This window comes from Methyloterricola oryzae, from assembly GCF_000934725.1.
GTDB lineage: Bacteria > Pseudomonadota > Gammaproteobacteria > Methylococcales > Methylococcaceae > Methyloterricola > Methyloterricola oryzae.
This window is the reverse complement of sequence record NZ_JYNS01000002.1, coordinates 342,678-556,968: the sequence shown is the minus strand read 5'-3', so window position 1 is coordinate 556,968 and position 214,291 is coordinate 342,678. Positions and strand designations below refer to the sequence as shown.

Sequence of the window (214,291 nt, the reverse complement as noted above, 5' to 3'; positions counted from 1 at the left end):
CGGGCAGCAGCAGGCCAAAGTTGGGATCGGTATTGCCATTGTAGCCGGAGGTGCCGGTGCCGACGGCGGTGGTGACGGCGCCGGTGCTGGCATCGATCTGCAGGAGCGCATCGGGCGCGTGGGCGCTGGCGAAGATGAGGCCATCGGCGTTCTGGACCACGGCGATGAGCGTGCCGGTGGCGGTGCCGGACGCCAGGGTGGTGAGGGTGCCGTTGAGGCCGACGCGGCGCAGGCCCGCGCTGCCGTCGGCGATGAGGAGGTTGCCGAGGGGATCGACGGAGACGCCGTTGGCGGCGCTGAGGCTGGCGCGGGTCGCCGCTCCGCCATCGCCGCAGGGGGCGGCGCTGCAGGCCTGGCCGTTGCCGGCGACGGTGGTGATGGTGCCGCTGGGGTCGATACGGCGGACCCGGCGCAAGCCGGAATCGGCGAGATAGATGGAGCCGTCGAGTCCGACCGCCAGGCCGCTGGGGGAGTCCAACAGGGCGGATGTGGCCGGCCCGCCGTCGCCGCAGGCGTCGGTGGGGGACGGGCACCGCGTGCCGGGGATGCCAGCGATGACCGTGGCAGAACCGCTGCCTATCTGCCTGACCGTGCCATCTTCGAAGGCGGCGTAATAACCGTCCCCCGAAAGGGATGTATTCCAGGTCGGCGGTGCGGTCACAACGATCGCAGTGGGTTTGCCTAGGGCTGTGGCATCGAGGAGGGTGCTGGTGTTGGTGGGGCAGGCGCCGCGGCCGGACGCGGAACACGGGGCCGGGATGGGCGGCAGATTGCTATTGCCGGGAAGCAGATGGCCGGTGCAGCCAGCCGGTATCACTGAGCCGGCCTTGCCGTCCGGGCAGGCGGTCACCGTGTTGAAGGAGACACCGGCCAGGGTGCTCGCCAAAAAGGGCACGGGGCCGTAGGTTTCGCTGGAACCGAGGGCCAGCTGCCACTCCCAGTTGGACGGCGTTCCGGTCCCGGCGGTGCACCAGGAGTTGGCGGTATCACCGCAATAGAGCCAGGCCTGGTCGAAATTGGTGTCGGTCAGCACGGCATTGGTGAGACCAAAACCGGGCAGGTAGGTGCCGCTGAAGCTGGCGTTGTTCAGCTTGGCGCCGGTGAAGTTGCAGGCGACGCAGACGGCATCGTCGAAGCGCGCGCCGATCAAGGTGGCGCCGGTGAAATCGAAGCCGCCGCTCTGGGTGGGGTCGCTGGCGAGGACGGCGTTGGTAAAGTCGATGTTGGAGAGGTCGGTGGCGCTGTTGAAGGCCTGCCCGTTGCCGTAGAGGTGGGCGCCATGGAACACCGCGCCGGTGGCGGTGGCGCCGCTGAAATCGACATCCCGGCCCATAGCGCTGTTAAAGTCCGCTCCCGAGAGGTCAGCGCCGACGAACTTGGCGCCGCTGAGGGTGGCGTTCACGAAATTGGCGGTCTGGAGCTTGGTCTGCTGTCCGGAGAAATTTGCCCCGGACAGGTCGGCATATTGGAATGTCGTGCCGGCGGCGTTGACATTGGTGAGACTGGCATTGGTCAGCGTGGCCAGGGACAGATCGACCCCGCTCAGGGTGGCGCCATCAAGGTGGATGCCGGTGAGATCGACGGCTTCACCCTGAACACGCAAGCCGGTGAAACTCGCCCCCGCCAGGTCCGCGCCAGCTAGCGCCTTGCGATTGCCGGCGGTGGCGATCACCTGCGCGCCGGCCCAGTCGATCGTGGCGCCAAAGCGTATTGTTCCCTTCAAAAGGTCTCCCGCTGTGTCCAAGCCCAACTGACTCCCCGGGAACCAGGGGGGACACGCCGCCGATGAAGGTGCAGATTGTACCAAGACCCCGGCAAAGGAAATGCCCATCAGGCGGCTGTTGGCGAATTGCGTGCACCCTAAAAAAGAGTTGGCGAAGCTGGGCGGAACCTGGTAGTGGATCGAATCGAACCGGGCGGCGCCCAGCGCGCTATGCACGAACTGCGTTCCGTCAAGGGTGACGTTGGCGAAGGATACGTCACCCAGAATAGTGTTTGAAAACGTCACCCCGCTGAGGTCCGCACCGTCAAATGTGAAAAGTGAGGCTTCGCCCGTGACGGCCATGTTCGGCATCTTTGTATTGGTGAGATCGCCGACGAAGCTGATGATTCGGCCCGGGGGGTTGTCGGTGGGATCTACATCGCCAATCAGGGTCACACTGGCGTTGGGGGCGAACTCGCAACTGCGGCACGAATGGTACTGGTGCAGCATGCTAAGAGAATCCATGACGCGGATGCTGGTCAGACCGCTCCAGTACTGATATCGGCCGGTGACGCCAATGGGGTTAAGCGGTGGCGTGTCGTCGTCCGTAGCGAAGTTAAAGAGGGGTTGGGTGCCAGCGGGTGGCGCGTTCACCGCACCCCAGGGGATGATCAGTGAATCTGCGAGGCCGGTCTCGCCGTCCGCGCCATAAAATGCCAGCGCCATGCCCGGAGCGACACTGATGGCGTTGGGCAGGATCGCAGGGATTATGCAGTCAGAGAAGGACGAGTAGACATCATCGTCAGGCAGTTTTAGCACTAAGGTGTTGTTCGTGAGATCAGAGTGATAATTCGACCAGAGCACCGCGCCGTTGGGCGGCGGCGCAGGTGGGGTCGCGGAGGATAGGCATTGGTACGCCGAGACCTTGATGCTGATAAGTGCGCACAGGGTTCCTAGTAGGATCCCAATTCGGTAGTGGCGTTGCTCAGGCATGTCAGCTGACTCCGGTTGGTGTTCTGCCTAAGTAGAAACCGTGGCAACGCGCGAAAGGCCGGATTCACACCAGGCCTTGAATGCCTGAAAATCCAGCGAGCAACCAACGACACGTCCTGTGAAATATCCCATCCATTCCCCGCTTGCGCTTAATCCAACCCGGAGAGAGCCTTATGTCTCACCGACGCACATTATCCGCATCGGCCGTGAGAACGTCGATTCGGAAATCCAAAAAATCAATTCAAAGCGAATATGACGATTAACGCCTTTCCTCTTAAGTAAGAGAACTGCTGATTCTGGCTATCGCTACGGAGATTTTGAACCGGACCAAGCGAATGCTATAGATACCGAATTCTCCAGAAGGAAAAAGGCCTGTCAACCATGAAATAATTAAGGGAATAATTTCCCTAGGCAGGTAACGTTGCAAGCTTTTCTGGGTTCACCCACCAGTGGTTCCGGCAACCTGCGAATTGCCGGCCATTCCTGATGCAGAGCGGGCCCGTGATGATGATTCTGGACCATATTGATGGGTTATGCGGCACGGTAAGTATTTAGCCGGATTCTAATATTGTGGCGAGATGATTTACTAGGAGTACGAACAGTGTTGCAAAATAGTGTGGCTTGTATCGTCGGCGGCGATATTATTGATCTGGTTTAGGCATTGCGTTTTGCGTATTCGTGAGGCAGTGCAGGGCGTTGACTTTGATCTGTAATGAATACTCTGATGTGAATTGACCCTATCATTTAGTTCGGTGGCTATTTCGACGCTGCCACTAAGTATCGGGTCAAATAATTTCAAAATTACCTGACTTTTGCCATGTCTCTTGCCTGGTGTTTCGCTCCGAGTTTCCAATCGCATGATGCAAAGAATCGTAGGAGGCCCGAGCTTTATGCAGCGGGCCAGTGAGTTTGTCAGTCCGTGTGCCGGCTACCGCACTTTAAGGAACGCTTGCGGAGGCTAACCAGTCTGCCCTCAATCGCGAAATTTCCCTGTATTCGGAGGATTTTATGGATACAAAAAGTTCATTTGCCGTTGCAAGACGACTGCTTGCGCTCTTCTTTGGGTTTTGTGCGGCCTCGGCTTTTGCTGGTCAAGACCACTCAGGCAAGAGGGCCGAGCGGAGTCACTGGCATGCCGATCCGCCCGCGCTCTACACGCTGGACAGATCCGCTTCGGGGGTGATTCAGACCGTCAACAACATTCTCAACATGACGGTGGTGTCGCGGGACAGCAGCGACCTGAAGGCGGAATACCGGGCGGGGTTCATCCAGGGCAAGCTGCAGGGCGGGACGATCCTGTCCGCCCGGGACAATACCTGGGATGTAGCCTACCTCACCGATCCCTCCCACAACTTTCCCAAGCAGCACAGCCCGACCCAGGGGCCCAGCCCGTCCGAGCTGAGCAATGCCGCCGGGGTACTGAACGCCAACTACGCGGCATTCCTGCAATACCTGAAAAGTCCTGGCACCGAGGCGCTCACGGCCCACCGGTTCAAAAGGTTGCTGTTCCGCATGCTGGGCATCTATCACGGCGCAGTGCGTGGCCAGCCGGCGGCGCTGGATTTCTCGGGAAACTGGCTGCCGGATGGCAGTTATTTCCAGCCGGCGGAACTTACTCTGGGTTATGAGACGCCGGATCTCAGCTTTATGGATGTCTATTTCCTGAATGCCAGCAACGACCTGATGGACGTCCTCTCGTTTTCGCCCGAGGCGGCGCCGGGCGGGGTGCGTTCCGGCGATCACCCGGACAAGTGCTCGGCCTTCCTGAAGCGAAGCGGTAACGAGGTGATCCTGACACACAATTCCTGGATAGGCTTTCTCTCCCAGACCATGACCCAGACCCTGGCCGTGAATGGCGACATCACCACCATGAACGCCATCGGCCCCGGGCAGATCGGCTCCGCCACGGATTTCGGCTACAACAACAAGGGGTTGATGTTCAACGAGACCACGCTCCGCATGTCCCGCAGCCAGGTGAAGCCGTTGGGAATCTGGACCTTCTGGCGGGCGGCCCTGGGCGAGCAGTTTGCCGGGTCCATCGACGAATTCTTCGACGCCATTTCCCTGGATGACAGCGGCTCCTATTTGAACGGCTACATGCTGGTGGATGCCAACAGCAACGAGACCGGGCTGGTGGAGATGTCGTACCGCTGCTTCGTGTTCTACCGCTCCAATGGCGGCCCCTATGCCGTGAGCAGCAAGAGCATGGACGGGCAGCTCTGCTCCACCCAATACGACAGCGAGATGGTGACGCACGAATACCTGATGGGCATCAACTACCCGGCCTCGCTGCAGGTCCGCAGCGACCTGCAGTCCACCGACAATCGCCCGGCCCGCAAACAGCAGTTCAAGCAATTGTTGCCAGGGGTGCACACGGTGGAGGACGCCCGTCGCGTCATCACTTACACCGACCCGAATAACCCGCTTTCGATCTTCGGGCGCTGGGACCTGGGATATGGTCAGACAGACTATCCCAAGCAGGTTCCGGACGGGGCTGCCGATGCCAAGGCGGCTTCGACGGCGATGGTCCGTCCTTTCATGGACCTGTCAGGCATTCTCGACCTGCGTTCGCCCGCTAGGGGCTTTTGGATGCTCTACGGCACGGCTCACGTCAACGGCGAGCCTTTCATCTGGAGCCGCTCATCCTGGAGTTGGCAGAAACTGCGTGACGTGCCCGACCGGCTGGACGGGCGCTTCACCCTGATGTCGCTGTTTCTGAGGTAAGAGGCTGGGACAGGAGATATCTCGCCTGGCTTTATGAGCCCCGTCGACCGGGACGCACGCCGCCGATGGGGCCTTTGGTCAGATGCTGTAAGCAGGCTCCCAGCGCGCCGCCAGAACCTTGCCGCGTATTTCCTCCGGGCTGCTTGCCGGGGCGACGCCCTCTTTTTGCGCCTGCGCGGCGACAGCCATGGCTACTTCGACAGCGAGGCCGCGAATCTCGCGTACCGGAGTCAGAAGGCCTTGCGCGGGGTCCTTCAGCGCCGGCGAGTGTTCGCCCACCGTGCGCGCCGCCGCCAGCATCATGCCGTCGGTGACGCGGCGCGCCCCGGAGGCGACGATGCCCAGGCCCACCGCGGGAAAGATCAGCACGTTGTTGCATTGGCTGATGCTGATGGTTTTGCCCTCGTGAGCCACGGGGTCGAAGGGAGATCCGGTGGCCACCATGGCGCGGCCCTCGGTCCAGCGCAGCAGATCGGCGGGTTTGGCCTCGGCGCGGTCGGTGGGATTGGACAAGGGAAAGATGATGGGCCGCTCGACACCCTGGGCCATCTGCCGGACGATGCCCTCGTTGAAAGCGCCGGTCACAGTGGACAGGCCGATGAGGATGTTGGGCCGCACCTGCTTGACCACTTCGTCCAGGCGGTAGACGCCATCGGATGAGGTGGCCCAGCCGTTGCAGCGCTCCAGGGATTGCGCGTAAACCGCCTGATCGGGAGTGAGTTCCTTGCGTTGGGTGTGCAATAACCCGTCCTTGTCCACCAGCCAGAAGCGGGCGCGCGCCTCGTCCTCGGAAAGTCCCTCGGCCACCATGGCTGCGCGCAGGTAATCGGCGACGCCGATGCCCGCCGACCCGGCCCCCAGGAATACGATGCGCTGGTCGCGCAGTTGGCCGCCGGCCGCCTTGACCGCGCCCATGGCGGCGCCCAGGGCGACAGCGGCGGTGCCCTGGATGTCGTCATTGAAGGTCAGCAGGCGGTCGCGGTATCGCTCCAGAATAGGGCGAGCATGCGGGGTGGCGAAGTCCTCCCATTGCAGGCAGGCGCCGGGCAGTTCGGCTTCCACCGCCTGGACGAACTGCTCGATGAATTCGTGATAGGCCTGGCCGGTGATGCGCTCATGGCGCCAGCCCAGGTATTCCGGGTCGTCGAGACATTCCTGGTTGTTGGTGCCCACGTCCAGCACGATGGGCAGGGTGCGTTCCGGATGGATGCCGGCCACCAGGGAATACAGGGTGAGCTTGCCGATGGGGATGCCCAGGCCGCCGGCGCCCTGATCGCCGATGCCGAGGATGCGTTCGCCGTCGGTCACCACGATCACGTCCACATCGCGGTTGGGGCGATTGCGCAGCAACTCGCCCATCCTGTCACGCAGGGGATAGGAGAGGAACAGGCCGCGCGGGCGACGGTAGATATGGCTGAAGCGCGAGCAGCCGTGGGCGACCACCGGGGTGTAGACGATGGGCATCATCTCCTCGATGTGCTCCTGCAGCAACCGGTAGAACAGGACTTCGTTGGTGTCCTGGAGGGCCCTGAGATAGATGTGCCGCTCCGGATCGCTGGTCTTCAGCTGGTAGGCCTCGTAAGCCCGCAGCACCTGTTCCTCCAGGGTTTCCACGTGGGGGGGCAGCAGGCCGTGCAGCCCAAAGCGGTCGCGTTCCGCCTCGCTGAACGCGGTGCCTTTGTTGTAGGCCGGATGGTGGAGCAGGGCCATGCCCTGCAGCGTTCCTGCCTCAGCAAAACCCGTGGTGCCGTTTGTCATGGTTTGCGGTCCTCCTTAGACCTGGTGGAGCGGTGATGGAAAGCCGGTGCGCGTCCTCAGTTCTCCGCCGCATGGATGTCCTCGCTCTGGTCCTTGCCCAGGTCCGCCGCGAGGAAGTCGCCGCATTCCGGCACCTCCATGTGGAATTTGGAGGTGACGTCGATGTCGATGCGGGCGTCCTGCATGCTGAAGTCCAGCACGTGCCCGCCTGAGGCCAGGTCCGCCGCGAGGAAGTGCACGTGGTAGCCGGCCACATTCAGCCCTTGGGCGTAGTCGGGAAAGCGGAAGCCCACAAGGGTACCTTCCACGTCCTCGAAGGTGAATTCCGGTTGATGCTTTGCCACTTCCACCAGGGGCGGGTAGGGCTTGTTCTGTCTGGGCACCGTGCGCACGCGGATGTGGTCGAAGCGCGCCTTGACCTTGATGGCGTAGAAGATGTTGCGGCTGGGAACGGCCTTGTCAACGCTCTGCTGGAACTGCTTCCAGCCCACCTGCTCCTCCCACAGTACCTTCACCGTCGGGTCGAAGAACATCACCACGGCGAAAGGCGTCTTGGCGGCGGGGTCCACCGGGTAGGCCTTGCCGTCGCTCTTCATCTGGAAGAAGCGGCCGTCGTAGGCAATCATCTCGCCGTCCAGAGCATTGAAAGTGCCCAGGCCGAAATCCCCGAGCCTGGCCAGTTCCGCATAGGTGATCTCGCCGTCGTAAACGCCCTCCATGAGCGCGCCGATGGTGGAGGCCTGGTGGATCGCCTGGTCCTCGCGGCCGGGTGGATGGAACAGGTCTCCCTGCTGCTGGTGAAGGCGGAAGGCCTGGATGAAGGCGTCGTCGATGGCCATGGCGGTCATTCCCTCAGTGCAGTGCGGCGGCTTCCACCGAATGGACCAGCTCACCATTGTCGCGGTAGTCGATGGGCACCTCGATCACCACCGGACCCTCGGCTGCCAGGGCCTGCTTCAGGGTCGGCACGATGGCGTCGGCCTGCTCGATGCGCAGGCCCACCGCCCCCATGGAGCGTGCCAGGCCCACGTAGTCGATGGGACCGAAGTGGCAACCGAAGCTACGCCCAAAGTCGCGTTCCTGCAGGGCGTGGATCAGGTTGTAGCCATCGTCGCGCCAGATGCAATGGACGATGGGCAGTTTCAGGCGCACGGCGGTTTCCAGTTCCATGCAGGTCATCATGAAGGAACCGTCGCCGGACACCGAGACCACCTTGCAGCCCGGCCGCGCGAGGGCCGCGCCGATGGCCCAAGGCAGGGAGACACCCATGGTCTGGTGACCCATGCTGAACAGCAGATGGCGCGGCTCGAAGCAGAAGAAGTGGCGGGCCATCCAGATCTCGTGGGCGCCCACGTCGCAGGTGACGGTGATGTCGTCCGCCAGGGTCTGACGGAGATCGTGGATGAAGCGCAAGGGATGCACCGGACTGCCCGACAGCTCCGCGCCCAGGGCCTCCTCGGCGGCGAGCCAGTCGCGTGCCGCCTTGACCTCCGGCCTGGGCGCCAGGGGCGTTGGACCGATGAGATCGGCCAGGGCATCGAGGCTCCCGCCGATTGCGCCGGTCAGTTCCACATCCGGCCGATAGCTGCGTTCCACGCCGGCGGGAATCTCATCCAGGTGCACCAGGTGCACGCTGCCGTCGCCGCGCCAGGCCGAAGGATCATATTCGATGCTGTCGTAGCCGACCGCCAGCACCACGTCGGCCTTCTGCAGCACCTCGTCCGCCGGCTGGTTGCGCACGTAGCCGACACGGCCGATGAAGCAGGGCAGGTGCTTGCGCGACAAGGTGCCGGCCGATTCGAAGGTCATCGCCGTGGGCCAGGGATGGCGGTCGAGGAAGCGGCGCACCGCCGGGGCGATGGCGGCTTGTCCCGCCCGCACACCCAGCAGCAATGCGGGCGCTGCCGCGCGGGATAGGACGGCGGCGGCCTCTCGCAGCATGGCGGGCGCGGCCGCCCCCAACACGGGTGGCGGAACCCAGGGCGTGGGCAGCGGTCCCGGCAGGGTGGCGGTCGCCACATCCACGGGGATCGAAACATGCACGGCGCCCGAGCGGGGCAGCATGGCGATGCGGAAGGCGTTGGCCAGGATCTCCGGCAGGGTGGCGGGATCCTGCGCCTCCACGCTCCACTTGGTGATGGGCGCGTAGAGGGCCACGGAGTCCAGGTTCATGTGGCTCTGGCGGAATTGCATGCGCCGCGGCACATGCCCGGTGATGATGACCACCGGGTCGCGATCCTCGGTGGCGGTGGCGGTGCCGCAGACGGCGTTGATCAGACCGGGGCCCGAGGTGGTCAGCACCACGCCCGGCATGCCGGTGATGCGGCCCATGGCCTGGGCCATGAACACGGCGCCGGTCTCGTCGCGGCAGAGGATGTAGCGCGGGCCACGCCGGGCCAACACGTCCAGGATGGGCAGCGCCGCGCCCCCCGGCACCCCAAACACGTATTCGACGCCCAAGGCCTCCAGGGCATCCACCAGTATCTCGGCGCCGGTTACCGCCGTTGCATCCGTCATAGTGTCACCTGCTTTCCTGAAGGTGGGGCCGGTTCCGTGGTCCGCATCGAAAGCTGATTGTCCTTGCGGATGCGCGCGGCCTGCCGGCGGGCTTAGTAAAGCGCAGGAAGGCGAGACATGTCCAGCCTTGTTCGCGTCCCGCGTGCTGGGTCAAGGGCCACTAGTTGCGTTTGATGGCAGGCGGCTGCACCGGGGCGATGGAGCCGGCTGCCAGGATCTCTTCGCGCAGTCCCGACAGGGGAGGGTAGATGCGTTGCCGGTTGATGGTCTGCTTGGTCTTTTTCGCCGCCTCGCCCGAAGCGACCAGGCGACGCTCCCAGCCCTCGGTATAGACCGCACCCGCAGGCCCCAGGTCGACGACGGTGACATAGGGCGCCAGTTGCAGGGGCAGCATGGGCATTCCGAGCAGGTCGCAGACCGCGTTATGTCCCGCGTAGCGCCCGGTCTGGCGACTGTGCTGGCAGGACATGAGCGTGGTGTGGCCGTCGCCCGTGTCTGCCCAGCCCATGTCGCCTGGGGCAAAGCAATGGGGCAGACCCTGAACCCTGAGGTAGGCGTCGGTAGCTAGCCGTCCCAGGGCATCGGTAGGGAAGGCCAGGTGAGCGGTGAGCGGGCTGGCGCGCATGCCCGCGCACCAGACGACCGTGGCGGCGGGCAGGTCTTCCCCGGAATCCAGTCGCACGCCCGCTTCGGTAAAGGCGACGATCTCCCGACCGAGCAGGATTTCGACGCCCAGGCCAGCCAGCGCCTCTTCAATCACGGTGCGGGCGGCCTCGCCCATGCCGGAAAAAAGCCGAGGGCCGCGGTCGAGGAGGATGACGCGCACGGCGCTTTCGGCTCCGCAGGCCGCGGCGATCCCCTGCAGCCGCTGGGGTAGCTCCGCAGCCAGTTCCACGCCGGTTGCCCCCGATCCCACCACGATCGCAGTGAAGCGGCCCGGCGCATCCGCGCGAGTGGGAAGTTGGTGCAGGTGCTCGGTCAGACGCAAAGCGGCCGGGTAGGTGTCCACGTCGAATACCCGTGCCGCTAACTCCGGGTGCTCGGGTCGCGCCAGTTCGCTGCCCAACGCCAAAATCAGACGGTCGTAGGCAAGCTTGCTCGGTCCGCCCTGCTGGAGAACAGTGACCTGTTGCCGCGCCACGTCGATAGCGCTGATTTCGCCTTCGATGCGCCCCACGCCGATGGGGCCGAGCACGGCATCCAGTTCTACGCGCGCCTGGGAAAGGTCCGCTTCGTAGTTACGCACTCGGATGCTGTGGTACGCGTCGCGATTGACCAGGGTCAGTTCCAGCTCATCGGGGCCAAGGCCCAGTTCATCGCGCTTGCGGGCGGCCGCCATGGCGCTCGCCAGCCCCGCGAAGCCGCCGCCCAGGATCAGGATGCGTGACATGGCGAAACTGGTCGCGGTGTGTGCCGATCTCGAGTGGACGGCGTGTTGAGGCAGTGCATGGCTGTTTACAGTTTGGAAACGTCGAACTGCCTGAAGTTGCCCAGGCTTACCTGCGCATTGCTGGCTGTGCCATCCGGTGCCAGCAGGATGACCGAGATCGCCTGGTCGGCGCTGGGCCAGCCGATATTGAGGGTGGCATGTTGTGTGGCCCCCGGCTGCAGATATTGGCTGTCCACGTAATAGGCCAGATAGTCGTTGATCTGTATCTTGAGGATGCCCTGACCGCTTCCGGAGAATGTGTAATCGAAGGAAATACCCGACCAGTTGCTGTTCTTGCTGTAGGTGCCATCGAATTGGGCATCTTGGCCTGTTCCCAAGCCGAGCTGAATCGTGCTGACCGCAGGATTGTTCGGCAAGTCCGCATCATTGATGACCAAGCTGTCGAAGGTCACCGAGGGTGTCAGCGTGAAAGACGGTTGCTCCAGGCAGGCCTGAATTGCGGCACTGTAATCAAACCGGCTCCAGGACTGCTCCCAGGCCGGTGGCAGCGCCGATGGATCGCCGCCGAGCAATGGCGACCAGGCAAGGCCTCCGTTACTGGAACCGCTGCAGGGCTGGCTATTGGCTTGCGCGTACCAGGCCGGCGGATAGGCGTGCCAGTCACTCAGGTCGAATGAGGAATATGGATAGGCGTAGAGTTGGGTATCGATCAGGTCGCCCAAGGGCGAGCTGCCGTCGATCTGCATGGGCTGGTAGGCGATGCCGAAGGCGGAAAAGTAGTTGTCGATGAAGGTCCCGTTTCCGGGGGTCTTGGATATGGCTAACTGCGGGAAGAAGTGCCAGAGGTAGTTCGTCGCGCTCCCTTCATCGGACACCTCGGACTCGGGCGAGTCGAACACGGTCAATTGCTGAACGGAAGGGCCGCCTTGTTGCTTGAGTCCGACGGCAGCCAGCGTCGCCACCTTGCTGCCGTGACTGTGCCCGAGCAGATGAAGCTGCCCCGCGTATGCCTGCCCCAGGACGGTGTTCAGTGCCGACGCCAGGCGAGCGCCATTGACGTTGGTCAGGGCCTCGGAGAGATAAGCCTGCTCGGGGATGCTGTTGCTCAGGGTGGACGTGGTTGCCGAGTCGTCGAGCCAGCTGTAGGCCAGGACCACCGCATCCGGATCGGCCTGGACGATCTGCGCGGCCAGTCCGCCGGCGGGCGCGATGGGAATGCCGGCCTGCGAAATCGCCGTGAACATCCAGATCGACGCGGGGCCCGGGTCCGGACTGGGTGCCGGATAGCTCCCCCCGAATCCGGCGGTCTCCCACCACTTGAGTACATGCCCAGGCAAATACGCATCGACCCAATCGCGGTAGCCGGGGGCCCAGCCGTGGGTGATGACGTAGACGTGCTTGCCCGCCGCGATGTCCCCTGAGCTGACGGCCACATACTGGCCGTCCGCGTGCTCCGCATCGGCCGGAATGTAGCGGGCCAGGCGCTCGACCGGGTCGATCTCGTTGGTCACCTGCGCTGTCAAGGCAAAATTGGTTCCGCGCCCATGCTCCATGCTACCGGACAGCGAGTAGACGGTGCCGGGCAGGGCGTCGGATGAGTCCGGCCAAGCCAAGAGTTGTCCGTCGCGGCCGGCTCTCGCTTCGATTCGGGAAGCTACGCCCGTTTGCCGCGACAGCAGCAGGTCATCGAAGCCGTCGCCGTCCGCATCGGCGGCGGTGATGCCGTGGATGTCATGGGTCCCCGCCTCGGTTGGCTTGAAGTCGAGCAGGGGCGTCTGCGTCAAGCCGGAATGCACCTTGACGCGGCCCCGTCCGCCTTTGCCGGCGCCCAGTACCAGATCGACGGTGCCGTCGTGGTTCATGTCCCCGGTCGAGACGTAGACGCCGCCCCGGAAACTCCGCCCAAATGCCAGGTAATTCGCCAGTTCGCTTTGATCGTCCGCCGAGAAGACCTTGATTCTCGGAGTCCCGCCTATACCCGGCGCCGCAACGATGTCCGCCTTCAGCCGGCGCCTGAAATCCCCGCTGGTAACCCGGACACCGCCGCGAAAACCCGGATCGAAGGCCAGGAAATCCGCCAGCAGCGAACCGTCCTTGCCGCTGAATACGCGCACGCGCGGTGGGTCGCCGGCCCCGGCTCCGGCGATGATGTCGGCCGCGCCGTCGCCATTCACATCGCCGCTGGCGAGGTTGAAACCGCCTCGATAGCTCGAAGGAAATGCCGGGAAACGGCCGACTGCGCCGGCCATCGGCGCGCCGGTCGCGCCATCGAAGACTCTCACCAGTGGACGGCCGCCTTTGGCGGGCGCGGCGATGACATCGGGTGTTCCATCGCCATTGACGTCGCCCACGGCGACGGTTACTCCGCGCTTGAAAGCGGAGCCGAGTGAGCTGATCGAGAACTTCAGCCGTGCTGAGCGTACTTCCAGAATATGGACGACGGTTTTACCGCCCGACTTTCCGCCCACGGCAATCCAAGCCTCCGCCTGTGCGGCGGTTGCCTGGGCATGGAAGAAGGTGCCCGGCAAAAGCGCGAGGGCCAAACGAATGGCGAATGCGGAGGGAGGAAACTTCGTGCTCATGCGTACATCCTTATCACTGCAGGCTCTGGTGCGGAGGAGCGAGTATAAACCTGAGGCACGGTTGCCATCACCGGTTTTCTGCCGCGCAGCAGGCCCTCTCACGAGTGGCACACGTCTGTAGCGCACTTATGGTAGGCTTTGCGTCACGCCTTTCCTCCGCAGGGAATCACCGGTGAGCAAGCGCGCTTCCCGTCAATCCGAGTCTTTCTCAAACCGACGCGGTTCTTTCCAATCTGCCGCCATGCCAGAGCTCCCTTCCGCGGCCCGGCTGACCGGCGCGTTGGCCTTCGCGGCCCTGGCCGGAGGCTGCGACCCGGTGGTCAATGTCTACGGTTCCTTCTTTCCCGCCTGGCTCATCTGCCTGTTGCTGGGTGTCGCGATAGCGGCTGGCCTGCGCCTGGTCTTCGCATTGACCGAGTTGGAAGAACACATGGCCCCGTTGCTCCTGGTCTACCCCAGCCTGGCGCTGCTGATGGCATGTCTGTCCTGGCTGCTGCTGTTTCGCAATTGAGGGGGCGCCGATGAATGCCTGGCCCGACAGACGCTGGATTGGCCGTTTGCTGAGCCTCGCCATCGTGGCCGCCGCCCTGGCAGTGGGCTTTTACGTAACCTGGATCGGATATCGCGAGCCGCGCACCGATGACGCCATGGTGCGGGCCAATTTGGTGGGAATTGCGCCCCATGTGAGCGGGCCGCTGCTGGAACTGAAGGTGGTGGATAATCAGCGCGTTCGCGAGGGCGATCTGCTCTTCGTGGTGGACCCGCGTCCCTTTCAGCTGGAACTGGAGCGGGCGCAAGCGGCACGGCAGTTGGCGGCCAGCGAGGTGGAGGCGATCAACGCGGCGATTGCGTCCGCGCGCGCCGAAGTGCACAGGACGGAAGTCGAGGCAGGTTTCGCGGGCGGCCATGCGCGCCGGTTGAGCAATCTGCTGGCGGGCCAGTTCGTGACCAGGGACAAGTACGAGGAGGCGCTGACCCACCAGCGTTCCAGCGCCGCCGCACACCAAAAGGCCAAGGACGAACTGACGCGGCAGGAACGCCTGCTGGCCGAAGCCAATGACGTCAACGCGCGGTTGCAACTGGCGGACAACGCGGTGCGCCAGGCGCAGCTGAATCTGGACTACTGCCACGTGCGCGCGCCCTTCGACGGTCTGGTCAACAACCTGAATTTCTCCGTGGGTGAATACGCCCGCGCCGGCCAGCCGGTCTTCACCCTGGTGGACGCGCGCGACTGGTATGTCATGGCCAACTTCCAGGAGACCTACCTGGAATCCATTCGCCCGGGGATGCAAGCGGAGGTCTCGCTGCTCAGCTACCCCAAGCGGCGCTTTCGCGGCACAGTGGAAGGCGTGGGCTGGGCGATCTACGAGGGCGACGGGGCCATGGTGCAGGGCCTGCCCCGGGTGCAGCCCACCCTCAACTGGGTGCGCCTGGCCCAGCGCATCCCGGTGCGGGTCCGGCTGGATGCGGTGGACGCGGAACACCCGTTCCGCATGGGCATGAGCGCGGTGGTGACCATCACGGCCGGCGCCAAGCCGGATTCGCCCTGAGATCGGATATGGAGCTCAACGCTGCCCGGCCGGCGGACCTGAGTTGGGAGCGCTGGCTGGGCCGTTTTCTGCGCCTGCAACTCGGGCCCACCTCGCTCCGCAGGCGGCAGGCCGCGCGCATGGCGCTGTTGAGCGTGGCTTCCGTGCTGCTCATCTTCACCCTGAAGATTCCGGAAGGGGAATTTCTGCTGGTGACCCTATTCGTGGTCATGCAGGGAGCCAGCCCCGAGGCCGCCTGGCGCAAGGCCTGGGAGCGCTTGCTGGGAACCCTGGCGGGCGGCCTGGCCGCGCTGGTCGTCATCGTCATGGTGCCGGACCAGCCCTGGTTGCTGCTGCCATTGCAAGCCGCGGTGGTCTTGGCCGGCATGTTCTGCTATCAGGCCACCCGCATCCCCTATGTCTTCATGATCGGCGTGATGACCTTCCTGATGATCGTGCCCGGTTATGTGGTCGATCCTGCCCTGGGCATCGAAAAGGACCTGTGGCGCATCGGGTTGGTGGCGCTGGGCTGTCTGCTGGGCGGAGCGGGGCAGGCCTGTTTGTGGCCTCGGCAGCAGGAACAAGACCTGCGGCGCGATCTGGTGGATCTGCTGCGCATGGCGGAGTGGGCGCTCCAGCAGTATGCCAGCGCCAGGAAGGCGTCGCACTGGCGCCATGCCAGCGAACGGCTGGAACTCGCGCTGGAAGGTTTGAGCGCCCTGGAGTCCGACCCGGATGAGGCTGGATCGGGGCGAGGCGTGGTCGAGGCGGTGGAATTGCTGGGCATGGCGGTGCTGCGGCTGGGCCACTGGATCGAATACCGGGCGGAACCGCTTTCTCCGGCCGAGCTTGATGGCTTGGCCGCGCTGTTGCGGACGAGCGAGCAAACCCGCGCCAGCCTCGCCGGCCGTGCCCGGCCCGCACAGGAACACGACCCGGAGGCTCAGTTAGCTCCTGAAATCCCTTCGCCCGAGTTCCGCAGGGAGCTGGGAGAGATCAAGCGCGCCTTGCACGTCATCAGAGAAGAAGCGAGTCGACCGCGATCGAAACTTGCTGGTCGGATCCCGAAAAGCTCGGGTCCGCGTCAGCCCATCTTTGTTGCCAAGGGTGCGCTGGTCAAGCGAGATGCCGTCCGGTTCGGCTTGCGGGTCGCCCTCGCCATTTCCCTGTGCACGGTGATCGCGGAGGCCCTGCTATTGCCCGGCGCCTGGACCAGCGTGCTCAGCGCGGCGACGGTTGCCACGGGCAGTGCCGGCGCCAGTGTCAACAAGTCGCTGCTGCGCGCGCTCGGCGCCTTGCTCGGCGGACTGGGCGCATTCGCCGCCATTGCCCTGTTCGTCCCCAATGCCGAGAGCGTGGCGCCCTTCCTGTTCGCGTGCGGCCTGCTGTACTACCTGGGAGCCTGGATACAGGCGGGCGGCAGCCGGATCGCTTACGTGGGCATGCAATTCTGCATCGCCCTCAGCCTGGTGCTGGTCAACAGCGTCGCGCCCAGCACCGATATCGAGCCGGCGACGGCGCGTCTGTTGGGAGTCCTGATCGGCGTCGCGGTGATGGATCTGTTCGAATGGAACCTGTGGCCGGCAAAGGCCTACCCCGTGTGGCGCAACCAGCTGGCCGCAGGCCTCCGTGTCCTGGCGCAGGCGCATCGGCACGCGGCGGCAGGTAAGCCGTCCGAAAGCCTGGCGGCCCTGCGGCGGACGGTCCCGGCTGTGGATGCCCTGTTTGGCCTGCGTGACCATGTGCTGCTGGAGAAGGCGCTGCTGCCCGCGGCCTTGGCCGATGCCCGCGCGCAACGGGTGGCCGGGAGCAGCCGCCTGTACCGGAGGCTGCGCATGCTCACGCGGCTCCTCAGCCTGCGGCGCATGAGCCTGGAACCGGCCGCCTGGCCGGACTCAGTCAGGCAGCACGTCAACCGGGCGGATCAGTTGCTGGCGGAGACGCTGGAAGGGCTGGCGGAACGGGTGGCTGGGCAAGCAAGCGCGAGTGCCGCTGTCGGTGCGCCAGGACTGGGCGAGGGGTTCGACACGGTGGAATTCAAGGCTGGATTGCGGCGTCTCGGTTCGACGGACCGGCAGGCGCTGGGGGAATTGACTTTGCTGCTGCGCGAACTGGTCCCGCTCCTGGAGGACTTGGCGCAACTGTGGCCAGCGCCTGATACGGCTATGCCGGCAGCGATGGCGACTTGTCCTGACGGCTCAGTTGCTTCCTGAGGCAAAAGCCAGGGCGGCGGATGCGGTCAGCAATTCGGCGCGACTGTCGATGCGGGTGGTTCGCGCCTGCGACAGATCGCGCTCGGCGGCCAGCAGTTCGACGATGTTATTGAGGCCGCTGCGATAGCCCTCCAGGGTGCCGGCATAGGCATCTTCGGCCGTTTGCACCAGCGCCTCCGCGTAGTTGATCTGCAGTTGAGCCGCCTTGACGTCCGCGTAGGCTTTCCACACCTCCCGCAGGGCTTTGAGCTGCTGGCTGTCCAGTTCGGCCTTTGCCTGCCCCGCCCGTGCTTCGGCTTCCCGCACGCCATGCTCGCGGGCATAACCGTCGAAAATATCCCAGGAGAAGGTGAGAAAGGCGTTGTAAATCGGCTCAGCGTAATCGTAGGAGCGGGCATTGACGGAGGGTCGGAAGCTGCCTCCGGTGCCGCCCACGGAGGCGGCCAGGCCGATGGTGGGGAGATAGGCGCTCTGGGCTTTCCGCACCTCGGCCTCGCGCGCCCGCAATTCAGCCAGCTTGGCGGCCAGGTCCGGACGCTGCTGCAGGGCGCTGTCCATGACCTGTTCCACCGCGTCCGGCAACTGCGGCGCTGGCTGCTCCGACCATTCAGCCAGCTTGAGCGGGGCCGCGGGCGAGACACCCAGGGCTTCCGCCAGCGCAGCTCGCTCGTCGGTGAGGTCGCGCCGCGCGGTTTGCAGATCGAAATTCGCGCGCGCCAGTTCCTGGCGGGCGAGGAGCAGGTCGGAGCGCGTCGCCAGTCCGTGGCTCAGGCGCACATCGGCCGCGGTAAGCACTGACTGGGCCGTCGTCACCGTGGCCTGGGCCGACTGGAGTCGGGCCTGCAGGGCCGCGGTCCGATAATAGTGGCGCTGCACCGCGTAGGCGATTTCCTGGTGCTTGCGATTGAACTGCCAGTTGAAGCGCAGCAGTTCCTGCATGGCGCTGTCCAGCTCCGCGTCGCGCCGCCCAAAGTCCATCAAGGTCCAGTTGAGCAGCAGGCGCGTGGTCAGCGAAGGGCCTTCGGTGTACACCGGTCCCAGGGCCGTGCGGCTCTCGATGCGGGAATAGCCGCCAAAACCCGCCAGGGCCAGGGACGGAAGGAATCGTGCCCCGGCGATGCCCGCCCGGCTGGCGGCCGCCTTGGCTTCCTCCCAGGCCTGCCGTGTCTGCGGATTGGTTTCCTGAGCCAGATCGATCAGGGCTGCCAGATCGTAGGTTTTCTGTGCATCGGGGGCGGCGGGCAGGGAGGGTGCGGTTGCCGTTTCCCCCCAGCTCATCGGCGCTCGCGGTGGATGCCAGGGCCGGGAATGGCTGGCAGGCATGTATTCCTGCGGATCGGGTGGCAGGCTGGGGAGTCCTGGCCCGGCGCAGCCGCCGAGCAGACACAGGTGCAGCAGTATCAGGCCGGCAAGGCGAGACCGGTGAGCCTTTGCTCGATTGCCTGGGCCTGCGGCGAAATGGAATGAATGGGTTTTGGCGAAACCGAAGAACATGGGCCGGCGCAGTGCATCCTGGACTGATCGATCCTGCCAGACGCTGTGAAGGATCCGTTGCGCGATACCTTAGCGCATTGCTGGCCTGGCGCAAACCCGTGTTCACAGGTCCGGTGGGCACACGTCGAAGTAAAAATTGGGAGCTGTCGACCTTTGTCCTCAGCCATCGACCGCACGGCTTACTGTGATTTCTCGCTCCGACGGCGGTGCTTGCTGCGGCTTGACGTCTTTCAGCCATAATAGAGGACTCCTAACGCCCTTCCCAGAAGTCAAGAGCACCCGTTCTGTCGGGTGGAAGCCGTCGCGGGCGTTCTCCGCGCCGACAATTCAGTTGACCACTTGCACGCAGCCGGGCATGGGGGAACATGGGACAACAACAAGAGCATCCAGAGGAATATGTATGAAGAGGTCAGCAATACCAACGCTTGGAATGTCATCCGTCGCCTTCATGCTTCTGGCGTCATTGGGCGCACCGGCCTCCATGGCCATGGAAGCTCCATCGGCGGATCTGTCGATGCATGCTGGTCACAGCGCCGGCCATGCTGCGCGACCCGCCGCCGCACCGCCGGCGATTTCGGCGAGCGAGTCGGGGGACTTCGTCCGCGATAAGCCGTTGAACGAGCCTCCTAAAATCAAGAGTCGCAACGGCAAACTGGCTGTCACCCTGACCGCGCGGCGCGCGCGGGTGCGCATCAGCGGCAAACTGGTCAACGCCCGGGTGTATTCGGCATCCGCCAATGGCAAGGTCTATCCGGCCGCCTACATGCCGCCGGTGCTGGAAGTGCAGCCCGGCGACAATCTGCGGGTGACCCTGGTCAACAAACTGGGCGAGCCCACCAATCTGCACACCCACGGATTCTTCATCTCCCCGGCGGGTAATCAGGACAATATTTTCGTGGACCTGCCGGGCGGCAAGACCTTCATGTACAACTACTTCATCCCGCAGGATATTGCACCGGGCCTGTACTGGTACCACCCCCATTACCACACCCTGGTGGAGGAGCAGGTGTTCGGCGGGTTGGCGGGCCTGCTCTATGTGCGCGGCCTGGAGAAGCTGCTGCCCGCCAGCCTGCAGGGCATCACCGAGCGATTCATGGGGCTCAAGGACTTTCAGTTGAATGACGGGAACAGCATCCCCGCCAACAATATCGACTCCTCAGCGCCCACCAACCGCACCATCAATGGACGCATCCGGCCGGTCATCAGTCTGCAGGCCGGGGAGACTCAACTCTGGCATTTGGGCAACATCGGCGCCGACATCTGGTATGACCTGGAACTCGCGGGCTTGACGTTAACCGTGATCGCCGAGGACGCCAATCCTTTGGACAAGCCCCTGACCACGGACCATCTGCTGATGGCGCCGGCCAAGCGCTATGACGTGCTGGTGCAGGCGCAAAAGCCGGGCAATTACCAGTTGATCACCCGCGCCATGACCACGGGGCCGGACGGGGACGATTACCCGGAAGTGCTCATGGCGAAGGTGAAGGTGACGGGAACGGAGAAGGCGCCGGTGGCGCTGCCTGCGACCATCCAGGCCCTGGATGATCTCTCAGGTGCGACGATTGCGCGTCAGCGTATCTTCGACCTCACCGAAAACAACGACATCGGGCAGTTCTTCATCAACCAGCGCATGTTCGATCCCAACCAGGTAGACGCCACGCCGGTGATCGGCACGGTGGAGGAATGGATATTCCGGAACAATACCCATGAACTGCACCCCATCCACCTGCACGTCAACGACGCGCAGATCGTCAGCATCAACGGCGTGACCCAGCAGGCGCGTTCCTGGGTGGACACCATTCCGATCCCCTATATCTACAAGGACGGCAATGGCAACGACGTTCCCGGGGAGGTGGTGATGCGCTTCCGCTTCCGGAACTTCATGGGACCTTACGTCTTTCACTGCCACATCCTCGGCCACGAAGATAACGGCATGATGTCCATCATCAACGTGACCAGCCCGGGCTCGGAATAGGTCCGGATCGAAGACTTGAACCCGTCCAGCGCCACCAGCTAGAACCCAGGTTCTCTGGCGGCGCTGGATCGGCGATTTTTCACAGAATTCTCGCGAAATCTTGCCGCGATCGCTTCGCCCTCGCCTGATAGCCTTCCCTCACGCGCGTTCCCGCCTGCGAAGCATGGCGCCGGAATGGGCGCAATCCAGTGTCCACATCGTTCATGTCCGCTGTTTTACTCAGCAAGGAGAAGCAGATGATCCGGGATAAGCACAAGTTATTTCCGCTGGCAGTCAACTACCACAACATTCGCGCCGAACTGAAAACCGGGGACGTGGCGATCTTCGGCGGCAAGTACCGCCTGTCGAAAATCATCGGCTTCGTGACTGGTTCACCGGTTTCCCATGTGGCGACGATCATTCGGGAAGGCGACCGCATCAGCTTTGTGGAGGCCTCGGAAGGCGATATGTATCCGGAACGGGAGGGCGTGATCGTCAGCCATTTCTCCAACTCGATTCCGTTCTACAAGGGCAATATATGGGTCGCACGTCTGGATGAGGATGTCAGGCAGCGGGCCGACATCGAGCGTCTGAAAGCCAGCGTGCTGGAGCAGGTAGGCAAGCCCTATGACTACGCCGACATGCCCAAAGCGGGCCTGGATCTGCTGGACCGGATCGGTATCACCCGGTCTCAGGAGAACGGGACCAAGCTGTTCTGTTCCGAGTTGGTGGGCGTGGGGCTCAAAAGCGCGGGAATTTTGCCCGAGAGCGTCAATGTCAGTGAACTGTCGCCGGCGGATATCATCAAGTACAGGATTTTCAATCCGACCTACTACCAGATCAAGGCGTACAGCTACAAAGCGGTGAAACTGCCCGGATTCAACACCATTCACCCGCAGGGGCAAGCGCGGGCTGCCGCCTGAGGGGCGTCAGGCGCGCCTTATTCAGCCCCGACGGATCTGCAAGGCAAGCCGCCAAGGCGGCGATTGACGATGTGTCCGGGGCCCGATCATTTGACGCTGCTCTCATAGGCGTCTCGGTCACGCTCGTACAAGGCCTTCAAGGCATCACAGGTGGCTGTTCCCGGCCCTTCGTTGCGGATGCAGTTGTTGTACTCGCGCCGGGCGGATTCGTAACGGATCCCGGCTTCCTCGCTATCCGGGCCGCCTGTTACGGTCGGCTCGCTTGTCGCACATCCAGTCAACACGGCGATGGCCATGATCGCCAGCCAGGCGAAAGCAGTCTGTCCGGAGGGGTTTGGGGAAGAACGGTGCAATGGTTTCATGGAGGAAGCGGATGGTCTTGGGGTGGCGGAGCTACAGCAGGATCGTAATTGAAGGCTGGACTGGAGGCAATCCAAGCATTCGCCTTGTGCCGATTCGGCCATTCTGAAGTTACTCGATTACCGGGCCGGGAGATAGGCCGGAACCTCGTGCGGCGCCAGAGAGCGTTTAAGTCGAGTAAAATGACGTGGCGATACTTCCCGCCGGGGCACCTGAGGCTTGCCTGCGGCATACGATTGAAATTGCTGAATAGCATGGAACGTTGAAATGATAAAGAAGGCTTTATACTCGGCTCTTGCTGCCTGTCTGTGCTGTGCGACTTCCGCCTGGGCTGAAAGCGACATGCAGATGCAGGAAAAGGCGCTGAAGGCGCGCGAGATGAATCAGCAGGGCGGCATGGATCACTCCGCGCATGCCAATGCGGATGATGCGAGCGGCGGATTCCGCGGTGTCTTCTACGGCTACCTGCCATGCCAGGAGGAGAATTGCAAGGGTCTGAAAATGACCTTGTCGCTGAACCAGAAAAACAACTATTTGCTGGTGATCCAACCGGCCAAACCGCAAAACCGGGAGTCCTTCGAGAAGGGCAAGTACGTTTGGGACGAGGGCAAAGGCACGCTTCTGCTCACTCCGAACAAGGACGCGCCGCTGCGCCGACTTTCCATCAAGGATGCGGGTACCTTGCTCTATCTCAGCGGCGATGGCGCGGCATTGCCGGGCGATCCGGACGATTACCTGTTGAAGCGCAGCGACCAGGCGGGCAACCGGGAAATGCACATACATTGACGCGCCCCGGACAAAACCGGGGAGCGCCGGCAGGCCAGCTTACGGTGCGTCGGCCTGATGCGTCTCGATGATGCTCTGGTATGTTCCGTCTTTTTGGATTGAGCGCAGCGCCTCGTTGAAATCCTTGATGATGCGGGCATGTTTGGGATTGGACTTACTGGCCGCGACGTACAGCTTGCTCAGGCCGACGGACTTGGGCAGGATTTCCAACTGCGTTGATTCGTTGGGCAGGAATTTCAGGAAGAGGTAATTCAACGCATTCAGGTCGCCGATCACCAGGTCGTAATCGCCCTTGATCAGGCCGCCCAGGGCCGGCAGCAGGTCCGCATTGTCGATCTTGATGATGTTGGACGCGGCGGCGAACTCCTTGGGATAGGCGTAGTCCTTGACGACCCCCACCATCAGCCCGGAAAGATCGGACATCTTGCGAAACTTGATGTCGCTGTTCTTGCGCTTGACAAGCCGTATGTCATTCACCAAATACGGCTCGCTGTAATCCAGGTCCTTGGCGCGGTCCGAACTGTACCAGATGTTGGCGATGAGATCGTACACGCCGATCTTGCCCCCCTCCAGGGCCCGCGGCCAGGGCTGGTAATCGATGCTGTAGTCATAGCGGGCGCGGGTCAGTGCGGTGGTCACCAGATCGATGGCAAGGCCGTGGCCCTTGGCCGCCTTGTCCACGTAAGGAGGCCAATATTCAGCCACTATGCGGAGGTTTTCGGCATGTGGGCTCGCCGCGGCCAGGGTCAGGCTAATCCACAGAATCAGTTGGGTCCAGGCGTGTCGCATCGTATTCCTTTCAGATTTGCTCGGGGTGGGACGGGGCCTGCCTTGCGGGAGGGCTTAAAGCCTGGCTTCCAGAACCAGATTCGTCGGCGTGGATGTGGCCAGGCGGACCTGCGTGAAACCACCGGCGGTGAGAACCTCGCCGAGCTTTTTCGGTCCCGCCTGCGCGCCCAGGCCTAGCCCCACTTCCTGGGACTTGGAGGCCGGCACGCAGACCATCGTGGAAAATGAATAATAGATCTGACCCAGGGGATGCAGGTTTTCCTCCAGCCGATCACCGGCAAAGGGTTCCACCAGCATGAACGTGCCGTCCTCGGCGAGGGTGCTGGCGATGTGTCCCGCGGCGCCGACGGGATCGCCCATGTCGTGCAGGGCGTCGAACATGGTCACCAGATCGTAGTGCTTCCCTGGGAATTGCTTGGCCGTGACCACCTCAAAGATGGTGTTGGCGCCGACCCCCGCGGCCCGCGCCCGTTCGCGCGCGTGTTCGATGGAGGGGCCGTGGAAGTCGAAGCCGTGGAAGGTCGAGTTGGGAAAGGCCTGGGCCATGAGAATGGTGGACGAGCCATGGCCGCAGCCCACATCGGCGACCTTGGCGCCCGCCTGGAGTTTCTCGCGCACGCCGTTCAGGGCCGGAATCCAGGACTCGATCAGGTTCATGGCGTACATGGGCCGGAAAAAGCGCTCCGTGCCGCAGAACAGACAGGGGCTGTGATCGCTCCAGGGCAGGCCCTTGCCGCTGCGGAAGACTTCCGTCACCTTGTCCTCGTCGAAATAGACCGACATCACCGCCTGGAAAAACCCCTGCATGCAGGCTGGGTGCCCTTCGGCGGCGAACACCACGGCCTGCTCCGGCGTCATCCAGAACTTGCCGACAGCGGCATCGTAATTCACATAACCCGCGGCTGTATTGGCGGACAGCCATTCCCTAAGGTAGCGCTCGTCCATCCCGGTGCTCTCGGCCAGTTCCGCGCTGGTCGCGGGGCTGATCTCGCGCAAGGCGCTGTAAAGATCGAGCTTGTCCCCGAGATAGGCCAACAGCAGGCCCAGTGAGCCAGCCACGTCACCGATGACTTTTCCTTGGAGTTGTTCAAGTTTTTCCTGATCGAGTGCGTGTGTGGGCATGCTCATGGTCGGGCTCCTTGTGATCGGGGCGCGGGCTTTCAACGGAGGCGCGCGCGGCGGAATAATTTATCACAGTGGGCCATTGCTTTTGCCGGGCGCTGCAGGGCACAGCGGGCTTTTGACGGACGAGACCGCATAAGAACGAAACACCGGCGACGCTAAACGCTTGCGATCGCGCCAGGCAGGAGAAGGCGAACCCGGCGACAAGGCTTGTGCCTGGCCTCTTTTCCTTCATGCCAGGGTTCTATTCTTTCCCACGCTTCTCCAGGAAGCCGATGTTCCGCGCGATGGCCTCGACCCAGCATGGGCTCCCGCTGTCCTTGGTTTCCGACTTCGAGTAGGTAATGCGCGCACGCTGCCCCCGCAAACCCTCTGCCATGCTTTGCAAGGCGCTCAAGCGCAGACCGGACAGCCACGGCGCGAAGTAAAAGTCGCCTTTGTCGGTACTCAGCCGGGTCTGGTCGTGGCCCTGGATGCTGGCCGATACCACAAATGTCGGAGCCCCGTTCTCGTTCTGACCCACTTCCGGGTCGCCCTGGCCCTGATACGGCCGCGCAGAAGCGGGTTTTTGCGGAGCGGGTGCGGGCGTTGAGTCCGGCGACGGGAGCAGGGCGGCGATGCGGCTGCGGTAGGCCTGTTCCAGGCAGGCAGTGTCCTGGCAACTATTCCTGGATTTCAGCCAGGTCCGCTGCTCGGACTTTATTTGCGCTGCATCAGGCGATCGCGTCAGTGCTTTGCGGTATTCCAGGCTGAGGTTCTCATCCAGGCGGGATAGGCCGGCATTGGCGCAGATCAGCCGGTCCAGGCGGGCTTTCGCCTGGCCGCAGTCGAAGCTGGCGGCGGCGGAATCACGGGCGAACCCCAACAGCGCGAGGATCGGAAAGCTTGCAAGGCAGAGCCTCTGTACGGTGATCTTCAAGTCGGAATGCAATGGCGAAGGAGATCGCAGAGTGTGGCACACGCAACAGGAGTCGGCACGGAACTCAGTGGCCGGCGTGCCGAGATAGGTCCCTATTGTAGACAGACCGAGGGGTCCTGGCATCATTCGGCAACAACAGCAAAGGCATGGCGGCCCTCATGCGCCCCTGTCGTCGGCCTTGGAAGCACGATCCGCTTGCCGGTACGACTTGACGCTGATGTGCAAGGTCTTGGTGGCCAGATGCATTTCCCCCAGGAAGCACAGCAGTCCGGCGATGAGGGTGCCCATGGCCAGCACGAACAGCACGACCACGAGGATCGATGTGTCCAGGGCCAGGACCGCGCCCGCGAACAAGACCCCCACGATCAGGGCGATGAGGATTGCGCTGGCTACGCTCAGGAACGTCGCCCAGTTGACCCGGCTGGCTCGGCGCGTGAGTGACTGGAGTTCCAATTCCGCGCCGTTGCGTGCCGATTCCGATAATTCGGGCAGTGCAGCTTCCAGCGCACGAGCCCGGTCGACGACCCGGCTCAGCCGATTGACGAAGACGTTCAGCATGGCGCCGATGCCGGACAGCAGAAACACCGGCGCGACCGCCAATTGAATGACATGGGCGACGTTGGAGACGATGGTCTCGCTCATCTGAAGCTGCATCGGGCGATTCTCGCAAGCGGAAGCGGAAGTGTATAGGCTGCCCGGGACGAGGCGGCTATTATCCCGGACCCCAAATTGGCCGGGTTAATGCCAGGCACGCATGCCCCGGCCGCGTCAGCCAAGGTCGGGCGCGTACCGACCTTGGCGTCGGCCCGAAATACCAGGAGGGTATTTTGGGGCCTAACTAATAGGGCGCGGCGCGTCAGTTTTCCGGGGAGTACGCAGGCCCCCGCCGCTTCCTTGGATTAGCCTCAGTCTGAGGCGCCTTGCCAAATTGCCCGAACCTCGGGCCGGAAGCATAATGCATGGGCCACGGCCACACTGACTAACCCTCCCTGCGACGATAGCTTAATGGAAACCCTCATGCAGCTCCACGCCGACATCGAAACCCGGGTCGCCGCGATTCAAGGCCAGTATACCGATTGGCCCTGCCGGCTAGGCTGCGATGGCTGCTGTAAAAATCTTGCCGCAATCCCCGAACTCAGCGCGCCCGAGTGGGGCTTACTGCGCGAGGGCCTGGCGGCCTTGCCGGCAGATGAGCTGAATGACCTGGCTGGGCAGCTCGACGCGCTGGCGCAGAACCCGGCCACCCCCATCCAGTGTCCCCTGCTTGACCGCAGCAATGGAGCTTGCCGCGTCTATGCCCACCGGCCTTTGGCCTGCCGCAGTTACGGGTTCTATTTGGAGCGAGGCGTCGGACTTTATTGCAAGGCGATCGAGACGCGCGTGGATTGCGGCGATTTCTCCGAGGTCATCTGGGGAAACCAGGAAGCCCTTGACCGGCGCAGCAGGGAATGGGGCGTGCGCCACACGCTCACGGAGTGGTTCAACGCCTGGCTGGCGGCCGGTTTTTTGGGCATCCCGCCGGATTCGTCGCCGATGACGTGACCCGGACCGGATTGCAGGCATATGACGGGAAAGACTTCACTTTCGGCGGCAATTCTCACGATCGGCACCGAGCTGACGCGCGGGGAGTTGATCAACAGTAACGCCGCCTGGCTGGCTGGTGAGCTCATAGCGCTGGGCTTCGAAGTGGCCGAGCACCTGACCGTGGATGATGATATCGGCCATATCGAAGAGGCCGTGCGGAGCCTGGCGGCGAGGAGCGACGTACTGGTTTCCACCGGGGGTCTTGGCCCCACCACCGATGACCTCACCACGGAGGCATTCGCGCGGGCCTTGGGTGTCGGGCTGGTGCTCGATCCAGGATCCTTGCGAAGCATCCAGGCCTTTTTCGCCTCGCGCGGCCGGAGCATGTCCCCGAGCAACGAGAAACAGGCCTTTTTCCCGGCGGGTGCCGAGGTGCTGGCCAATGCCATGGGCACCGCCCCGGGTTTCGCCGCGCGGATGGGGCGGTGCCGTATGTTCGTGATGCCGGGCGTGCCGCGCGAGATGCGCCACCTTTTCAGCGAGCAGGTTTCCCCGCGTATCGCGGGCCTGGCCCCGCGCAACGGTCATCAGGTGCACCTGCGCACATTCGGCATGCCGGAATCGGAGTTGGGGGAGCGGCTGTCGGGCGTCGAGCAGATGTTTCTCGGCGTGACCTTGGGGTACCGGGCACATTTTCCCGAAATTGAAGTCAAGGTACTGGCGCGCGCGGAAGACGAATTCGCCGCGGTAAGCCTCGCGCAGCGGGCCGCCGATGAAGTGCGCCAGCGTCTCGGGGACATCGTGTTCGGCGGGCGCGATGACAGCTTTATCGCCGTCACGACGCGACCTGTCGTGCTGAATCAACTCGGACTGGCGGTGGCGGACACGTGCACCGGCGGGCAGGTTGGAGCGCTCTTCGCTAGTGTGCCGGGAAATCCGCAGCAACTGCGGCTGCAGGTGACCGGTCCCGCCGACGGAGCTTTGGCAACCCTGCTTGGGCTGGATCCGGCGATACTGGCGGAGTCGCGCGGAGTGAGCGCAGCCTTGGCGATGGACATGGCGCGGGCGGCGCTGGGCGTGTCCGGCGCCGATCTTGCCCTGGCGGTGAACGGCGTCGCGGAATCAGGCGGAGACGATCAGGCGCCGGCGGCGGGTATCATCTTCATCGGGTGTGTCGCCGCAGGCGGAACCCATGCCCTCAAGCACTTCGATTTACGGGGCAGTCCACCGGAGCGGATTAGGACCAGTATCGCCTACCACGCGCTGCGCTTGCTGCAGCAGGTGACGCTGGGCACGAGCACCTGAACACCGTCCTTCGCCTGCCGGGCACAGGCGGCCCCTTCATCCCGGGTTGCGCATCAGTGGGTTCGGCGTCGGGGCTGCGATGCGGCGCAAGGTGTTGCGGTCGGTGTGATGGAACTCATCGTCGCGGCCCTGTATCCGCAGTACCGTGTCCTGTTCGTACGACCAGGTTCCGTCGTCGTGGACGATTACCGTGATCGTGAATCGCACGGTCCGGAATGCCTGGTGCAGGAACGGGTTGGAACAGGTGCCCCAGTAGGGGGATTCGGCATCGCAACTCAGGTCGAAGCGCCGGGCATCCGGCTTGCTGTGGCCCGCCGCCATCGCAATCTGGCCGCGGGGTATGGCCAGGGTCTGGATCACGCGTTCAGTGGCGGGCTCCCACAACCAATAGCCGACCTGGTCGTGAAACGTCTCGATCGCGCCAGGCCGGGTGACGTGTACGTGGTAGCGCAGACCATAGAGTAGCTGTGGTCCGTTGGTTTGCGGATCGATGGGTTGCAAGTCGTAACGTTCGAGATAGGTGTCCTCGACAGGACCTTCCGCATCCGGATGGACATCGGTACCGCGCAAGCCCTCCCACACGCCGGCTAGCGGGGTCAGGGGACCCAGATTGCGAAGGGTGTCCGGATCGACGTCGGCAGGCTCGGTGTAGATATCATCCATTAACTTATCCGACATGAGCCAGTTCCTTGGCCTGTGTTCTGAAGCAGGAATGCTGTCTGTTCATGGTGCTCCTTAAAGGCAGTGGATGTGCGGTTCCAAGCCAGGCGCGTGTTTCCGACGCTTGAAGGGTCATTGCTTGTACAGGCCGCCGTCCTGGTCCAGAAGGCGCTTCTGGGCAGCGAAATGGCGTTCGATATAGCCCAATTCGAAACGTTCGTAACGGGTCTGGGCAGCTACCTGTTGTATCAAATCCTCATCGAGCATGGCCAATGGCTGTCCACTGGACATCGCCAGCAACTGCGTCTGCGCGGCACGTTCCAGAAAATATAGGTCGTCGAAAGCCTGCGCAACCGTGGGCGCGACGGTCATCACGCCGTGGTTGCCGAGAAACAGGACCTCGGCATCGCCAAGCACTGCGGCCATGCGTTCACCCACCGTATCCGCCAGGGCAACGCCGTCATAGTCCCGGTCGTAGGCGACGCGGCCGTGGAAGCGGCAACTGGTGTGCAGGGCCCATTCCAGCCGCCCCTCCGCGATCATGCTGATGGCCGTTGCATGGGGCTGATGGGTGTGCAGCAGCACGCGCGCGCGGGGTACCAATCGGTGTATGGGCGCGTGTATATGGTGTGCCGAGGCGGCCGGCGCACCTTCGCCGCGCGTTACCCGGCCTTGCAGATCGCAGACGATCAGGTTTGAAGCGGTGAGCTCCGCGAAGTGCAGCCCAAAGGGGTTGACCAGGAAGTGCTGGCCGTCGGGCAGCATCGCCGAGAAATGGTTGGCGATACCCTCGTGAAGTTCATATTTCACGGCCAGATGAAAGGCCGCGGCCAAGTCGACACGCAGGTTCCATTCGCTTTCTGTCATGGGCATCAACGTCGTTCTGCGGTTGTACAAGGCGGGCAGGGGATGCCCGTGGCCTGACCACCCCTCTAATTCGGACAGAGTCCCGCCGGTTAGCTGGTGCCGTAACCCTGCGGGCTGTCCCGAGATGGATGATCGTCCGGGATTTCGGCTTGTTTGCACCAGTTTAACCGCAAACAGGAGCGTTAGGCAGCAGCCCCCATTATCGGCGCCCAAGTGGCATGCACCGGCGATGCGAGGAGAGTGGGCGAGGACATTTGCCGATGGCCCCGGTCCGTCTTGTGACGGACAGGGGCCAGGTCGATTAGCGGGAAATGCTGATGGAACTCAGTGAATTGGTGCCGGGCGCATAGGTGTACCCAGAGCGGGTGATGCCGGTCACGGTGAAGGTGAACGTGCCCTTGGTTGCCGAGGAAACCGGCGATGCCAGGGTCGCGATGCCGGACGCATTGGTAACACCGGACACGTTTGCCGTCGCCATGCCGGTCCATTTGCCCTGGACCGTGGCACTGGGCACCGCTTGACCCTTGCCGTCCAGGACCACCACGTAGGCATAGGCCCAGGTATTCGTGCGCGTTCCCACCATCTGCAGCGCCATCTGGCTGACACGGAGGGTGGTGGCCACGACCGGTGCAGTTACGGTGACCTGGGTTGTTGCACTGCCCGTCAGGCCCTGGTCGTCCCTCACGGTCAAGGTCACGGTATAGGTGCCGGCAGCGGTGAACGTATGTTGAGGATTGGGTTCGCTTGAAGCAGCCGTACCATCGCCAAAGTTCCAACTGTAGGCGACCAGGGTTCCATCATCCTTCGAGCCGCTGCTGGAGAATCCGACGGGCAGAGGCGCGACACCCGTGGCGGGCGAGGCCGTAATGACGGCGGTCGGTGCTTGTGCCGTGCCGGCGGTGTAGCTGCCGGTAATCTTGTAACGGCCCAGACTGCCGTAGTCGGAGTAGCCGTAATCACTGCCGCTCGCTGACTTTCCGGTCCCGTCGATCCGTAAGTAATAGGTGCCGGCGGCCAGGGAAGCGGCCAGGCTGGCATCCAGGGTGGTCGCCGGGTTGGCGCTGGCAATCAGCGCCCCGTTGGACGCATACAGCGCGATGCCAAGATCCAGGTTGGCACCCGAAACGGCCGGTGCAACGGCGAGGCTGAACTGCCCGCCGGCGGTGGCGAACACATAATAATCGACATCGGTTTGACGCTGGATGGTGCCGGCTTTCGATACCTGGAACGTGCCCGCACTGCCGCTTCCCAGAGGCGCGGCGGTGGCGGTGCTGTCGCCGGCCTCATCGGGTTGAACTACCGCGCCATGGGACTGAATGATCGCAAAGTCATCCTCCTTGTTGTTCGCGCCCGGGTATTCGCCTCGGCTCCATTGCGTCAGTTCTCTGTAGTACCCGACGCCCATTATTGGGGCCCAGCCGGCGGTGCCGGCGCCATGTCCCTGGTAGTAGGCGACGGTGCTAGTGCCGTCATGGCTGAGCCCGAGATTGTGGCCCACCTCATGGGAAATGGCTTCGGCCACGTATTTCTCGTGTCCGTTGCCAAGCGCGTCATAGAAGACCCAGGCTGGCTTGTAGGCGGTGCTGGCAAAGTCGAACGCGCCCACGTAGGCGACGCCGCCACAGCCGCAATTCAAGACGCTGCGTGTAATCACCGCCCGTGTGCCATAAGCCAGGTCGCCGGCCGAGCTGCGGTCCAGCGCGGCGGCGGCAGGTTCCTCGGTTGTCACGTCCACATCAAAGGGCGCGTAGTCCTCGGACACGCGCTGCCAGATCGCCTGGATGCGCGCTAGTTCGGTGTCGTTGAAGGCGGATGCGTTGCCGTCCAGATCGAAAGCCGGTGCGTTGATCTGCGACAACCCATACGACGTGTTCCAGGCCGTTCCGGCTACGGTGTGTCCATTGAAGTCCAGATAGATGACCCGGTTTGAGCCCGGCTTGCTATGCAACAGAAAAGTCTTGGCCAGGTCCAGCGGTTCGGCTGCGCCGGCCTTCAGTGGGGCAACCGCCCCGGTGGCCTTCTCCGGCAGGGGCTTGGTCTGCGCCTCTTCCACGTAGTAGACGCGGCCGCTGGTGTCGATCCACGCGCTCGAGTCGGTCAGCAGGATTTCCTTCAGCCGGTCGGTGGACCAGCCATGGGCAGCGGCCACGGCGGCCAATTCGGCGCCCAAGGCTTCGATGGCGGCCTGTCCCTGCAGGTTCTCCTTGAGCTGAACCCTTGGCTTCTGGGGCATGCCTGAATCGGCTGTGCTTTGGGCAATCCATTCAGGCAAGGCGGCGAGGTGGGCGTTTTGGCCCGAACCGTTCTCACCGGAAACCACCACGGACTGCACTGCGCCGTCGGAATCGGATTGCATCACATAATTCTTGCCGGTCAGGGCTTCTCTGGCATCTTCGACCGAAAGTCCCGTCAGAGGCTGCGCGGCGGCGCTTGCGACATACGGTGCCGCGAGAAGGCAGGTGGACAGGAGCCACAGGGCCGGCGCTGTCGATGCGCAGGCGGTAGCGACCGAGTGTAAGGGTCTTGGCTTAAACATTTGCGACTCCCGCAGTGGGTTGCTCGGATTCCAGGACGGCCCTGAAACCTGCGGGAGTTTGGCAAATAAGCTAATTGCGTAGTGTGAACTGCGTCACACCGTGAATGATTGGATCGCGCGTCCCGTTATTTCAAGCCGAGAAATGCGCGGATACAGGAGCCGCGTCTACAGATACTCGTCCACCGCCTCCACGGGCAGCACATATTTGACGTCGAACAGGACAGCGTCCGGTTTGCCCAGAGCCCGGATGCCTGCGGCACCCATGTCCTTGAACTGCTGATGCCCCACGGCGAGGATAATGGCGTCGTAGCAGCCCTCTGCCAGTTCTTTCACCAGTTCGATGCCGTATTCATGCTGGCATTCGGCGGCATCCGCCCAGGGATCGTACACGTCAACCTGAGCACTATACCCCTCGAGTTCACGAACAATGTCGATCACGCGGGTATTGCGGATATCCGGGCAGTTCTCCTTGAAGGTGAGGCCCAGGATCAGCACCCGTGACTGGCACACGTGAATTCGCTTGCGGTTCATGAGTTTCACCACGCGCTGCACCACATGGGCCCCCATGCCGTCGTTGGTCCGCCGGCCGGCCAGAATCATTTCCGGATGGTGTCCGATCTCCTGGGCCTTGTGGGTGAGATAGTAGGGGTCGACGCCGATGCAGTGCCCGCCTACCAGACCCGGCCGGAACGGCAGGAAATTCCATTTGGAACCCGCGGCCTCCAGCACTTCGAGGGTGTTCAGGCCTAGTTTGTGAAAGAGGATGGCGAGTTCGTTGATCAGGGCGATATTGACGTCGCGCTGGGTGTTCTCGATCACCTTGGCCGCTTCCGCGACCCGAATGCTGCTGGCCTTGTGGGTGCCGGCGGTAATCACCTGGCGGTACAGGGCATCGACAAATTCAGCCACCTCGGGCGTGGAGCCGGAGGTGACTTTCTTGATGTTCACCACCCGATGTTCCTTGTCGCCGGGATTGATGCGTTCCGGGCTGTAGCCGCAGTAGAAACCCTGGTTGTAGGTAAGGCCGGACTGCGCCTCCAGAATGGGCACACATACCTCCTCGGTGGCGCCAGGGTAGACGGTGGATTCGTAGATGACGATATCGCCCTGCGTCAGGACCTTACCCACCGTTTCGCTGGCCTTGACCAAGGGCGTCAGATCGGGGCGCTTGTGGTCGTCGATGGGTGTCGGCACGGTGACGATGTAGACGTTGCAGCCGCGCAGGTCTTCCGGGTCGGAGGTGAAACGCAGCCGGGGCGACGCCTTCAGTTCCTCGCTGGAACATTCCAGAGAGCGATCGAACCCGGCCTTGAGTTCCGTGACACGCTGGACATTGATATCCAGACCCACGATATCGATGTGCTTGCCGAATTCGACGGCCAGTGGCAGGCCGACGTAGCCCAGGCCGATCATCCCGATTTTGGTGTTTGCGAGTGCGTTCATAGGTCAGTTGTGTTGTCTGTTTGAATGGTGAATCTGTACTTCCTTTCGGGAGGCATTCAGGATGGCCTCGACCCTTTGGCTGATGGCAGCGGCGCCGTTCACCCGAATAGTGTAATCGGGATAGGGCCGGCCCATGACGTCCAGCGCTTTCTGCACCAGCCTTTCGGCAATCAAGTCCTCCGGGGTCAGGGGAAACACGAACCCCCGTTGCGCGAGTTTGGCGATCCGCAGGGCTTGCTCGGAATTGCCGGGATAGGGAAAGGCTAGCGCCGGCGTGCGGGTGCTGATGACGTCCATCAGGGTGTTGTCACCGCCCAGGCTGATGGAGAGTGCGGCCCGCGCCAGGGTGTCCTGAAAATGGCTCAGGAAGTTCACGATTTCCACGTTCGAGCTTTCCACCAGCGCGCGCAAGCCGGCGACCTCCGTATCCGTCGCGCGGGAACTGGTAATGACCATAAAGCGGTACTCGGGCAGCAGAGGAGCTGCGCGGATCGCGGCTTCCAGCACGTTGCGCCCGATTTCCCCGCCGCCTTGGCTGACGAGGATCATCTTTTCACGATCATGATGCTGCGGCATCGGCGGCGGGCTCACATAACCCGCGTAAAAGAGGATATCCTGGATCTCCGCCGTGCGCGCGAATGTTTCCTCGAAGCGGACGATCTCGGGATCGCCGCGCACGAAGATCGTGTGAATGTGTTCCCGCGCCAGTTGCACCATCCGCTGTTCTGCCTCGGGCGGTGCCGGAACCAGGATCTCGCGGACAAAGGTGAAGACCGGAATATCCGCCTGGCCGCGCTTCGTTCGGCGCAGTAGGGCCAGGATTTCCTTCTTCAGGCGTCTTCGGCCGAACGGAAAAAATTCGAGGAACACCGCGGCATAAGGGCCTTGCTCAAACTGCAGCATGGCGTCTTCCCGTTCTGCCCATACGGTTTCCATGGGCAGTTCGCAATCGGGGGCATAAAGCGCGTCCGTCGCGCTGTCGATCAACACCGTTTTCAGGCGCAGGTGGCGGAAACCCGGATGCTCCGGCATGACCCGCACGGCCTGGCCGCCGTAGATCAGGTCGACGTCCGAGTGCCCAAGGAGTTCGCGTATGAGCCATAGGGTGCTGGTCAGATGCCCGATACCCACTAGGCTCTGGCAGTAGAACAGGATTTTGGGGCGACTGCTGCGGTTCATCAGAAGCTGTATTTGATGGTGAGATCGAGCTGAAAGGAGGTATTGCCGGAGAGTTCCCCGAAGGCGTTGCCGGCCTTGAAGACCGAGCCGGCAAACTGCACCTGGAGATGTTCCCATTCGTCCAGGGACAGGACCAGGTCGACTTCGTCGCCGATTTCCGTATTGCGTGCGTTGGGGCGCGCCCGGATGCGCGAGTCGCGGATGACGTCGGAGGCTTCGGCCTGCTCGTAATGATGGTAAAGCAGGTCCACTGAACTCTCCTCGGACAAGGGAAGGCCCAGGGCCGCGGTGGCTATCCTCAGATTGGAAAGCTCGGGGCGGAACAGTTCGCCGTAGTAGCGAAATCGCTGACTGCCGGAGAACTTGACCTTGTTGTTCTGGATGCCGGACTGCCTGAAGGTGGTATTGGTGCCGTCGTTCGGATCCGAGTCGCCGGAGCCGTAGGCGTAGCCCACGGTGAAGTAGGGCTCCAGGGGAAGGTTGCTGTAAAGGGTGACGCCCGCATCCATGCCCCAGGCCAGCACGTTCTTCTTGACCGCAGAATCCACCCCGGCATATTTACTGTCCACGTCCTCATAATCGTAGGTGGTCTCGCGTCCGGTCACGAAGGCCGAGTCCAGCCAATAGCCGATCTTGCCCCCATGCTCCAGCTTGAATTTGCCCATGGCGCGGGCCCCGATCCAAGTGAGATCGCCATCGCTGGGATCCGTGCGATCGGCCCGCATCAAATCGCCTACCTCCTGCGTCTTGGAGTTGTCGAACTGGGTGAGATAGAACAGGGTCAGGTTTTGCTTGGGGTCCCACTGCCAGACAAAATCGCCCATCAAGCGCAGCACGTGATCGTTCACCGGCGTGACGAAACCCTGGTCCGAGCGCTTGGAGCCAAATTCGTTGGCGACCGAAAACTCGGCAAAAAAATCTTCGTTGCCTAGGTAGACGCGGGCTGCGTCGAGTTGCTCGTTCCACCACCATTGGCGCTTGTCGGCGAAGCGCTGGCGGCCGATCTGAGTGCTGAAATCGGATTCGAACAATCGGTGGTAGAAGAGCCAGGCCTCGCTGAGTTGCGCGCCTAGCTCATAGCTGGTATCGCCGTTTTCCGCATACACATCCGGGTTGTAGAAGAAATTCGACTGGATGAAGAATGACAGGGCCTTGGACCAGGGATAAAAGAATTCAAGCTTGAGGTCCTGGGAGACATTGGCAATGTCATCGTTGGAGTCCGGGTCCAGCCTGCGATCCTCGGTGTAACGCGGCTCCAGCTCGTAGGCGCCGCCGATGGTCAGCGGGCGGCCGAACACGTCGGTCTTGAACTGGTCCGCTGGGCGCTTGTCGCCCGGGTTGATGCGGATGGGCTCCTTGCGGATCGCGTCGGAGTCCTGCCTGAAGACGGCTTCCTTTTGGGGGGGCTGCGTTGTCGCGCTGGCAGGCTTGTCTTCCGCCATGGCAGGGAGATGAGCCAGCAAGGCCAGCCCAAGCCCGAGACAGAACCCTAGCGGCCGGCCATGGACCGCAGCCCCCCCGTTCCGGCTGGCCATGCCCGAACTCGGGCTCGCAGAGGCCTTGCGCGCCGGTCCCGGGCGCGCGCCAATGTCGTTCTGGCAGGGCATGGGCTTAAGGGCGGTCGGGCGAGAGGCATTGGCGCATCAGCCGCCTGTGAACCGTGCCGTCGCCGGCCAGCAGGGCGAGCAGGCCGTCCAGGTGCCCGAGGTCGTCCTCGTCCATGACCGCGTGGTGCAGCATGATGCCCACGGCGCTCTCCGGCTGATTCACCACGTGGAGCGCCAAAGCCTTGCCCAGGTCTTCCCAGGGCGAGTTGGAGCGGGCGCGCATGCCGCACCAGTCGATATGCACAGGCAATTCGGGCAGGTCATCCCGTTGCAGGGGTATGGCTGTCCGGTCGCGGGAAAGCCCGCTGTATCCCAGAGCCGCAAGGCACTCGCCCGTGATTGCGGTGCAACGGTTCCAGGGCGGCGTGAAGAGGCTGTCAAGGGCGGGGCCCAGCAGGCGGGTCAGGCGCTCTTTGCCGGCCAGCAGGTCGCGGAGCTGATCTTCACCGGCGCGAGCGGGTCCGAACTCGCACTTGCGCCCTTCACTTTCGTGATTGACGTGGGCGTAGCCATGCTGGTGCAGGCCCAGCACCGCCGGGTTGCGCTCCCGGCGCTCAAGCAGGTATTCCGCCAAGGGCTCGCCGATAGAGACGGGGATCACCGCCAGGTCGATGGGCGTCGCGGTGGGCGCGAAGCAGTCGAGCAGCGCATTCAGGCGCGCATCATCCCAGCCGGCGTCGTCGTCGCGGAAGAACACCGTGAGCGGCGCATCCTGCTCCGCAAGCACCGAATGCAGCGGGGAGAGCCAGTCAGAGCGCATCCGAGGCCTCCAGGCTTTGCACCGGTGCAAGGGCGGGCTGGCGCGCCGCCAGCAGATTTCTGATCACCCGGGTGGTCGTTTGCGCACCGGAAAGATCCAAGCCGCTTGGGTTCGGGATGAAATCCCGCAGTTGGCGGATTTCTTCCGCAAGGCGATGTCCGTCCATGCGCTCGGGATGGAGCGCGCGCACCAGGCCGAGTTGCTCCAACTTGACCGCACGGCGATTCTGCTCGTCTTCGTGGCCACGGACGAAGGGCACCACCAGGGGCTTGGCGCCGGACTCCAGGATATCCATGACGGTGTTGTAACCGCACTGACTCACCGAGAGACAATGGGACTCCAGCAGCGGTTTCATGGCCGGTACCGAGCGCAGCAGGGTCAAGCCCGGCAAGCCCCGAGCTTCGTCCTGCAGTGCCTGCCATTCTTCCTCGGGCAGAAAGGGTCCCGCCACCAGGGTCATGGGCAGCCCCTCGGCCAACCCGTTCAGGCGGTGTGCCTCCAAGGCGGCGCGGAACAACGGGCCGCCGACCATGCCGCCGCCGGCGGAAACCAGCACGCCCTCGCGCTGGCCGGAGCTCGCGCCCTGGCCGTGCGCCGGCGCCACGAACCCGGTGTAATGCACAGGAGTCCGCAGCGCGTGGCGCGGGCGGAAGGTGTCCTCCAGGCGGGCGAAGCGCGGGTCGGAGTGAATCATTAGTCCGTCGAAATAGCGGTCGGTGATCCAGCGCGCGCGTTCGTCGTGCCGGGTCTGGTCCTTGCGGGCGTTCACCATGATGTCGCGCAGGCTGCAAAGGACCAGCGGCCGGCTCGGAGCAGCACGGCGCGCCGCCCGCAACAGCGGGAGCAACTCCCCCGCCAGCTTCTTCCGGCCGAAGGGAAACAACTCGATCAGGATTACGTCGGGGCGCAGTTCGGCGTGCAGGTCGAGGATATATTGGCGCCGCAGGGCCAGGGACTCGTCCACGCTGTAACGTGGATCCTGGCTGTAAAGTTGGTTGTCCTCGCCCATGCCCAGGGGCGGCAGGTCGATCATCGTGAGGTCCCCACCCAGGCTTTGGTGCCCCGGCGCGCGCCCGCCATTGAGGAAGGTGACGCGAAAGTCACGCGTGAGCGCGCGGGCCAGGGTCATGGCACGGACCCAGTGGCCCATGCCCAGGGAATGCTGGCAATAGAGCAGGAGTGTTGGCTTGTGTTCGTTCATGCCGCGCGCAGACCGTGTTGCAGTTTGTAGAGGTGATGGTAATGGCCGCCCAGTTCCAGCAAGTCCTCATGACTTCCCTGTTCGACGATGGCCCCCTGCTTCAACACCAGAATGCGGTCGAAGTTGCGGATGGCGCTGAACTGGTGGGCAATCAGCAAGATGGTCTTGTCGCGGTGCAGGAAGTTCAGTGCGTCACGTATCAAGGCCTGTGATTCGGCGTCCACTGCTGAAGTCGGCTCGTCCAGGATCAGGATGGAGGATTTGCGCACCAATGCGCGCGCCAGGCAGAGGCGCTGGCGTTGGCCGCCGGACAGATTGCCGCCGCTTTCCCCGAGGACGGTGTCGTAGCCGTCGGGCAGTTTCTCGATGAATTCGTGGGCGTGCACTTGGCGGGCAGCGGCCTCGATTTCGCCCTCGGTGGCATCGGGCGAACCGTAGGCGATGTTTTCGCGGATGGTGGTGCCGAACAGGATGGAATCCTGCAGCACCACGCCGATTTCACGGCGCAGGGCGCGGCGGTGCAGGCGCTTAAGGTCTATCCCGTCGATCCGCACACTGCCTTGTTGCGGGTCAAACAAGCGGATCAGCAGGCTGGCGATGGTGGATTTGCCGGCCCCGGAAGCCCCCACCAGGGCGACGCGCTCGCCTGGCGCGATGCGCAGGTTGACGTCCTCCAGGAGTGCGCCGCCACCGGGGTAAGCGAAGGACACGCCGGAGAACTCGATGTCGCCGGCCAGCTTTGCGGGCAGGATGGCATCCGGGGCATCCTGGATCTCGGGCTGAGTGTCGAGGAGTTCGCTGATCCGCTCGATGCTGACGCTGGCGCGGGAGAAGCGCGTGGAGAGCCGCGTGATCTGGCGGATGGGCTGATACATCTGGGCGATGTAGGCGCTGAAGACCAGCACGTCACCCGGCGTCAGCACGCCGGCGAACACCTGCATGCAGCCGAACAGCACCACGATCCCGGTGCCGATGGCGCTGATGACCTCAATCACGCGCGTGGCGCCGGCCTCCATACGCGCGGTGCGGATGCTCTCGCACATGGACTGGGTGCTTTCGGCATCGAAGCGTTCGCGCTCCTGGTCCTCCGTCCCGTAGACCTGAACCAGGGGAACGGCGCTCAGCAGCTCGCTGACCCGGGACGCCAGCCGTCCCTCGTTGCGGCGCTGCTTGCGGGCCGAGCGCTTTACCCGAGAATAGATGCCGACAATGGCTAGGCATAGGACCGGAAAGCTGGCGAGCACGATCAGGCTCAGTTGCACGCTCAGGCTGAACATGATGACGAACATCCCGACCACGGTCAGCACGTGGGTGGTGAAAGTCAGCGCGGAGTCCGCGTAGACGTCCTTCAGGGTGTTGGTGTCGCTGGTCAGCTTGCTCAGCAGTTCCCCCGAGGGCGTGCTGCGGTGAAAGCCCAGGGAGAGCCGCTGCAGATGATCGAACAGCTCGCCGCGCAGGGTATACACCAGGAGATAGCCCGCTCGCGAGGTCAGGAACATCTGGTAATAGGAGAACAGGCCCTTCAGCAGGGCGATGGCGACCATGCCGCCGCACAGGACCCACAGCGCCTGCTCCTTGTTGGCGTCGAGCAAGGGCCTTGCCGCCGCCAGGAAGTCCGGTAGCGGCTTGTCCAAGAGCACCTGATCGAAGATCAGCTTCATCGGCCAGGGCACGATCAGGCTGGTCAGAGTGGAGCCAAGGATGCAGACCATGGCCATAACGATGCTGCCGCGCACCCGGCGCAGGTGATCGAGGACGATACGCCGGAAGCGGCTGGTGTTTTTGGGTGGCTTCACGTGAAAGGTCTCCGCTTGCTCAGGCATTCCAGCCGGTTTCATAGGGTTGACGGGCGCTGGCCAGAAGCCGCGTCACCCGATTCTGGGTATCCGGCTTTTGCTGGATAAAGGCCCGGTAAGCACGGGTCAGGAGTTGGCCACGCAATTGCCAGATGAAGCGTGCGATACCATCGGGCCTCGGTGCGTGCCGCTGGTAGCTGGCCAGCAGCTGCTGTGCGAGGCGCAGGCGCTGATGATCGTCCATGGGCTGGACGAACAAGTCCGACACGAAGTTGGCAAGATCGAACATCGGGTCGCCCCAGGCCAGTTCGTCGAAATCGAACAGTGCCAGCCGACCATCCGGCATGCGAGCCAATTGGCCCGCGTGAAAATCGCCGTGGATCAGCACGGGATCCGCGGCGGCGGGCATTTGCTGCGCCAGGGTTTGGCCCAGCGCGCTCAGGTCCGGAGCGAGAGCCGGGAAGGCATGCGCCAGTTTCCGGGCTTTCTTGCGCCATTCCTGTAGCTGTTCATCGGCGGTGATAGTCGGGCCGTGAGGCACCCGCTGATGTTGCAATCGCGCCAGGCCGCGGCATAGGGGCGTGATGAGGGATGCGTCCTGGTATCGAACGAGGGCGTCCAGTAGCGGCTCCCCATGCAGTCCATCCAGCCACAGGGTGCGGCGGTCCGCGTCATAGGCCAGCGGCTCGGGAAGCACGAAGCAGCCCGGAACATTCGACTGCCGCCGCAGGGCCTGCAGGTTTTCGTGGATGCGGCAGCCAGCGCCATTGGCGTAGGTCTTGCCGTAGACCGTGCGCGGCGCAGTCCTTTCGCCGAGCGGACGGTAGCGCGCCGTGCAGCGGATCTCCGGACGGTAATTGATCACCTGAATTTCGACAGGCGCTTCAAGACCCGGGATGCGTGCGTCGCGGTGCTCGGGGCTGAGCAAATCTTCCAGCCAGGGCATGGCGGGGTCCTGCGGGAAACGCCAGCCGACCAGCCCCAGTTCTGGCATATGCAGCAGCGCGTGGCGCCGCTCCGGCGCGGTGCCTGCCCGAGCCGTTTCGAATTCCGCCTGGCTGCGCTCGCCCAGGAAGGCGCGGGCATATATCAGCGCGGGTTCCGCGGCGGCGCGGGCGGAGCGGCGGACGCTCAGGTGATAGAGCAGCGCAAGGCTCGAACGCCCGCGGTTTTCCTCGCTGAGATAGGTCTTGTAACGGGGGTGCTCGATGGCGCAGCCGGTCAGTTCCCACTCACCGGACAGGCATTCGGGCAAATGACGCCGGAAGGCGGCCGTCATGTGCCGCGTATCCAGCAGTGGCGCGAACAGTTCATGGGGCGCGAGGCTCATGTGCGCAGCCCTTGGTAAACGGTTCCGTGAAATTCCCCGCCCAGGCGTATAGTGCTGACCGCCGGGTCAGGCCCGCAGTCGACGGCATAGAGGTATTTGTTCTTGACGTTGAGGTCCTGCGCGCCGTTTCGCTGTCCGAGCAGGCGGCACAGGATGATCGCATTGGTATTGCGGTGCCCGACGATAAGGACGGAGCCGCGGCTGTTTTCCAGTATCCAGTCCAGGCTGGCGGACACCCGCGCGTCGAAGTCCGAGTAGGTTTCTCCGCCGGGAACCTGGAATGCCCGCTCGTCGCGCGTTCGTTCAGACCAGAGTTGGGCGGCCTCCGCGTCGCGCTCATCCACATGGCGCCCTTCCAGCACGCCCAGGCCGATTTCGCGCAGACCGTCCAGGGCGGCGGGCTCCAGCCCGTGGTGACTCGCGGTGGGCTGGGCGGTTTGGAGGGTGCGGCCCAGGCTGCTGGCGTAGATGGCTGTCAGGGCTTCCCCGCGCAGCACGTCGCAGAGGGCGCGTGCCTGCTCCTGTCCTTTGTCCGACAGGGGCGTCTCCGCCTGGCCCGAGATCCGCTCCTGCAAGTTCAACAGGCTTTGTCCGTGGCGGGCCAGAAACACCCGCAGCGGTGCTTCAGACAAGTTCATCGCCGCCTCCCTCGGGTCTTTCACTGAGAGCGGCGTAATGAGCGCCCAGCTCCAGAAAACCCTGGATGTGCGCCATGCGCGCCGGGTCCATCTGCCGCAGGCTGCGGCGCGTCACCTCGTGGATGAGAGCCGCGCCCACGTGCCAGCGCAGGGAAGCCAGGCTGAAATCATCGCCGCACTCCGCCCGATAGGCGCGGGTCACCGCCGCTGCGACGGGGTGCACGGCCTGGGGCTCAGCGCCTTCACGGAGGCCATGCAGATACAGATTGGCGATGAGGCTGCCAAGATCGCCGAGCGGATCGCCGAGGCACAGGCAATCCATGTCGATCAGGCCCACGCGCTCGGCGTCCACCAGGAAATTGTTGAGCTTGAGGTCGTTGTGGACCGGCGCGACGCGTCCCGTGCCTTGAGCCAGGGGCGAGGCCAACAGGGCGTCCACCGTGCGTGCGGTTAGGCGCGCCAGCTGGGGCGACATCCGGGCTGTGAGGCTCACGGTTTCGGTCAGCGCCTTGCGGATGCCGTCCGGATCGAGCTTCCGCGACGTCTCCAGGGTACAGGCATGCAGGGCCGCCGCGCAGTGCCCCATGTGCGCGGCGAGGCTGCCGCCATGTGGTGCCAGCAGATCCTGCCAGACGGGCGGCCGGCCGGGCACCTGGGATTGCCAGAGGGTGCGCGTGATTTCGTCATAGGCCAGCGCCCTTGCGCCGAAGGGAAACTGCGCGGCCAACTGGCGCATGTGTGCGTAGACCTGGGCGCCGGTTTCATCCGCGTAATTCTTTGCGTAGAGGTACACGGGCGATCCGGTTGCCGGACCGGCGCCCTCGATCCGGTAGCGGATCATGCAGGAACGCTCCGGCAGGTAATGCAGGACCTTGCTGGCGAACTGCAGTTGGCTGGTGTTCGAAGAAATCCCCGACGCTGCCAGGGCCGGAGCCAGCCGATCGCCCAGGGTCCGGACGTCGAGCAGGTGATGCAGATGCGTGAGCTTGCGGTCATGGGGAAAGACCCACAACAGCATGGCCGGCTCCTCCAAGCAGAACAGGGCGCTCTCGTCCAGATCCGGCCGACGCGCCCGCTCGCGGGCGAACTCCGCCCTGGCCTGGCCCGGGGGGCATAGCCGGGCCGTGGCGTGCCACGCTTCCGCCTTGGGCCCGGAATCCTCTTCCAGGCGGTAGTTAACCAGCAAACTGCGCCCCGGTTTGTAGCGCTTTTCGCCGATGACACAACCCGCGCCAGCGGCATCCGCGGGCGGCGGAAGCTTCAGGGATTGGCGCAGCAAGGGTCCCATCACGGCCGGATCCAGCGCCTGCGCCATGTGCGGAAATACGGGATCGGTGCCTGGATTCACGCGGCCTCCCAGGCTGACAGAACGGAATCCAACAGCAAGGGCAGGTCCGTCAGTTGCGCGAGCTGGGCTTCACCCTCGCGGCCCTCTCTGCGCCAGAAGACCCGTCCGTCCGAACAGCTCAATCGCCAGCGGGCGCCGCTGTCGGGAATTTGCAATTCGTCGCCGATGCTCAAGCTGCGCAGTCCTTCCGCCATGAGCGCTACCAAGGTCCCTGTTTCGTCCCGGCGCAGGAACAGCACGTCGGTTCGGCAAGCCAGGTTTTCGCAGTTGAGTTCCGTCTCAGTATCGACGTGATTGATGAGCAGCAGATCCTGCCAACGGCCTTCAGCAGCGTCGATATGGATATCCAGGGCCCTGCAGGCCTCGGCGGCCAGGCCTTCCTGGCCGACGCGCACCGGCAGCACGCCGAGCTGGACGGTCGGAGCCGCGTCATGGAAGGGATACAGAAAGGTCTGATACGCCGCGTTGCCGGAGGCTCCCTGAGCGTAGCGCAGTACGGGCGCCGGGTGCTTAAGGCCGTATTCGGGCGAGACGAAGCCCTCTTCCACGCTCAAGTCCACGCCGGCGGTCCGCGGCTGCAGGATCAGACATTGTGGGGTGCGCACACCCAGCCCCTGCGCCTCGGGGAGCCGTTGCAGCTTTCCTTGGGCCTCGACGGGCAGGTGGAAGAACTGATCGTAGCGGTGTTCGCCATCAGCCAGCAGCCGGTCGCTGATGATCCAGTATTCGCCAACGGCAAACACCACGCAGCGCTCATGAATCACCGGGTATTCAGGGCTCAGGGCGCGTCCACGGACGAAGTCGAAGCCCGGCGCCGAGGCGAAGCTCAGCACGCTGGCAGCCGGTTCCGCTCCCTCCGGCGCGCCGCAGCGGTAACGGCACTGGTCCTTGCCATCCACCATCACGGTATTGTGGGCGGCGGTCCCCTTGAAGCGGTGCCGCCAGTTCACCGGCTGGTCTTCGTGGTAGGTGTAGCGGCCGGGGTCGATTACCAGGGAGTGCCCGAACGCGGCTGCCTCGAAGCTCAGCAGATCGTAATGGCCATGACTGCCGTAGCCCAGCGGGCCGCAGTCGAAGAAGCAATAACGCGCGTCGGCATAGGGCGCCTCATTCCATTCGCTGCGCAGGATGCAGTACCCGCTGCTTTCGAAATGCCGCGAGCGCTGGCTCGGGGGCTCACCTTCCAGGCCACGGCTGGCCACGTAGAGCAGACCCTGCACGGGATACTGTCGGTGCGCCTTGCGCAGCAGGGACAGATAGCTGTTGACGTCGCCATCGTTGATGGCCGGCAGCTCGCCGTCGGGCCTGTGGGCAAAGATCGAAAACTCCAGGGCCCGGCGCATGATCCGGTCGAATTCCTGCGGCAGGGCAACCCCGTTCAGGCCCGCCAATTCACGCACGCGCAGGAAATTCTTCAGCGCCGTGTGGTGGTAGTCGGTGGACAGCTCCTTTTGAACCCCGTCGGCGAGAAAGTCATCCCGCAGGTTGTCCACCAGGGCCTCCACGGCGAAGGCCTGCAAACCGGCGGATTCCCGCAGTTCGGGAAACAGTACGGCGAACTGGAAGAGGGCGCTGAGTTCGATGGTGCGGTGATTGCCCTCGGGCGTCAGATTGTCTCTCAGAAACAGCGCCTGGGACTGCATGGACCGCAGCAGGGCCAGCAGGAAATCCGGCGTGATCGCGGCGCATTGGCGCCCCGGCACCAGATGATGGTAGGCCAAGAGCCATTGCTGCAGACGCCGCCCCACGACCTGGCTGTTGACGAAACCAGCCGGCACCTGAGCGATCCAGGAAGCCACCAGCTCGACCCACTTGCGGGCGAACATCTCCTCGCCGCTGGCGTCATAGGCGAGCGCCAGATCGCGGGAGTAATAGAACTTGTGCAAGAGGATCAGCCATTCCAGGTCCCGGCTGGGGTTGGCCAGCCAGTCGAAGGTCTCCGGCAGCACATGGGTTTCGTTGTTCAGCTCGAACTCATGGCGGAGGATGCGCTCCGCCTTGGCGACATGCTTGGGTTTGCCGGCGCTCAGGGCGAAATAGTGGATGCCGCTGCGCTCGCGGAAGTGGCGCAGCACCCCCTCCGGGTTGAGCGCTGCGATCGCGACATCGGCAAACAGGGGCAGGGCGCCGGTCGGGTACGCCGAACCGCAGGCCGGTTGGTGCAGGGCTCGCATGGCTTCAGACACCCTCGGAGGAACAGCGGGCCGCATCGTGCCGGTGCAAAATGACGCCGTTCGGGTCCTTGCGCTGGTACAGGAAGGGGCTGTCCGTGGCCACATCGGCCAGGCGGAAGCGGGAGCCGGGTGTGTGGGAGAGCAGGAATTCGTCGCGCACGCCGCCGTGGGTCACGCTGAGAGCCGTGGCCCACTGGCCCGCGGCCGATGCGTCGGCCGCCGCCACCGGCAGCCAGCCGATGGAAATATCCGGGCAACTTTCCTTGTAGGGAAACAGCAGGGTATGGAAACAGACGCGGTCGCCGCGCGCGCTGAAGCGCACGACCGGGGCCGGTTGCTTGATGCCGTAGGTGGGTGAAAAGAAGCCCGCTTCCAGGTCCAGGGCGATGTCCTCGCTGGGCGGCTGCAGGATCACCAGGTTGGGTGAGTCCACCCGCAGACAGCCATCGGGCCGGCTCAGGCTGGCGTGGCTCTCCGCCAGGGGGTCCAGATGGTAGCGCAGGACGTAGTCGTGGGGCTCGTCCGCCCGCAGCAGATCGCAGATCAGCCAGTATTCCCCGCCTACGAACAGGATCTTACGCTCGTGGATGACCGGGTACTCGTGGCTGGCGGCGATGCCGTGCAGGTAGTCCAGGCCCGGACGGCTCAGGGCCGCGCGCAGCTTTCGTTCCGGCTCCGGTCCCTGGATCTTGAATTTCCGCGTATGGGGCGCGTAGCGGGTCTGGTTCCTGCCGTCCACTTCCACGGTGTTGTGGTAGCTCGTCCCGCGGAAGAGCACGCGCCAGTTGACGGGGCCGGATTCGTCGTAGGTGTAGCGGCCGGGATCGACCACCAGGGAGCGGCCGTAGGCAGCCATCTCGATGTTCAGCAGATCCAGGTGGCCGTGATTGCCGGCGCCCAGAGGGCCGCAGTCGAAGAACAGATAGCGCGCGTCGGCGTAGGCCTCGCTCTCGCCGCCCCAACTGCTGCGGACGATGCTGTAGCCGCTGGCGGGAAAGCTCATCGAGCGCTCCGCCGGCGCGGTGCCTTGTTGCCCCGAGGTCGCCACGTAGAGCATGCGCGGGTCCTGGTAGAGTTCGTGGCCTTGTTTGAGAAGGTCGAGGAAACAGGCGGTATCGCCGTCGCTGATGGAGGGAATGAAGCCGTCGGGTTTGTGGACGTACAGGCTGAATTCCAGGGCCTTGCGGATGCCGGCATCCATCGCCTCAGGCAGATTGATGCCGTTCAGCTGGGTCAGGCGGCGTATCCCCAGGAAGTTGCGCAGCACGATGTGGTGATAGTCCGTCGACAGCTCGCAGTGCACGCCGTCTTCCAGCAGGTCGCTGCGGATGTTCTCCTGCAGTTCATGGCGCGCGAAATCCAGCCACTCGCTGGCGCCCTTGAGTTCGGGGAAGACCACCGCGGCCAGAAACACCGCGTAGAGCTCTAGGGTGCGGTGGTTGCGCGCCGGCGTCAGGTGCTCGCACAGATAGGCCACCTGCTGCTGGATGGAATTCAGGAAATCCAGGTGGAAATCCGGGTCCAGCCCTGGCGCGGCGTTGCTATGGACGAAGTAGTGATAGGCGAAGATCCAGTTCTGTATGCGCCGGCCCGCCACATCGCTGGGCATGAAGTCCAGGGGGACTGTAGCCATCCAGCCCCGGGTCAGTTCCACCCATTTGTCGCGGTAGCGCGGGTCACGGGTCTGCTGGAAGGCGCGGCCCAGGCCTACGGCGTAGTAGAACTTGTGCAGCAGGATCTGCCACTCCTCATCCGTGCTGGGATTGGCGAGCCAGTCGAAACCTTCGGGCAGGCTGTAAGCTTCGTTGTTGAACTCGAAGCGGTTTTCCAGGATGCCGGCCAGCTTGTCCGGCGTGACCTGCTCCTCGTCCAGCACCGGGAAATAGCGGATATGCTCGCGGCCCTTGAAATAGGCGAGCAGGTCCGCCGGCCGGCCGAAGCTATAGGGGGCCTCGAGCAAGACCTTAGGTTCAGGCGTTTTCCGCAGAACAGCAGACATGGGCTTCTTCTTCCACCGCGCGGCCTTCCAGGCAGGCCACGAACAGGTTCTTCAAGGCGACGGTGGTATGGCGCGAATTGAATTCGCGGCATACGGTCTCGCGGGCGGCCTGGCCCAGGCACTGGCGCAGGCACGGATCGGATAGCAGGCGCTGGATGGCGTCGGCCATGGCGGCGGCATCTTTCTCCTGCACCATGAGGCCGTTGACCTCGTGCTCGATCAGTTCCGGAATGCCGGAAATGTCGGTGGAGATCACTGGCATCTCCATGGCCATGGCTTCCACCAGGACATTGGGAATCCCGTCGCGGTCGCCGTTGTCCACCACCAGGCAGGGCAGGGCGAACAGGGTGCCTTCCTGATAGACGGCGCGCAGTTCCTCCTGGGTGACGGCGCCAGGAAGGCTGATGCAGTCCTCCAGCTTCAATTTCGTGATCAGGGCCTTGGTCTTCTCGGCGTGTTTGTCGTGGCCGCCGACGATGCGGCACTGGAAGCGTACGCCGCGGTCGCGCAGGAGGGCGCAGGCTTGCACCAGATAGTCGAAGCCCTTCTTCTCTACCAGTCGCCCCACCGAGAGGATGGTGGGCACCGCGTCCGGCGCGGGCGCCTGGCGCGGTTCCGGCACGAACAGGTCGGTATCCAGGCCGTGATAGATGCGGTGTACCCGGGTGTCGCTGGGGTTGCGTCCATCCAGATGGGTCTGGTTGGCCCCGGTGCAGGTGACCGCGAACTTGGCGCGACGCATTTTGATCTGCAGCAGATCGCCGGGGTTCAGTTCGCGCAGGTAAATGTCCTTGGCATGGGCCGTGAAGCTGAAGGGCAGGCCGCTCATGCGGCTGGCGAACAGGGCGATGGTGGTGGCGCCGTGGCAGAAATGCGCGTGCAAGTGCCGGATCGACGGTTCGTCCAGCACGCTGTTGGCGATGAAGCCCGCCTGCAGGAACTCCTTGATGAACACGGTGCGCGGCCAATCCAGCAGGCCATCGCGGTATTTCACGCTCATCTTCAGGCATTCGGCCAGCGCAGCCAGGTAGCGCAAGGGCTTGCGGGCCAGCAGGCGGCCATGGGAGGCGGCGAAATTCGGCAGGTTCTCGATGAACCAGCGCGCGAAGCTGTGGCCGGTGAGGTCCGAGGCCTGGGGCAGATAGGTCACCGGGGCCTTGATGGCGTCGACCACGGCATGCTGCTTCTGGCCCTCCAGCTTCTTGATGGAGAAGATCGAAAGCTTGAGTCCCAGGGTCTCCAGCAGGTGGATTTCGTTGGTGATGAAGGTTTCCGAGGTGCGCGGAAAGCCCTTCAAGACGTAGGCGACCACCGCCTCGTCCGGCGTAGTTCTCATGTTGGAATCCTGTGAGGGTGGAAAGATCAGTCGGCGCGCACGATGCCTTTGCTGGCGGCCCAGTCGGCGGAGTTCGCGGTCTCGTCGCCCTCGTAGAGCAGGTCGTTGATGGACGCGCTGATGCGGGGCAGGCCGCCCATGTCGATCTTGTACAAGCGGCTGCAATGGATGTTGGTCCGGCCCAGTTCCTCCTGCACGGTGCCCATGAGCAGGTCGGCGTTCAGATGGCTGGGGTGGATGGCTCGCACCAGACCTTGCCGGGCCAGGCGTTCGGCCCGAATCCACTGTTCCTGGGCGGGCTTGACGCGTGGAACGATGATGGCGCGCTTGCGCAGGGTGAGCACTTCGCAGGTGGTGTTGTAACCGCCCATGCATACCACCAGGTCCGCCGCGTCCATGCAGGCCATCATGTCGGAGGTGAATTCCTGGACGATGACATTGGGGCAGTCCTGGGCCAGCACCTCGATTTGCAGGCGGCGCCCTTCGGACATTTCGGGGCCGCAGATCATCAGGGTCTTGACGCCCTCGCCGAGATCCTGGGCGGCCGCGCCTTCCAGATAGGTGCGCAGCAACTGATAGCCGTCCTCCCCGCCGCCGGCGGTGACCAGCACCAGTTGCTCATCAGGCCCGCAGCCGATCTGCGCGCGGATCTCGTCACCGGGCTTTTCGCTGCGCTCGCGGGCGATGTAGCCGCAGAACTGCACCTTGTCGTGCACTTCCTCGGGAAATTCATACTCCTCGCGCATGTCGTAGATCTCGGGCGAGCCCACCACCAGCACCTGGTCGTAATGGGACTGGATCGCCTGGTGGTAGCCGTTCTTCTTCCAAACGGGAATGGTGCTCTCGGGGCTGTCCAGAATGTCGCGCAGCAACAGCACCAGCTTGGCCTTGTGGCCGCGCCGCTGCATGAGATCCAGGGCGGCGCCCAGTTCGTCGCTGACGCCGTAGGGTTTCTTGTCGACCAGGATCAGGTCCGGGTCGAAATCCAGCACGGCGCTCAGGATGATGTTGCTGCGCAGTTTCACCAGGTGCTCGTACTCCATGTCCAGGAACTTCACGGTGTACTCGCCCTTGGTGGTGCGAGAGAGGCAGGGCAGCTTGATGTAGTCGATGCGGTCGGGAATCCGGAAGGCGTGCAACATGGGCGAACCGGAGAGGATCAGCACCGACACGTTGGGGTCGGAGTCAACCAGCGCTTGTGCGATGACGAGCATGCGACGGATATTCCCCAGGCCGAACGTATCGTGCGAATACACGATGATGCGTTTTTGTTGGTTATCAAGCTTCATGGACCGTACACCCCGTAGTTTGTTTTTCGTTCTCACGGGCGGCGATGACTGCCGCTCCAGTGGTTTACCACTTGTCAGCTTGGGCTCACAGGTCGGTAAATATTTTCTGTACTCGGAAGGTAGGTTCCGCTGCAGATGAGAATGGTTCAAATGAATTGTAAAAAAACTTCAATAAATACAGAGTGTCACAATCTGGCGACAGGCCTCTTGCGGGGCTTCTTGATGGAAAGATTCTCAATTAACAAGGGCTTGCACGGGGCTGTCGTGTTCTGCGGAACAAGCTGTTGCGTTAAATTCCCACGCCCTGGGATTGGTATTAACGCTGCTTCCTTTGAGACGTGGATCTGTTAACGGGACGAGGAAAAAATTGGCCGGGAATTCGGGGCAGTTCGTCAGTAAAGCCAGAGGCGGGAGCCTGGGCATACTGTTACCCCGGTCTGGGGGTGAAATTGCGGCAGCCCGCACAAACGCCGGGATTCGGGGGGCAGCAGTGCCAGTCTGATTCGCTCGGCGTAGGGGAGCGGCGCTGGTCGGAGCCCCGGATCGATGGACAGAAACGCCCGCCACGCTTCGGGGTAGCGCGCGCCGCGAATGTGGACCGGATCGGGGCCAAACCAGTCAGCCTCGGGGCGTTCGAAGCGCAGCCCTTCGGCCTGGGCCAGCCTGGCGAGGGCCTGGCTCAATGTTTCCGCGCGCGCCTGCACCTGCTCCAGGCTCAGCCTGCAAGCGGGTACCAAGATGGAGCGAAATATGAGATAGCGGAGCGGGGTGAGGCTGCGGATGGAGGCCATCGGCAGGTCGGTGAGAACGATGTCGTCCGTGTGGGCGCCAAGACGCCGCAGCGCCTCACCCACCCAATCCAGGGTCTGCTGCGGCGAAAAGCCATAGAGCAGATCGTTGCCTATATCGGTCACCAGGGCCCTGGCAGGGCGCGCGGGCTGGCATTCCAGCGCCTTCCAGATGCCTGATTGCAGGATGCCGGGCAACACCCTCAGCAACACACGGTTGCCGCTGCCATAGGAGCGGCCGTGGCCCAGGGCGGCAAAGACTTCCAATTCAGGGCCCCAGGCGGCGGTGGTCACGGCCAGGAATGAAGCGAAGCCACGGGTCAGGTTGCTGGCGCCCAGGGCGATGACGCGCTGTATTTCCGGTGGCTTCATGGGCTAAGGAATTTGCGGGCTTTTCCGCTTTGCCGCGAAGGGGTTAGCATGCAGCGACTCACCACATTCTTTGCCCCCGGGCTTTTTCCGGACCGGCAGCCAATGGCTGCTTCCCTATCAGACAGGAGGATCCCATGAATACCGATACGCCAGGGCACGCGGAGCGCCGGCAGTTTTGGCGCGCCGGCTTCCAGGCCAGCGCGCAGATGGTGCTGCGCGACGGCGCGCGCGATGCGGATATGATGAACATCTCGATGGATGGCGCACTGCTGGAACTGGCTTCCACGTCCATGCCGGCACTGGGTGAGCCCTGCGAACTGCGGTTGGAGTTGAATCCCGGCGGGGAAACCATCGTCATGCAGGCCAGCGTGAGCCATGTCGGGCCGGGCGGCCGGGTTGGACTGCGCCGCGCCTCCATCGATTGTGACAGCCTGACCCTGTTGCGGCGCCTGCTGGAACTGAACACCGGGGATGCGGCGCGCACCGAACACGAATTGCTGACGCTGTCCCGTTCGGGCTGAACCTGGCGGGCGGTCTCATGCCGCCCCGGGGCTCTGGAACCGGCTGCGATCGCGATAATGGCGGCTGTAGGCGGCGAAGCCCAGCGCGGTGATCAGCATCAGCAGCGTGAACAGCCAGAAGTAGTCCGCGCCTTGGAGCCTTGAACTGCCATCCGGCCGCTGCAAGGCGAAATTGACGGCGCTGGTGAACAGGTTACCCACCGCCACCGAGGCCAGATAGAAGGCCATGACCAGGGATTTCAGGCTGGCCGGTGCCTGGGTGTAGGAGAACTCCAGACCGGTGATGGACACCATCACCTCGGCGCCGGTCAACAGCAGATAGGCGAGCAATTGCCAGGCGATGGCAGGCTGTTCCCCGCCATCGATGCGTGTCTGCACCCAGGCGGTGAGGGCGAAGGACAGCACCGTCACCAGCAGCCCCAAGCCTATCTTGCGCAGTGGCGTGAGCGGCCACAGTCGGTCCAGAGCCGGGTAGACCAAACTCTGGAACAGCGGGACCAGCAAAATGATCAGCAGCGGGTTGGCCGCCTGGATCTGCGAGGGCAGCACCTCGAATCCGAACAGTATCCGGTCCATGTGATTGGCCTGCAGCACCCAGGATGAACCGGTCTGGTCGAACAAGGACCAGAACACCGCGATGAACAGATAGATGCCTCCAAGCCGCGCCAATTGGCGCAGGCAATCCCCCTGCAGGGCCTCCCGCAGCAGCGCCTTGCCGCCCGCCGGTATATGGGCGAAGCGGTAGCGTCCCGCCCAGAAGATCAGCGTGGCCAGCAGCATCAGCACACCGGGCATGGCGAAGGCCGCCGCCGCGCCGTGGTGGGCCAGCAGCCAGGGCGTCAGCAGCATGGAGGCGAAGGCCCCCAGGTTGATGGCCAGGTAAAACCAGCTGTAGACCAGGCCCAGCCGATGCCGGTTGCGATCGCAGAACTGGTCGCCCACGTGGGCCGACACGCAGGGCTTGATGCCGCCCGCGCCCAGGGCGATCAGGGATTGCCCGATCAAAAGGCCGGTCCGCGTGTCATCCAGGGCCAGAGCGAAATGGCCCAGGCAGTAGACCAGGGACAGGGCGATGATGGTCCAGAACTTCCCCAGCAAGCCGTCCGCGAGCAGCGCTCCCAACAGGGGCGTGAAATAGGTGACGGCGATGAACAAGTGAAAGTAACCCGTCGCCTCGTGTTCGCTCATGGGCGCCGGGAGGCCCTCCGCGCTCACCAGGTACTGGGTCATGAACACCACCAGGATGGCCCGCATGCCGTAGTAGCTGAAGCGCTCCGCAAACTCGTTGCCGATGATGTGGCCGATGCCGGGCGGCCATTCGCTGGTATCGAGGGGAGCCTTGCGGATGCGACGCACGGTCATGGGACATTCAGTCAGGGTAATTCTCCGATGTATCAGGGAGCACCCCGGGGCCTGATCCTTGAGCCAGGGCGCTATGTCGCACTACCAAGGAAATATACAGATTTTGCCATAAAGCAATCCACTTACATTCCAGAGTGAGCAGCCCCGCTGGCGCAATTCCGCGTGTACAGCCTTTTCCGGCGTGAATGTCGCCTTCAAGGCCAAGAATACCGATGGCAGCGCCAGCATGGCGGACGTCATGGCGACCTACAGCTGGGCCGGTATCTACCTGGGCAAGGTCGACGACTGACGCCGGATGGAGTAAGGCTGCCACCGGCGCAGGGACGCGCCCTTGAGAACGGGCGAATGGGCCGCTTCAGGGGCATTCTGGAGCCGGCCTATCCCGCGGAACAAAAAGAGGCTTTTGCGAGTCTTAATGAGCGCAAACAGAGACAAGAGGAAGGACAACATGAACGCAAAAGACAAAAACACGCTGAAGTCCATATCCCTGGTCGCCGCGCTGGCGGGCTTGCTCGCCACGGGCGGCGCGCAGGCGGGCGGTCATTATGGCCACGGTGGCAACACCGAGGTTCTGTATCAGTCCAAGGCGGCCAATCACGCCATTCACGGTTACCCCAGCAGCGTCCCCGCCGAGGTGTCGGCTGAGCCGCAGATGGTGTACGTGAGCCAGGCCTATGGGCCCGCCATCTACAGCTACCCGCATGTCGGCACCGAACAGGCCGTGCCCCTGGCCTATGAATACACCGACACCGCTTACGGCCAGGCCATCCACAGCTATGACCGGGTGAAAGTCGAGGGCGAAGTCAAGGTCTTGCCCTTGCTCGTCGACTGAAATCGCTCGCCGGGTTTTGTGGTCTATTGATTTGGCCCCAAAATACCCCCCCGGTATTTCGGGACGACGCCAAGGTCGGTACGCGCCCGACCTTGGCTGACGCGGCCTCTGGCCGCGCCGGGTCAGCCATGCCCCGCATTAACCCGGCCACAAAGGGCCGGGTTAATGGAGCTAGACCCCGGCGCAGCCTCGATGCCTCAGGCTTCGGCCCGCGCCTTCTCCGTGGCGATAGCCACGGCGGCGCTGCGGGTTTCCACGCCCAGCTTCTCGAACACATGCTCCAGGTGCTTGTTCACCGTGCGCGGGCTGCTGCCGAGGATCATGCCCACCTCGCGGTTGGTCTTGCCGCGCGCCACCCACATCAGCACCTCGGCTTCCTTGAAGGTCAGGCCCAGGCTGCCGCGCAGGCGTTCCAGGTTCCAGTCGCCGGAGCGCTTGTGCAGCATCAGCAAGAACTCCCCGCCGCTCTCCGCCGGGGCGACGCAGGCGGTGTAGCGGGCGCCGCCCTTGGTGGTGGAGAACTCGGGCACGAGAATCCCTGAGCGCAGGACCGGCTGCGCCCATTCCTTCAGGGCCGGGGGCAGGGTTCCCGGCACCGAGGCCGTGGATTCGCCCGCCAGCAGATCCGACAGCCATTCCGCCGCGGGCTCGGTCATCCAGGTGATGCGCCCGCCACCGTCCACCGCCATCGCCGCCAGCCCGCTCTGGGTCAGGGCCGTTTCGGCCCGGTGCACGGCGCGGGCCTGGGCCGTGTGGGCGCCGACCCGGGCCAGGACCTCCTCGTTGCGGATGGGCTTGACGATGTAGTCCACCGCGCCCTCGTCGAAGCCGCGCAGCAGATCGTCCAACTCGCCCAGGGCCGTCATGAAGATGACCGGGATGGCGGCGGTGGACGAATCATCCTTGAGCCGCCGGCAGGTCTCGAACCCGTCCATGCCCGGCATCATGCCGTCCAGCAGGATCACGTCCGGCTTCACATAGCGCAGTTGTTCCAGGGCACAGGCCCCGTCGGTGGCCACCAGCACGCGGTAGCCCGCTTCCTCCAGGGCGTCGGAGAGCAGGGCCAGGTTGGCGGGCACGTCGTCGACGATCATCACCGTACCTTGGGTGTGTAACGAGCGGTAACGCATGTCAGGCCTCCTGAAGAAATTGCTTGATGTCGGCAAGTCGGAAATCCTTGGCCAGCCCCTGCAGGTGCATGGCGAAGGGTAGATACTGGAAATCCTCGCTGGCCAGGTCCTGCAGCCGGTCGGTGAGTCCACGCAGATCGCCCATGCGCGCATACCGTTGCAGGGCCGCCAGGTGTTCGCCGGGCGGCAGGACCATGGGCGGCGGGGGAGCCAAATAAGGCGCGGGCACCGGGCCATAGGTCCAGTCCAGCGCCAGGTGCAGGCGCAGCTTGCGCAGCAGTTCGGGGATCTGAATGGGCTTGGCGATAAAGTTGTCGCAACCGGCGGCAAAGGCGGATCGGCGGTCGGCCTGGTAGGCGTTGGCGCTGATGACGATGAGGGAGGCGCGGCAGCCGGCTTCGCGCAGGCGACGGGCGGCTTCGGCCCCGCCCATGCCCGGCATGATCAGGTCCAGCAGGATCAAGTCAGGGGGATTGTCCATGGCCCGCTTCAAGCAGTCCTCGCCGCTGGCGGCCTCCTCCACCTCGAAGCCCAGAGGTCGCAGGATGGAGATCAACAGGCCACGGTGTTCGGCCTGGTCGTCGACCACCAGCACTGACCGGCGCGGCCCGGCATAACCGCTGATTTCGGACGGCTCCTCCGCCGGCGCCTGGCTGCGCAGGTCCGGAAGGAACAGCTTGACGGTGAAGCAGGCGCCCAGTCCTGGCTGACTCTTCAGACTCAGTTCGCCGCCCATGATCTCGGTGAGGATCTTGCAGATGGTCAGCCCTAGCCCGCTGCCGCCCACGGCGCTATTGCGCGCGCTCTCCAGACGGTTGAAGGGCAGGTAGATGCTGTCCTGCTGGTCTTCGGGGATGCCTTCGCCGGTGTCGATCACCTGGAACTGGGCCACCTCGCCGCTGTAGCTGACGCGCAGGATCACTTCGCCATGCCGGGTGAACTTGACCGCGTTGCCCAACAGGTTGATGAGGATCTGGCCGACCCGCTTCTCGTCGCCTCGGATGCGCTTGGGGAGCGTGTCGGTGATCTGGCAGCGGAAGCCCAGGCCCTTGGCTTCCGCCTGGGGCTTGAACATGCGCACCATCTGATCCACCAAGGCGGTGAAATCGATGGGTTCGCGCGCCAGTTCCAGCTTGCGCGCTTCGATGCGGGCGATATCGAGAATGTCCTCCACCAGGCGCGCCAGGTGCTCGCCGCTGCGTTCGATGATTTCCACCGCATCGCGCCGGTGCAGCGGGATGGCGGGGTCCTTCTTGAGGATCTGCGCATAGCCCAGAATGCTATTCAGCGGTGTGCGAATCTCGTGGCTCATGCCGCCGAGAAAGCGGCTCTTGGCCTGATTGGCGCGGTCGGCGGCCTCGCGCGCCTCCTGCAACTGGGCGTCGGTCTTGCCATGCTCATCGATCTCCTTGAGCAGGCGCAGGGTCTGGCGGTTGGATTCCTCCTGGGCCACCTGGCGGCTTTCGTTGTTCAGTACCAGCCACCAGGCGCCAAGGCCCAGGAAGACCAGCAGCGAGCAGTAGACCTTGATGAAGTTGGCGTGCAGCAGGGCCGCCATGGCTGGCGCATCATCCAGGCCCAGGAGGTCCTGGTAGTAGATCACCCCCAGGAAGACCCCGGTGACGGCGGCCAGCAGGGCATAGATCAGGGCGAACTGCAGCAGCCGCAGTTTCAGGCGTGGCGACAGGCGCGGCGGCAGCACCCATTCCGCAAGGCGCTGCAACTGGCTGTCCAGGCGCGCCTGGGGCTTGCAGGAATCATGGCAACGGGCGTCCAGGGTGCAGCAGAGGGAGCAGATGGCGTCCTGGTAGGCCGGGCAATAGGCCTTGTCCTCCGCCTCGAAGTGGTTGTTGCAGATGCAGCAGCGCGCCTGGGCGTCAGCCTTGCCCCAGTGCTCGCGGTCGCGGGCGGTGTAATAGCGGCCGGCGGTAAGCCGCGCCAAGAGCGGTGTCAGCGCGAAGGCGAGACCCAGGGCCAGGAAGGGCGAAAAAGCCTGGGGCACTTCCCCGAACAGGCCCAGGTAGGCGGCGATGGACACCGCCGAGGCGCTGAGCATGGATACCACCCCCACCGGGTTGATGTCGTAGAGGTAGGCGCGCTTGAATTCCACATGGGCGGGGCTCAGTCCCAGGGGCTTGTTGATTACGAGATCCGCCACCAGGGCGCCGATCCAGGCGATGGCCACATTGGAGAACAGGCCGAGCACGCGCTCCAGGGCGCCGAACACGCCCAGCTCCATGAGCAGCAGGGCGATGGCGACGTTGAACACCAGCCACACCACCCGGCCGGGATGGCTGTGGGTAAGGCGCGAGAAGAAATTGGACCAGGCCAGGGAGCCGGCATAGGCATTGGTCACGTTGATCTTGACCTGCGAGACCACCACCAGCAGCACGGTGGCCGCCAGCGCCCACTGGGGACTGGCGAAGAGCTGGCCGTAGGCCACCAGATACATCTGGGTCGGTTCGTGGGCGTGTTCGCTGGCCACGCCGTGGCGAATGGCGAGATAGGCCAGGAGCGCCCCACCCAGTTGCCGCGCCACCCCCATGAAGATCCAGCCCGGCCCCGCTATCAAGGTAGCGGCCCACCAGCGCAGCCGGTTTTCGGGCGTTTTCTGCGGCAGGAAGCGCAGGAAGTCCACCTGTTCGCCGATCTGCGCCACCATGGAAAAGGCGACGGTGCAGGCGGCCCCAAACGCGACCCAGTTGAAACCCAGCGGAGCGCCGGCGGCGCCTTCGAAGGTCACCAGGCCCGCCAGGGCCTGGGGTTCCTTCCACAGGATGGCGGCGAAGGGCGCGATCAACAGCGCCAGCCACAGGGGCTGGGTCCACAATTGCAGCCGGTTGATGTTGGTGATGCCGTAGGTCACCAGGGGCACGATCACCAGGGCGCTGATCAGGTGCGCCAGGGCGATGGGAATGCCGAAATACAGTTCCAGCGCCAGGGACATGATGGAGGCCTCCAGCGCGAACAGGGTGAAGGTGAAGGAGGCGTAGATCAGGGAGGTGAGGGTGGAGCCGATGTAGCCGAAGCCCGCGCCGCGGGTCAGCAAGTCCATGTCGATATGGTGCTTCGCGGCGTAGTAGGCGATGGGCAAGCCGGTGAGGAATACGATGAGTCCCACGGCGAGGATCGCCCAACAGGCGTTCTCGAAGCCGTAATGGATGGCCAGGCTGCCGCCGATGGCCTCCAGGACCAGGAAGGAAATCGAGCCGAAGGCGGTGTTGGCCACCCGCCATTCCGACCACTTGCGGAAGGAACGGGGGGTGAAGCGCAGGGCGTAGTCTTCCAGGGTCTCGTTGGCGACCCAGGCGTTGTAATCGCGCCTGATCTTGGCGATGGACTGCTGACCCAGTGCCCCCACGTAGCGGTATTCCTCATGCGATCGTTGTCTGCGGCAGCGCCTTTCTGATGAGCGCCTTCGGTGCGGCTTGGATTGCGGCCGCTATGGCAGGGATTGCATGCAAACAACAGGCCGTTGCGCTAATGCCACGGACAAACCGCAGCAGAGCGCTCGGAATCTGGTCTTTCACGGAATGGCGGGGGCGGGGGCGTCGCGAGGGCCTGCTGCGCCACGGTGCATTCACCGCGTGGATGCACTGGCGTGGTGCAGATTGGGCGCGTGCTGCCCCTCGGCGGCCACCCCCGGCAGAAACCGGTCAAGCCGCCTGGCTGTTGCGGATGGCGATGGCGGTGGCGGCGGCGCGGGTCTCCACGCCGAGCTTCATGTAAACGTGGTCCAAGTGCTTGTTCACCGTGCGCGGGCTGATGCCCAGAATCTCGCCGATCTGCCGGTTGGTCTTGCCATAGGCGACCCACATCAGGATTTCCGCCTCGCGGGCAGTCAAGCCAAGCTGCTCGCGCACCGAGTCCATGGCCCAGGCCTGTCTCTCTTCTTTCTCCTCCTTTTCCTCGCTGATCCAGAGGATACCGCCGCGCAGACCCGCGTCGGGCTTGATGGTGGCGTTCATGCGCACGCCATTCGGGGTCACGCCGAAGCCGCACACGGCCTCGGTTCCCTGGGCCAAGGCTACCCGCGCCCATTCGGCCAGTTCAGCCGGCAGTCTCCCGCAGTGGTTGCAGCGGCTCTCGCACTCCGGGTAGTTACGCGTCATCAGATGCTGCGCCTGGTCCGTCATCCACAGCACATTGCCCTCGGCGTCCAGGGCCACCGCCGCGCGCTCCATGCTTTCCAGGGCGGCGCGCGCTTGCCGCGAGTGGCGGGAGCGGCGCAGGTGCGACTGGATGCGCGCCACCACCTCGGTGGGCCGCACGGGCTTGACCACATAATCCACGGCGCCGTCGGAAAATCCCTGCACCATGTGCTCGGTATCGTCCATGGCGGTCATGAAGATCACCGGGATGTCTCGTGTCGCGGGGTCGGCCTGGAGCCTTCGGCACAGTTCGAAGCCGTCCATGCCCGGCATGATCAGGTCCAGCAGGATCACGCTGGGCTGGATTAGCTTGAGCTGTTCCAGCGCCATGTAGGCGTCCAGGGCCACCAAGGCCACCAGGCCGGCCTGATCCAGGGCGATGGTGAGCAGGCTGAGGTTCGCGGGGGTGTCGTCGACGATCAGCACGACTTCCCGGTCCGGCAGTTTGACGGTGCTCATGGCTCTATTCTCCGCTGAACAGTTGCTGCAGTTCCCTCAGGCGGTATTGCTTCGCCAGGGCTGTGGCATGGGCCACGAAGGGGCGGTAGGCAGGGTCTTTGCCTTCCAGGTCCCGGAGGTAGTTTTCGATGCCGCTGATGTAGCCGATCTGTGCGAAGTGCAGCAGGCCTTTCAAGGTGTCCGAAGCCGGCAGGCACAGTTCCGCCGGGGCCTGGGGCGCGCGCGAGGCCGTCGCGCCGTTGATGGGCCTGGGCTGCTCGTAGCGCCATTGCAGGCCCAGCAGGGCCTTCAGCTTGTCCTTGAGTTCCGACATGCGCACTGGCTTGGCGATGTAATCGTTGAAGCCGGACTCCATGGCGGCGGTGAAGTCCGATTCGTAGGCGTTCGCCGACACCACGATCATGGGGCCCTGGTAACCGCTCCGGCGCAGCAGGCGCGCCGTCTCGAAGCCGTCCATCACCGGCATGATGAGGTCCATTAGGACCAGGTCCGGCGCCGCCTGGGCCACCGCTTCCAGGCAGGAAGCGCCCGAGTCGGCCTGGCGCACCGAAAAGCCCAGCCCGGTGAGCAGGCTGACCAGCATGGCGCGCTGCGCCGGGTGGTCGTCCGTCACCAGGATGGTGCGGCGCTGGCCATGGTAGCCGCTCACCCAGTCCGAGGTGGCCTGGGGCGCGGTCCCGTTCAGCTTGGGCAGGAACAACCGCAGGCGGAAGGTGCTGCCCTGGCCCGGCTCACTCTCCAGGGTGATCTCGCCGCCCATGTTATCGGTGAGCATCTTGGTGACGGTGAGGCCGAGCCCCGTGCCTTCCGTGTGGTACTGGCTGACCGAGGCCAGGCGCTGGAAGGGCTGGAAGATAACCTCCTGGTCTTGTCGGGCGATCCCGATGCCGGTGTCCCGGACTTCGAAGTGGGCGATCTCCCCGGCATAGCGCACCCCGAACAGCACTTCGCCCTGGGGGGTGAACTTGACGGCGTTGCTCAAGAGGTTCATGAGAATCTGCCGGATGCGGCGCTGATCGCCCTTGACCAGCAGGGGCAGCGTGCCCTGCACGTCCAGGCGGAAGGCCAGGCCGCGTTTCTCCGCTTCCAGTTGGCTGAAGCTGGACAACTGGTTGATCAGTAGCGGCAGTTCGAAGGGTTGCGGGCGCAATTGCAGGTTGCGCGACTCGATGCGGGCGATATCCAGCATGTCGTCGATCAGGGCCAGCAAGTGCTCGCCACTTTGATGCACGATGTTGACGTACTCCCGATGCTTCTCGGCCAGGTTCGGGTCGGCCAGGACGATCTCGCTGTAGCCCAGGATGCTGTTGAGGGGGCTGCGCAACTCGTGGCTCATGCCGCCCAGGAAGCGGCTCTTGGCCAGGTTGGCCTTGTCCGCGACGTCCCGCGCCTGGGCCAGCTTGGCGTCGGTGCGGCGGTGTTCGTCGATTTCCTTGAGCAACAGCCGGGTCTGCTTGTTGGATTCGTCCTGGGCCGTGCGCCGGCTGTCCTCGGTGAGCACCAGCCACCAGGCGCCGATGCCCATGAGCACCAGCAGGGCCAGGTAGATCTTGAGGAAGCCCGAGGCCAGGAAGTCGCCATCGGCGCCGGTGACCGCCGGGTACTGGATCAGCTCCTGGTAGTAGATGATGCCCACCACCGCCGCCAGCACGGTGGCGAGGCTGATGAAGACCACCAGATACTGCACGATGCGGGTGCGCACCACCGCCGGCAGCGACGCCGGCAGCAGGAAGGACGCGGCGGCGCCGATCTGTTCGGCGATGCGCGCGGAAGGCTTGCAGGCGTCGCCGCAGCGGGCGTCCAGGCTGCAGCACAATGAGCAGATCACCCCTTCGTAGACCGGACACACCGTTTTGTCCTGGGGTTCGAAGTCGCGGCCGCAGATGCAGCACTCCTGATGTTCCAGTTGCGCCACGTCAGGGCGCTCGCGGGCGATGTAGAAGCGGCCGCGGGTCAGCGCGGCGATGACGGGGGCCAGCAGGAAGGCGGTGAGCAGGGCGATGAAGGGCGCGAAGGACTGGTAGGGCTCGCCGAAGAGCCCGCCGTGGGCGGCGATGGCCAGGGCCGAGGCGATGAGCATGGAGCCGACGCCCACGGGGTTGATGTCGTAGAGGTGGGCACGCATGAATTCCACATAGGGCGGGCTCAGCCCCAGCGGTTTGTTCACCACCAGGTCCGCCACCAAGGCCCCCACCCAGGCGATGGCCACGTTGGAATAAAGGCCCAGCACCTGGTCCAGGGCGCCGAACACCCCCAGTTCCATGAGCAGGAAGGCGATCGCCACGTTGAATCCCAGCCACACCACGCGGCCGGGGTGGCTGTGGGTGAGGCGCGAGAAGAAGTTCGACCAGGCCAGGGACCCGGCATAGGCGTTGGTCACATTGATCTTCACCTGGGACAGCACCACGAACACGGTCATGGCCAGGGCCGCCACCCGGGGATCGGCGAAGACATACTGGAAACCGGCCAGATACATCTGGGTGGGCTCGCTGGCGCGCTCCAGCGGCACCTCGTGCTGCACCACCACGAAGGCGAGAAAGGCGCCGCCGAACTGCTTGGCCATGCCCGGCACGATCCAGCCCGGGCCCGCCACGAGGTTTGCGATCCACCAACGCTTGCTGTTGGCGGGCGTCTTCTCCGGCAGGAAGCGCAGGAAATCCACCTGCTCGCCGATCTGCACGATGAGGGAGAAAGCCACCGTCGCCGCCGCGCCGAAGGCGAGGGGCGAAAACCCGGTTCCGAGTTCGTTGCGGCCGGCGAAGGTCTGCCAGTCGCTGATCAATTCCGGCTTGCGCCACAGGATCATCAGGAAAGGCAAGACCATCAGCACCAGCCACAGGGGCTGGGTCCAGGCATGCAGCCGGCTGATCCAGGTGATGCCGTGGGTGACCAGGGGAATGATGGCCAGGGAACTGACGATGTAGGCCACCGGCAGCGGGATGTCCAGATACAGCTCCAGGGCCAGGGACATGATGGCCGCTTCCAGGGCGAAGAAGATGAAGGTGAAGGAGGCGTAGATCAGCGACGTGATCGTCGAGCCGATATAACCGAAGCCCGCGCCGCGGGTGAGCAGGTCCATGTCCAGGTTGTAGCGCGAGGCGTAGTAGCTGATGGGCAGGCCGGTCAAGAAGATCAAGGCGCCCACCACCAGGATCGCCCAGGCGGCGTTGGTGAAGCCGTAGTTGATCACCAGGGTGCCGCCGATGGCTTCCAGGGCCAGGAAGGACACCGCGCCCAAGGCCGTGTTGGCCACCCGGAACTCGGACCATTTGCGAAAGCCCTTGGGCGCGTAGCGCAGCGCATAGTCCTCCATCATCTCGTTGGCGACCCAGGTGTTGTAATCCCGGCGGGTCTTGAGGATCTTCTGCGGCGGCGTGGTCATGGCATCTCGTCAATCGGGTCGGCGGCCGGGGCCGCCGTCAGCATCAATCAGGCATCAGCAATCGCCATGCCTTGGCGCCGCCGGTCAGGGAACTGCGCGGTGCCCGGGCCGCATTCCATGGCGTGCGTGCACCGGGTCAGGGCGCGCCGCACCGCGCAGGACACGCGCGTTATCTAATCCCATACCCCGACAGTTCCCAATAAGTCATTTGACTTAGCCGTCAATCGACGAATTGTCCCCGGGGCCCGCGCGCTGCGTAATAGGTCCCGACGCGGGAATCGGCTGCCGCCACACGGCATGCCGGCCGCCCGCAACGGTTCCAGCCCACTTCCTGACAGCACGAGAGGCACATCATGACGCTACGTTCCTATCTGGCTCCGCACGGGCCCGCCTGGCGCACCCTCGCCGCCGGCATTGCCATGGGGCTCGCCCTGGCGGCGCCCGCCACCCGGTCCGCCGAGGTGAACACCACCGGCCTCGCCGTCACCGACAGCACGGTCACCGTCGGTGACCTGCATTCTGCCACCGGCACCATGGCCATCAGCGAAATCGGATCGATCCAGGCCGAACTGCTGGCCATCGATCAGATCAACGCCATGGGCGGCGTGCTCGGACGCAAGATCCAGGTGATCAAGGAAGACGGCGCCAGCGACTGGCCCACCTTCGCCGAGAAGGCCCGCAAGCTCCTGGTCAAGGACAAGGTGGCTGCGGTGTTCGGCTGCTGGACCTCGGCCTCGCGCAAGGCGGTGCTGCCGGTGTTCGAGAAGGAAAACGGCCTGCTCTACTACCCGACCTTCTACGAGGGGCTGGAGCAGTCCAAGAACGTGATCTACACCGGCCAGGAGGCGACCCAGCAGATCATCGCGGGCCTGGACTGGGTGGCGAAGGAGAAGGGCGCCAAGACCTTCTTCCTGATCGGCTCGGACTACATCTGGCCGCGCACCTCCAACAAGATCGCCCGCAAGCACATCGAGAACGTGCTCAAGGGCAAGGTGGTGGGCGAGGAATACTACCCCCTGGGCCACACCAACTTTCGCTCCCTCATCAACAAGGTCAAGCTGGCCAAGCCCGACGTGATCTACAGCGTCGTGGTGGGCGGCTCAAACGTGTCCTGGTTCAAGCAGTTGAAGGCGGCTGGCATCACCGCCGACAAACAGACCTTGCTCACCATCTCCACCACCGAGGACGAGGTGAAGGGCATCGGCGGGGAGAACGTGGTGGGCTTCTATTCCGCCATGAAGTACTTCCAGTCCCTGGATAACGAAAACAACAAGAAGTTCGTGGAGGCCTTCAAGGCCAAGTACGGCGCCGACAGCGTGATCGGCGACGTGACCCAGGCCGCTTACCTCGGCCCCTGGTTGTGGAAGGCGGCGGTGGAGAAGGCCGGCAGCTTCGACGTGGACAAGGTGGCGGCGGCATCGCCCGGCATCGAGCTCAAGACCGCGCCGGAAGGCTACGTCAAGATCCATCCCAACCATCACCTGTGGAGCAAGCTGCGCATCGGCAAATGGAAGAAGGACGGCCAGGTGGACGTGGTCTACGAGTCCGGCCTGATCGAGCCCAACCCCTTCCCGGAGGGCTACCAGTAAGCGCATGAACGGTGCCCCGGGAACGTTCCCGGGGCACCCTAGACCCAGCGAATTCAACCAGGAGCAGCGCCATGGGCGACGCAAGCAGTTCCGAAATCTTCGCCACTTTACTGATGCAGGGCTTCGCCGGCCTCAGCCTCTTCAGCGTGTTGCTGCTGATGGCCCTGGGGCTGGCCATCATCTTCGGCCAGATGGGCGTGATCAACATGGCCCACGGCGAGTTCATGGCCATCGGCGCCTACACCACCTATGTGATGTCCCAGTTCGCACAGGAGCACGAGCTGCTGGACGTGTATTTCCCGTTCGCCCTGCTGGCGGCCTTCATTATCGCCGGCGCGGCGGGTTATTTGATGGAGATCCTGCTGATCCGCCATCTGTACAAGCGGCCTCTGGATACCTTGCTGGCCACCTGGGGTGCCAGCCTGATATTGCAGCAGATCTTCCGCTCCGCCTTCGGCGCGCGTGAAGTCAGCCCCGAATTGCCGGAATGGATCATGGGCTCCATGCAGCCCGCCGAGGGCATCGACCTGCCCATCAGCGGCCTGTTCGTCCTCGGGCTGTCCGCCGTGGTGACCGCCGGCGTGGCGCTGATGCTGTTCAAGTCGCGCTGGGGCCTGGGCGTTCGTGCCATCAGCCAGAACCGGGTGATCGCCGGAGCCGTGGGGATCGACACCAAGCGCATCGACCGCCTCACCTTTGCGCTGGGCTGCGGACTGGCGGGTGTTGCGGGCGCGGCCTTCACCACCATCGCCTCTACCGGTCCCACCAGCGGTTCCCTCTACATCGTCGACACCTTCCTCGTGGTGGTGTTCGGCGGCGCCGCCAGCATCCTCGGCACCATCGCCTCCGCCTTCGCCATTGGCCAGGCGCAGTCGGTGCTGGAGTTCCTGATGACCGGCTCCACCGCCAAGGTGCTGACCCTGGTGTCGGTGGTGCTGATCCTGATGATGCGGCCGGAGGGCCTGTTCTCGGCCAAGGTTCGCCGCTGAACACGCAGAATACAAAAATCGGAGAACGAAGATGACGCGCCTGATCGACTTGTACCGACGCATACCCGCGGAGTGGCGCCAACTGGCCATCCTCGCCGCGCTGATTTTCCTGGTGTTTCCCCTTGGGCTCAGCCTGTTCCGGCTCAACCTGGTTGGGAAGTACCTGAGCTTCGCCTTCGTCGCCCTCGGGCTGGTGCTGTGCTGGGGCTACGGCGGCATCCTCAGTCTGGGGCAGGGGGTGTTTTTCGGCATGGGCGGCTACTGCATGGCCATGTTCCTCAAACTGGAGGCCTCGGACCCGGTGAGCACCGCCATCCAGAGCACGCCGGGCATTCCCGATTTCATGGACTGGAACCAGCTCACGGCCTTGCCCTGGTTCTGGGAACCCTACCACAGCCTGGCCTTCACCCTCTTGGCCATCCTAGTGGCGCCCACGCTCCTCGCCTATCTGCTGAGCCTGGCCATGTTCAAGCGGCGGGTGGGCGGGGTGTATTTCGCCATCATCACCCAGGCCGTGGCGCTGATCCTGAGCACCCTCATCGTCGGCCAGCAGGGCTACACCGGCGGCATCAACGGCATCACCGACCTCAAGACCCTCATGGGCTGGGACATCCGCACCGACAGCGCAAAGTACGTCCTGTACTTCGTCAATGCCGTGCTGCTGATGCTGTGCCTGCTGGCCAGCCGCTTCATCCTGGGCAGCAAGCTGGGCCTGCTGCTGGTGGCCATGCGCGACAAGGAGGAGCGGGTGCGCTTCTCCGGCTACAGCGTGGCGGACCTGAAGGTCTTCATCTTCTGCGTGGCCGCCATGTTCTCGGCCATCGGCGGGGCCATGTTCACCCTGCAGGTGGGCTTCATGTCGCCCTCCTTCGTGGGCATCGTGCCGTCCATCGAGATGGTCATCTTCGCCGCCGTGGGCGGACGCTTGTCCCTGGTGGGCGCGGTCTACGGCTGCCTGCTGGTGAACTACGGCAAGACCTATTTCTCCGAGGCCTTCCCGGATCTGTGGCTGATCCTCATGGGCAGCCTGTTCATCGGCGTGGTCATGTTCTTTCCCAACGGCCTGGCCGGCCTGTTCGCCTCGGGCCCCATCAAGCCCTTCGTGGATTTCTGGCGCTGGCTGACCACCTTGCGCCACCACCTGCCGGCGGATCGCAGCCATCCCATCAACCAGAAAGGCTGAGGTGAAACCATGACCGCACACAAAGATTTTCTGCTGGCGGTGGAAGGCATCACCGTCTCCTTCGATGGTTTCAAGGCGGTGGACGAAGTGTCCCTCTACCTGGACCCGGGGGAGGTGCGGGTCATCATCGGACCCAACGGCGCCGGCAAGACCACCCTGGTGGACCTCATCTCCGGCAAGACCAAGGCCAGCTCTGGCTCGGTGATGTTCAAGAACATCGAGCTGACCCGCCTCAAGGAGCACGAGATCGTGCGACAGGGCCTCGGCCGCAAGTTCCAGACGCCATCCATCTACGAGGACCTGAGCGTCTACCAGAACCTGGTGGTGTCCTTTCCCCGCGGCCGCGGCGTGTTCGGCAGCCTGTTCTTCCGCAGCACCCCCGACGTGGAGTCGCGGGTGCGTTCCGTGGCCGAGGAGATCCAGTTGGCGGACAGCCTGGACACCCAGGCGGGGCTGCTCAGCCATGGCCAGAAGCAGTGGCTGGAGATCGGCATGCTGCTGATGCAGGACCCGGAACTGCTGATGCTGGACGAGCCGGTGGCGGGCATGAGCGTGCGCGAGCGGCAGCAGACCGCCGAGCTGCTTCAGCGCATCAGCCAGAACCGCTCGGTGCTGGTGATTGAGCATGACATGGAGTTCGTCCGCGCCATCGCCCACAAGGTCACCGTGCTGCATCAGGGAAAGGTGCTGGTGGAAGGCAGCATGGAGCGCGTGCAGTCCGACCCGCGGGTGATCGAGGCCTATCTCGGCCATTGATCCCTAAGCCGCCCCATTGAATCAAGAGGTCACACCATGCTGGAAGTACGCAATCTGAACTGCGGATACGGGCAAAGCGCCGTGATCCACGACCTGGCCTTCACCGTGGGCGAGAACGAGATTCTCGCGGTGATGGGCCGCAACGGGATGGGCAAGACCACCCTGTTCAAGACCCTCATGGGCATCCTGCCAGTGGCGTCCGGCTCGATCCGGCTGAAGGGCGCGGAACTGGCCCACGACGAGAGCTTTCAACGTGTGCGCAAGGGCCTGGCCTACGTGCCCCAGGGGCGCATGGTGTTCCCCACCCTCAGCGTGGAGGAGAACATCCGCACCGGCATGCACCAGCCGAAGATGAGCAGCGTCCCCAGCGAGATCTACGACATCTTCCCGGCTCTGTTCGACATGCGCAGGCGCAAGGCAGGCAATCTCTCGGGCGGCCAGCAACAGCAGTTAGCCATCGCCCGCGCCCTGGTGAGCGAACCGGCCGTGCTGCTGCTGGACGAGCCCACCGAGGGCATCCAGCCCTCCATCATCAAGGAACTGGCCCGCACCCTGGACACCATCCGCAAGCTCAAGAACCTATCCATCCTGGTCTCCGAGCAGGTGCTCAGCTTTACCCTGGACATGGCGGACCGGCTGCTGGTGCTGGAGAAAGGCCGTTTCGTGCACGAAGCCCAGCGTGAGGACGCGGACGTGGAATCCATCGCCCGCTTCCTTTCGGTCTAGGCGCAGTGATTGGTTGCCGGCGGCCGTGGCGGTTCAAGGCGCTCCGCCACGGCTTTTCCGGCGGGGCGCGGCATTCGCTTCGCCAACGCGACACAGGGATGTGACGCTTTTTTGGGCGTAATGCCCTGCAACTGACTTCGGGGGCAGCACGCCCGCGAAACCGGAGACGACCCGATCAGGAACGGTGTTCGACTCATTTCCTATCAACCGGAGGTTCCCATGGCTGACACCCTAATCAAGATCGACCTGTCCCAATCGCCCTATGACAACGACATGGTGCACAACCGCTGGCACCCGGACATTCCCATCGTGGCCTGGGTCAATCCCGGCGACGACTTCATCATCGAGACCTACGACTGGACCGGCGGCTTCATCAAGAACAACGACAGCGCCGACGATGTGCGCGACATCGATCTGACCATCGTGCACTTCCTCAGCGGTCCCATCGGCGTGAAGGGGGCCGAGCCCGGCGATCTGCTGGTTGTGGACCTGCTGGACGTGGGGGCCAAGCCCGAGAGCCTCTGGGGCTTCAACGGCTTCTTTTCGAAAAAGAACGGCGGCGGCTTCCTCACCGATCACTTCCCCCTGGCACAAAAGTCCATCTGGGACATCAGCGGCATGTTCACCCATTCCCGACACGTGCCCGGCGTGAACTTCGCCGGCTTGATCCATCCCGGCCTCATCGGCTGCCTGCCCGACAAAAAACTGTTGGACACCTGGAACGAGCGGGAAATGGACTTCATCGCGTCCGACCCTGACCGGGTTCCGCCCCTGGCCTGCCCGCCCTGCGGACCCACCGCCCACATGGGACGGCTGAGCGGCGATGCCAAGGACAAGGCCGCGGCCGAAGGCGCGCGCACGGTGCCGCCCCGCGAGCACGGCGGCAACTGCGACATCAAGGACCTCTCGCGCGGCTCGCGCATCTATTTCCCCGTATACGTTGACGGCGGCGGCCTGTCCATGGGCGACCTGCACTTCAGCCAGGGCGACGGCGAGATCACCTTCTGCGGGGCCATCGAGATGGCGGGCTGGCTGCACCTGAAGGTGGACATCATCAAGGACGGCGTGTCCAAGTACGGCATCAAGAACCCGGTGTTCAAGCCCAGCCCCATCACCCCCAATTACAACGACTACCTGATTTTCGAAGGCATTTCGGTGGACGAATGGGGCAAGCAGCATTACCTGGACGTGCACGTTGCCTACCGCCAGGCCTGCCTCAACGCCATCGAGTACCTGACCAAGTTCGGCTATTCCAAGGCCCAGGCCTATTCCATCCTGGGCACCGCGCCGGTCCAGGGCCACATCAGCGGCGTGGTGGACATACCCAATGCCTGCGCCACCCTATGGCTGCCCACGGATATCTTCGACTTCGACGTGATGCCCAGTTCCAAGGGGCCGGTGAAACATATCACCGGCGGCGTCGACATACCCATGTCGCCAGACCTCAACTGACCGAGGGAGAGGAACAAAAAGCCGCGTTCCCATGCCCTGCGTGGGAACGGGAACACCAACCTAGAAGGGGGAATCCATGCCCATCTACGAATACGACTGTCCCCGGTGCGGTGATTTCACGGCGCTGAGGCCCATGGCCCAGTACCGCGAACCGCATCCCTGTCCTGATTGCGGCGAACCGGCCCCCAGGGCGGTTTTCAGCGCGCCGGGCCTGCCCCTGCTGAGCGCGGTGGCCCGCACCGCCCATGCCACCAACGAACGCAGCGCCCATGCACCCAAGGTGTCGCGCAAGGGCGAGCGCGAGGCCAGTTCCAAACATGGCCCTGGCTGCGCCTGCTGCAAGCCCGGCGCGGCTTCCGCCCGGACGCGGGTGGCGCAGGACGGCTCCAAGAGTTTCCCCAGCAAGCGGCCCTGGATGATCTCCCATTGAAGGCCGGGGCTTCATAAACTAAAGGCAGGGATGCCTTCGGGCGCTGGCCTCGCCGACGATTACAGGCCGTTCAGGCTTCTTCCGCCACCGGCACCAATTCGGTGTCGGCTTCACTGCCGGCATCGGCGTAGCGCCCGCAGCCCCACAACAGGCTCGCCACGGCCAGATAGGCGGCGGCCATGGCAGGCGTCTTCATGAAGCCGATGGCCTCACCGTGCATGAATCCGAAGAAGGTCAGAAGAGCGGCCACCGTGGCGAACGCCGCGGCTCTGAGGAATTGCCGCTCGATGACGAACACGGCGATGGCGCAGAGCATCAGACCGCCCAGGATGGCGCCGTTGCCCAGGACCGTGAGCCCCTGGTAGAGCACGCCCACCTGGCCCAGCTTTTCCATGCCCAGCGCCGCAGCGCTGGTGCCCGCCGCACCGAGGACGTTGTCGATCTGCAGCTTGCCCCAGGCGGCGAGATGCGGCAAAAGGCCCAGAATGATGGCCGGGGCGTGTTTCCGGGGCGTTTCCTGAAAAGCCTGTGAGCCGATGAGCATGCCGATGTACAGCAATATGGGCGAGATGGCCACCACGGGGATCAGCGACATGAGCACCGAAACGATACCGAACCAGGACAGCAGCAAGACGGCAATGCCGGTGGCGGCGGAATAACCGATACGGCCGCCCATGGCTTTCCAGCCCGGGTGCCCGATGTATACCGCATTGATGAAGGGATTGCCCATCAAACAGCCGATCAGGCTGATGACGCCGTCGGCGGTCAGCACCCGGGTCGTGGGAAAACTGTCGCCGGCCACCGCGGCGCTCTCCACGTTGTCCAGGGCTTCCACCAGATCGTAGATGCCGAAAGGTATGGCCGTCACCAGGATGACGCCCAGGAACTCGAAGCCGGAGAACACGTGGCCGAAGGCCGGCAGGGGCACCGAGAATCCGAAGCCGGCCACCGACTCCCGCAGCTTGGCCAGGCTCATCCCGCCGTAGTCCAGGCCCAGCCCGGCCGACCCCCAGGCGATGAGGGTTCCGGCCGCGATCGCCACCAGACCGGCGGGTATGCCCTTGAAGAAGCGCACGCCTCCGAACCAGCTGACCAGGATGATGGCGAAGCAGACCATGCCGATGACCGGAGTCATGAATATCTCCAGGGCCGGCCGCATGGAAATGAAGGCGATGGACACCCCGGCCAGGGTTCCGAGCAGGGCGGCGCGCGGGGTGACGTGGCGCACAGTGGAGCCGAGGAAGCCGCCGACCATCAGCACGAAGCTCTGAATGAACACCCAGGTCAGCCCGGCTTCCCAGCCCTTGACCGGATCGCCCGTTGAAAGGCCGATGGGCAGCATGATCACGAAGGTGACCACGAACATGTGCGGGACGCTGACCCCGGAGGGCAGGGCACAGACATCACTGCGGCCGCTACGCCGGGCGAGGCCATAGGCCAGCCAGGCATAGTACAGCGTGCTCAGGAACAGCATCAGGCCGGTGGCCGGCAGGATGCGCCCAAACACCAGTTCGTCGGGCATGTGAAGTACGAAGCGCATCAGGCCGGTCAGCACCAGCAGGTTAACCAGGATGTTGGTGCCGAAGCCGAACAGCGCATTCCAGTCGCCGGGTGTCCACAGTGCGGGTTTGCTTGCAGTCATGGCCTGCCTCCTAAATTAAGCGGGAATGGGTTGTGCGACGCGCGGTGCGAGCGCCGTCAGGAGATCGTGGGACGTGGTCACCCAGCCCAGGATGCCGCCCTGGGCATGGATCATCTGCAAGGCGACCTCATGGAAAACCGGGAAATAGGACGCGCAGCAATCACTCGGGACCAGGCAGCGGTAACCGCGGTCGTTGGCTTCGCGCACGGTGGTGTGCACGCAGATCTCGGTGGTGACGCCGCAGACGATGAGGTCGGAAATCCCGCGATGGCTGAGGATGGCCTGCAGGTCGGTGGCGTGGAACGCACCCTTGCCGGGCTTGTCCACCACCGGTTCGCCTTCCTCGGGATACAGCTCGGGCACGATGTCGTGGCCGGGTTCGCCCCGGATCAGGATGCGACCCATGGGGCCCGGCATGCCGATACGCAAATCCGGGTCGCCACGCTCCACCTTGGCTGGCGGCGCATCGCTCAGATCCGGGCGATGGCCTTCGCGGGTATGGATGACCAGCAGGCCGGCGCGCCTAGCCGCATTCAGCACGGCGCGGCACGGCGGGATGGCGGCCTGCAGCAGGTGGACGTCGTTACCCAGGGATGAGCCGAAGCCCCCCGGTTCGAGAAAATCCCGCTGCATGTCGATGAGCACGAGTGCGGTCCGCTCGGGACGGAAGCTGATGGGGTACGGCTGGGCCGCAACGGTGGTGGTGGTCATGCCGGTGGCCTTGCAGGAACGGGTACGGGAATCTATCCAGCAAGATTCCGGCCAGCGGAAAGGGAGGCCGACTGAAACTCCAACAGCTTGATAGTCAGGCGTTTAATAAGCTTCCAGCTTCATCTGGGCCTTCTTGTATACAAGGATGTATGCACAAAAATTGTGCCGGTGTTTAGTCCCGGTGCGCTGCGTTCCGTCCGGTCTGTGTGGATTAGGAGCGATCGACGGCGCGGAAAGCAATCTTGGAGTTGCTCTGAAGGTGCTCGCGGCTGACAAGTGCCGAGAAAGGCAGGTTGCGACCAAATCAGGGGATGGCGGGTTCCGCTCCGGGGTCCCGGGCGGATTGCAGCTTGTGCAGGGTGATCTTGCGGACTTCCGCCTTGCTGGCCTCGATATGGGATTGCAGCAGCATCCCGGCGGCAGCCGCCTTGCGTTGCATCAACAGGCGCAGGATCTGGGCGTGCTCCTCGTAGGTGGCACGGATCCGCTCGGACTGGGTGAAATCCAGGCGGCGGATGATGCGGATCTTCTCGGTGATGTCGCGATGGACCCGCAGCATCTCCACATTGCCGGTCGCCGCCAGCAGGCCTTGGTGGAAGGCTTCGTCCATGCCGGCGACTTCCCAGGGGTCTTCAAGCCGGGCGGACTCAGGGACCAGCCAGAGATCGGCGAGGGCGGTGAGGTCGGCGGGTTCCTCCCGGCTGCAGATCATGTCAACGGCCGCCAGTTCCAGGATGATCCGAAGGTCATAGCGCTGGTCGAACAACTTGAAGTCCAAGGGCTTCACGTTCCAGCCGTTGCGGTAGGCGACCTTGAGATACCCTTCCTGCTCCAGGCGGGTCAGCGCCTGCCGGACCGGGGTACGGCTGACCTGCATCTCCTCGGCGATGGCGATCTCGGTGAGGCGGTCGCCGGGCAGCAGGCGAAAGTCGAAAATGGCCTGCTTGAGCTGGTCGTAGACCTTTTCCGAGAGTCGTGGCGGGTGTCTGGCTTCGGATTTTCTCCCTGGCTTCATGCCAGGAAGCTTATATGGGCGGCGACGATTCGCCAACCCTGGGGCATGCGCACCCAGGTCTGGCTCTGCCTGCCCACAGGCTTTCCCGGACGGACGAATTCCGTGTTGACGGTGGCGAAGTCCCACGCGAAGGTGGTGATCACCGTGTTTTGCAGGACCCGCGCCAAGCCGGCCGGGTCGCGTGCCTGGCGGAACGCCCTGATCGCGGCCATGCCCAGAAGGTTTTCGGCGCTGCCGTAGCGCAGGGTGTGGGGACTGTCCCAGAACAGTTCGTCCAGCACGGCAATGTCGTTTTCCACCAATGCCTTTTCGTAGCGCAGGAATACCTCGCGAACTTCGGCGACGACCTTGGGGTCGTTGATGTCGGGGCTTATGGTCATCTTAGCCAGAGGGAATGCGGGCCGAAGCGAGGCCGGCCCTTTCAAGCGTCCAGGCCGCGCGCAGGCACAGGTCTTCGCGCCAGGGCGGGGCGATCAGCTGGACACCGATGGGCAGTCCGCCGTCCGGCCAAAGCGGGGCCACCGCGACCGGGAGTCCGATGAAGGAGATGGGCTGGGTCAACAGGCCCATGTTCGGCCGCACCGGCAGGGTTTCGCCGTTCAGCTCGAACTGTTCCTGCCCCAGCAGGGTCGTGGTCACCGGGGTGGCGGGCGCGATCAGCACATCGTAGCGATCAAACAAGGCCAGGGCTTGCTGCAGGAACCAACCGCGCAGCTTCTGGGCGCGCTGATACCAGTGAGCCGGCACCAGGCTGCCGGCCAGCAGGCGGTCACGGGAGAGGGGCTCGAAATCCGCATACCGCTCCCGCAAGCCTTGCAGGTGACGGCTGCCCCCTTCGCTGGCGGTGATGATGAAGGCCGCGGCGCGCGCCTCGGGGACACCGGAGAGATGAGCCAGGTCATCGGCTCCCAGTGCTCGGGCCGCCGCCTCCGCCGCCCAGCGCGCGGCGGGCCCAGCCCACTCGTCGAAATAGCCCGACAGCCTTGCGATACGCAGGCCCTCGCACGCCTTGTCCAATTCCCCTGAGGCGGGTTCGATCCGACGCTGGCTGCAGGCGTGATCGGCGGCGTGGTGCCCCTGGAGGGCATCGTAGACGAAGGCAAGGTCCTCGGTGTTGGCTGTCAGGGGTCCCAGGTGATCCAGGCTGTCCACGAAGGGAAAGGTACCACTGCGGGGCAGGCGCCCGTAGGTGGGTTTCAGGCCGAACACGCCGCACAGCGAGGACGGAACCCGGATCGACCCATTGGTATCCGAGGCCAGGGCCACAGGAACCAGGCCAGCCGCGACCGCCGCGCCGGAGCCGCCGGAGGAGCCTCCCGCGGTCCGGGCTGGGTCCCTGGGATTGCGGGTGGCGCCGAAATGCGTGTTTTCCGTGGTGAAGCCATACGCCAGTGCGTCCATGTTGAGGGTGCCGGTGAGCAGCGCGCCTTGTGCGGACAGACGTTCGACCAGAACCGCGTCGCCCGTCGCCGGCGAGCGCTCGGCAAAGGCCTTGTGTCCGGCCAGGGTAGGCAGGCCGGCGACGTCGAACAAATTCTTGACCGCGAAAGGCACGCCGGCCAAAGGACCCGTCGGACGGCCCAACCGGCGCGCCGCATCCAGCCTTGCGGCCTGCGCCAGCGCGCGCTCGGCGGTGACGGCGGTATACGCATTGAGTGTCGGATTGGCCACCTGAATGCGGAGCAGTGCCGCTTCCGCCAACTCCAGCGCCGTGCAATCGCCGGAAGCAAAGGCGGCGGCGCAGTCTCTAGCGGTGAAGGGCAGGCGACTCACAGGCGAAAGACCGGCGCCGGCTCGGCGGATTCCGGCAGGCTGATCCGCTCACAGCGCTGCGCCATCTCGGTCAGCAATCGGAATTGCCGCAGCACCGCAGCCTCGCGCTCGGGAGGCAGTTCCAGCCCATGCAGGCGTAGGGCGCTCAGGACATAAGTCCGGAGCAGTTCTGAGTCAGGGTCTTCGATATTCATGGCAGGGTTTCCAGGGATCAGGTTGCGCTGCGGCCGGCTTGCCGATAAGCGCGCCAGCCCCCGTAGGCGCGGATATCTTCGGCTCCCTGCAAGGCCCAGGCTTCGCACAGGAAGCCCTGGACCTGCTCCCCGCCCTCCAGTTCCAGGGTGCCGATGGCCAAGGGGGGCGGGACTTCCGCCACGAATTCGCCGTATCGGCGTATGGGAAGTTCCCAGACTTCCACGGCGATGGCGCTGCCCGGGCCATCGAGGCGGATCAGGCCGGGCTTCGGCGGCACCGTGCCGCGCAGCGCGAACAGGCCATAGCGGGGTGTCGTGCGGGTTTGCTGCACCAGCCGTCCGCCCCTTTCCCGCAGTTGCCAGTTGAGCGGTTCTCCTTCGAGATGGGCGCCGACCACGGCCAGGCGCACGCTGCGTTCGCCGCTGGGTAGCGGCGCCAGAGGCTCGGAGTCGATACGAGGCGCGTGTTTGGAAATGCCCAGGCGACGGTGGGTGAGGGGCTCCAGGGTGCGGGCGAACTCGGCCAGCCGATGATCGGCGCCTGCGGGCCCGATGAGGGTGATGCCTGCGGGCAGCCCGTCGGCGCGGAAGTGGCCCGGCAGGGCCAGGGCGCACAGGCCCAGCAGATTGACGAAATTGGTGTACAGACCCAATTCGGTGTTGCGTTCCAGCGGTGCCTCGGCAATCGCCGCCAGCGTGGGATGCGTCGGCGCGGTGGGCACCAGCAGGATGTCGATGGTCTCGAATAGCGACCGACAGGCCTGCCGGAACTGTTCCAGCCGATGCAGGCCCTCGAAGGTCTCCTCCGCCGAGGGTTCTCCGCGCCTGGACAGGACTGCCCGGACAGCCGGGTCAAGCGCCTCGGGATGGGTGAGATGGAAATCACCCAGGGACGCACGCCGTTCTGCCAGCCAGGGTCCCTCGTAGAGCAGCGCGGCAGTCTGGCGGAACAGGGCGAAATCCACCGGTTGGATGTGTAGGCCTTTCCGGGACTGGATGGCTTCCAGGGTGCTGCGAAAGGCGGTTTCCGCCAGGTGGTCGCCCAGGAACTCCAGGGGCGCGGGCAGGCCGAGGCTGACCTCGCGGCAGAGCGGCCCGAGCGCTTCGATAGACCTGGAGTAGGCCTGGGATGGATCGTGGCCGGCGATCTGGCTCAGTACCCGCCAGCCGTCGGCCACGTCCAAGGCGAACACGGAGACGCAGTCCAGGCTCTCGCAGGCCGGAAAGACGCCCCGGTTGCTCACCAGGCCCGGAGTGGGCTTGATGCCCACCAGATTGCAGAAGGCCGCCGGAATCCGGCCGGAACCGGCGGTATCCGTGCCCAATGAGAAAGCCACCTGGCCCAGGGCGACGGAGGCAGCCGACCCTGAACTGGACCCGCCAGTGATGGAACCCGGGGCGAAGGGATTGGGCACTGCCCCGTAGGGTGAGCGGGTGCCGGTCAGCCCCGTGGCGAACTGATCCAGATTGGTCTTGCCGATCAGCAGGGCGCCCGCGGCTTCCAGCCTTTGCACCGCGCTGGCCGTTTCTTTCGGGGTATAGGCGAATACCGGGCAGCCCACGGAGTTCGGAAGCCCCGTCACTTCGATGTTGTCCTTTACCGAAAAGGGGATGCCGAACAGCGGATAGCGCTGAAACACGGCTTCGCCCTCCCGCTGCAGCAGGGCCGCCAATTGCCGCGCCTGCTCCTCCAGTTCGGCGCGGGGCCTCAGGTTGATCCAGATCTCCGGCCGGTGTGCCGCGCCGATGCGTTGCAGCACTTCGTTCACCAATCCAGACGGCGTCAGGCTGCCTTGCCGGTAGGTGTCATGCAGGGCCGTAATGTTCAGGACCGACGGCATCATGATGATGTGTTCCAACTTGTATCCAAGGGTGTTCGAGCCAGTATAAGCGAAGTGCGTGCCACGGCGTCAGATACCTGTGAAACCACCGTGCGAAGGAGGGGCGGGACGCAATCGGCGGCAGACAGGGCAGGTACGGCGATTCAAATCGGTGCGCCATGGGCCAGTCTGGTGCCTGGTCAATTTAATGCGGGGGTGAGCGATCAGGACGACCACAGGTCGGTGCTGAACAAAAACGCTTGGATGCCGAGAAGCAGGATGCTGAGCAGGGACCAGGTCCTGTCGACGACGGGATGGGCGGTCATCCGCCCCAGCAAGATCCAGAGCGTCGGCATCACCAGCACATAGCGCAGGGCGCTGTTGACACTGGCGACGCCGCTGGTCAGCGGAATGAGCAGGGCGAGGCCGCCGAACAAGGCCAGTTGCGGATGCCGGCGCGCTTCCAGGATAACGCTGCCCAAGGCGAGAACCACGGCCGACAGGCTCAGGTATAGAGTGTAACGGGCCTCGGGCCAGGTCCGCGCCTCCTGCAACGCAGTCTCCCAGGCCTGCCAGGTCGCGGGCAGATCCAGCAAGCGGTTGTCGAACCACTGGGTCTGGACGAAATCGAATTCCGCGCCATAGGCCGCGCGCCAGGCCAGATAGGCCACGATGGGCGCGAACAGCAGCGGCAGCACAGGAATGAGTTGCCGGCGCGGATGGGAAAGCAAGCCAAACCGTGTCCCGCCGCCCGGAGTCCTGAGGAACGCGATCAGCCAGGTCGTCAGCAAGGGCAGCAGCAACAGGATTCCCACCGAGCGGGTCCAGGTGGCCAGGGCGGCCAGCAGCGCGGCACCCAGCCAGTGTTTGCGCCGCAGCAGCGCCAGCGCGCCGAAGGCAAGACCGACGAAAACGCCCTCGCTGTAGACCACGGCGAAATGGAACGAGGCCGGAAAGATCAGCATCATCCAGGCGCAGCGCAGTGCCCCGACTTCTCCCAGGTCGGCGCGCGCCAGTTCATACAAGGCAAACAAGCCCCCCAGGGTGCCCAGCAGCGAAACCAGTACCCCGGCTGCGGCGGACGCGCCGATGTCCGACCCGCCCAGCCAGACAAACGGCACCCGCAGCAGCTTCATCAGGTAGGGGTAGAGCGGCAAATAGGCATAGGTCTTGGGGTGGGACTCGCCGTCTGCCGTCACCGGAGCAATCTTGCCCACCTCGTCGTAGCCCCCGGTGGCGATGCCCAGGTAGAACTCGCTGTCCCAGGCGACCAGCGGATTGAGGGCCGGGTCCTGCAGATAGGGCTTGTTACTGAGGCTATCGGCCCCGGTCTCGGCTGCGGTCCAGGGCAGGGCATGATCCGGGCGCTGTGGGTGGACGCGCAGGGGCGCGGCGTACATGAAGCCCACCACGATCAGGCTCCAGGCCAGCCACATGAGCAGAATGTGCCGCCTGGCGCTCATGCCAGGCTCACTGCGCGAATTCCTTCGTGGTCCGCCCAGGGGCTGGCGACCGTCAGCCCGGACCGTTGTGCGGGTGTCCGCCGTACACCCCGTCCCCGCTTATTTCCGATCGTAACCGAACTCCAGGATGATGGGATGGCCCTGGTTATGAATGATCATCTGCTTGCGGGTCTCGTCTTCCTTCACTTCTGTCTGTATCGCGGGCGTCGTGGTTTCCTCGCTGGCTGCCTCGGGCGTGGCCGCGGACTCGGGGGCCTGTGCCGGGCTGGACATCGCGGCTGCCGGCTGAGTAGCCGAGGTCTTCGCTGACGGAGGTGGCGCTGGCAAAACTACTTGCGCCTTGGGCGGCGCCTTCACGGCCACCGGCTTGTCCTTCACCTCGATGCGCACATCGGGGAACCAGGTGGAACTGGACGTGCTCGTGCTCTCCACCGGATCGGGCTTGCTGCGCTGAATCTTGAGCTGGGAAAGCAGGTTGAAGCAGGCGGTGGCGATGTGGTTGGAGTAGGCGTCGAACAGCGACTTGCCGCCGCCTTTCATCACCTCGTCCGCCATGAAAGTCTCCTTGAGATAGGCGTTCTCGTGGCTGTGCGCCTTGGCGCCGCGCAGGGTGCAGGTGATCGTCACCACATCGGCCTTCTGGAATTCCAGCGACCTGGGATCGGAGTTGCCCACGCTGAAAGAGAACCCGGTGGGCGTGTCGCCGTCGTGCACAATTTCACCGACCCGGGGCTCCATCACATGGCTGTAGGCCACGTCGGGATCGGCGCTGACCGGAAATCCCCAGGTATCCAGGTTGCGGGTGACGGTCTGGGCCAGGGCCTTCGTATCCACGGACTTTCCCCGCGAGGACAACTGATCGGTTTCCGCCCGGAACAGGATGCCCGTCACCGACTCGGGACGCGGTGGCACCCCTTCCGGTTTCAGGCCGATGCCGCAACCCGTGAGCAGGGCCGCCAGGGTCGGCGGAAACAGCCAGGCGTAATTCATAGCGTGTGTCCTTCTTTCCTCGGTTGATGGGTACGGCCCGCGTCGGGCCCCGCCCCTTCGCAGCAGCCCGCCAGTGCACTCTAAGCCCCGTGCCTACGCAGGTAGATACGTCATTTGACTGATTGTGACAAGTTCCGCGCGCCAATGTAATGAGCCCGAACAAGATCGGACAGCAACCGCCGCAGAGAGCGTCGGGTTCGGCGGACAGGGCGCTTGCGCGGGAAGCCGTCAAGCGCCGAGAAAACTACAGCGCCTGGAGCGGGGCGGCCAGACACAACGGTCACCCAAATGACAGTCAACTCATCCCAATTCCCTAGGGGGCTTTAATGAATAACGCAGAAACGAAGATCAGGCGGACGGCGGGTACCGGAACCCTTGCGTCGCTGCTGTCCGTCGGCTTGCTTTCGGCGGCGGCTACCTACGCGCCGGTGTCCTACGGCGGCGCCACCTTCAAGATCGACGACACCAAGTGGATCAGCATCGGCGCCGGTATCCGCAGCAGCTTCACCGCCACCGAAGGCGCGGCGGACGGCAAGTGGAGCAACGATTTCAACCTGGATAACGCCCGTATCTACATCAACGGTCAGATTCACAAGTATGTGAAGCTGGAGTTCAACACCGAATGTTTCCCCTGCACCAGCAGCCAGGGGGGCGACGTGATGATGCTGGACGCCATCGCCAAGTTCGAGATCATGCCTGAGTTCAACCTCTGGGTCGGCCGCCAATTGGTGGCCGCGGAACGCCGCGAACTGAACGGCCCCTTCTACAGCGCCATCTATAACACCTTCGGCGGCGGCACGCCGTTCGAGCCTTCCGACCTGAACGTGCGCTACTTCAACGACGGCACGTCCGCCGGCGCCATTGGCCGCGACGACGGCGCCAACATCTGGGGTGCTTTCTTCGAAGGCCGCCTGCAATACGTGGCGGGCTTCTTCCGCGGCCTGCGCGGCGGCGCCAACAAGGACGACAACATCCTTTACGCCCAGCGCGTGTCCTACAACTTCCTGGATGTGGAAAAGAATCCGGGCTACTACACCAGCGGCACGTACTACGGCAAGGGCGGCGACATCTTCACCGTTGGCGTGGCCAACCAGTACCAGGAGGATGGCGCCGGCATCGCCGGCGACGCGGGCACTTTCCGCGGCACCTCGGTGGACGTGCTGTACGAGCAGAACCTGCCCGAGAACATGGGTGTCATCACCTTCAACGGCGAGTACAAGAACTACGGCATCACAGGCTTCGACATGACCTCCCGGCAACTGGTGCAGTCCGGCGCGGTCAAGGGCTTCCCGCTGTTCGAGGGCAACGCCTTCGACCTGAGCCTGATGTATCTGATGCCGCAGAAAGTCTGGATCGGCCAGTTCCAGCCCTACATCCGCTATACCGACACCATGCCGGTCAACAGCACCAACCGCAATCTATATGAGGCGGGCGTCAACTACATCATTGACGGCCATAACGCGCGCGTCTCGCTGATGTACATGTACGGCGACCTGCTGACCAAAGGCAATTTCAACTTCACCGACACCGCCAAGGGCGATTCCGTCAGCCAGATCATGCTGGGCGTGCAGTTGCAGATCTAGCCGGTTCCCACATACACGTTCCATCCACACAAGGGTCTAAACACATGAAATTGAGAAAGATGGATTTGACCAAGCGCCTTAGTTCGTTCCTGGCTGCCGCCACGCTCCTTCTCGCCTGGGAAGGGGCGGGCGCAGCCGACACCATCAAGGTGGGTATTCTGCATTCACTTTCCGGCACCATGGCCATCAGCGAAACCACCCTGAAGGACACCATGCTGATGCTCATCGACGAGCAGAACAAGAAGGGCGGCCTGCTGGGCAAGAAACTGGAGGCGGTGGTAGTCGACCCAGCCTCCAACTGGCCGTTGTTCGCCGAGAAGGGACGTGAGCTGCTGGCCAAGGAGAAGGTGGCCGCCATCTTCGGCTGCTGGACCTCGGTGTCCCGCAAGTCGGTGCTGCCGGTGGTCGAAGAGCTGAACGGCCTGCTGTTCTACCCGGTGCAGTACGAGGGCGAGGAATCGTCCAAGAACGTGTTCTACACCGGCGCCGCGCCCAACCAGCAGGCGATCCCGGCGGTGGACTATCTGATGAACGACCTCAAGGTGAAGCGCTGGGTGCTGGCGGGCACCGATTACGTGTACCCGCGCACCACCAACAAGATCCTCGAGGCCTATCTGAAGTCCAAGGGCGTCAAGGCCAAGGACATCATGATCAACTACACGCCTTTCGGCCATTCCGACTGGCAGAGCATCGTGGCCGACATCAAAAAGTTTGGTTCCGCGGGGAAAAAGACGGCGGTGGTTTCCACCATCAACGGCGACGCCAACGTTCCTTTCTACAAGGAACTGGGCAACCAGGGCATCACCGCCGACAAGATCCCGGTGGTGGCCTTCTCCGTGGGTGAGGAGGAACTCTCCGGCATCGACACCAAGCCCCTGGTGGGCCACCTGGCCGCCTGGAACTACTTCATGAGCGTCGACACGCCTGAAAACGCCGACTTCATCAAGAAGTGGCACGCCTTCATCAAGAATCCGAAGCGCGTCACTAACGACCCCATGGAGGCTCACTACATCGGCTTCAATATGTGGGTGAAGGCGGTGGAAAAGGCGGGCACCACCGACACCGACGCGGTGGAGAAGGCGATGATCGGCATCGAATACCCCAACCTGACCGGCGGCGTGGCGAAGATGAACAAAGCACACCACCTGTCCAAGCCGGTGCTGATCGGCGAGATCCAGGACGACGGCCAGTTCCAGACCGTGTGGCAGACCAAGGGCCTGGTGGATGGTGACGCCTGGTCCGACTTCCTGCCGGAAAGCAAGCCCATCATCGCCGACTGGACACCGCCCATCAACTGCGGCAACTACAACACCAAGACCAAGAAGTGCTCGGGTCAGAAATACTGATCCAGGCTCCACGGCCGGCCAGGGAAGGCCGCCGCATCCGGGAGAGGGACGCCCGCAAAAACATAAAACCATCATGCGCCTAATTAACGTAACACGACCGAAAGGGCTGCTCCGGCTGCTCGCCGGGGTCTTGCTCAGCACGATACTGGGTCTGGCCCAGGCTCGTGCCGATGAGGGCGCGGCGCTGGCCGCCGCCCTGCAGCAACTCAAGGACACGCCCCTGGCCCAGATGGGCGAGGCGGTGGACACCCTCGCCGCGATCCACGACGCGCGCGTGCCCAAACTGCTCAAAGCGCTGCTGGAGGGCCAGCTTTTCTATCGCAAGTCCGATGGCAAGGTCGTGACCGCGACCGCCTCCGACGAGGGCTACGCCATCACTGACGCGCTGAGCGGTGAGTCTTTGGGAAGTGTCGGTCGCTTCGACGTGAAAAAGCTGGCCATCAACAATACCCTGCGCAACACCCTGACCGGCGCCATAGCCCGCCTGGAACTCACCGTGGGCGATGCTCAGCAGAGATTGCGCGCGGTGAAGGCCATGAGCGAGGGCATCACCGAGGAGACCGAACAGCTGTTGCGAGCGCAGTTGGCTGCGGAGACCGACCCGGCGGTGCGCCAGGCCATCGAAACCGCACTGGCCCTGGCCGACCTGTCCGGCGAGGACAAGGAAGCGCGGCTGGCCGCGATCCGCAGCCTGGAAGGCAACCTGGACCAGGAGGTGCGCAACCGTCTCAGTGCGCTGCTGGAGACCGATGACGAGGGCAATTTCGTCGAGTCCGACGCCGATGTGCGCAACACCGCCGACGCCGCCGTCAAGCGGATCGAGTTCAAGGTGCAGCTCAATCAGCTGGTTGAAACCCTGTTCTTCGGCCTCAGTCTGGGTGCGGTGCTGGTGCTGTCCGCCATCGGGCTGGCCATCACGTTCGGCGTGATGGGCGTGATCAACATGGCCCATGGCGAACTGATGATGATCGGCGCCTACACCACCTACGTGGTCCAGCTCCTGATGCCCGGGGCCCTGGATTGGTCCCTGGCGGTGGCGGTGCCCGCCGCCTTCCTGATCTCCGGGCTGTTCGGCATCGCCATTGAGCGCGGCATCATCCGGGTGCTCTACGGCCGTCCTCTGGAAACCCTGCTGGCCACCTTCGGCGTCAGCCTGTTCCTGCAGCAACTGGTGCGGAGCATCTTTTCGCCGCTCAACCGCAGTGTGAGCACGCCGGCCTGGATGAGCGGGTCGGTGGAAATCAACAGCGCCCTGTCGCTGACGTTGAACCGCCTGTACATCGTCGGCTTCAGCTTGCTGGTGTTCGCCGCCCTGCTGGCCATCCTCAAGCGCACCCGGCTCGGGCTTGAGGTGCGCGCCGTCGCCCAGAACCGCGCCATGGCGCGCGCCATGGGCATACGCACCGGTTGGGTGGATGCCATGACCTTCGGGCTGGGCTCCGGGATCGCAGGTGTGGCCGGCGTGGCCCTGAGCCAGCTCACCAACGTCGGACCCAACCTGGGCCAGGCCTACATCGTCGACTCCTTCATGGTGGTGGTGTTCGGCGGGGTCGGGAATCTCTGGGGCACCCTGGTCGGCGGCATAGGTCTCGGCGTCGTGAACAAGCTGTTGGAACCCTATGCCGGGGCGGTGCTGGCCAAGATACTGATCCTGGTGTTCATCATCGTGTTCATCCAGAAGCGCCCGCGGGGTCTGTTCCCGCAGAAGGGCCGCGCGGTGGAGGGCTGAACCATGGGACTGACCGACTTCATCCGGCAGGATCGCTGCTGCGTGATCTTTTTCACCATCCTGGGCACCCTGGTGTTCTTCGTGTCCGCCTTCCATCTGGCGCTGCCGGAGTCCTCGCCGCTGCATGTGTCCACCTACACCGTGACCCTGCTGGGCAAGTATCTGTGTTACGCCCTTCTGGCCCTGGCCCTGGATCTGGTCTGGGGCTTTGGCGGCATTCTCAGCCTGGGACACGGCGCCTTCTTCGCCCTCGGCGGCTACGCCATGGGCATGTACTTGATGCGCCAGATCGGCGAGCGCGGCGTCTATGGCAACGCGCTGCTGCCGGACTTCATGGTGTTTCTGAACTGGAAGGAACTGCCTTGGTATTGGCTGGGCTTCGACCAGTTCTGGTTCGCCTGCCTGATGATCCTGCTGGTGCCAGGCAGCCTGGCTTTCGTGTTCGGCTGGCTGGCGTTTCGCTCCCGGGTGACAGGCGTTTATCTTTCCATCATCACCCAGGCGCTGACCTATGCCTTGATGCTGGCCTTCTTCCGCAACGAGATGGGCTTTGGCGGCAACAACGGCCTGACCGATTTCAAGGATATCCTGGGTTTCAGCCTGCAGGCGGAAGGCACGCGGGTGGCTTTCTTCGTGCTCAGCGGCCTGGCCCTGGCCCTGGCTTACCTGGCCTGCCGCATGATCGTGACCTCGCGCCTGGGGCGTGTGGTGGTGGCCATCCGCGACGCCGAGGCGCGAACGCGCTTCATCGGCTACCGGGTGGAATGGTTCAAGCTGTGGGTGTTCGTTTTCTCGGCGGTGCTGGCGGGCATCGCCGGGGCCCTTTACGTGCCTCAGGTGGGCATCATCAACCCCGGTGAATTTTCACCGCTTAATTCCCTGGAACTGGTGATCTGGGTGGCGGTAGGCGGGCGCGCGACCCTGTACGGCGCCATCATCGGCGCGGTTTTGGTGAATTACTCCAAGACGGTCTTAACCGCGGCATTGCCCGAGGTCTGGCTGTTTGCCCTGGGCGCCTTGTTCGTGCTGGTGACGGTGTTCATGCCGGACGGCCTGGTGGGTCTGGCCCAGCGCAGGAGGAAGCCGGCATGATGACTTATGAGAGGGCTTTGCTTCCGGGTGATGCCGGGGATTTCCACGAGGTGCTGGATACCAGCCACGGCCCCATCCTCTATCTGGAAGGGGTGACGGTGAGCTTCGACGGTTTCCGTGCCTTGAACGACCTGAGCCTTTACATCGACGAAGGCGAACTGCGCTGCATCATCGGCCCCAACGGCGCCGGCAAGAGCACCATGATGGACGTGATCACCGGCAAGACCCGCCCCGACAAAGGCAGCGTGTACTTCGGGCAGACCATCGACCTCTTGCAAATGGACGAGCCGGACATCGCCCAGGCGGGTATCGGCCGCAAGTTCCAGAAGCCCAGCGTGTTCGAGCAACAGACGGTGTTCGAAAACCTGGAACTGGCCATGCATGGCGAGAAGGGGGTGTGGAGCACCCTGTTTGCCCGCTTGAATGGCGAACAGCGCGACATGATCGACGAAGTGCTGCAGATCATTGGCCTAAAGGAACACCACCAGGCCCGCGCCGGGGCACTGTCCCACGGCCAGAAGCAGTGGCTGGAGATCGGCATGCTGCTGATGCAGGACCCCAAGGTGCTGCTGGTGGATGAACCGGTGGCGGGCATGACCCACCAGGAGATCGAGCACACCGCGGAACTGCTGCTGTCACTGGAAGGCCGGCACTCGGTGGTGGTGGTGGAGCACGACATGGAGTTCGTGCGTTCCATCGCGCGCACGGTGACGGTGTTGCACGAGGGTTCGGTGCTCAAGGAGGGCAGCATGAACGAAGTGCAGCAGGATCCCCGCGTCATCGAAGTCTATCTGGGGGCCTGATGCTGAACATCAATGCGATCAACCAATTCTACGGCGAGAGCCATATCCTGTGGGACCTGGACATGGGGATCACGGAAGGTTCCGTGACCTGTTTGATGGGGCGCAACGGCGTGGGCAAGACCACCCTGCTCAAGTGCGTGATGGGGCTGTTGCCGGTGGTCTCGGGGCGCATGGAGTTCGCCGGCCAGGATATCGCGCGCATCCCGGCGGAACGCCGGGCCAGCCTGGGGATAGGCTATGTGCCACAGGGCCGGGAGATCTTCCCGCTGCTGACCGTGGAGGAGAACCTGCGCATCGGTTTGCCGGCGCGCGCCGACAAGGCCAGGGAGATTCCGGAAGCCATCTTCGAGATTTTTCCGGTGCTGAAGAGCATGCTGCGCCGCCGTGGCGGTGACCTCTCCGGGGGGCAGCAGCAGCAACTGGCCATCGGCCGCGCCCTGGTCACCGATCCCAAGCTGCTGATCCTGGACGAGCCCACCGAGGGTATCCAGCCCAACATCGTCCACGAAATCGGCGACGTTATCCTGAGGCTGAACCGCGAGATCGGCCTGACGGTCCTGCTGGTGGAGCAGAAGCTGCCTTTTGCCAGGCGCATTGCCGACCGATTCTGTATCATGGAGAAGGGGCGCGCGGTCGCCGCCGGAGCCATGCCGGAACTCGGCGAGGATCTGGTGCAACGCTATCTCTCGGTTTAACAGGGGCTGGACCACCAGCGCACAGCAGACATACAGCAGAGGCAAACATGAAGGCAAGGAACATGATTCAGGCAGTTGCGGTTTTGGCGTTGAGCGGGCTGGCGGCTCCGGTGTGGGCGCATACTGGTCATGGTGCTGGTCATGGCTGGTTGGCCGGGATGATGCACCCTCTGGGCGGGCTCGATCACGTGCTGGTCATGCTGGGCGTCGGCTTCTGGGCGGGCCGCTTGAGCGGGACGGCACGCGGCGGCCTGCCGCTGGCATTCCTGCTCATGATGGCCCTCGGCGCGGGCCTTGGGTTTGCCGGGATCGAGGTGCCCGGGGCCGAAGGGCTGATCGCTCTTTCGCTGCCCGCCATCGGTTTGTTCTGCCTGGCGGGGGTACGGGCCGCCCGCTGGCCCGCCGCGCTGGCCACCGCGGGCTTCGCCTTGGTTCACGGGCTGGTCCATGCCCAGGAGATGCCGGTCGACATCGGCGCGGCCAGCTATGTGAGCGGTTTCCTGCTCAGCACGGCGGCGCTACTGGCGCTGGGTTCCTGCCTGGCGCGGGTTCTCGTGGCCCGCAAGTCGCGTCCGCGGTTCAGCGCGATCCAGGCAGCCGGTTAGTTTTGTCGAAGTCGGCCTGTGCGTCTCCATCGGGCGTAGACGGAGCCGCCGATCGAACGGGCTGGGAAGCCGTCCTGGATCTGCGCCTCGGCCTCCGGGGCGGGCGCACGGTACTCACGGAGCGCGGGCACCGGGGCCCGCTGCAGGTGCAACGGCCCTTCTATCCGGAAGGGGCGACAGCCCACGTGTACCTCCTGCATCCGCCCGGTGGCGTAGTCGGAGGCGACCAGCTCAGCATCCATGCAATGAGCGAAGTGGGCAGTGAAGCGCTGCTTACCACACCGGCCGCAGGCAAGTTCTATCGCAGCGAAGGCGCCTTGGCGCGACAGGTGATCACGCTCGAGGTCGCCGCGGGCGCCGCGCTGGAATGGCTGCCGCAGGAGACGCTGATGTTCGATGGGGCACGCCTGGACAGCCGGCTGAATATCGCCGTCGAAGAGGGTGCGCGCTTCATCGGCTGGGACCTGATCGGCTTCGGACGTCCCGCGTCGGGCGATTATTTCAACAGTGGGGCAGGGCAGTTCCGAGTGGCAGTGCGTCAATCAGGCCGACCCCTGCTGCTGGAAAACTTTCCTGCGGATGCGGAGTTCCTCCAGGCCTCCTGGGGGCTTCGCGGCGGAAACGCCATGGCCACGCTGTTGGCGACGCCCTTCGACAAATCGCGCCTGGGCGAGGTGCACGCGCTGCTGCAGGATGATTCCGATTTTGGCGCCACCTTGCTGGACGAGCTGCTGGTGGTGCGGGCCATGGGCTCCAGCCTGCTGGCGGTGCGTGAAAGGTTCGAAGCGCTGTGGACCCTGATAAGGCCGCAGGTGCTAGGCCAGAAAGCCTGTCCGCCGCGCATTTGGGCCACCTGAAAGATCCCATCCAACCGCACAGTTGGAGACCTTGAATCAATGCAACTGACACCTAGAGAAAAAGACAAATTGCTGCTGTTCACGGCGGCCCTGCTGGCCGAGCGCCGCAAGGCCCGGGGCCTTAAGCTGAATCACCCCGAGGCGGTCGCCTATATCAGCGCCGCGATCCTGGAGGGCGCGCGCGACGGCCGCACCGTCGCCGAGCTGATGGGCTACGGCCGCACCCTGCTGACCCGGGACGATGTGATGGAAGGCGTGCCTGAAATGATCCCAGATGTGCAGGTGGAAGCCACGTTTCCCGACGGCACCAAGCTGGTGACCGTGCATGATCCCATAGTTTGAGGGCGGCCCATGATACCCGGCGAATTACTGGTGGACGACGGCGAGATCGCCTTGAACGAGGACAGGGAGCGCGTGACGCTGCAGGTGGCGAATACCGGCGACCGGCCCATCCAGGTGGGCTCTCACTACCATTTCTACGAGACCAATGCGGCCCTGTTCTTCGACCGCGAACTGACCAAGGGCTACCGTCTGGACATTCCGGCGGGCACGGCGGTGCGCTTCGAGCCGGGACAGATGCGCAACATCACCCTGGTGGCCTTTGCCGGGCAACGGCGGATGTACGGCTTCCGCCAGAAGGTCATGGGCAGCCTGGAGGACCCGGCATGAGCCGCATCACACGCAGGGCCTATGCCGAGATGTTCGGCCCCACCACGGGCGATCGCGTTCGCCTGGGGGACACGGCGCTGATCATCGAGGTGGAGGAGGACCGCACGGTCTACGGGGACGAGGTCAAGTTCGGCGGCGGCAAGGTGATCCGCGACGGCATGGGCCAAAGCCAGATCACCAATGCCGCCGGCGCGGTGGACGCGGTCATCACCAACGCCCTGATCCTCGATCACTGGGGCATCGTAAAGGCGGACGTGGGCATCGTCCACGGACGCATCGCCGCCATCGGCAAGGCCGGCAACCCGGACACCCAGGCGGGCGTGGACATCATCATCGGTCCCGGCACCGAAGTCATCGCCGGGGAAGGCCAGATCCTCACGGCGGGCGGCATCGATTCCCACATCCATTTCATCTGCCCACAGCAGGTGGAAGATGCCCTCATGTCCGGCGTCACCACCATGATCGGCGGCGGCACCGGACCTGCCACAGGCACCAACGCCACCACCTGCACGCCGGGGCCCTGGAACCTGCATCGCATGCTGCAAGCGGCCGACGACCTGCCCATGAACATCGGCTTTCTCGGCAAGGGCAACGCCAGCCTGCCTGAAGCCTTGAAGGAGCAGTTGGAGGCGGGCGCCATTGGACTGAAACTGCATGAGGACTGGGGCACCACGCCTGCCGCCATCGATTGCTGCTTGAGCGTGGCCGATGAATACGACGTGCAGGTGGCCATCCACACCGACACCCTCAATGAATCCGGCTTCGTTGAGGATACCTTTGCGGCCTTTAAGGGCAGGGCGATCCACACCTATCACACCGAAGGCGCCGGCGGCGGCCATGCGCCCGACATCATCAAGGCCTGCGGCGAGGCCAATGTGCTGCCCTCGTCCACCAACCCGACGCGGCCCTTCACCGTGAACACAGTGGACGAGCATCTGGACATGCTCATGGTCTGTCACCACCTGGACCCGAGCATTCCCGAGGACGTGGCCTTTGCCGAATCGCGCATTCGAAGAGAGACCATCGCCGCCGAGGATATCCTGCACGACCTGGGGGCGTTCTCCATGATCTCCTCCGACTCACAGGCCATGGGCCGCGTAGGGGAGGTCATCACGCGCACCTGGCAGACGGCTCACAAGATGCGGTTGCAACGCGGCAGCCTCTCCGGCGACAACGGCCGCAACGACAATTACCGCGCCAAGCGTTACATCGCCAAGTACACCATCAACCCGGCGATTACCCACGGAATCGCCCATGAGGTGGGATCGGTGGAACCGGGCAAACTGGCCGATCTGGTGCTGTGGGATCCGGCGTTTTTCGGGGCCAAGCCCAGCTTGATCATCAAGGGCGGGATGATCGCCGCGGCGCCCATGGGCGACCCCAATGCCTCCATCCCGACACCGCAACCGGTGCACTACCGCCCCATGTTCGGCGCACTGGGCGGTGCACGCCATGCCACCGCCCTGAGCTTCATCTCGAAGGCCGCGGCTGCGGCCGGGGTGCCGGCGCACCTGGGTCTGCGCAAGGGCATTGGCGTGGTGGCCAATACCCGCGCCATCCGCAAGGCAGACCTGATCCACAACGCCTATCAGCCCAGGATCGAAGTGGATGCCCAGACCTATCAGGTGCGCGCCGACGGCGAACTGCTGGTGTGCGAGCCGGCCACGGAGTTGCCCCTGGCGCAGCGCTATTTCCTGTTCTGACGAGGCCGCATGCTCGAACTGACCGAACGTGCGCCCGAGGGCGCCCAGGCGAACGCCATTCTCACCCTGACCTTCGACCAACGACAAAGGAGCCGGCTGCGCGCCGCGCTCGATAGTGGCGCCGATGCAGGCGTCCTGCTGCCGCGCGGCAGCGTCCTGCGCGATGGCGACCTATTGCAAGGGGAGGGCGGCGTGGTGGTGCGCATTAAAGCCGCGGCGGAAGTCACCTCCGTGGTGCGTACCGAAGACCCGTTGTTGTTCGCCCGCGCCTGCTATCACCTGGGTAACCGGCATGTGCCCCTGCAGATCGGCGAAGGCGAACTGCGCTATCTGCACGACCATGTGCTGGACGACATGCTGCGCGGCATGGGGCTGGCGGTTGTGCGCGAGAGCGCACCGTTCGAGCCAGAGCCCGGCGCTTACGCGTCCGGCGGGGCTACTCACCACCACGGGCACTGACGTGGACCTGGCCCTGCTCCGCCTCATGCAACTGGCCAGTCCGGCCCTGCCCATCGGCATGTACAGTTACTCCCAAGGCCTGGAAATGGCCGTGGAGGATGGCTATCTGCGCGATGAGACGGCGGTGAGGACCTGGCTCGCGGGCCTCTTGCAGGGCGCGATTGCCCACACCGACCTGCCTATGCTGGCAAGACTTTATGATGCCTTTGCCGCGCAGGATCCTGAGGAAGCCCTGCGTTGGAGCCAGATGCTGCTGGCCTTTCGCGAGACTTCGGAACTGCGCCAGGAGGACCAGCTTACCGGCCAGGCCCTCGCTCGCGTACTGACAGGCTTGGGGCTCGATGAAGCCAGGCCATGGCTGCGTCACCCCGGTGCGACCCTCGCCGCACTGTTTGCCCTGGCGGGCGTTGCCTGGAACATCGCCAAACCGGATCTGCTCGGGGGCTACGCCTGGGGCTGGCTGGAAAATCAGGTGCTGTGCGCCATCAAGCTGGTGCCCCTAGGACAGGCCAGCGGACAGCGGGTGCTGGCGAATCTGAGTGGACTCATTCCGGCCGCCGCGGACTTGGCGCTGACGCTGGATGATGATGATCTTGGCGCTTCCTCCCCAGCCTTGGCCTTGCTCAGCAGCCGCCACGAAGTCCAGTATTCCCGGTTGTTTCGATCCTGAGGTGAAAACGAATCATGAGTTCGCGTCGCAATGTGCTTAGGGTAGGGGTCGGCGGCCCCGTGGGTTCGGGCAAGACCGCGCTAGTGGACGCGCTGTGCAAATGCATGCGCGAGACCTACCAGATCGCCGTGGTCACCAACGACATCTACACCAAGGAAGACCAGCAGTTCCTCATCCGCAGCCAGGCCCTGGAGGAAGAACGCATCCTGGGCGTGGAGACCGGCGGTTGCCCGCACACCGCCATCCGCGAGGACGCCTCCATGAATTTGGCGGCGGTGGAAGACCTGTGCGAGCGCTTCACGGACCTGGATTTCGTGCTGGTAGAAAGCGGCGGCGACAACCTCAGCGCCACCTTCAGCCCGGAACTGGCGGATTTGACCATCTACGTCATCGATGTGTCCGCCGGCGACAAGATCCCGCGCAAAGGCGGCCCCGGCATCACCCGCTCGGACCTCCTGGTCATCAACAAAATCGATCTGGCGCCCCATGTGGGTGCTTCCCTGGATGTGATGGACCGCGACGCGCGCAAGATGCGCGGCGAGCGCCCTTTCATCTTCTCCAATCTGAAGACCGGCCAGGGCCTCGCCGAGATTACGAGTTTCATCGAGGTAGCCGGCATGCTCAAACCGGAAGCCGCGCGCGCCTCAGCCTGATACAGCGAAAGCACAGCGCATTCTTCTTTCCAAGCTGTTCTCGCGCCCATGCTCTGCCTGGGCGCTCCTTTCTCCGCTACCCGCTATAACGAAGGCATCCGCGTCTTCGCCGCGCAATGACACGTGCGGCTTGCATCGACAATTCGCGGCAGGCCTCAATCCGGGCTAGGATTAGGGTCCAGCCCGGAATTCACCGGGCTATCTGCAAAGCACCGCAACCGCCCACTGCATCGAGTCCGGACCACGCCCACGCATGCGTAGATGAAAAAGATCCTTCTGGTGGCCGGCGCTCGGCCCAACTTCATGAAGATCGCCCCGGTCATCCGGGAACTTCGGAATCACCCGGATAGGTTCCAGTTCCGCCTCGTGCACACGGGGCAGCACTATGACAAGGACATGTCCGAGGTGTTCTTCGAAGAGTTGGAGATTCCCCGGCCCGATCATTACCTGGAGGTGGGGAGTGGTTCCCACGCCGAGCAGACCGGCAAGATCATGCTGCGATTCGAAAAGGTTTGCGAAAGCGAGGGCCCGGATCTGGTGATCGTGGTCGGCGACATCAATTCCACGCTGGCCTGCGCCATCGTCGCCAAGAAGCAGAACGTCCTTCTGGCGCACGTGGAGGCCGGCCTACGCAGCCGGGATCTCGCCATGCCCGAGGAAATCAACCGCATGGTGACCGACGCCATCAGCGACTTGTTTTTCGTGACCGAGCGCAGCGGCGTCGAAAATCTGCGCGCGGAAGGCAAGGCGGCGGAGAACATATTTTTCGTCGGTCACGTGATGGTCGACAACCTGTTCCACCAGCTGGAACGTCTGCAAAGCGAGCCCGTCCTGGCCGCCGAAAGCGCTGAACTCAAACGGCGCTTTCCCCGCTATGGCGTCGTTACCCTGCATCGTCCCTCCAACGTCGATGATGCCGGAACCTTGTCACGCCTGGCCGCGGCCCTGGCCGACGTCTCCCGGCACCTGCCGCTGATCTTTCCCATACACCCAAGGACGCACGCCAGCCTGGAACGCCACGGAATCCGCCTGCCAACTACCGTCGAAATGATCAAGCCACTCGGCTATTTGGGTTTTCTGGATCTTTTTAGGGACGCACGGTTCGTGCTGACCGATAGCGGGGGGATACAGGAGGAAACCACGGCGCTGGGCGTGCCGTGCCTGACCTTGCGCGAGAATACGGAGCGGCCGATCACGGTGGAGGAGGGGACCAATACCCTGGTCGGAACCGACCCCGGACGCATCCTGGATGAAACGGTGAAAATACTGCAGGGCCATGGGAAGACCGGCCGCAGGCCGGAACTCTGGGACGGACGCGCGGCGCAGCGCATCGTCGGCATCCTCGGCGAGAAGCTGGGTGATTGCTGAATTCCGACGGATTCGGTAAAAGAATGAGTGTTACTGACTGAAAGCGCGAACCCGCGCAGCCCACAACCCACTTTACCATTCAGTTCGCCGGATTGACTCAATTTGTAGGCTTAGCGCCGTGACCACCACACTCCAGTTTCGCCCTCAGTGTTCGGATTTCGACGCCTACACCGCGCTGAAGCTTGTTCAGGGGGAAGCGGATTGGGTCGGGCTGCGATTCGTTGAGGAGCTGACTCACCGCCGCACTGTCCGTAATGCCAGACCCGAGAATAATTCTGTTGGCTTGGAACGCGGCGTGATGTTGGAAGCAATGGTGGAAGGGGCCATCGGGTACGCGGCAACCAGCGATCTTTCGCGCCAGGGGATGATCGAAGCCGTCCAGCGCGCCGTGCGGTTGGCGCGGCTCTGCGCCAAGCACTGTCAGTTCCGCGTCTCCTGGCAGGAACGGCCCGCCAGCCGGGGGCGGTATATCAGTCCGAGACGGCTGGGGCTGGACAGCCTGTCCCTGGCCGAATTGACCGATCAGCTGGTGCGAGCCTGTCGAATCCTAAAGGTCTCCGATCAGATCGTTAGCACCTCTGCCGATGCAACCCTGGTGGAATGTACTTCGCGCTATGTGACGAGCAGCGGGACTGACATCGACCAGCAGTGGTTGCTGGTTGCACAGCATTTTTCCGCAACGGCGCAAAATGGAAGCGAAATCCAACAACGCTCCATGAATGGCCCCGTCGCACGGTGCCGGCAGGCCGGTTTGGAGTTTTTTGACTTTTCCGCCATTCATTCGGAGTGTGAACGGGTAGGGCGGGAGGCGGTTGAACTCCTGGACGCGGAGAACTGCCCCAATGAGAATCTTGACCTGATTCTGGCGCCGGACCAGATGTTGCTGCAGATTCATGAGTCCATAGGCCATCCGCTGGAGTTGGATCGCATTCTGGGCGACGAGCGCAACTACGCCGGCTGGAGCTTCGTCAAGCCTGAGGATTTTGGCAAGCTACGCTACGGCTCGCCTCTGCTCAATGTTACCTTTGATCCGACCGTCGAAGGAGAATTTGCCTCCTATGCCTTCGACGACTGCGGCAATCCTGCGAAACGGGAATATCTCATCAAGGATGGAGTCCTGTTGCGAGGGCTCGGCAGCCTCGAAAGCCAGGCACGGCTTCGCTTACCAGGCGTCGCCAGCTTCCGCGCCTCAAGCTGGAACCGCGCCCCGATCGACCGGATGGCCAACATCAATGTGGAGGCGGGCGGCAGCAGCCTGGAGGACATGATTTCAAGCATTGAAAAAGGGGTCTACATGCAGGCCAATATATCCTGGTCCATCGATGACTACCGCAACAAGTTCCAGTTCGGCTGCGAGTACGCGCGTATGATCGAACATGGGCGTCTGACCCGGGTTTTGAAAAATCCGAATTACCGCGGAATGACCGTGCCATTCTGGAATTCATTGGCCGCAGTAGGAAACCACGATACCTGGGAAGTCTACGGTTCGCGCTTTTGCGGTAAGGGTGAACCGAGTCAGATCATACGGGTCGGCCATGCCGCTCCGCCGTGCCTGTTCAGGAAAGTCGACGTATTTGGTGGTAGTCAGTGAGCTTCGCCGAGCAGATTCGCCCTTATTTCCGGCAATTGGCGGATGCTGGATTTGCTGAATTGAAGTCAGGGGAAGACCTGAACCTGCAGCTGATAGGCGAAGATCAAACGTACCTGCGATTCAACGACGCGAGGGTCCGTCAGGCAACCGGCGTTCGGCAAGCCAACCTTTCTGTGAATTTTCAAGCGTGCTCCCGTAAGCTGAGCTTTGCCTTCGACCTCACCGGACATCTTGACCAGGATTCAGCCATCCTAGACAGCCTGCTGCGACGGGCAAGGAAAGAATCCCAGGTGCTGCCGGAAGACCCATATGTGGTGTCAATGCAAGATCACGGAACCAGCGAGGAAGTCCACCTAGGACGCCTGCCGGACCCTGAGAGCGTCGCCGAATTTGTCGCCCGATACAGTGGGGGCACTGGGTTCACCGGGCTTTTCGCATCGGGCCCACAATTCAGGGCCGTCTGCAATTCTTCTGGAATGGATCATTGGTTTTCCAGTGAATCCTTCTTTCTGGATTATTCGCTGTTCACGCGCAATGATTCGGGCGAAGACAAAGCCGTCAAGAACAGTGTCTCTGCGGTTGAGTGGAATCAGGAGCAGGTCTTAAGCGGTATCGATGCAGACAAGGAACGACTGCAATCACTGGAACGCCCCACCCATGCGCTTGCCCCGGGAGACTATCGCGTTTACTTTTCGCCCGCCGCTGTCTCGGATCTGCTCGATATGTTCTCGTGGGGCGCCTTGAGCTACAAGGCATGGAAGGAGGGCGGTTGCGCGCTGAGAGGCCTGGTTGAAGGGAAAGACACATTGTCACCGCATTTCACCCTCCGGGAAAACTTCCGGCTCGCTTTGCTGCCGCGTTTCAACAGTCTCGGCGAACTGCCGCCGATGAAGTTGACGGTCATCGAGGCCGGGAAATTGAGGGAACTGCTGGTCAGCTCGCGCACTGCGAAAGAATATGGCGCGGCGTGCAATTTTGCCGAACCCGGCGGCTGGTTTGGCGAACATCTGCGTTCAGCAGAACTGGAAACGGGCGATCTGCCCGAAGCCGAGGCTCTAAATCGCCTTGGAACGGGGCTTTTCATCGGCAACCTGCATTACCTCAACTGGAGCGATGTGCAGACAGCGCGCATCACCGGCATGACGCGCTATGCCTGCTTCTGGGTAGTGGATGGCGAGATCGTGGCTCCCATTCGCGACCTGCGTTTCGACGACTCCCTGTACCGCCTGTTCGGGACCAACCTGGAATCCCTCACGGCCGAAAGCCATGTGCGCCGGTCTGTTGATACCTACCACCGGAGGGCCTTGGGCGGCAACCGGGCGCCAGGAGCATTGGTTTCGGCATGTCGTTTTACTCTGTAGTACCTTGCCACGCAGAACATTACGAGACCTTAGAATTTACATAATATACATTATGCGAAGTCCGACCTGCTGGTTTTGACAGTCGCCTTCACCGCCGTCCTTTGGGCTGGTTTCCCTCCCATCCGATGCTCCACAAAAAAACGCTCCCCCGGAGGCTTAATCCGGGAGAGCGTTTTTACATACTCAAGAGTTTGAGCTAGTTGTCAAAACTCTTGTCAAGGCTATGACACAGGTCGCATGCGACGGGCTGTCCAGCCTTGACGACACGATCGCGGCCTTCCACACGGAATGTTCGGTCCACCGGGACGCGTGAAAGCACGGTACCCCTATGGTCACTTCCATGACAGGCGGCACAGGTTCCCCCGCCTGGCTGGCTGTTCTCCCGCTCCGCCAAATCCTTGTGCGCCTCAGACCAGAAGCGGCTGTCATTGACCACATGCATGCCATGAGGTCCATTCTGAGTGTCGGCCGCCGGTGAACCGCTCGTATGACACGTCGAGCATTCACTGATGAAGCCCACATGACCCTGAAGCTGAATAGCCGTCTGGTTATCGTTGGCGTCGTTGTTGGCAACTGGCCATTCGGCATGGGTAGGCCCGTGGCAGCCTTCGCACATCACTCCGCCGTGCCCGGTGCTGACACGGTAGAGCTGCGGATTGTCAGCGCCCGCATTGGGCTTACCTGTCTGCGACGTGCCCGGAATCAGAGGTTCGGCAAAGCGCTTGTTAGAAGGCACGATGGGGGTCGCCTTGGCGTCGCCCGTCAGGAAGGCCTGGCGCAGGCGGATATTGTCAACGACACCATTATGATCCTTGATGTTCACCAAGGAACCGGCCTCACCTGCAAGGCTCTGGGTGGCGTCACCTGTGTGACAGGAACCGCAACCCGGCTCGTTGGCCCAAGGAACGCGCGGTGTTTCGGGATTCGTGTAGAAATCACTCTTTAGCGTATTCGCCAGAGCCCCTGGCATGGGCTTATCGACCGAAACCTCGCGGGTGAAGTCATTGCCAATCTGCTTCATATCGCCATGGCAGTCACTGCAGAGCACTCCACCGTTGAACATGGCCCCTCGCAGACACTTGGTGTCCTTGCCCGGGTGGCACTGATAGCAGTTTTGTTCCAAGGCCTGTAGGCGCTCAGCCTGGTTGCTGATGGAGCCATCGGCAGCTTGGAGCGCGCGCGGAATCGCCGTAAACAAGGGCTTTCCACCTTCCGTCAACCCGCCGTGATGGCTGTGCATGACATTGGAATTGCTCTTGTGTGCCAACTGATTACGGCCATTTTCATTCTTGGGGCCGACCTGAAGCAGGTCCAATGCCGGCGTGTAATGGCAGCTCTGACACACCACAGGCTTTCTGTCAGACTCAGCGACACCGTAGGCTTGATAGGTGAGACAGTTGGCATCACCGTTGGGCTTGGCGCCATCAATCACGCACGGCTTGCTGATGCCGGCCGGGTCCACATACCTGCTGCCATGCTTCAGGTCATGCAGGCGCAAGATGTTGATATCCGTTCCGTACTCGATACTTACGCTGCTGGGGAGGCTTTGATCAGGGTCATTGGCACTGCTGGCCACTGGCAGATTCGCCGCGGCGAGCGCTTCAATGGGAACCGTGGAACGGCGAGTTGGCGCTGATGCCGCTACGTCCTGAGTCGAACCGTGGCAATTGATGCAGCTGGATTCCGCCGAAACCGGCAGTACGGCATCGACGCTAGCCAGTGTGTTGCTGCCCTGCTTGGCCTGAACCTTCACCAAGGGGTATGGGTTTTGCCGGCCGAAGTCATCGAATGGCGCCATGGGTATGCCGGCGGCTTCATACCAATTGACGTGATCGGCGACGTATCCGAATGGGAAGTTGATGAAGAACGGCTTGTTGGTATAGCGCTCATTCAGCTTTTGAGCATCGTTGGCCAAATAGGGTGAGAGAATGCCAGGCATCAGCTGCTGGCTAATATCAAGGGTGCCTGGCGTTTCCAGATAGAACTTCTCCGTATTGGGAACCGGAAGTCCTTTGTCCACCGCCATCAATCCAGACGTGCTCAGGGTCACTCCGGCTGGATAGAAAGCGTCATACCCGCCCTGCTGCACGTTCCACCAGAAGTTGGTCTTGAACGTGGTGCCGTCGCTACGTTTTCCATGCAGCAAATTCTGTCCGAGACTCGGGTCTCTGGGATTGGCGGCTGCCGAATAAAATAGATCGATCCCAGTGGGATTCAGGCTTGGACGTCCGCCTTTCTGCACAACCTGACCGAGCAGGACCTGGAATGGCGGCAGTATATTGACGACCCGGGTGTCATTGTCCACACAGTGCATACCCAGATCATTGACTGCCAGAATGCCATAGCTTCCTTTCGTCCCCACAGGAGTCGACGGCGCCTGCGGCACTGTATTCAGGACCGAGGCCAAGATGTCCGTGCTCGTGGAGTTAATCGACGCATTCGGTACAGCCGAAGGCGTGGGACTTGGCGTCGGACTCGGGGTCGGCGTTGGTGTTGGTGTTGGTGTCGGACCCGTGCCGACACAATTACTCGGCGCATTGCTGACAGCGATCGCCATGCTGCCATCGGCGGGTGCAGAGGATGTGGCTCTTATGGAACAAGGAACTGCCCTTTGGGCCAAGCTCGTCCGGAAACTCCAACTCCCATTACGGCTGGCAGAGGTCTGGCCGATTGCCTGATTTGTGGCTGCATTTGAAATTGAAATGCTCGCGCGCGCGGAACTGGATCCTCTCACCGTCAGTGCTCCCTCGGACCACGTGGCGCTTGCAATCGCTATAGCCGCATAGGCGCTGCTGCTCAGCAAGCTCATCGCAACGAACGAAGTAATCACCCCCGCTTTGAGGATCCGGCTCGGAAGCGTGCCGAATTTGCCAAGCAGTCCACTTAGCAAAAATTTAATTGCCCACTCCAGCGCGTTGTCCGCCTGTGCTGATTGCACCGACCGAACTGTCATTCTTGTCTTGTTATGCATTGGAAGATCTCCCCTGACCTGCGAACAGGAAATAAAAACGTAGGCGTCATTTGGTCACCAGAGAGGGCAAGCGCAACGGACGCCGTCGCATTTGGCAGCATTCACTGTCCAACCGCCGTGACCCCGAGACAGCCTAAGAGCTACCGCGCCATCCGAACGTGAAGCAGACAAATATTCGAATAGTCTAATATTCTGAGCATATTGTATGCCCAGGCCCTGATAGCGCACACACTAAATAGGCAACTGCCTTAGTGGTCGATGTGTTAGCCTTCCATTCAATTATTTTGGATTTATTTTTCAGCCGGATAGATGAAATTACTGGACTTGTTTCAAAACACGCGAACTCACTCGCGCGTAGGAAATTCAGCGGAACCCAAGGGATTCGCGTATTCAGTCGTTGTCTCAGAACGACAGAATATTATAAGTTTCTGATATTCATTGGCTGGAAAAGCGCCATGAGTATGAATTGCCGTCATTTATCTATCGTCGTCTCTCCACGACGTACCCATGTTGATTTCATCCTCATCTATATTTGACGGGAACAAGCGTCTATCTAGCGCCTCCCTCATTTTCCGATTTGAGCCATTCGATGATGGTTTCGACCAGTGAAGACCCGCAATCCTACTGGCAAGACAAGTACTTGCGCTTGCTCAAGCAGGGTGAAGCGCATCAACTGGAGCAGGAGGAAAAAGAGCAGCTACTCACCCGCGCGGTAGTTCGCCTGACATTCGCGGCCAGTGGTCTGGACCCCGCCCTCAGTCCTTATTTGCAGGCCATCCGCGATGTGATGCGCAAGGAGCTCAAGACCGATGAACTTCGGCGTGAGCTGGAAGCCCTGATGGATGCGTTAGTGCGCATTCCTGATTGCGACCAATCCGAAGCCGTTCATTCCCATGCAGAGGGATTGCTGCGCTTTCTTCAGTCTTCCCAGTTGGGATTAGGCGACACCAAGGCAGTTGGGGCCTTGCGGGAGCGCATCGAGTCGGACGCATTCGTGAGCGAAGAGCAATTGTTTGCTGCCGCGGCACGGCTGATTCGCGAGCAGCCGCCGGAGGCTGGCAAGGGACTGTTTGGCCGCATACTCGGCGGCACATCACGGGCCTCGGCGGGCGACGAGGAATCGCTGCGCCAGCCCTTGCACGGTCTACTGAAGTCCTTGAAATTGCCAGCCACCCTGGAGAAAAAGCGCGCGCAGCTGATTGAAAGAGTAAAGCAAGGCGATGAAGGTCTACCCGCACTCATGGATGCCTCTGCCGCACTGATCACCGCGGCAAGCGAGGAGATGGGCAAGGAGCACCATGCCTTGCACGAGTTTCTGGTGGCTCTGAGCAACAAGCTGGGGGAGTTGGAAGACAAGACGCTCGAACTGGACAACATGGACCGCCAGGCGATGGAAAGCCGTCGCGAGCACAACGCTTCCCTCGGTGACGAATTGGGAGACCTGCGCTCAGCCGCGCGCGAAGCGGGTGATCTGCATAAACTGAAGGAGATCGTGGAAACCCGGCTGGATCTGGTGGCCCATCAGCTGGACGCGCATATCATCACTGAGGAGAACCGTTTCAGCGAGAACCAGCAGCAGTTGCAGGAGGTCACCCAGCGCCTGAAAACGCTCGAACAGGAAGCGGACGATCTGCGCAACAAGCTCAGCCATGCCTACGACCTTGCCCTTACCGATCCCTTGACCGGTCTGCCAAATCGGGCGGCCTATATGCAGCGCATCGAACTGGAGGAAAAACGCTGGCGGCGATTTCGCCAGCCGGTCACACTGCTCATCTGGGACATCGACCACTTCAAGAAGATCAACGACCGTTTCGGGCATAGTTCTGGCGACAAGGCCCTGAGTTTCATTGGCCGCCTGCTAATCAGTTCGGTGCGTGCGACGGATTTCGTGGCACGTTACGGGGGCGAGGAATTCGTCATGCTACTGGTGGGTTCGGACGAAGCCGACGCGCTCAGCGTCGCTCAGGAAATCCGCAAGCGGGTGGAAACCTGCGAGTTCACGACCATGGGCAAGCCTGTGGAAATCACCGTGTCTTGCGGCATCACCCAGTTCAAGGGGCAGGATACCTATCTGGATGTGTTCGAACGAGCCGACCAGGCGCTCTATCAGGCCAAGCGCAAGGGGCGCAACCGCTGCGAACTGGCCCCCCTGCATGTCTGAGGTTTGGCGCCCCGAGTCTGTCCGTCATGGGCAGTCGGGAGAATAGCGCTACTCAGTGTGCACTTACATCATGGTGGCGCAGGGCTTGGAAACCCCCAGACCGGTGGAAACTGCTGCACCCTGAAATGGGCAAGCTGCTGCCGGGAATTCAGGTATCAGGCCGAGCCCTTGCGCCGCGCGCCAAGCACATTGTGCACGTCGCAGATCTTGTCCAATGCCAGGCTGAGTTGTCCCAGATCCCTGATCTCGATCGTGATGTCCATCACCACGCCCTGATTGCGCTCATTGGTCACGGTATTGGTCCTCAGGATATTGATGTGCTCCTGCGCCAGAATGTGGGTCACGTCCTTGAGCAAGCCTTTGCGGTCGATGGCGCGAACCTCGATTTCGACGGGAAACGCCGCCTGATCGGATCCCCAGGCCACGTCGATCAGCCGCAGTTGTTTATGACTCGGCAACTGCAGGATCTTGGAGCAGTCCTGGCGATGAATTGCCACTCCGTGCCCCTGGGTGACATAACCGATGATGGGAGTACCAGGGGTCGGATCACAGCAACGGGCAAAGTGCATCAGCAGATTGCGGATACCCTGGACCGTTACCTGCCCCGTGTCGGCGAGTTCCGTCGGCACCTTGCGCACGCTGACCGTGGGCGCGGGCGCTGAGTGAACTCCCGGAACCTTCAGGGTGTTGGCCAGTTGCGCCAGGCTGATGTCGGCGCGGCCGATAGCCAGCAGCAGGTCGTCCACGCGCGGCAAATGGAAATGCCGCCTCAGCTCCTCGAGATCCGCGTCTTTTAGGGCGGGAATTCCAAGCTTCTGCCGCTCGCGCTCAAGAATGGCGCGACCGGCGCGCAGATGCCTCTCGTGATCCTGCTGTTTGAACCACTGACGGATCTTGCCTCGGGCGTTGGGTGTCCGCACGTAACCCATGTGCGGATCAAGCCAGCCGAGACTGGGCCCCCCCTGCTTGGCGGTGAGGACCTCCACCTTCTCGCCGGACTTCAGGGTGTAGGTGAGCGGCACAATGTGTCCGTTGACCTTCGCGCCGCGGCAACGGTGACCCACCTCGGAATGGATGGCATAGGCGAAATCCACCGGCGTGGCGCCCTTGCGCAGACGTATCACCTGTCCCTTGGGCGTCAGCACGAAGATCTGGTCAGCGAACAGCTCTGCGCGGAAATCCTCCAGCAAACCCCGGTCGTCCTCCTTGCTCTCCAAGAGGCGCCGCAGCGAATTGATGCTGCGGTCCAGTGCGTCGTCCTGGCGCCCGCCCTCCTTGTAGCGCCAATGGGCCGCCACGCCGTATTCGGCAAAGGCGTGCATTTCCTGGGTTCGTATCTGGATCTCCACCGGTCGACCTTCAGGCCCTATCACCACCGTATGGAGGGACTGGTAGCCGTTGTCCTTGGGGTTGGCGATATAGTCGTCGAACTCCTTCGGAATATGCAGCCACCGCCCGTGCACCAGTCCAAGCACGGCATAGCAGGTGGCGGGCTTGTCCACCATGACGCGCACCGCCAGCAAATCGTAAAGGTCGTCCAAAGCCACATGCTTGCGCTGCATCTTTCCCCAGATGCTGTAAATGTGCTTTGGTCGGCCATAGACTTTGGCTGCGATTTCGTTGTCCTTAAGTTCCTTTTCCAGCAACTCAATGAAACCTTGCACGTAGTTCTCGCGCTCTGCGCGATTTGTGGCGAGGGATTTGGCGAGGCTGCGGTACTCGTCAGGCTCAAGATAACGAAACGCCAAGTCCTCAAGCTCCCATTTCAACTGCCCCAAACCCAGGCGATTGGCCAGGGGCGCGAAGATATCCATGGTCTCGCGGGCAATCTTGTAGCGTACCGCGTCCTCTTGATTCTTGAGCATGCGCAGGCGTTGCAGCCGATAAGCCAGCTTGATGAGCACCGCGCGCACATCGTTCACCACAGCCAGCAGCATGCGGCGCAGCAGTTCCGCTTGCTCCGGTTCGCGAATCTCGGTCTCGGAGTACTCGTTGAAGGTATTGAGCCAGTTGACCTTCTGCACCAGGTTGGCCACTTCTGCGCCGAAGCGGACGCCTATTTCCCGTTCATCCAAGTTGTCCCTCAGCCAGGGATCGCTCAGCAGAGCGGCTTCCAGGGTCTGCGCGTCGACGCGCAGACCAAGCAGAATGTGAGCCACGTCGATGCCGCGCGGACGCTTGATCAGGTCGTGATCGCGGGCATGTACCGCGCAGTTCAGGGCTTCCGTGAGGCGCTGAGTTTCGCTCTGAGGAAAGCCGGCGCACAGCTTCTCCAGCAAGTGCTCGTGGGAATGGGAGGAGAGATCGAATTGATAGAGTGAATGCTTCATCGCAAATCAATATGAGGCCGTGGCGATGGAAATTCAATGCAGGGATGAGGCCAAGCCGAGCCGGTGCTGCGGCACCAAAATGCCAGGCGAGCATACCCGAATTATGGCAGAATCCTTGAACAGTCAGGCGACGGGACCGCATGCAAGCCATGAGCAAGTCTGAAATTATCGAACTGCCGATTCCTCCCCGCGTGCCCCTGAACCAGCTTTCCGAGAGTCTGGAAGCGCAATTGCCTCGCTCTCGCGTTCTGGACCTGAAATGCAGTTTTCACGATACCTTCGACTGGCGACTCTTCCGCGCAGGACTCTGTCTTGCGGGATACACCGGTTCGGAAGACCCCCGCCTCGTGTTGCGCCGCCTTGCCGATGGCAAGGTACTGGCGTGGCAAGGCGAGGTGCGGGAGCCGCCTTACTTTGTCTGGGATCTTGCCGATCAAGACCTGCGGGAGTTGCTTGATCCAGTGGCAGAGATGCGTTCACTAGGCGAACAATTGAGCTTGATTGCCACAGGCGCGCTCCGCGTCAGTGAGGACGGGCAGACACGGCTCAGCCTGTTGCACTGCCGATTGGCCTCCAAAATCGACACACCTGGTCACCCGCTGGGCGACTGGTTGCTGCTGGAAGGACGGATGGAAGCGGGCGGTCCAGCGGCCTTGCTCATGGCGACCCTGGCTCAGCGCTACGCCATCGATACCGCCGCTGAGCCACTCATCCTGCATGCCCTGAGCGCCGAGGCGCGCAGGCCCGAGAATCCTACCCCCTCCCCTGTTCTGGCCCTCGACCCCGCTCAGCGCGCCGATTCGGCCACCCGCGCCATCCTGCTGCGCTTGCTGCAGGCCATGGAAGTGAACGAGCCCGGCTTGCTGGACGGGCGCGACACGGAGTTTCTGCATGATTTCCGGGTCGCCGTGCGCAGGACCCGTTCCGCCCTGGGCCAGGTCAAAGCCGTTCTGCCACCCCGGACCGTGGCGCGCTTCGTGCCCGCCTTTGCCTGGCTGGGGCAGATCACCAGCCTGCCGCGCGATCTGGACGTGTATCTTCTGGGTTTCGAGGATCTCCGGGCGCAGGTGCCCCCGGATCTGCAACCGGCCTTGGAACCCCTGAAGGAATTGATCAAAGAGAAGCGCGTCGCAGCGCACCGCGCTCTGGCCAGGCAACTCGACTCAGGCCGCTACAAGCGGCTTAAGCTGTCCTGGCGCAGGGTGCTGCAGGCATCGCCCCCTCGTCGCCCGCGCGCCGCCAATGCGCGCCGTCCCATCGGCGAGGTGGCGGACGAGCGTATCCTTAAGGTATTCCGCCGCGTGCTCAAACAGGGCAAGGCCATCGCTGACGATTCTCCGGACGAGCAGTTACATGAGTTGCGCAAGTCCTGCAAAAAGTTGCGCTATCTCCTGGAGTTCTTTCAAAGTCTCTACCCAAACGACAGGATCAGGGCGCTGATCAAACATCTCAAAGGCTTTCAGAACCACTTGGGAGAATTACAGGACCTGAGCGCGCAGATCCAGACCTTATACGCACTCGGCCAGGAATTACGTTCTCGGCGGGCCACCGAGGCGGAGACGCTGTTGGCCATGGGCGCCTTGCTGGGCCATCTGGACCGTCAGCGCCGCAAGCTGAGGGAGAGCTTTGAACGCAGTTTCAAGGAATTTGCCGGCGCGGAGAATCACGCACACTATCGCCGGCTGTTTTCTGGCCAACGAACCCGCTTGCAAATTCCAGGCGAAACCCGAGAATAGTGAGATAGGTCGCAAAACGCCCCGCGCTCGAGAGTGCGCCTCAAGGCACTGTCAGGCCGATCGCGGCAGCGGCACCACCCATGACAATAACCAAAACCATAAGAGGGCATGCATGAATGTGACCACGACCCAAGCCGCGGCTATCCCCCAGATCGTGATCGTAGGCGGCGGCGCCGGTGGATTGGAGTTGGCAACCAGTCTGGGCAATTCACTGGGCAAGCGCGGCCAAGCCGAAATCACCCTGATCGACTGCAGCCGCACCCATATCTGGAAACCCTTGCTGCATGAGGTCGCCGCCGGCACCCTGGATTCCCATGACGACGAACTGGACTATCTGGCCCAGGCGCGGCTTAACCATTTCCGCTTCGTGCTGGGACGCATGACCGGTCTGGACCGCGAGCGTAAGCAGGTGCTCATCGCGGCCATCGTCAACGAACAGGGCGAGGAGATTGTGCCGGCGCGCAGCCACCGCTACGATTACCTGGTCATTGCCATCGGCAGCATCTGCAATGACTTCGGCATCACCGGCGTCGCTGACAATTGCATGTTCCTGGACACCACGGAACAGGCCGAACAGTTCCAGAACCGGCTGCTGGAAGCCTATATGCGAGCCCACGCCCACGGCGGCGTCGCCAACGAGGGGGAGTTGGACGTGGCTATCGTCGGCGGCGGAGCCACCGGCATCGAACTCTCGGCACAGTTGCACCAGGCCACCCGGTTGCTGAATGCCTACGGCCTGGACAACGTCAAGCCCAGTGATATCAAGCTGCACTTGATCGAAGCTTCCACCCGTCTCCTTCCGGGACTGCCCGACCGGCTGTCGGAAGCTACGCGACAGCAATTGCTGACGCTCGGCATTCACCTGCACTTAGGCGAGCGCGTGGTGGAGGTCAGCCCGCAAGGCGTCAAGACCGCTTCCGGCCAGTTCATCCCCGCGGCGCTCAAAGTCTGGGCCGCCGGAATCAAGGCTCCGGACTGCCTGCAAGGCGTGGGGGGGCTTGAAACCAACCGCATCAACCAGTTGCTGGTCAAGCCGACCCTGCAAACCACCCGCGACGACCATATTTTCGCGATAGGCGACTGCTGCGCCTGTCCCTGGCCCGAAAAGGGACCGGATGCCACCGTGCCGCCACGGGCTCAGTCAGCGCATCAGATGGCCAGCCTGGTGCGCAAGAACCTGCAACGCTTGCTGGAGAATCAGACGCTGCAAAATTACCGCTACACCGATTACGGTTCCCTGGTTTCCCTGGGAAAATTCAGCACGGTGGGCAACCTCATGGGTAATCTCATGGGCAGCGTGATGATCGAGGGGGCGCTGGCACGCCTCGTTTATCTCTCGCTTTACAAGATGCACCAGATCGCCCTTTTCGGCCCGGTGCGAGTCGCCCTGCTGGTGATTTCCCACTTCTTCCGCAGCCGCCTGCGTCCCAAGATCAAGCTGCATTGATTGAAGCGAAAAGTGCCGGCGGGGCGGTCGCCCCCCGCCGGTTGGGAGCTGACCGTGCGTTTAGCGCGGCAGGGAGGTCACTTCCTGGGCTTTCGGGAAGTCCGCGCCCACACTGATGACAAAACTGGTGACTTCTTCGAAGTTCAAGCTGGACTTGACCACCTTGGATTCGTGCAGGATCACGGTAAAACCGTTGGTGGGGTTGGGCGACGTGGGAATGTAGAGCACGTAGCGGTCACCTTGCCGGTTGGTGACATAGGCCGGCACCCAGACGCCGTCCTTGGGATATTCCACGTAAACCACTTCGCGCGTGTGCTGGTCGCCCTGCCCACGGAACATGTCGATGACCTTCTTGGTCACCCGGTAGACGCTGTTGATGAACGGCAGACGGCCGATCACTAGGTCGAACATGCGAATGATCAGGGATTGACGCAGCTTGGCGATTTCATGGCCGATGTAGGCGAGCAACGCGAACACGCTGAGCAAAACCGCCGCCACCATCCAGTAATGGCCAACCCACTCCTTGATGTTGAACACTGCGTGCAAGGTGAAATTGGTCAGCCAGAACAGGATCTGCATGACGATGAAGATCGGCAGGATGGCCACAGTGCCGATCAGGAAATAGTTGAAAACGGCCTTCATGCCGCCCGATACCGCTGACATTGTTTAACCTCCCGAATTACATGGTTTAATTATTGTAATAGTGCTAGCGCGAGCCTGATCTCACTCGCCTGCAAGCCATTGTAACCGAAAGCCGCCCTCCCCCCCTGAGGCCAGAGCCCCATGCAACCAAGGGCCCAGCGCGGTGAGCTGCTCTTCCAGATGCCAGGGTGGATTGATCACGACCATGCTGCTGCCATTCATGCGCAGCGGCAAATCCTCGGAGAATAGCCGCAGTTCAGCCGCGAGCATCTTACGGATACCGCTGCGCTTCAGTTGACGGTGAAACCAGTCGAGCGTGGCCAGGTCCTGGATGGGATACCAGATGGCGTAAGTGCCCGTGGGCCACCGCTTCCAGGCCTCCTGCAAGGCCTGCAACAGGCGGTTACGCTCGTCCTTCAGTTCAAAGGCGGGATCGATCAGAACCAAACCGCGCCGCTCCTTGGGCGGCAGCAGGGCCTTGAGCGCCTGATAGCCGTCCATTGCCTTCACAAGCACCTGGCGATCCCCCTTGAACTCATCCCCCAGCACGGCGTTTTCCTTGGTATGCAATTCGCACAGCAGCATCCGGTCAGCCGGCCTGAGCCAATGGCGGACAAGCCGCGGTGAGCCGGGGTAGATACGTAAGACCCCATCCACATTGAAGGCACGCACCGCCTCCACATAGTCGGAAACACCTGCCGGCAGGTCGGTTCGCTGCCAAAGCCGAGCAATGCCCGTTTCATACTCCCGGTTCTTGCGCGCCTTCTCCGAATCGAGTGCATAGCGCCCGGCGCCGGCGTGGGTGTCCAGATAGCAGACGGGTTTCTCTTTGAGCAGCAGCGCTTTGAACAGCAGGGTCAGAGTCACGTGCTTGAGAACGTCGGCGTGATTGCCGGCATGATAGGCGTGGCGGTAGCTGAGCATGTCGAGGTCCTTGGGATGGCCGATCAATCTAACCCATGTTGTCAGAAAGTCCAGCACTCATGGCGTTAGATGGTTGCGGTACACTGTCAGATCAAGACTGGAGTTCACCGTGACGGCCCCCATTGCCTTTTATATCACCGCCCATGGCTTCGGCCACGGCGTCAGGTCCAGCGACATCATCCGCGCATACAAGAGGCAGCATCCCGAGCATCCGGTGCATATCGTCAGCGGACTGCCGGCAGCCTTTTTCCAGGCCAGACTGGGCCACGTGCTGAGCCCGTTCGATACCATCCGGAATGCCAGCTTTGACGTGGGCATGGTTCAGAAGGATGCCATCCGCACCGACGTGGAGGCGACGCTGGCCGCCACCCTGGATCTCTGCCACCGAGCAGAAGAATTGGTCCTGGGCGAGCAGGACTATCTGTGCCGAAACGGCATTCGCGCCGTGGTCGCCGACATTCCCGGCATTCCTCTGGCGGCGGCAAAGCGCGCGGGCATTTCAGCCATCGCCATTGGCAACTTCTCCTGGGACTGGATCTACGCGGAATTCGCCGCGCGCGACCCGCGCTGGCAGCCTGTCATTGAGCATTTTCAAGGCTGCTACCGCCAGGCGGACCTGCTGCTGCGCCTGCCTTTCCCCTGCGATACCGGCGCATTTCTGCGGATCGAGGATGTTCCCTTGCTGGCTGAGCCCGGCCGTTCGCGACGGGCTGAACTCGCGCGCGACTTTGGCGCGTCCCTGGAAAAGCGCTGGGTGCTGCTGTCTTTCACTTCCCTGCATTGGGAGCCCGGCGCCCTGCGCAAACTGCAGGCGCTTCAGGATTACGAATTCTTTGTGGTGCGTCCCTTCGACTGGCCGGATACCGGCCTGCACGCCGTGGAACCCGCAAGATATTCCTTTTCCGACGTGGTGGCCTCGGTGGACGTGGTCGTGTCCAAGCCCGGGTTCGGCATCGTCTCGGACTGCATAGCCAATGGGAAACCGCTGATCTATGCGGACCGCACCGATTTCGCCGAATATGAGGTGCTGGTAGATGCCATCCGGCGTTATCTCCGGAACCGCCATATTCCGTCATCCGATTTGTATGCGGGAGACCTGCGCCTTGCCCTGGAGCATGCCCTTACCGCCCCTGAGCCGGCTGAACGCCTGGGCAGAGGCGGCGCCGGCCTTGCGGCGCGCCGAATCTATGAATTGGCGTCTGCTTGAATGTCGGATGCCGCCGGCGACGATCCCTGCCGTTCCCAGGAATCAATGATGGCGCGCAAGCGCGTGCGAGTGTGCGCCAGCCCTATTTCGATCCGCTCGACCGGGAGGCCCAAGTGCGCCCCCATCGCTTGCAGATGGTCAGGCGCTTCGGGGTCGATCCCGGTGTCCAACAGTATCAGCTTGGACGCGAACTCGTTAAAAAACGCCCGTAGGTCCTCGTCGGCGAAGCCCATCTCCGCCAGTCGCGCAGGCCAGTGACGCAACCAGGCCGGCGTCATCAGATAGGCGCCGCGGGTGATGGCCGCATCGACCACGTCAACCGGAGCCACCAGATGAAAGCACTGCTCCTGGGGCAAAAGCTGCAGCGGCGGCATCGCCGCAGGAACGGCCTGCCGTAACTCGGATAGGCAAGACCGTCCCAACGCTACGGCCATTTCGCAGTCCCGAGGCAAGGCGGCGCGGAGGGACTCCCAGCTGACCGGTGGCCTGCCGCAGCGCGCGGGAAAGGCCCCGACCTCGACCAGGCGCCAGCCTTCGGCGGCGATGGCCGCTTCGAGTTCCTGTCGAAAGTTACTGCAGGTCAGCAGGCACAGCTTGCCGGTCATGGCGGCACGATGATATCGGCGGGCACGTTCACCTGGCCCTCTTCAGAATAGGGCCAGGCAATCGACACGGGAACTGCCGTCCAAGGCCAGCGGGAGCAGAAGGGTGGAAAATCCGGCCGCCTTGGCCCTGGGACAGAATTCGGCAGGGTCGCCCTCGTACTCAACGCTAAAGACAGCCTTTTGCGCCTGAATGAACGGCGCCAGCAAGTCGCATTCGTTGTAGGCGAAGCATTGCTCATTGAGTGCCCAATCAAAGTGGCTCAGCAACTGCCGAACCTGAGCCAGATCGTTCTTGAGTCCGATGGACAGGCCGCGCTGGTGCGCCCATGCCGCGAGGGCCCTGTTGTAGGCGAGCTGATGGCGCGGCTTCAGCCGGAAACCGCTCCTGTTCTGATAGCCATCCAGGTTATCCGGCTCGACCCCGTCGCAGCCCTTTGCAACAGCCATATCCAGTCGTGCCTGCATGATGGGCGCCAGCCGCTTCAGCTTGCGTATGTCCAGCCACCGCTCGCCCGGCCATCCCTCCAGTTCCCGGCCCTTGAGTTGCCTGGGAAAGGCCGAAGCATCCGGCCGCCAGTTCTCGAAGGCGCCGGCGTTGAAATAACAGATGACTTTGCGCCCCAGTCCATGCAACTGGTCGATGAGCGATGTGGGTGCTTCGAACAAGTCGATGTCATACACTTGAACGTCGATGTCCGTGGCTACCGCGCCCTGTAACTGCCAATTCCAGGTCGTTCCAGGCTCCGGTTGCCAGGTGTCCGCACGGGCTTGCGCCGTGTATGCCGCGGATGCGACAGCCAACAACACCAGCCGGAAGAGGCACTGGAAAAATCTCGAAAGCGGTCTCATCATCGCGCACCGACGATCTGAGTGGAATGCCCCCATGCTACGCCGTTCGGCGCGTTGGCGCAGCCTGTCAGTTCAAACGCGTCACTGAAAGCCGGACGCTGAACCGCTCCGCCCGGCGGTGACCGGCCGCATCGCAACCCAATGACGACAGGAAGGGCAGCGCCAGTGCAGTTCGTTGCCGCTGAATCCACAGTGGCTGCAGCGGTAACGCACGGCACCCGCGCAAAGCCGGTCGATGGCACGGTCCAAGCGAATAAGCGCTTCCCGTTGCGCTCCGTTCTTCTCTTCCAGCAAGAGCCCGGTCATGGCGTTCAGGGTCTTCAGTGACGGATGGGCTTCCAGCACCCGCTGCAGATGCTCGATGGCACGCCCGTTGCCGCGCTCGGTGCGCAACTGTCGCGCCAGCGCCAGGGCCGCACTCTCAAGGCCATAGGTTTCGTACACGTAGCCCAGATAGCCCATGAGTTCGGCGGGTGATTTGTTCAAGCGTTCGTAGCATATCTGCAGAGGTTCCAGAATCTCCTGGATATAAGCCGGATCCTGCGCCTCAACTTGCTTCAGCGCCAGCAGAGCCTCCTCGTAGAGGCCGTCGCGCATGCGCATGCGGGCCAGAAGCAGGTTGGCGCGCACACATCCTGTGTCTTCGGCCCGCGCTTGTTCGAGCCACTGGAAGGCCTCTTCATTGCGATGGGCGGCCAGGGCTTCCTCGGCCAGTTCGCAAAGAAATTGGGCGACCGACTCCCCATGCGGCAGTTTGCCGAGCCTCGCCAATTTGCGGGTGCACTCGATCGCTTTCTGCCATTCCTTCTCGTGCTGGAAGATGGCCAGCAACTGTTGCAGTGCGGCCCGACCTCGGCCGGGATGGTCGATCAGGTTGCCAAAAATGATTTCGGCGCGGTCAAAAAGTCCCGAACGCAGGTAGTCCAAGCCCAATTCGTACTGTGCCAGGGCCCTCTGTTCGGTATCCAGCACCCCTTTTTGAATCAGGTTTTCATGGATCTCGATGGCCCGCTCTAGATCGCCACGGCGGCGGAACAGGTTACCCAGCGCGATATGGGTCTCGATGGTTTCGCGGTCACTTTCCAGAAGACTCGCGAAGGTGTCGATGGCCTTATCGGTCTTCTCGCTCAGCAGGTAATTGAGGCCACGGCAGTATGCCTGGCGGAATTCTTGGCCTGGGTCGCCCCGGCCTTTCTGGATGTAATGGTTTTTAGCGGCAAACCACCCGGAAGCCGCTGCGACGGGCAGGAGTAGGAACAGCCAGTCCTGCATCAAGCGTCTTTGGAAGCGTTGGAATGCAGTTCTTCGAGCTCGTGCTCAGCCAGCGCCAGCTGTTTTCTCAGGCGGCTATTCTCGGCCTTGAGGCGGAGAACCCGTATGATCTGGACAGCAGCACCGATGGCCACGCCGGCGAGGAGTTCTATGGTCAGCGCAAGCGCCAGGGGCATGCTGATTTTTCCGATGAACAGATTGATGCTCACCGGTTGCAGATTCTTCATGGAAAATGCCAGGGCGATCAGGAAAATGACCGCAAATACCAATGCGTAAATCGCCTTGATCATCGTCGCCCGCAAATTGTCCGTTTTCAGGAAATTTCGCCGTCTTCCGCCGCACGCGCTGCATTGACCCGGTCACGAAGTTCTTTGCCGGGCTTGAAATGCGGCACGTACTTGGAGGTTAGCTCCACGGAGTCGCCGGTTTTAGGATTGCGTCCCACCCGAGGGGGCCGGTAATGCAGGGAGAAACTGCCGAATCCGCGAATTTCGATGCGCTCGCCGCTGGACAGGGATTGGCTCATGTGCTCGATCATCGATTTCACGGCTGACTCAACGTCGTCCGCCGACAAATGTGCGTTCTTCCTGGCCAGTAATTCGATAAGTTCTGATTTAGTCACCGTTGCTTCCACACAATGAGGGGGCATTGCTGCCCCCTAAAAATGGTTCAATCTTATTTTTCCATCTGTTCCTTGAAAATGTCGCCCAAGGTCGGCGTTCCCGCTTGCTGCGAGGTGTAGTCCTTGATGGCCGCGGCCTCTTCCTCCTGATCCTTGGCCTTGATGGACAGGCTGATGCTCTTGGTCTTCTTGTCGACGCCGATGAACTTGGCTTCGACCTCATCGCCCACGCTCAGCGAGGTACGCGCATCTTCCAAACGGTCGCGCTGGATCTCCGAGGCGCGCAGATAGCCTTCCACGCTGTCGGCCAGGGTGATGACGGCGCCCTTGGCGTCCACTTCCTTGACCACGCCCTTGACGATGGCGCCCTTGTCGTTGGCGGCCAGCCAGTTCTGGAACGGGTCCTGCTCCAACTGCTTGATGCCGAGGGAGATGCGCTCGCGCTCCGGATCGATGGCCAGAATTACGGTTTCCACCTCGTCACCCTTCTTGTAGTTGCGGATCGCGTCTTCGCCGGTGGTGCTCCAGGATATGTCGGACAGGTGCACCAAACCATCGATACCGCCATCCAGGCCGATAAAGATACCGAAATCGGTGATTGACTTGATGCTGCCGGCAATCTTGTCGCCCTTCTTGTGGGTGGAGGCGAACTCTTCCCACGGGTTCTGCCTGCACTGCTTCATGCCGAGAGAAATGCGGCGGCGGTCCTCGTCGATATCCAGGACCATGACCTCCACTTCGTCGCCCAACTGGACCACTTTGCTCGGATTGACGTTCTTGTTGGTCCAGTCCATCTCGGACACATGCACCAAGCCTTCCACGCCCTCTTCCAACTCCACGAAGCAGCCGTAGTCGGTGAGATTGCTGACCTTGCCGAACAAGCGGGTGCCGGCCGGATAACGGCGGGCAATGTTCATCCACGGGTCTTCGCCGAGCTGCTTGAGGCCCAAAGAAACGCGGTTCTTCTCCTGGTCGTACTTGAGCACCTTGACCTGGATTTCCTGGCCAATCTGCACGGTCTCGGACGGGTGACGCACGCGCTTCCAGGCCATGTCGGTGATATGCAGCAGGCCGTCGATGCCGCCCAGGTCGATGAACGCGCCGTAATCGGTGAGGTTCTTGACCACGCCGGTGACGGTGGCGCCTTCCTGCAGGCTTTCCAGCAGCGCCTCTTTCTCCGCGCTGTACTCGGATTCCACCACTGCACGGCGGGACAGAACGACGTTGTTGCGCTTCTGGTCGATCTTGATGACCTTGAATTCCAGGTCGCGGCCTTCCAGGAAGGTTGTGTCGCGCACTGGACGCACATCCACCAGGGAGCCGGGCAGGAACGCGCGCAACGCACCGATCGCCACGGTGAAGCCGCCGCGAACCTTGCCGGTGATGCGTCCGACCACGGTTTCATTCTGCTCGTGGGCCGATTCCAGATCGCCCCAGGCCTTCTGCTTGCGGGCCTTGTCACGGGACAGGAGTGTGGCCCCCAGACCGTCCTCCAGCATATCCAGGGCCACTTCCACCTGGTCGCCCACCTGGACTTCCAACTGCCCGTCCGCATTCAGGAACTGCCACTTGGGGATAACGCCCTCGGACTTGAGGCCGGCGTTGACTACGACCACGTCCTGGCCGATGTCCACGACGGTACCGGAAACGATGGAACCCGGACGCATCTCGGCCTTGGCCAAGCTCTCTTCAAACAACTCTGCAAAGCTTTCGCTCATAAACTGTACTTCTTTTCAGCTTCATACCGGCAAGCAATGCCAGCCGAAGCCGTCTGTGATATGTTGAACAAAGCCGGCGGCGTGTGGCCGGCAACCCGATTGACCTGCAAAGCGCTGACGTTAAGCCCGAATCAGCACGATTGCAGTATCTCGAGACAACGGGCGATGACCGCTTCGATGCTCATGGCGGAGGAGTCCACCAGATGCGCATCGTCGGCCATCTTCAAGGGGGCCTGGCTGCGTTCCCTATCGCGCCGGTCCCTTTCCTCGATCTCTCGCGTCAAGTCGGGTAGGCTAACATCGACGCCCTTCTCTTTCAACTGCTTATATCGCCTGAGGGCGCGTTCTTCGGCACTGGCTGTAAGAAAAATCTTGCACCCGGCATCCGTGAAGACCACGGTGCCCATATCACGGCCATCGGCCACCAGTCCCGGCGCCTTGCGAAAGCCACGCTGCTTCTGCAGCAGCGCATCGCGCACCGGCCCCAGGGCAGCCACCCGGGAAGCCGCGTCGCCCGTGACTTCCAGGCCGAGGAGCGGGCTTACGTCGGCGCCATTGAGGATTACCAGGGGCGGTTCGCCCGGCTCGAAACGCAGGTCCATGGCGGTGGCGGTGCGCACGATGCCATCCACATCGTCCAGGGCCAGTTGGGCGTCCAGGGCGGCGATGGCCAGAGCGCGGTAAATGGCGCCGCTGTCCAGGTAATGCCAGCCCAGGCGCTGCGCGATGGCCCGGCTCACGGTGCCTTTGCCCGCGCCGCTGGGCCCATCCAGGGTCATCACGGGGACGTTCTGTGCCATGTCAATCCTCCAGGGCTTCGATCCCCAATCCCAGAGACGCGGCTAGCGTAACGAACCCCGGAAAGGATGTGTTGACATTGGCGCAGTCGCGCACCTCGATAGACCCGCGGGCCCGCAGAGCCGCGATTGCAAAGGACATGGCGATGCGGTGGTCGCCGTGGGATTCGATTTCGCCGCCGCTCATGGGGCCGGGTTGAATCACCATGCCATCCGGCGTGGGCCGGGCGTCGACACCTAGGACCTGCAAACCGTCCGCCATCACCTGGATGCGGTCACTCTCCTTGACCCGCAGTTCCTCCGCCCCGCTCAGACGGGTTTCGCCTTCGGCGCAGGCCGCGGCGATGAAAAGGGCCGGGAATTCATCGATGGCCAGGGGCACGAATTCTTCCGGGATCGCGGCGCCCCGCAGCGGCGCGGAGCGTACCCGCAGATCCGCCACCGGCTCTCCGCCCACCTCGTGCAGGTTCAGTAATTCGATGTCCGCCCCCATCAGGCGCAATATGTCGATCACACCGGTACGCGTGGGGTTCATGCCCACATGGCGCAGGGTGATGTCGGCACCGGGGGCTATGGATGCGCCCACCAGGAAAAACGCGGCCGAGGAAATATCGCTGGGCACATCGATGTCGCAGCCTGTCAGCAGGCCTCCGGAGCGCACGGCGATGCGACTGCCCTGTCGCCGCACCGGATAGCCGAAACCGGCCAGCATGCGCTCGCTGTGGTCCCGGGTGGGGGCGGGCTCGGTGACGCTGGTCTCGCCCTCGGCATAAAGCCCAGCGAGCAGCAGACAGGACTTGACCTGGGCGCTGGCCACCGGCATGTCGTAATGGATGCCGCGCAGCATGGCGTTGCCATAAATGCGCAAGGGCGCGGTGCCATCGGGCGAGGTGTCGATGCGGGCGCCCATGCGGCGCAAGGGCTCGGTCACGCGGCGCATGGGACGGCGGGTGAGTGAGGCATCGCCGGTCAGCACCGTGTCGAAGGCCTGGCCCGCCAACAAGCCGCTCAAAAGGCGCATGGATGTGCCGGAGTTGCCGAGATACAGGGGCTCGGACGGCGCCTTGAGCCCCCGCAATCCGACGCCGTGCACGGTGACCCGGCCTTCTTCCGGGCCTTCGATGCCCACACCCATGGCGCGGAAGGCGTTCATGGTGGCCAGGCAATCCTCGGCCTGGAGGAAGCCCGTTACCCGGGTGGTCCCTTCGGCGATGGCGCCCAGCATGATGGAGCGGTGGGAGATCGACTTGTCTCCCGGCACGCGCGCGGTGCCGTTTAAGCTGCCTCCCGGTGCGATCCTGAAACGGAGGGTGGATTGGCTCATGCTCATTTTTCCAATTGATCGAGAAATCGTTGCCGCGCCTGGCGCGCATCCATGAAAAAACTCAGAAGCTCGCCCGAGGCCTCGCGCGACAATAGCTGGTTAACGCTCTCCAGTTCCTGCTGCAACTGGCGGATCAAGGGCGCGATCTGCTCGCGATTGGCCATGCAGATATCCAGCCACATGGTCGGGTCGCTCGAGGCGATGCGGGTGAAGTCGCGAAATCCGCCGGCGGCGTACTGGAAGATTTCCTCTTGCTCATCCTTGCGGCCTAGCATGTGCACCAGGGTGAAGGCCAGGACATGGGGCAGGTGGCTGGTGGCGGCCAGGACGGCGTCGTGATGATCCGGGTCCATACGCGACACCCTGGCGCCGATCGCGTTCCAGAACGCTTCCACCGAATCGAGTTTGCCGGCGTCGGTGTTCGCCAAAGGCGTCAGGATGACCCGCTTGCCCGCATACAAGGCCTCAGACGACGCCTCCACACCGCTACGCTCCGCGCCCGCGATGGGGTGTCCCGGCACGAAATTGGGGGGAGTCGCACCAAACAGGGCGTTCAAAGCGGCGACGATATTGCCCTTGGTGCTGCCGGCATCGGTATAGATCGCATCTAGGTTCCAGGCCAGCTTGAGTTCGGCCAGCACGGAACCGATCGCCCCGACTGGCGTGGCGACAAAAACCCAGTCAGAACCCTCGGCGCCCTCCTCCACCGACCGAAAGCCCCGGTCGATCACCCCCAGTTCCTCGGCTCGGGCCAGGTTCGATGGGTCCCGGTCGACTCCGACGATCTCGCTGCAAAGCCCCCGCGCCCGTACCGCGCGCGCTACGGACCCGCCGATCAGACCGACACCGATGATGCAGAGCCTTCGGATCATGGGCTTAGCACGCGGTCCAATGCGTCCAGAAAAATCTGGTTTTCCGTTTCGGTTCCCACCGTCACCCGCAGGTGATAGGGCAGGCCATAATTGGCCACCGGCCGCACGATCACGCCTTCCCGCAACAAGGCATCGTACACGGGACCGGCAGCGCGGCCCACGTCGACGGTGATGAAATTCCCCACGGAGGGAATGAATTGCAGATCGCGCTCGGCGAAGGCCTCGCTCAATTGCTTCAAGCCGCGGCGGTTCAGCTTCACGGTGCGGGCCAGATGTTCGGTATCGTCCAGAGCGGCTGTGGCGGCGACCAACGCCAGGGAATTCACGTTGAAGGGCTGGCGCACCCGGTTCAGGAAATCAGCGATTTCCGGGCTGGACACGGCGTAGCCCACCCGCAATCCCGCCAGCCCGTAGGCCTTGGAGAAGGTGCGGGTGACGATGAGATTAGGGAAGTCCTTGAGCAGGGCGATGCCATCCGGGTATTTCGGTTCGTCCACATACTCAAAATAGGCTTCGTCCAGCACAACCAATGTGTTGTCTGGAAGGGCCTTGAGGAACGCAACTAGGTCTTTGCGTCCGAAATGGGTGCCGGTGGGATTGTTGGGATTGGCCAGGAACACCACCCGCACCTGCTCATCGCTCAATGCCGCCATGGCGGTCAGATCATGTCCGTAGCGGGGACCGCGCTCGCCAGCATGGGCGGGGGCTACCCGCGCCGTCGCGCCCACCGCCTGGGTGGCAATGGGGTAGACGGCGAAAGCATGCTGCGAGAACACGGCAGCCGACTCCGGAGACAAGAACGCGCGCGCCACCATGTCGAGCACATCGTTAGAACCGTTGCCCAGGGTAATCTGCGCCGCGTCCACCGCCAGCTTGTGCGACAAGATGGCCTTGAGCTCGAATCCGGCGCCATCGGGATAGAGGTGCAACGCGTCCAGAGCCCCCCTGGCGGCTTCCAGGGCCTTGGGACTCGGGCCCAGGGGGTTCTCGTTGGACGCCAGCTTGACGATCCGGCTCAAGCCGAGTTCGCGTTCCAGTTCGGCGATGGGCTTGCCCGGCTGGTAGGGAGTGAGCCGGCGTACACCGGGCACGGCGAGGTCTTCGATGCTCATGGAGGGCTGATGGCTACGCGAATGTGGAGGACCGAGTGAGTCAGGATCAGCCGACGGCACGGGGATAGGAGCCGAGGATTTTGAGCATGCTCACGTCCTTTTCCAGTTCCTTCAGCGCCTCGGCCAGGGGATGGTCGTCCCGGTGCCCTTCCACGTCGATGAAGAACACATAATCCCAGGCACCCCGGCGGGATGGCCGCGATTCGATCTTGCTCATGCTGAGCTGGAAGCGGGCAAAAGGTTCCAGGGTGTTGTACAGCGCCCCCGGATAGTTCCTGGTGGACACCAGCAGCGAGGTCTTATCGCATCCGGTCGGGCCGACCGGGTTGCGTCCGATCACCAGGAAACGCGTGGTGTTGTTGGGATCGTCCTCGATGTTGCGTTCGAGGATTCCCAGATCGTAAAGCCCGGCCGCGACTTCCCCCGCGATGGCGGCGCTGTCGGGAGTGCCGGAGGCGAGGTGCGCGGCTTCCGCATTGCTGCTTACCGCAATGCGCTCCGCGCCGGGCAGATAGCGGTCCAGCCAGGCCCGGCACTGCGCGAGGGACTGCTGGTGCGAATAGACCTTGCGTACCAGCGTAAAGTCGTCCAGTCGGCTCAGGAGGTTGTGGTGTATGCGCAATACCACCTCGCCCGCGATCAGCAGCGGCGACTGCACGAAACTGTCCAGGGTGTGTGTGATCACACCTTCGGTGGAGTTTTCCACCGGCACCACGCCGAACTGGCAGTTACCGCTTTCCACCGCCCGGAAGATCTCGTCGATGGCCGGCAGCGGCACTGCCTGCACCGCATGGCCGAAATGCTTGTAGGCGGCCTGCTGAGTAAACGTGCCTTCAGGCCCCAGGAAGGCCACTGCAAGGGGCTTTTCCAGGGCCAGGCACTCGGACATGACCTCGCGGAAAAAGCGCACCACCGCCTCCCGGGACAGCGGGCCCGGATTGTTGGCCGCCACGCGCCGCAGCACTTCGGCCTCCCGCTCAGGACGATAGAAACAATCGTCTTCGCCGGACCGGGTTTTGGTCTCCGCCACCTGCTGGGCGCAGCGCGCCCGCTGGTTCAGCAAGTCCAGGATGCGATCGTCGATCGCGTCGATCTGTGCGCGCAACTGCGCGAGGGTCGGATCGGCTGCCATGAGTTCTGATGTTTTCGGCCGGCCTTTGCCTCAGAGAGTCCGCGCCGTCAGGACGCCGCTGATGCCGCGGATCTTCTCCAGAGTCGCCGCCGGCACGTCCGCGCTGAGGTCGACCAGGGTATAGGCGTAGTCCCCGCGCGATTTGTTGAGGAGATCGATAATGTTCAGGTTGGCCTCGGCCAGGGCGCTGGAGATCTGGCCCACCATGTTCGGCACGTTCTCGTTGGCGACGCCCAGACGGAAACCTTCCGTGCGCGGCATGATCACCTCCGGGAAGTTCACCGAATTGCGGATGTTGCCATTTTCCAGGTAATCGCGGATCTGGTCGGCCACCATCACCGCGCAGTTGTCCTCCGCTTCCTCGGTGGAGGCGCCGATGTGCGGCAGCAGGATCACGCCCTTCTTGTTCATCAGGCTGGCGGTGGGGAAATCACAGACGTAGGCGCCCAGCTTGCCTTCCTCCAGGGCCTGCGCGAGGCTGGCGTCATCGGCGATTCCGGCACGGGAGAAGTTGAGCAGCACCGCGCCTTTCTTCATCAGGCCGATACGGGCGGCGTTGATGATCTGGCGGGTCTGGTCGTTGAGGGGTACATGCAGGCTCAGAAAATCCGCCTTGCTCACCAGGTCGTCCACGCTGGCGGCCTTCTCCACCGAGGAGGAGAGTTGCCAGGCGCTGTCCACGGTCAGCAGCGGATCGAAACCCACTACCTTCATCCCCAGGGCCAGGGCGGTGTTGGCCACGCGCACGCCGATGGCGCCAAGGCCCAGGACGCCCAGGGTCTTGCCGGCCAACTCGATGCCGGCGAAGTTCTTCTTGCCTTTTTCCACCGCCTGGCTCAGCACCTCGTCATCGCCGCTCAGGCCACGAGTGAAGTCCCAGGCCGCGCAAATGTGGCGCGAGGCCAGCAACATGCCGGCAATGGTCAGTTCCTTCACCGCATTGGCGTTGGCCCCCGGCGCATTGAACACCGGGATGCCGCGCTTGGAATAGTCGGGAACGGGAATGTTGTTGACGCCGGCGCCGGCGCGTCCCACGCATTTCACCGAATCCGGGATGGGCACGCCGTGCAGCTTGAAGGAACGCAGCATAATGGCATCCGGGTGCTGGATCTCCGAGGCGATCTCGTAGCGATCGCGCGGCAGCCGTTCCAGACCTGCGACGGAAATATTGTTGTAGGTCAATACCTTGTACATGACAGATCCTCAGCCGTACTTGCGTTCGAACTCGCCCATGAAGGCGATCAGGGCGTCCACGCCGGCCTCCGGCATGGCGTTGTAGATGCTGGCGCGCATGCCGCCCACCTGACGGTGGCCTTCCAGGGTCACCAGTCCGGCAGACTTGGCTTCGCTGGCAAAGGTCTTCTCCAGCTCGGCCTTGGCCAGGCGGAACGGCACATTCATGCGCGAGCGGTATGCCGGTTCGACGGGATTGGAGTAGAACGGCGAGGCGTCGATTGCGGCATACAGCTTGGCCGACTTGCGGATGTTGACCTGTTCCATGGCGGCAAGCCCTCCCTGCCCTTTCAACCACTCCAGCACCAGGCCCAGTAGATACCAATTGTAGGTGGGCGGCGTGTTGAGCATGGAGCCGTTGTCCGACAGTTTTTTCAGATCCAGGATGCCTGGCGTTCCCGGCAGCACCTGGCCCAGCAGATCCTCGCGCACGATGACCACGGCGATGCCGGCAGGTCCCATGTTCTTCTGGGCTCCGGCGTAGATGAGGCCGTAGCGGCTGACATCCACTGGACGCGACAGGATGTTCGAGGACATGTCGCACACCAGGGGCAAACCGTTCGCGTCCGGGATGTCCTGGAACTCCACGCCGTTGATGGTCTCGTTGGAGGTGTAGTGCAGGTAGGCGGCATCGGCGGGCACATTCCAGGTCTCTCGCCCAGGAATGGTGGTGTAGCCGCCCTCCTTGGTGCTGGCGGCCAATGCCACCTGGCAGTACATCTTGGCTTCCGAGATGGCCTTTTCCGACCACAGTCCGGTGCTCACATAGCAAGCGGTGGTCTTGCCCCGCAGCAGGTTCATGGGGACGGCGGCAAACTGGCCGGTCGCCCCGCCCTGCACGAACAGCACCTTGTAATCGGCCGGCACCGCCAGCAGTTCACGCAGGTCCGCCTCGGCCTTCTCGGCGATGGCGACGAAGCTTTTGCCGCGGTGACTCATTTCCATCACCGACATGCCGGTATCGCCCCACTCCAGCATTTCATCGCGCGCCCGTTGCAGCACCGGCTCGGGCAGCATGGAAGGCCCGGCGCTGAAGTTGTAGACCCTGGACATAGTCACCTCAAGTTTGGTTAAGCAAATCGGCGGGCCCGCAGCCCGGCAAGAACCCCGGTGGCTGGATCAAACACGACGCCACGCAGGCGCTCATGCGCCGCTGCCGCCGATACGGGCCGTATTCTGGGTTCTGACTGTTTCAATATCCTTTCACGAGTGCCGGAATCGAGTGCGTGGCCGAACAGGCGAACCCGGCATTCTTAACAGGGCGCTTATTCAATGGGCTCCGCTTGCTCGCCGTCGGACTCTGGTTCGCCTTCCCCACCATTCTCATCACCGGGTAGATTGGCGATGCGATCAACGCCGACCACCTTCTCGCCCTCGCTCAGGCGGATCACAGTGACGCCCTGGGTATTGCGCCCCAGTTCGCGGATTTCGGCGACCCGGGTGCGCACCAGGGTGCCGGCGTCGGTGATCAGCATGATCTCGTCAGGCTCATCCACCAGCACGGCCGCAACCACCTGTCCATTGCGCTCCGAGGTCTGGATGGCGATCACACCCTGGCCGCCACGGCGGTGGCGCGGGAACTCCGACAGGGCGGTGCGCTTGCCGAAGCCATTCTCGGTGATATTGAGCACCGTGCCGTCGCTGGCGATGATCAGGGCGATGACCTTCTGCCCTTCGTTCAGGCTCATGCCGCGCACGCCGGTTGCGGTGCGCCCCATGGCGCGCACGTCGGTCTCGTTGAAGCAGACCACCTTGCCATCGCTGCTGAACAGCATCACATCCTGGGTGCCGTTGGTGATAGCCACGTCCACCAGGCGATCATCCTCGCGCAGGTCCACGGCGATCTTGCCGCTGGGCCGCGGCCGCTCGAATTCGGTCAGCACCACCTTCTTCACCGTGCCGGAGGTGGTGGCCATGAAGATGTAATGATCCTCGTCAAACTCGCGGATGGGCAGGATGGCGTTGACCTTTTCTCCTTCCTCCAGCGGAAGCAGGTTGACGAAGGGCCGGCCGCGCGCGGTGCGGCTGGCCACAGGCAGTTCGTAGACCTTGAGCCAGTAGACCTTGCCGGCGCTGGAGAAGCACAGGATGGTGTCGTGGGTATTCGCCACGATCAGCTTCTCGATGTAGTCCTCTTCCTTCGTCGCCGCCGCCTGCTTGCCGCGCCCGCCGCGGCGCTGCGCGCGATAATCGGTCAGGGGCTGCGATTTGACGTAACCCTCGTGGGATACCGTCACCACCACGTCTTCCTCGGTGATCAGATCCTCGGCGCACAAGTCCAACTGTGTGGTGATGATCTCGGTACGGCGGGCATCGCCAAACTGGTCGCGTACCGCTACCAGTTCGTCGCGGATGACTTCAAGAAGGCGCACGTCGCTGGCCAGGATGGCGAGAAGTTCGTCGATCTTGCCGAGCAATTCCTTGTATTCGGCGATGATTTTCTCCTGCTCCAGCCCGGTGAGGCGGTGCAGGCGCAGATCCAGGATGGCCTGGGCCTGGGCGGGCGAAAGGCGGTAGGCGCCTTCGACCAGGCCGAACTCGCGGCCCAGGTCATCGGGGCGGGAACGCCACTCGTCCTCGGCGCGGGCCAGCAGTTCGGTCACCACGCCCGGCTGCCAGCTGCGGCCCAACAGACGCGCCTTGGCCTCGGCAGGGCTGGGCGAGGTCTTGATGGCCTCGATGATCTCATCGATATTGGCCAGCGCGACGGCCAGGCCTTCCAAAATGTGCGCGCGTTCCCGCGCCTTGCGCAGTTCGAAGATGGTGCGCCGGGTCACCACCTCGCGGCGGTGGTCGATGAAGGCGACTAGCAGTTCCTTCAAATTCATGCAGCGCGGGCGGCCGTCCAGCAGGGCCACCATGTTGATGCCGAACACGCTCTGCATCTGGGTCTGCTGGTACAGGTTGTTGAGCACCACGTCCGGCACCTCGCCGCGCCGCAGCTCAATCACCATGCGCATGCCATCCTTGTCGGATTCGTCGCGCAGGCCGGAGATGCCCTCTAGCTTGCCGTCCTTGACCAACTCGGCGATCTTCTCCAGCAGCCTGGCCTTGTTTACCTGGTAGGGCAGTTCGCTGACGATGATGGACTGGCGTGCGCCCTCCTCGCCTTCGAAATGGCAGCGGGCGCGCAGGTAGATGCGGCCACGTCCGGTGAGATAGGCCTCGCGTATGCCCGCCGCGCCGTTGATCAGTCCCGCGGTGGGGAAGTCCGGCCCGGGCACCAGGGCCATCAGTTCGTGGATGCTGGCCCCCGGATTTTCGATCAGGGTCAGGCAGGCATTGATGACTTCGGTCAGGTTGTGTGGCGGGATGTTGGTCGCCATGCCCACCGCGATGCCGGCAGAGCCGTTGATCAGCAGGTTGGGGATGCGCGTCGGCAGGACCGAGGGTTCCCGCTCGGACTCGTCATAGTTGGGGACGAAATCGACGGTTTCCTTGTCCAGATCGGCAAGCAGGTCATGGGCGATGCGCGACATGCGCACCTCGGTGTACCGCATGGCCGCCGGCGGATCGCCATCCACCGAGCCGAAGTTGCCCTGGCCGTCGACCAGCATGTAGCGCAGGGAAAACGGCTGGGCCATGCGCACGATGGTGTCGTAGACCGCGGAGTCGCCGTGGGGGTGGTATTTACCGATGACGTCACCCACCACGCGGGCGGATTTCTTATAGGGCTTGTTCCAGTCGTTACCCAGTTCCTGCATGGCGTACAGCACCCGGCGGTGCACTGGTTTCAGCCCATCGCGGGCATCGGGCAAGGCACGACCCACGATGACGCTCATGGCGTAGTCCAGATAGGACTGCTTCATCTCGTCTTCGAGGCTGACTGGTATGATTTCTTTGGCGAAAGAAGACATCAGGTCCGTGTTGTTCTGCGATAAAAGCGAGGAAAGACGTTACTCCGTTTACGCGCCGAGGCCAGTTCGGTTGGCCTGTCTCGTTCTGAAGCGCCAGCCCGGGATTATATCACGCCACGCCGTTTGGAGGGTTTTGCGACTATGGCCATCGGCAGCAGCGCGACAGTTCGATCTGCTAAAATGCGCGCCCTGAAAGGACCCGAGCACACAAGCCCCATGACTTCAAGCGATTCCGCCCAGCATCGCCCCATCCGCAGCTTCGTGCTGCGACAAGGACGCATCACCGAGGCCCAGCGCCAGGCCCTGGACCTGCTGTGGCCCCGCTACGGCATCGAACCGGCGGATTGCCGCGCGCCTGCCCTGCTGTTTCCGCAGCCCCAACCTCTGGTGCTTGAGATCGGCTTCGGCAATGGGGAAAGCCTGACGCAGATGGCGGCGGCCACGCCGGAGCGGAATTTTCTCGGGATCGAAGTGCATCGCCCCGGTGTTGGACATGCCTTGTTGCGCATCGAGGAACTGGGCCTGAAGAACGTGCGGGTCTGCTGCGCCGACGCGGTGGAGGTGCTGAAGCAATTCATTCCCGACGCTTCGTTGGCAGGTATCCAGGTGTTCTTTCCGGACCCTTGGCACAAGAAAAGGCATCACAAGCGCCGCCTCATCAATCCGGAGTTCACCGAGCTTGCCGCCCGCAAACTGAAGACGGGGGGTGTGCTGCATGCGGCCACCGACTGGCATGACTATGCGCTGCAGATGCTTGAGGTACTGGAAGGCTGTGAGGCCCTGAAAAACCAGGCGGGTGCCAGACAGTTCAGCGAGCGCCCGGCGCACCGTCCGCTCACCAAATTCGAGTCACGCGGCCAGCGCCTAGGTCACGGGGTGTGGGACTTGCTGTTCGAAAAGCGCCCCTGAGCAGGGACCTCGGACCTATCCAGCCGCCTCGACCGCCGCCGGCGCTTCCTGACTGACGCCGGATGTTGGTGCCGGTTCCTGTTCGAGTTCCAAGGTGGACAGGATCGCCTTGAGTTCATCGAACTGACGCTGCAACGGAGCCAGTTTCTCTTCCATGGCCGCAATCTCGGCATCCAGCGACTCGCTGGTTTCGTTGACCTTGCGAAGTACTTCCAGGCGGCTTTCGATGAGACGTTTGCGGTCCTTGATCTGGTGAACTAGAGGCCCCAAGGCGGTTGAGCCCCAGGTCTTGGCCTCGTTGTGTGCCTGCCCGAACATCTCGCGCGCATTGGCGATGATGGTGCCATACAGCTTCTGCACCACCAGGCTCTGCTCCATCAGGGTGGAGGCCGCGCTGTTACGGAATTCCTCACCCTCGTCGAAGATACGCTGCAGTTCCACCTCGTATTTGTGGAATGACAGCATGACCGGCTGCAGGTCAGTGAACCCATGCTCGTCACGGAATCGCGCGTAAATGGCCTTGACCAGCCGCCTGGCCTCTTCGGCAATGGCCGAGGCCTTCTCCAGCACCACACGCAACTCGTCCAGCACGTTCTTCATCGAGTTCTTCATGCCGATGGTGGTCAGGCTCCCTGCCGTCTGCTTGCGCATGCGGCGCACGATGGGATCGATGGTATCGGCGCCCAAGGCCTCGATCAGCAAACGCACCTGGACCAGAAACACGCGCCGACTGGCCTGAAAATTATCCACGCTGGCCAGATAGCGCCCCTGCTGCTCCCGGGTTTCCTCCATGAGCTTGTGGGTCATCTCATGGTTATTGATGTCGATCTTGCGCATGTCAGCCAACTGGCGCTCGATGTCGGTCATTTCGGCGCCCAGTGTCGCGGCCGACTCCCGCACCAGATGTCCCACATTGTGGGATACCGCCTCTCGCAGGATGGTCTGGCGTTCGCGCACCACGCTATTGGCAAGATAATTCTCGATCCCCCGCAGCCGGCTCTTGTCCAGCAGCGCCTCGTCGCCCTTGACCTTGGCCAACAAGGCCTGCTTGGCCGATACCGGAAAGATCGAACCTTCCGCCACTTCCAGTATCTGGGCGGTGGTCGCAATCTGTTCATGGATGGATTTCTCGATGGCTTCCTCGCCCTGCAGATCACCCCACATGGAGTCGATCTTGTTCATCACCACCGCCAGTCCGCCATGGTGGGAATGGCGCGAGCCGCGCACGTGGTTGCGCCACATGTCCAAGTCGCTCTTGGTCACGCCGGTGTCGGCGGCCAGGACGAACACCACGGCCTGGGCGCTGGGCAGCATGTGCAGGGTCAGCTCCGGCTCGGCGCCCAGGGCATTGAGGCCCGGCGTATCCAGGATGGAAAGGCCTTCCTTGAGCAGATAATGGGGAAAGCTGATCAGGGCATGGCGCCAGGCGGGAATCTCCACGAATTCAGGGGGCAGGCTCTGACCCGGGCGCATCTCGTCGAAGGCGAGGCCGAGCTTGACGGCCTCCTGGTAGGGCACCTTCTTGGTGGCAGCGAGTTCGCGGAATGCCTCCTGCATCTGAACCGGGGAGTTGGGGTCAAGCTCGATCTGCAGCCAGCTGTCGGCGTGGCGCTTGTACTCGCTGAGGGAGGTCTCCGTCAGCCGGGTGTCGATGGACAGCAGGCGGATGTAGGCCCCGCCCTTGGTGTCGTAGAAGATTTCGGTGGGGCACATGGTGGTGCGGCCCGGCGATGAGGGCAGCAGGCGCACGCCGGTGTCGGAGAAAAACAGGGCGTTGATCAGCTCCGTCTTGCCCCGTGAGAATTCCGCGGCGAAAGCCACCACCAGGCGGTCTTCCCTGAGACTTTCCTCCATGTTGAGGATGCTCTCATTGATCGTATCGCCGTTCAGCCCGTATGTATCCAGCCAGGCCTTGTAACGATCGAGGGCGCCGATCAGCGCTTCCCTCCATTGCCCGTAACCCCTCAGTTTTTCCTCGAGCTGCATCTTGCTCATCTGTGACTCTCGACTTGTTGCCCGCCGGCGGGGTGAGTGCCCATGTCCAAACTATCGGAAGTGTAGACCAATTCCTTTCCCAGTCCGAGGGACGGCGGGACTTCCCTGTCGCTTAGAGTGATCGCGGGGGTCAGCTCAACAGGGCGATGGTCTGCTGCAAGGGCGGCAAGATCACCATTTTCCCCACCTGCAGGGCAATCAAGGCGATCAGCGGCGACAGGTCAATCCCCGCGATCGGACCGATGAGCTTGCGGCAAGTCCGCATGGTCGGTTCGGTGAGGCTGTAGAGCAGGGAGCTGGCCGGGTTGTAGCTCATGGAACCGAACCAGCTCAAGAGCGCGCGGATGATGATCGAGAACGTCATCACATTGAAGAACAGTTCCAGCAACTGGCTCAGGGCCCACACCGACAGCACGGCCAGGCTGGCGCTGACGCCCTGCAGCAGGAAAACCAGATAGCCACCCAGCATTTGCACGATGAGCATCAGGACCAGGGACGAGGTGTCGATACGACCCAGGGAGGGTATGAAACGCCTCAGAACACGCAGAGGCGGATGGGTGATCTTCACCAGAGCCTGGGAAATTGGATTATAGAAATCCGCCTCCACCCACTGGAACAGGAAGCGTAGCATGATCGCGAAGACATAGAGGCTGAACAGGGTGTCGACCACGAACACCGTGGGATTGACCAGATAACCCAGATCCATCACACGTTCCCCCATTGTTTAGCCAGTTCCCCGGCGCGCTGGCGCGCGGCGGTCATCGCCTCGCTGATCAGATTGCGCAGCCCCGATGCCTCGAAAACGCCGATGGCCTTTTCGGTGGTACCGCCGGGCGATGTCACCCGTCGTCTCAATTCCGCTGGAGATTCTTCCGATTCCATCGCCAGCCTGGCGGAGCCCAGGGCCGTCTGCTGGGTCAGCAAGCGTGCCGTCTCGGCGTTTAGACCCAGGGCGACGGCCGCCTCCTCCATGGCTTCCATAAACAGGAAGAAATAAGCAGGACCGCTGCCGGACAGGGCTGTCACGACGTCCAGCAATTCCTCGCTGTCCACCCACACGGTCAGCCCGACCGCCCGCAATACCGCTTCGGCCCTACTGCGCTGTTCACTGCTCAGGCTGGCGACGCCGTGCATGGCGGTGGCGCCGGTCTTGACCAGTGCCGGCGTGTTGGGCATGCAGCGCACGATATCGATGCCACCCCCCAGCCATTGATCAATATCGGCCTCCAGCACGCCCGCCGCCAGGGAGATGATCAGGGGCTTGTGCTTCTGCACCGAGTCCGCGATGCCGCCGGCAACCTCCTTAAGCATCTGCGGCTTGACCGCAAGAACCAGGATCTGCGCGTGCTCCACCACCTGACGGTTGTCTGAGGTCGTTTGAATGCCGAAGTGATTGGCCAGGTGTCTGAGCTTGTCGCCTTCCACGTCGGAAGCCCAGATATTGGCTGGCGGATAAGCATCCGCCAGAAGGCCGGCAATCAGGCTGCTCGCCATGTTGCCGGCACCGATGAATCCCAAGGTCTGCTGTTTCATAATGTCCTGAATTGGATAGGATCAGCCTATTTTACTGTGGAACCGCTCGATTTTTCAGTGCCGCGTTCGGTTTCAAGGATTTCGCCATCAGCTCGCCCTGGCGGGCCGCGCGCCGAAGATGGCGGTACCGATGCGGACCAGGGTCGCCCCCTCCGCCACCGCTGCCTCAAGATCGTCGGACATGCCCATGGACAGTGTGTCCAGGCCCGGAAGTTCCAAACTGACCAGGGCTTCCCGCAGTCTGCGGAACGCCAGGCGCTGGTTCGCGGTATCGGTGTCCGGTGCCGGAATCGCCATCAGGCCGCGCAGACGCAGCCGAGGCAGTTCCGCCACGGCCGCGGCGAGTTCCGACAATTCGGGGATGACGATGCCCGATTTGCTTGCCTCACCACTCACGTTGACCTGGATGCAGACATTGAGCGGCGGCAGTTCCTCCGGGCGCTGCTCACTGAGACGCTGCGCGATCTTCAGGCGATCGAGGCTGTGCACCCAGGCAAAGTGAGAAGCCAGGGGCCGCGTCTTATTGGACTGGATCGGGCCGATGAAGTGCCAGGTGATCCCCAGGTCCTGCAGTTGCTCTTGCTTGGAGAGGGCTTCCTGCAGGTAGTTCTCGCCGAAATCGCGCTGTCCCAAACCATAAGCCTCGCGGATCGCGCTTGCCGGATGGGTCTTGCTCACCGCGATCAGGCCCACCGTACCGGCGGCCCTGCCCGCCGCAGCCTCGGCGGCAGCCAGGCGCGCCCGCGTCGCCGCCAGGCGCTCAGAGATTGAGGTCATCGTAGTCGAACCGTCTATACTTTTGCGTCGGAGCGGCAAGGGTAAGGTCGCCCGCCTCTTCCTTCAAGACCGAACACACTGAGGTACCCATGGATATTGCCGAACTGCTCGCCTTCTCTGTCAAGAACGGCGCCTCCGACCTGCACCTGTCATCCGGCTTGCCCCCCATGATCCGCGTCGACGGCGATATTCGCCGCATCAACGTGCCCGCACTGGACCACAAGGAGGTGCACGCCCTGGTCTACGACATCATGAATGACAAGCAGCGGCGCGATTACGAGGAATTCTTCGAGACGGACTTCTCCTTCGAACTGCCCGGCGTGGCCCGTTTCCGCGTCAACGCCTTCAACCAGGACCGCGGTTCGGCGGCGGTGTTCCGAACCATTCCCTCCAAGGTTCTGACCCTGGATGAATTGGGCTGCCCGCCCTTCTTCCAGGAAGTCACCCGCCATCCGCGTGGCTTGATCCTTGTGACGGGCCCCACGGGTTCCGGCAAGTCCACCACCCTGGCGGCAATGATTGACTACGTCAACGGCAACGATTACTCCCATATTCTCACCGTTGAGGACCCCATCGAATTCGTGCACCAGAGCAAGAAGTGCCTGGTCAACCAGCGCGAGGTGCACCGCGACACCCTGGGTTTCAACGAGGCCCTGAGATCGGCCTTGCGTGAAGACCCGGACGTTATCCTGGTGGGTGAAATGCGCGACCTGGAAACCATCCGCCTGGCCCTGACGGCCGCCGAAACCGGCCATCTGGTGTTCGGCACCCTGCACACCAGTTCCGCCGCCAAGACCATCGATCGCATCATCGACGTGTTCCCCGCGGCCGAGAAGGACATGATCCGATCCATGCTCTCCGAGTCCCTGCAGGCGGTCATCGCCCAGACCCTGATGAAAAAGATCAGCGGGGGGCGCACGGCGGCCTGGGAGATCATGGTAGGCACGCCGGCCATCCGAAATCTGATCCGCGAGGATAAGGTGGCGCAGATGTATTCCGCCATTCAGACCGGACGCAAGGACGGCATGCAGACCTTGGACCAGCATCTGCAGGAACTGGTGGAGAAGGGCGTCGTCTCGCGCCAGATCGCGCGCACCAAGGCTGTCAACAAGACCGCGTTCTAGCGGGCGGAGGGCCCCATGGATTTTGAATCCCTGCTGATGCTCATGGCTCACAAGAAGGCCTCGGACCTTTTCATCGTCCCGGGCCGTGAGCCCTGCTTGAAGGTCGACGGCGCCATCCAGCCCATCGCCAGCACCAAGCTGAACGCGGAACAGGCGCGCCAGATCGTGATGAGCGTGATGAATCAGCGCCAGCGCGATGAATTCGAGAACACCAAGGAGTGTAATTTCGCCATTTCATCGGAAGGTCTCGGCCGCTTCCGCGTCAGTGCCTACATCCAGCGCGACACGCCCGGCATGGTGCTGCGCCGCATCGAGACCCATATTCCCACGGTGGAGGAACTGCACCTGCCGGAGATCATCAACGATCTCGCCATGACCAAGCGCGGCCTGATCCTGTTTGTGGGCGCCACCGGCACCGGCAAATCCACCTCGTTGGCGGCGATGATCAAGTACCGCAACGAGCATTCCAGCGGCCACATCATCACCATCGAGGACCCGCTGGAATATGTGCACCCCCATGCCGGTTGCATCGTGTCCCAGCGCGAGGTGGGAATAGACACCGAATCCTACGAGGTGGCCCTGAAGAATACACTGCGCCAGGCGCCGGATGTCATTCTCATCGGCGAAATCCGCACCCGCGAGACCATGCAGCATGCCATCACCTTCGCCGAGACCGGCCATCTGTGCCTGAGCACCCTGCACGCCAACAACGCCAACCAGGCCCTGGACCGCATCCTGCATTTCTTCCCCGAGGACATGCATCCCCAGTTGTTCATGGACCTGTCCTTGAATCTGCGGGGCATCGTCGCACAGCAGTTGATCCGCCGCGCCGATGGCAAAGGCCGCTATCCGGCGGTGGAGATCCTGCTGAACACGCCCCTGGCCTCCGACCATATCCGCAAGGGCGAGGTGCACAAGCTTAAGGAGTTGATGAAACAGTCGCGCGAGCAGGGCATGCAGACCTTCGACCAGGCCCTGTACGACCTCTACAAAGCCGGCAAGATCAGCTACGAGGACGCACTGCATTCGGCGGACTCCAAGAACGAGGTCCGTTTGATGATCAAGCTGGGCGAAACCGGCAGCATCGAGAAGTACTCCTCGCAGCATGACAATATGTTCATCGTGGATGACGATTGATGGGCGGCAGCGCGCTTGCGCTTGAAGCACGTCCATCGGCTATGGCATCATAAAAGGTCATTTTACAAGGCGTTGAACGGTTGTGCTGGGCGTCGCAGCCAAGCCGCCCGCCACGACGTCTACGGCGCGCGTCCGCCGTTTCCCCGCCCCTTTGCATCCATAGGTGACCCATGCCAGGCCGCAACCATCTGTACGTCCCAGGACCCACCAACATCCCGGATGCCGTGCTCAGCGCCATGCATGTGCCCTCGCAGGACCATCGCGCGCCGGATTTTCCCAAACTGGTCAAGCCGCTGCTGGAGGATCTGAAAAAGATCTTCCGCACCGAGAAGGGTCAGTGCTTCATCTTCCCCGCCACCGGCACCGCCGGCTGGGAAATCGCCCTCACCAATACCCTCTCGCCCGGGGACAAGGTGCTGACCTACCGTTTCGGCCAGTTCAGCCATCTGTGGATCGATCTGGCCAAGCGCCTGGGCCTGGACGTGGAATTCCACGAGGTGCCCTGGGGCCAGGGCGTGCCGGTGGATCATCTGGAGGCGCGTCTGAAGGAAGACAAGTCTCACCAGATCAAAGCCGTGCTGGCCTGCCATAACGAAACCGCGACCGGCGTCACCAGCGACCTGCCAGCCATTCGCAAGGCTATCGACGCCGCCGCGCACCCGGCCCTGTTCTACATCGATGGCGTCAGTTCCATCGCTTCCATCGAGTTCCGCATGGACGAATGGGGCGTGGACGTGGCCTTGAGCGGCTCGCAGAAGGGCTTCATGCTGCCCGCTGGCCTCGCTTTGCTGTGCTTCAGCCAGAAGGCGCTGGCGGCCCGCGAAGGGGCGCAATGCAAGCGCGCCTTCCTGGATATCTACGACCACACGGTGCACAACCCGGGCGGCTATTTCCCCTACACCCCCTCGATTCCGCTGTTGCATGGCCTGCGCAAGGCCCTGGACCTGCTGCTGGAGGAAGGCCTGGACACGGTCTACGCGCGACACGCGCGACTGGCCGAGGGTACCCGCCGCGCGGTGGCTGCCTGGGGCCTCAAGCTGTGCGCCCAGGATCCCAAGTGGTACTCCAACACGGTGTCCGCCATCGTCGTTCCCGAAGGCTTCGACGCCCGTGACGTGATGCACTATGCCTATCACCGCTACAACCTGTCCCTGGGGGCCGGCCTATCGGAAGTGATGGGCAAGGTGTTCCGTATCGGGCATCTGGGCGATCTGAACGAATTGATGCTGTGCAGCGCCATTGCCGGCGCCGAAATGGCCATGCGTGACGTGGGGATTCAGGTCACGCCCGGCAGCGGCGTGGGCGCGGCCTGTGAATACTGGCGGGAAACCGCCCCCGCCCTGGCGCCGCGCTAATGCCGGCCTCACTATCCGCCTAGCGGAGCACCGCCGGCCCCCGCACAGGAACTCTCATGAGCAAGCCCAAAGTCCTCGTCACGCGCCGCTGGCCTGCGCCGGTGGAAGCGCGCCTTCAGGAACTGTTCGACGTCACCCTGGATGAAGCTGATCAGCCCCTCGGCCCGCAGCAGCTGCAAGAGGCCCTGCGCAGCTACGATTGCGTGATGCCCACGGTGACCGACCCGCTGCCGGCCGAAGTGCTGCAGGTGGAACCCTTACGCACCAAGATCCTGGGCAATTTCGGCGTGGGTTACAACCACATCGACGTTGAATCCGCCAAGGCGCTCGGACTCACCGTCACCAACACGCCGGATGTGCTCACCGACTGCACCGCGGACATCGCCATGACCCTGATGCTCATGGTGGCTCGCCGCGCCGGCGAGGGCGAGCGCCAGGTTCGGGCCGGGCAATGGAGCGGTTGGCGCCCGACTCACCTGCTCGGCACCAAGGTGGTGGGCAAGACCCTGGGCTTGATCGGCTTCGGGCGAATCGCCCGCGCCATGGCGAAAAAGGCGCACCATGGCTTCGACATGCCGGTGATCTTCTACGACCCCTATCCGCCGGCCGACGATCTCTGTCAGGCCCTCGGCGCCAGCCGCCGCGGCAGCGTCGAGGAGGTGCTCCAGCAGGCTGATTTCGTGGCCCTGCATTGTCCGGGCAGCAAGGAGAACCGCCACCTCATCAATGCCGAGCGACTGGCCTTGATGAAGCCCGGCGCCTACCTCATCAACACCGCCCGCGGCGACGTGGTGGACAACGAAGCCCTGATCCAGGCCCTGAAGAACAAAGCCATCGCCGGTGCCGGTCTGGATGTCTACGAAGGCGAGCCCAGGCTCAATCCAAGCTTTCTGGAATTGGAGAACGCCGTGTTGCTGCCGCACCTGGGCAGCGCCACAGAAGAAACCCGAATCGCCATGGGAATGCGCGTCATCGAGAATGTCACGGCATTTTTTGCCGGGCAGACGCCCCGCGACAAGGTGGTCTGAGTGGGCATGGGATTGTCCATTTCGGCGGGCCTGTGGCCCAACGAAGCGGCCGTGTTGGACGCGCAGACCTACATGGAATTGGCCGGGCGGCTGCGTCCCGCCTTCCTCGAACTGCTGCGCCACGAGCAGATGAGCGCGAGCCTGGCCGAGCCGCTCGGCAGGGTCTACCTGCCGCTGGCGGCCTGGGTGAACGCGCAGCGGCAAGGGCGTCCCTTCGTGCTGGGCGTCAACGGCGCGCAGGGCTCGGGAAAATCCACCCTGTCCGCCTTCCTGCAACGAATCCTGCGCGAGGCCTTCGGTCTCAAGGTGGCCGGTTTTTCCATCGATGATCTCTACCGGACCCATGAGGAACGGGAGCGCCTGGCCCGGGAGGTGCATCCACTGCTGGCCACCCGCGGGGTCCCCGGCACCCACGACGTGGCGCTCGGCTTGAGCCTGCTGGATATCCTCACGGGTGATACCTCGTCCAGGGTGTCGCTGCCGGTCTTTGACAAGGCCCACGATGACCGTGCGCCGGAAAAGGAATGGCCCGAGATCGAAGCGCCAGTGGACGTGGTGATCTTCGAGGGCTGGTGCGTGGGCGCGCGACCACAGACCGAAAACGACCTGCTAAAGCCCCTCAACGAACTGGAGCAGCGCGACGATGCCGAGGGCACTTGGCGCCGGCATGTCAACGCGCAACTGGCAGGTCCCTATGCCGCGCTGTTCGCGAGGATCGACCGTTTGGTCATGCTGCGGGTGCCCAGCCTCAGTTGCGTTTACGAGTGGCGCAGCCTGCAGGAAGACAAACTGGCGGCAAAAGCGGCCCGGGCGCACCAGCATCGCATCATGGATTCATCCGGCCTCAAGCGCTTCATCATGCACTATGAACGCCTCACCCGGCACATGCTGGAGGAGATGCCGGACCGCGCCGACATCACCCTGTACCTCGACGAACACCATCAGTTCACTTCCATCCACCTCAACCACTGAGAATCATGACCGTAAAATCGTTTCATCCGCCCGTCAGGACCCTGATGGGCCCAGGGCCTTCCGATGTCCACCCCCGTATCCTGGAAGCCATGGCCAGGCCCACCATCGGCCATCTCGACCCGCTGTTCGTGGGCATGATGGACGAGATGAAGGCCCTGCTGCAGTATGCCTTCAAGACCCAGAACGAGTTGACCCTGCCGGTGTCGGCGCCGGGTTCCGCCGGCATGGAAACCTGCTTCGTCAACCTGGTGGAACCGGGCGACAAGGTCATCGTCTGCATCAACGGCGTGTTCGGCGGCCGCATGAAGGAGAACGTCGAGCGCTGCGGCGCGACCCCCATCATCGTGGAAGACGCCTGGGGCATGCCCGTGGACCCGCAGAAGGTGGAGGACGCCCTCAAGGCCAACCCCGACACCAAGATCGTGGCCTTCGTGCAGGCCGAGACCTCCACCGGCGCCTACTCCGACGTGGAAACCATCTCCAAGCTGGCCCATGCCAAGGGAGCCCTGATCATCGTCGACGCTGTGACCTCCCTGGGCGGCTCGCCGCTGAAGGTGGACGAATGGGAAGTGGACGCCATCTATTCCGGCTCGCAGAAGTGCCTGTCCTGCACGCCGGGGCTCTCGCCGGTCAGCTTCAGCACCCGCGCCGTCGAGACCATCAAAAACCGCAAGACCAAGGCCCAGAGCTGGTTCCTGGACCTCAGCCTGGTGATGAACTACTGGGGCGGCGGCACCAAGCGCGCCTACCACCACACCGCGCCCATCAATGCGCTCTACGGCCTGCACGAGGCCCTGGTGATGCTGCAGGAAGAAGGCCTGGAGAAATCCTGGCAGCGCCACACCGACCTGCACCTTGCCCTGCGCGCCGGCTTCGAGGCCATGGGCCTGGGCTATCTGGTACCCGAGGCCGCGCGTCTGCCGCAACTCAACTCGGTCACCGTGCCGGAGGGCGTGGACGAAGCGGCGGTCCGCAGCACCCTGCTGAACCGCTACAACCTGGAGATCGGCGCGGGCCTTGGCGCCCTGGCCGGCAAAGTCTGGCGTTTCGGCCTCATGGGCGCCAGCGCCACCCCAAAGAACGTGCTGTTCTGCCTGAGCGCCCTGGAAGCCGTGCTGGATGAGCAAAACGCACCCATCGCACGCGGCGTGGCCCTGGACGCGGCGCAGAAGGTGCTGATCGCCAAGGGTTACTGATGCGCCGTAGCGCCTGCCCTCGCGGCAGCGCCTAGGTCATTAACCCTGATCACGGGGCAGGTTAGCCCTGCCCCGTCCCATTCATCCCATTCGAGGGTCGTCTCGTGAGCCTTTCGGAAGCACTTTTCGCCCTGCCCCAATACATCCTGCCCCATCACCCCCTCTCGCGGGTGGCGCAGCACGTGACCCGCTGCGAAAACCGCGTGTTCAAGGACGCCTTGATCCGGACCTTTATCCGCCTCTATGACGTGGACATGAGCCAGGCTCTGGAGGGCGATCCAGGCAGCTATCCCAGCTTCAACGCCTTCTTCACCCGGGCCTTGAAGCCGGAGGCGCGTTCCCTGGCGGCGGGTGAGAAAACCTTGCTATGCCCCGCCGACGGCGCGGTAAGCCAGTTGGGGAATATCGAGGATGACACGATTTTCCAGGCCAAGGGAAAACACTACAGCGCGATGGAACTGCTCGGCGGCGACGCCGACCGGGCCGCGGCTTTCCAAAACGGCCGCTTCGCCACCATTTATCTGTCCCCGCGCGATTATCACCGCCTGCACATGCCCGTGGGCGGACGGCTGAAACAGATGATCCATGTGCCGGGGCGCTTGTTCAGCGTCAACAACGCCACCGTGAACCAGGTGCCGCGCTTGTTCGCGCGCAACGAGCGGGTGGTCTGCCTGTTCGAGACCGAGGCCGGACCCATGGCCCTGGTGCTGGTGGGCGCGATTTTCGTCGCCAGCATCGAGACCGTCTGGCACGGCGTTGTCACCCCGCCCACGCGGGCCGAGATCCAGTGCTGGGATTACTCCGATAAGTCCCTCTTCCTGGATGCGAGCGCGGAAATGGGCCGCTTCAACATGGGTTCCACCATCATCGTGCTGTTCGGGGAGCAGGCAGCCAACTGGGATGCCGGCTTGGCGGCGGGCACGCCGGTGCGCATGGGGCAGGCGCTGGGCAGCCTCGTCTAAGTAGGGGGCGGACCTGGCGGCGCTTGGAGGCGCGCGATGCTGGAACTGATCTTTTCCAACCGCTATGAGCTGCTGGAAGCGGCCTTGCTGGACGATCTCGCCCAGGCGCCAAGCAACCCTCTGGAACCCCAAAGCCTGGTGCTGCCCACCCTGGCGGTGCGGCGGCGGGTTGATCTGGCTTACGCCGACCGCCACGGCGTTTGCGCCAACCTGCGCTGCCAATTCCTGGCCCAGTGGCTCTGGGAGCAGATCGGTCAGTTCGTCGATGTGCCGCGCACCTCGCCCTTCGCCCCGGACGCGCTGCAGTGGCGCATCTTCCGCCTGCTGGGCGAGAGCCCGGGGGATGTCCCCGCTTCCCAGCGGCTCCAGGCTTACCTGGGCAAATCCGATGATGGCATGCGCCTGGAATTGTCCCAGCGCATCGCGTCCTTGTTCGATCAGTACCTGACCTACCGCCCGGAATGGTTGCATGCCTGGTCTGTGGGCGAGGCGGCAGAGATCGGCGCCGACGGCGCGCAGGCCCGCGAGGACGCGCAATGGCAGGCCGTCCTGTGGCAGCGCATCACCCGCGAGCTGGGCATGAGCCCGTTTCACCCCGCCGGCGATTTTTTCCGGCAAGCGCCTGGCATCGCCGCTGACGACCCCAGGTTGCAGGCCTTGCCGGGTCGCGTCGCTATCTTCTGTCTCCCCACCTTGCCGCGCCTGTACCTACACCTGCTGGAATGGCTTGCGCGGTGGATGCCCATCCGCCTCTATCTGCTGAACCCCTGCCAGGAATACTGGTTCGAGGTGGTGGAGCCAAAGCGCCTGGCCTATCTGAGCTTGCAAGGCAAGGACCTGCTGCACGAAACCGGCAACCCGCTGCTGGCCTCCTGGGGGTGCCAGACCCAGGCCCAGATTGACCTGCTGTTGGGCGAGTCGGAAGCGGAGACAGAGGTGGACGGGCTGTTCCAGCGCCAGGCCGGCGACAGCCTGCTGGGCCGCTTGCAGAACGCGATCCTGGATTTGCAGGGCTTGCATGCCGGCGGCCTCGAGCTGCCTGATGCGAGCATCGAGTTTCATGCCTGCCACAGCCTTCAGCGGCAATTGGAGGTGCTGCACGATCGGCTTCTGGACACCTTCGATGCCCAAGGCGGACCCGGACCCGCCGACGTCCTGGTGGTCACACCACAACTGGCCACCGCCGCGCCATTGATCGACGCGGTGTTCGGCGCGCAACCGGCGGGTCGGCGCATCCCCTACGCCATCACCGGCCGCCCCGCCATCCAGGATAACGCGGTCGCTCGCTTCCTGACCGCACTCTTCGCGCTGAGCCGCGGCCGGTTCACCGCCAGCGCCGTGTTTGACCTGCTGCTCCAGCCTGCGGTGGCGCGCCGCTTCGGTTTTTCCACCGTGGATCTGAACAGCGTGCAGGACTGGATGCGCGGCTCGGGCATCCGCTGGGGCGTCGATGGACAACACCGGGCCGCGTGCGGCCTGCCGGAGTCGGCGCAGCATACCTTTGCCGACGGACTGGGTCGACTGTTCCTGGGCTATGCCATGCCGGACGGCGACGACAGCCTGGTCGCCGGCATGCTGCCTTACGCGGCAGTCCAGGGCATGGAGGCGCGGGTTCTGGGCCAGTTCGACCATTTTGTCGAGGCATTGCGGGAGGCCTGCGCGCAACTGCGTGAGGCCCAGACCGTCAGCGCCTGGCGTGAACGGCTCGAGCAGCTATTGGCCACGCTGCTGCAACCCGACGCGGACGAAACCGCCGCGCTGCGGGATGTGCGCGATACCCTGACGGGTCTCTGCGAGCGGATCGCCGCCGGCGCCGGCGAGCTCCCCATCGCTCCGGAGGTGATGGAAACCGCGCTGAGCGAGGCCTTGGACGATCCGGTCCGGGGCGGCGTGCCCTCGGGCCGGGTCACCTTCGCCGCCATGCCCAGCCTGCGCGCACTGCCCTATCGGGTGATCTGCTTTCTGGGGATGGATGACGGCGTGTTTCCCTCCCCGGTGGTCACCGCCGAGTTCGATCTCATGGCGCAGAGCCCGCCGCGCCGGGGCGACCGCCAGCGCCAGCGCGACGAGCGCAACCTGTTCCTCGACCTGGTGCTGTCGGCGCGTGAGCGTGTCATCTTCACCTACACCGGCCGCAGCATCCGCGATAACGCCCGGCTGCCCCCCTCGGTGCTGGTGTCGGAATTGCTGGATCATCTGGCGCAGGCGTTCGCCGCCGAAAGCGAGGGGACGCTGGATTTTCACCAGGCGCGCGCCGTCATGGTGCTGGAACATCCGCTCCAGGCCTTCTCGCCCCGCTATTTTCAGGGCGATGCACGGCTGTTCAGCTACGACAGCGCGTATTGCGCAGCGGCCCGCACCCGCTTTTGCGCAACGACCGCCGACCTCTCCGCCATGACGACCGAAGCATTCGGCGAAGCAGAGGACGCTGAAGCCGAATCGCCGCGACCGCCATTTTTTGCGGCTCCCCTGTCGCCGCCCGACCTCGAATCGTTCAGCCAGGTCACCCTGGAGCAGCTATTCCAGTTTTTCCGCAATCCCAGCCGTTATCTGTTGCGCGAGCGCCTCGGAATCCAACTTCAGGATGCACCAACGGCCCTGTGCGACGAGGAACCCTTCGCGCCCGACTGGGACAGCCGCCGCGAGTTGAGTCAGCGCCTCTTGCCGCTGCTGCTGCAGGGCATGCCCCTCGCCGAGGCCAACGCGCTGGCCCAGGCAGGACGAGAATTCCCAGAGGGTCTGCCGGGGGAGTTGCACCGGCAGCGCGAACTGAGCGAACTCAAGGGCTTTGCCGAGCGAGTGCGTGCGGCCCTGGAGCCGACCCGTGCCGAGCCCGCCAGTTTCCTTCACGAGTTCGATCTGGACGGCGCAGCCTGGTCGCTCTCAGGTGCCCTCATCCATCTGCATCCGGGAGGACAGGTCCGCTTCCGCTACGACAAGGCGCGCGAATCCGATTACCTCTCGGCCTGGATTTACCACCTGGCGCTGTGTGCGCTGTCGCAGGCCGCGAGCGCCCCGGTGACGCGGGCTTTAGCCGCGGATGGCGAGTTCCGGTTGCGCCCGGTTGCCGAGCCCCTGCCACGGCTGGCCGATCTGATGGCCTTGTATCGGGAAGGGCTAAGCCGGCCCTTGCCCTTCTTCCCCCGCAGCGCTTTCGCCTACGTCACCGATGGCGGCCTGCGTGCCGCCCGTGGCAAGTGGCTGGGTAATGAATTTGCCTCGGGCGAGCGCCTCGATCCCTGGCACCGCCTGGCCCTGCGCGGTCGGGCCGACCCCTTGGACAGCGAATTTGCGGCCTTGGCCGAACGCATCCTGGGCCCGATGCTGGAACATCTGGAGCCGGACGCATCGTGAGCACGCCAGCGGAACTGGATGTGTTCCACTGCCCCCTGGACGGCATCCAGCTGATCGAAGCCTCCGCGGGCACCGGCAAGACCTGGAACATCTGCGGACTCTACCTGCGGCTGCTGCTGGAGCAGAAGCGCAGCGTGCGCGAAATCCTGGTGGTCACCTTCACCAATGCGGCCACGGCGGAACTGCGCGAGCGCATTCGCGCCCGCCTGCTGGACTTGTCCCTGGCCCTGGAGGCTGGGGTTGGCGCCGACCCGTTCATCGAAGGCTTTACCGCCGCGGTGTTTGCCAGTGGCCGCGTGAATCCGGACGAGGCCGCCGATCGGCTCAGGCTGGCCCTGCTCAGCTTCGACGAAGCCAGCATCTTCACTATTCACGGTTTCTGCCAGCGCGCCCTGGCGGATACCCCCTTCGCGGCGGGCCTGCCTTTCCGCTTCGAGCTGATGCCCGACGACAACGACCTGAAGCGTGAGCTGGCCAGCGACTTCTGGCGCACGCAGGTGGTTCACGGCAGCCTGAGCCGCGAATTCACCGCCTACCTGCTGGACCAGGGCAGTGGCCCGGACTGGCTGGTGAAACACTTGAAGCAGCGCCTGCAGAAGCCACTGGCGCGCCTGGTGTGGCCAGATTTCTCGGCGATGGGCGACTTGCAGCCGCCCCTGGATCGCATGAACGCCCTGTTCCTGGCCGCGCAGGCCCTCTGGCAACGGGAGTCGGAGGCCATCCTCGAACTCCTCCAGGCTGCCTTGCCGCAACTAAACGGACAGACCTACAAACCCGCCTCCATCAGTGCGTCCGCCTCGAATTGGCAAGGCTATTTCGACGGGCAGAATCCGTTGGGCGCGCTGGGCGAGAAGCAGCTTCTGCTCAGCGCCGAGCGCCTCGCGGAGAAAACCAAGAAAAACTGCGTGACGCCGCAGCACCCCTTCTTCGACCTGGCTGCCGAACTCCTTGCTCTGCACGGGCAGATCAGCACGGGCCTGCAACTTAGACGCCTGCAACTCTTGCATGATTGGCTGGCCTTCGCGCCCGCCGAACTGGCGGCGCGCAAGCAGACGCGGCGCGTGGTGTCTTTCGACGACCTCCTGGGCAAGCTGTTTCAGGCTCTAGATGGCGGCGATTATCCCTGGCTGACGGGCGCGCTTCGCCAGCGCTTTCCCTGCGCGCTCATCGACGAGTTCCAGGATACCGACCCGCTGCAGTTCGGGATTTTCCGGCATATCTACGCAAGCGGCGAGAAAAGTGCCTCGCTGTTCCTGGTGGGTGATCCCAAACAGGCGATCTACAGCTTCCGCAGCGCCGACTTGCATACCTACCTGGCGGCCCGTGGCGAGGCCGCGCGCCTGCACACCCTCAGCGCCAACCAGCGTTCCTGCGCCGGCCTGATCGATGCCTGCAACGGGCTGTTCCAGGCCAACCGCCAGGCCTTCGTGCTGGCCGGGCTCTACTATCACGCGGTGCGACTGGGTGAGAAGCCGCGCGCTGCCTTCACCGACGCCAGCGCGGCACGTGGCGCCCTGGAACTGTGGGCCCTGCCCGAGGTCGATGGCGTCGGGCCGGTAAAGCCGCTGCTGCAGGAACAGGTGCCGGCCGCCTGCGCGGCCGAAGTGGCGCGCTTGATCAACGCCGCCGAGGCGGGCCTGATCCGTATCGGCGAGCGCCCGTTGCGGGCATCGGACATCGCCCTGCTGGTGCGCAGCCACGCCCAGGGCGCACGCCTGCGCCTGGCCCTGGCGGAGCGCGGCGTGGCCAGCGTGGAACTGTCGCAGCAGTCCATCTTCGCCACGGAGCAAGCGGAGGAACTGGAGCGCATCCTGCAAGCCGTGATCGATCCGACCCGTATCGGCCCGATCAAGGCGGCCCTGGCGACCGAGATCATGGGCGAGGACGGCAATCGCCTCTTCGCCCTGAATATGGACGAAGCCCGGCTCGCCGCCTGGCTGGAGCGCTTTCAGGACTACCGGCGTACCTGGCAGGAGCAGGGCTTCGCCTTATTCTGGCAGACCCTGCTGCGCGACTGCGGGACCGCTCAGCGGCTCCTGGGCGGCCCGGGCGGCGAACGCAAGCTCACCAACCTGGTTCACCTCGGTGAATTGCTGGTGGCCGCCACCCATCCGCGCACTGGGCCTGAGGCGCTGCTGCGCTGGCTGGCCGAGCGCCGCCGCGACGGCAGCAATGAGGAAGTGGCGCAACTCCGGCTGGAATCCGACGAGAACCTGGTGCAGATCCTGACCATTCACAAGTCCAAGGGCCTGGAGTTCCCCATCGTCTTCTGCCCCTATCTATGGGATGGTGGAAGGCGCCCGAGCGGAAAGGAGGAGTGTCTCGCCTACCATCTGGAGGGTAAAAGCGTTCTGGATTTTTCGGTCGCGGATGAGGCGCGCTGCCTGGCCCAGCAGGGCTTGGACCTGGAGGACGCCGCCGAGCAGGTGCGTCTGATCTACGTGGCCCTCACCCGCGCGATCCATCGCTGCTATCTGATCGCGGGCAACTATCTCACGGTGCAGGGCAGCGGTACCAGCAGCAAGGAATCCAGCCGCGGCCTGCTCAACTGGCTGGCAGCCGGGGACGGCATCGATTTCAGGGCTTGGAGGCAAGGAGGCGGCGAACCCACAGCCATCACCGCCGCCTGGGAGCGGTTGGCGGCAGCCACGCCCGGCGTGCGCCTGTCGGTCTTGCCCGGCCAATCCGCCGAGCAGTTCCAGTCAGCACAGCTGCCGGCGGAAGCCTTCCGCGCCCGTGAGATCGCGCGACTACCCAGGGAAGGCTGGCGTTTGGGCAGTTTTTCCGGGCTGGTACGCAGTGGAGCCTCCGAACATCCCGTCGCGGACCGCGACGGTTCGGCCGTCGAGGAAGAGAGGCTTTCACCGGAGCCCACGGCGCGCCTGGAAGGGAACGACATCCTGCGTTTTCCCCGGGGCGAGCAGGCGGGCCACTGCCTGCACCGGGCGCTGGAACTGGCCGACTTCACCGAGCCGCGTTCCTGGCCCGGCGCCATCCAACAGGCGCTGGCGGAGTATCCGCAGGGCGAATCGGGAATGAGCCGGGCTGAGCTTGTGGCCATGATGGAGAACCTGTTTTCCGACCTGCTGGGGACGCCACTACGGGACGGCATTCGCCTGGACGGCATTGGCCGTTCGCAGCGGCTGACGGAACTGGAATTCTGCCTGCCCCTCGGGCATCTCGCCCCCAAACCCCTGGCGCACTGGCTGCAGCACCATGGCTATGGCTACGGCGCGCTCGGATTCAGCGCCTTCTCCGGGTATCTCAAAGGTTTCATCGACCTGGTATTCCAACACGGCGGGCGCTATTTCATCGTAGACTGGAAATCCAATCACTTGGGCGATGGCCTTGAGGATTATGGGCCCGCCGGGGTGCAGCTTGCCATGGACCAGCACGGCTACCACCTTCAGTACCTCTGCTACACCCTGGCGTTGCACCGCTATCTGCGCTTCCGGCTGCCGGACTACGACTACGACGCGCATGTTGGCGGATGCCTGTATCTGTTCCTGCGTGGCGTCAGGCCCGGCTGGCACAACCCGGATGGCACGCCGTCAGGGGTCTACTTCCACCGCCCCGAGCGGGCGGTTCTGGACAGCCTGGAGCAGTTGTTCAGTCAACCGGCCGCTGGGCCCACCGCATGAATCCGCTAGACACGCCCGAAGAGTCCCTGGCGGACGGTTTTGCCCGTCGAATGCTCGGGCTGTCCCAAGCCCTGGATGAACCGGCTCGCGATCTCCTGTTCCGCGCCGCGCGCGCGGTGAGCCTGGCCACCAGCGCCGGCCATGTCTGCGTGGACCTGCGCGAGGCCTTGCAACTGGGACCTCAGGACGATGTATCGGCCGCCTGCGCCCAGCTCCAGGCGACGGGGCTGGTGACGCTTTCAGACTCTCCTTCCTTGCTGCCCTTGGTGATCGATAGCGCCAACCGCCTTTACCTGGCCCGCTATTTCGATTACGAACGGCGTCTGGCAGCGGCCCTCCTCGCCCGCACCGGCCCGCTTGCGGCGGAACCGCAGCCGGAAGACCGCGCCCTGCTCGACCGCCTGTTCAGCGCCAATCGCGCGCGCCTGGAAGAAAGGGCTGACTGGCAAAAACTGGGCTGCGCCATGGCCCTGTGCAACCGTCTCACCATCGTCGCTGGCGGCCCCGGGACGGGCAAGACCACCACGCTGGTGAGCCTGCTGGCGGTGCTGCTGCGCGCTCAGCCCCAGTTGCGCGTGGCCCTGGCGGCGCCGACCGGGAAGGCCGCGCAGAGGATGCGCGAAGCGATGCAGCAGCGTGCCGCGGCCCTGCCTGAGGACATTCGGGACCGGCTGCCGGACAAGGTGCACACGGTGCATCGACTGCTTGGCGCGGTCCCGGATCGACGCCGCTTCCGCCACCATGCGGGCAACCCCTTGCCCATCGACCTGCTGGTGGTGGACGAGGCCTCCATGCTTGACCTAGCCCTTGCCACGCGCTTGCTGGAGGCCGTGCCAGGCGAGGCCCGCGTGGTCTTTCTGGGCGACAAGGACCAATTGGCGGCGGTTGAAGCGGGGGCCGTGTTTCACGAGATCTGCACCGATCCCGGCTTAGATGACGGCTGCCGGGAGCGCCTGGCGGCATTGACCGGTTGCGCTGTCGCCGCCATCCGGCCGCTGCCGCCCCGGCAGGCATCGCCGCTGCGCAACTGTGCCGTATGGCTGGATGACAGCCTGCGCTACCGGCAGGATTCAGGCATAGGTCAGCTGGCGGCCGATATCAACCGCGGCGATGGTGCCGCGGCCTTGCGGCGGCTCGGCAGCGGAGCGCACCCGGAACTGGAATGGATCCGCGATGGGGGGCCCAGGCTGGCAGCCGTCTCCATGAACGCCCTGGCCGCTGGCTTCGACACCTATCGGGAGGCGGTGCAGGCCTTCACCGGCGACGCGGCGGACGCCTTCGCCGCATTCGACCGTTTCCGGGTCCTGTGTGCCGTGCGGGCGTCGGAGCGCGGTGCGGAGCGGCTCAATCAGGCCCTGAGCGCCCGTTTTCGCGAGGGATTGCGCGATCCGCGCGACAAGGCGCGCAACCCCTGGTTTCCGGGCAGGCCGCTGATCATCACCAGCAATGACTACGGGCTAGGCCTGTTCAACGGCGACGTGGGGCTATGCCTGCCGGCAGCGGAGGGAGGCCTGTTGGCGTACTTCCCGGAACCTGGGGGCGGGTACCGCAGCCTGGCGCCATCGAGGCTCCCGCCCCACGAGACTGCCTTCGCCATGACCGTGCACAAGGCGCAAGGCTCCGAATTCGCGCAGGTTGCCTTGGTCCTGCCCGCCACCAGCAGCCGGGTCCTGAGCCGCGAACTGCTCTTTACCGCGGTGACGCGCGCGCGGCGCAAGGTGATGCTATTCGGCGCCGCCGAAATGCTGGCGCAGGCTATTGCAACCCAAACCCAGCGCAATTCCGGTCTGCTGGACCGCCTCCGGGAACTTGCTCCGCCGAGCCCCGTCGAAGGCTCGCGCGCCGCCCATGATCGTGTATCATAACGCGCTTATATCCGATTCGAGTTTGGGAGCTAAGACCGTTGCCTATGCCTAGTTTTCGCGAATTCAGCCTCATCGGCGTCATCGCCTCGTTGGCCGTCTTCACCGGCTGCGCCGGCGGCGGATACAGCGGGATGGCCGCGAACCCGGCGGTCTCCGCCGCGGGCCAGTCGGCCATGAATGCCGCGAGCCAGGCCGCTGCCCAGTCCATCGTCAACAGCGCCGCCGGCGCCATGGGTGTGCAAAACCCCATGATGAACGCCGTCCTGCAGAACATGACCCAGGGCGTCATCAACAGCCAGATTGGTCAGCAGGTGCAACCGGCGGACCAGAACTTCCGGCTCCAGCAACTGGAAGGCATGGTGCAGCAGGGAACGGTGAACCAGAACCAGCAGTGGAGCAACCCGCAGACGGGCAGCACCCTCTCGGTGACCCCGGTAGGACAGGCCCAGGTGGACCCGACGTCCCGCCAGAACTGCCGTGATCTGGAGGAGATCTACACCTCCAGCAGTGGCCAGCAGATTCGTGAGCTGCGCCGCGCCTGCCAGGACGCCAGCGGCCGCTGGGTGCTGGTTCAGTAGACCCACCGCCCGGCGCCCTTCCTTGCACGCGCTGTCCGCAAGCGATGCCCTGGATGAGAGGGACCTGCTGCGCATGGGCCGCCATGTCCTGCAGATCGAGGCGGATGCGATCGCGGCGCTGACCGCGCGACTGAACGGCAGCTTTGTCAGTGCCTGCCGCATGCTATTGGCGTGCCGCGGGCGCATCGTCGTTACCGGCATGGGCAAATCCGGACACATTGCCGGCAAGATTGCCGCTACCCTCGCCAGTACCGGCAGCCCTGCCTTTTTCGTCCACCCGGGCGAGGCCAGCCATGGCGATCTGGGCATGATCACCCGGGAGGATGTGGTGCTCGCCCTGTCCAGTTCCGGCGAAACCGACGAGGTGCTGACCATCCTGCCGCTGATCAAGCGCATCGGTGCCGGACTGATCGCCTTAACCGGGAATCCAGAATCCACGCTGGCGCGCCAGGCCGATGTGCACGTGGACGTGGCGGTGTGCGAAGAGGCCTGCCCCTTGGGACTGGCGCCCACGTCCAGCACCACCGCCGCGCTGGCCATGGGCGACGCCCTTGCGGTCGCCATGCTTGAGGCACGCGGTTTCACCCGCGAGGATTTCGCCCTGTCCCACCCCGGCGGCAGCCTGGGCCGGCGCTTGCTGTTGACCGTGCGCGACATCATGCACCGCGGCGCGGACATACCGGCAGTGTCGCCGGAGACCCTTGTGCGCGATGCTGTGCTGGAGATGACGGCGAAGAAGCTGGGCATGACCGCCGTCATCGACGCCGAAAGCCATCTACTCGGCATTTTCACCGACGGCGACCTCAGGCGCTTGTTCGAACAAGCCGGCGACATCCATGCGACGCGCATGGCCGATGTCATGACTCGCGGCTGCGCCCGTGTCAGCGGCGATTGCCTTGCCGCCGAGGCGGTGCACATCATGGAGTCCAGGCGCATCAACGCGCTCCTGGTGGTAGACGCGAATAACGTGTTGGAGGGTGCTCTGAACATGCATGACCTGCTGCGCGCCGGGATTGCCTGATTTTTTGCATAGACATCCATGCAGGACATACACGCGAAAGCCGCAGCCATAGAATTGGTGATCTTCGACGTGGACGGCGTGCTCACCGACGGGCGCCTGTTCTTCGATGACGCCGGGCGCGAGTACAAGAGTTTCCACGTGCGCGACGGTTACGGCATCAAGGCGCTGCAGCGGGGCGGAGTGAGCGTGGGCGTCATCTCCGGCCGCCGTTCCCGCGCGGTGGAACTGCGCATGGAAAGCCTCGGCATCGCGCACGTCTATCTGGGCCAGGAGGACAAACTGCCCGCCTTTGAAACCCTGCGCGAAGCGCTGGGCCTGGAGCCGGGGCAGATTGCCCATGTAGGGGATGATCTGCCCGACCTGCCCATCCTGCGCCGCGTCGGTCTGGCGATCGCCGTGGCCGACGCCCATCCGTCCATCCTGCCTCATTGCCACTGGCGCACGTCCCTGCCCGGCGGACACGGCGCTGCGCGCGAAGTCTGCGATCTGCTGCTGGCCGCCCGCGGCTTGTCCAATCTCACCGTCTCCGCCTCGGCCTGAACCCGTGCTGCAGCAGCGCCCCATCAGCAACTATGTCGCCCTGCTGGCGCTGGCGGCCGGCACCTGGTGGCTGGCGGACTACCTGACGCCCAAGGAAGCGCCGACGGAAAAACTCTCCCGGGGGAAGGTGGACTATTATTCCACCCACATCAGCCGCACCGTCATGACGCCCGAGGGCATTCCCAAGAGCCTGCTCTACGCCGTCACCATGACCCACTACAAGGGCAGCGACCGGACGGAGATGGAAAAGCCGGTGATGACCCTATACAAGGCTAATGCGTCGCCCTGGATCATCCATTCCGACACCGCCACCTCCCTGTCCGGGGGTTCCGCGGTGTACCTGAACGGCGATGTGCTGATCACGCGGGAAACCAATCAGGGCGACATCGTCAAGATCATCACCCGCGACGTAAAATACGACCCTGAAAAGAATTACGCAGAAACCGCAGAGTACGCGACCATACTCGGACCCGGCGACAAGCTGAGCGGAACCGGGATGCAGGTCTATTTCGAACCCGATCTGAGAGCCAACCTTCTCGCCGATGTACGTAGAACCCATGAGATGCATCCGAAGGACAGCAAAGTCCGCAAACGCTGAGGCCGCCCGCAGGCCAGGCGCATCAGCCTCAGCCCGCAAGGTGGCGGTCGGACTGCCCTTGCTGTCGTTTCTCTGGCTGAGCCTTGCCGGCGGCGGTGCGCTTGCCCTGGAAAGCGATTCCAGCCAGCCCATCAATATCGAGGCGGATGCCGCGACCTACGACGAGGCCAAGGGCGAGACCATCTACACGGGCAATGTGCATACCACCCAGGGCAGCCTGGATGTGCTGGCCGACAAGATGATCGTGTACCAGAAGTCGGGCAAGACGGAGAAGATCGTGGCCTTCGGCAAGCCCGCCAAACTCAAGCAGACGCCGGAGCCCGGCAAGCCCGACTGGCACGGCCTTGGCCAGCGCGCCGAATATTTTCCCGACACCGGCATCCTGATTCTGTACGACAACGCCCTGGCGTGGCAGGGCGAGAAGGCCGACACCAGCGACCGGGTCGCCAGCGACCGCATCGAATACGACAGCCGCAATTCGGTGATGAAGGCCGGCACGCCCTCGGCCGCAGGCAGCCGTCGCGTGCACGTCACCCTGCAGCCGGAGAACAAGCCCGCCAAGCCCGCGAGCAGCAATCCATGACCCTTTTGTCCGCGCGCGACCTCAACAAGACCTACAACAAAAGGCGCGTCGTCGACGGCGTCTCCCTGAGCATGCACAATGGCGAAGTGGTCGGGCTGCTCGGCCCCAACGGAGCCGGCAAGACCACCACCTTCTACATGATCGTCGGCCTCATCAAGCCCGATACCGGCAGCATCCATCTGGATGAGGCCTCCATCACCCATCTGCCCATGCATGCGCGCTCCCACTTGGGCCTGGGCTATCTACCCCAGGAACCCTCCATCTTTCGCAAGCTGACGGTGGCGGAGAACCTCAGGGCGGTACTGGAACTGCGCCGGGACCTGAGTAACGGGCAAAGGGACCTGCGCATCGAGGAACTGCTGGAGGAATTCAGCGTCAGCCATTTGCGCGACCAGCCGGCCATCGGGCTGTCCGGCGGCGAGCGCCGCAGGGTCGAAATTGCCCGAGCCCTGGCCTGCGAGCCGCGCTTCATGCTGCTGGACGAGCCCTTTGCCGGCGTCGACCCCATTTCCATCATCGACATCCAGAAGATCATTCAGCATCTGAAGAGCCGCGGCATCGGCATTCTCATCACCGAGCACAATGTGCGCGAAACCCTGGGAATCTGCGACCGTGCCTACATTCTGGCCGGCGGAAAAGTCATCGCCGAGGGCAGTTCGAACGAAATCGTGCAAAATCAGGAGGTCCGCAAGGTCTACCTGGGCGAAAACTTTTCACTCTGAGCCCCTGTCGATGTTCCCGAGGCGGTGCCGATTAGACTAGAATGTCAGCAAAAGTCGGACCACATTTGCAGGGGACCCGCGATTCAGCGCCATGAAACAGAGCCTTCAACTTCGCCTCGGTCAGCAGCTGACCATGACGCCCCAGTTGCAGCAGGCCATCAAGCTGCTTCAGTTGTCTACCCTCGATCTACAACAAGAAATCCAGCAAGCGCTCGATTCCAACATGATGCTGGAGGTCGCGGAAGAGGAGAACACCTATTCCGACATCTCCGAGCCGGTGGAAAGCGCCTCCCAAAGCACCGATTACGGTGAGCTCCCCAATCTGGATACGGCCTCTGAGATCCCCCAGGAACTTGCCACGGACTCATCCTGGGAGGATGTCTACGACACCGTGCAGTCCTATACGCTGCCCCAGCAGAACGACAATGAGGGTGACGACTACCTGTTCCAGCGCGCCCCCTCCCAGACCTTGCAGGACCATTTGTACTGGCAGCTGGAGCTGACGCCCTTCGGTGACCAGGATCACGCCATCGCCACCGCCCTGGTCGACGCCGTGAACGACGATGGCTATCTCACCAACAGCGTCGAGGACATCCATCAAGGGCTTTTGCACCAGATCGAGGACCTGGAACTGGATGAAGTGAAGGCGGTTCTGCACCGCCTGCAACATTTCGACCCACCCGGCGTGTGTGCGCTGGACTTGGCGGATTGCCTGAGCATCCAGCTGCGCCAGTTGCCGGAGGACACGCCCTGGCGGGAAAAGGCCCTGGAGCTCACCTCCAGGCATCTGGACCTGCTGGCCAAAAAGGATTTGAACAAGCTCAAGCGCCTGCTCGAACTCGGCGATGACGAACTCAACCAGGTGATTGCGCTGATCCGCACCCTGGAACCCAAGCCGGGAAGGCAGATCAAATCGGAGGACGCCCAATACGTCATTCCCGACGTGTTCGTGTCCCGCATCGGCGACGAGTGGCTGGTATCCTTGAACCCGGACATCTCACCCAAGCTCAGGGTCAACCCGTTCTATTCCAACATGATCAAGCGCGCCGACAACAGCGCCGACAATGTCTGCATGAAGAACCACCTGCAGGAAGCGCGTTGGTTCATCAAGAGCCTGCAGAGCCGCAATGAGACCTTGCTGAAGGTGGCCCGATCCATCGTGGATCACCAGAAGGACTTTCTGGAGTTCGGCGAGCGCGCCATGAAGCCCCTGGTTTTGCGCGACGTGGCCGAGGAAGTGAGCATGCACGAGTCCACCATTTCCCGCGTCACCACCCAGAAGTACATGCATACGCCCAACGGGGTGTACGAATTCAAGTATTTCTTTTCCAGCCACGTCTCAACCGACGCGGGCGGCGAATGCTCCGCCATCGCCATCAAGGCGTACATCAAGGAACTGATCGAGCAGGAGGACTCCACCAAGCCCCTGAGCGACCATACCTTGTCCGCCGAACTCAAGAAAAAAGGCATCAACGTGGCGCGCCGTACCGTCGCCAAATACCGCGAGGCCATGAACATTGCCCCATCCAACGAAAGGAAGCGCGTCTTCTGACGCGACTCCGCGCACTTATCCGAACTGACAGGAGCGAATACCATGCAAATCAGCGTAACCGGCCACCACGTGGAAGTCACCGAGGCCATGAAGAACTATGTGGACGAGAAGTTCCAGAAGCTGGAGCGGCATTTCGACCAGTTGATCGACGTGCACGTCATACTATCCGTGGCTAAGCTGGCGCAGAAGGCGGAATCGACGGTGCAGGTGAATGGCGCCAAGCTCTTTGCCGAAGAGACCCAGGAAGACATGTACGCCGCCATCGACGGACTCATCGATAAGCTGGATCGCCAGATCATCAAGCACAAGGAAAAGCTGAGCAGCCACGGCCGCTGAAAGCCGCCGCGACGGGACTAGCCACTGACCTGCCGACGCACGGGAACAGGCAAGCCGGAAAGCCGCCATGAAACTCGTCATCGTCAGCGGATTGTCAGGGTCCGGCAAGAGTATCGCGCTGGAAACCCTGGAAGACTGCGGATATTACTGCATCGACAATCTCCCGGTGGCCTTGCTGGAGTCCTTCGTGCGGCAGGCCATGCTGACCGACCAGGGCACGTTCCAGAAAACCGCCCTGGGCATCGATGCCCGCAACCAGAGCGCCAGCCTCAGCCAGTTTCCGGCCACGCGCGCCATGGTCGCCGCGTCGGGGATCGACTGCGAACTGCTGTTCCTGCAGGCGGAGCCCTTCGCCTTGCTGAAGCGCTTCAGCGAGACCCGCCGCAAGCACCCGCTGACCGACGCCACCCATTCCCTGTCGGAAGCCATCGAACTGGAATGGCAGTTGTTGGAGCCGGTATCCCAACAGGCTGACCTGCTGCTCGATACCACCTACACCAATGTTCACCAGCTTCGGCAGTTGATCCGTGACCGCGTCGGCGCGCGCGAAAAACGGCTCATGTCCCTCTATTTCCAGTCCTTCGGCTTCAAGAACGGGATTCCCCTGGACACCGACTTCGTGTTCGACGCCCGTTGCCTCCCCAACCCGCACTGGGAACCGGCGCTGCGCAGCAAGACCGGCAAGGATTCGGAAGTGATCGAGTTTCTCTCGAAAAATCAGGATGTCTGCGAATACCAGGACTACCTGACGTCCTTCCTGGAAAAGTGGGTACCCCGCTTCGAAGCGGAGAACCGCAGCTACCTGACCATTGCCGTTGGCTGCACCGGCGGCCAGCACCGCTCGGTCTATCTGATCGAACAACTGGCACGGCATTTCCGGGCCTCGCCCTACGACATTCTGGTCCGGCACCGCGAACTGGGGTAGAGGAGCCCGCTGTGTCTTCTGGACTCGATTCCAAAAGCCGGGGAATGCCCCCAAAGAAGCGCGGCTTGGGCCGCGGGCTCGAGGCCTTGCTGACCGATGTGCTGATCAAGGTTGAGGCGCAGGACGGTGATGCGGGGGAACTGGAGCACGCCGGGCCGGCGCTCCGGGAAAGCGGCGGCGCCGGCCAGGAAATCCCGGCTTTACAGCAAGAAAGGCTGGCTCTGCTCGAGGAAGCGGAAACCCTTAGGGCCCTGATCGAAGACCTGGAGAGACTGGCCCGCGCCGACTAAGGCGGCGAATCAGTCGTCGCCGAGGGCTTGCGGCTCAGTTACCTGCCACGGTCATACCGGACAGCAGGATGGAGCCGGTGTGAATGCTGCCGCGGCGGTCCACATCGCTGCCGATGGCCACGATATTACGGTACATGTCGCGCAGGTTCCCGGCGATGGTGATTTCTTCCACAGGATGTGCAATCTCGCCATTCTCCACCCAGAAGCCGGCTGCGCCGCGGGAATAATCTCCGGTTACCAGGTTGACGCCCTGCCCCATCAATTCGCCCACAAGAAGGCCGGTACCCATTTGCCGCAGTAATGCCGGCAGGTCCGACTCACCGTGATCGACCATAAGGTTGTGCACGCCGCCGGCGTTGCCGGTGGTCTGCATGCCCAGCTTGCGCGCCGAGTACGTGCTCAGCACGTAGGATTTCAGTACCCCAGCGGTGACCAGGTCATGGGCCCGCGTCGCCACCCCTTCGCTGTCATAGGGCGCGCTGGCCAGACCGCGGCGCATGTGCGGCTGTTCGGACAACCGGACGAACTCCGGGAACACCGGCTTTTCCAGCGAATCCAGCAAGAACGAGGACTTGCGGTACAGATTGCCACCACGGATGGCGCCGAGGAAATGCCCGAGCAAACCGCCTGCCACGTCGGCAGCGAAAATTACCGGACACTGGCGCGTGGTCAGCGAGCGCGCATCCAGGCGCCGCACCGTGCGGCGCGCGGCCTGCTCGCCCACGGCGGAGGCCGCCTCGAGGTCTTCGCGGGCCCGCGCCACGGTCCACCAGTCGTCCCGCTGCATGGAATCGCCACTCTCGCCGATGACGGAACACGCGATGCTATGCCGGCTGGTGGCGTACCCGTGCAGGAAACCCAGGGTGTTGCCAAGCACCCGCTGACCCGCATAGGTGCTGACGCTCGCGCCTTCCGAATTGACGATGGCGGGGTGGAAATCCCGCGCCGTTGTCTCGCATTCCAGGGCCAGGGCTATAGCATCCTCCGGCGACAATTCCCAGGGATGGTAAAGGTCCAGTTCGGGGAAAGTGGTGGCCAGGCAGTCCTGATCGGGCAGTCCGGCATAGGGGTCCTCCGCCGCGTAGGCGGCGATACGACAAGCGGCGGCCACGGTTTCGGCCACCGCTTCGCCGCGCAGGTCCGTGGTGCTTGCGGAACCCTTGCGCTGACCAAAGTAGACCGTAATCCCCAGACCCTGGCTACGATGATGCTCGATGGTCTCCACGTCGCCGAGGCGGACATTGACGGACAGTCCGCGGTCCACGCTCAATCCCGCCTCGGCCGCGCTCGCGCCGCGCTTGCGCGCTTCCGCCAAGGCATCGCCAACCAGTTCCTGCAGGCGCGCAAGTTCGCCCTCGCTTCCAACGGATTGAGCAAGATTCGTCACGCTAAGTTGACCTCATGAAAGACACGACTGAAGGGTGAAGGGATGGGCCAAGCGGCCCAATAAGGCAAAGTGCCCAGCGGGACAGGGATCGGTTCCCGCAGGGCAATTCCACTTAACGGGTGCTGCGGAAACACGGCAAGACTAGGCCGATGCCGCCCCGATCACCAGTTTGACCAGCATGTACAGCGTTATTACGAAAAGAATCGTGGCGACGATTCCGACCACGATGAAAGTGCCCGCGGAGCCGCCGGCAAAATCCCGTTGCCGGTTTTTCTCGCTCTGCACGCCAAAGCCGGCAGCCAAGACGCTACCGATGACCTGAAACAAGTTCGGTCGCCCTGGCTGTTCCGGTGTCTTCTGCTCGTCCACGGCTGCAATACTTTGGCGTATCAAGAACCGGAGGAAACCCGATCACCGGCGGCACCGGCTTTCTTGAGCATGTAGTATTTGGCCCCGAAGGCACCCGCCACCACCAGCAGCGCGATGAGGATGGCCAGAACATTACTGCTGATGACGTCCTCGTCGACGTTCAATCCGTAGGTGCGCAAGTACGTGGCCAGGAAGTAGAGCGTCTGCACTGTGCAGATGGACAGGCCGAAAGAAACCAGGAACTTATCGATGACCTTGTATTCCGTGAACTGGATGTGATCCAGGAACAACTTCATGATGGCGTAGCCGGGAAGGAACATTTCGAAAAGGGTGATCAGCAGGCGTTCCACGTAGTAGAACGGTGAACTGGTGGTAAAGACCGAGAGCAGTACGACGAAAATCGCGCTGAATGCGCCTATCCCCATCCACAACTTCTTGTCCAGTTCGGTGAAAGTCAGAAACTTATTCATCTTGCCGCCTCGTAATGTTTGTAGTTATTTTTTTTTGAAGAAGTAGAAACCTTCCAGTCCGCCCTGGAGGATCATGCTGTCGCCGGATTTCTCGTAGACCTTGTAGTCCAGGGTCTTTCCGGGCCGGCCCGGATTATCGGCCTTGATGATGCCGTCGACCACGTCGTACTTGAACTGCTGCGTGTCGTTGCCGCCAAAGTGGCGGTTGAAACCGGATGTGACCAGCGTGCCGTCGGCACGAAAGTCCCAGGTACGGTTTTCAGGTATCTTGGCCTTCTGAAGGCCTGGCGCAACCGCCTCGAGCAGCCACTGACCCTGAATCTCGCTGCGGTCCTTCAATGGCACCTCGGCGGACGCGGAGGACGTAATCACTAAAAAGAATATCGCGGCGCCTGCGGCTCCTAAGCCCCGAATCGTCATTGCACCCTCCTCAGACATGGCAGTTAGAATTATGTTCCCGGTTCCGAGCCGCCCATGTAGGCTGAAAACCGGCGGCGAGGCCGCTGAATCGTGCGTGATTTTTACATCATTCCCCGCCGCATGGCAAGGAAGCCTGTGCGCTCAAGCACATACAGGGCGCGCTGGTGGCCCCATCGGCCGACCCGACTTAGAATGCAAGCGACCTCGGAGGAAAGCATGAGAATTGGCGTCGACCTGGGCGGCACCAAGATTGAAGTGATCGTACTGGACGAGGCCGGCCGCGAGCGCCTGCGCCGAAGGGTCGCGACGCCCCAGGACCGGTACCTTGAAACCCTGGAGGCTGTCCGCGACCTCGTGCTAGACGCCGAACAGGAACTTGGCACCCGCTGCCCTGTTGGCATCGCCACACCCGGCGCGCTTTCCAAGGCCAGCGGCCTGTTGAAAAACTCCAATTCCACCTGCCTCAACGGCAAGCCCCTTAAAGACGACTTGGAGTCCCTGTTGCAGCGGCCCCTGCGCATAGCCAACGACGCGGACTGCTTCGCCCTGTCCGAGGCGACCGACGGTGGCGCGGCCGGCGCCTCCAGCGTCTTCGGCATCATCCTCGGCACCGGCGTGGGCGGCGGCATCGTGGTCAACGGCAGACTCCTCACAGGCCCCAACGGAATCGCCGGCGAGTGGGGACACAATCCCCTGCCCTGGCCCAAACTGGACGAGTACCCCGGGCCTGAGTGCTACTGCGGCCGGCGTGGATGCATCGAGACCTTCGTCAGCGGTCCCGGCCTGGCTCACGACCATGCCCGGCGAACCGGGTGCCCGCTCGAGGCCAAGGACATCGTCCAGCGCGCCGCGTCAGGGGATGCCGCGTGCGCCGCGAGCATCGCGCTCTACGAGGAACGCCTGGCGCGGGCCCTGGCCCATGTCATCAACCTGCTCGATCCGGAAGTCATCGTGCTGGGTGGCGGTCTGTCCAATTGCGAGCGCCTGTATCGGAATCTGCCCACTCATCTGGCGGCCCTCGTCTTCTCCGACCGCGTCGACACCCGCATCGTGCCTCCGCGTTTTGGCGACTCCAGCGGTGTGCGTGGCGCAGCCTGGTTGTGGGAGTCATCCCCCCTGAGCCGCTAGGCGCCGTCGGTGTGGAACCAGGCCAAGCGCTCGTGCAGGCGCACGACCTGGCCTATGATCACCAGGGTCGGGGCCTTGATGTTCCGCTCGGCCACCTTCCCGGGCAGGCTCGCGAGGGTGCCGGTGACCACCACCTGATGGCGGGTGGTGCCCTGCTGTATTAGGGCGGCGGGAAGATCGGGGGCGCAGCCGTGCGCCTGCAGCGAGTCGCAGATGGCTTCCAGCCCTTGCAGCCCCATATAGATCACGATGGTCTGCTGCGGCACCGCCAGGCGCCGCCAGTCCAGGTCGATCACCGTGCCGTCCTTCAAGTGCCCGGTTACGAAGGTGCAGGACTGCGCGTAATCGCGGTGGGTCAGGGGAATGCCGGCATAAGCGGCGCAGCCCGATGCCGCGGTAATGCCGGGTACGACCTGGAATACGATCCCCTCGGCCATCAGGGTCTCGATTTCCTCGCCGCCGCGCCCAAAGATGAACGGGTCCCCGCCCTTGAGCCGCACGACCCGGCGCCCCGACTTGGCCAGATCAGCCAGCAGGCGGTTGATCTGATCCTGGGGAAGGGTATGCTCGCTGCGCTGCTTGCCCGCATAGATCCGCTCGGCGTCCTTGCGAACCAACGCCATGACCTCGGGCGAAACGAGGCGGTCGTAGACGACGACATCGGCCTCCTGGATCAGACGCAGGGCGCGTACGGTTAGCAGATCCGGATCCCCCGGCCCGGCACCAACCAGGTACACCATGCCCGCGGCGGCGGAACTGCCGGAGACTGCCGCAGCCAGATCGCGTTCCAGCACGGCTTCCGCTTCTCCGGAACGCCCGCTCAACACCAATTCCGCCGGCGTGCCCTGCAAGGCGCTTTCCCAGAAGCGGCGACGCCGGGAGGGGTCCGTAAGGGCCGCCTTGACCTGGCTACGATACCGCTCCGCCAGCCGCGCCAACTCGCCAAATCCGGGCGGAATCAGCGCCTCGATCCGCCCCCTGAGGAGCCGGGCGAGCACCGGCGAGACCCCGCCTGAGGATACCGCCGCCACCACCGGCGAGCGGTCGATAATGGCCGGAAAGATAAAGGTACAAAGCTCGGGACAGTCCACCACGTTCACTGGCAGGTTCAGAGCAACCGCAGCGCGGTAGACGGCCTGGTTGACGTCCGCCCGGTCGGTGGCGCTGATCACCAGGCGAAACCCAGGCAGCTCGGAGACATATGCGGCGAATTCGCCGGCCACCCAATGTATATGCCCGCCTTCCGCCAACTCGGTCAAAGCGGGGCACAGGGCGGGGCTGATCACGGTCACGCTGGCGCCCGCGCGGCGCAGGGTATCCACCTTGCGCAAGGCCACTTCTCCGCCCCCCACCACCAGGCAGGGTGCATCGGTCAATTTGAAAAACAGCGGCAGATAATCCATGGGTCGCGGCATTTGTTAAAATCCGATCCACGATGCGATGCAAAACATGCTCTTCTTCCCATGTCTGACTTCGACCTTGAACTTGATACCTGCGGTCTCATGTGTCCCCTGCCCCTGCTGCGCCTGAAGAAGGCGCTGCACGGGATGGACAGCGGCCAGGTGGTCCGGGTGCTGGCCACGGACCCGGCGTCGGTGCTGGATTTCGGCGTGTTCCTGGAACAAACCGGGCACACACTGCTGGTCCGCGGCGAAGATTCCGGCGTCCTTCACTACATGATCCGCAAGAGCTGAGACGCCGGGCTCCGCCTCAACGCAGGCTGATCACCGGCCAGCCCTGTTCCTGCGCGTAGGCCGCCAGGGTTTCGTCGGGGTCCACGGCCACCGGGTTGGAGACCACGGACAGCAATGGAATATCGTTGTGGGAATCGCTGTAGAACCAGCTGCCCTCAAGGCCGCACTGGTGCTCCTGCAGCCATGCCTCCAGCCGCTTCACCTTGCCCTCCCGAAAGCATGGCTCGCCGACGAAATCGCCGGTATAGCGCCCATCCGCCAGTTCTGGCGAGGTGGCTATGAGATGCTCGATACCATAAAGGCCGACAATGGGCTCGGTCACGAAGCGATTGGTGGCGGTGATCACCAGGGGCAGATCACCCCCCGCGCGGTGCCGTTCGATCAGGTCCTGCGCCGCCGGCAGCAGGATCGGCCTGATCTTCTCCAAGATGAACTGTTCCCGCCAATCCAGCAAGACTTCCAGCGCGTGTTCGGACAGGGGCTTCAGGGCGAAGCGCAGGAACTCCCCGATATTCAGCCTGCCGGCTTTGTATTCCTGGTAGAAGCGGTCGTTTTCGGCAAAATAAGCCGGCTCAACCACGCCCTGCTCCACTAGAAACTCGCCCCAAAGATAATCGCTGTCGCCGGCGATCAGGGTGTTGTCCAAGTCGAAAATGGCCAGATTCATGCAAACTCAGTCGGATTCAGGCACGTCCGCAGCGTGCGCGCAGATAAGCGCCCAAGCGGTGGCAAACGCAATTGATTTATGAAACAATGTGGTCGTTCGGGGATACACGAACAGGGCAGGCATTATAGCATTCGAGGACACCAGCCGGACTGAATCCTGACATGATCGACTCGGAAGGTTACCGCCTCAATGTAGGTATCATTCTTTGCAATGACGACGGCCGCGTGTTTTGGGCCCGCCGCGCAGGAATGCGTTCGTGGCAGTTTCCCCAGGGCGGCATCAAGTTCAACGAGGATCCGGATAGCGCCATGTTCCGGGAACTGTACGAGGAGGTTGGCCTACGCAATTCGCATGTGCAGGTCATCGGCAGGACCAACGAGTGGCTGCGCTACGATCTGCCCGAGCGTTACATTCGTAAACATTCCCAACCCCTGTGTATCGGGCAGAAGCAGCTCTGGTACATCCTTCGCCTCAACGCCGCCGAATCCAATATCTGTCTGAATTGTTCCGACAAACCGGAATTCGACGCCTGGTGCTGGGTCGACTACTGGCATCCCTTGACCGACGTGGTCTACTTCAAGCGGGAAGTCTACCGCCAGGCGCTGACCGAACTGGGTTACCACTTGATTCCGGCCCAGGTCCCGGTGAGCGCGGTCGGCTTCCTGTCCGAGGAACGCAAAGCGGATTCTCAATAACCCGGCGCTGCCAGGTTGAGGCCAGAGGGCAAACTGGCGAGCCGAACCACGCCCGTTGTCACTTCGCCGTCCGGGTGCAGATCCAGCCAACGGTATCCGGGGGCCGCCGCGTCCAGCGCAAAGTCGGAACTGCCCGGCTTGAACTGGAAGCAAGTGGACGGACAGGCGAGCAGGCGCAAGTTCTCCTCCTGGACATCCATGGCTTGGTGCACATGGCCAAACACGACCACCCGCACCCGCTCCCGGTTCTTCAGTAAGCCAATGAATTCCTCGCCGTTGCCGAGCCGCATGGTATCCAGCCATTGGCTACGCGTGGGCAGCGGCGAATGATGCAGGCAGACCAGGGTATGAAGGCCCGCCGCGGAATCCAGTGCGGATTCCAGGAAGGCCATCTGACCGCTGCGCAGATAACCGCCGGCCGAATCCAGCACCGTGCTGTCCAGGCAGATGATCTGCCAGGATCCCAGCAGTATTTCCCCTTCCAGATAAATGCGGTCAGCCGCCAGGTGAGACTGCATCAGTTCCAGTTCATCATGATTGCCTGGAATACAGCACACCGGCACTCCCACCGCCTGCAGATACCCCTGTAACCGCCCGTAGACCTCCGGGCTTGCATCCTGCGCAAGGTCACCGGTCATCAGGATCAGGTCGGCGGGACCATGGTCCCTGGAAGCGGCATGCAGGACAGATGTGAAGCTTTGCTCCGTGTTGATGCCCATCATGGTCTCGGCCGGATCCCGTAGCAGGTGAAAATCGGTCAACTGCAGTACGCGGATCGGTCCTTCGTGGCTGGCGTGCAGGACGTTGCTCATAGGCCTGGCAATCCTTTGATTACGTAGCGGATATGATGGACGGCGATTCAGGGCTTGTCCAAGTGTTTGACCAGTATCTTGGAATTGCGCCGGTAATTGTAGAGTGCCTGACGCTTGACGGGCAGATCGCCGATGCGGGCCGGATCATAGCCGCGCTCCCGGAACCAATGGATGGTCTGCGTGCTAAGCACGAACACCCGCTCCAGTCCCAGACGGCGTGCCTTGGCCTCCAAATGGCCGAGCAGGCGTTCGCCGCGCTTTTCCCCGCGATAATCCGGATGCAGGGCCAGGCAAGCCAGTTCGGCCATTTTCTCCTCGGCGAAGACGTGCAACGCGCCGCAGCCGACGATCAAACCGTCGCGTTCGATCACGCTGTAGGCAGTGATTTCCCGCTCCAGGTTCTCGCGGGTGCGCGGCACCAGCACGCCGCTTTCCTCCAGCGGGCGGATCAGGTCCAACAGGCCGCCGATGTCGTTGATCGCCGCGGGGCGCATTTCCTCGAAAGGCGTGGAGCTGACCAGGGTGCCCACGCCGTCACGGGTAAAAAGCTCCAGCAGAATCGCGCCGTCGATGTGCCGATTGATCAAATGGGCCCGCTGCACGCCGGACTGCGCCGCCACCACCGCCGCCTTCAGGTGTGGATACATCTCTTCCTGCAAGGGGAGAACGTTTTGCAACAGTTCCCCGGCCTCCCGTGTGGTGAGTTGTTGCAGCGGTTTGCCGTCGGTCGGGCTGCGGCAATCCTGCTCCGCCAGCAGGAGCAGTTTGTCTGCCCTGAGGGCCGATGCCACCGCCGTGGCGACTTCCTCAGCGCTGAGGTTGAAAATCTCCCCGGTCGGCGAATAGCCCAAGGGCGACAACAACACCACATTGCCCTGGTCCAGGCTTGCGCGGATGGCTTCGGCGTCCACCCGGCGCACTTCGCCGGTGTGGCCGAAGTCAACGCCATCGCGGACACCCAGAGGCTTGGCCACCACGAAATTGCCGGAAGCCACGCGAATCCGGGCCCCTGCCATGGGGGAATTGGCCAGGCCCATGGACAACAACGCCTCGATCTCCACCCGCACCGTGCCGGCAGCTTCCTTGACGCATTCCAGGGCCACGGCGTCGGTCACGCGCAGTGCACCCACATAGCGCAGCTCCGCGCCCATGGCGCGCAGGCGCTGCTCCACCTGAGGCCTGGCGCCATGCACCAGCACCAGGCGGATGCCCAGGCTGTTGAGCAGGGCAAAATCGTGGACCAGGTTGGCGAACAGGCCGTCGGCCAGGGCCTCGCCGCCGAATGACACCACGAAGGTGCGGCCCCGGTGCGCGTGGATATAGGGGGATGAATCGCGGAACCAGCGGACGAAGGCGGAATGTTTGGTGTCGTGGGTCACTTCGGCGTAGGGTCGGAAGGCGCGAAGCTCGGGGCTTCAAAGACTCAATTGTGACACGGGATGACAGTCACGCGCGAATTCGTGCCCCCGTCGGATGCAACTTGGGCCGCTCAAGCAAGCCAGGGATTCAGCTTGGATACGGTCTGAATGCCTTGAGCGGGCCGACAATTGACGGAACTGGTTCGCATGGATCGGCAGCTCGCTTTCTTTAAACGACGGCTCGCAGTTCGACCTCGGCAATTGCCTGCGACACGCGCTCCACCAGCCTCTTCGCGAACTCCGGCTCGCGGATGGCGTCGATGTAGTTGATACCGTCATAGGCGTTTGGTATGGCGATGGGCTCTTGCGAGCGCATCACCGGCACGATGAGGTTTTTCAGCATTACATACATCTTCAGCGCCTGCTCCATCTCGTACTTGCACACCGGCTTGGAAAAATAGTCCCTGGAATAGATCGGAACGAACACTCGACTGCTGTTCACATCGTGCGCCACCCGGGTCGGCCAGTCGTCGCCGAGGCGGATGCTTTCCTTATCGAAGAATACCTTCAATGGCGAACCGTCGGGCTTCCGGGCTTGGGTCCGCAGGGGCTCGACCACGTTGGCGGCCACCCAGGCGATATGTTCCGGCTCGGTGCGCGAATAACTGATGAACACATCGTAATCGCCCGTCGACTCGATCCGCTCGGCGTGGAACAGGGCCCATTGCAGCCTCCGCTTGAGGTAAAGCGCGGTCATCACGCTGGCCGCGACAATCCCTGCCGCGACCAGAGTGACCATTGGATAAATGAAATTAAGCGAGCGCAGAAACCAGACGACAAAAATCAGTCCCAACAGCGCGAGCGCGCCGCCGGCCAGGGGCGCCAGGCTGGGATAGCGGCTGCGCAAGGCCGGCGAGCGCAGATACAGGAACCTGGCCAGAAAACAGGCCAGACCGGACAAACCCAGCGTGTAGGCCACCAGCAGCCAGGGTTCGACCTTGAGTTCGGCGGTCGAGCGCGAAATGCGGGCTGACAAGGCCCAGGCCAGCAACTCCGGACCGGGACGCTTGAGTTCCTCGGGAAACTCGGCCGGAGGCTTTTCTTGGGGGTTTCCGACGATCAGCAGCTTTCCGTTCAGGTCGGGCTTGGCTGGCTTGCCCGATGTGTCCGCCAACCGCGAAAGAGTACCGGCCTCGAAACGATAGGCCTGCTGCAGGAAGTCCTCGCGCGGCCCGACCTGGATCACGATGGAGCGCTGCGAGGACACGACGGGGTACTGGAAGAAGTCCTCGGAAATCTTGATGGCGACAGCGGGGATGGATACACCGTCGCCGATATCCAGATAGGCATCGTACTTGGCGGTTTGCCACAGCCATTGCATGAGGGTATGGCCGGAACCGTCCAGCACGTCCTGGTAAAGCGACTGCGCATGTTCGTTCAGTACCATGTAGTCCGGGTTGAATTCGGTGGTGCCGGGCTGGAAGGGGTCGACGGCGGCGTAGACCTTGGTTCCGCCGTCCTGCACTGCCTTGATGGCCTGCGTTAATTGCTCCAGGCCAGTCTGGGAGGAGCGGATGCGGATGTCGAGCAGCAGCACCATCGGCCGCCCGTACTGGCCGGACGCGATCAGGCGCAGCAGGGACGACAAGCGCTCCCGGTAGTTGGCCAGTTCGCTCTCGGCAATGGCCGCCGGCGACGTGAGGCCGAGGAAGACGATATTGCTGGCCAGGGGCGGCGGCGGAGACAGCTTTCCGGCCACGTACCAGTCCACATGACGCCAGGGGGTCAGAAGAGCGATCGCGGCCATCAGGCCCAAATAGGCGAGCACATACCAGGCCAGACGCGGCTTGGCTATCATGGGGCGATTTGCAGGCGCGCCTCCACCTGCTCCGCCCGCTTCTGGTAGTCGGCCGCCTTGCCCTGATCGCCTTCCTTCCGCCAGGCCTCGGCCAGACTGCGGCAGGCGATGGCAATGGTGCGGTCGATTCCCGAGGGATATAAACGCAGCGCCAGGGCCAAAGCCTCTTCCTGCTGCTTGATGCCCAGCTTGCATTTACCCAGCCGGCACAGGACGCGGCCCAGGTGGAAATGGCTCTCGGCCACTGTGGGGTGGCGTCCATCCGGGTACAGCTGGCGACGGAGGGTGAGCGCCTGAGTGTGGTACTGCTCGGCCTTGACCAGATCCCCGCTCTGTTCGTAAGCGATCCCCAGACGGTTGTAGCTGACGCCCAAATCCGGGTGACGGCCGGCGGGCGGCAGGGCCTTGCGGATTTTCAGGGCGCGCTCCAGGTATTCGAAGCCGCGTTCCTTGTCGCCGCGCTTCAGATAGGTTTCGCCCAGGTTTTCGTAATTGCCGGCCGCCGCCTGGCGATTCCTGTCATCCGCCGGCAGCAGTTGGTTGGTCTTGATCGCCTTCTCGAAGTACTCGATGCTGCGGGCCATGTCTCCCAAACCGCGGTAGGCCAGTCCCAGGTTGTTGTAGTTGTGCGCGATGCGGCGCTGAATGCCTACCGGGTAGAGTTCCAGATTGATGCTCAAGGCGCGCTGCAGCGCCTGGATCGCGCCGCGGAAGTCGCGCAACTGGTAGCGGGCGGTGCCCAGGTTGTTGAGCATGCGTGCCTCCCAGGGCTTGTCATTGCGCGCCTGCGCCGCGGCGGCACCCTCGCTGAACTGAGGCGCAGCCGATTGCGGGCGCCCCAAGGAGATGAAGATGGAACCCAGATCGTTCCTGGCGGCCTCGATCAGATCGAAATCTCCACCCGCCAGCGCGCTTTCCAGCTGAGCGCGGTAGTGGTCTTCCGCTTCCTGAATCGTGGCAAAGCTCTGCAGCACCGATTCCTGCTGCAAGGCATAGCTTGCTTGCGAGGCGATGCCGGGCTCCAGGATCTTGATCGCGAGCACCTCGCTCTCGCGCGCGCCTTCGTTGATGCGCACCTTGCCTGTCTGCCCGATGCGCAAGCGCCCTTCCTTGAGGTCCGCCTCGACGTCTCGCCCGGGATCGACTTTCAAGGTGAACTCGGTCCCGCGCACCAAGCCCACGAAGCCCTTGAACTCCACATTGAAGAAATCCAGCAACTTGCTGACGTGGAAACGCGCCGTCCCGCCCAGGACCGAGTGCATCTCACCCCGCGCGCTGGTGGAATCCACCCGGTAGCGCGCTCCGGGCGAGAGGGTGCACTCGGTGCCATTGGGTGATTGCAGACGAAACACGGTGCGCGTGGGGACGATCATTTCGGCTCCCAGCGGCAGGAAATCCTGCTCGGCGATGGGACGCCGCACCGGCTGTTCCAGTTCGGGCATGACCAGGGTGACTTCCACCGGCTCGCCCGTGCGGCTGCCGGCCACCCGCACCTCGATGACCTGGATCTGCGAGGGTTCGGCCCGAGGCTCTCGCAGGGCCATCAAGCCGAGAACCGCTGCGGCGAACGCGCGCCGTTTCATTCCGAGCCTGATACCGCCCACCGGCATGACCTGGCGGTTCACCACGCGTAGCGGACGCCGGCGCTGATGAAATGGGCCTGCTGACCGCCGCGAATTTCGCCGTTGTAGTCCAGGTAGAAGTTGAGCGTGTTGGCTGTCAGGAGGGCCAGGCTGGCGCCGACGATGCCCGCGTCGCGCTGATTGGGACGGTCTGCCGTGCTGAGCAACTGAGGTTGGTTGTCGGACCGGCGCGCACCCACCGCATCCTGCAAGGTGCCGAAATCGTGGTCGTAAACGGCCCGCAGCTCGAACTGCGCCTTAAGCCCCTCGATCAGAGAGCGCTCGTATCGGCTTCTTACGCCCACCAGGGTGTCGAAGGTATACAAGGTGCGGCCATCGACGGAGAGGTTCTGGCCATCGGCATTGGTGCCCGATTCTGTGAGGGGGTTCTGCCGCATCCAGCCCAACTGCACGCCGACGATGGGCTGTATCGCGACGTCGCCTGATCGGAAGCTGTAGCTCAGTTCGGTGTAGTCGTTGACGCGGTTGCCGTAGGTCTTGCTGTAGGCCTGCCGGGCATCGCCGGCGGCGATCGAGCGCTGTGCCGTGTAGGTGTCATTGTCGTAGGCCAGCACGCTCTTGAATTGCCAGGCGCCTGAGGTGAAGGCGCCATACAAGCTGACCATGGCGCTATCGGCGCTGCCGTTGCTGCGCGCGGCCTGCTGCAGCGAGACGTCGGTGTGCCCGGCGAAACCGGCAATGCCAACGGACACGCGCTCGCTGACCTGCAGGTCGAAGCCCATGACGGAGCCCGCGGTTCCGGCATCATAGCCGGGCGAGAATCCGTCGCCGTCCGCCGTGGAGATCATCCCGATTCCGCGCGCCCAGAAGCCCAGGCGATTGACCGGGCAGTTCTCGCCCAAGGGCGCATCCAACCGGCCCCCGACCATGCGCAAGAGGCCCGTGATCAACTGCCGCGTCACGTGCTCCGGTGCGGATACCGGGCTGGAAACGGACTCGAGCTTCAAGTCGACGCGATCAGCGAAGTAGTTGAGCGAAGGGGTCATCAGGCGCAGCGAGGGTATCGAGAGCGCATTGGGAATGCTCAGCTTGCCAAACTTGCCCGCGACGCCACCGGCCGCTTGCAGGATGGTGTAGCTGCGCGGGGCATAGGTTCCCGCATTGGCGACCACGTTGACAGCGGCATTGCCCAGCGACGCCTGGCCTGTCGCGTTCAAACGGCTAGCCCGCGTGGGACTGATCTCCACCTGGAACGTCGACCCACGGTTGAAGGCGACATCGCCATTGACGGTGAGGGTGCCGATCGACCCGCCGGGCGCAATCGTGCCAAAGTTGTTGACGCTGCCGATGATGGTGCCGTGCCCGCTGAGGATGCCGGTCGGATCGACCCGCACCGGGCCGAGGATGGAGGCGCCGTCCTGCTCGGCGGTACGGCCGTGGGCGGCGTCGCCCACTTCCAGATTGCCCTCCTGCACCACGGTCAGTCCCGTGTAGGTGTTGTTGCCGTTGAGGATGAGGGTGCCGCCGCCGAGTTTGGTAAGGCCGCCGCTACCATTCAGGGATTGGGAGAGGGTAAAGGTGTGGGCGGCATTGGCGATGTCGAAACCGCCACCGCCCTCACCCCAGTTGATCGTGCGCAGCGTTGAATTGAAGGAAGTCCCGGTAATCCGAAGCGTCCCGCCGTCGAAATTCAGCGCACTTGCCGGATCGCCCAGGCTGTCATCCGACGCCACGCTCAAGGTGCCGCCGGTCAGGATTGTGCCACCGGTATGGGTGTTCGACCCCGACAGAATGAGCGTGCCCTCACCCGCCTTGGTCAGGCTGCCCGATCCTGTCACCGTACCGGCATACGTACCGTCGGCGCTCCCCTCGTCGAAGACCAGCTGCGTATCCTGCGAGGTGCTGACGTCGCCTTGCAGGATGGTGCTATTGCCCTGCAGGATGCCGCCCAGCACCTCGGTGCGGCCAGTGAAGGTATTGGCGCCTGTCAGAACCAGCGTGCCGTCACCCAGTTTGGTCAGGCCGCCGCTGCCGCTGAGGACCTGGGAAACGGTGAACGTGTTGGCCGCATCGACGATGTCAAACGCCCCGCCCGCAGCGCCCCAGTTGATCGGGCGGGCGGTGGAGGTAAAGCTCGTGCCTTCGACGCGCAGGGTGCCTCCGTTGAAGTTAAGAGGCGCCGAAGCCGCGCCGAGATTGGCGTCGGACCTTGCACTCAGCGTTCCCTCATTCAGGTTGGTGGCGCCGCTGTAGGTATTTTGTCCTGTGAGCGCGAGCGTGCCGGCGCCCAGTTTGGAAAGTCCGCCGCTGCCGCTGAGAACCTGGGAAACAGTGAAGGTGTGGGTGGCATCAGCAATGTCGAAGCCCCCTCCCCCGGCACCCCAATTGACGGTGCGCGGCGTTGCGTTAAAGGTCGTCCCGGTCACCTGCAGCACACCGCCATCGAAATTCAGGGGACTGGCCGCGCCGCCCAGGCTGGCATCCGACGCGACACTCAGGGTCCCGGCGGCCAGGGTCGTGCCGCCCGTGTGTGCGTTCGAGCCCGACAAAATGAGTGTGCCTTCGCCCTGCTTGATCAGGCCGCCGGCTCCCGAGATCGTGCCCCCATAGCTTCCCGTATTCACCTGATCGAAGATGAGGCGGGTGTCCTGCGCGACACGGATGTCGCCTTGCAGGCTATCGGAATTACCCTGCAACTTGCCCTCAACAATGGAGGTGCCCCCCTGATACGTGTTACGCCCGGTCAGAACCAGGGTGCCCGGTCCCAGTTTGGTGAGCCCGGTGAGCGCCACATCGGGCAAATCGTCGTTGCAGGTCGCATCCTCACAACCCTCTGGCAGAACCCCCAGGTCCTGCGAAACCGTGAACGCATTGGCGGCATCGGCAATATCGAAGCTTCCCCCGGCTTGCCAAGTGACCGGATGCTGGCCCAAATTCGTAAATGACTGACCTGTAATCCGCAGAATGCCGTTGTTGAAATTCAGACCGGAGTTGGCTTGTCCGAGGTTTGCATCGGAGGACACGCTCAAGGTGCCGCCTTGCAGATCGTTGATTCCAGAGAAGGTATTTTGACCGCTGAAGCTCACATTACCCAGAATGGAGTTGCGGCCGTTCCCACTGATCGGCGCACTAAATACGAGCGGGTCGCTTGCCCCTGTGTTTCCGAAGACCGCATTATTGTTGTTGACGAGAGTGCCATTGAAAGTACCCCCGTTAAAAATCAATGTTCCGCCGGCGCGATCATCCTGGGGCCCGAGCAAACCGAGCGTCATTGTGCCGGAAAAGCTGCCGCCATTTTGGGTGAAAATGCCATTCCTGATATTCAGGTCTGGAACGCTGAGAGTTCCATTGGCACCCAGCGTATACTTGGCGCCAAACCCCAGAGACGGGCCCGTCAGGCTCATGGTGTTCCCGACGCTGAAGAGGCCGCCGCTCTGAACAACACTGCCCTGGTCGATCGTCACGTTCGCGGCCGTCACACTGCCGCCGCTCTGCTCCATTCGTCCGGACGAAATACTCAGCCTCCCCACTGAGAGGGTCCCTTCGCCAGACAAGGAATACTCGGCAGATGGGCCCTCAAGGCTCAACGTGTCATCGACGCTGACGATGCCGCCGCTGTGAGAAATCGATCCCTGGCCTACCGCCATCACACTCCCCGCGCTTAGGGTGCCGCCGCTAACTTGGAGAGCGCCTGAGTCCCCAAGCACGAGCAATTGACCTGCAAACGCTTCAGGCGGGTCGCCTCCTCCATCGATGAGCGGGAAATTGAATTGCCCCTCGTCTGTGCCGATTTCGGTTCGATCAGTCTCTGCTTGGGGAATTCCGTTGTTCCAGTTGTCTGGATCGTTCCAAGCGTTCTGGTCAGGAAAAACACTGGGGCCCCGCCAAGTCGTCGCGGCGGCGGCGCTGCTGATGCCCATCCTGACCGCGAGCAGCAGAATGGTGAAAAGCAACCCGGTGCGCGAAAACATTGTTAGGGTGGGTATTGCTGTTCTCGAAAGGGGCAGGGGATGAGACGGACGCGACTGGCACCGTTCCTTATGATGCTGGCAGGGCTCTGATAAATAAGCTTGCTCCATTCCCAAAGCTAAGAGACTGGGCTTCCGATCTCGATCGGTTCTAATGCTCCTCATTCCTGCTCTGCCCCCGCCATCCTGAAACGTTGTTGTTCTTAAGTTCGAAAACCCTGGCCTTGGTCCAGACCGCCTGGACCTTTCCCAATTCAGGTCATGGAAGTTCTAATCGGCACAGGCTCCGCTGCATTGTGCCGCAGCCCCAACGGGAGATTGCGGCAAAGCTGCCCGCCAGCGCGTGACCTCATCGAGTTCACGGCCGGATAGCCTGCGTACGCTCTGCACCCCATCCTTGGTCACGATCATCTGATAGCCTTGCGACACAGCAATGCGCTGCGGCTGGATCAGTTCCAAGCTGCCCTCGAGTACCGTCAAAACAGACTGCTCGGAATCCACGCGCAGGTTGAATCGCGCATCGCTGTTCTCCCATTCGCCATGCGTGGAACGGATGCGGGTACCGCATTGTGAACTGGGCTCCTCGTAAGCCTGCCCTTGGAAGTGCTCCCTGACCCATATCAGGCACCGCGTACCCTCCCAAAGCAGTTGGAACACCGGGTCCGTATTCTGATCGAGTTGAACATAACCGTCGGACAGAAAGTCCACGTAAGCCGTACTGTCCTTGCCAGTCGTGACACGATCCCCGTTTGCCACGAGTTGGCCGTCGCGCGCCGGCGCTCCATTCAGACTCACATTGGCCCCTCCTACACGCAGCCGCGCCACGGTGCCTTGTCCAGGGAGATAAGCGACCGAGGAGCATCCTGCGCTGAACGTGACCAGAATTCCCAAGACCCACAGTGCTATCAGCCGCACGAAAAGCGATTCAGGCGTAACAACTGAGCAAAGCCTGCACGTTGCTTCGGGCTGTCGCCGTTCCAAACTGAATACGCGTGCGGGCACCTGAAGCAGGGAGGACAGGCATCTAAAAAGACGTGAAAGAACCGGCCCTAAGGCGATTGGAGGCGAACTTCGATGGGCCGCGCGGTCACTGGCATGCCCAGTCGGTTCTTCTGGAGACACATTGAACTCGAGCACACAACCTCCCTGCGAAAATAAGGCTGATCAGCAAACTCGAACGTCAAGGTATAAGCAATCACCCTTACTCTTCGGCAGAGCAAGAAAAATCCCTATGCAGTTACTTCACCCGTCACGAAAGCCAGTTTGCATCAAGGCACATTAGTGGATCACAAGTTAACAGCGATGACAATCTTCCAAATGGCGCATAAGAGTTGGCTGATATCATCAGTGCAATTGCAACTTTGAATGTTGTCTCTATATATGGGAAGAGCAGGCCCCTCATGAATATAATCCTTATTTCTGTTCATAAAACCGGATTCAGCGGCGCAATCAGATGCCTTTTTTAGGCCGCCCTCTTGCGCGGACTTGAATAAAGTTGTTACTCTCGGATCCGTCAATCTTCTATAGTATATTTACTACGAAAACTGCTCAGGCATCCTTCCTGAAGCAGTATCGTAATGCTCGTATGTAATTAAGAGCATAAAGATCCAAAGGCGCTTATAGCGCGCTGAATTCCAAGCTCACAAAAGCTAAGGATTAGGGATGGACGAACAACAATATTCATGGACTGCCGCCCTATCGGGCGCTTATTACAACCGAGGCGACGCTTCTTCTCTCTATGGGGCTAAGGAAAGGAGAAGAATGCCGCCGCTTGTGTTGCGAATTCAGCACACTTCCCCTAGCTCGCCCATACCTGTCAAAGCAGTTCTATGTAAATCCAGCCAACCTTGACAAAAGTCGATTTTGTCGCTGGGGCAGGACTTCGGCATGAGACGGTTCAGAAATAGCAGGCGATGGCTTGGCGGCGCTTCGACCGAATCTGAAATTCCGCAATCCGGCAAATGCGCTCCGAGCCAGCCAGATAGTGTGGGTAAGCTTTACATGAGAAACTCCTAATATTTCTCAGCACCCAATACGGAGAATTCCTTGAGACTCGGTCAAAAAAAAGGGTCTAAAGTTAGCACGCTGATTGATAAAGCGTCTTTTCAAGCTCAGGGGTTCTTAAACCACCTTCAAGGGCTTAAATAGCCTTTAAAAACGTTATGCCTTGATAGTTTAATGAACAGGATGGGAGGAATAGGATACTAACAAAAAGCATGGCACTAATTCCGTCTTTGGCTCAAGTTCGCGATACGTAAGTTCAACACGGGAGGTAACCTACGATGCATTCAAGAGTAACACCAATCAAAATGGTGGCAGGTACATGCCTTATTGGGCTGTCCTCGCTAGTGTTCGCAGAAACGGCACCCGCACTGCAGGCATTGGAAAAATTCAAATCGGCCTCGCAGGAATTGGTCAGGCTTCAGTCCGGCATCAAGGATGCCGCATCCGCCAAGGCGGCCCAAAAAAAAATTGATGCCGCTACCAAACGCCAACAAGCCGCTGATGCAAACTTGACCGAGGCCATGAAAAAGCTTGATCCAGGAAACCAGCAAGACGCGAAATTGATGGAAAGAATTTATACCGATATGCAGGCGCAGAACGAGGCAGTTGCCAATGCGCAGTTGAAAGCTATCGACGTTCAAAGCGCCGCTGCCGAAAAGGCGGCTGCGGCCAAGGCCGCGCACCAGAAGCAGTAGTGCCATTTCGCTGCGAAGGAAAACGCCGTAATTAAAAAGAGACGAGGAGAAAAACCATGAAGCTTTTGATGCGCTTTCTTTGTAGTGTGGGACTTGGGGTGTTCTTGGTGTTGTGCGCGTCTGCTGCCTATGCAGAAAACGACTTCTGCTGGAAGGATTCCTACCCTCGTGGGGTCGGTGAGGTTCCCAAGGCATGTGCTCCCGGCCAGGAGATGATTGGTCTGCTCTGTTACGACAAGTGCCCTGCCGGAATGGCGCGCTTTGGCTTTGACTGTCATTCCGTCTGCCCTCCCGGACTAACGGATCAAGGCCTGTTTTGTCGTGCGGCCGAGTATGGCCGTGGCGCTGGCTACCCCTGGAAATTCGGCGATGGGCTTAACGACAACGGCATGATTAACCGATGCGAAGGGGCGCAAGGCAAGGGAAACTGCGAAAAGTGGGGCGCGATGTACTATCCGAAATGCAAACCGGGCTACACCAATGTGGGCTGCTGTATCTGCCGCCCGGCGAATACGCCCGACTGCAGCGCGCTCGGTTTGAACCCCGGGGTGGATCTATCCTGCGCCAAAAAAGTGGAGATCGGGAATCCGGTTACCGGGGTGTGTGCGAACGGAGAGCAGAAGGACGCTGGACTTTGCTACACCGCCTGCCAGCCGGGTTATGACGGGGTTGGGCCGGTGTGCTGGGGTCAGCCGCCATCAGGCTGGGTTCAGTGCGGCATGGGCGCGGCAAAAGACGAGAAGACGTGTGCCTCCAAGGTCTTTGGTCAGGTGGCATCCGTCGGTCAGATGGCGATGTTCGTGGCGACATTCGGGTCGACCACGCCACTGACTGCGGGCATGAAAGCGCCTGAACAAGCCAGTCGGCTTACCAAGCTGAAGCAGCAATACAGTGCGATGAAAGTGGCGTTTGATAACCTCAAAAAGACAAATTCCGCGGTCGCTACGGCGGTAAAATCTCTTGACGCCGCCAACAAGGGCAGAAAGGGTTATGTCGCAATGGAAACAGCCTCGAATATCGTCACGGAAGAAGACATGGCGCGACTGGCAGCTCAGATTGCGAGCATTCTGGATCCAAGTGGCGTCTCATCGACAGTGGCCGCCTACACGTACCCGAAATGCAGCAAGTACGGGTTTTCGCCGACCGGAGCTACTCCGGCACCGACAACCGCACCTTGATTAAGCGAGAGCGGTAGCATGCAGATCTGCAATCCCAAGCCCCTGCATTTGACTCCAACAATGGCTTGGCTTTGGGGCTCAGCATACTGTCAGGGTTCAATTCCCACGTTGCCGCTGCCTAACGCTTATTGACCCAATGGCGACCCTCCCGGGTCGCCATTGTTACCTCTAAGCCATGCTTTGGCTCTGGATTGGAACCCACTGGATGTGCAGGATTTCGAACGGGTCTCGCTTTCCAGCGGACATCAGGAACCCTTGACGCTACTCAAGCCCAGGCTGTCGCCGCCCGAAATGCGGAGGCGCGCAAAATGTCGCCCTCAGGCGTCCAGATCAGGAATCAAGGCGCTCTCGGCTCTCGCAATGAGGTCCTTCAAGAGCAGCTTTTGCTTCTTGAGGCGACGCAATTCCAATTGATCGGCCCAAGGGTCCTGTTGCAAGCGCTCAATTTGTTCGTCCAATTTGCGATGCTCCACGCGCAGCAGGCGCAAAGTGTCGGATCGCCGGAATGTTTCGGTTTCGACATTGGGAGGAAAGTGATCCATTTTGCTTTAGCGACGCCGATAGTGTCTCACTGAACTCATTCTACACGGCAACATTGGCCGATGTAGCATCACGGATCTAGATTCCTGCAAGGTCGAGCAGCAAGCTGAATTTTCTGGCCGGTTCTTGCAATAAGCCGCCTTTTCTGGCAGCAGCGGAAATTTCCCAACTTGACAGCCAAAATTCTACGCGCCTACAGTGGCATCCGCGCCACGCTACAGTTCTAGTTCGTGTGGATACCTGCGAGAGCCTCAAGCACGCTCAAGGGTCCTCTCCACTCCCTCCTAACCGTCCATGGCTGTCTGGGTGGCCTCTGCCCAATGCCAACCAGCCAGTAAACGCGACAACGGCGATTCCGAGAAGACCTAATAAGGCAAAGATCGAGAGAAGGAAGACCGATACAAACAGAGCGACGAAGCAGAGTACAAATAGGGCCTTGCCAAGCATGGTTCTTGGCTGAATCCTGACCCAGATGATCCTCACACCATAGGGGGATCCGGTCATCAGCTGAAACCTCGTTCGGGGGACGGACCCCCGGACCATACCTGGACCGAGTCAGACTGGCAACCGCCACTGACAAGTCTGGCTGGATTGAGACCAGCCGTGACTTTGATGGCAATAATTGCAAGGGAGAGGGAAGGACTATGGCGCTATCGGTGATGGGAAGACTGGCAGGACGCGCTTCGCGCATGACAGAGCTCGCGTCAATTGGGACGGGCTCTCTGAGGATTTGTCAGGACGGGAGCCGCTGAGCCATGCCCGGCGCGACCCTTCCCCGTGTGCTGGCCGGACCCATCGTCCGCCGGGTCGAACCGAACGCCTGCAGCGTCTGGCTGGCCACCAGCGAGGCCACCGACGTCACCCTCAAACTCTACGCCGGCACGGCCATGGCGGCCAGCGCGGGCGCTCCCGTCGCATCTTCGCAGGCCACCAGCCTGCGCCGCTTCGGCGAACACCTCTACGTCGGCGTCATCCAGGTCAAGCTGGACGCGGCTGCCGGCAGTCCGCCCCTGACCCCAGGGGGCCTGTATTCCTACGATATCGCCCTCAGCGGCTCTTTCGGCAGCAGCGACCTGGCCGGGGAGGGCCTGCTGGAAGATCGGCCTGCCGCCGAAGGCCGGCCCGCGCAACTGGCCCTGGGCTATGTGACGGGCCGCCTGCCCTCCTTCGTCGCAGCGCCCGCCAGCATCGATCGGCTGCGCCTCGCCCACGCCAGTTGCCGCAAGTCCCACGGCAAGGGCCCGGACGCAATGGCCTGGCTGGACGACACGATCGCCGATGACTACGCCAACATGGCCGACAAGAGGCCCCAACAGCTCTTTCTCACAGGCGACCAGATTTACGCCGACGACGTGCCCGCTTGCCTGCTGCCCATGCTCAACCGCTTGGGGAGCGACCTGCTCGGCTACGAGGAATTCGTCACCCTGCACAACGCAGACGGTAGCTGGACCGCGGCGCTGCGCGGTAATCTCCGCCATCTTCCCACCTATCGCCGCCGCAAGCTGATCCGGGAAGCCGCTCGCATGTCCACCACGGACGCGGACAGCCATCTCATCACCTTCGGCGAATTCGCCGCGATGTACCTGGCCGCCTGGAGCCCGCGCGTGTGGCGCGAACTGGCGCCCAGTGCGGAGATATTCGCGGCCATTGACGCCAGTCTGGCTCCCGAGCACAAGGCCATGCTCATGGACTGGGAAGCCTGCTATCCGGGCGGCAGTACGCCCCAGGAAAACTGGAAGAAGGCACGCGGCGAAGGGATCGAAAAGGAGCGCGAGCGGGTCATTGCCTGGCGCGACGCCGTCTCCAAGGTAGCCCGGGTGCTGGCCAACGTCGCCACCTATATGATCTGGGACGACCATGAGATCACCGATGACTGGAACCTCAACAAGCGTTGGCGCAACCGGGTTTTGCGCACAGCCCTAGGCAAGGACATCATCCGCAACGGTTGCATGGCCTATGGGCTGTTCCAGGGCTGGGGCAACGATCCCGACGCCTTCGCCAAAGCGGACAGCCCCAACAAAAAATTCATCGACGAGACCGCTGCCTTGCTGGGCCAACCCCCCACCGCGGCGCCGGCGGACACCGGGGCGGATGAGACCAGCAACCTCAGCCGCCTCAACGTGCTGTTCGGCATCGCCGGCGAGGACGCCGGCAAGCAGGTGGTGTGGCACTACCGGGTGGCCGGGCCCCGCCATCTGGTAATCGTGCTGGACACCCGCACCCGCCGCGGCTTCCGCGGCCAGGGCATCGCACCGGCCAGCCTGCTGGGGGACTCCCTGGGGGCGCAGGTACCCGCAGGCCCCCTGGCCGACGGGCGCGAACTGCTGATCGTGGTGTCGCCGGCTCCGGTGCTGGGCCCGCACATCATGGAGCAATACGCGGCCCCCATCTACGAGATGGTGGCCGACTACAAATACGGCATCGAACACCTGCAGCGGCGCGGCGACAAGCCCTGTGAGCCCGGCGGCAAGGTGACCGGAGTGGAAGACGCTGACGCCGAGAGCTGGGGCGCCAATGAGCCTGCCCGGGAAGAATTGCTGAAGCGCCTGGCCAGTCATGGGAAGGCCATCATCCTGTCGGGCGACGTTCACTACGCCTGCAGCCTGACCCTGGACTTCTGGACCGGCATCAGCCCGACGCCGGCGCGCATCGTCCAGCTCACCTCCAGCGCCAGCCGCAACAGCTTCAGCGATCTGGTCGAGGCGGTCCTGCGGAGCAATGCCCTGCTGCAGATCTATCAGACCGGTATCGCCCCGGAACGCCTGGCCTGGAACGCCAAGGCGCCCATCACCCTGCCGCCGGGGGCGAAGATCTCGCCCGGCAAGCGCTCTCGGATGCGTCGTTCTCCCGCCCTCATTTCGACCCGCGGCTGGCCCGCCGGCGCCGGCATCCCGCCGGACAAGCAGCCGGACTGGCGCTGGCGGCTGAAGCTGGTACGCGACGAGCGGCCGGAGACCAGCCTGCCGCCGGACGTCCAGCGCCCGAAACTGGCGGCGGCGCAGGAGCTGGTGCCGGCTAACGCCGCCTCCCATGTCGCCGCCTATCGTGCCGTGGCGGCCCGCCACCAGAGCACCGCCCTCACACAGCGCTTCCGCCAATTGCGTCAAATGGTGTTCACCACCAACATCGGCCTGGTGACCATAATCGGCTCCGGACCCAGCCTGCAGGTCGTGCACACCCTCCTATCCCAGGAGGGGGAAGCCCTGCCCAACGGCGTGCCTAACACCGTGCATGCCATTCCCCTGACCGCCACCGGCGATCCAGCGCCGGTCCTGCAGAGCGGAGGATAAGGGCATGGCCAACGCCATCACCACGGTACGCGATTGGTTCAAGGAACTGGCGGAATGGGTGCAGGAAAACCTGGGCGACCCCTACATCGTCGAAGCCCTGCGCGACGATCTCGGGCTGGCGCCGGGGGAGAGCGTTCCCGAGGCGCAGCGTGGCCAGATCAAGCAGTTCGCCGACGGGCTCGATCCTGACAAGGAAGGCTTCAAGGAAACCGTCGCCGACCTCAAGGACCTGGTGGACGCCCTGGTGCAGATGGGCGAACAGCTCACCGAGGACCCCAATAGCGTCTCCGGCTGGGACGTGGCCTACCTCCTGGGGAAGCTGCTGGCGGCAGAGATGATCCGCACCCGCGAACCGGTGGTCTACGCCATCGGCAAGACCAGCCTGTTCATCGCCGACGACCCTGAGGCCCTCACCGAGTTCGACCCGGCGGTGCTGGTGCGCCAGGCGCGGGGCGAGGCATCGGCGCCGGGCTCGGGCGAAAAACTGGCCGAACGGGTGTCCGCCCTGGCCTCGGTGGTGGCCGTGGCCCTGGAACGGGTGCTGGATAAGTTCGCCGGCCCCGAGCTGCTGGACGCTTATTACGGCTGGGACCCGGCCCCGGACTCGGCCACGCCCAATGCCGATCTGGTCTCCTCCCGAGCAACTACCCTGGTGGTGTCCCTGCCCAAGGTGGCCGACACCACGCCCAAGCTGGCCCTCACGGTCCTGGGCGTGCCGGCAGAGCACGGCGGGCCGGGCCTGTTCCTGGCCCTGGGCGGCGGCGGCGCCTTCGAGCGCAAGATCGAGCAGACCACCCTGAAGATCGAGGCCGGCGCCGGCAGCGCCCTGGACATGTTCATCGGCTGGGACGAAAGCCCCCATGGCTTCGAGGTAGGCAGCGGCGCCGCCGGCTTCGGCCGCTTCAGCCTGCGGCAGGAAGGCGCAGCCGGCGCGCCGGCCATCCGCATCGGCGATGCCGACAAGACCCGCCTGGATATAGGCCAGATAGGCTTGGGGATCGACATCCTCGCCGACCGGGCAGCTTTCCGCGTCTCGCTGGAAAAAACCGAGCTGGTGATCCGCCCCGGCGAAGGCGACGGATTCTTGAGCGCCATGGCCTCGGGGGAGATCAAGCTGGGCTTCGACTTCGGCCTGACGGCGGACACCCGCGGCGGCATCCGCATCGACGGCGGCACCCGTGGGCGCGCCACCATCCCGGTGGAGAAATCCCTGGGCGGCGTGCTCAATATCCACACCGTTGAGCTGGCGCTGGCGCCGGGTGGCGCCGGCTATGACGTGGCCCTGGAAATGGCCACGGCCTTCGGCCTGAACCTGGGCGCCTTCCGCGCCAGCGTGGACCGCATCGGCTTCGAGTTACAGCTTGCCTTCCGCCAGGGCAACCTGGGCTTCATGGAGGCGGCCTTGGGCTTCAAGCCACCCAACGGCTTAGGGCTGGTACTGGATGCCGGGATCGTCAAGGGGGGCGGCTACCTGTTCTTCGATTTCGAGCGCGGCGAATATGCCGGCGCCCTGGAACTGCGCTTCGCCGCCTGGGGCATCAAAGCCATCGGCATCCTCACCACCAAGATGCCGGACGGCTCCAGCGGCTGGGCACTGCTGTTGCTGGTTTATGCCGAACTGCCACGCTTCCACATCGCCTTCGGCATCTTCTTCGACGGCATCGGCGGCCTGATCGGCCTGCACCACGGCGCCGACGTGCCAGCCTTGCAGACCCAGTTGCCGCAAGGGGTGTTCGACGACATCCTGTTCCCGCAGAACCCGGTGGCGGATGCCCCGCGCATCATCAACCGGCTGCGCGTGATCTTCATCATCCGGCGCAACGCTTTCCTCATCGGCCCCATGTTCCGCCTCAGTTGGGGCACCCCGCGGCTGGGCGAGATCAAGCTGGGCCTGGTGCTGGCCATGGACAACGCCCTGGGCGGTGACGGCCCCGTGTCCCTTAGCAAGATCCTGCTGCTGGGGCAGGTCCGCATTGGCATGCCGGAAACCACGCGCGGCGACGTGGTGCGCATCATCGTGGATTTTCTCGGTTATCTGGACTTCGACGCCAAGCGCTTCGGCTTCTTCGCCCGCCTGCGCGACTCGCGCCTGGCTCAGGTGCTGGAGCTCACCGGCTCCCTGCTGCTGCTCATCGACTACGGCGACCAGCCCTCCTTCGTGGTGGCGGTGGGCGGCTTCCACCCGCGCTTCAAGGACCTGCCGCCGGGCCTGCCCGCAGGGCTCGACCGCATCGGCATGAAGCTGAAGATCGCGAGCATCGTCGAAATCTCGCTCCAATGCTATTTCGCCGTCACCTCCGCCACCATCCAGTTCGGCGCAGAGCTAAGGGTCAAAGTGGATCTCGAGGTGGTCTCCATAGAAGGCTACATCGGCTTCGACTCCCTCATCTACTACCGGCCGCGCTTCCGCTTCGAGGTGGACTTCCGCGCCGGCATGGCCATCAAGGTCATGGGAGAAACCCTGGTGGGTGTCAGTGTCGAGGGCACCCTGGCCGGCCCCGGGCGCTGGCGCATCAGCGGCAAGGCCCATTTCAAGATCCTGTTCTTCGAGTTCAGCCCCTCCTTCGACGAGCAATGGGGAGAGGAACCGGCCCTGCCCGCCGAGGCCACCAGCGTCTCGGCCCTCTTGACAGCGGAGTTGAGCCGGGCCGACAACTGGAGTACCGAGTTGCCCTTCGGCGCCGAGACCCTGACCACCATCGCTGTGACGCCGGGAGAGGCGAAGGTGCTGGCGCACCCCTCCAGCCAGTTGCGGGTCAGCCAGAAGATTGCGCCGCTGGGGCTGAGCCTGGAAAAGTTTGGCGAGACCGCCATTACCGGCGCCAACCGCTTCGATCTCGAAAGCGTGCACATCGGCGGTATCCCCGCCTCCAGCCGCCAGGCGACCCGCGAACACCTGGCCCGCGGCCAGTACCTCAACCTCAGCGAGGAACAGAAGCTGTCTTCGCCCTCCTTCGAGACCTTCGACGTGGGCGTGGCCGTGGGCCTGAACGACTACGCGCTGCCCGCGGACGCTGTGACCGTCGGCAACCTGGACTACGAGACTAAGTACCTGGTCCCCGGCGAGGAGGAGGGCCAGTTGTTCCGCTTCGAGCTGCTGATCAGCGCGCTGAGCATGGACCTGTTCCGCGCCGGTGCCGCCGCCGGCGCCGCGGCCCAATCGGGCCTGCGCGCCCGCGATCGCCTTCGCCCTGCGGGCAATCGCAAGCTCAGCGTGTCGGAACCTGCCGTGGCCGCCGTCGACAGCCGCAACTTCTCCACGGTCGCGGACCTGGGTGCGGACACGGCGCACAACTGGACCCTGGCCGCGCAGGCGCTCGCCGCGAAAGGCGTGGAGCGGGCGACCCTGGTGGAAGCCTACGAGTTGGAGGACTGATGAAGCCAGCAAGCGCACAGCCACGCGTCGCCGCCTGGAGGTTCCCATGAGCAATGCCGCCGGCTACCGCTTCCTGCCCTGGACCCGGCGGGGCTTGGCGGCGGCGATCACCGCGCCGGAATCCGGCGGGAGCCTGCCGGCCCGGGCGAATGTCGCCGTGACGGTGACGGTGAAGGCCTCCGGCGGCGGCGCCCCCGACGCCCTGCAGGAGTACCGCCCGCCGGAAGACGCCATCGGCCTTTACGGCCCCGGGGACATCATCGGCATCGACCCGCGGGTCATCGTGCGCGCCTCACCCAGGCCCGGCAGCAGCAACGTGGAAACCAACTACTTCGCCGCCGTCGAGTTCGACCCGCCGGACTTTCCCTGGATGTTCACCCCAGCCCGGGCCGACGGCCAGCAGCGCCTGCTGCCCTGGCTGGTGCTGCTGGTGCTGGACCGGGCGAGGGTCGACCCGCCGAAGGCGGACCGCCTCAGGCCCCTGCCCACGGTCAAGGTCCGCGCCGAGGTGGCCGCCCAGGAACTACCCGACCTGGCCGAATCCTGGGCATGGGCCCATGCCCAGGTGGTGGTGGAGGAAGGCAGCGCCACGCCCCTCGCCGACGAACTGAGCAACCGGCCCGATCACAATGTTTCGCGCATTCTGTGCCCCAGGCGTCTGGAGCCCAACCACCATTACATCGCCTGTCTGGTGCCCGCCTTCGATGTGGGTGTCATCCGCGGCCTGGGCGGCGCCCCGGACCCCAAGCAGCATCCGACCCTGGCTCCGGCCTGGCCCACTCCGCCGGGCGCGGTGGAGTTGCCGGTCTACTATCACTGGGAATTCGCCACGGGACCGCTCGGGGATTTCGAGTCCCTGGCGCGCAAGCTCAAGCCCTTCGCCTGCCCGGAAACGGTGGGCGTGACCCCCCTGTACATCGGCGACGGGAATCCGGTGATCCCCGCCATCCCACCGGAGGAGGCCGAAGGAAACACTCTGATGGACGGGGCCCTGCGGGCGCCCAAGCGAAGTTCCGGCCGCCTGGACGAGATCGCCGAGGCGGTACAGGGAGGTCTTTCGACCGCTCTCAACGCCCCGGCCCGCTTTCTGGAAGGCGGGCCGGCGGACGCCACCCCGGTGTTGGGCCCGCCCATCTACGGGCAATGGCACGCCCGCGCCCATGCGATCGGCCCCGGCCTGCCAGCCTGGATGACGGAACTCAACCTGGACCCCCGGGCGCGCGTCGCCGCTGGCTTCGGTGCCGAGGTGGTGCGCCGCAACCAGGAAGACTTCATGCAACAGGCCTGGGAGCAGGTGGGCGAAATCCTCAAGGCCCAGGACCGGCTCAACTGGGGCCGCTTGAGCTTCGAAGCCAACCTGCGCGGCTACGAGCGGCACTTCAGTACCCTGCCGGGGGATCGACTGTTGAGTCTGGCTGCTCCCCTGCTTGGGCGCACCCGCGCCGGCGACGGCACCCTTATGACCCGGTTGCGCGCCAGCAGCCTCACCAACGCCGCCGCGGACCCGGCCCTGCGCCGCCTGACCAGTCCGCAGCGGCCCGTGATGAAGGCCACCGCCCGGCGGCTGTCGCGGGACGGACGGTTGTCCGCCGGATTCTCCGGCAAAGGCCGTTCGTCCCTGGTCGATGCCCTGGCCTCAGGCCGGCGCGCGGCCGATCCTACCGCCTTCACCCCCGACGGGCTCGTCAGCTCGGTTACCCTCGACCGGGCGCAAGGCCAGACAGTGCTGGACCTGGGGGAGCAGGGCCTGGCGCTCAGGATCGATGGCGCCCGCCTCCAGGCCTATGGCAACGCGGCACAGCCCCTGCGCGGCCGCGATTTCCAAAGCAACCCGCTAACCATCGAACCCAGGGCAGACTTGCGCACCGCGGGCGTCGTCACCCGCAGCCAGATCGACAATCTGACGGAACTCAACCTGGCCAGCGACGACCCTGTCGCCGCGACCACCGGCCTGGCCGCGACTGTCAAGGCGGTTCTGGACACATCGATCAGGAATGCCGGCGCCAAGGGCATGCTGGTCACCCTAAACAAGAGCAGCGCGCCGAGCATCGACCCGCTGGAGATCGACAGCCGCGGCACGGTTTTCGTCAAAAGCTCGGCCGGCACCCTGACCCAGGTGGGATCGGTAAGTCCGGACATCGTCGCCGGTGGCGTCGCCAACCTCAATACCGTGCTGGCGGATCTCCCGGTCGGCACCTTCAGCCGCACCGGGGCGGTGAAGCCGGCGGTGTCCCGCAGTGTCAGCGGTGAGTTGCTGATGCGCGACAGCGCCTTCGACACCCAGGCCGTGCCGGCGACGGGTTTGCGCGGCACCGCCAGCGTCCGCACCGTGCGGCCCGTGCCCTCGGCGGCGGCGGAGGCTCGCGCCAACCCGCGGGTCGTGGAGCGGACTCCGACCATGCCGGGCCGCACCCCGCCCGTGGTGGTGCGTCCTCCGGCTACCCAGCCGCCTCCCGCGGCGCCGCCCATGCCTTCCAACACCCTGCCCATGCCGGTGACTGCCGTGGAGGCGGTGGCGAAATACGATGCGACCATCCGCCAGATCATCGCCGAGCGAGACCTCAACCGGCCGGTGGAGCGAGGCCGATTCGTCGCCTTCGACATCGCGGCCTCGCGCGACACCCTGCTGGCCCGCCTCGATCCGAAAACGGTGGTGCCGCGACGCCTGCTGGAGATGGTGAAGATCCAAGGCGGCCTGATCACCGCCGCGGTCGACCGCGGCCTGCGCGTCACACCCTGGTTCGACCGGATCATGGCGGCGCCGGAGCTTCCAGTTCCCACCTACCAGTACCTGGCTGGTTACGACCGGGAGCGCTTCGTGCCGGGTATCGGGGTCATTCCGCCCAATTCCATCACTCTGCTGGAAACCAACCCCCGTTTCATTGAGGCCTTCATGGTCGGCGTGAACTACGAGATGAACCGCGAGTTGCTGTGGCGCGCCTACCCCACGGACCAGCGCGGAACGCCCTTCCGGCATTTCTGGCAATGGCTGGACGGGCAGCCGGACATCGACCCGATTCATACCTGGTTCCGAGGGGGCGCCCTGGGCAGCCACACCCGCGGCGCCGGGACCGGGGGGCAGATCGTACTGTTGATACGCGGGGACCTGATCCGCCGCTACCCCAACGCCGTGCTCCTGGCGTGGAAGGCCACCGCAGACGGGCAACGTTTGACCGAGCAGCCGGCCATCGTGAAGGCGCCGGCATTCTGGGGCAAACTGGACCCGGATATCATCTTCGGAGGCTTCGACCTGGTGGACGAGGATCTCATCCGTGACGGCGGCTGGTTCTTCCTGGTGCAGGAACAGCCCACCGAACCCCGCTTCGGCTTCGACCAGCCCGATGGTGCCGCGAAACCGCTGGCGCGCTGGGCCGATGCGAGCTGGTCCCATACCGGGGTAGCGGAAGGCGGCTACCTGCGCCTCGCCGCCAGCCCGCTCAACCACCGCGCCCTGGCCGGCCTGGAGTTCGGCCGTAACGCCGCCCATATCGCCTCTATCTGCCTGCAACAGCCCATGCGAGTCGCCGTGCACGGCCGCCATCTGGTCAAGTAAGGGAATCACGATGCCGCCCATCGAGTTCGAGCAGTTTCGCAACAGCCTTGGCACGGCCCGCCAGGACCGGGAAGCTGCGGAGTCCAGGCTGCGAGCCAACACCGGCCGGCTGGCCGCGGCCGAGGCCGAGCGCCAGGCCTTGGCCCGCGCGGGAGCGCAAGACGAGGCGCTCTCCGCCAAGGCCGCACAAATCGAGGCGCTACGTCAGGAGCGGAAGGACATCCTTTCCGAGCGGGTGAAGCTGGACGGTGTTATCGTCGACCGCCTCGGCGAATCCGTTGGCACGCTACCACCCCAGGACTTCATCGCCGGCCTGGATGCCGGCGTGCCCCTAGCCATGCTGCCGGTTCGCCTGGAGACCCGCTTTTTCGACGGTGGCCGGGAACTGCGCATCCGGATTTTTCCCGACCAAATCCACTTGGACACTCACAACCCTGAACTGACCGCGCGGGAAGCCGAACTGGGGCGTTGGTACTGGATTCGGCGGCTGGCAGGCGATGCTTCCGCCTGGACCGAACTGGTGCGGGCTCTGGACCCTGGCCGGGCGCTTTGGGTGGCTCGCAGCCTCACCCCCGGCAACTACGACGCTGTGGCCGATGCCTTGCCGGCGGGTGCCGAGCCCGCCTTTCCCGAGGTGTCCCTGAGGCCCGGCGACATCGCCCGCGCGCCGCGCGCCGTCGCGCTGCCGGACCGTTGGGTAGCGGTCGGGCTGAAACGCCGGGGCGCAGCCGGGTTCACCACCCTGTTCACTCGCTGGGGCGGCATCGTGCCCGACAGCTTGAACGTGGGTCCCGCTTTCGAAGGGATGACCGAACTCGTGCAAACCCTGGATGAGCCCCCGGTGGACGCGGAATTACGCTGGCTGACGGATTTCGCTGCGGCGCAGCAGGCCGGCATGGCCATCAGCGTCCGCGACAGCGATCTGAATCAGGGCCGCCTGGCGGACGGCATCGATCTGCTGCTGGTATTTGGCGTGGACTGGACCCTCAGCCCGGAGCAAGCAGCGGCCCGGCTGGAGCAATTGCTTCAGGCCCACCAGTACAGCGACGGCCTCGCTTTCGTGCCTCAGGGCACGCCCACCAACAACACCGGCGAGCGCCGTTCCGGTTTCAACAGCGCCCCTGCGGAGGCCGCCGCCGGTATCGACCCGATCCGCCCGCCTACGGTGGACCCCGAGCACGGGGCCGGCCCACGCCTGTCCAGGGCCCTAGGGCTGGACGGCGAACTCGGTCGCATCGCCGGGGCCGGACTGACCGAACAGCGTACCGCCTCGCTCTTGATTGACACACTGTGGCAGAGCACGCTCGGCTATTACCTGGACGAACTCATCGATCCCTTCGCCACGGATACCCTGATCGGCCGGGCACGGGACCATGCCACCGCCCACCTGCAGCCTTTCGGGCCATTCTCGGCGCTGCGCGTCGGCCGCCAGCCCTACGGGGTGCTGCCCGCGATCGCCCTGGAAGCCTTCAAGCCCGACCGGGAAGAAGGCACCGAAGCCGGGCTGAAGCGCCTTCTGCAGGTGCTCCGCTGGTATTGGCGGGACGGCGTGGACGAGGTGCCGCGGATGGGGCGCCGCGACGACCCGGACGACGACCTGCTGGAACTGCTGCAACAGAGCGCGGTTTCCGCCAACCTCGCCTATCGTCAGGTGCTCGACACCGAGACCGCCGCCGGCAACACCCGGGGCCTGGAGCGGCTGATGGCGGTGCAGTCGGAAATCCTGCGCAGCCTGGTGCTGCCCACTCTTGCCTCCTTCACCGGCCCCATGTTCCACGCCGCCCGGATTCTGCAGCTGGCGCTCTATCCCAACGAACGGTCCTTTCAGGCGCCCTGGGTGCAGCCCGGCCCGCTCCAGCCGGGCGCAGCGCTCAGTCGCAACTACATCGCCGAGATCGCCGGGGCGGCCCGCGCCGGCACCAGCGGCACGGCCGACCTGAACACCCGCACGCGCTCCACCCACGCCCTGCTGGAGATCCTCCTGGCCCATGCCGCCCTGCGGGAACTCACCGCCGCCCAGTCCCTGCTTGCCCACCGTTTCTTCCAGCAGGCCGGCGTGCTGACGCAGACGGTCTTGAAAGCCAACATCAACGTGAGCTCGACCCTGGGGGTGTATGCGCAACCTGAAGAGAGCGCCGCCGGCAAGCTGTTCATCCAGACGCCCAAGCAACTGGCCGCCACTGTGGTGCCGGAACTGACTGGCACCGCCAACCTGGCCGACTACGTGGCGTCCCAGGTGCGCCTGCCCTTGGGGCCGGAAAAGCCAGAATTGCACACTTTGGCCCAGTTCCTGCTCAACCTCGACGCCCTTTCCGCCGTGCCGGCGGCGGAGATCGACCGCAGCCTGCGCGGCGTCCTCGACTGCTACGCCTACCGCTACGATGCTTGGGTGACGTCCCTGGCCAGCCGGCGCCTAGCCGCCGTGCGCGGCAGGCGCGCTGCCGGCATCAACCTGGGCGGCTATGGCTGGGTGCAAAACCTCAGGCCCGACAGTCAGCCGGACAGCCTGGGCTATGTCCACGCCCCATCCCTGAACCACGCCGTCACGGCCGCGGTCCTGCGCAGCGGACACCTCAGCCACCGAGGCAGCGAGAGCGAGGCCCTGAACATCGATCTCAGTTCGCGCCGCGTGCGCCTGGCCTTGAACCTGATCGAGGGCGTGGCCCAGGGCCAGCCCCTGGCGGCCCTGCTCGGTTATCGCTTCGAACGCCAACTGCGCGATCGCAACATCGAGTTGGCGCGTTTCATCCTGCCCTTCCGCAAACTGGCGCCCCTGCGCAGCGCCGACGGGACTGATGAGGGCGCGCCCAGCGAGGCCATCGCTGCCCGCGACGTGGTCGACGGCGTGGCGCTGGTGAGCCGCTGGAAGCAAGGCGAGGAGGACCTGATCGGACTGCTGGCCCGGCACACCCGCGCCGCCACGGACGGCGAACGGTCGCAGATCAACGGTGTGCTGTCCAACCTCAACGATGCCTTGGATGCGGTCAGCGATCTGCTCACCAGCGAAGCGGTTTACCAAACCGTGCAGGGCAACTACGAACGCGCTGGCGCCGCCCTCGCCGCCTTGGACCGCCAGGGCCGCCCCCCGGACCCGCAGGTGGTGCGCACGCCCCGCTCCGGCATGACCTATACCCAACGGGTGGTCCTGGTGCTTCAGGAGACCGCGCTACCCGAGGGCTGGGGCGAGGCGGACTTGCGCGCGCGGGTGGAGCCTCGCCTCAATGCCTGGATCGCGCGCATGCTGGGCGACCCGCGCCGCATCCTGCTGGCGGCGGAACTGCGCCGCGACGGCGAGGCGATCGCATCCCTGAGCCTGCCCCTGCCGGAACTGGGTTTGTCGCCCTTGAGCCTCGCTCTGCTTTGTTGCAGCACCCACGCCAGCAAACCGTCGGACCTGGAAGTGCGCCTGGCGGCCCGCTTCGCGGCGAAGGTGACGGACCCGGCCGAGGACCTGGAACTGGCGCTTTTGGACGCGCCGCCCGATGGCAGCGGTGAGGACGCGGTGGGCCTGGGCCCCCTGTTGGCGCAGTTGCGCCTGATCAACGCCTTTATCGCCAAGCGCCGGCCCCTGGACGCCCGCGATCTTTTTCCGCCGGAAGGGGAAGCGGCTCCGGGCTTCCTGCTGGACGAACTGAGGGACCGCCTCGTGAATCTGGCCGTCCCTGCCCTGACCTCGGCGCGGGAGGCCCTATCGATAGCCCTGGCGGCGCCGACTCCCTCCGGGCTGCGCGACGCCCTGCTGACCACCGCGGACCTGGGCTGTGCCGACGCCTTCCCCGACGCCCTGCCGGAAGGCGAAGACGCCCTGTCTTCTCTCACCGAACAGGCCCATTCGGTCCATGACAGCCTGCTGCGCACGGAGAAGCAGTTGCAGGAAAGGATAGCCGGCTTCACGATGCCCGAGGCCGGCGACCCTACCGGCCCCGTCCGCACCGCCGAGCACTACCTGGCCTGCGTGCGCCTGGTATTGGGCGAGGCCTTCCCCATCCTGCCCCTATTCACCCCTGCCAATGTCCAGGAGTTGAGCGCTTCCCGCGCCGAGCAGGAAGCACTGCTGGGCGGCGACACCTTCGCGCCGTTGAGCTTCGTGCAACAACTCGCGCACGTACGGCCGGACGTGGACGCCCTGAGCGCTATCCTCACCGCCGCCGACCTCCTGGGGAGCGGCGCCGCCAGCGACGCGTGGAGCGTGATGCAATTGCCCCATGTGGCGGGGCAGCGCTGGGCCGCCCTGCCGGGGAGCGCCGCCAATCCCCTGCTGTGCATGCTCACCCTCGGACAGCACGATCTTTCGGCACCGCTGGCGGGCCTCTCCTGCGATGGCTGGAGCGAAACCATCCCCGCCGCCAAGGAGATGACCGGCATCAGCTTTCACTACGACGCGCCCGCCGCGCGTGCCCCGCAAACGGTGCTGCTGATGGTCCCGCCCGACCTGGCGCAGGCCCACTGGAGCTACGATACGGTCGTGGCGACGCTGCTGGAGACCTGGGAGCTGATGCAGCTGCGCGCAGTCGGCCCCAAGCAGATCCGCGCGCTGGGTGGCGGCATGCTGCCCGCTCTCTATCTGCCGCAGGACAATACCTTCCAGGTGCCGTCGGTGGGCTTGGGCCCGCTGGCGGAACGCTACAAGAGCAGTGTGTTGGGGAAATTCCGCGATGAGCAATGACTTCACGGCCCGCTACGGCGCCCTTTTTGACGCGGACCGGGTCCGCCTGGCGACTGACCTCCAGGTCATACTGCCGACCATCATCACGTGGCTGCGCCTGGAGCCCCAGCCATACGCCGCCGACCTGGCGCCTGGGCTGGAAGCGCAGATCGCAGACCCTTTGTGGATGCTGACCCGACAATGGCAGTTTGCCGAGTTCCAGGGCGAGGACGCCGGTTCGCCCATCTCCGTGCACCTGGAAGGCGAGCAGGGCAGCCTGAGCCGCTACCGTCCCGGCGCCTTGGAATTCGGCCAGGAGAAATCCCTAGGCGCGGTGGACTATCGCCATCTGGCCATGCCCCTGGAAGTGGCGGTGGAGCGGGAAACCGTCCGCGAGAGCCATCCGCGCCTGGCGGCGGAGGCAGGCGAGCATCTGCTGCGCCTGCTCAAGGCCCGTGGCATCGGCGATGGACGAACCGTGCTGCGTGCCGCCGGATTCGGGCTGGAGATCGAGGACGCCGCCTTCCCCGCTGCCGATGCGCGGCATGTGGACCCCAAGGGGCTCACCTGGCAGACCCTGTTTGCCGGCCGCGCCCTGGACGGGCGCAAGATGGCGGCGGCCTTGCGCGCCGTTGCCGGGGAGGACGGCACCCTTCCTAGCCTGCCGGAACAATGGGTTTTTTCCGATTCCGAAGCCGCGCGCAGCGCCTGCGAAACCTGGCTGCGCTGGTACGCACGGCACGTGTCCGAACCCACTCCGGATCTGGCCAGCGCTTGGGTACAGCCGCGCCAGGAATACGCCCTGACCCTCTCGGCGCAGATGAGCGACCGCACGGTGACTTTGGCGGCAGAAGAATACACCGACGGCCGCCTGGACTGGTATTCCTTTGATGCCCTCGCCCAGCCTTCCTTGGGAGATGCTGCGGAGCCCATTCCCAGCGAGCCTCTGAGCTTCCGGCCGGTGCTGCCGACGCCGGTGCGCTACCCCGGCATGCCCGCCGACCGCTACTGGGAGTTCGAGGACGGCCGCGTGAGCCTGGGGCGGCTGGAGGCCGGGCCCAGCGACCTGGCCCGGCTGCTGTTGGCGGAATACGTACTGGTTTTCGGCAACGACTGGTACATGATCCCGGTCGAACTGCCCATCGGTTCGCTGTTCCGCATCCGCCAGCTGACGGTCAGGGACACTTTCGGCGTCACCTCACCCGTGGGCCCGGCCCGCAACCTGGACGGTTCCCGCTGGACCCTGTTCAGCCTTAGCAATCAGCCGGGCGGGTTGGAGGACCTGTTCTTCCTGGCGCCGAGCCTGCCAGCCCGCCTGGACGGTGATCCGCTGGAGGAAGTGGCCCTGTTCCGTGACGAAATGGCCAACATGGCCTGGGCAGTGGAGCGCATCGTGCAAGGAGCCTCCGGCGAGCCGCGGGACCGGCGCATGGAACCGCCGGCACCGGCGGTCCATCAGCGCATCCCCACGGACCGGATCAGCGCCGAGGTCATTTACCGCCTGGCAACGCCGGTACCGGAACAATGGCTGCCCTTCGTGGCGGTGCCTGACCGGCCCGACGCCCCGCCCGGCGAGTTCGCCATACACCTGGAACGCCGGGTGCTGCTGCGCACCCGCCCGGACGGTAGCCAGGTGGAAATCCACCCGAGGGGCCTGCTCATGCGCAGTGACCTGAGCCGCCTGGTGGAGGACGAGCCGCCGTTGCACCTGAAGGAGGAGGAAGTGCCCCGGGCCGGGGCCGTGGTTCGGCGTGGCTTCCAGTATTGCCGCTGGCTGGATGGCCAACGCTTCCTCTGGTGCGGCCGCAGCAAGCAGGTTGGGCGCGGCGAGGGCGCCAGCGGTCTGCGTTACGATATCGCGCCCTACCGGAGCAAAGCCGGTGATGTGCAATGAGGCGAGGATTGCACGCCAGTCGGCCGACGCGGCACGTCCAGGTGTCCGCCCTGCCCTTCCGACGGCCGCCTGGCCATAATGCCAGCGCTGCCCGCCTGAAGATTCTCACTATCCCACGGAGTGTATTGGCCGCCGCCGGCCTGATGGCGTTCTGCATGACCGAGCCCGCCTCCGCGGACTCAGGGGGCTTAGCCCGCCAATGTGTCCCGCCGGCTGACCGGTTGAAGCTGATCACGGCGGAGGAAGCCCAGTGGCCCGCCTATTCGGGCACTTTGCCCGAGCCAAGGCGCAGCCTGTTTCCGGGGCCTGGCATCTCGGCTTTTGCGCCGAGCGAGTCGAAGCTGGCCTTCCCGGTCAGCCTGACGATCGAACTCAAGCCCTATGCCGGTGCCGGCATCAACCTCGACAGTCTCGAAGTGACCTATCTGCGTACACCCAGCAAGGACCTTAAGCCTTACATTTGCGATTCGCTGTCCGAAAAGGCGCGCAAAGTGCTTAGCTTCCAGATCCGCGGCGCCGAACTGCCGCCCGGCAAGCACTGGATCCACGTCAGGGTCCGCGACACGCGCGGACTGGTGAGTGAAAAATATCTTTACCTCGAGGTCGCGCAGGCCCGAGGCGTTCTGATGTGGAGCTGGCAGCTGCTCTCTCCGCCTTCAGTGCCGGCCTTCGTCGGTCGCCTGAACGATATTTTTTCTTGAGCGCAGATAGTCGCCTGCGATGCTGCCGGCCATGTAAGCCAGCAGGATGGCTCCGGCGAAGGCGACGTTCAGCAGGATCTCCAATTGGATATCCTGCGGCGAATCCTGCGGCCACAGGACTGTGGTCAGCGCATAAGCGAAGGCGGTCGCGCAGACCCCAAGCCCGGTTCCGGCCCTGAACTGCGCGCCATGGGAGAGTCGAAAGCGCCGAACCTGCAGCAAGCCCATAAGGCAAGCAAGCCCGGCAGCGGGAAACAGCGGATCCACGGTTGAAAACGACACGGTGACGATATGTACCAGCGCGATCGCCAGTCCGGCGGCAAGCACCACGCTTGCGCGCATCGGCCTGAGTTCGAGGTCCTCGGTATTGAGCTCTAGGCCAAACGTCAGGGACAGGTGCGTCGCCAATTCGTCGACGCCTGCCTTCCAGTAGCGGTATGGCAGATCAACGGCCTGCTTCCAGACGAGCTCCCGCATGGCATCGGGCAGATCGGTTTCGCCGGGCATTCGCGTGCCGCCGAGCAGCACGGGGACGACCAGTTTTCCGCGCTGCAGGGCTGTCGCAATCTCGATTCGGACGAAGTCCCGTTCGTCATCCAGGCGGCGCCGTCCGCTGGCCGCGTCGGCGGCCGCAAGCCAGCGCGGGCCGATCAATGCCAGAACGGTATCGCACGCGTCGAGCTTCGACTGGAGGACTGCGCGAAAGTCCTGTCCCGCAGGAATCGATAAGTCCATGAAGATATCCACGCCGTTGAATCGGCGCCGCAAATCCTCCCGTAGCCGTTCGGCATCTGCGGCGGCGTCATCGCGCCGGTAACTGATGAAAATGCCTGCCATGCTTGTTGATCGAATGTAATCCCGGCGCGGTTTCGGCGCCATCGGGAAGCGGTTGAAAATGGCAACCCGCATCATCGTCCCCAGACCCATCCGATGCAAGCAGGCGTGTATTGCCATCTGGCGAGCGCAGGCCGAGAATTGAAGCGCGTGATCTGTTCGCGCCTCGCATTCACTCCAGCGTGATGGTGGTTTACGGCAAATGGAAGCCCTTATGCCAGGCACAGAGGGACACTGGTGATTCGCCCACACGGCCTGTGCCACGCGCTTGTGGCGCTCGCTTTGCTCTTGGCGCCCATGGCAGCGTGGCCAGCGGGCGGCCGGGAATCCATGGACCGCCCCAGTGCCAGAGCGCTGCCAATTCCCGAATATCTTCCAGATACGCGGGAACGCTTTGAACTGCCGCCGGTTCCTGTCCAGCCGGAATCGACAAAGGCCGATGCCGCCCCACGCTTGTGGATTGCCAGCATCGTCATCGACAACAACACGGTGATGCCGGCAGATAAGCTGGCGAGGCTGACGCGAGGCTACACGGGCCGAAGGGTGTCAGTGGCGGAACTTGAGGAACTGCGCCAAAAGCTGACCCGTGCCTACATCGATGCGGGATTTGTGAACTCAGGCGCGGTGATTCCCGAGCAGGACCTGCGTGCTGGCGTGCTGCACGTCAAGATCATTGAAGGCCGCATCGAGGACGTGCGCATCCATGGGCACGAAAGGCTCCGGCGCGGGTATATACGCAACCGCCTCCTCCCGCAGCGCGAGCAGCCCTTGAATGTGCTTGAACTGCAAGAACGCTTTCAATCGCTGCTGAACGATCCGCTCATTGAAGGCATGAACGGGCGAATCCTGCCCGGCAGCCAACCTGGCCTCGGCGTCCTTGACGTCGAGGTGGTGCGCGCCAGGCCTTACTATCTGGCCATTTTCGGCGACAATTACCGCCCGCCGTCCATCGGTGCGGAAGGCTTCAGCGCCACTGGCTGGCTTCGTAATCTGGCAGGAATCGGGGATGTGGTGGACTTTACCCTGACGACCAGTTCCGGTTCCAACCGCTACTACGGTGGTGTGAGCCTTCCATTGAACGACCGCGGGACAAGTCTCTTCTTTCGTTTCGATGAAGGCGATTCACGGGTCGTGGAAGAGCCGGTCCAAGACCTGGATATCCAAAGCCGGATTCATAGTCTGGAGGGCGGATTCAATCAGGCCCTGTTTGTCTCCCTGCGGCACCAGTTCAATCTTGGCGCGCTTCTGGCGGTTCGCGAAAGTGAGACCTCGCTGCTCGGCCTGCCCTTCTCTTTCGTGCCGGGAGAGGCGAGTGGCCGCAATCAGGCCACGGTCTGGCGCCTCTTTCAGGAATACAAGGGGCGATTGGAGAACCATGCCATCGCGCTGCGCTCGACGTTCAGCGTGGGCATGAATGCCCTGGGCGCCACCCCAGAACGCGACCCGCGCTTCCCGGATAGCGAATTCTTTGCCTGGCTCGGGCAGACCCAATACGCGTGGCTGCTGACAGAGAGCGGTATGCAATTGCTGGCGCGCGCGACAGCCCAGTTCAGCAATAACCCGCTGCTGCCCTTGGAGAAGATCGCCATCGGCGGTGTCGCGACGGTGCGCGGTTATCGCGAAAACTATCGGGTGACTGACGAGGGTTTCAGCTTCAGCCTGGAACTGCGTTATCCCCTGTTCGACACGACCGCGCTGGGGCGAGCCCATCGGCTCGCGCTGGTTCCGTTTTTTGATCTGGGGCGGGCTTGGGACAAGGGACAAAGCGCCGAGACAATTTATTCGGTGGGACTGGGTTTCAACTGGGAGCTGCGTCCCCTCTTCCTCGACTTTTACTATGGCCACGCGCTGACAAGCCGCGTGCCGGACACGCACGACGATATTCAGGACGACGGCATACATTTTCAGGTGCGCATGGACCTTTCGGATTTGCTATGAAGCCAGCCAATCAAAAAAAGGCGGGAGCGAAACGCGCCGCCGCAACCCGTTTCGCCATTCTTGCCGCCTGCCTTTTTGCCCTATTTGCCGCACAGGTTTCCTTCTACGCGTCAGCCGGCCAGACGGATGGGGACTTTACCGCCACGCTGACCGCGGGCACGCGCCAACTGCAGGCGGGACAGTTCCACCTGGCTCTGGATACCTTGCAGGCAGCGGTTCGAGTTGCCCCAACGCCGGCAGACAGCGCCGTAGCATCCGGGTGGCTGGGCGTGACGCATTACCGCATGCGGCATTTGAATGCGGCCGAAGACCTGCTTCACAAAGCGATCAGCGGTGATCCATCCGCCGCTGATCAGGCGCGGTGGCTTACCGCCCTTGCCGACGTGCGCGCCAGCCTCGGTGCCCGTGACGAGGCGCTGGATCTCTACCGGCAAGCCCGAGTAAAGGCCCGGGGCGACCTGGAAGCGGATGCTGCGGTTCGGCTGGCGCACGTCCGTTTGTTGGGCGCCACGGCGCGGCTTGATGCACTGCAGGCCCTTGCTGGGGATCTGGATTCTATTTCCCTCGAGCCAAGCCGGGCACGGCTGCTGCTCAATCTCGGGGCGCAGGCCAGCACGCTGGGCGAGCGGGGTGAGCGGCTGGCCTATGACAGCTTCGCCAAGGCTCGCCGCATCGGCACTGCTTCGCCGCGACTGAATGCCGAGGCGCTGGCCGGACTGGCAGGCCTGTATGAAGGCCAGCGGCGTCTGCGGGAGGCCTTGCAACTGAACGGGGAGGCGCGACAGCAAGCTGAACGCTCCGAAGCCGGTGATCTACTCATGGAACTCGAGTGGCGCGAGGGCCGGCTGCTGCGCGCCTTGAACCAGCCGCGCGAGGCCTTGGCCGCCTACCGCCGTGCCCGCCAGCAACTGGAACTGCTGAGGCCGGATATCCCGGTCGAATACCATGATGGCCGTTCATCGTTTCGCGAAACTCTGGGGCCTATCTATCTCGAACTGGCTGACCTGCTGCTCCAGCAAGCCGGGATGGAAGCACCCCCCAATGTTGCCTTGCTTCATGAAGCTCGCGACACCGTCGAACTCATCAAGCGCTCCGAGATGGAAGATTATCTGGGTGGCCGCTGCGCATTACCTCGCCCTAAGCGGACGCCCATAGAATCCCTGGACGCCCGCACCGCGGTTCTGTACCCGATCATTTTTCCCGAGCGCCTGGACATTCTGGTCGCCGTCGGCGATCAGTTGAAGCGCTACAGCCACGCAGTCCGCGCCAACACGCTGCAGGCCAGCGCCGTCCGGTTTTCCACGGCTCTGCGGGAGCAGGCGCCTGACGCAAACCAACTCTCGAGGCAGTGGTATGGTTGGCTGCTTGAGTCGGTTGAACCCTGGCTGCGTTCCCTAAACGTGGATACGCTGGTCATGGTCCCCGATGGCGCGATCCGGCTCATTGCCTTGGCGGCCTTGTTCGATGGACAACACTATGTCCTGGAGCATTACGCCACCGCGACCTCGCCAGGGCTCAGCCTGCTGGAATCCGACGCAAGCGGGGCACAAAAAGCGCAGACCCTGATCGCCGGCATGAGCACCGCCGGTCCTGTCGTCGAGAACCTTCCACCGGTATTCTTCCGCGCGCTTGCCGCCCAAAGCCGGAAAGATTGGGATGATGCCGATGCGCTGGGGGCGAAGGAACTTGAAAGTTGGGCCCAAGATCGGGACTTTCGCGCCAGTGTTGCCGAACGTATGGTTCTCCCCGGCGTGGAGCGGGAGGTCCACGAGTTGGAGCAGACCTTGCCGCACAAGGTGCTGCGCAACGATGCGTTTACCCGCAGCCGCTTTGAGCAGGAGATCGGCAGCGGCGAGTACTCGATTGTTCACATTGCTTCCCACGGTGTCCTCGGACACAGCGCCGACGTCGGCTTCATCATGGCCAGTGACGCCGTGCTCGACGTCAATGATTTCGAACGCATCTTCTCATCGGCGCGCCTGCAGCGGCGGCCTGTTGACCTCCTGACATTGAGTGCCTGCCAGACCGCGGTGGGGGATGATCGCGCCCCCCTGGGCCTCAGCGGGATCGCGCTCAAATCCCGAGTCCGGAGCGCGCTGGGATCGCTCTGGCCTGTGTCGGATGAAGCTACTGCAGACTTGATGACGGCCTTTTACCGGGCGCTTTACCAGCCGGGAACCAGCAAGGTTCAGGCCCTGCGCCGTGCCCAACTGGCCATTCTGAGGGACACGCGTTTTTCGCATCCATTCTTCTGGGCCCCGTTCATCCTGGTGGGCAACTGGCTCTGACCATACGGGGCCAGCTAAGAACCTTTCCTATATCGACAGGCGCGTTCCAACCGGCGTATAAGTGATGGGAAGGAACAATCCCGTCGTTTGAGGGGAGACAAATTGCTGATTCCACGGACCTGAAGGCTAGTGAGGGACATGAAGCTTTCGACGACAGCAAACCGGGCATTCGTCTGCGCCTTGATGCATGCGGGCCTAAGCGGCGCGTCTTTGGCCGCGGGCGGCATCGTCACCGACGGCAGCGTCGGCGGTCCTGGCGCAGCGGGCACGGTGCAAGTCCTGTCCGGCAAGAACATCGATATTCCGGAAAGTATCGGCAGTCGGGCGGGACCCAACCTTTTCCACAGCTTTTCCAGCTTCAACATCGATCGCGGGCAAACCGTCACCTTCCGCGAGACGGCGACCGGCAGCGTGGACAACGTCGTCACCCGGGTCACCGGACCCGCCGGAACGGAAATCGATGGTACGCTCCGTTCGACACCAGGGGGCCACGCCAACTTCTATCTCATCAATCCGAATGGAGTCACCTTTCGTGAAGGCGCGAGCATCGATGTCCCGGGTTCGGTTCATGTCAGCACCGCCGACCAGCTGACGTTCGCTGACGGCAAGCGCTACAGCGCCAGCGCGCCGGCGGGAAGCTCACTCAGCAGCGCGACGCCGTCTGCCTTCGGCTTTCTCGGCTCGTCTCGGGCCAATAATGCCCTGCTGCAAATCAACGGCGCCACGCTGAACGCGGCCGACGGCAAGACCTTTGATGGCGTGGCCGGCAAGGTGCAGGTCGCTTCTGTCGGCCTCATTGGATCGAATGTCAGGGCACCGGGCGGCGAAATCAGGCTGGTGGCGACACGCGGAAAGAGCGAGGTGAGCCTGAGCCGAACGGCTGAAGGCCAACTTCCCCTGCCGCAAAAGCTGCCATCCCGACACAATGCGGGTTCCCTTTCCATTTCGGACAGTTCCATGACTGTATCCGGGGAAGGCGCGGGGCGGATAGCCATTTCCGGCAACGCCGTCGCGCTTACGAGCTCCAGACTGTCGGCGAACAATCGCGGCGCAACCGAGACGACTCCCGGCAATGGCATTACATTACAGGCCGGGGACTTGACCCTGCAAAAATCGGTCGTAACAGCCAGCGCCAAGGAATTGAACGGCGTAAAACCTGGCGCCGGCAGCGCGCCGGTGGAGGTCAAAACGTCCGGGAAATTTCTGATTACAGCCTGTCAGGATGTCAGTTGCACAGGAAAGGAAGCAGGCAACAGCTATCTCGAAAGCTCCAAAGAAGGTCCTGGGAACGCTGGTGGTGTCACGGTGAAGACCGGCGGGGATCTGGTCATTCGTGGATCGGCGGACGCACCTGGCCTGGCGGTCGGCGTTTACTCGCAAGCGGAGCCCAACAGTGCCGGCGCCGCAGGATCGGTCGACATCCAGTCCAAAGGCAACATCTCGATCACGGCAGGCGGAGAAATCAGCACCACCACTTTTTCCAGCGGCAAGGCCGGCAATATTCGGGTTCGAAGCTCTGGTCAACTGACGATCGACGGTGATGGCATTCAGTCGGGCATCAGGGCTCAAACGGACGTCGACGCCCAGGGACAAGGGGGTACCGTCACAGTGAGCGCGCAACGGGGTATCGGCCTGCGCCGGTTAGGCATCATCGCCAGTTCCACGTTGGGTACAGGCGCAGCAGGCGCCGTCAAGGTAAGCACCCCGGGCGCCCTGGTCATCGACGGTCGCCTAGGCAGGGCCTCCCCTTCGCAGAAGGGCCTGGCTACCGGCATTCTCGCCGGCGCAGGGTCTGAAGATGTATTGACCACCGGCAATGCCGGCCGCGTGTCGGTCTCGGCCGCTAGAAGCGTCACGATCGCTGCGGGCGGTGAGATATCGGGATACACCTATAGTTCCGGTCGAGGAGGGAAGGTCCGCGTTGCCGCAGATCAGGTGAACCTGTCCGGAGGCAGCATCAATGCCCGCTCAATTGGCCCCGGTTCGAGCGGCAGGACCGGCAGCATTGCGGTGTCGGCCACCAGCCAGGTAATCGCGAACGGGAAAGGCAACATTTCCCTGGAGAACCAATCCGAACAGCCCCAGCCCGCTGGGTCTAGACCCGGCGCCATTGTGATATCCGCACCGGTTGTATCATTGGAAAATGGCGCGAAGATTCTAACCGAGGCACAAAGTCTCAACGGTGGCCGAATCACCATCAGCAGCGGCTACCTCATGCTCAGCAACTCAAAACTGAGTACCTCAGTCAAGGCGGATCCGGGAAACGGCGGCGACATTCTGATCGACGCCGATTCCCTGGTGCTTGACATAGGGGCAATCGAGGCAAACGCCATTAGCGGAAATGGCGGCTCTATCAACCTCGACTTGCAGGCCCTTATCCCGAGCAGCAGCACGCTCAACGGCAAGGAATTCGCCTACGAGCCTGTGTTCCGCCAGGGGAGAGAAAGGTTTGAGTGGAAGAAATCCAGCATCTTTGACAATGTCATTCAGGCGGTTTCCGAAAGTGGGCTGAGCAATCAGATCCGCTCGACCGCACCTCAGCTCAATTTGAACGGCGTCCTTTCCAACCTCGGCGCTCCCGCCTTCGAAGGCACTTTATTGGATCCGAACTACTGCGCGAGAGGCCAGGAAAGCCGTCTATCGATACTCGGCAAGGGGGGGCTTCCGCCCAAAGGAAGTGACTTGATTCTGTACTAGGACAGATCTTGATCACCACCGGGAACGCGGGTCCGGCACAGCGTTTAGGCACTGTTATGTTTGGAGGAATCTGCAATGACGCACGCCATGAACTCGGATTTGACCCCGCTCGGCCGGCACACGAATCAGCGGTTCATGACCACCATAACAGTGCTTTTAGCTGCCGCGCTGTTGGCGAATGGCTCGGCCTCACAAGCAGCGACCTGCTCGACGGGCGGCTTGAGCACCCGATTTATCGGCGCCACTATTTTCAAGGACAGGGACAAGACTGGTACGTTGACGCCGCGCGATAAGTCGTGCGCGACCAACACAGAGGGACGCTTCAAAGCGCCAAAGGGACCGGGCAAGCTATTTATGTCAGGTGGCGCCGAGCAGGGTTCTGCAACCCCGAATCCATTCATTTTATCAGCGCCGGCAGACGCTAAAGGGATCGGCATCCTAAGCACCGTCTGGCAGCTTCTGCTCAATAAGCACAAGGTCAAAGCGCGTCGTATCCCTGCGATGTTTGGGCTGAGTCCGTCGTATACCTTGAAAAGCTACAGTTTCATCCCCTCAAACAAACCAAAAACCCTGGCATTACAACGCTTGGATCGCCAACTGCATACGGTGCTCGAATTGTCCCTGGCCGCATCCGGCGCTGCCCCGCAAGCACTCCTTGGAAACCTCGCCGCCACCCTGCCGGGTATGCAGCAACCCCTGGATATGGCGAACGCCGCTCAAATCAGCCAGCTCATTGCGGCGCCAGCCATGCAACTGAACCTGACAGAGCTGCAGCGCAAGCAGATCGTTGAGACCGGGAGCGCCTTCAATGCCGCGCCGGCCAGCCAAGCCGGGCAGTGGGATGCGTTATCGCAGTTGCGGGCCAGGGCGGCTGCCCTCATGACAGCAGGTGACTATGCATGCCTTGCCAAGTGTTTCAGCGCGAGTGCCATCCCGCAGCAGTTGAGCGGCGTTACGTGTCCTTGCGACAGCACAATACCCTCTGGGAATCTCCTGGCCATCACCCAATTGGATGAGGATACTATCGGCGATCCCAGAGATCCGGAGCAGGTCCAGGACTTTACAACAAAAGGCCCTGTGAATGCGCTCCGCGGCACGGCAGCCTCCAATGTAGCGGAGGTGGTCTTGTTTCAAGGCGTGACCGAACTCGGAAGCGTGAGTGTCAGCGGCGGAACATGGTCCTTTCCATTGTCCACCGACAAATATCCCGAGGGTCAGTACACCTTTACCGCGGTCGGCCGCGACGCCAGCGGGGCAGAACTGCCCGGGCAAGTCCAGCGTGTGGTCCTCGTTCTGACTGTTACCCCAAAGAAGCCAACGCCGCTCCCCGGGGGTATCAGTGAAAATCAGCTTCCAGGACGTTTTCCTGAGACCTCCTCGGAGTCCTGGTTCATCGTCGACATCCCGCCCGGCGGCCGGGCCTATGTAGAACTGCGTGAGCTACTCGCCGATGGAAGAACCGAATTTGGCCCAGTTCTTGGACCCTATGACATCCTATTGAGTTCGGAAGGCCATTATCAGATGGATGTCACGGAGCGACTCGCCCCTGGCCAATACAACCTGAAATTGTTCGTGACGGATCTGGCCGGCAACACAAGTTGCTCCGCCAGCATAGCGGTCACCGATCCTGATCCGCAATGCGCGCAGCAGGCGGGAGCGATTGATCGGCCATTTACGGTCGCCTCAACGGGCAAAACCCTGGGTATCAATCAACCTGACCTCGTTACCTTTCCGAACGCGGTGAATTTGTCCGGCACGTGGAGCGGGGCAGACGCCAATGGCCTGGCGATTAGCCTTTTCGCCGATGGCGATTCAAACGAACTGCCCCTTGACCTCGTCCCGCAGACGAACGGGATCACATTTTCGTGGTCTTTGGCGGTGACAAAGGATGTCCTCCAACCGGGCAAGAGATTCAGTGTCCAGGCAGACTATAGCTATGTAAACCGTAAGAATACGGTCACGAGTTCAACGACGCCTGAACTTTCAGGATCATTGTTTGGAGCTGACCCCAAGCGGCTGATCATCATCATCTGCGACGACTTTCCGGACGATATCAGCGAGATTTGCCTCCAGCCGGTCTTTGATGCCGTGGCTGGGCCTGGAATCAGCATCGTCGGCGGCACCTGGCGACTAAAAGTCTCGCCGGATCCGCTTCCTCCCAAGCAATATCGCGTCCTGACGGCACAGGTCGAAACCACTGAGCCTCTCTTCAGGCGCAAAGTAATGGGTGTTGATTTTCTCACGATTGATCCGGTGGTCGCGATAGAACTGCCGTAACGTATGGGACGCTCAGACATTGCCGTTGTGGGTTCGGGTGCCGCGGGATGGCTTCTTGAGACAGTGCTGGGAAGCCGCAAAGACGGCTCGAAGAGTCCGGCTGTGATACCCGCCGACATTACATGAAAATGGAACATTCCAGGGGCTCTGGTAACCTAACGCCGTGTCTCAGCCAGGATGATTAAAACGACAATGCTTCACGCCAAAGGGCTTGCTTGCGATGGCTATTTCACGGGCCTGTGCGCTGTCGCCGCCTTGGTGGGCTTTCAGGTGCAGTTTAAGCATGTTTTCGGTAACAACCCGCCGGTGCTGTTGTGCCTAGCCGCGGTTCTGCTCGCGGTATGGCATGGTAACCTGCGCGCAGGTTTGTCGACGGTAGTGGCAAGTGTGTTTGCCAGCGCTTATTTCCTGATGGAGCCATACCATTCCTTTGCGGTCGCTAGACCCAGCGAAATCATGCGCTTGGCGCTGCTGGCCGGAGTCGGCACCCTCCTGAGCGGCGTCATGGCCTTACTTCGAAGACACGAAGCGCAGGCGCTACAGCGTGCAACCGATCATGCAATCCAACTTCAGGGTGATGTCGCCAGACGCATGGAGATTGAAAAAGCCCTGGTGGAAACCCAAGCGCAGCTGGAGCGTGGCGTGGCCGATCGAACCACAGAGCTGCGAGTGGCCATTCAGGAAATCGAGCGACAGAGTCGTTACATCGAAGCATTCTTCCAGCATTCCCTCACGCCTCTGGTGATACTGGACCGCAAATTCAACTTCGTTCGGGTCAATCAGGCCTATGCCGATGCCTGCGAGAAACGTCCGGAAGACTTCATAGGACGAAACCATTTTGACTTCTATCCCAGCGATGCCAGGTCGATTTTCGACGAGGTCGTGCGAAGCCGCCGTCCGTTCCACGCGCACGCTCGCCCCTTCGTTTTTCCTGACCACCCGGATTGGGGAACAACTTACTGGGACTGGACCCTGACGCCCCTTTTGGATCACGCTGGTGAGGTTGAGGTGCTGTTTTTCGCCCTGGAAGACGTCACTGTGCGCCGACGCGCCGAGCTTGAATTAGCGCAATACAATGACCGTCTCGAAGCCAAGGTCTGCGAACAAACCCGCGCACTGGAACAAACCAATGCGCAGCTACAGGCGGATATTGCGAATAGGGAGGCCGCCGAGCGCCAGCGTTTCGAACTGGAAGGCAGGCTCACCAAGATCGCCGAAACCGCGCCAGGGGTAATCTGCTCTTTTCGGCAAACGCCGGCCGGAGCGATGTCCTTTCCTTACTCCAGCCCAAACATCATGGAGATCTACGGCATCCCTCCGGAGTCGTTGGCGCAGGATGCCGCTCCAGTTTTCGACATGCTCCCGCCGGAAGATGTCGAGCGTTTGAAGTCGAGCATCGCCGAATCCGCCCGCGACTTGGCACCTTGGCACGACGAATGGCGCGTGAACCACCCGGTAAAAGGGCAAATTTGGGTCGAGGGCAAGTCCATACCGGCTCAGGACGCTGATGGCAGCGTCCTGTGGTATGGGTTTATCCACGATATAACCGAGCGCAAGCGGGTTGAGGATATTCTGCGCCAGGCGGACCGCCGCAAGAACGAGTTTTTGGCCATGCTCGGCCATGAACTGCGCAACCCGCTGACCCCCATCCGAAATGCGGTCCAGATTCTGCAGTTGCAACCGCCCCGAGATTCTTCCGAGCAGTGGGCGCGCGACGTGATCGAGCGGCAGTTGGGGCAAATGACCAGGCTGCTCGACGATCTGCTGGATGTGGCTCGCATCATGAATGGCAAGGTAACACTGCTGCGCGAGCCTATCGATCTGAACCAGATTATCGATGCTGGGGTCGAAAGCTGCCATCCACTCGTGGAAATGCGCGATCAGGAACTCGTTATCGACCGCGCCAATGAGCCTTTATGGGTCGAAGGGGACCGAGTCCGACTGACCGAGGTGCTCGCCAATTTGCTGAACAACGCATCCAAATACACCGGGAACGGCGGTCGCATTGAACTGAGGCTGGTTTCCGATGGTGAAACCGCTCTGATACAGGTGAAGGATACCGGCATAGGGATTGCGCCGGAATCCATTGAGCCTATCTTTGACCTGTTTGCCCAGGCTGGCCGCTCGCTTAGGGCATCTCAAGGAGGCCTAGGCATCGGTCTGAGCTTGGCACGGCGGTTGGTGGATCTGCATGGCGGGACGCTGTCGGCCAGCAGCGAGGGCCTAGGCCAAGGCAGCGAGTTCCGGGTTCGTCTGCCACTGTTAAGCGCCTACCGATACGTCTCGCCAGCCGATACTCCAGTCTCTGGCAGACTCCCATCCATGCGCATTCTGGTTGTGGACGACTTCGCGGACATCGCGCAAAGTCTCGCCTTGCTGCTACGCAATCACGGGCACCAGGTTGAATTGGCCTGCAGCGGTGCCGAGGCAATAGCTCGGGCCAGGTCCTTTCGCCCGGAGGTGGTTATGATGGATATCGGTTTGCCCGACATGGACGGACATGAGGTCGCCCGCCGGTTGCGGGAGCGACCCGAAACCCGCGACGCCAGCTTGATTGCAATTACCGGGTACGGTCAGCCAACAGATGTCGAATCCACCAGTCGGTCCGGGTTCGATGAGCATCTGGTTAAACCCGTAGCGTTCAAAGACATCAGAGCGGCGCTCTTAGCGCACGCCAGCAAAAAACTGCAAGGCGCAGCGTGACCCAAGCACCGTAAGCTGGGTAACTGCATGCATTGAAGGCATGAACCTCCAGACGATCCCTCGATATCAAGCCTTGGGATGAGTGCCAAGATCATTCTATCCCTCCTTGAAATGCCGGATTAATGGACTCTGAGTCCCGCTATTCAAGCCGACAAGCAGCCGAAACAGGCACTTACGCGGCGCCGAAGAACGGCCATCCCCATGATTGCCTAGGTGATCTCGGCTATGGTCTCGTTGGCAGCTCTGATTGAAAAGTAACCGACTGGCGACAGACATCCTGCCGCGGACGCGCGGCGGCTTTGGGTTAGTGTCATCACATTCTGGTGAGTGGAGAACTGTGATGACTGTTGAAACAGATCGGCTGCAGGGAGCGGCTGAGGGCCGCGCAGGCAGTCTATGGAGTCGCGCTGACGCGCTTTGCCGTATACAATCGGAACTTGAGGGCTGCAGGCGCCAGAAACGCCGATCCCGGATTTTCGCAGATGTTCCCGCGCCAACAACAATTCAAAGTAAGGGTCCTTATGTGTTTCAGTCCTGACATGTCGCTTGGTTTGGGAATCGCAGGTTTCGTGGCCTCCGGGGTCACGTTTCTGGACAAGGAAGAGCGGTTTTGGGTACGCACCGCCAGGGCTTACGCCATATTCCACTTTTCCCTGATGGAACTGATCCAGTTCTTCGCCTATCCCGTGGCGAACCAGTGCGGCTACGGAACCAATATGTTCCTCAGCGAATTGTCCACCTACCACATAAGCCTGCAGGCGTTTGCCATCATGCCGGCACTGGCGACCTACTCGTCTGACAAGACGGCGCTCAAGAAAGCCTTCATGATCGGCACGGTGTTAAGTTCATGTTTCCTGATCTTTAGTCAGATGCCGAATGACCGCCAACTGTTCGACATCGAGCCGAATTTCATCGGGCGCATGGTGTCCTGCCTGTACCTGGGCAAGTATCACATCGCCTACGCCATCTCCAGCGCCTACGGCTTGGTCACCACCCATGGTTCCCTGTTCGCCCTAGCCTTGAGCGGGTTCCTGTGGCGGGATAACTGGAAAATCGCTTCCTACCACTGCGGCATGGCCATCGCGACGCTGTTCTTGCCGCAATGGCTATTTGGCGTTTCCACCGGCGAAGCAGCGGCTATCTATTGCTTCTATTCGATTCCGATCACGGCCAGTTTCATGCCGCAATTCAAGAAGTTCTTTACCGTGACGCCGCCGGATCGGCGCTTCGATCAGGAATGCGACAACGAGAGTCCGGCTTGACCCGGACTCATGGATTCCGCAAGGACGCGGTCGGCGGTTCCGAAGATCCCTTAGTAATCCCTAGACGTTAAAGCGGAAATGCACCACATCGCCGTCATGCATGACGTATTCCTTGCCCTCCAGGCGCCATTTTCCCGCATCCTTGGCGCCTTGCTCACCCTTGTTGGCGATGAAGTCGTCATAGGCGATGACTTCGGCACGGATGAAGCCCTTCTCGAAATCCGTGTGGATGACGCCGGCCGCCTGCGGAGCCGTGGCGCCCACCGGTATGGTCCACGCCCTGACTTCCTTCACGCCCGCAGTAAAATAGGTCTGTAGCTTCAGCAGCTTGTAGCCGGCGCGAACCACCCGGTTCAAGCCCGGCTCGTCGAGCCCGAGATCCGCCAAGAAGTCCGCCTTGTCGGCTTCGTCCAACTGCGCGATCTCCGCCTCCAGCGCTGCGCACACGGGAACCACCATGGCTCCCTCCTCATCCGCCAATGCCTGGACTTTATCCAGCAGCGGATTGTCATGAAAGCCGCCTTCGTCCACGTTGGCGATGTACATGGTTGGTTTGAGGGTAAGGAGGAACAGGTCACGTATCAATGCCCGTTCGTCCTCGTCCAGATCAAGCGAACGTGCCGGCTTTCCGGCATCCAGATGCGTGGTCAGACGCTCAAGAATCTCCTTCTTGTGCAACTCGTCCTTGTTGCCGGACTTGGAATTCTTGATGGAGCGCTGCAGCGCCTTGTCCACCGAGGCCATATCCGCCAGGATCAGTTCGGTATGAATGACTTCGATATCGGAGATGGGATCGACCTTGCCCGCCACATGCACCACGTCATCGTTTTGAAAGCAGCGCACCACGTGGGCGATGGCGTCGGTCTCCCGGATGTGGGCCAGGAACTGGTTGCCCAGCCCCTCGCCTTTGGATGCCCCGGCAACCAGGCCGGCGATGTCGACAAACTCGATGGCGGTGGGCACCACCCGCTCCGGCTTGACGATGACAGCCAGGGCATCGAGGCGCGGATCGGGCACCGGCACAACCCCCACGTTGGGATCAATGGTGCAGAAGGGGTAGTTCTCGGCCGCGATGGCCGCCTTGGTCAATGCGTTGAAGAGAGTGGACTTGCCCACGTTGGGCAAGCCGACGATGCCACAGTAAAGCGCCATGGAGAATAGGTTCCTGCGTGTTTATGGTTCGATGCGGTTGTATTTATCTTCGAAGCGGACGATGTCATCCTCACCCAGATAGCCACCGGATTGCACCTCGATGATTTCCAGGGGGATGACGCCCGGGTTTTCAAGTCGGTGTTGCACGCCCAGCGGGATGAAGGTGGATTCGTTCTCGCCCAGCAGGAAGCTCTCATCGCCACGCGTGACTCGCGCCGTGCCCTTGACCACGATCCAGTGCTCGGCGCGGTGGTGGTGCAGTTGCAGCGACAAGGTTGCGCCGGGCTTTACCGTTAGCCGCTTCACCTGGTAGCGGTTGCCGTTGCCGATGCCTTCATAGTCGCCCCAGGGCCGGTGCACCTTGGCGTGGAAAACATGCTCCTGGCGTGCTGTCTGCTTGAGGTGATCGGTGATGGCCTTGACGTCCTGAGCCCTGTCCTTGTGGGCCACCAGTACGGCGTCCGTGGTCTCGATCACCAGCAGATCGGAGACACCGACGGCGGCCAGGAAGCGGTTTTGGGAATACAGCAGGGAGTTGTGCGCATCCTTGGCGAACACATCACCCACGGTCACATTGCCATCGTCATCCTGCGGCTTGACCTCGCTGAGCGCGGACCAGGAACCAAGATCCGACCAGCCGACGTCCAGCGGCAGCACCAGAGCCCGCACATCGCCCGCGGCGCCTGCCAGCCGTTCCATCACGGCATAGTCGATGGAATCGCTGGGACAGGCGGAAAACTGCCCCTTGTCCACCCGGACGAAATCGCCGTCGCGCTTGGCCGAGGCCAGGGCCGTCTCGCAGGCGCCGGCGATATCAGGCCGATGCCGGCGAATCTGCTCGCTCCAGACGGAAGCACGCAGCACGAAGATACCGCTGTTCCAGAGATAGTCACCGGACGCCAGATAGCTGGACGCCGTCAGCGCATCCGGCTTTTCCACGAATGCAGCCAGTTCGAAAGCCTGATCGCCCGCAGCCGTACCCTTGCGGATGTAGCCGTAGCCGGTTTCCGGTTTGTCGGGAACGATGCCAAAGGTCACCACGGCGCCCTTGGCCGCCCATTCTGCGGCATCCAGCAAACGCTGCCGAAACTGGGCCACCTGCTCGATGTGATGATCGGACGGCATTACCACCAGGATCGGGTCGTTGCCCTCACTGCCCACGTGCTGCGCCGCCAATGTCAGCGCCGGTGCAGTGTTGCGGCCCAGGGGTTCCAGCAGGATGGCGCTGTTATCAAAGCCCATCTGGCGCAGCTGCTCGGCCACCAGGAAGCGATGCAGCTCGTTGCAAACCACCACGGGTGGCTTGATCTTGAACTGTGCCGGCTCCGGCTCCATGTCCTCGATCCGCGCGACCGTTTCCTGCAGGAGGGTCTTATCGCCGACAAAGGCCAGGAACTGCTTGGGATACGCCTCCCGAGAATAGGGCCAAAGCCGAGTACCCGACCCTCCGGAAAGCACAACGGGCTGGATCACAATTGTCATGACGTAGGACACTCCGTTGAATGTGGTCTCAATGCCTTCGCTGCCATGGCCTGCGCAGCGTTCTCAGTCGTTGCTGCGGAGACGCGTCTCCGTGAGCAACGACTCCAACCGATCGGCTACACGCTGCAGGGCGCCGCGCCCCTGTTCCACGAACTGTCTGGCCTGACTGCCGATCTGCGCCCGGCGGTGGGGAGCGGCCAGCAACTCGATCACCGCCTGCCCGAGTTCTCGCCCGTCCTGGACCTTGATGCCTCCGCCCGCTTCGAGCAGGCTGCGACTGACTTCCAGGAAGTTGAACAGATGGGGGCCGAACAACGCCGGCACGCCTGCGCTCGCCGGTTCCAGCATGTTGTGGCCGCCCACGGGCACGAGACTGCCCCCGACGAAGGCAAGATCGCTGACAGCATAGAACTGTTTCAGCTCACCTAGGGTATCCAGCAGGAATACATCGGCGTCACCCAGCGGCACCCCCTGACTGCGCCGCGCGACGCGGAAGCCCTGGGCGCCGCAGAGCGCCTCGACGGCATTGAATCGCTCGGGGTGGCGCGGCGCTATGACAAGCGCCAAGTCCCGAAACTGTTGCCTGGCCGCGGCAAAGGCTACGAGCACCGGCAGGTCCTCGCCCTCATGCGTGCTGCCTGCGATAAGCACCAGCCTTCCACCGAACAAGTGCAGACGGAGTTGGGCGGCATCTTCCGCCCACCCTTCAGGCTGATTGAGGTCGAACTTGATATTGCCGGTGACACACACCGTTTCGGGTTTCGCGCCGATCTGGATGAACCGATCCGCGTCGGCCTGGGTTTGCGCTGCGATGAGACCCACGCTTGAAAGGCAGTCTCGGGTCAAGCCGGGCAGGCGCCCGTAGCCGCGTGCCGACCGCTCCGACAGGCGCGCATTGACGATGGCAAGCGGAATGCGCCTGGCACCGCAGGCACGAAAGAGGTTAGGCCAGATTTCCGTCTCCATGACCACCGCAAGGTGGGGCCTGAAATGCGTGAGGAAACGCTCGACGCCGCCTGGCAGGTCATAAGGGAGATATACATGTTGTACGCTGCTACCCAGCACAGCGCGGACCCGCGCAGAACCCGTCGGTGTCGTGGTGGTAACCAGCACAGGAGACGTGGGATGGCGCTCCGCCAACAAACGTATCAAGGGGAATGCGGCTTCTGCCTCGCCCACCGACACCGCATGGACCCAGATGCCACCGCTGTCTTCAGGAACCGAGTAGAGCCCGAAGCGCTCCGCCCAGCGTCGACGGTAGGCTGGCGCCTTGATGCTCCGCCAACTCAGGCGCGCCAATATGAAAGGAACCGCCAGATAAAATAGCCCGCTGTAGAGCAGTCGCACGGCGTCCTAGCTGATCTTTGCCGTCAGCAACGGCGGCTCGGCCAAAGGGACCGAACCGCCCGCTCCCTTATTCCGGAACGATGGAAACCGCCACCGTGGCGGTCACATCGCCGTGGATCTGGGCCTTTATCTCATAGTCGCCAGTGTGACGCAGGGCGCCGGTGGGCAGACGCACTTCGTGCTTGTGCAACTCGACACCTGCCGCCGTGACGGCTTCGGCGATGTCCTTGGTGCCCACGGAGCCGTACAGACGACCTTCATCGCCGGCCTTCTGCGCAATGCGTACGCTGAGCTTGCCCAGCGCTTCGGCGCGTGCCTGGGCCGCTGCCAGTTCGGCAGCCGCCTTCTTCTCCAGTTCGGCGCGACGCTGCTCGAACTCTTCCAGCTTGGCGGCTGTAGCCACCACCGCCTTGCCTTGCGGGATCAGGTAATTGCGTCCATAGCCTGCTCGGACGCTGACCTTGTCGCCCAGGTTGCCCAGATTGGCGACTTTCTCAAGAAGAATGATGTCCATGAATGGAATACCTCAATCGTTTCAAAAATTATGCTTTCAGCAGATAGGTTGTTCGATCAGGAGCGCGCAAGGCGCCGGCGCCAGTTCAGCCAGGGATCGCTGAAGCCCAGAAAAGCGACTGGCAGCAGGATTTGCGGGATCACCAGCAAAGCCAGATAAATCCCGCCCAGCCAGAAACCTTTGCGGCCCAGGAGGGCATGGACGATCGAGAACCCGGCGACAGCAAACAGCACGAAGAACACGGCGCTCATGTTCCAAGCAAACTCGGAAACCCCGCCGTCGGCCAGCAAGGCCAAGGCAATGCATGCCATCCCGGCATAGCCAGCGCCCGTATGCAGCCGCAGGGCTACGAATTCCGCCCGGAAACCGCCTGGGTTGTACAGCGCCGCCTGCCACCACCGCGCAATCAGCAATCCGAGCACCAGACTCATGAGCGATCCGGCTGCCGCAACCCCTGTCATGTAGTGGGCGAAAAACTGCAGCCGCTCATTGGCTTCGGACGCTTCGAACCCCGGCGGCGCGTGCTCCCGCATGGATTCAAGCAGGCGCTGCAGGCTTACTTCCCATAACTGGGAAGGGTCACCGGTGACCAGATACGCTCCCACCACCGCCAGCAGCGCCAGCGCCAGACCCGCTTCGAGCGCCAGGGCCAGCTGGCCGCTGGTGCGCAGGAGCATGGCCACCGGCCACACAGGCACCCACAGCAGCAAACCATAGACCGTGGCCGCCTGGAGGTTGCCCATCAGCAATGTCCCGGCAACTGCCGCCACCAGCGCCGAAACCGCGAGTACCCAAAGGCTTTCGCGCGCGCCCATCCGGAGTGTCACCAGCCCGAGGGCTGCGGAACTGAAGAGACTGACCAAGGGAACCATCAGCGAAAGCAAGGCCAGTCCCGCCACGCCAATCACGGCCTGGACGCGCCCGCGCATGATGAATGCCGCCAGACTCTTCAAAGCAAGCGTTCCCGCTCAGCCCCAGGCGCGGCGGCGGATTACTGCGGGTGCGAATCGCAGAACGGCAGCAGGGCCAGGAAGCGCGCCCGCTTGATGGCCGTAGCCAGCTGGCGCTGGTACTTGGCCTTGGTGCCGGTGATGCGGCTGGGTACGATCTTGCCGGTTTCGGAAATGAACTCGCGTAAGGTATCCAGATCCTTGTAGTCGATCTCCTTCACGCCTTCGGCGCTAAAACGGCAAAACTTTCTACGCTTGAATTGACGGGCCATGTGCTTAATCTCTTAATTTGACTTGTTCGAACACGATGTGGAAGGAAGCAGACGCTCAGGCTTCAGCGTCGGCTGGCTCGGCTGCGGCACTTTCGCCCTCAGCGGAGCCCTCGGTTTCCTCTGCACGCTCCGGCTCAGCCTCGCCTGAGCCCGATTTTGCAAGATGCGAAGCCTCGGTAATGGCTTCATCGCGGCGGATCGTCAAACTGCGCAGCACGGCATCGTTGAAACGGAAGCTGCTTTCCAGCTCATCCAGCGCCGCTTGATCGCACTCGATGTTCATCAGAACGTAGTGGGCCTTGTGGACTTTGTTGATCGGATACGCCAACTGGCGACGGCCCCAATCCTCCAGGCGGTGAATGGCGCCAGACCCGGATTCGATGATCGCACGGTAGCGGTCGATCATGGCAGGTACCTGGGCGCTCTGGTCAGGATGGACCAGAAAAACGATTTCATAATGTCGCATGAATGCTCCTTGTGGATGATAAAGCCTTCCGAAAACAGCACGGTAAGGCAAGGAGGGTTGGCTAAGAGCCCACACCTAAAAACCGCGCATTCTACGGCAGGATCAAGGTTAACACAAGGAGCGAAGGGGACTAAAAGCGGTCAGAAGGCTTTTCCCCTACCACGCCTTGCCGCCCATGGTCTTCCGCAAATGCACGTAATCGTACAGGTCACTCAGCATGAAATGCCGATTCAGCGGATCACGCATGTGCATCAGGGTCGCCTCGTCCCCACCCAGATAGCGTGACGCGGTGGTCCGGAACTGCTGCGGCATGCTCAGGTTGAACTGAGAAGGTTTCGTAAGCAGTTTGCAGACCAATT

167 protein-coding genes (1 of these 167 running past the window's edge) are annotated in these 214,291 nt (G+C 63.1%); 80 read left to right on the top strand and 87 right to left on the bottom strand.

All coding sequences use genetic code 11. The features are described 5' to 3' along the window. Positions 1 to 2,695: pentapeptide repeat-containing protein (locus tag EK23_RS06155; protein ID WP_200892098.1), on the bottom strand; the 2,695-nt coding region annotated here is incomplete at its 3' end. 1,179 nt (positions 2,696 to 3,874) lie between these two features. On the opposite strand from EK23_RS06155, the gene EK23_RS06150 reads away from it, so the two are divergent. After that, positions 3,875 to 5,419, top strand: coding sequence for a C45 family peptidase (locus EK23_RS06150; protein ID WP_045224386.1), 1,545 nt, complete (start codon positions 3,875 to 3,877; stop codon positions 5,417 to 5,419). 78 nt (positions 5,420 to 5,497) lie between these two features. Here EK23_RS06150 and EK23_RS06145 read toward each other — a convergent pair whose 3' ends face one another. From EK23_RS06145 to EK23_RS06125, 5 genes are all read right to left on the bottom strand, one after another. Beyond that, positions 5,498 to 7,177: an NAD-dependent malic enzyme gene (locus EK23_RS06145; RefSeq protein ID WP_045224385.1), complete on the bottom strand. Its 1,680-nt coding sequence runs from the start codon at positions 7,175 to 7,177 to the stop codon at positions 5,498 to 5,500. Positions 7,178 to 7,233: 56 nt separating this feature from the next. Beyond that, positions 7,234 to 8,016 carry an acetolactate decarboxylase gene (budA, locus tag EK23_RS06140; protein ID WP_045224475.1) on the bottom strand — a complete coding sequence of 261 codons (783 nt, stop codon included), beginning with the start codon at positions 8,014 to 8,016 and terminating at the stop codon, positions 7,234 to 7,236. Positions 8,017 to 8,029: 13 nt separating this feature from the next. Further along, positions 8,030 to 9,694, bottom strand: a complete 1,665-nt coding sequence (gene alsS / locus EK23_RS06135; RefSeq protein WP_045224384.1) for an acetolactate synthase AlsS — start codon at positions 9,692 to 9,694, stop codon at positions 8,030 to 8,032. A 160-nt stretch (positions 9,695 to 9,854) separates the two neighbouring features. After that, entirely contained in the window at positions 9,855 to 11,084 is a 1,230-nt protein-coding gene (locus EK23_RS06130) for an NAD(P)/FAD-dependent oxidoreductase (protein ID WP_045224383.1), read from the bottom strand. A gap of 65 nt (positions 11,085 to 11,149) precedes the next feature. Further along, positions 11,150 to 13,666 (bottom strand): FG-GAP repeat protein, encoded by a 2,517-nt coding sequence (locus EK23_RS06125; RefSeq protein WP_045224382.1) that lies wholly within the window; start codon positions 13,664 to 13,666, stop codon positions 11,150 to 11,152. Between the two features lie 241 nt (positions 13,667 to 13,907). Here EK23_RS06125 and EK23_RS06120 point away from each other — a divergent pair, with 241 nt between their 5' ends. The 3 genes from EK23_RS06120 to EK23_RS06110 are packed head-to-tail and all read left to right on the top strand — an operon-like array spanning position 13,908 to position 17,408. Next, complete coding sequence (locus EK23_RS06120) at positions 13,908 to 14,177, top strand: YtcA family lipoprotein (protein WP_045224381.1); 270 nt, start codon at positions 13,908 to 13,910, stop codon at positions 14,175 to 14,177. Between the two features lie 10 nt (positions 14,178 to 14,187). Then, complete coding sequence (locus EK23_RS06115; RefSeq protein ID WP_045224380.1) at positions 14,188 to 15,216, top strand: HlyD family secretion protein; 1,029 nt, start codon at positions 14,188 to 14,190, stop codon at positions 15,214 to 15,216. Positions 15,217 to 15,224: 8 nt separating this feature from the next. Then, positions 15,225 to 17,408, top strand: coding sequence for an FUSC family protein (locus EK23_RS06110; protein WP_045224379.1), 2,184 nt, complete (start codon positions 15,225 to 15,227; stop codon positions 17,406 to 17,408). Here EK23_RS06110 and EK23_RS06105 read toward each other — a convergent pair. Then, the gene (locus tag EK23_RS06105) at positions 17,394 to 18,686 is read right to left on the bottom strand and encodes a TolC family protein (RefSeq protein ID WP_045224474.1); all 1,293 of its coding nucleotides are present in this window, start codon (positions 18,684 to 18,686) and stop codon (positions 17,394 to 17,396) included. The genes EK23_RS06110 and EK23_RS06105 overlap by 15 nt on opposite strands. Before the next feature lie 30 nt (positions 18,687 to 18,716). On the opposite strand from EK23_RS06105, the gene EK23_RS23625 reads away from it, so the two are divergent. From EK23_RS23625 to EK23_RS06095, 3 genes are all read left to right on the top strand, one after another. Beyond that, positions 18,717 to 18,875: a hypothetical protein gene (locus EK23_RS23625; protein WP_158002457.1), complete on the top strand. Its 159-nt coding sequence runs from the start codon at positions 18,717 to 18,719 to the stop codon at positions 18,873 to 18,875. Positions 18,876 to 19,332: 457 nt separating this feature from the next. Then, complete coding sequence (locus tag EK23_RS06100; protein WP_052807963.1) at positions 19,333 to 20,877, top strand: multicopper oxidase family protein; 1,545 nt, start codon at positions 19,333 to 19,335, stop codon at positions 20,875 to 20,877. 236 nt (positions 20,878 to 21,113) lie between these two features. Beyond that, a complete protein-coding gene (locus EK23_RS06095; protein WP_158002456.1) occupies positions 21,114 to 21,779 on the top strand; it encodes a C40 family peptidase in 666 nt (221 codons plus the stop codon). An 86-nt stretch (positions 21,780 to 21,865) separates the two neighbouring features. Here the strand turns inward: EK23_RS06095 and EK23_RS06090 are convergent, their stop codons facing one another. Continuing rightward, positions 21,866 to 22,141 carry a hypothetical protein gene (locus EK23_RS06090; RefSeq protein ID WP_145998569.1) on the bottom strand — a complete coding sequence of 92 codons (276 nt, stop codon included), beginning with the start codon at positions 22,139 to 22,141 and terminating at the stop codon, positions 21,866 to 21,868. A 340-nt stretch (positions 22,142 to 22,481) separates the two neighbouring features. On the opposite strand from EK23_RS06090, the gene EK23_RS06085 reads away from it, so the two are divergent. Beyond that, the gene (locus EK23_RS06085) at positions 22,482 to 22,925 is read left to right on the top strand and encodes a copper resistance protein NlpE N-terminal domain-containing protein (protein ID WP_235281925.1); all 444 of its coding nucleotides are present in this window, start codon (positions 22,482 to 22,484) and stop codon (positions 22,923 to 22,925) included. 39 nt (positions 22,926 to 22,964) lie between these two features. Here EK23_RS06085 and EK23_RS06080 read toward each other — a convergent pair whose 3' ends face one another. From EK23_RS06080 to EK23_RS06065, 4 genes are all read right to left on the bottom strand, one after another. After that, a complete protein-coding gene (locus EK23_RS06080; protein WP_045224375.1) occupies positions 22,965 to 23,714 on the bottom strand; it encodes a substrate-binding periplasmic protein in 750 nt (249 codons plus the stop codon). 54 nt (positions 23,715 to 23,768) lie between these two features. Next, a complete protein-coding gene (locus EK23_RS06075; protein ID WP_082053972.1) occupies positions 23,769 to 24,842 on the bottom strand; it encodes a class I SAM-dependent methyltransferase in 1,074 nt (357 codons plus the stop codon). Positions 24,843 to 25,080: 238 nt separating this feature from the next. After that, complete coding sequence (locus EK23_RS21540; RefSeq protein WP_052807962.1) at positions 25,081 to 25,755, bottom strand: lysozyme inhibitor LprI family protein; 675 nt, start codon at positions 25,753 to 25,755, stop codon at positions 25,081 to 25,083. Positions 25,756 to 25,911: 156 nt separating this feature from the next. Beyond that, a complete protein-coding gene (locus tag EK23_RS06065) occupies positions 25,912 to 26,397 on the bottom strand; it encodes a DUF2721 domain-containing protein (protein WP_052807961.1) in 486 nt (161 codons plus the stop codon). Positions 26,398 to 26,772: 375 nt separating this feature from the next. On the opposite strand from EK23_RS06065, the gene EK23_RS06060 reads away from it, so the two are divergent. Further along, a complete protein-coding gene (locus EK23_RS06060) occupies positions 26,773 to 27,297 on the top strand; it encodes a YkgJ family cysteine cluster protein (protein ID WP_235281923.1) in 525 nt (174 codons plus the stop codon). Between the two features lie 21 nt (positions 27,298 to 27,318). Next, entirely contained in the window at positions 27,319 to 28,584 is a 1,266-nt protein-coding gene (locus EK23_RS06055) for a CinA family nicotinamide mononucleotide deamidase-related protein (protein ID WP_052807960.1), read from the top strand. Between the two features lie 36 nt (positions 28,585 to 28,620). On the opposite strand, the gene EK23_RS06050 is transcribed toward EK23_RS06055, so the two are convergent. From EK23_RS06050 to EK23_RS05970, 17 genes are all read right to left on the bottom strand, one after another. Next, on the bottom strand, positions 28,621 to 29,262 hold the full coding sequence (locus EK23_RS06050; RefSeq protein WP_082053971.1) for an FABP family protein: 642 nt from the start codon (positions 29,260 to 29,262) through the stop codon (positions 28,621 to 28,623). Between the two features lie 114 nt (positions 29,263 to 29,376). Further along, a complete protein-coding gene (locus tag EK23_RS06045) occupies positions 29,377 to 30,111 on the bottom strand; it encodes an aldolase (protein WP_235281921.1) in 735 nt (244 codons plus the stop codon). A 301-nt stretch (positions 30,112 to 30,412) separates the two neighbouring features. Continuing rightward, a complete protein-coding gene (locus EK23_RS06040; RefSeq protein WP_052807958.1) occupies positions 30,413 to 32,647 on the bottom strand; it encodes a PKD domain-containing protein in 2,235 nt (744 codons plus the stop codon). A gap of 165 nt (positions 32,648 to 32,812) precedes the next feature. Beyond that, entirely contained in the window at positions 32,813 to 34,090 is a 1,278-nt protein-coding gene (gene tviB, locus EK23_RS06035) for a Vi polysaccharide biosynthesis UDP-N-acetylglucosamine C-6 dehydrogenase TviB (protein ID WP_045224371.1), read from the bottom strand. A gap of 3 nt (positions 34,091 to 34,093) precedes the next feature. Further along, on the bottom strand, positions 34,094 to 35,269 hold the full coding sequence (locus tag EK23_RS06030; protein WP_045224370.1) for a glycosyltransferase family protein: 1,176 nt from the start codon (positions 35,267 to 35,269) through the stop codon (positions 34,094 to 34,096). Continuing rightward, positions 35,269 to 36,804, bottom strand: a complete 1,536-nt coding sequence (locus tag EK23_RS06025; RefSeq protein WP_158002455.1) for an alginate export family protein — start codon at positions 36,802 to 36,804, stop codon at positions 35,269 to 35,271. Before EK23_RS06025 ends, EK23_RS06030 begins: the two co-directional genes overlap by 1 nt. Before the next feature lie 76 nt (positions 36,805 to 36,880). Further along, the gene (locus EK23_RS06020) at positions 36,881 to 37,636 is read right to left on the bottom strand and encodes a polysaccharide deacetylase family protein (RefSeq protein ID WP_045224368.1); all 756 of its coding nucleotides are present in this window, start codon (positions 37,634 to 37,636) and stop codon (positions 36,881 to 36,883) included. Then, positions 37,626 to 38,837 carry a glycosyltransferase family protein gene (locus tag EK23_RS06015; RefSeq protein WP_045224367.1) on the bottom strand — a complete coding sequence of 404 codons (1,212 nt, stop codon included), beginning with the start codon at positions 38,835 to 38,837 and terminating at the stop codon, positions 37,626 to 37,628. The genes EK23_RS06020 and EK23_RS06015 overlap by 11 nt, the downstream gene beginning before the upstream one ends. Then, a complete protein-coding gene (locus tag EK23_RS06010) occupies positions 38,834 to 40,633 on the bottom strand; it encodes an ABC transporter ATP-binding protein (RefSeq protein ID WP_158002454.1) in 1,800 nt (599 codons plus the stop codon). The genes EK23_RS06015 and EK23_RS06010 overlap by 4 nt, the downstream gene beginning before the upstream one ends. Before the next feature lie 19 nt (positions 40,634 to 40,652). Further along, positions 40,653 to 41,963, bottom strand: a complete 1,311-nt coding sequence (locus EK23_RS06005; RefSeq protein WP_045224365.1) for a phosphotransferase family protein — start codon at positions 41,961 to 41,963, stop codon at positions 40,653 to 40,655. After that, entirely contained in the window at positions 41,960 to 42,601 is a 642-nt protein-coding gene (locus tag EK23_RS06000) for a histidine phosphatase family protein (protein WP_052807957.1), read from the bottom strand. The genes EK23_RS06005 and EK23_RS06000 overlap by 4 nt, the downstream gene beginning before the upstream one ends. Beyond that, a complete protein-coding gene (locus tag EK23_RS05995; protein ID WP_045224364.1) occupies positions 42,588 to 43,949 on the bottom strand; it encodes an aminoglycoside phosphotransferase family protein in 1,362 nt (453 codons plus the stop codon). Before EK23_RS05995 ends, EK23_RS06000 begins: the two co-directional genes overlap by 14 nt. Further along, positions 43,946 to 46,123, bottom strand: coding sequence for an alginate lyase family protein (locus EK23_RS05990; RefSeq protein ID WP_045224363.1), 2,178 nt, complete (start codon positions 46,121 to 46,123; stop codon positions 43,946 to 43,948). The genes EK23_RS05995 and EK23_RS05990 overlap by 4 nt, the downstream gene beginning before the upstream one ends. A gap of 4 nt (positions 46,124 to 46,127) precedes the next feature. Further along, the gene (locus EK23_RS05985; protein WP_082053967.1) at positions 46,128 to 48,122 is read right to left on the bottom strand and encodes an alginate lyase family protein; all 1,995 of its coding nucleotides are present in this window, start codon (positions 48,120 to 48,122) and stop codon (positions 46,128 to 46,130) included. Continuing rightward, entirely contained in the window at positions 48,094 to 49,458 is a 1,365-nt protein-coding gene (locus tag EK23_RS05980; protein ID WP_045224361.1) for a glycosyltransferase, read from the bottom strand. The genes EK23_RS05985 and EK23_RS05980 overlap by 29 nt, the downstream gene beginning before the upstream one ends. A gap of 26 nt (positions 49,459 to 49,484) precedes the next feature. Beyond that, the gene (locus EK23_RS05975; RefSeq protein WP_045224360.1) at positions 49,485 to 50,747 is read right to left on the bottom strand and encodes a glycosyltransferase family protein; all 1,263 of its coding nucleotides are present in this window, start codon (positions 50,745 to 50,747) and stop codon (positions 49,485 to 49,487) included. 392 nt (positions 50,748 to 51,139) lie between these two features. After that, positions 51,140 to 51,907 (bottom strand): BAR domain-containing protein, encoded by a 768-nt coding sequence (locus tag EK23_RS05970; protein ID WP_052807956.1) that lies wholly within the window; start codon positions 51,905 to 51,907, stop codon positions 51,140 to 51,142. A 134-nt stretch (positions 51,908 to 52,041) separates the two neighbouring features. Here EK23_RS05970 and EK23_RS05965 point away from each other — a divergent pair, with 134 nt between their 5' ends. Next, a complete protein-coding gene (locus tag EK23_RS05965; RefSeq protein WP_052807955.1) occupies positions 52,042 to 52,428 on the top strand; it encodes a PilZ domain-containing protein in 387 nt (128 codons plus the stop codon). 15 nt (positions 52,429 to 52,443) lie between these two features. Here the strand turns inward: EK23_RS05965 and EK23_RS05960 are convergent, their stop codons facing one another. Next, the gene (locus EK23_RS05960; RefSeq protein ID WP_045224359.1) at positions 52,444 to 53,790 is read right to left on the bottom strand and encodes a POT family MFS transporter; all 1,347 of its coding nucleotides are present in this window, start codon (positions 53,788 to 53,790) and stop codon (positions 52,444 to 52,446) included. A gap of 448 nt (positions 53,791 to 54,238) precedes the next feature. Here EK23_RS05960 and EK23_RS05955 point away from each other — a divergent pair, with 448 nt between their 5' ends. Continuing rightward, entirely contained in the window at positions 54,239 to 54,622 is a 384-nt protein-coding gene (locus tag EK23_RS05955; RefSeq protein ID WP_045224358.1) for a hypothetical protein, read from the top strand. A gap of 197 nt (positions 54,623 to 54,819) precedes the next feature. Here EK23_RS05955 and EK23_RS05950 read toward each other — a convergent pair whose 3' ends face one another. The 4 genes from EK23_RS05950 to EK23_RS05935 all read right to left on the bottom strand — a co-directional run bounded on the left by EK23_RS05950 (position 54,820) and on the right by EK23_RS05935 (position 63,744). Continuing rightward, positions 54,820 to 55,752 (bottom strand): response regulator transcription factor, encoded by a 933-nt coding sequence (locus tag EK23_RS05950; protein WP_045224357.1) that lies wholly within the window; start codon positions 55,750 to 55,752, stop codon positions 54,820 to 54,822. Position 55,753: 1 nt separating this feature from the next. Further along, positions 55,754 to 59,113 (bottom strand): ATP-binding protein, encoded by a 3,360-nt coding sequence (locus EK23_RS05945; protein WP_045224356.1) that lies wholly within the window; start codon positions 59,111 to 59,113, stop codon positions 55,754 to 55,756. Between the two features lie 295 nt (positions 59,114 to 59,408). After that, positions 59,409 to 60,362 (bottom strand): response regulator, encoded by a 954-nt coding sequence (locus EK23_RS05940; protein ID WP_045224355.1) that lies wholly within the window; start codon positions 60,360 to 60,362, stop codon positions 59,409 to 59,411. A gap of 4 nt (positions 60,363 to 60,366) precedes the next feature. Further along, on the bottom strand, positions 60,367 to 63,744 hold the full coding sequence (locus tag EK23_RS05935; RefSeq protein WP_045224354.1) for a hybrid sensor histidine kinase/response regulator: 3,378 nt from the start codon (positions 63,742 to 63,744) through the stop codon (positions 60,367 to 60,369). A 353-nt stretch (positions 63,745 to 64,097) separates the two neighbouring features. On the opposite strand from EK23_RS05935, the gene urtA (EK23_RS05930) reads away from it, so the two are divergent. The 7 genes from urtA (EK23_RS05930) to EK23_RS05900 all read left to right on the top strand — a co-directional run bounded on the left by urtA (EK23_RS05930) (position 64,098) and on the right by EK23_RS05900 (position 70,869). After that, positions 64,098 to 65,333, top strand: a complete 1,236-nt coding sequence (gene urtA / locus EK23_RS05930; protein ID WP_045224353.1) for an urea ABC transporter substrate-binding protein — start codon at positions 64,098 to 64,100, stop codon at positions 65,331 to 65,333. Positions 65,334 to 65,404: 71 nt separating this feature from the next. Beyond that, on the top strand, positions 65,405 to 66,322 hold the full coding sequence (gene urtB / locus EK23_RS05925) for an urea ABC transporter permease subunit UrtB (protein ID WP_045224352.1): 918 nt from the start codon (positions 65,405 to 65,407) through the stop codon (positions 66,320 to 66,322). Between the two features lie 31 nt (positions 66,323 to 66,353). Next, entirely contained in the window at positions 66,354 to 67,505 is a 1,152-nt protein-coding gene (gene urtC / locus EK23_RS05920; RefSeq protein WP_045224351.1) for an urea ABC transporter permease subunit UrtC, read from the top strand. 9 nt (positions 67,506 to 67,514) lie between these two features. Next, the gene (urtD, locus tag EK23_RS05915; RefSeq protein ID WP_045224350.1) at positions 67,515 to 68,261 is read left to right on the top strand and encodes an urea ABC transporter ATP-binding protein UrtD; all 747 of its coding nucleotides are present in this window, start codon (positions 67,515 to 67,517) and stop codon (positions 68,259 to 68,261) included. A gap of 36 nt (positions 68,262 to 68,297) precedes the next feature. After that, positions 68,298 to 68,987, top strand: a complete 690-nt coding sequence (gene urtE, locus EK23_RS05910; protein ID WP_045224349.1) for an urea ABC transporter ATP-binding subunit UrtE — start codon at positions 68,298 to 68,300, stop codon at positions 68,985 to 68,987. A 219-nt stretch (positions 68,988 to 69,206) separates the two neighbouring features. After that, positions 69,207 to 70,439: a formamidase gene (gene fmdA, locus EK23_RS05905; RefSeq protein ID WP_045224348.1), complete on the top strand. Its 1,233-nt coding sequence runs from the start codon at positions 69,207 to 69,209 to the stop codon at positions 70,437 to 70,439. Between the two features lie 76 nt (positions 70,440 to 70,515). Then, the gene (locus EK23_RS05900; RefSeq protein ID WP_045224347.1) at positions 70,516 to 70,869 is read left to right on the top strand and encodes an FmdB family zinc ribbon protein; all 354 of its coding nucleotides are present in this window, start codon (positions 70,516 to 70,518) and stop codon (positions 70,867 to 70,869) included. 70 nt (positions 70,870 to 70,939) lie between these two features. Here EK23_RS05900 and EK23_RS05895 read toward each other — a convergent pair whose 3' ends face one another. From EK23_RS05895 to EK23_RS05855, 9 genes are all read right to left on the bottom strand, one after another. Then, positions 70,940 to 72,511 carry a hypothetical protein gene (locus EK23_RS05895; RefSeq protein ID WP_045224346.1) on the bottom strand — a complete coding sequence of 524 codons (1,572 nt, stop codon included), beginning with the start codon at positions 72,509 to 72,511 and terminating at the stop codon, positions 70,940 to 70,942. 15 nt (positions 72,512 to 72,526) lie between these two features. Beyond that, complete coding sequence (locus EK23_RS05890; protein ID WP_045224345.1) at positions 72,527 to 73,222, bottom strand: cysteine hydrolase family protein; 696 nt, start codon at positions 73,220 to 73,222, stop codon at positions 72,527 to 72,529. Between the two features lie 304 nt (positions 73,223 to 73,526). Next, positions 73,527 to 74,237 carry a GntR family transcriptional regulator gene (locus EK23_RS05885; protein ID WP_045224344.1) on the bottom strand — a complete coding sequence of 237 codons (711 nt, stop codon included), beginning with the start codon at positions 74,235 to 74,237 and terminating at the stop codon, positions 73,527 to 73,529. Continuing rightward, complete coding sequence (gene hpxZ, locus EK23_RS05880; RefSeq protein ID WP_045224343.1) at positions 74,234 to 74,617, bottom strand: oxalurate catabolism protein HpxZ; 384 nt, start codon at positions 74,615 to 74,617, stop codon at positions 74,234 to 74,236. The genes EK23_RS05885 and hpxZ overlap by 4 nt, the downstream gene beginning before the upstream one ends. 1 nt (position 74,618) lies before the next feature. Beyond that, positions 74,619 to 76,010 carry an AtzE family amidohydrolase gene (locus EK23_RS05875; RefSeq protein WP_200892097.1) on the bottom strand — a complete coding sequence of 464 codons (1,392 nt, stop codon included), beginning with the start codon at positions 76,008 to 76,010 and terminating at the stop codon, positions 74,619 to 74,621. Beyond that, complete coding sequence (locus EK23_RS05870; protein ID WP_045224342.1) at positions 76,007 to 76,204, bottom strand: DUF4089 domain-containing protein; 198 nt, start codon at positions 76,202 to 76,204, stop codon at positions 76,007 to 76,009. The genes EK23_RS05875 and EK23_RS05870 overlap by 4 nt, the downstream gene beginning before the upstream one ends. Positions 76,205 to 76,221: 17 nt before the next feature. Then, positions 76,222 to 78,048 carry an allophanate hydrolase gene (gene atzF / locus EK23_RS05865; protein WP_045224463.1) on the bottom strand — a complete coding sequence of 609 codons (1,827 nt, stop codon included), beginning with the start codon at positions 78,046 to 78,048 and terminating at the stop codon, positions 76,222 to 76,224. A 200-nt stretch (positions 78,049 to 78,248) separates the two neighbouring features. Further along, a complete protein-coding gene (locus EK23_RS05860; RefSeq protein WP_045224341.1) occupies positions 78,249 to 79,487 on the bottom strand; it encodes a mannosyltransferase family protein in 1,239 nt (412 codons plus the stop codon). 99 nt (positions 79,488 to 79,586) lie between these two features. After that, entirely contained in the window at positions 79,587 to 80,477 is an 891-nt protein-coding gene (locus EK23_RS05855; RefSeq protein WP_045224340.1) for an RAD23 family protein, read from the bottom strand. A 326-nt stretch (positions 80,478 to 80,803) separates the two neighbouring features. Between EK23_RS05855 and EK23_RS05850 the strand changes: the two genes are divergently transcribed. The 17 genes from EK23_RS05850 (at position 80,804) to EK23_RS05770 (ending at position 97,661) form a co-directional block, all read left to right on the top strand. Continuing rightward, positions 80,804 to 82,060 carry a putative porin gene (locus EK23_RS05850; protein ID WP_045224339.1) on the top strand — a complete coding sequence of 419 codons (1,257 nt, stop codon included), beginning with the start codon at positions 80,804 to 80,806 and terminating at the stop codon, positions 82,058 to 82,060. A gap of 44 nt (positions 82,061 to 82,104) precedes the next feature. Then, positions 82,105 to 83,406, top strand: a complete 1,302-nt coding sequence (gene urtA / locus EK23_RS05845) for an urea ABC transporter substrate-binding protein (protein WP_045224338.1) — start codon at positions 82,105 to 82,107, stop codon at positions 83,404 to 83,406. A gap of 73 nt (positions 83,407 to 83,479) precedes the next feature. After that, the gene (urtB, locus tag EK23_RS05840; RefSeq protein WP_045224337.1) at positions 83,480 to 85,135 is read left to right on the top strand and encodes an urea ABC transporter permease subunit UrtB; all 1,656 of its coding nucleotides are present in this window, start codon (positions 83,480 to 83,482) and stop codon (positions 85,133 to 85,135) included. Positions 85,136 to 85,138: 3 nt separating this feature from the next. Further along, positions 85,139 to 86,227 carry an urea ABC transporter permease subunit UrtC gene (gene urtC, locus EK23_RS05835; RefSeq protein WP_082053966.1) on the top strand — a complete coding sequence of 363 codons (1,089 nt, stop codon included), beginning with the start codon at positions 85,139 to 85,141 and terminating at the stop codon, positions 86,225 to 86,227. Then, a complete protein-coding gene (gene urtD, locus EK23_RS05830; protein WP_045224336.1) occupies positions 86,224 to 87,030 on the top strand; it encodes an urea ABC transporter ATP-binding protein UrtD in 807 nt (268 codons plus the stop codon). Before urtC (EK23_RS05835) ends, urtD (EK23_RS05830) begins: the two co-directional genes overlap by 4 nt. Beyond that, the gene (gene urtE, locus EK23_RS05825) at positions 87,030 to 87,725 is read left to right on the top strand and encodes an urea ABC transporter ATP-binding subunit UrtE (protein ID WP_045224335.1); all 696 of its coding nucleotides are present in this window, start codon (positions 87,030 to 87,032) and stop codon (positions 87,723 to 87,725) included. Before urtD (EK23_RS05830) ends, urtE (EK23_RS05825) begins: the two co-directional genes overlap by 1 nt. 47 nt (positions 87,726 to 87,772) lie before the next feature. After that, complete coding sequence (locus EK23_RS05820; RefSeq protein ID WP_045224334.1) at positions 87,773 to 88,330, top strand: HupE/UreJ family protein; 558 nt, start codon at positions 87,773 to 87,775, stop codon at positions 88,328 to 88,330. Positions 88,331 to 88,332: 2 nt separating this feature from the next. After that, a complete protein-coding gene (locus tag EK23_RS05815; RefSeq protein WP_045224333.1) occupies positions 88,333 to 89,187 on the top strand; it encodes an urease accessory protein UreD in 855 nt (284 codons plus the stop codon). A 39-nt stretch (positions 89,188 to 89,226) separates the two neighbouring features. Further along, positions 89,227 to 89,529 carry an urease subunit gamma gene (gene ureA, locus EK23_RS05810; protein WP_045224332.1) on the top strand — a complete coding sequence of 101 codons (303 nt, stop codon included), beginning with the start codon at positions 89,227 to 89,229 and terminating at the stop codon, positions 89,527 to 89,529. A 9-nt stretch (positions 89,530 to 89,538) separates the two neighbouring features. After that, positions 89,539 to 89,856, top strand: coding sequence for an urease subunit beta (locus tag EK23_RS05805; protein WP_045224331.1), 318 nt, complete (start codon positions 89,539 to 89,541; stop codon positions 89,854 to 89,856). Further along, positions 89,853 to 91,559: an urease subunit alpha gene (gene ureC, locus EK23_RS05800; protein WP_045224330.1), complete on the top strand. Its 1,707-nt coding sequence runs from the start codon at positions 89,853 to 89,855 to the stop codon at positions 91,557 to 91,559. Before EK23_RS05805 ends, ureC begins: the two co-directional genes overlap by 4 nt. Before the next feature lie 9 nt (positions 91,560 to 91,568). Then, the gene (ureE, locus tag EK23_RS05795) at positions 91,569 to 92,018 is read left to right on the top strand and encodes an urease accessory protein UreE (protein ID WP_045224329.1); all 450 of its coding nucleotides are present in this window, start codon (positions 91,569 to 91,571) and stop codon (positions 92,016 to 92,018) included. Between the two features lies 1 nt (position 92,019). Then, a complete protein-coding gene (locus EK23_RS05790; RefSeq protein ID WP_235281920.1) occupies positions 92,020 to 92,688 on the top strand; it encodes an urease accessory protein UreF in 669 nt (222 codons plus the stop codon). Positions 92,689 to 92,702: 14 nt separating this feature from the next. Further along, the gene (ureG, locus tag EK23_RS05785) at positions 92,703 to 93,341 is read left to right on the top strand and encodes an urease accessory protein UreG (protein ID WP_045224327.1); all 639 of its coding nucleotides are present in this window, start codon (positions 92,703 to 92,705) and stop codon (positions 93,339 to 93,341) included. Positions 93,342 to 93,602: 261 nt separating this feature from the next. Continuing rightward, positions 93,603 to 94,709, top strand: coding sequence for a non-hydrolyzing UDP-N-acetylglucosamine 2-epimerase (gene wecB / locus EK23_RS05780; protein ID WP_045224326.1), 1,107 nt, complete (start codon positions 93,603 to 93,605; stop codon positions 94,707 to 94,709). 118 nt (positions 94,710 to 94,827) lie between these two features. Beyond that, positions 94,828 to 96,300 carry a TldD/PmbA family protein gene (locus EK23_RS05775; protein ID WP_082053965.1) on the top strand — a complete coding sequence of 491 codons (1,473 nt, stop codon included), beginning with the start codon at positions 94,828 to 94,830 and terminating at the stop codon, positions 96,298 to 96,300. Then, complete coding sequence (locus EK23_RS05770) at positions 96,297 to 97,661, top strand: metallopeptidase TldD-related protein (RefSeq protein ID WP_045224325.1); 1,365 nt, start codon at positions 96,297 to 96,299, stop codon at positions 97,659 to 97,661. Before EK23_RS05775 ends, EK23_RS05770 begins: the two co-directional genes overlap by 4 nt. Positions 97,662 to 97,857: 196 nt before the next feature. On the opposite strand, the gene EK23_RS05765 is transcribed toward EK23_RS05770, so the two are convergent. Next, positions 97,858 to 100,632: a cytochrome C gene (locus EK23_RS05765; protein WP_235281919.1), complete on the bottom strand. Its 2,775-nt coding sequence runs from the start codon at positions 100,630 to 100,632 to the stop codon at positions 97,858 to 97,860. A gap of 589 nt (positions 100,633 to 101,221) precedes the next feature. Between EK23_RS05765 and EK23_RS05760 the strand changes: the two genes are divergently transcribed. Beyond that, positions 101,222 to 102,793: a GGDEF domain-containing protein gene (locus EK23_RS05760; protein WP_052807953.1), complete on the top strand. Its 1,572-nt coding sequence runs from the start codon at positions 101,222 to 101,224 to the stop codon at positions 102,791 to 102,793. Positions 102,794 to 102,948: 155 nt separating this feature from the next. On the opposite strand, the gene EK23_RS05755 is transcribed toward EK23_RS05760, so the two are convergent. Then, a complete protein-coding gene (locus tag EK23_RS05755) occupies positions 102,949 to 105,123 on the bottom strand; it encodes a RelA/SpoT family protein (RefSeq protein ID WP_045224323.1) in 2,175 nt (724 codons plus the stop codon). 149 nt (positions 105,124 to 105,272) lie between these two features. Between EK23_RS05755 and EK23_RS21535 the strand changes: the two genes are divergently transcribed. Continuing rightward, complete coding sequence (locus EK23_RS21535; protein WP_158002453.1) at positions 105,273 to 106,859, top strand: CYTH and CHAD domain-containing protein; 1,587 nt, start codon at positions 105,273 to 105,275, stop codon at positions 106,857 to 106,859. A gap of 112 nt (positions 106,860 to 106,971) precedes the next feature. Then, positions 106,972 to 108,306, top strand: coding sequence for an NAD(P)/FAD-dependent oxidoreductase (locus tag EK23_RS05745; protein WP_045224322.1), 1,335 nt, complete (start codon positions 106,972 to 106,974; stop codon positions 108,304 to 108,306). A gap of 60 nt (positions 108,307 to 108,366) precedes the next feature. On the opposite strand, the gene EK23_RS05740 is transcribed toward EK23_RS05745, so the two are convergent. Together EK23_RS05740 and EK23_RS05735 are read right to left on the bottom strand one after the other, a co-directional pair. After that, positions 108,367 to 108,969, bottom strand: coding sequence for a DUF502 domain-containing protein (locus tag EK23_RS05740; protein WP_052807951.1), 603 nt, complete (start codon positions 108,967 to 108,969; stop codon positions 108,367 to 108,369). A 60-nt stretch (positions 108,970 to 109,029) separates the two neighbouring features. Then, positions 109,030 to 109,872 carry a 23S rRNA (adenine(2030)-N(6))-methyltransferase RlmJ gene (locus EK23_RS05735; RefSeq protein WP_045224457.1) on the bottom strand — a complete coding sequence of 281 codons (843 nt, stop codon included), beginning with the start codon at positions 109,870 to 109,872 and terminating at the stop codon, positions 109,030 to 109,032. 109 nt (positions 109,873 to 109,981) lie between these two features. Between EK23_RS05735 and EK23_RS05730 the strand changes: the two genes are divergently transcribed. Then, the gene (locus EK23_RS05730; protein WP_045224321.1) at positions 109,982 to 111,079 is read left to right on the top strand and encodes a hypothetical protein; all 1,098 of its coding nucleotides are present in this window, start codon (positions 109,982 to 109,984) and stop codon (positions 111,077 to 111,079) included. Here the strand turns inward: EK23_RS05730 and EK23_RS05725 are convergent. The 14 genes from EK23_RS05725 to gyrA all read right to left on the bottom strand — a co-directional run bounded on the left by EK23_RS05725 (position 111,058) and on the right by gyrA (position 126,472). Continuing rightward, positions 111,058 to 111,684 (bottom strand): DUF1638 domain-containing protein, encoded by a 627-nt coding sequence (locus EK23_RS05725; protein ID WP_045224320.1) that lies wholly within the window; start codon positions 111,682 to 111,684, stop codon positions 111,058 to 111,060. The two genes, EK23_RS05730 and EK23_RS05725, sit on opposite strands and share 22 nt — an antisense overlap. Positions 111,685 to 111,726: 42 nt before the next feature. Continuing rightward, positions 111,727 to 112,485 (bottom strand): endo alpha-1,4 polygalactosaminidase, encoded by a 759-nt coding sequence (locus EK23_RS05720; RefSeq protein ID WP_200892096.1) that lies wholly within the window; start codon positions 112,483 to 112,485, stop codon positions 111,727 to 111,729. A gap of 129 nt (positions 112,486 to 112,614) precedes the next feature. Then, positions 112,615 to 113,805, bottom strand: coding sequence for a lipopolysaccharide assembly protein LapB (gene lapB, locus EK23_RS05715; RefSeq protein WP_045224318.1), 1,191 nt, complete (start codon positions 113,803 to 113,805; stop codon positions 112,615 to 112,617). Then, positions 113,805 to 114,095, bottom strand: coding sequence for a LapA family protein (locus EK23_RS05710; protein WP_045224317.1), 291 nt, complete (start codon positions 114,093 to 114,095; stop codon positions 113,805 to 113,807). The genes lapB and EK23_RS05710 overlap by 1 nt, the downstream gene beginning before the upstream one ends. Positions 114,096 to 114,118: 23 nt before the next feature. Next, on the bottom strand, positions 114,119 to 114,427 hold the full coding sequence (locus EK23_RS05705) for an integration host factor subunit beta (RefSeq protein WP_045224456.1): 309 nt from the start codon (positions 114,425 to 114,427) through the stop codon (positions 114,119 to 114,121). Positions 114,428 to 114,480: 53 nt separating this feature from the next. Continuing rightward, on the bottom strand, positions 114,481 to 116,145 hold the full coding sequence (rpsA, locus tag EK23_RS05700) for a 30S ribosomal protein S1 (RefSeq protein ID WP_045224316.1): 1,665 nt from the start codon (positions 116,143 to 116,145) through the stop codon (positions 114,481 to 114,483). 131 nt (positions 116,146 to 116,276) lie between these two features. Further along, positions 116,277 to 116,945, bottom strand: a complete 669-nt coding sequence (gene cmk / locus EK23_RS05695; protein WP_045224315.1) for a (d)CMP kinase — start codon at positions 116,943 to 116,945, stop codon at positions 116,277 to 116,279. A gap of 1 nt (position 116,946) precedes the next feature. After that, complete coding sequence (gene aroA / locus EK23_RS05690) at positions 116,947 to 118,266, bottom strand: 3-phosphoshikimate 1-carboxyvinyltransferase (RefSeq protein WP_045224314.1); 1,320 nt, start codon at positions 118,264 to 118,266, stop codon at positions 116,947 to 116,949. Between the two features lie 2 nt (positions 118,267 to 118,268). Then, positions 118,269 to 119,138: a prephenate dehydrogenase gene (locus tag EK23_RS05685; RefSeq protein ID WP_045224313.1), complete on the bottom strand. Its 870-nt coding sequence runs from the start codon at positions 119,136 to 119,138 to the stop codon at positions 118,269 to 118,271. Beyond that, the gene (hisC, locus tag EK23_RS05680) at positions 119,135 to 120,250 is read right to left on the bottom strand and encodes a histidinol-phosphate transaminase (protein WP_045224312.1); all 1,116 of its coding nucleotides are present in this window, start codon (positions 120,248 to 120,250) and stop codon (positions 119,135 to 119,137) included. The genes EK23_RS05685 and hisC overlap by 4 nt, the downstream gene beginning before the upstream one ends. Before the next feature lie 46 nt (positions 120,251 to 120,296). Next, positions 120,297 to 121,382 (bottom strand): prephenate dehydratase, encoded by a 1,086-nt coding sequence (pheA, locus tag EK23_RS05675; protein WP_045224311.1) that lies wholly within the window; start codon positions 121,380 to 121,382, stop codon positions 120,297 to 120,299. A gap of 30 nt (positions 121,383 to 121,412) precedes the next feature. Further along, on the bottom strand, positions 121,413 to 122,576 hold the full coding sequence (locus tag EK23_RS05670) for a phosphoglycerate dehydrogenase (protein ID WP_045224310.1): 1,164 nt from the start codon (positions 122,574 to 122,576) through the stop codon (positions 121,413 to 121,415). 9 nt (positions 122,577 to 122,585) lie between these two features. Continuing rightward, a complete protein-coding gene (gene serC / locus EK23_RS05665) occupies positions 122,586 to 123,668 on the bottom strand; it encodes a 3-phosphoserine/phosphohydroxythreonine transaminase (protein WP_045224309.1) in 1,083 nt (360 codons plus the stop codon). A 212-nt stretch (positions 123,669 to 123,880) separates the two neighbouring features. Continuing rightward, positions 123,881 to 126,472: a DNA gyrase subunit A gene (gene gyrA, locus EK23_RS05660; protein ID WP_045224308.1), complete on the bottom strand. Its 2,592-nt coding sequence runs from the start codon at positions 126,470 to 126,472 to the stop codon at positions 123,881 to 123,883. A gap of 216 nt (positions 126,473 to 126,688) precedes the next feature. On the opposite strand from gyrA, the gene trmB reads away from it, so the two are divergent. Beyond that, a complete protein-coding gene (trmB, locus tag EK23_RS05655) occupies positions 126,689 to 127,381 on the top strand; it encodes a tRNA (guanosine(46)-N7)-methyltransferase TrmB (protein WP_045224307.1) in 693 nt (230 codons plus the stop codon). Positions 127,382 to 127,396: 15 nt separating this feature from the next. On the opposite strand, the gene EK23_RS05650 is transcribed toward trmB, so the two are convergent. The 4 genes from EK23_RS05650 to EK23_RS05635 form a co-directional block, all read right to left on the bottom strand. Continuing rightward, entirely contained in the window at positions 127,397 to 129,376 is a 1,980-nt protein-coding gene (locus tag EK23_RS05650; protein WP_045224306.1) for a dynamin family protein, read from the bottom strand. A 130-nt stretch (positions 129,377 to 129,506) separates the two neighbouring features. Continuing rightward, complete coding sequence (locus EK23_RS05645; protein WP_327037033.1) at positions 129,507 to 130,097, bottom strand: YggT family protein; 591 nt, start codon at positions 130,095 to 130,097, stop codon at positions 129,507 to 129,509. Further along, positions 130,082 to 130,909: a pyrroline-5-carboxylate reductase gene (gene proC, locus EK23_RS05640; RefSeq protein WP_045224304.1), complete on the bottom strand. Its 828-nt coding sequence runs from the start codon at positions 130,907 to 130,909 to the stop codon at positions 130,082 to 130,084. Before proC ends, EK23_RS05645 begins: the two co-directional genes overlap by 16 nt. A gap of 87 nt (positions 130,910 to 130,996) precedes the next feature. After that, positions 130,997 to 131,686 (bottom strand): YggS family pyridoxal phosphate-dependent enzyme, encoded by a 690-nt coding sequence (locus EK23_RS05635; protein ID WP_045224303.1) that lies wholly within the window; start codon positions 131,684 to 131,686, stop codon positions 130,997 to 130,999. Between the two features lie 89 nt (positions 131,687 to 131,775). On the opposite strand from EK23_RS05635, the gene EK23_RS05630 reads away from it, so the two are divergent. The 20 genes from EK23_RS05630 (at position 131,776) to EK23_RS05535 (ending at position 155,465) form a co-directional block, all read left to right on the top strand. Then, complete coding sequence (locus EK23_RS05630) at positions 131,776 to 132,810, top strand: type IV pilus twitching motility protein PilT (RefSeq protein ID WP_045224302.1); 1,035 nt, start codon at positions 131,776 to 131,778, stop codon at positions 132,808 to 132,810. A gap of 15 nt (positions 132,811 to 132,825) precedes the next feature. Beyond that, positions 132,826 to 133,947: a PilT/PilU family type 4a pilus ATPase gene (locus EK23_RS05625; RefSeq protein WP_045224301.1), complete on the top strand. Its 1,122-nt coding sequence runs from the start codon at positions 132,826 to 132,828 to the stop codon at positions 133,945 to 133,947. A 170-nt stretch (positions 133,948 to 134,117) separates the two neighbouring features. Continuing rightward, the gene (locus EK23_RS05620; RefSeq protein ID WP_045224300.1) at positions 134,118 to 135,302 is read left to right on the top strand and encodes an aminotransferase class V-fold PLP-dependent enzyme; all 1,185 of its coding nucleotides are present in this window, start codon (positions 134,118 to 134,120) and stop codon (positions 135,300 to 135,302) included. 56 nt (positions 135,303 to 135,358) lie between these two features. Beyond that, a complete protein-coding gene (locus EK23_RS05615) occupies positions 135,359 to 136,330 on the top strand; it encodes a 2-hydroxyacid dehydrogenase (protein ID WP_045224299.1) in 972 nt (323 codons plus the stop codon). 6 nt (positions 136,331 to 136,336) lie between these two features. Next, positions 136,337 to 137,302: a hypothetical protein gene (locus tag EK23_RS05610; RefSeq protein ID WP_235281918.1), complete on the top strand. Its 966-nt coding sequence runs from the start codon at positions 136,337 to 136,339 to the stop codon at positions 137,300 to 137,302. 5 nt (positions 137,303 to 137,307) lie between these two features. Continuing rightward, positions 137,308 to 138,498 (top strand): pyridoxal-phosphate-dependent aminotransferase family protein, encoded by a 1,191-nt coding sequence (locus EK23_RS05605; RefSeq protein ID WP_052807950.1) that lies wholly within the window; start codon positions 137,308 to 137,310, stop codon positions 138,496 to 138,498. Between the two features lie 104 nt (positions 138,499 to 138,602). Then, positions 138,603 to 139,460, top strand: coding sequence for an archaetidylserine decarboxylase (gene asd / locus EK23_RS05600; RefSeq protein WP_045224298.1), 858 nt, complete (start codon positions 138,603 to 138,605; stop codon positions 139,458 to 139,460). Between the two features lie 36 nt (positions 139,461 to 139,496). Further along, positions 139,497 to 142,814 carry an exodeoxyribonuclease V subunit gamma gene (gene recC / locus EK23_RS05595; RefSeq protein ID WP_045224297.1) on the top strand — a complete coding sequence of 1,106 codons (3,318 nt, stop codon included), beginning with the start codon at positions 139,497 to 139,499 and terminating at the stop codon, positions 142,812 to 142,814. Then, positions 142,811 to 146,455 (top strand): exodeoxyribonuclease V subunit beta, encoded by a 3,645-nt coding sequence (gene recB, locus EK23_RS05590; RefSeq protein ID WP_045224296.1) that lies wholly within the window; start codon positions 142,811 to 142,813, stop codon positions 146,453 to 146,455. The genes recC and recB overlap by 4 nt, the downstream gene beginning before the upstream one ends. Beyond that, positions 146,452 to 148,320 carry an exodeoxyribonuclease V subunit alpha gene (gene recD / locus EK23_RS05585; RefSeq protein WP_045224295.1) on the top strand — a complete coding sequence of 623 codons (1,869 nt, stop codon included), beginning with the start codon at positions 146,452 to 146,454 and terminating at the stop codon, positions 148,318 to 148,320. Before recB ends, recD begins: the two co-directional genes overlap by 4 nt. A 44-nt stretch (positions 148,321 to 148,364) precedes the next feature. Next, complete coding sequence (locus tag EK23_RS21530) at positions 148,365 to 148,898, top strand: RT0821/Lpp0805 family surface protein (protein ID WP_052807949.1); 534 nt, start codon at positions 148,365 to 148,367, stop codon at positions 148,896 to 148,898. Between the two features lie 22 nt (positions 148,899 to 148,920). Continuing rightward, positions 148,921 to 149,919 carry a KpsF/GutQ family sugar-phosphate isomerase gene (locus EK23_RS05575; RefSeq protein ID WP_327037032.1) on the top strand — a complete coding sequence of 333 codons (999 nt, stop codon included), beginning with the start codon at positions 148,921 to 148,923 and terminating at the stop codon, positions 149,917 to 149,919. Positions 149,920 to 149,937: 18 nt separating this feature from the next. Further along, positions 149,938 to 150,459: a 3-deoxy-manno-octulosonate-8-phosphatase KdsC gene (gene kdsC / locus EK23_RS05570; protein WP_045224294.1), complete on the top strand. Its 522-nt coding sequence runs from the start codon at positions 149,938 to 149,940 to the stop codon at positions 150,457 to 150,459. A gap of 4 nt (positions 150,460 to 150,463) precedes the next feature. Next, entirely contained in the window at positions 150,464 to 151,057 is a 594-nt protein-coding gene (lptC, locus tag EK23_RS05565) for an LPS export ABC transporter periplasmic protein LptC (RefSeq protein ID WP_045224293.1), read from the top strand. A 58-nt stretch (positions 151,058 to 151,115) separates the two neighbouring features. Beyond that, entirely contained in the window at positions 151,116 to 151,640 is a 525-nt protein-coding gene (gene lptA / locus EK23_RS05560) for a lipopolysaccharide transport periplasmic protein LptA (protein ID WP_235281917.1), read from the top strand. Then, positions 151,637 to 152,362, top strand: coding sequence for an LPS export ABC transporter ATP-binding protein (gene lptB / locus EK23_RS05555; protein WP_045224292.1), 726 nt, complete (start codon positions 151,637 to 151,639; stop codon positions 152,360 to 152,362). The genes lptA and lptB overlap by 4 nt, the downstream gene beginning before the upstream one ends. Before the next feature lie 91 nt (positions 152,363 to 152,453). Further along, a complete protein-coding gene (locus tag EK23_RS05550) occupies positions 152,454 to 153,914 on the top strand; it encodes an RNA polymerase factor sigma-54 (RefSeq protein WP_045224291.1) in 1,461 nt (486 codons plus the stop codon). Positions 153,915 to 153,956: 42 nt separating this feature from the next. After that, positions 153,957 to 154,250 carry a ribosome hibernation-promoting factor, HPF/YfiA family gene (gene hpf, locus EK23_RS05545; protein WP_045224290.1) on the top strand — a complete coding sequence of 98 codons (294 nt, stop codon included), beginning with the start codon at positions 153,957 to 153,959 and terminating at the stop codon, positions 154,248 to 154,250. Between the two features lie 67 nt (positions 154,251 to 154,317). Further along, a complete protein-coding gene (rapZ, locus tag EK23_RS05540; RefSeq protein ID WP_045224289.1) occupies positions 154,318 to 155,175 on the top strand; it encodes an RNase adapter RapZ in 858 nt (285 codons plus the stop codon). A 44-nt stretch (positions 155,176 to 155,219) separates the two neighbouring features. After that, a complete protein-coding gene (locus EK23_RS05535; RefSeq protein ID WP_045224288.1) occupies positions 155,220 to 155,465 on the top strand; it encodes a hypothetical protein in 246 nt (81 codons plus the stop codon). A 34-nt stretch (positions 155,466 to 155,499) separates the two neighbouring features. On the opposite strand, the gene pmbA is transcribed toward EK23_RS05535, so the two are convergent. The 4 genes from pmbA to EK23_RS05515 all read right to left on the bottom strand — a co-directional run bounded on the left by pmbA (position 155,500) and on the right by EK23_RS05515 (position 158,063). Beyond that, complete coding sequence (pmbA, locus tag EK23_RS05530; RefSeq protein ID WP_045224287.1) at positions 155,500 to 156,852, bottom strand: metalloprotease PmbA; 1,353 nt, start codon at positions 156,850 to 156,852, stop codon at positions 155,500 to 155,502. 141 nt (positions 156,853 to 156,993) lie between these two features. After that, positions 156,994 to 157,221, bottom strand: a complete 228-nt coding sequence (locus tag EK23_RS05525; protein WP_045224286.1) for a DUF2970 domain-containing protein — start codon at positions 157,219 to 157,221, stop codon at positions 156,994 to 156,996. 20 nt (positions 157,222 to 157,241) lie between these two features. Beyond that, positions 157,242 to 157,691: a hypothetical protein gene (locus EK23_RS05520; protein ID WP_045224285.1), complete on the bottom strand. Its 450-nt coding sequence runs from the start codon at positions 157,689 to 157,691 to the stop codon at positions 157,242 to 157,244. Between the two features lie 24 nt (positions 157,692 to 157,715). Further along, complete coding sequence (locus EK23_RS05515; RefSeq protein ID WP_235281916.1) at positions 157,716 to 158,063, bottom strand: hypothetical protein; 348 nt, start codon at positions 158,061 to 158,063, stop codon at positions 157,716 to 157,718. A gap of 264 nt (positions 158,064 to 158,327) precedes the next feature. On the opposite strand from EK23_RS05515, the gene EK23_RS05510 reads away from it, so the two are divergent. Further along, positions 158,328 to 159,239, top strand: coding sequence for an ROK family protein (locus EK23_RS05510; protein ID WP_045224283.1), 912 nt, complete (start codon positions 158,328 to 158,330; stop codon positions 159,237 to 159,239). Here the strand turns inward: EK23_RS05510 and cysG are convergent. Beyond that, on the bottom strand, positions 159,236 to 160,642 hold the full coding sequence (gene cysG / locus EK23_RS05505) for a siroheme synthase CysG (RefSeq protein ID WP_045224282.1): 1,407 nt from the start codon (positions 160,640 to 160,642) through the stop codon (positions 159,236 to 159,238). The genes EK23_RS05510 and cysG overlap by 4 nt on opposite strands. Positions 160,643 to 160,702: 60 nt before the next feature. On the opposite strand from cysG, the gene EK23_RS05500 reads away from it, so the two are divergent. Continuing rightward, complete coding sequence (locus EK23_RS05500; RefSeq protein ID WP_045224281.1) at positions 160,703 to 160,933, top strand: sulfurtransferase TusA family protein; 231 nt, start codon at positions 160,703 to 160,705, stop codon at positions 160,931 to 160,933. Between the two features lie 16 nt (positions 160,934 to 160,949). On the opposite strand, the gene EK23_RS05495 is transcribed toward EK23_RS05500, so the two are convergent. After that, positions 160,950 to 161,600, bottom strand: coding sequence for a histidinol-phosphatase (locus EK23_RS05495; protein ID WP_045224280.1), 651 nt, complete (start codon positions 161,598 to 161,600; stop codon positions 160,950 to 160,952). Positions 161,601 to 161,761: 161 nt separating this feature from the next. Here EK23_RS05495 and EK23_RS05490 point away from each other — a divergent pair, with 161 nt between their 5' ends. Continuing rightward, positions 161,762 to 162,295, top strand: coding sequence for an RNA pyrophosphohydrolase (locus EK23_RS05490; RefSeq protein ID WP_045224279.1), 534 nt, complete (start codon positions 161,762 to 161,764; stop codon positions 162,293 to 162,295). Here EK23_RS05490 and cpdA read toward each other — a convergent pair. From cpdA to EK23_RS21525, 5 genes are all read right to left on the bottom strand, one after another. Continuing rightward, positions 162,289 to 163,107, bottom strand: a complete 819-nt coding sequence (gene cpdA, locus EK23_RS05485; RefSeq protein ID WP_045224278.1) for a 3',5'-cyclic-AMP phosphodiesterase — start codon at positions 163,105 to 163,107, stop codon at positions 162,289 to 162,291. The genes EK23_RS05490 and cpdA overlap by 7 nt on opposite strands. 47 nt (positions 163,108 to 163,154) lie before the next feature. Beyond that, entirely contained in the window at positions 163,155 to 164,486 is a 1,332-nt protein-coding gene (gene argA / locus EK23_RS05480; protein ID WP_045224277.1) for an amino-acid N-acetyltransferase, read from the bottom strand. Between the two features lie 208 nt (positions 164,487 to 164,694). Next, positions 164,695 to 166,323 (bottom strand): toll/interleukin-1 receptor domain-containing protein, encoded by a 1,629-nt coding sequence (locus EK23_RS05475; RefSeq protein ID WP_045224276.1) that lies wholly within the window; start codon positions 166,321 to 166,323, stop codon positions 164,695 to 164,697. Continuing rightward, positions 166,320 to 167,906 carry a tetratricopeptide repeat protein gene (locus EK23_RS05470; protein ID WP_145998567.1) on the bottom strand — a complete coding sequence of 529 codons (1,587 nt, stop codon included), beginning with the start codon at positions 167,904 to 167,906 and terminating at the stop codon, positions 166,320 to 166,322. Before EK23_RS05470 ends, EK23_RS05475 begins: the two co-directional genes overlap by 4 nt. A 38-nt stretch (positions 167,907 to 167,944) precedes the next feature. Next, positions 167,945 to 170,929, bottom strand: a complete 2,985-nt coding sequence (locus EK23_RS21525) for an autotransporter outer membrane beta-barrel domain-containing protein (protein ID WP_158002452.1) — start codon at positions 170,927 to 170,929, stop codon at positions 167,945 to 167,947. Positions 170,930 to 170,944: 15 nt separating this feature from the next. On the opposite strand from EK23_RS21525, the gene EK23_RS23620 reads away from it, so the two are divergent. Both EK23_RS23620 and EK23_RS23615 read left to right on the top strand, forming a co-directional pair. Beyond that, positions 170,945 to 171,439: a hypothetical protein gene (locus EK23_RS23620; protein WP_158002451.1), complete on the top strand. Its 495-nt coding sequence runs from the start codon at positions 170,945 to 170,947 to the stop codon at positions 171,437 to 171,439. Positions 171,440 to 171,731: 292 nt separating this feature from the next. Continuing rightward, positions 171,732 to 171,920, top strand: a complete 189-nt coding sequence (locus EK23_RS23615) for a hypothetical protein (protein ID WP_158002450.1) — start codon at positions 171,732 to 171,734, stop codon at positions 171,918 to 171,920. Positions 171,921 to 172,144: 224 nt separating this feature from the next. On the opposite strand, the gene EK23_RS05460 is transcribed toward EK23_RS23615, so the two are convergent. Beyond that, positions 172,145 to 172,669, bottom strand: coding sequence for a FecR family protein (locus EK23_RS05460; RefSeq protein WP_145998566.1), 525 nt, complete (start codon positions 172,667 to 172,669; stop codon positions 172,145 to 172,147). Between the two features lie 1,487 nt (positions 172,670 to 174,156). Between EK23_RS05460 and EK23_RS05455 the strand changes: the two genes are divergently transcribed. Continuing rightward, positions 174,157 to 174,573, top strand: a complete 417-nt coding sequence (locus tag EK23_RS05455; protein ID WP_145998565.1) for a hypothetical protein — start codon at positions 174,157 to 174,159, stop codon at positions 174,571 to 174,573. A gap of 56 nt (positions 174,574 to 174,629) precedes the next feature. Further along, complete coding sequence (locus EK23_RS05450) at positions 174,630 to 175,751, top strand: hypothetical protein (RefSeq protein ID WP_145998564.1); 1,122 nt, start codon at positions 174,630 to 174,632, stop codon at positions 175,749 to 175,751. A 317-nt stretch (positions 175,752 to 176,068) separates the two neighbouring features. On the opposite strand, the gene EK23_RS05445 is transcribed toward EK23_RS05450, so the two are convergent. Next, positions 176,069 to 176,293, bottom strand: a complete 225-nt coding sequence (locus EK23_RS05445) for a DUF465 domain-containing protein (protein ID WP_045224271.1) — start codon at positions 176,291 to 176,293, stop codon at positions 176,069 to 176,071. A gap of 753 nt (positions 176,294 to 177,046) precedes the next feature. On the opposite strand from EK23_RS05445, the gene EK23_RS05440 reads away from it, so the two are divergent. The 6 genes from EK23_RS05440 to EK23_RS05415 all read left to right on the top strand — a co-directional run bounded on the left by EK23_RS05440 (position 177,047) and on the right by EK23_RS05415 (position 193,750). Next, positions 177,047 to 179,581 (top strand): metallophosphoesterase family protein, encoded by a 2,535-nt coding sequence (locus EK23_RS05440; RefSeq protein ID WP_045224270.1) that lies wholly within the window; start codon positions 177,047 to 177,049, stop codon positions 179,579 to 179,581. 4 nt (positions 179,582 to 179,585) lie between these two features. Continuing rightward, entirely contained in the window at positions 179,586 to 182,957 is a 3,372-nt protein-coding gene (locus EK23_RS05435) for a DUF6603 domain-containing protein (RefSeq protein ID WP_045224269.1), read from the top strand. A 46-nt stretch (positions 182,958 to 183,003) separates the two neighbouring features. Further along, complete coding sequence (locus EK23_RS05430) at positions 183,004 to 186,510, top strand: hypothetical protein (protein WP_045224268.1); 3,507 nt, start codon at positions 183,004 to 183,006, stop codon at positions 186,508 to 186,510. 10 nt (positions 186,511 to 186,520) lie between these two features. Then, positions 186,521 to 191,176, top strand: a complete 4,656-nt coding sequence (locus EK23_RS23610) for a hypothetical protein (RefSeq protein WP_045224267.1) — start codon at positions 186,521 to 186,523, stop codon at positions 191,174 to 191,176. Further along, entirely contained in the window at positions 191,166 to 193,049 is a 1,884-nt protein-coding gene (locus tag EK23_RS05420; protein WP_045224266.1) for a hypothetical protein, read from the top strand. The genes EK23_RS23610 and EK23_RS05420 overlap by 11 nt, the downstream gene beginning before the upstream one ends. 221 nt (positions 193,050 to 193,270) lie before the next feature. Next, positions 193,271 to 193,750 (top strand): hypothetical protein, encoded by a 480-nt coding sequence (locus tag EK23_RS05415; protein WP_145998563.1) that lies wholly within the window; start codon positions 193,271 to 193,273, stop codon positions 193,748 to 193,750. Here EK23_RS05415 and EK23_RS21520 read toward each other — a convergent pair. Continuing rightward, entirely contained in the window at positions 193,706 to 194,662 is a 957-nt protein-coding gene (locus EK23_RS21520; RefSeq protein WP_158002449.1) for a TIR domain-containing protein, read from the bottom strand. The two genes, EK23_RS05415 and EK23_RS21520, sit on opposite strands and share 45 nt — an antisense overlap. A 252-nt stretch (positions 194,663 to 194,914) precedes the next feature. Between EK23_RS21520 and EK23_RS05405 the strand changes: the two genes are divergently transcribed. The 6 genes from EK23_RS05405 to EK23_RS05380 all read left to right on the top strand — a co-directional run bounded on the left by EK23_RS05405 (position 194,915) and on the right by EK23_RS05380 (position 207,749). Next, the gene (locus tag EK23_RS05405) at positions 194,915 to 196,522 is read left to right on the top strand and encodes a ShlB/FhaC/HecB family hemolysin secretion/activation protein (protein WP_045224264.1); all 1,608 of its coding nucleotides are present in this window, start codon (positions 194,915 to 194,917) and stop codon (positions 196,520 to 196,522) included. After that, complete coding sequence (locus EK23_RS05400) at positions 196,519 to 198,810, top strand: CHAT domain-containing protein (RefSeq protein ID WP_045224263.1); 2,292 nt, start codon at positions 196,519 to 196,521, stop codon at positions 198,808 to 198,810. The genes EK23_RS05405 and EK23_RS05400 overlap by 4 nt, the downstream gene beginning before the upstream one ends. 138 nt (positions 198,811 to 198,948) lie before the next feature. Next, positions 198,949 to 201,507 carry a two-partner secretion domain-containing protein gene (locus tag EK23_RS05395; RefSeq protein WP_082053958.1) on the top strand — a complete coding sequence of 853 codons (2,559 nt, stop codon included), beginning with the start codon at positions 198,949 to 198,951 and terminating at the stop codon, positions 201,505 to 201,507. A 75-nt stretch (positions 201,508 to 201,582) separates the two neighbouring features. After that, positions 201,583 to 203,784, top strand: coding sequence for a hypothetical protein (locus EK23_RS05390; RefSeq protein ID WP_045224261.1), 2,202 nt, complete (start codon positions 201,583 to 201,585; stop codon positions 203,782 to 203,784). A 177-nt stretch (positions 203,785 to 203,961) separates the two neighbouring features. Further along, complete coding sequence (locus tag EK23_RS21515) at positions 203,962 to 206,487, top strand: hybrid sensor histidine kinase/response regulator (protein WP_082053957.1); 2,526 nt, start codon at positions 203,962 to 203,964, stop codon at positions 206,485 to 206,487. Positions 206,488 to 207,008: 521 nt separating this feature from the next. Continuing rightward, positions 207,009 to 207,749, top strand: a complete 741-nt coding sequence (locus tag EK23_RS05380; RefSeq protein ID WP_045224260.1) for a DUF5765 domain-containing protein — start codon at positions 207,009 to 207,011, stop codon at positions 207,747 to 207,749. Between the two features lie 60 nt (positions 207,750 to 207,809). Here EK23_RS05380 and ychF read toward each other — a convergent pair whose 3' ends face one another. The 8 genes from ychF to EK23_RS05340 form a co-directional block, all read right to left on the bottom strand. Next, positions 207,810 to 208,901, bottom strand: a complete 1,092-nt coding sequence (gene ychF / locus EK23_RS05375; RefSeq protein WP_045224259.1) for a redox-regulated ATPase YchF — start codon at positions 208,899 to 208,901, stop codon at positions 207,810 to 207,812. Positions 208,902 to 208,922: 21 nt separating this feature from the next. After that, positions 208,923 to 210,383: a mannose-1-phosphate guanylyltransferase/mannose-6-phosphate isomerase gene (locus EK23_RS05370; RefSeq protein ID WP_103557138.1), complete on the bottom strand. Its 1,461-nt coding sequence runs from the start codon at positions 210,381 to 210,383 to the stop codon at positions 208,923 to 208,925. Between the two features lie 63 nt (positions 210,384 to 210,446). Next, complete coding sequence (gene waaA, locus EK23_RS05365; RefSeq protein ID WP_045224258.1) at positions 210,447 to 211,730, bottom strand: lipid IV(A) 3-deoxy-D-manno-octulosonic acid transferase; 1,284 nt, start codon at positions 211,728 to 211,730, stop codon at positions 210,447 to 210,449. A gap of 67 nt (positions 211,731 to 211,797) precedes the next feature. After that, the gene (rplI, locus tag EK23_RS05360; protein WP_045224257.1) at positions 211,798 to 212,244 is read right to left on the bottom strand and encodes a 50S ribosomal protein L9; all 447 of its coding nucleotides are present in this window, start codon (positions 212,242 to 212,244) and stop codon (positions 211,798 to 211,800) included. A gap of 56 nt (positions 212,245 to 212,300) precedes the next feature. After that, positions 212,301 to 213,173 (bottom strand): YybS family protein, encoded by an 873-nt coding sequence (locus tag EK23_RS05355; protein WP_045224446.1) that lies wholly within the window; start codon positions 213,171 to 213,173, stop codon positions 212,301 to 212,303. A 62-nt stretch (positions 213,174 to 213,235) separates the two neighbouring features. After that, positions 213,236 to 213,466, bottom strand: coding sequence for a 30S ribosomal protein S18 (gene rpsR / locus EK23_RS05350; protein ID WP_045224256.1), 231 nt, complete (start codon positions 213,464 to 213,466; stop codon positions 213,236 to 213,238). 55 nt (positions 213,467 to 213,521) lie between these two features. Next, positions 213,522 to 213,932: a 30S ribosomal protein S6 gene (gene rpsF, locus EK23_RS05345; RefSeq protein ID WP_045224255.1), complete on the bottom strand. Its 411-nt coding sequence runs from the start codon at positions 213,930 to 213,932 to the stop codon at positions 213,522 to 213,524. 156 nt (positions 213,933 to 214,088) lie between these two features. Then, positions 214,089 to 214,291, bottom strand: the 3' portion of a protein-coding gene (locus EK23_RS05340) for a hypothetical protein (RefSeq protein ID WP_045224254.1). 109 nt of this gene lie beyond the right edge of the window; 203 of the gene's 312 nt are visible here — the last part of the coding sequence; the start codon falls outside the window, past its right edge — the gene reads right to left on this strand; it ends in the stop codon at positions 214,089 to 214,091.

What these genes read in the sequence shown, in the direction of transcription:
- EK23_RS05510 (WP_045224283.1), top strand. Translation starts at nt 158,328, where the DNA reads ATGAGAATTGGCGTCGACCTGGGCGGCACCAAGATTGAAGTGATCGTA.
- rpsA (WP_045224316.1), bottom strand. Translation starts at nt 116,145, where the DNA reads ATGAGCGAAAGCTTTGCAGAGTTGTTTGAAGAGAGCTTGGCCAAGGCC.
- wecB (WP_045224326.1), top strand. Translation starts at nt 93,603, where the DNA reads ATGAAAAAGATCCTTCTGGTGGCCGGCGCTCGGCCCAACTTCATGAAG.
- EK23_RS05430 (WP_045224268.1), top strand. Translation starts at nt 183,004, where the DNA reads ATGAGCAATGCCGCCGGCTACCGCTTCCTGCCCTGGACCCGGCGGGGC.
- ychF (WP_045224259.1), bottom strand. Translation starts at nt 208,901, where the DNA reads ATGGCGCTTTACTGTGGCATCGTCGGCTTGCCCAACGTGGGCAAGTCC.
- EK23_RS05990 (WP_045224363.1), bottom strand. Translation starts at nt 46,123, where the DNA reads ATGCGAGCCCTGCACCAACCGGCCTGCGGTTCGGCGTACCCGACCGGC.
- rpsF (WP_045224255.1), bottom strand. Translation starts at nt 213,932, where the DNA reads ATGCGACATTATGAAATCGTTTTTCTGGTCCATCCTGACCAGAGCGCC.
- budA (WP_045224475.1), bottom strand. Translation starts at nt 8,016, where the DNA reads ATGGCCATCGACGACGCCTTCATCCAGGCCTTCCGCCTTCACCAGCAG.
- cmk (WP_045224315.1), bottom strand. Translation starts at nt 116,945, where the DNA reads ATGGCACAGAACGTCCCCGTGATGACCCTGGATGGGCCCAGCGGCGCG.
- EK23_RS05500 (WP_045224281.1), top strand. Translation starts at nt 160,703, where the DNA reads ATGTCTGACTTCGACCTTGAACTTGATACCTGCGGTCTCATGTGTCCC.
- EK23_RS05850 (WP_045224339.1), top strand. Translation starts at nt 80,804, where the DNA reads ATGAATAACGCAGAAACGAAGATCAGGCGGACGGCGGGTACCGGAACC.
- EK23_RS06075 (WP_082053972.1), bottom strand. Translation starts at nt 24,842, where the DNA reads ATGAGCATGCCCACACACGCACTCGATCAGGAAAAACTTGAACAACTC.
- EK23_RS05725 (WP_045224320.1), bottom strand. Translation starts at nt 111,684, where the DNA reads ATGACCGGCAAGCTGTGCCTGCTGACCTGCAGTAACTTTCGACAGGAA.
- ureE (WP_045224329.1), top strand. Translation starts at nt 91,569, where the DNA reads ATGCTCGAACTGACCGAACGTGCGCCCGAGGGCGCCCAGGCGAACGCC.
- EK23_RS05970 (WP_052807956.1), bottom strand. Translation starts at nt 51,907, where the DNA reads ATGAAGCCACCGGAAATACAGCGCGTCATCGCCCTGGGCGCCAGCAAC.
- EK23_RS06040 (WP_052807958.1), bottom strand. Translation starts at nt 32,647, where the DNA reads ATGTTTAAGCCAAGACCCTTACACTCGGTCGCTACCGCCTGCGCATCG.
- EK23_RS05490 (WP_045224279.1), top strand. Translation starts at nt 161,762, where the DNA reads ATGATCGACTCGGAAGGTTACCGCCTCAATGTAGGTATCATTCTTTGC.
- recC (WP_045224297.1), top strand. Translation starts at nt 139,497, where the DNA reads ATGCTGGAACTGATCTTTTCCAACCGCTATGAGCTGCTGGAAGCGGCC.
- rapZ (WP_045224289.1), top strand. Translation starts at nt 154,318, where the DNA reads ATGAAACTCGTCATCGTCAGCGGATTGTCAGGGTCCGGCAAGAGTATC.
- EK23_RS05475 (WP_045224276.1), bottom strand. Translation starts at nt 166,323, where the DNA reads ATGATAGCCAAGCCGCGTCTGGCCTGGTATGTGCTCGCCTATTTGGGC.
- tviB (WP_045224371.1), bottom strand. Translation starts at nt 34,090, where the DNA reads ATGAACGCACTCGCAAACACCAAAATCGGGATGATCGGCCTGGGCTAC.
- EK23_RS06055 (WP_052807960.1), top strand. Translation starts at nt 27,319, where the DNA reads ATGACGGGAAAGACTTCACTTTCGGCGGCAATTCTCACGATCGGCACC.
- EK23_RS06060 (WP_235281923.1), top strand. Translation starts at nt 26,773, where the DNA reads ATGCAGCTCCACGCCGACATCGAAACCCGGGTCGCCGCGATTCAAGGC.
- EK23_RS06130 (WP_045224383.1), bottom strand. Translation starts at nt 11,084, where the DNA reads ATGTCACGCATCCTGATCCTGGGCGGCGGCTTCGCGGGGCTGGCGAGC.
- EK23_RS05965 (WP_052807955.1), top strand. Translation starts at nt 52,042, where the DNA reads ATGAATACCGATACGCCAGGGCACGCGGAGCGCCGGCAGTTTTGGCGC.
- hisC (WP_045224312.1), bottom strand. Translation starts at nt 120,250, where the DNA reads ATGAGCATCGAAGACCTCGCCGTGCCCGGTGTACGCCGGCTCACTCCC.
- urtC (WP_082053966.1), top strand. Translation starts at nt 85,139, where the DNA reads ATGGGACTGACCGACTTCATCCGGCAGGATCGCTGCTGCGTGATCTTT.
- EK23_RS06110 (WP_045224379.1), top strand. Translation starts at nt 15,225, where the DNA reads ATGGAGCTCAACGCTGCCCGGCCGGCGGACCTGAGTTGGGAGCGCTGG.
- EK23_RS06025 (WP_158002455.1), bottom strand. Translation starts at nt 36,804, where the DNA reads ATGGCCAGCCGGAACGGGGGGGCTGCGGTCCATGGCCGGCCGCTAGGG.
- EK23_RS05735 (WP_045224457.1), bottom strand. Translation starts at nt 109,872, where the DNA reads ATGCTCAGCTACCGCCACGCCTATCATGCCGGCAATCACGCCGACGTT.
- EK23_RS05535 (WP_045224288.1), top strand. Translation starts at nt 155,220, where the DNA reads ATGCCCCCAAAGAAGCGCGGCTTGGGCCGCGGGCTCGAGGCCTTGCTG.
- EK23_RS05400 (WP_045224263.1), top strand. Translation starts at nt 196,519, where the DNA reads ATGAAGCCAGCCAATCAAAAAAAGGCGGGAGCGAAACGCGCCGCCGCA.
- EK23_RS06065 (WP_052807961.1), bottom strand. Translation starts at nt 26,397, where the DNA reads ATGAGCGAGACCATCGTCTCCAACGTCGCCCATGTCATTCAATTGGCG.
- EK23_RS06085 (WP_235281925.1), top strand. Translation starts at nt 22,482, where the DNA reads ATGCAGATGCAGGAAAAGGCGCTGAAGGCGCGCGAGATGAATCAGCAG.
- EK23_RS05890 (WP_045224345.1), bottom strand. Translation starts at nt 73,222, where the DNA reads ATGACCACCACCACCGTTGCGGCCCAGCCGTACCCCATCAGCTTCCGT.
- EK23_RS05390 (WP_045224261.1), top strand. Translation starts at nt 201,583, where the DNA reads ATGACGCACGCCATGAACTCGGATTTGACCCCGCTCGGCCGGCACACG.
- gyrA (WP_045224308.1), bottom strand. Translation starts at nt 126,472, where the DNA reads ATGTCTTCTTTCGCCAAAGAAATCATACCAGTCAGCCTCGAAGACGAG.
- EK23_RS05630 (WP_045224302.1), top strand. Translation starts at nt 131,776, where the DNA reads ATGGATATTGCCGAACTGCTCGCCTTCTCTGTCAAGAACGGCGCCTCC.
- urtE (WP_045224335.1), top strand. Translation starts at nt 87,030, where the DNA reads ATGCTGAACATCAATGCGATCAACCAATTCTACGGCGAGAGCCATATC.
- EK23_RS05950 (WP_045224357.1), bottom strand. Translation starts at nt 55,752, where the DNA reads ATGCGTTACCGCTCGTTACACACCCAAGGTACGGTGATGATCGTCGAC.
- EK23_RS05455 (WP_145998565.1), top strand. Translation starts at nt 174,157, where the DNA reads ATGCATTCAAGAGTAACACCAATCAAAATGGTGGCAGGTACATGCCTT.
- EK23_RS05740 (WP_052807951.1), bottom strand. Translation starts at nt 108,969, where the DNA reads ATGTCAGCGGTATCGGGCGGCATGAAGGCCGTTTTCAACTATTTCCTG.
- EK23_RS06090 (WP_145998569.1), bottom strand. Translation starts at nt 22,141, where the DNA reads ATGAAACCATTGCACCGTTCTTCCCCAAACCCCTCCGGACAGACTGCT.
- atzF (WP_045224463.1), bottom strand. Translation starts at nt 78,048, where the DNA reads ATGATGCCGTCGGTCCTGAACATTACGGCCCTGCATGACACCTACCGG.
- lptB (WP_045224292.1), top strand. Translation starts at nt 151,637, where the DNA reads ATGACCCTTTTGTCCGCGCGCGACCTCAACAAGACCTACAACAAAAGG.
- recD (WP_045224295.1), top strand. Translation starts at nt 146,452, where the DNA reads ATGAATCCGCTAGACACGCCCGAAGAGTCCCTGGCGGACGGTTTTGCC.
- EK23_RS05605 (WP_052807950.1), top strand. Translation starts at nt 137,308, where the DNA reads ATGACCGTAAAATCGTTTCATCCGCCCGTCAGGACCCTGATGGGCCCA.
- EK23_RS05445 (WP_045224271.1), bottom strand. Translation starts at nt 176,293, where the DNA reads ATGGATCACTTTCCTCCCAATGTCGAAACCGAAACATTCCGGCGATCC.
- EK23_RS05420 (WP_045224266.1), top strand. Translation starts at nt 191,166, where the DNA reads ATGAGCAATGACTTCACGGCCCGCTACGGCGCCCTTTTTGACGCGGAC.
- EK23_RS05980 (WP_045224361.1), bottom strand. Translation starts at nt 49,458, where the DNA reads ATGAGAACTACGCCGGACGAGGCGGTGGTCGCCTACGTCTTGAAGGGC.
- EK23_RS06125 (WP_045224382.1), bottom strand. Translation starts at nt 13,666, where the DNA reads ATGAGCACGAAGTTTCCTCCCTCCGCATTCGCCATTCGTTTGGCCCTC.
- EK23_RS21535 (WP_158002453.1), top strand. Translation starts at nt 105,273, where the DNA reads ATGAGCAAGTCTGAAATTATCGAACTGCCGATTCCTCCCCGCGTGCCC.
- urtB (WP_045224352.1), top strand. Translation starts at nt 65,405, where the DNA reads ATGGGCGACGCAAGCAGTTCCGAAATCTTCGCCACTTTACTGATGCAG.
- EK23_RS21530 (WP_052807949.1), top strand. Translation starts at nt 148,365, where the DNA reads ATGCCTAGTTTTCGCGAATTCAGCCTCATCGGCGTCATCGCCTCGTTG.
- EK23_RS05645 (WP_327037033.1), bottom strand. Translation starts at nt 130,097, where the DNA reads ATGGGGGAACGTGTGATGGATCTGGGTTATCTGGTCAATCCCACGGTG.
- EK23_RS05745 (WP_045224322.1), top strand. Translation starts at nt 106,972, where the DNA reads ATGAATGTGACCACGACCCAAGCCGCGGCTATCCCCCAGATCGTGATC.
- EK23_RS05550 (WP_045224291.1), top strand. Translation starts at nt 152,454, where the DNA reads ATGAAACAGAGCCTTCAACTTCGCCTCGGTCAGCAGCTGACCATGACG.
- fmdA (WP_045224348.1), top strand. Translation starts at nt 69,207, where the DNA reads ATGGCTGACACCCTAATCAAGATCGACCTGTCCCAATCGCCCTATGAC.
- EK23_RS05635 (WP_045224303.1), bottom strand. Translation starts at nt 131,686, where the DNA reads ATGACCTCAATCTCTGAGCGCCTGGCGGCGACGCGGGCGCGCCTGGCT.
- EK23_RS05895 (WP_045224346.1), bottom strand. Translation starts at nt 72,511, where the DNA reads ATGACTGCAAGCAAACCCGCACTGTGGACACCCGGCGACTGGAATGCG.
- EK23_RS05855 (WP_045224340.1), bottom strand. Translation starts at nt 80,477, where the DNA reads ATGAATTACGCCTGGCTGTTTCCGCCGACCCTGGCGGCCCTGCTCACG.
- EK23_RS21515 (WP_082053957.1), top strand. Translation starts at nt 203,962, where the DNA reads ATGATTAAAACGACAATGCTTCACGCCAAAGGGCTTGCTTGCGATGGC.
- EK23_RS05610 (WP_235281918.1), top strand. Translation starts at nt 136,337, where the DNA reads ATGGGATTGTCCATTTCGGCGGGCCTGTGGCCCAACGAAGCGGCCGTG.
- EK23_RS05670 (WP_045224310.1), bottom strand. Translation starts at nt 122,576, where the DNA reads ATGTACAAGGTATTGACCTACAACAATATTTCCGTCGCAGGTCTGGAA.
- alsS (WP_045224384.1), bottom strand. Translation starts at nt 9,694, where the DNA reads ATGACGGATGCAACGGCGGTAACCGGCGCCGAGATACTGGTGGATGCC.
- EK23_RS05885 (WP_045224344.1), bottom strand. Translation starts at nt 74,237, where the DNA reads ATGAAGCCAGGGAGAAAATCCGAAGCCAGACACCCGCCACGACTCTCG.
- urtD (WP_045224336.1), top strand. Translation starts at nt 86,224, where the DNA reads ATGATGACTTATGAGAGGGCTTTGCTTCCGGGTGATGCCGGGGATTTC.
- EK23_RS06145 (WP_045224385.1), bottom strand. Translation starts at nt 7,177, where the DNA reads ATGACAAACGGCACCACGGGTTTTGCTGAGGCAGGAACGCTGCAGGGC.
- lapB (WP_045224318.1), bottom strand. Translation starts at nt 113,805, where the DNA reads ATGCAGGACTGGCTGTTCCTACTCCTGCCCGTCGCAGCGGCTTCCGGG.
- serC (WP_045224309.1), bottom strand. Translation starts at nt 123,668, where the DNA reads ATGTCCAGGGTCTACAACTTCAGCGCCGGGCCTTCCATGCTGCCCGAG.
- EK23_RS05440 (WP_045224270.1), top strand. Translation starts at nt 177,047, where the DNA reads ATGCCCGGCGCGACCCTTCCCCGTGTGCTGGCCGGACCCATCGTCCGC.
- urtE (WP_045224349.1), top strand. Translation starts at nt 68,298, where the DNA reads ATGCTGGAAGTACGCAATCTGAACTGCGGATACGGGCAAAGCGCCGTG.
- EK23_RS06100 (WP_052807963.1), top strand. Translation starts at nt 19,333, where the DNA reads ATGTCATCCGTCGCCTTCATGCTTCTGGCGTCATTGGGCGCACCGGCC.
- EK23_RS06005 (WP_045224365.1), bottom strand. Translation starts at nt 41,963, where the DNA reads ATGAGCCTCGCGCCCCATGAACTGTTCGCGCCACTGCTGGATACGCGG.
- ureA (WP_045224332.1), top strand. Translation starts at nt 89,227, where the DNA reads ATGCAACTGACACCTAGAGAAAAAGACAAATTGCTGCTGTTCACGGCG.
- EK23_RS05765 (WP_235281919.1), bottom strand. Translation starts at nt 100,632, where the DNA reads ATGCATAACAAGACAAGAATGACAGTTCGGTCGGTGCAATCAGCACAG.
- rplI (WP_045224257.1), bottom strand. Translation starts at nt 212,244, where the DNA reads ATGGACATCATTCTTCTTGAGAAAGTCGCCAATCTGGGCAACCTGGGC.
- EK23_RS23625 (WP_158002457.1), top strand. Translation starts at nt 18,717, where the DNA reads ATGGCTGGCAGGCATGTATTCCTGCGGATCGGGTGGCAGGCTGGGGAG.
- EK23_RS05860 (WP_045224341.1), bottom strand. Translation starts at nt 79,487, where the DNA reads ATGAGCGCCAGGCGGCACATTCTGCTCATGTGGCTGGCCTGGAGCCTG.
- EK23_RS05755 (WP_045224323.1), bottom strand. Translation starts at nt 105,123, where the DNA reads ATGAAGCATTCACTCTATCAATTCGATCTCTCCTCCCATTCCCACGAG.
- EK23_RS05435 (WP_045224269.1), top strand. Translation starts at nt 179,586, where the DNA reads ATGGCCAACGCCATCACCACGGTACGCGATTGGTTCAAGGAACTGGCG.
- EK23_RS06050 (WP_082053971.1), bottom strand. Translation starts at nt 29,262, where the DNA reads ATGTCGGATAAGTTAATGGATGATATCTACACCGAGCCTGCCGACGTC.
- trmB (WP_045224307.1), top strand. Translation starts at nt 126,689, where the DNA reads ATGACTTCAAGCGATTCCGCCCAGCATCGCCCCATCCGCAGCTTCGTG.
- aroA (WP_045224314.1), bottom strand. Translation starts at nt 118,266, where the DNA reads ATGAGCCAATCCACCCTCCGTTTCAGGATCGCACCGGGAGGCAGCTTA.
- urtA (WP_045224338.1), top strand. Translation starts at nt 82,105, where the DNA reads ATGAAATTGAGAAAGATGGATTTGACCAAGCGCCTTAGTTCGTTCCTG.
- EK23_RS05470 (WP_145998567.1), bottom strand. Translation starts at nt 167,906, where the DNA reads ATGAAACGGCGCGCGTTCGCCGCAGCGGTTCTCGGCTTGATGGCCCTG.
- EK23_RS06080 (WP_045224375.1), bottom strand. Translation starts at nt 23,714, where the DNA reads ATGCGACACGCCTGGACCCAACTGATTCTGTGGATTAGCCTGACCCTG.
- EK23_RS05620 (WP_045224300.1), top strand. Translation starts at nt 134,118, where the DNA reads ATGCCAGGCCGCAACCATCTGTACGTCCCAGGACCCACCAACATCCCG.
- EK23_RS05520 (WP_045224285.1), bottom strand. Translation starts at nt 157,691, where the DNA reads ATGAATAAGTTTCTGACTTTCACCGAACTGGACAAGAAGTTGTGGATG.
- urtB (WP_045224337.1), top strand. Translation starts at nt 83,480, where the DNA reads ATGCGCCTAATTAACGTAACACGACCGAAAGGGCTGCTCCGGCTGCTC.
- EK23_RS23610 (WP_045224267.1), top strand. Translation starts at nt 186,521, where the DNA reads ATGCCGCCCATCGAGTTCGAGCAGTTTCGCAACAGCCTTGGCACGGCC.
- ureG (WP_045224327.1), top strand. Translation starts at nt 92,703, where the DNA reads ATGAGTTCGCGTCGCAATGTGCTTAGGGTAGGGGTCGGCGGCCCCGTG.
- EK23_RS05805 (WP_045224331.1), top strand. Translation starts at nt 89,539, where the DNA reads ATGATACCCGGCGAATTACTGGTGGACGACGGCGAGATCGCCTTGAAC.
- EK23_RS05625 (WP_045224301.1), top strand. Translation starts at nt 132,826, where the DNA reads ATGGATTTTGAATCCCTGCTGATGCTCATGGCTCACAAGAAGGCCTCG.
- urtC (WP_045224351.1), top strand. Translation starts at nt 66,354, where the DNA reads ATGACGCGCCTGATCGACTTGTACCGACGCATACCCGCGGAGTGGCGC.
- EK23_RS06115 (WP_045224380.1), top strand. Translation starts at nt 14,188, where the DNA reads ATGAATGCCTGGCCCGACAGACGCTGGATTGGCCGTTTGCTGAGCCTC.
- EK23_RS05710 (WP_045224317.1), bottom strand. Translation starts at nt 114,095, where the DNA reads ATGATCAAGGCGATTTACGCATTGGTATTTGCGGTCATTTTCCTGATC.
- EK23_RS05935 (WP_045224354.1), bottom strand. Translation starts at nt 63,744, where the DNA reads ATGACCACGCCGCCGCAGAAGATCCTCAAGACCCGCCGGGATTACAAC.
- EK23_RS06120 (WP_045224381.1), top strand. Translation starts at nt 13,908, where the DNA reads ATGCCAGAGCTCCCTTCCGCGGCCCGGCTGACCGGCGCGTTGGCCTTC.
- EK23_RS05615 (WP_045224299.1), top strand. Translation starts at nt 135,359, where the DNA reads ATGAGCAAGCCCAAAGTCCTCGTCACGCGCCGCTGGCCTGCGCCGGTG.
- rpsR (WP_045224256.1), bottom strand. Translation starts at nt 213,466, where the DNA reads ATGGCCCGTCAATTCAAGCGTAGAAAGTTTTGCCGTTTTAGCGCCGAA.
- EK23_RS05395 (WP_082053958.1), top strand. Translation starts at nt 198,949, where the DNA reads ATGAAGCTTTCGACGACAGCAAACCGGGCATTCGTCTGCGCCTTGATG.
- EK23_RS05380 (WP_045224260.1), top strand. Translation starts at nt 207,009, where the DNA reads ATGTGTTTCAGTCCTGACATGTCGCTTGGTTTGGGAATCGCAGGTTTC.
- kdsC (WP_045224294.1), top strand. Translation starts at nt 149,938, where the DNA reads ATGCAGGACATACACGCGAAAGCCGCAGCCATAGAATTGGTGATCTTC.
- EK23_RS05985 (WP_082053967.1), bottom strand. Translation starts at nt 48,122, where the DNA reads ATGTCTGCTGTTCTGCGGAAAACGCCTGAACCTAAGGTCTTGCTCGAG.
- pheA (WP_045224311.1), bottom strand. Translation starts at nt 121,382, where the DNA reads ATGGCAGCCGATCCGACCCTCGCGCAGTTGCGCGCACAGATCGACGCG.
- EK23_RS05820 (WP_045224334.1), top strand. Translation starts at nt 87,773, where the DNA reads ATGAAGGCAAGGAACATGATTCAGGCAGTTGCGGTTTTGGCGTTGAGC.
- EK23_RS05405 (WP_045224264.1), top strand. Translation starts at nt 194,915, where the DNA reads ATGGACCGCCCCAGTGCCAGAGCGCTGCCAATTCCCGAATATCTTCCA.
- EK23_RS05650 (WP_045224306.1), bottom strand. Translation starts at nt 129,376, where the DNA reads ATGAGCAAGATGCAGCTCGAGGAAAAACTGAGGGGTTACGGGCAATGG.
- hpxZ (WP_045224343.1), bottom strand. Translation starts at nt 74,617, where the DNA reads ATGACCATAAGCCCCGACATCAACGACCCCAAGGTCGTCGCCGAAGTT.
- proC (WP_045224304.1), bottom strand. Translation starts at nt 130,909, where the DNA reads ATGAAACAGCAGACCTTGGGATTCATCGGTGCCGGCAACATGGCGAGC.
- EK23_RS05870 (WP_045224342.1), bottom strand. Translation starts at nt 76,204, where the DNA reads ATGAATATCGAAGACCCTGACTCAGAACTGCTCCGGACTTATGTCCTG.
- EK23_RS05355 (WP_045224446.1), bottom strand. Translation starts at nt 213,173, where the DNA reads ATGCGCGGGCGCGTCCAGGCCGTGATTGGCGTGGCGGGACTGGCCTTG.
- urtD (WP_045224350.1), top strand. Translation starts at nt 67,515, where the DNA reads ATGACCGCACACAAAGATTTTCTGCTGGCGGTGGAAGGCATCACCGTC.
- urtA (WP_045224353.1), top strand. Translation starts at nt 64,098, where the DNA reads ATGACGCTACGTTCCTATCTGGCTCCGCACGGGCCCGCCTGGCGCACC.
- cpdA (WP_045224278.1), bottom strand. Translation starts at nt 163,107, where the DNA reads ATGAGCAACGTCCTGCACGCCAGCCACGAAGGACCGATCCGCGTACTG.
- EK23_RS05975 (WP_045224360.1), bottom strand. Translation starts at nt 50,747, where the DNA reads ATGAAGCTTGATAACCAACAAAAACGCATCATCGTGTATTCGCACGAT.
- EK23_RS06020 (WP_045224368.1), bottom strand. Translation starts at nt 37,636, where the DNA reads ATGCGCTCTGACTGGCTCTCCCCGCTGCATTCGGTGCTTGCGGAGCAG.
- hpf (WP_045224290.1), top strand. Translation starts at nt 153,957, where the DNA reads ATGCAAATCAGCGTAACCGGCCACCACGTGGAAGTCACCGAGGCCATG.
- cysG (WP_045224282.1), bottom strand. Translation starts at nt 160,642, where the DNA reads ATGGATTATCTGCCGCTGTTTTTCAAATTGACCGATGCACCCTGCCTG.
- EK23_RS05370 (WP_103557138.1), bottom strand. Translation starts at nt 210,383, where the DNA reads ATGACAATTGTGATCCAGCCCGTTGTGCTTTCCGGAGGGTCGGGTACT.
- EK23_RS05960 (WP_045224359.1), bottom strand. Translation starts at nt 53,790, where the DNA reads ATGACCGTGCGTCGCATCCGCAAGGCTCCCCTCGATACCAGCGAATGG.
- EK23_RS06105 (WP_045224474.1), bottom strand. Translation starts at nt 18,686, where the DNA reads ATGAGCTGGGGGGAAACGGCAACCGCACCCTCCCTGCCCGCCGCCCCC.
- EK23_RS05940 (WP_045224355.1), bottom strand. Translation starts at nt 60,362, where the DNA reads ATGAGCACCGTCAAACTGCCGGACCGGGAAGTCGTGCTGATCGTCGAC.
- EK23_RS06045 (WP_235281921.1), bottom strand. Translation starts at nt 30,111, where the DNA reads ATGACAGAAAGCGAATGGAACCTGCGTGTCGACTTGGCCGCGGCCTTT.
- EK23_RS06030 (WP_045224370.1), bottom strand. Translation starts at nt 35,269, where the DNA reads ATGAACCGCAGCAGTCGCCCCAAAATCCTGTTCTACTGCCAGAGCCTA.
- EK23_RS05495 (WP_045224280.1), bottom strand. Translation starts at nt 161,600, where the DNA reads ATGAATCTGGCCATTTTCGACTTGGACAACACCCTGATCGCCGGCGAC.
- EK23_RS05955 (WP_045224358.1), top strand. Translation starts at nt 54,239, where the DNA reads ATGAACGCAAAAGACAAAAACACGCTGAAGTCCATATCCCTGGTCGCC.
- EK23_RS06000 (WP_052807957.1), bottom strand. Translation starts at nt 42,601, where the DNA reads ATGAACTTGTCTGAAGCACCGCTGCGGGTGTTTCTGGCCCGCCACGGA.
- EK23_RS05900 (WP_045224347.1), top strand. Translation starts at nt 70,516, where the DNA reads ATGCCCATCTACGAATACGACTGTCCCCGGTGCGGTGATTTCACGGCG.
- ureC (WP_045224330.1), top strand. Translation starts at nt 89,853, where the DNA reads ATGAGCCGCATCACACGCAGGGCCTATGCCGAGATGTTCGGCCCCACC.
- EK23_RS21520 (WP_158002449.1), bottom strand. Translation starts at nt 194,662, where the DNA reads ATGATGCGGGTTGCCATTTTCAACCGCTTCCCGATGGCGCCGAAACCG.
- EK23_RS06015 (WP_045224367.1), bottom strand. Translation starts at nt 38,837, where the DNA reads ATGAACGAACACAAGCCAACACTCCTGCTCTATTGCCAGCATTCCCTG.
- EK23_RS05685 (WP_045224313.1), bottom strand. Translation starts at nt 119,138, where the DNA reads ATGATCCGAAGGCTCTGCATCATCGGTGTCGGTCTGATCGGCGGGTCC.
- EK23_RS05760 (WP_052807953.1), top strand. Translation starts at nt 101,222, where the DNA reads ATGATGGTTTCGACCAGTGAAGACCCGCAATCCTACTGGCAAGACAAG.
- EK23_RS05450 (WP_145998564.1), top strand. Translation starts at nt 174,630, where the DNA reads ATGAAGCTTTTGATGCGCTTTCTTTGTAGTGTGGGACTTGGGGTGTTC.
- EK23_RS06095 (WP_158002456.1), top strand. Translation starts at nt 21,114, where the DNA reads ATGATCCGGGATAAGCACAAGTTATTTCCGCTGGCAGTCAACTACCAC.